The organism is Micromonospora sp. NPDC049257 (assembly GCF_040678915.1).
Lineage (GTDB): Bacteria > Actinomycetota > Actinomycetes > Mycobacteriales > Micromonosporaceae > Micromonospora > Micromonospora antibiotica.
Window position 1 is genome coordinate 1 of sequence record NZ_JBFAQU010000009.1, and the last position, 230,686, is coordinate 230,686.

The window sequence follows — 230,686 nt, forward strand, 5'->3', positions numbered from 1 at the left end:
ACCGGGGTGCGTCGGGTCACCGACCGGGCGGGTGGTCTGGAGGGTGGGATCACCACGGGTGAGCCGGTGCGGGTGCGGGCGGCGATGAAGCCGATTTCGTCGTTGAATCGGGCTCTGTCGACGGTGGATGTGGCGACGGGTGAGCCGGCGACGGCGATCAACCAGCGCAGCGACGTGTGTGCGGTGCCGGCGGCGGCGGTGGTGGCGGAGGCGATGGTGGCGTTGGTCCTCGCTGAGGCTGCCGTGGAGAAGTTCGGTGGTGACTCGGTGGCGGAGATTCGCCGCAACCTGACCGGCTACCTCGACAGCCTGATCATCAGGTGAGCGCCGGCTACCAGGAAGGGCTGACACGGGTGAGCGCGAGGAGTGCAGCGCAGCGGAGCCCCGCAGTCGCGAACGGAAGGTCGGCACAGGTGAGCGCGAGGAGTGCAGCGCAGCGCAGCCCCGCGGTCGCAAACGGAGGGCTCCACCGGTGAACCCGGGCCGGGGCGCTGCGGTGACGTCCGCCGCGTGCCCCGGCATTGCCGCCTCCCGGCGCTACCGGCAAACTCCTCCCTGATCCGACTGAACTTTCGACTTGCTCGGTGCGTTGAGAGGTCGAAGCCACAGCCTGTCGAGGAGCGCACCGGTGCCACTGACCTTCACGCCCCACCGCGAGCGGCTGGAACGATTCGTCGGTGGGGTGCGGCAGCGGTTGTCACCGCTGCCCGACGGCGTACGGCGACGGCTGTCGCGCCTGCCCGGCCCGCCGATCGTCGCGCGGATCATCGCCGGTCTGGTGGCCCTCGCGCTCGCTGTGCTGGCCGGTTTCGCCGCCACCACCGAGTTCGGCACGGCCACCGCCGACACCGTGGAGGGCAAGCCGGTCCCCGCCGACCAGGCGCCGCTGATCGCCCAGGCCGCGCTCTCGTGTCCGACGCTCACCGCGCCCCGCCTGGCCGGGCAGCTCATGGCCGCCTCGGGTTTCGTGGCAGACGCGCGCACCGACAACGGTGGTTCCGGGGTGGCCGGGTTGACCGACGAGCTGTGGCAGCGGTGGCTGCCCTGGCCCGACGCGCCCCGCCTGGACGTCGCGGCGAACATCGTCGCGCTGGCCCACCACATGTGCGACCTCGTCGGGCAGGTCGCCCGGGGCGACGTCGACGGCGACACGTGGGAGCTGGCACTCGCGGCGCACCACTCCGGGATGCCCGCGGTCCAGGCCGACCGGGGTATCCCCGAGGCGGCGGCCGGGTACGTGCGGACCGTCGTCGGCTACGCCGAGTGGTACTCCCGGCAGCCCGACTTCGACCGGGACGCGACGGGCGGGCCACCGACACCTGTCCCACCCGCACCGACCGCCGGCAGCGCACCGCGCCCCATCCCCGACGAGTACCTGTCGGCGGTCCTCGCCGCCGGCCGCGCCTGCCCGGCGGTGACCCCAGCCAAGATCGCCGGACAGCTCATGGCGGCGTCGGGGTTCAACCCGAACCTGCTCGGTGCGAACGGCGCGCAGGGCATCGCCCAGTTCCTCCCCACGGTCTGGAGCCGCTACGCGACGGCGGGTCAGTCGCCGTGGGAAGCCGCCACGGCGATCGCCACGCTCGGCCGGACCATGTGTGCCCTCACCACCGACCTGGGGGGACTGACCGCCGACCCGTACCCGCTCGCGTTGGCCGCCTTCCAGTGGGGTCCGGGGGTGCAGGCCGGTGGCGCCCCGGACCTGAGCATGGTGGACGAGAACGCCAGCCGGGTCCTGGCCTATGCCGCCTTCTACGCCCAGGATCCCCGGCTCGGCGGCCGTCCGTCGACGCGACCCCCACTGCCGGCCGGCACCCGGGGCCCGGTGCTGGCCCTGCCGCCCACGCCCGCCGGTGCGGGCCCCGGTCCCGGCGCAGGCACCGGCACGACCAGGCCCGGTGCCAACCCGACCAAGCCCGCCCCGGCGGCCACCGCCCCGTCCACGCAGGCAGCGGCCCGTCCGACCACCCCGGCGCCAGCGCCGGCGGCGTCCACCGGCTACCGCATCCGCGGGTACGGCAGCACCTGTGTGTACGCCCCCTCCACTGTCGACGGCCAGCAGTTGGTGATCTGGGACTGCAACAGCTCGGCCCGGCAGAAGTGGACCTTCGGCGGTGACGGCACGATCCGGATGGGTTCGCTCTGCATGGATCTGGCGAACGCCTCCAGCGCCGACGGCACCCGCATCCAGTTGGCGACGTGCAACGGCGGCTGGGCCCAGAAGTTCTGGATCAACGGCTCCGGCGACATGGTCAACTCGGCGATCGGCAGGTGCGTCGACGTCCGGGACTGGTCCACCGCCAACGGCACCGGCCTGCAGCTGTGGACGTGCAACGGCGAGGCCAACCAGAAGTGGACGAAGGTGAAGGCCTAGCCGGCGAGGACCGACGGGACGGCCCGACCGACGGGACGGCCGGAAGCACGGGACAGCCGGACCAGTTTGGGGCGGCGGGACGGGGCTGGTCAGCGGGGGCCGGTGGGGCGGCCGATCCGGGCCGACACGACCGCCGTCCCGTCGGCCTGCGCGACCGCGAAGAACGCCAGGGTGTCGACGGCGACCGCGATCTCACCGGTGACCTCCTGCGGCCCGGTCGTCGCCGTCCACTGTGCCACCTGGTAGGTCCGGGTGTCGGCGGCGACCGCGTAGAGCCGGTACTCGACCCCCGCCGTCAGGCCGACCACGGTGGCCCGCACGTCGGCGACCGGCCCGGGTCGGTCGGTACGGGCCGAGACGGTCACGGAGAGCCGTGCCGAGGCACCTACTCCCTCCACCGTCACTCCCGCGTTGACCGGGTTGACGGTGGACCGCCCGGCGACGGGTGCACCGCTCTGCTGCCGCTGCCCGAGCGTCACCCCCAGGGACACCGCCGCGACCATGGCGAGCGTGCCGGCGACGAGCCACCGCCGTCGCCCCCGCCGGACCCGGTCAGGCTCACGGCCGGCCGGACCACGGCCGGCCGCGTCCCGGGTGCGCGGTCGATCGGTCGGGGCCGGCCGCGACGGCGCGGGAGCCGGACGTGACGGCTCGGGCCGGGCGGGCGCGACATCGGCACCGGTGGCCGTGGCCGCGCCGTCCGCCCCGACGGCCACCGGACCGGTGGACACCGTCGCGGGGTCGGAACCGGACCCCCCGCGCGGAGCCGGGGTAGGGGTGGACCCAGGGTGCCCGGTCGGGGGCGGGGCGGGGGCGGAACCGGGCCGCTCGGCCGGGACCGGGGTGGGAGCGGGCGGGCCGCCCGCCGCCAGGGTGGGACCGGACGGGCCGGCCGGCGTCGGGGTGGGAGCAGGCGGGCCGGACGGCGTCGCAGAGGTGTCGGCGGTGAGCAGGCCGGCGACCTCACCGGTGGTCAGCCCGGAGAAGGCACCCACCAGCGGGCCCAGCCGGTCACACTCGTCCAGGCAGATCACGCAGGTGCCGAGGTGGCGTTCGAACTCCCACTCGTCCTGCGGGTCGAGGTCCCCCCACAGGTAGGGAGCGCACTGCTCCAGTGGGGCGTGGGCCACCGGACCGGGGGCGTCGCTGTCGCTTCGGAGGTCGGTCATGGCCTGTCAGCTCTGCTCGGGGAGGCAGCGCCTCGCGGCCCGCCGCAGCAATCGTATGTCATCACGGACGTGGTGGACGTCTCACGCACCGTCAACCTCCCCGATCACGGCGCGTAGCGCGCGCAGGGCGTAGTGTGCCCGGGATTTGACCGTCCCCTCGGCGATGCCGAACGCCGCCGCGATCTCGGCGGTGGACAGTCCCCGGAAATAGACGGCCTCCACCACCCGGCGGTGCTCGGTGCTGATCTTGGGTAGGGCGTCCCGGATGGTCTGCGCGGTCACCACCCGTTCGGCCACGTCGGCGGTCGCCGGCATCCGGTTGAGGTCCAACGTGCCGACCTCGGTCGGGCGGGCCTGCCGGGCCCGCGCCACGTCGATGGCGACCCGGCGGGCCACGGTGAACAGCCACCGCCGTTGGGTCTCCAGGTCGTCGGCGAGACTGTCGATGCTGCGCCAGGCCCGCATCATCGTCTCCTGGAGCAGGTCCTCGGCGAGTTGCCGCTCGCCGACGGCCAGCCTGAGCAGGAACCGGAACAGCGGCTCGGCATGCGCGGCGTGCAGCGCCTGTAGCCGCTCGTCGGGCGTCAGGTCGGTGGCGGGTGGTGGGACCCCGGCTGCGGTCGACGCGTCCGCGTCGGCCGCCACCCCGATGCCGGCCCCGCCCGGCGCGTCCGCGTCCGGCACGCGAGAAAGACCTGCCAACCGGTGCCTCCCCAGCACGCTCACCGTCGGCGTGACCGGCTGCGCAAGCGCTCTCGCACCTCCGGTCCCACGTCGATCCAGGAGAGCATACGGGTCGCCCCCGGGCATGCCGTCGCTGATGTCACCCGGTCTGCGGCGACGCCGCCGGGCCCGACCCGGACGGTCCACCTGCCGGGCGGTCAGCACGCCCACCACCCGGTCCGGCTAGGCATGTGCCACCACCGGCGTGACGTCCTCCGCCAGCAGGGTCCGCAGATCCGCGACGGTCGGCCCGGTCAGGCCGCGCAACCGACCGGCCTGCCGGGTCACCGCCTCGTCGAGGACCTGGCGGGCGTACCGGCCGTTGCCGAGGGCCCGGCCGGGCGGGGCCTGCTCGAAGTGCTGACGCAGGGCGGCCAGCGTCTCCCCCGGACAGTCGTACCCGCCGGAACGGGCCAGCCCCTCGAAGATGGCCACCAGCTCGTCGGCGGTGTACGGGGCGAAGTGGACCCGGCGGGAGAACCGGGAGGCCAGGCCGGCGTTCGCGGCGAGGAACTGCTCGATCTCCGCTTCGTAACCGGCGACGATCACCACCACCTCGTCGCGATGGTCCTCCATCAGCTTGACCAGGGTGTCGATCGCCTCCCGACCGAAGTCGTTACGGGCGTCGGGCGGCGCCAGCGTGTACGCCTCGTCGATGAACAGCACGCCACCGCGGGCCCGTTCGAACGCCTCCCGGGTGCGCTGCGCGGTGTGCCCGACGTACTCACCGACCAGGTCGGCACGGGCCACCTCGACCAGCTGGCCGCCGCGCAGCACCCCCAGCGCGGTCAACAGTTGCCCGTAGAGGCGGGCCACCGTGGTCTTGCCGGTGCCGGGCGGCCCCGAGAAGACTAGGTGCCGGGAGACCGAGGGTGCCGGCAGGCCGGCCCGCACCCGGGTCCGGGCGGCGGCCAGCAGGTCGGTCAGGTCGGCAACCTCCTGTTTCACCGCGTCCAGCCCGATCATGGCGTGCAGCCGGGCCAGCAGCGTGTCCACCGCGCCGGCCGGCGGTTCGTCGTCCGCCGGGCCCGCCGTCTCGTCGAGGTCCTGCGGCAGCAACTGGGCCAGCTCCACTCCCGAGGCGGCACCGCTGTCGGACAGCCGGAACGCCTGCCGGCTGACCATCTCCTCGAAGGTCTGCCGGGCCACCCGGGCGTTGCCGAACGACCCGGTACGCGGCATCGACTCGAACCACGACTCCAGGGCGATCCGGGTGTCGTACTCCAGGGCGTAGTGGTGGCTGCTGCACAGCCGTTCGACGATCTGCACCAGCTCCGGGGAGGTGTAACTCTCGAACTCGACGGTCTTGGAGAACCGGGAGGCCAGCCCCGGATTCGCCGCCAGGAACGTGCGCATCTGCGCCGAGTAACCGGCGACGATCACCACCACCTCGTCACGGTGGTCCTCCATCAGCTTGACCAGGGTGTCGATCGCCTCCCGACCGAAGTCGTGCCCCGATCCGCCACCGTCGACCGGGGCCAGGGTGTACGCCTCGTCGATGAACAGCACACCGCCGATCGCCTCGGTGAACCGTTCGGTGGTCTTCACCGCCGTACCGCCGATGTGTTCGGCGACCAGGTCGGCGCGGGCCACCTCGACCAGTTGCCCGCCGGGCAACACGCCGAGGGCGGCCAGGATGCGGCCGTAGAGCCGGGCCACGGTGGTCTTCCCGGTGCCCGGCGCACCCGCGAAGATCATGTGCCGGGACATGGGTGGGGCGGGCAGCCCGGCGGCGGCCCGCCGCCGGCTGATCCGGTGCAGCCCGACCAGCGTCGCCACCTCCCGCTTCACCCCGGCCAGACCGACCAGCGCGTCCAGTTCGGCCAGCAACGGCGCGGCCGGGTCGTCGGCGGGCGAGCCGGCGGGTGGTGTCGCCGACACCACCGGGGCGGGGTCGGCGACCCGCACCGGGCCGGTCGGGTCGGGGCGTGCCGCGGGTGGCGACGACGGGGACACCGGCGTCGCCCCGGTCCCGTCCGCTGCCGGGCCCGGCGGCGGCTGCCCACCGTCGGTACCGACGAGTTCGACCGCGGCGGCGTCGACCGTGGTACGCAGCCGACCACCCCCGTTGCCCCGTAGCTCGGTCTCGACCAGCCGCACCGGCCGGCGCGTCTGCACCAGCACCCCCGGGCCGGTGTTGCCGAACACCTCGCACCCGGTCACCTCGCCCTGCGACTCCCCGGCCAGCCACACCCCCGGCCCGTCGCTACCCCGCACCCGGCTGCGCCGCAGCTGCACCGTCGCCCCGCGCTGGGCGGTCAGCCCGGCACCCCGGCTGCCGAGCACGTCCACGCCGGTGGCCCGCAGCCGCCCGGCCGACACGACGAGACCGGTGCCGCAGTCGCGCAGGGTCATGCCCTCCACGGTCAGCTCCCCGTCGGTCACCGACACACCGGCCGACCCGGCGTCGGTCACCGCTCCCCCTCGCGCCCGCAGCCGGGCCGACTCGGCGACCCGCAGCCCCTCCTGCGTCGGCGCGGTGACGGTCAGGTCGTCGACCTCGGGCCGGGAGGTGCCCCGGGCCAGCAGCCCGGACCGGGCCCGGACGACCGTCACCTCCCGGGCGCTGCCGGTCGCCGCGTCGGCGAAGAGCAGGCCGACCCCGTCGGTGGCGCTCAGCGTGCCGCCCTCGATCCGGGGCGCCGCCGTACCGCTGACCACCACCGCCGCCCCGGTCTCCACCTCGACCCGTAACCCCAGGTAGCTGCCGGTGGCGGCGGCCTGGACACTCAGCCCGTGCCCGCTGCCGGCCCCGACGACGCAGTCGCGCAACGTCGGGTCGGCCGTCCCGTCGACCAGCACCGCCGGGCCGGTCGCCGTGCGGATCTCGCAGCCGGTCAGCTCGGGGCTGCCCCCGGTCACCAGCACCGGGGTGCCACCGGTGTCCACGATCCGGGTGTCGACCAGCCGGATCGCGCCGTCCTCGACCACCACGCCGGGGCCGTCGACGGCGGAGATCACACACTGCTCCACCAGCCCCCGGCCGCCGCCGGTGCACAACAGCCCGCTGCCGCGTACGTCGGTGATCGTGCAGCCGCGCAGCACCGGGTCGCCGCCGGTGACGGCCACCGCCACGGTGCCGATCCCGGCGACCGTGGTGCGGACGACCTCACCGGTGCCGGCGCGTTCGAACAGCAGGCCCGCCCCGGCGGGGTTGCCCACCCGGCAGTCCCGCATGGTCAGCTCCCCCCGGGGCACGTGCACCGCCACGACACCACCGGCCCGTACGCCACACCGGGTGAGGTCCAACCGACCGCCGCCGACCTGAACGGCCGGCATGTGCCCGCCGCCACCGAGCAGCTCGATCCCGTGCAGCGTCACCTCTCCCGCGCCGACGTGCAGCGCCACCCCGTCGCCCCCGTCGATGGTGACCGTGCCCGGCCCCTCCTCGGCGATCAGCGTGACGTCGCCGCCGAGCTGGAGCTGTTCCCGGTACACCCCCGGCTGCACGACGACGGTGGCGCCGAACGGGGCGACGGCCAACGCGCCGGCGATCGTCGGCGGGCACCCCGGTTCCGTCTGGGAGACCGCCATCACGGTGCTGTTCACCCCTCACCACCCTCTCGTCTGGTTGATCCCCCGCCCACCGCACCCCGCGCGCCGCCGCCCGGCCGACGGTCGGCGGGTTTCGTCGTACCGGCCCGCCCCGCCACCGGCATCACCCCGACGGCGGGACGAACAGCCGCCCCGCCCCGTCGACGCCGACCCCCACCGGCAACGGCGGGGTGCCGCCGCCCGGCACGTCCCCCACCCCGGCGACCGCCCGCAACCGCTGCAGCGTCTGCTCGCCGCCCGGGGTAGGCCGGCCGGCCGGCAACTCCCGCAGGAACACCTGCCGCAGCTCGCGGTCACCCACCGGCTCGTCCGCCAACACCTGGAAACAGGTCCCGGCGGGGAAGACCGCCGTACCGTCGGTCCGGGGTCCGGTGTGGACGCCGGCGGATGTGGTGCGGGCCCCGGTGCCGGCCGTGCCGAGACCACCCAGCCGGCGGGCGCCGACGGACCAGATCACGAACTGCACCCCGGCGTCCGGCACCGGCGCGGGCGTCGGGTCGACGTCGAGGAAGGCCGGCTCCACCAGCAGTGTGCCGGGCGGGTAGCCGCCCGGCGGTGCGACGGCCGCGGCGCGGAAGACCGGACCGAAGACCACCGGCAGGCGACGCAGCCCGTACCCCACCCAGCGGGCCAGCACCGCCGCATCGTCGGCCGGCACGGCATCGCCCCGCAGGACCGCGTTCACCGTCTGCCGTTCCCCGACGCAGTAGGCGCGGACGGCGACCAGGCCCGCCGGCAGGTCCGGCGCGCTCACCGCAGCCACCCGCAGGCCGGGTTCCTCCGCCAGGGTCCGGGTCACCACCTGCGTGTACGAGTCGTAGCGGCCGGCGAGGATCCGCCGCAGCGCCGTCCGGTCCCCGGCGGTGGGCGCACTCCCGTCCAGCCGGAACGTCACCGGGACCCGCGTCGGGCCCTGCGGGGCCGGTCGCGGTCCGGGGACGGCGGCCGGCGGCACGCCGGGGCCGCCGGGTGCCGGTTCCGGTCGGCCGGGCGCCGCGTCGGGGGTCCCGACCGGGGTGTCCGGACGACCGGGGGTCAGGGCCGATCTGTCGTGGGCTGCGGCGGGTGGCACGGTCGGGTCGGGGGGCGGGTCGGGGCGGGGGCCTTCCGGGCCGGGCGGGGGCGGGTCCGTCGGCTCCGGGGCCGGCGGACGACCGTCCCCGGTCACCTCCGGCGACCCGACCCGGATCAGGTCCAGCCGGGGAGCGGCGAGGTGCCGCCACCGGTCCGCACCGTCCGCCGGCACGGCTGCCGGGTCGACGGCCGATGCGGACACGCCGACCAGGAGCACGCCCGGGGTGTCGCGGGCCGTACCGGAACCGTCCGACGGCGCGGCGACCGGCCCGACCGGGCGGGCGGTGGTCACGACGGGCCCGGCACGGGTCATGGCGGGCGCGGTGCCGGTCGTGGCCGGCGCGGCACCGGTCATGGCCTGCGCGTCGTCAGGTGGTTCGGAGGTGGCGGGCGCGACGGGTGGCGTGGGGGACGCGGCGGGCAGGTCCGCCGGGGCGGGGAGCACCGGGCCGAGGTCGGTCACCGTGCGGGCGGTGCCCGCCGCCGGCCGGGGACGCCACCGGCGGAACGTGCCCGTGGTGGTCAGCAGCCCCGTGGCGGTGACCTCGACCCGGGCGTCACCGGCGACGACCGGAGCGCCGAGGGCGTCGGCGAGAGCCCCGAACAGCATCCCGGCCGTGGCTGGGTACGGTGCGTCACCGCAGAGCACCACGGGTCGCCCGGCACTCCGCAGGGCGGCCAGGTGACCGGCGAGCACCCCGGGTGGCACCGGCCGCCCGTCCACCTGGAAGCCGCCCGCGCCGAGCGCCACCTCGACCAGGTAGACGTCGAGCGGCACCGGAGCCTGCCGGCCCGGGCCCGCGACGTCGTCCCGCCCCACCGGCGTGCCGGCGGTCGGCGGGCCGACGGGGTCGGGCAGGAAGGACCAGCCACCGGGGACCGGTCGTCCCGGCGGGCGGCCCCGGTCACCGGCCGGCTGCCCGCCGGGAGCACCCGGACCGCCATCACCCGTCGGTTCCGGCCGTCCCGCGTCCTCAACGGACCGGGCGGGCCCGACGGACCGGGCGGGCAGGGTGGGTTCAGCGGACAGCGCGGGCACGGCAGGCAGGGCGGGTTCGGCGACACCGGGGCGGCGCGGCGCGGCGGGCGGCGGCGGCCAGGCGGCGGGCAGCCACGTGTAGCCGTCCCCGACCGGGGCGACCAGCCAGCCCTCGGGGCCGCCGACCGGCCGGGACGGCCCGGCAGGCGGCGGGCACCAGGCGGCGGGCGGGTGCTCCGGTCGGGCGGTGCCGCCGTCGGCGACGATCCACCGGCGGGCCGCCGGCACCCCCCGGGTGGACACGGCCGGGGCGTCCAGCGGAACCGCCCCGTCGATCCCGAGATCCGTGGCGAGCCCGGCCGCCAGGTCCGGCACCGCCACCGGGTCGGCGTAACCGCCGAGCGGGGCCAGCCGGAACCCGGCGGCCGACCCGCCGAGCTGGCGGGGCAGCAGGTCGGCCAGGAGCCCGAACAGGTCCGGTCGGGCCGACACGGCCGCCGAGCAGAGCACCACGGTACGGTCCGGGTCGGTCGGCAGCCGGGCGGCCACCCCGGCCAGGGCGGCGTACGGCTCCGCGGCGGCGTGGACGAGGAGCACGGCACCGACGACGGCGGCGTGTACGGGTTCGGGCGGGGCGGTCATCGTCGGTCAGCCCGCCGTCCGTCGGACCACGCCGGTGGCCTCGACCAGCGCCGCCCGGGACCGGTGCACCGCCACCGCGTCCACGTCGGGGGGCGCGTAGCCGGCCGCCCGGATCGCCGCCAGCAGGCCCTCGTCCGGGGCGATCCGGTACCGGGTGAGGTAGTGCGCGGTGGCGGCGGACCAGATCCACCGGCCGTCGCCGAGCAGGTCCACCGGCACCGTGCGGCCCGGGGTGACCACGTCGGGCACCCCGGCCGGGCCGGTCAGCAGGGGGAACCCGGCGGCGAGGTAGCCGGCGACCCGGTTCGCCTCCGCGGTCGACAGTCGGGCCCGGTCGGAGCCGAACGTCGGGTTCCCGGTCGCGTCGAGGGTGTCGAAGGTCGCCGCGACGCGTACCCGCTCGGCCGGTCGGGCGGCCCAGAGCAGGACGGCCTCCGCGAGCGCCCGCCGGTGGTACGCCGGCAGCCCGGCGAGGTGCCCGAAGACCTCGACCAGCGGTTCGGTCTCGCCCACCGCCGCCAGGGCGGCCTGGAGCCGCGCGGTGAGCGCGACCGCCCCGGTACGGGCCTGGACCAGATAGACCCGGGTGGCCGACGGGTACGGCGTGGCCGACGCCGGGCGTCGCCAGACCCGCCACAGCCCGGCGGGCTGTGCCGCCCCGCCACCGAGGGCGTCGACGGCGGCCCGGTCGACCTCGTCCACGCCGTCGGACGCGACGTCCCCGACGGGCGGGTGCACAGCGGAGCTGGCCGACCCGGGCGGGCCGGCGGCGGGACCGTTGCCGGGCTGGCCCGGGTCGGCGGGTGGGTCGGGTGTCCAGAGGTAGGGCGGGGTGCGGTCGTCCCCGGCGCGGGGCAGGTCGGCGAGCAGGTCGTCGGGCGCACCGGCGGCGACGAGCACCCCGCTGAGCAGCAGCACGTCGGGGTCGGTCAGCCGGATCTGCCGGGCGACGGCGGCGAAGGCCACCATCCGGGCCACCTCGGTCACCGCACCGTCGGCCAGCCGGGCGCGGGCGGTGCCGAGCAGCGCGGCGGGGGCCTGCCCGGCGATCCGCAGCAGGAGCCGGTGCATCGCCGACGGCACGCTCATGCCTCCACAACGGGGGGCCCGCCGTGATGGTTCACCCCGGTCCGGTCGGGGTCGCACATCGCCGCGAAGAGGTACGACAGCGAACGGTGCACCGCCACCGCGTCGAGGGTCGGGGCGGTGTAGTCGGCGGCCCGGATCGCCGCGAGCAGGTCCGGTTCGGGGGCGAACCCGTACTGGTCGGCGTAGTAGGTGACCGCCTCCGACCACAGCCACCGCCCGTCGCCCCGGACACCCGTGGGCACCGGGTCGACGGCCGACGCCGGATCGAAGCCGTCGGCCGACCGGTGCGGGCTGGTCAGCAGCGGCACCCCCGCGCCGAGGTAGGCGACGACCCGTTCCGCCTCGTCGTCGCTGAGGGTGCCGGGTGGGTCGGCGGGGTCCGGTGGGGTGGCCGTCCGCAGCGGCCCGGCGGGGCGGTCGGCCCAGAGCAGCGCCGAGTAGGCCAACGCCCGCCGCTGGTACTCCGGCAGCTCCACCGGCTCACCGAACGCCTCCACCAGCGGATGCTGTTCCCCGGCGGCCTCCAGGGTGGACCCGATCCGGGCGGCGAGGGCGACCGGTTGCGCGCCCTGCACGAGGTAGAGCCGCTTCGGCACCGGATACGGCGTGTCCACGGCCGGGTACCGCCAGGCCCGCCAGAGCCCCACCGGCCCAGGCGAGGCAGCCACCGTGGCGATGGCGACCCGGTCGAGGTCGTCGGGCCCGCCCGGGCCGTCCCCACCCACGGTCAGGTCCATGCTGTACGGCACCCGCCCACCGACCCCGGCCAGCACCTGCGGGCCCACCGGGGCCATCCCGTACGCCACCGGCGGGGCTTCGCCGGTGGACAACCCGGCGAGCACGTCGCCGTCCGCACCGGCGTCGGCCAGGAGCCCGGCGAGCAGTACGTGCTCGGGCGCGGTGAGCCCGACGCCCCCGGTCAGGCAGGTGAACACCACCGCCTGGGCCACCTCGGCCAGCTGATCCGCCGCGAGCCACTGCCGGGCCGCGCTGACCACCTCGTCCGGGGCCTGCCCGGCGAGGCGCAGCAGCAGCCGGTGCACGGCGGTACGCCGATCGGTGGTCGGCCCGGTCGTCGTGGTCATGCCCCCACAACGGCCCCCGGGGCGTGCCGGTTCACCCCCGATCGGCCGCCGGTCGCGGGGTGCGCCGTCGGCGGCGTGGCGGGCTGCCGGGGCGGTCCGGTACCGGGGCGGGTGTGGTCGACCGCGCGCCGGGCGGGTACACCGGCAGTCCGGGGAGTCCGGTGACCAGGATGTCACCGAGTCCCGGCACGACGACGGTGTCCGGCAGGGCCATCCCCGCCAGGACCATCCCCGCCAGGACCACGCCCGGGGGCACCGTGCCCGGCGGGACCGGACCGGCCGGCACCGTGCCCGGCGGGACGGCGGCAGCCGGACCGGCGTCCCGACGGACGACCGGGGGGACGGCGGTGCCGGCAGGTCGGTCGCCGGTGGCGACCGGGGCCGGGTCCGGGCGCGATCGGTGTCGGGCGTTCGGCTCCCGCGTCGGCAGCATCCGGCTGGCCTCGTCGACGGTGACGACCGGGGTGTCGGCGGGGGCGAGCGCGTCCAGGGCACGGGTGGTGTCGTCGACCGCTTCCGGGTCGGTCGCGTAGCTGTCCAGCGAGCCGGGTTCGGCCCGGCCGGCCAGGGCCGCGAAGTCACGGGCCGGGAAGACGTACACCTGCGCGTCGTCCGGGGCGGTGAACGCGTCGGCGTCGACCACGAACCGGCGTACCACCGGGCCGTCGCCGGAGGGCAGACCCACCTGCGCGAGGTGGTCGGCCATCCCCCGGGCCACCCCGTACGCGGTCTCCGGCCGGGTGAACACGGCGACGGGGGCGTACGGGTCACCGGTCGTGACCTGTACCCGTCCGGTGGCCGGGTCCTGGTACAGGTCGGTCGACACCGGCTCCGTGGACCCGCTCTGCTGCCCCCGGGGCACCTCGACGACCAGATGCAGCAGGACCTGACCGGGGCCCGGCCGCACCGTCCCGGGTCCGGTCACGCCCGTGGCAGACCGGACCGGGGTGGCCGGACGGCGGGCCCCGGCAGCCGGCGCGTCGAGCACCCGGTCCGACACCGCACGCGGGTCGCCACCGGGATCCTCCCGGTTGGCCAGTCGGACGAAGTCGGCCCGACCGGCCGCGATGCCGTCGCGGACCTGTCCGGCGAGGCCGTGCATGGCACGCAGCCGGGGCCGGTCCGGCTCCCCGCCGTTCCAGAGGGCGCTCATCTGTTGCAGGGTGCGCAGCAGCGTCATCCAGTCGGCGAGCGGGCCCGGCGCCCCGGGGATCCCGGCGAGAGCGCCACGGCCGGGGTCGCGGCTGATCCGGAACGTGTCCAGGGCGGCGGTCGCCGCGTCGAGGAGCCCGTCGAGCATCGCCTCCCGGGTGTCCAGGGCGAGCCGGTCGAGCTGCGCGTCGGTGCGCAGACCCACCACCGCCAGCGCGTCGTCGAGCCGGGCGAGCTCCCGGTCCGTCGCCGCCTGGTCGGGGTGGGGACGCAGCCAGCCGGCCAGCACCCCGACGGCCCCGGCGGCCCGGTCGAACGCCGCGAGATCGGCGGTGCCGGCGCCGAGCCCACCGACCACCTCGTGGTACGCGTCGAGCGCCGCAGCGGCAGCCCCGAGGGCGCGTGAATCCGGGACCGGTCCGGGACCCTCGGTCACGCCGAACCACAGCGCCCCGAGTGCCTGGGTCAGCAGTTGCCAGCCGTACACCTGCATGATCGGCCCGTCCAGCGCGATCCCGGTGGCGTCGCGCAGCCGGGCCAGCTCGGCACGGAACCGGGCCAGCGCCGCGACGTGGTCCGCGTCGTCCGCCTGGTGGCCGTCGACCAGCGGTGTCAGGTCGAGGTCGCGATGGGCGGCCGGGGCCAGCTCGATCAGCGGCGTCAGGTCGACGATCGCGTCGAGCGTCCCGGTCGCGCGGGTGACCAGCTCGGCGACCTCGACGTCGCCGGTGCGCCACTGCTGCGCCCACCGGCCCACCAGCCACCGGAAGTCGTCCAGCACGCCGCGCACCCGTACGGCGTGGGCCGCGAAGGGGACGGCCAGGGCCGGCGTGACGAGCACCGGCAGCAGCCGGACCAGGACGCTGCCGAGCTGGTGGACGACGACCGCCGCCGCGGTCTCCGGTTCCCCGGCGGGCAGCCCTTCGAGGGCCTGCCGCGCCTCGGTGACGCGCAGCAGCACGTCGTTGCGGAGGTCCCGACCGTCGTGGACTCCGCCGACCGCGCTGCCGGACGTCGGGTCGTCGGCGTACACCGGGCCGGGGAGCACCCGGCGCAGGGACAACTCGACCTGCATCCGGATCTGGTCGCGGACCCCGTCGACGACCCCGTCGAAGTCGGTGACCTCGACGAGGACCCGTACCGGGAGCATCCCGACGGGGAGCCGGGCGTCGAGCTGGCCCCGGAGGAAGTCGGCAGCGGCGTCGGCGAGGACGCGGGCCACGGCGTTGTCCCGGGAATCGGCAAGCAGCTCCGGGGGCACCCCCAGCACCAGCCCGAACTCCACCGCCGTGCCGGCTGTCGCCGGCTGCGGCAGGCCGGCCAACCAGGAGGTGACCAGCGCGGCCCGCCGGGCGATCGCGTCGCGGGTCGGTCCGGTCAACACCGCCCAGTCGGCTACCGGTTCAGCCGGGGTGAGCCGCTGGTGGTCCCCAGCGGCCGCCGACGGCAGGTTGTCGCCGAGCAGTTCCAGGTCCCACGGCCGGCGGAGCAGCTCCACCCGGTCGAGAACCGCCCGGACGGCGTGGTCCGCGGCGATCCGGACCGGGGCCTCGACGTCGAGGCGCTCGGGCCGGGTGCGCCAGGTGCGTTCCAGCTGGGCCGCCCTGACCGGCGGCACCGTCGGATCGGCTGCCGGAGGCTGCTGCCCCGGCTGGTCCGTCGTGGTCTGCGGTGCGAAGGGCGCGACACCGATCGGTCGGAGCACCGGGTCCACCGCCCGGTACTCCCCATCGGTGTCCGGTTCGCCGACCAGCGCCGCCAGCAGGTGGAGGTGACGCGAGCGCAGCCCGGCCCACCGCATGCCGCGCAGCTGGGCCTTCTCCTCGTCGGACAGCGCCGCCCGTTCCTCGTCGGACAGGGCGTCGGTGGGACGACCCGCGAGGTCGCCGAGCAGGCTGCCCGGCACGTGCGGGCGGTGCGGTGCGGTGTCGTCGCGGTACTCCTCGCGCAGGCCGAGCTGGTGGGCGAACTCGTGTACCAGGTCCTCCTCCAGGGCGTCGCGACGCCAGTGGAACTGGTCGGTCGGCCCCTCGTCGATCACCTGGACCCGCAGGTGGGCGTCGTGCGGGGCGGCGGCCCGCTCCACGGTCACGTGCAGCAGGTCGCCGAACCGGTTGGGCAGCCGGTACGCCGTCGCATCGGCGCTGCTGTTGAACACCCGGTCCACCCCCCGCTTGAGGGCGGCGAACATCGCCCGACCGGTGTCGTCGTCGAGCCACACCCGCACGGTCAGGTCGGTCACCGGCTGGCCGCCGTAGTGGAACCAGCGGGCCTCGAACCGCGACACGACCTCGTAGCGGTCGTCCCGGGCGGGTCCGGGCCGGCTGACCGGGTCGACCCAGTGGTGCTCGCGGACCGCGACCTGTGCCATCGCGCGCCGGATCGTCCACTCCAACGGCTCGTCCTCCCCGCGCGGCACCGTGCGGGGTTCATTGCGGGGCGGGGCCGGCTCCGCCCCGTCGGGCCCCAGCGGGTCCGCGGTGTCCTGCGGCTGTTCCGGTGCCACGGTCGGGGTGGTGATCACCGCGCGCAGGTCGTCGGGGACGGCACTCGTGCGGCCCTTCTGGTCCGGCCGGAACACCCGCCATCCGCCGAGGCCGTCGTCGGTGGACACCATCCGGGCCGCGCCGGCGCGCGTCGTGATGTCGATGTCCGCCCCGTGGGTCAGGACCACCGGTGTGACGAGAAGTCCCGGCTGCTCGGCCACCGCCTGTCCGAGCACGTCGACCAGGGTCTGCGCCGCCGCGTGCGGCAGCGGGTGCCCGACGAGGACGAGACCCTCGACCGGTGTCGACTGGGCGATGACCGTCTCGACGACGGTCGTCGCCCAGCCGGGCAGGTACGTCGGTGCGTCGGGACCGGCGAAGATCAGCTGGCGGCTGTCGGACGCCTGGATCAGTGGCACCAGGTCGAGCACGTCGGGGTCCTCGGTGCCGAAGAGGGGCGGCAGGACGTGCGCCACGTCCGGCGGATACAGGTTCAGGTGGACCGTCGTCGGCTCCAGCAGGTCGACCCGGTCGTCCAGCGGGACGAGCACCCCGTCGGGGTCGACACCCCGCCGGATTCCCCGGTCGCTGTCGGCGTCGTACAACGCCGGCAGGAACTCCAGCCAGGGCCGCGTGCCGTCGGGCCAGTCGACCCGCAGCTCCCCCGCATCCGGATCCCACCTCGGCGTCGCCTCCCCGGCCAACGCGTAGAGGGGCCGGCCGGTGAGGTCCGCGAGGCGTTGCAGGAAGACGTAGTGCTCGGAGAGGCTCACGTGTTGGACGACCCGGATCGCCGTCACGTCGTCGGCAACCGGCAACAGGGGGCGTAGCGACCAGTTCGGCGCGTACAGCGGCAACTCGACGGTGAGCAGGCCGGGCGGGCCGGCGTGCCGCCACATCGGCCGGAGTTCCCGGTCGGGCAGGGCCAGCTGGAGGCCCCCCGGACGCTCCACCGCCACGCCGGTGACCTGCAGCGCCTCGTCGAAGGCCGCCCCGGCCTCCCGGCGCAGGACCGCTGCCTCCACCTGGGCGGTGGCGCCGTCGACGTGCTGCGCGCCGAAGTACCGGACCTCCAGCACCATCAGCGGCAGCGCACCGTTCGACGTGTCGAAACCGTTGATCACGGTCATTCCGCCGTACCCGAGATGCTGCCGCACGTCTCCGCGGAGGTAGTCGATGATCGACTGCTGCTTGTTGTTGTTCTTCTTGTCGACGAAGGCGCCGTTCTGGAAGAAGTCACCGGCCAGCTTGACCCCGGTCCTCAGCTCGAAGCGCTCTTCGAGATCCGGGAACCGGTCCGTGAACATCCCGCGGAACAACTGCGCGATCTCCGTGAAGTTGGCCTGGAAATAGGCCTGTGCCGCCGGTGACAACGCGTCGAGCAGCATCCGCATGTCCTGCCGGGACAACGCCGCGACGTTCTCCTTGACCAGACCCCGGTGGAGCCAGGCTCCGGCGACGCCTGCGGTGTTGGAGTACAGCACGGTGGCGAACCCGCGTAGCTCCGCGACGTCCCGAGGGCTGCCGCCCCCGTCGGCGAAGTGGTCGGCCACGGTGTCGGCGAAGGACAACGCGTCCTCCAGGTGGGGGCGGGCGTAGGAGGGAGACACACTCGTCGGGCTGCGCCAGGTGTGCCGGGCGACGTAGCTCAGGAACGAGTGGGCACCGGCGAGCGGGACCCCGATGCTGTGGTGCACCCGGGCGCCGGGCTCGCTGTCCGACGGGCGCGGGCCGACGTTCGCCTTGCGACCGAGCGGTGTCAGCACCACCTGGGGGAGGTGACCGGCGGCCTGCACCGTGCCCAGGAGCTGGGCGAACGGGACGGGCCCGGTGAGCGCCGACAGGGCCTGACCCAACGCGGTCATCGCCGGGTACAACGACTCGCCGCCGTGGTGGGCGTCCATCTCGGCGTCGGTGTCGGGCACGACGCCGACGATGACCTCCAGGATGGCGACGGCCTCCTTGGTCCGTTTCGGGGCCGGTCGCCGGTAGAGCTGGCCGTCGCCGCTGTCGCGGAAGTAGGTCTTGGTCTCCACCTCGATGACTGTCGTTCCCGCGGGGTCCCTGGCGAGCGCTCTCGTCCGGGCCAGATCGGGCAGCGTCTCGGCGGTGGCTCCCGTGAACATGTCGGCGGCCGCGCTGAGGTCGAGCATCTCGAAGAACTCGAACTCCGTGCCATGGCCCAGGAAGGTCCGGTTCACCGGCGCGTCCACGATCGCCCGCGCCACCGAGGTCGAGGCGACGGGCGCGAACGTCCCGGCGTCGACAAGCGCCGCCGGATCGACAGTGCCCTCGGGATCCACCAGGACCGCACGGGCGGCGACCTCCGGGCCGAGGGCGTTGAGCCGGGGCAGCCGGTTGTCCGCCGCGGCCCGGGGCAGCAGCACCGCGCCCCGGTCGCCGCCGAACTGCACCCACCGCACCGGATCGGTCTCCCGGTCCAACCGGTACCCCGCGAAGGCGTGCCCAGGGGCGCTGCCCGGACGTTCCAGCAGGACGAAGACGGCGGTCCCGGGCACGGCGGCGACGAGTGCCCGCTCGACCTGCGCCCAGGAATCCACCACCGCCCAGTCGGACCGGTCACCGGCGAAGTCGCCGGCCCACCGGGCACCGATCGCAGCGTCGTCCCGGGTCCGACCGACCCGCAGGCCCGGCCGGACGAACCCGTCGATGCCCGGATGCAGGACGACCGCGAACCGACGGGCCAGAGCCAGACACGACAACGGATCCTCGGGCGGGCGCCAATCCGTCACCGAGCCGGCCGGACGGACGGCGGCCTGAACGTCCTGGGTCTCCTGCACGGCCGTCTCCAACCCCGCCAGCGTCAACGGGTGCCGTCCCCGGCCGGTCGACCGGGGCACGCCGGGGTGACCGCCCGGATGGCCGAGGACGGCACCGTCGGACCCGGCACCGCTCTCGGCGTCGCTGTCCGTGTCGCTGAGCAAGGCGTCGCTGAGCACGGCGTCGCTGTCCGCAGCGCCGTACCCGGGATCGCTCCCGGGCGTCGTGGGTCGGCGGGTCGCCGGATCGGTGCTCTCGCGCCAGAGGTCGACCGTCGGGCGGGGCAGTTCGAGCGCCTCCTCCCGGGCCCGGGCCAGATCGAGCACGTCCGGTTCCGGGAGCCACGCCCGGTAGTGGCCGTTCGCCAGGTAGAGCAGCACCGGTCCCTCGCTGATCCGGGCCTCGGCACCGTCGAAGCGCGGGTTGTAGACCGTCCGGATCGACCAGCCTCCGACGTTCGCCTGCGCGTCGTCGGCGGCCTGATCACGGACCGCCGTCGCCGTGTCGCCGGTCGACCGGGAGCCAGCGGCCGGACGGGCCGACGGGACGGGGGTGGCCAGCACCATCGGCCGGCGCAGCGCCGCTCCGACCAACAGGACGAGGTAGTCGCCGGTGTCGGCCGCCCAGTCCGCCTGCCACCTGTTGACCGTCCGCGCGAGTTGGACGCGTACCCGCCGCTGTGCCCTGACGCCCCGGCCCAGCAGTCCGCCGTCGGCGATCACCTGTTCCACCTCGGCGAGCCGGCCGTCGACGAGCAGGGCATGGATCTGGGCGCGCAGGCCGTCGGCGACCCGTAGGACCAGGGGGCGCAGGCGGGAGGGCAGGGTCACGTCGACGGGCCCACGGGTGTCCCGCCAGGCCTGGATCTCGTCGAGCTGCCCGTGGTACCCGTCGGGCAACAGGCCGCGCACCTCGGGCAACGCGCTGACGACCACGGATTCGAGCAGGCAGAGGCCGTTGCGGTTGACGTCGACGACCTCCCCGACGGCGGGGGGAGGAAGTGCGGTGAACTGGTTGTCGGTGACCGCACGGACCATCGACGGTGACGGTGACGGCCCGGCCGGGGCTGCCGCTACGACCGACCCGGCCGGCGCACGGTCGTCGACGACCGGGTCGACGGGGTCAACCGGGTCAACCGGGTCGACGGGGGCAACCGGCTCAACCGGGTCAACCGGGTCAACCGGGTCAACCGGGTCAACCGGGTCGCGCCGCCCGGCCGCTGGCGGGGCGGGTCGCCCACCGGGCGACGTCGGATCGGTGCCGTCGGTCGGGGGAAGCAGCACCGGGTCGGCTGCGGAACCCCGGCCGAGGTGTCCGGCGGCCAACGCCACCAGTCGTTCGACCTCGGCTCGGGCCTCCCACCAGCGGCGACGGGCCGACGCCTCCGCCTCGGCCCGTTCCGCCGCGTTCTCGGCGGCGGCCCTGGCGAGCGTGTCGGCGGTGCTGCCGGCGTCCCCGGGGAACTCGGCGACCAGGGCGATCCGTTCCAGCTCCCGCCAGGACTTCAGCGCCTTCTGCGCCTGCTTCGCGGCGTGGACCGCCTGCTCCAGGAGCGCGGCCACGACCACCCGGTCGACGGGCGCGCTCCCGGGGGCGTCACCGGCCAGCAGGTGGTCCAGGGCCTCGGCCTGATCGACCAGCACCGGCTGCGAGTCGGGCATGGTCACCTGCAGCGCGGTACGGCGGGTGCCGGTGAGGTCGGTGTGCTCGGCGACGACGACCGTCTCGGTGCTCCACCACACCTTCGCCCGCGCGCCCTCGTCGTCCAGTCCCAGCCGCAGCACGTCGGTCCGGTGCGCGGCGGCCTCCTGGTGGCTGGAGTTGCCCGGCACCGAGACGCCGAGCGCCGGCACGACCCCGACCGAGGTGCCGAGGGTGTCCGGCAGGGCGGCGTCGGCGCGGGCCACCAGGCGGGCGTCGCCGTGCCGGCCGGCCCCACCGACACCGGAGTTTCCCTCGGCGGGCACGAGCACGGTGTCCAGCCGTACCGCGGTGACCCGGGTGTGCAGGACGAGCCGGTACCCGTCGGCGAGGGTGATCTCGTAGGGGCCGGCCATCCGGTGTGGGGTGGCGGCCCACAGGTGGGTTCGTCCCAGCAGGGTCATCAGCTGGTAGTTGAGTGTCGTTCCGGGCATCCCGATCGTCGCTGCGGTGCCGACGATCCGCAGCGCCCGCAGCGCGGTGGCCTGGAGGGCGGCGGCGCCGTTGAAGCCGAGCGCCGCATAGCGGTCGGGCACCGGCACGGCGTCGCCCCGCCAGGCCAGCCAGTTGTCGGCCGGGATCGGCACCAGCCGCAGCGGCCCGTCCGTTCCACCCAGGGTCAACGGGGCGTCGGTCACCGCGGCCGGGTCGGGCAGCACGGCGGCCGGGCCGGTCGGCCGGTAGGTGAGGTTGAGGTGTTCGGCGGCGGTCTCGGTGCGCAGCGGCACGGTGATCTCGTGCCGGCCGATCTCCTGCCGGCGACGGTGGGCGGTGAAGACCAGCCGTTGTGGCCCGTAGTCGACCGGCAGCCAGGGGCCGGTGGTCTCGACGGCGCTGACCGCCCGGCCGAGGGTGACGTCGCTGGAGCGGCCGGCGGCGGTACGCCCCAGCGCCCCGAGCGCGTTGAGCGCCGCCCGCTCTCCGACGTGCGCCACCGGGACCACCTCGTCGGTGACGGCCTCGCCCGACTGGCGTCCGCCGCCGACCTCGCTGACGGTACTCAACTCGAGGTTGCTGGTGCCCGCCCGCAGCTCACCCACCTGTGGCGGGTCGGTGGCCGGTACCGCCCGGACGATGATCTGCACCGCCGGACGGCTGAGCAGTCCGGGGTAGCGCAGCACGAAGCTCAGGCCACCGTCGAAGAGGTCGCCCAGGTGCGCGGCCACGGTGACCGGGTCGGTGTGGTGCAGGACGGTGCTGATGTTCATGCCGGTGTTCCGGTCGTGGCCGACCAATTCCATTCCCTCGTCGCCGCCGAGGCGCAGCGCACGCAGCCAGCCCAGCATGGCCTGACCGATGGCCGGGACGTCCACCAGCCGGCTGGTCTGGTGCATCACCTGCGCCGCCGGCGGGGTGACCTCGCGCGGCAGCCGCCAGCCACCGGGGGTCAGGCCGAGGGCCTGCCGGTACTCCTCGGCCGACATCTGACCCAGCAGGGACACGTCACCCACCTGCCGGTAGCGGGTGAAGGACCGGTCGGGCAGCACCCACTTGGGTTCGGTGAGCACCACGGCGAGGTGGACCCGCAGCCGACCGTGCACACCCAGCAGGACGGTCCGGGACTCGGAGTGCTTGACGGTCCGTTCGACCTCGGCGACGGCGAGGACCGTCTCGCCGTTGGTCCACTCGATCTGCCGCCGGCCGAACAGCCGCAGCGCCAGGGTCGCGGGCGGCTGGGTGGGGGTGCGGGCGGCCGGCTGGGTGGGGTTCGGGGCGGGTGCCTGACCGCCGGGCGTTCCCCCACCCGCGTCACCGGGCTGGGCGGGGGCGCTGGGCTCGTCCGCCCGCCACGCCGCGCCGCCCCCGCCGACCTCCAGCCGGAACTGTCCACCCCGGTCCGCGGCCGAGCGGCGGACCGCGTACCCGGCGACCGCGCTCTCGTACCCGTCGCCGGTGACCGCGCCGGTCGGCGTCTGGTCGTGGCCGATCACCTCGGCGAAGACGAAGACCGTGACCGGCACGTCGTCGCCGACGACCACGCTGGGGGCGTGCACCGGCTGGGGTTGCTGGGTCGCCGGTGCCAGCAGCGCCGCCAGGTGGCCCTGGTCGACGAAGGCGTTGAGCCACTGGTGCAGGGGGGTGCCGGGGATGTCGCCGCTGAACGCCGTGCCCCGCCGACGACCGCCGGTGCCGGACGGCAGGTGCCCGGCGTCCATGTAGTCCGCGGTGGCGCCCCGCAACGCGTCCAGCAGTTGCTCGCGCAGCTCGGGCAGGCCGTGGACATGGTGGGCGACGGTGTGCTGGGCCAGTGCCGCGCCGAGGTGGCGTAGCCGTTGCCGCTGCGGGGTCACGGCTGCGGGCAGGAGTTCACCGAGCGCCTCGCGCAGCACGATGCCCGCACTCGGGGCGCCGGCCGGCGTGGGCAGCACGACCGGCTGCGGCTGCCCGACCGCGATGGTCTGGGTGAACGGCACCGAGAAACCGAGTTCGAGGTCGATGGTGGCGTCGCCGGCGAAGCGCAGTGGCTGCGCCTGCACGGGGTGGTCGGCCAGCCACCGCCAGGCGTCGGCGAGGAACCCGCGGTACTCGACGATGACCGACGCCGACAGTTCCAACCGGACGTCGTCGGCGAACACGGCGACCGCGCCGCCGCCGACGCCGACGACGCCCGCCTGGCTGCCCTGGGTCACCTCGATGACGTCCCGCCAGACGCCCTGGAGTCGCAACCCGATGCCGGCGGCACCACCGAGCGCGTCGCTGCCCACCGACGCGCCCGCCTGCACGCCCGACGCGACGCTGCGGACGGCCCGGTTCGTCGCCGCCTGTGCCCGGCCCTGGCTGGTGCGCAGCTTCACCGTCGGCTCGTCGTCCTCCGACTCGCCCGACCCGCTGTCGCTGGGCTCGGGGAGGTCGGCGGTGACCGGGTCCGGGTGGGTGCCCCGCCGGCCGAGGTACCGGGGTGCGGTGTCCGGGTGGCGACGCCGGACCCCGATCCGCACCTCCAGCGTGCGGCCGGAGAAGATGTCCCGCACCCGCAGCTCGATCAGCAGTTCCCCGTCGGCGGTGGCCAACAGGCGTGCCGAGTAGCGGCTCGGGCTGTTCTGCGCCGCGAGGCGTTCCTCGTTGCCGAGCCGGTCCAGGGCCCGCCGGATCCGGTCGGTCTGCACCCGCGGGTTGTCCCAGTCGGGCAGGTACTGCCGGTACACCGCGTTGCGGTCGTCGTCGAGCAGTCGCCGCAGCCGGTCGGCGACCAGGCCGGCGACCAGGTCCCCGCCGTGCAGGAAGCCGCGTCCGATCCGCAGCCGGTCACCCTGCCACAGGTAGTCGGGCAGGGTACGCGGGTCGTCCGGGTCGTCCTCGACGGTGCCGGCGAGCAGGGCCACCAGGTCGCGGTCGGGCCGCGCCGACGGGGTGACCCCGGCGAGCGCCGCCGCGTGCTGTTGCGGCACGACCAGCAGTGTCCGCACCGACACCGGCTGCGACCCGCGCCGCAGCCCCCGGTACGCCAGCGACCGGGTGACCGACCGGTGCATGCTCCACTGCACCGTGCCGGTGTACTCGGCCAGGTAGAGCCCCAGGACGTGGTCGCCCGTCTCCTGCCCGGCGGTGGTCTCGACCTGCGGGGCGAGGGCCTGCGCCCGGCGGTCGACGACCGAGACGGTCGGTCCGGCGGAGAGCCGGAACAGGCCGAACGCCCGACCGATCAGCACCGCGAGGAAGCCACCCCGGTCCGAGGCGGACTGCACCGACTGACCGGTGGTGACCGCGGCCGCCGCGCGTAGCAGCGCCGATTCGGGCAGCTCACCGATCGGGGTCAGCCGGGTGAGCCGCAGGGCGGGCCGGACCCCCTGGGCGTAGGCGGGTCGGCGCAGCCACGACGAGCTGGTCGCGGTCAGGCCGGTCGCCCCGGGCTGCACCGCGTCGAGTGCCCGCTGGCCGCCCCAGAGCCGCCAGACCCGCAGGTTGCTCCCCCGGCGGACCACGTCGGGGATGCCGGACTGCACGGTGGTCGCCAGGGCGCCGTCGTCGACGACCTCCACCGGGTAGCTCGCGTCCCGCAGGAGCGCCGCCCCGGCGCGACTCACCGTCAGCGCGGTGCCGTCGCTGATCGGCCGCATCGTGGCCAACACCTCGGGGGTACGGAACCAGAGGCGGTCGCCGTCGCCGGGCACCCAGGTGGCCGGGACGTCGGCCCAGGCCGGTGGGGCGGGCCGCTCGGTGATCTCGACCTGGACGAACACCGCGCTGCGGGTGAGGAACGAGTCGGGCACCCCGATCACCATGCCGTTGTCACCGGTGGTGAGGGACTGCCCGATCGTGCGGACGGCCCGACTGCTCAGCACGCCACCCAGGACGGTCACCCCGACACCCCCGGCGGGGATCGGCACCACGACCCGGGCGGTGGTGGCCTGTGGCTGCGCCCACGTCGACGCCGACACACCTGCGGTCCGCCGGTCCTCGATACCACCCAGGCCGGGGGCGAGCCGAACCTCGTCGGTGCCGCTCGGCCGGGGTACGAGGCGCACCCAGGCGAACCGCTTGTCCCGGCCCACCCGGACCGGGTGGCCGGCGCCGTGGTGCAGGAACCCGGTGGGGTCGGTGGCCAGCGCGTGCAGCAGGGGCCGGGCGCTGGCCATGGTCACGCCCAGTGTGCCCAGTCGCCGGGTCACCTGGGCGGTGAGCCTGTCGCTCCAGGCCGGGTGGCCGGTGTGCGGCACCCCGATCAGCAGGGGCTGCGCGGTGACCGCGGTTCGTACCGCGGTGACCTGCTCCGCCGTGGGTTCCCGACCGGGCACCTGGCGGGCCTCGCCGGTCGCGTCGAGCAGCAGCACCTGGGCCCGGCCGGTGGACAGCGCCTCGGTGAGGTCGGCGTCACTGAGCCCGACGGCGTCGACCCCGACGACCATGAGCTGGGCCGGCACCGTCGCCAACCCGGGCTCGACGACGAACATGAGCAGATGTCCCGGCTCCTCCGCCCGGGGCAGGTACGCCAGCGCCACCGAGCCTGGTGCGGCGCGCAGCGCGGTGACGGTGGCCTCGACGTCGTGCAGCGGTTCGAACTGCCCACCCAGCGCGGCGGCCAGGGTGCCGGGGATCGTCTCCGGGGTCACCGTGAGTTGCCCGCCGAGCGCGCGCGGGGTCCGTCCGAAGTAGTCGTCGACCAGCCGCACCATGGCCTGGACCAGGTCGGTGGCGTCGGACACGACCAGCGCCGGGTCACCGGTGGCCCGGGTGAGACCGGCCGGCGACGGGGTGAGGAAGTCGGCCAGGTCCATCGCGTCGCCGTGGGCGTCCACCGCCAGCACGGTGGTGCCGGCGCGGGTCAGCGCCGTGGCGGTGACCGGGTCGGCGGCGGCGGACCGGGCGAACGCACCCGGCCGGGCGGGGTCGACCACCCGAGGCACCACGGCACCGTCCCGGTCGTCGGCGACCAGCCAGAACACCCGGCCGGGCGCGTCCGGCGGCTGCTCGTGGACCAGGAGCATCGCCCCCGGCCGGCGGGTCAACGCCTGGATGAGCGAACCGGGACGGCCGACGTCGGTTGCCACCGGCCGCCCGCCCAGTGCCTGGTGGAACCCGGCCAGGCTGAGCGTGGTCACCGCCGTTTCGGTCACCGGGAGGTCGCCGATCCGCCCGTGCAGGACGAGGTGGGCGCTGACCGCCCGGACCCGGGAGCTGTCCTCGGTGGCACCGGCCTCGTCGGTCTGCACCGCGTCGACCCACCCGGCGAGGCGGGGCAGGGACGGTCTGCCCCGGCGGACCTGCCGACCGACCGCGAGGCGGGCCGCCGGCAGCCGGCGCAGCGCCTCCCCGGCGGCGTGCAGCGCCGCCGGGGACGGGCCGGCTGCGGCGGCTGTGGTCCCCTCCGTCGAGCTGGTCGACACCGACGCGGTGTCGACCGGGCCGGGCTCCGTCCCCGCCGCGCCGGTCGACGTGGAATCCGAGTCCCGGTCCGACGAGGCGTCCTGATCCGGCTCCCGGTCCGACGGCGCGTCCTGGTCGGCATCCGACGACGGGTCCTGGTCGGGCTCCGACGACGGGTCCTGGTCAGAATCCGACGACCGGTCCTGATCCCGCTCCCAGTCCGACGACCGGTCCTGGTCGGCGTCCGACGACGGGTCCTGGTCGGGGTCCGAGGGCAGGTCCGGGTCCTGGTCCGCCGGCCGCTCCTGGGCGGGGTACGGGGGCGGGTCGGATACGACCTGGCCGCCGAGCATCCGGTGGCCACTCGCGACGCGCACCGCCACCAGCCGTCCCTGCGCCAGCAGCATCCACGGTGGTTCGGTCAACCCGTCGGGGTCGAGCGCGGTCAGCCGGTCGGCTGGCCCGGCCTGCGGCCGCACCAGCGTCAGCGTGCCGTCGGGGGCACGATGGACGAGGACCACGGCGTCGCCCAGCCAGACCAGGGCGACCGCGTTGGCCGGCAGCAGCCCCAGGGCCGTGACCGGCACCGGGGCGAACTGCAGCGCGTGCAGCCGTCGGGCCAGCAACGCCGGGTGCTGCCCCGCCGCTCCGGGCAGACCGAGGTGGGTGAGCACCCGGCCCACCGACTGTTCGCCGGAGGGGCCGTCGACAGCGGCCCTCAGCCGGTCCATCCCGAACAGGGCCGAGGCGAGCCGGGCGGCCCGGTCCGCCAAGGTGCTGGCGGGCAGCCCGGACAGCCGGCCCCACAGGTTGACGCCGTCGGGCGGGATGGTCCCGCCCCACTCCTGGCCCAGGTCGTTGACCGCGCCCGCCAGCTCGGCCAGCTCGGCGGTGACCGCCGCGACGGCCCGGTTGGCCAGCTGGTACGCCTGGGGTCCCGTCATGACGTCGGGAACGCCGGTGCCCGGCCGGGGATGGTGGGCCTGCCACTGTCCGTCGCCGGTGCGGACCAGCACCACGGCCGACCGCGCGGCGAGCGCCCCGGCGAACTCCTGGGCCGCGGTACCGGTGTCGAGCAGCACGACGACGGGGAGGCCGGCGGCGGTGTCCGGCAGGATCGCCCGGTAGTCGTCGGCGGGCAGCGCGCCGCGCCCGTCGGGACGCCCGGTGGTCACCCCGTCACCGCTCACCACGCCGGGTTCGACGAGGACGCCCCGTTCGCCCAGCAGCGGGCCCAGCCCCCACGCCCAGACCTGGTCGGGCATGACTCCCAGCAGCGGTCCGTCCCGGTAGGGGACCGCCACCAGCTGCGGCGGCGGCACGTCGTCGGACGGTTGCCCGGTGCCGGTGGCGGGGGGTGTCACCTCCCACGCCAGCACCCGCCGGGCGGGGAGCCGGCCGGCGGGGGCCGACGTGATCTCGATGACCGACACGTCCGCGCCGACCCACCAGGCCGGTCCGCCCGGCGGGCCGACCGGCACCGTCCAGTCGGGCACGAAGGTCCGGTCGGCCGGGCGGATCCCATGCTGACGCAGCGGATTCTCGGTGACGGGCTGTCCGACTCCGACGAGACGGGCCAGTTCGAGCATCGCGAGCCGCCGGTCGTAGGACAAGTCGTCGGCGAGTTGGCTCGGCAGGGAGGTAGCCAGCGATCCGTCCTCCTCACCCAGGATGTCGTGCTCGGCCTCGGCCAGGATGTCCCCGTCGATGAACCAGCCGTGCAGGACGTGCTCCCCGTCCGGACCGGGTGCCATCACGCGCATCACCGAACCCTCCGGCAGGGTGTACACGCGGTCGTCGGCGCTGATCTCCTCGACGGCGACGAAGGCGACATCGGTGACGGCGTGCCCGACGGGTGGGTCGGCGTCTCGGGCGGCCACCCGGTCGGCCAGGAACCGCACGGCGGTCTGCGGCAGCGCCAGCATCGTCGGGGCCGGCACGACCTGCTCCCGCAGCGCCGGGTCCGTGGCGGCCACGCCAGCGACGACGTACGACAGGTCCGCGCCGGTCAGCACACCGATCCGTTGTTCGTCTTCGGACCACGCGTACGCCGTCCACGTTCCGGGGTCGCCGACGGTGGAGCGGGTCACCACCGCGAACACCGCGTCGAAGATCTCGGGGATCTCCGCGATCGACTCGACCTCGCCGGGCACCACGATGATCCGGGTCCCCTCGGGTAGCCGCTCCGTCAGGACGGCGACCGCGTCGGACGCCGGGAAACCCGCCCGCACACCGTCGACGATGTCGTCCAGCTCGGACAGTGGCACCACGGCCACCCGGAACGCCGCACGCAGGGAGGCCGGCAGCCCGGAGCGACCGGCCGACCAGAGCACCGCGCCGTTGCCGTACCGGTCGGCGGTGGGCACGGCCGACGCCGGCATGCCCACGGCGAGCAGGGATTCACCCCCGTCGACCGGGAACTCCATGGCGGCCATCTCCGGGCCCAGCCACACCAGGGCATCGTCGTCCGCATCCGGGTCCACCGCCCAGCCCAGGCCGCGCCACGACGGGTTGTCGCGGGTCGTCCGGATCAGGTCGTCGACGTGGCCGGCCGAGATCGGCAGCCCGCCCAGCGTGACGTGGTCCGCATAGGGCTGGCCCACGTCCGCCGCCCGCGCCGCCCGGCCCAGGTCGGGCGTCCAGCGGACGACGGGGCCGGTCGCGATCCGGTCGCGGAGGAAGTCCGTGACGGGGGCGATCGTGGCCGGGTCCACGGTGACCAGGTGAAGCTCCTCGCCGGACCAGCGCTGGAACACCCGGACCTGGTCGACGGGGACCCGCAGGGTCAGGTCGTGCTGGTGCTGGTCGGAGTCGCCGACGAGGAGCAGCCCGTCGTGGCCGGCCTCGGCCGCGAACGCCTCGGCCGAGGCCCACCGGTCCAGGTGCAGGTGCAGGTGACCGTCGACGACCTCCTGCCCGTACGGCCGACCGAGCAGGTCGAAGACCGCGCGGACCAGCGCGGTCTGTGTCGGGGTCCGGCGGTGGGCCTCGGCCGCGCTGAGCACCACCGCGTCGAACTCGTGCCGGAGCTCGCGCAGCAGGTCCGCGCTGTCCGGGCCGGTCAACTCCAGCTGCCAGCCGGGGAGCTGATAGACGGCGGTCCAGCCGGCCAGGTCGGCGTCGGGCGCGAGCACGCCGACGCCCCGCTCCAGCAGCCGCTCGACGAACGGGCTCCCCTCCGGCGGCGACCGGTCGAGCAGGACGACCCGGGGATGCGCCCGCAACGCCTCGCTCCCGATCACCTCGTCGGCGGTCACCTCCCAGCCGTCGCCGGTCAGCCGGTCGCCGTCGAGCTGCCCGGTGGCGACGACCAACCCCCGGCCGCTCAGGTCCTCGCGCTGCGGGATGGTGACCACCGCCCGGGCCTCCGGCGGCTGCGGGACGAAGTAGACCATCGGATGATCGACGATTCTCCGGGCGGCCGCGTCGACCAGCAACAACGTCGGGCTCGACGACTCGGCGGATTCGGTCCAGATCACCCCCTCCCGGTCGGACCGGCCGGCGAACAGTTCCTGCACCTGCGCCAGTGCGGCGGGCGACACCGGGGCGAAGCGGTGACCGGCCCCCGGCCAGGCGCCCGGGGTTTCACCGATGCGCCGCGCAACCTGGTCCCGATGTGCCATGGCCAGCAGGAACTGGTCCCAGGGATAGGTCCGGCCCGGGTCGAGGACGGCCAGCCAGGACTGGATGCGCGACCAGGGCTCGCTTATCACCCGCCACGTGTCGGGATGGTCGGCGGCGTACCTGCCGTCGAAGAGGAACTGCGCCCAGCGTGTCCCACCACGGGTGGTCTGGAAGGACTGCACCAGCTCCGGACGGGGATCGGTGATCTCGATCAGCACGCGGTGCCTCGGTAGCACGGCTGGATCGATCAACAGGACCCCGGCCTCCCGCAACTCCCTTAGGATGCTTGCGGCGTCTCCCCTTTCCGCCCGGGCGAGCAGCAGCCGCACGGGTTCGGTCGGCGTGGCCAGCAGCTCGCTGTCGAAGATCTCGGTGAGCCAGTCGTCGTCCTCGTAGATCCGCAGGGCGGGGTCGGCGAGCAGCGCCTGGGCCAGCTCACGGCCCTCGACCGGGTCCGCGGCGTGCAGGGTGGCCCGGGCGAGCGCTCCGTCGAGTTGGGTGACGAGCTGGCTCACCTCGGCGCCGGTGACGGCACTGGCGCCGAGCACGATCCAGTGCACGTCGGCGGGCAGCAGCGTCGGCAGGACGACGATGGCGGAGGCCCGTACCCCCTGGATGAAGGCGGAATCCACCACGGCGGCGTGGTCGAGGTCCGGGAAGAACAGCACCCGGGTGCCCCCGGTGGTCGGCAGCCGGGCCAGGTAGTCGGCTGCGGTGTAGCGGGTGCCGTCCGGGGTGACCAGCGCGTCGGACGACTCCGCGTCCAGCCGGCCGGGCTGTACGACGATCCGGTGTGCGCCCTGCCAGCCGTACCGGTCCACGTAGGTCACCAGCACCCCGGAGAGCAGCTGCCATGGACGCCGCAGGATCAGCTCGCGGACCGGTTCGTGCTGCCAGTAGTCGGCCAGGGGTGTGTCCTCGGGCATCTCGAGGAACGCGGCCAGCCCGGCGGCGTACGCCGGGGTCTCCCCGAACGTCTCCCAGAAGGTCTCCCGGATCGCGGCGAGGACCCGGGCCTGCAGCATCCGGCGCTCGATCCCGTCGAGCGGGCTGTCGTCGTGCTGGTCGGACCGCTCGGCCAGGATCCCGGCGGTCTCGGTCTGCTCCGTGTCCTCGATCACGTACTGCCAGGCCCGGCGGACCATCTCGGGCGGGTCCGTGATCGGCTGGGCCACCGGGCCGTCGACGAAGTCGTTGCGCCACAGCGGGACCACGGTGATCAGGCGTGGGTCGACGTCGAGCGACGCCCCTGCCGGCGGTTCCACCAGCGCGTCCACCTCCAGCGCCGGCTGGTCCTCGATCGCGGGCAACGACAGCCGGACCAACCGGGTGGTGTCGGCCGGGGCCGCCACGGCCAGCTCCACCGGGGCCGCCCCGGTGGTGTCCGCCACCGTCGACGGCCATCCGCCGCGCAGCAACCAGCCCCGGTGCCCGCCGAGACCGTCGGCCAGACCGGTGTCCGCGACGGTCACCCGCCGCACCGGGCCGGGCGGGGTGGACTCCGCGTGCGGCGGCGTCGCCTGCTGCGCCGCCACCCGCGGCTGCTCCCGCTGGTCCTGCGACAGTCGCTCGTACGCCGGGGCCGGGTCGCCGGCCGTGTAGTCAGGTAGCGCGACGTACGCCTGCCGGACCCGCTCGGGCAGGCCGGCGAGCTGCGCCCGGGACAGCCGCCCGGCGGGGGGTACGGGGAGCCGGAAGCGGAGCCGGGGTATCCGTACCGGCTCGGCAGGCACCTGGGACTCCTGCATGACCACCACGCTCAGGTGGGCCGGTGCCGCCTGGCCCACGTCCAGGCGGCGGCGTAGTTCCCGCTCGACGGAGCGACCGAACGCCACCGCGTTCGCGTCGTCGTCGCTGACCACGGTGAGCACCAGCGGCGCCCGCGGATCGACGTCGATGGTCGGCGCCCACGGCCCGCCGTTGTGCCCGCCGGCGAAGAAGGCGTCCAGCATCGCCTCGGGCAGCACCCGTCCACCGAGCAGCAGTGCACGTTCGGCGTCGGCGAGCAGGACGAGCAGGTGCTGGCCGGGCAGGTCCACCGCGTCGACCTGCCGGATGAGCGTGGTCACCGTCGTGGCCAGTTCCTCGCCGTCCCAGGGCCACAGCACCCCCCGCCGCTTCGGGCTGCTGGCCACCCCTCGCCAGTCGGGCTCCTTGCCGCTGTCGCCGGTGTCGACGGTCCGGCCGCCGTCGTCGTCGGGGACGCCGACCGGGGCGGCCGGGGTGACGAGGGCGTCGGGGACCCAGGCGTCGTAGTGGTCGTGCCCGTTGTAGAGCAACCGCACCGGCGTCCCGTCGCCGTCCGGCCAGAGCACCGTCACCGACGGCGGGTCGAGCCGCCCCTGCCACACCGGCCGGCCCAGCGCCGCACCGATCACCAGGGGCAGCACGTCACCGACCCGGCCGCCGTCGTCCAGATCGTCCTGGCCGGGCAGCAGCCGCTGCCAGTCCCAGGTGTCGACCGCGTCGAGCAGGGTGGTCTGCACGTCGTATCCGACCGGGAACAGCCAGGTCGTGGCCACCTGGTCGAACAGCTCCACCATCGCCGGGGAGGGGTCGGCCACCCGCCGCAGGATCTCCTCCCGCAGCGCCGTGTCGATATCGGTCAGGTCGGTGTCGTGGACGCCCGCGCGGCGTACCCGCAGCAGCCGGTCCACGGCGTCCGCCGGCATGCCGGGGATGTCGGCCATCGCCTCGGGTGCCGCGACGGCGACCGCGCTGAGCAGGCAGAGCCCGTCGCCGATGATGCGGATCCGGTCCCACCCGGTCGGCGGCAGCGGGGCGTTGGTCAGCCGTACGCCGTCCGGGTCGGCGTCACCGGCCCGGCTGGCGTACCCGGCGAACGGCACGGCGAACGGCGCGTCCGACCGGTCGGGGTCGACGATCTCGTCGTTGACCACGTCCCACGCCCCGGTGCCGTCAGGCACGAACAGTGTCCACGGCCGGCCGTCGACCGACACCGGCAGGTGCCCCGTCGTCCCGGCCACCACCAGGTCACCCTCGGGCGCGTACACGTCGGTGTCGCGCAGGTCGGCCAGGCGCTGCACGGACCGCGCGCCGATCCGACCCGCCGCGCAGGACAGCAGCGCCAGTCGCCGGCCGTCCCGCTCGGGCGACTCCAGCATCGTGTGCAGCTCGTCGACGCTCAGCGTCACCTCGCCGGTACGGCCGTCGGTGTGCCGCAGTGGCACCCGGAACCGGTCGCCGGCCCCATGCACCAGCACCGTCACCCCGTCGGTCGCGGCGGGTAGCCGAGGGTCGCGGGCCAGCCGACGCCATTCCCGGTCCGACAGCAGGGCGATACTCCCCGGTCGGCCGGGGAGGTCGTGGGTCACGACCTGGGCGCCTCCGAACCACCAGGTCCCGTCAGGCTCCTTGCGCAGTTGACCCGGAGCGGACCGGTCCACCCGACCGGCCGGGGTGGATCTGCGCAACCGTCGCCCGTCCTGGTCGGTGCGGTCCTGGCCGGCACGGTCGGCCGGTGCGGGCCCCCGGCGACGGATCCGGTTGGCGTAGGCGGGCCCCGGCTCGGTCCAGAGCACCGCCCGGCGGCGTTGCCGGGGTGTCGCCGGGCGCTGCGTGCCGCCGGGTGCCTTCGACCGGCCGGCACCCCGGCTGCTCTGGTCGACCCGCACCATCCGTGGCGGAATCCCCTCGGTCCGCAGTCGCGCCGCCACCATCGTGCCGACCAGCTCCGCCAGCGAGGCCGCCCGCCGCCGTCCGGTGCGGGCGGCCCCCCGCCGCAGCAGCCGGCCGCCGTTGCCGCCGCCCTCGATCCGGACCCGCACCACCCGGGGCCGGTCGGATTCCCACGCCCGGCGGGCCTGGGCGACGACCTGGTCGACGAACAGGTCGAGTTCGGGCCACTGCCCGTCCTCGGCCGCCCGCTGGCCGGGGGCGAAGTCGACGGTGACGGTGGCCACCGGGTCGGCGTCGTCGGGGGTGTGCCGGACCACGGTGACGTCCCGGTCGAGCCGGTCGCCGACCGTCGCCGCGACGGTGCCCAACCAGCCCTGCACCTCGTCGGGGTGCACCGTCGGGCGGGTCGCCCCCATGTACTGGGCCGAACGGTCGTCGACCTGCCAGCGCCGGGCCGACTCGTTCCAGGTCAGTTCGCCACCCACCCGGGCGTGCCGCTCGATGGCCCGGCCCCGCGCGTCGAAGCCGACGGCGAGGCCCGCGTGGCCCTGCCCGCCGAGCTGCTCCCGCAACCGCTCGGCGGTCAACTCCGGATCGTGCTGCCGCATCCCCGCCAGTAGGGCTTGGAAGTCCCGTGGCCGCATCGCCGCGGCGGCGTCGGCCGCACCGAGGTAGATCTCGCCGTCCTCGGCCACCACGTAGCGCCAGGACCGCGCCCGCGCCGGGTCGAGCAGGTGGGCGGGGAAGTCCGCCAGCCGGTACCAGAGCGGATTGAGGCGTACGTCCCCGGCGTCGTCGCGTTCCCCCGGCGTGATGCGGGCCGCCCGTACCGCCGGCCCGTAGGTCTCGTCGAGATCCACGCCGACCGGCGACTCGTCCGGGACGTCGGCGGCGGTCAGTGAGTCGGGAGTGGCGGGGGTCACCGGTCGTGCCGGGGTGCCCGGCACGCCGAAGAGGTCGACCACGACCGGGGCGGCCGGAGCGTCGGCCGTGGCCGAAAGGTCGACGACGACCGGAGCAGCCGGAAGGTCCGCGACGACCCGGGGAGCCGAAGCCTCCGGGGAGACCGGCAGGTCGGCGACGACAGGAGGGGCCGAATCGTCCCGGGCCGCCTGGCGGTGGGGAGTGGCGGTGGCAGGGAGACCGCTGGTGGCGGGGGTGTCCGGCCCGGCGGACGAGGCGTCGAAGTGGTCGCGGTCGTTGTGGTACACCGACACCGCTGCGGCGTCGGCCGGCCCGTAGACCGCGCGGACCCGGCCGTCGGCACGGCTGCGCACGCTCAACGACACGTCGAGCGCGTAGGCCAGCAGGGGCAGCAGGGCCACACCGACCGGTTCCGACCAGGAGCGGGACCAGTCGCGTACGGCGGCCAGGAGCACGTCGAACTCCTGGTCGGTCAATGGCCCGGTATGGAAGCCGTACCAGTCGAGGTAGGTGGTGCGCAGGTCGTCGTCGGTCAACCCGGTCAGGTCGGTGAACCCGTGCCGCTCCAGCACGGCGATCCGGTCGGCGCGGGAGACCAGGTCGGGTTCCACCCGTTCCCGGTCGGCCAGTGCCTGACGGACCTCGGGGATCACCGACGGTAGGGCGTCGCGGTGCATGGTCAGATATCCGGCGACGAGATCGATCATGGCGTCGGCGGTGCGGTCCAGTGGTGCGTCGGCGGGGACGGGCACCGCGCCGATGGAGAGCTGTTCGGCATGCCAACCCACCGCCGCACGCACGTCGTCGGGCTCTGCCAGCCACCCACCCACCTGCGGCGACAGCAGCTCGGCAGCCGCCAACCGATGCGACACCAGCCCCGGCGCGGACGTCAGGACCGCGTAGGGCAGACACCGCCCGTTGGCCGGCACCCGCACCAGGTCCGCCGGCAGCTCCTGGACGGTCCGGGTGGCCGGCTCGACCGTCGGCACGGTCGCCGGCTCGACGGGTTGGCTGGTCGTGGTGGGGTCCGGGGGTGTCGGGTCCGGCCGGGACATGCCGTACCGGCTGGTGCTGGCGGGGTCCACCAGGGCACTCACGGTAGCCGTGCCGCCCGGCGTCACCGGCACCGGAATTCCCTGCCCGTCCCGCACGATGACCCGGGCGCCCACCGGCAGTTCCGGCGGTTCGCCGACCGGCCGGACCCGTCGGCCCTCGGTCGCCTGGGTCTCCACCCAGAACAGCTCGCCACCCTCATTGACCAGGGCGAAGGCGTGCCGTGGGGCGTTCGGTGGCTCCACCAGCACCGCCGCCACCGCGTTCGGGCCGGCGGCACGGACCGGGCCGAGCACCTGCGCCCAGTCGGAGACCGGCTGCCACTCGGTGCCGAGCTGCGCGGCGAGGTCCCGCTCCGGACGCGCGGGGTCGACCGCCGTGTCGTCCCGGGTCACCCGGGGCAGGGCCGAGAATTCACCGACCACCGCCGCCAGCCGGATCACACAGTCCAGCGCCGTACCGTCGTACGGGGGAAGTACCCCGGTCAGCCGCTGCTCCAGGACGGCCCCACGGCCCTGGACCAGCGTCCCGGTGGCGTCGGGCACCGCACCCACCGGCACCGGCTGTGGACCCGCCGCCGGTACGCCCGACGACGCACCGGGCCCGGAGGCGTTCCCCGGCTGCGCCCGGGACCCCGACCCGGCCGCTGGCTGCGCGCCGGGCTGCGATCCGGCCGCTGGCTGCGATCCGGCCCCCGGCTGCCCGCCGGGCTGCGATCCGGCTGCTGGCTGCGTCCCCGACCCGGCCCCGGGCGACGTGCCCGGCGGTTGGGTGGCAGGTCCCGACCCGCCCGGCACCTGTGCGCCGACCGGCTGCGGTGCACCCGCCCAGGAACCGGCCGACGGGGACAGGTCCACCGGCGCGGACGCACCGGGCGCCGCGGACAGGTCCGAGGAGGTGGACGGGCCGGGTGCGCCCGACAGGTCGGGTGCGGTCAACAGGTCCGCCAGGCCGGGGCTGTCACCGGCGGTGAGACCGCCCGGGTCCACCGGCGCGGGCCCGGCCGGCTCTCCCGGCGGTGTCGACACACCGTCGGCCGGCCGGGGCCCGGCCGTGCCGGCGTCGCCAGCGCCACCGCCGGTACCCGGACGGGCCGTCGGCCCGGTCCCGCCAGCCCCGGAGCCCGCGCCCCCCGCCGCACCGCCCCGGCCCGCACCGCCCGGGGTCGCCCCGCCGGGCGTCATCGCGCCGGGGATCGCCCCACCGGGCGTCATCGCGCCGAGGGTCGTGCCGTCGGTGCCGGTGCCGCCGGCACCCGCCTCGGGCACTGCGGCCACCGCCTCGGCGTACGACGGTGGTTCGTCGTACGCCGGCAGGCGGACCGGGTCGTACGCGGGCAACTGCTCGTCCGGCACCGGGTCCGTAGACGCCGACGGGTCCGCCTTACGGTCCCGGTCACCGGCGGTGGCCCTGTTCAGTTGCTGGCCGATGGCGGTGCCGGCGACACCCGCCACCCCGGACAGCGCACCGGCGATGACGGCCGCCCCGTCGGCGTCCCACTCGCCGGTCGTCATGCCGTTGTAGACGAACTCGGTCAGCCACTCGCTGACGCCCTCGTTGGCGATCTCCTGGGCCGCCTCACCCGGCCGGAAGCCGTGCGGTTCGGGGGTGTTCGACGATGCCGTCAGCCCGACCCGCCGGCCGATGTTCGTCGACCGGACCAGCCGCTCCAGCCCCTGCATGAGCCCGCCGAGGCCGAGGCCGACCGCGCCGCCGAGCGAGCCGACCTCGGCGGCGGCACGGGTCAGCTCGTTGTTCCAGCCGTCGCGGGTGTGGTTGCGGATCTGGTAGAGCTGCACCAGCCGGTCCATCACCGTCTGGAGGCCGATCCCGACGGCCTGCGCCATGGCCACCTGGAACAGGACCCGGGTGGTGACGTTCTGGAAGATGACCCGCATGATCACCCGGCCGACCGCCAGTCGGGCCAGCGCGGCGCCCGGGTTGATCCAGGCGATCGCCAGCGCCGTCAGCAGTTCCACCATCAGGGCGAGCAGCGCCGCGATGATCATCAGCTTGGCGTACTGCACCTCGGTGGCGGTGCCCCGGTAGCTGTCCCCCATCCGGTTGGTGTACTTCGACACCAGACCGAGGTAGCCGGGGCTGTGCAGGACGTAGCGCTCCATCGTGTCGACGAAGGAGTCCTCGGCCTGCCCGTTCACCCCGGCCCGGTACGCCCGTACCCCGTCGCCGAACGTCTCGCTCGACGTGGCCACCTGCTCGGCGGCCCGCCGCAGCGCCTCGGCGGTGGCGAAGAGGTTGGTCTCGTCGGCCTTCGGGAACTTCTCGCCGACCAGGAACCGCAGGAAGTTGGCCAGTTCGGCCGAAACCTCGATCGCCACCGGAGACCACCCCTCGTCGTCATGCCGTTGTCAGGTGTTGCGCCAGGGCACTGCCCGGCCACGCGCCGGAGCACTGTCTGCCCGGCTGCCGGAGCACTGAAGGCCCGTGCGCCGGAGCACTGCCCGCCGGGGCGGGCAGTGCTGTCGGCCGTTAGGTGTGCCGCCCGCTGTTGACCCCGCCGGAGATGTCGGCGTTGGTCGCCTCCATGCTCGCCAGGAGTCGGCCCAGTTCCCGCAGGTCCTCCTGGTAGCCCTGGGGCACCGCACCCAGCAGCCGGATGAGGTCCGCGCCGACCGACGCCTTCGGCAGGTTCGCCACGATCTCGTCGATGTCCGCGTACGGTTCCCCGACGAGTCCGGGATGGTCGGTGTCGCTGCGCCGCAGCGCCCGCTGCACCCGGTCCAGTTCCTCGGTGAACGGGTCGAAGTTCGGGTTGGTCAGCCGGCCGGTGTCCGCACCGATCGGCCCCACGGCCGGGGGCATCAGTGGGCTCCGGCCGGGGGCGTCGGCGTCGGGTCGTCGGCCGGCCCGGCCGTCCGGAACATCTCGTTGAGCAGTTGGTCCATCGGCAGCGGGCCGTGTTCCGGGTCGACCCCGCCGGTCAGCAGGTCCATCATGGGCAGGCCGGCGGGGAGCAGCGACTCGAACGCGGCGACGGTACGGGCCATCGCCTCGCCCCGGGCCGCCTCGATCGTGTCGACCAGCAACTCCCCCAACTCCGGACCGGCCATCGTCCGGTACGCCGAGGTCGGAAACTTGATCGCCGTGACCGCTCCCCGACTGTCGACGGTCACCGCCACCGCCCGGTTCTTCGCGGTGACCGTGCTGTAGACGGTGTGCAGGCCACCCTGGATCTCGTCGATCGCGGCCTTCTGCCGTTCGAGTTCGGCGAGCGCCTGCTCGACCTGGTTGGACAACGGACTCGACATCTGTCCTCACCTCCGGTTGTCTCTGCGGTTCGTCTGCTGCGGGGCACCACGACGGTCGACCCGTCGTGCGTGCCGACGGCGGTCAACCCCGGCCGCGCGCCTGTTCCCGGCCGTGCACCACCGGGCCGGTGGCGGGGGTCTGCTCCGCCTGCACCGGCGTCGCCACCGGCTGCCGCCTCGGCGGATCGGTCCGGCCCACCACGGCCGCCGTACACGTCGGGTCGGCTCCCCATGCCTGCTCGTCCTCGGTCAACCGGGTGGTGCGGCGGGCGCCCGCGTCGCTGTCCCGACCACCAGGTGCGCCGATCGACGGCACGACGGGCGGCCCGAACGGCCGGCTGCCGAGCTGTCCTGGTGCCGGGGATCCGCTGCCCGCCGTGCCCGACAACCCCGGGCCACCGGCCGCACCGGACGACCCGGCACCGCCGGGCAGCCCCGTGCCTGCGGGCAACCCGGTGCCCGCAGGCAGCCCCGCGCCGCCGGCACCGCCGAGCGGGCCGGCGAGCAGGGCGGCGAGTTCCCGGCCGACGGCGGAGCCGCCGACGGCCGCCCGCGACGGCGGGGCGACCGGCCCGTCCGCCAGGTCACCGATGTCGACGCCGCCGGCCCAGTCGCCCAGCGCGCCGCCGGAGCGGCGGTCGCCGTCCGGAGCGCCACCGCCGGCCCGTCCGCCGATCACCGGACCGACGCCGCCGGCCAGACCACCAACCCCGGCCAGCGCACCGCCGCCCCAGCCGCCCACGCCGGTACGCCCCAGGGCACCGACCGCGCCGACGCCGTCGCCGGCCACACCGGAGGTGCCGAGGACGCTGAGGTCTGCGGAGCCGCCGGCCAGGCTCGCCGCACCGAGCGCCGACAGACCCGCCCCGCCAAACCCGCCCCCGCCCGACGCGCCGATCGCACCGATGGCTGTCGGGCCGCCGCCCAGAGCGGCGCCCGTCCCGCCGGCTCCCAAGGACGAGAACGAGGACGACAGGTCCGGTACGCCGCCACCGGCCCCGTCGAATCCGGCACCACCGCCGCCGGTCCCGTCGAATCCGGTGCCGCCGAACTGGGTGGTGGAGTGCACCTCGTTGGGAGGTGGACCGCCGGTGGGGCCGTCCGAGGTGCCCGGTGGTGGGGGCGGTTGGTCACCGCCGCCGGGCGGGCCCGCGAACCGGTTGACGATCCCGCTGGTCTCCCGCAACGCGGTGACGAGCTGCGCCAACGCGTCGCGCATCGCCAGGTCGAGCCGGACGAGCTGGCGTAGCCAGGCGGTGCGCAGCAGCACGTCGAGAGCGGTCCAGCCGGCCGCGGTGGTCAGGTCGAAGGTGCCGCTGACCGGCCCGGTGCCGTAGGTGTCCGGGATGGTGACTCCGACCGCGTTCAGGCTGCCCTGGTCGACCTGCGCGAGGATGCTGCGGACCGTGCTGAACAGCGCGGTCGGGTGGTACGTGTTGAACCACTCGTGGGTGTGGTCGCTGAACTCCCGCCAGGCGTCGTTGATCCGCTCGCGGAACATCAGCAGGTCGTTGGACTGCCGGAAGACCCGGTCCGACCAGGCGTTGGCCTCGTTGGTGGCGTTCATGTCCCGGGTGAGCCGGTCGATGTCGGCGTGCAGGGTGTTCAGGGCCGCCACGAAGACCGCCGAGGCCGAGCCCTCGAACCCGGAACCGGCCCCGCTGATCCCGTCGCGCAGCACCCGCAGCTCGGCGGCGGTGGTGAGCAGCGTCTGCTCGACCCGCCACAGCAGGTTGCCGGCGTCGGTGAAGCTGCGTTCGCTGAACCAGCCGTTGGTGCCGGCGTACAACCGGGTGAGGGCGTTGACGCTCGCCCGGTAGAAGCTGTCGAACGCGGTGGCCGGTGGCGGGCCGCCGGTCCCCTCCCAGAAGGTGACGTGGCCCCGCACGATCTCCCAGAGGTCCCGCTGCGGGTCGTCCACCCCGGGTCCGACCCGGCGGTAACCCATCAGCTCCCGGTCGCCCGGGTCGACCGTGGGGCGGGTGCCCCGGTCCAGCTCCTGGGTCCGTCGTTCGACGAACCGGACCCAGGAGACCCCGTGGCCGGCGACCAGGTCGCGGTCGATCAGCGTGCCGCTGCCCTGGTCGGTGCCGTCGCGACCCTCGTTGAGGACGTCCTGGAGCATCCGTTCCCAGGTCCAGCCGGCGTACTGCGGGTTCGGGGCGGTCACCGCGCGACCCGCCCGGGTCGCCGGTCAGCCACGGCGACGTCCCGTCGTACGGGTGGGGCCGGGCGACTGACCGGGTCGGCGCGGCGCAGCCGGCACCGTGACGGTCGGCTCCTCGGACTGTCCGGACCGGCCGATGACGGCCATCCCGCACTCCGGGTCGGTGCCCCAGACGTCCTCTTCCTCTTCCAGCCAGGTCTTGCGCTCACGGTCCTTCTCCCCCTGTTGACCGCCCCCACCCATGCCACCCATGCCGCCCATCGGCGGCATCATCGGCAACCCGCCGGCCGCCGAGCCGGCGGAGTCGACGCCCCGTGCCCCGCTGCCGCCGGGCCCGACGCCGGCCGGTTCGCCGAGCAACGCGGCCAGTTCGCTGCCGAGGGCCACCCCGCTGGTCGAGGACTCGCCCGCCGGTGAGCCGCCGCCCAGGTTGCCGACGTCCACGCCGTCCACGTCGGTCGGGAACTGCGCCGACGGATTGGTGGTGTCGTCGCCGAGGCCACCCGCCCCGCCGCCCCTGACCCCGCCCACGCCACCCGAACCGCCGGAGGAACCCAGGCTGCCCGGCCCACCCAGCACGGGGGGCAGGCCGGGAACGACGACACCGCCGCCCAGGCCGGGGCCGCCGAGCCCACCACCGAGCCCACCACCGCTGCCGCCACCGGCCGAGCCGGAGCCCGTGCCACCGCCGAGCAGGTCGTCCCAGTCGGTGCCGCCGAGCCCGCCGGCCGACCCACCGGCACCGAGGTCGCCGCCACCGAGTCCCAGGCCACCCGTCCCGCTCCCGACGCCCGACCCACCACCCAGGCCCAGATCGCCACCGAGACCGAGGCCGGACCCCCCGCCGAGGTCACCCCCACCGCCCACGCCCAGATCACCACCGCCACCGCCCACGCCCAGGTCACCGCCACCACCCATGCCCAGGTCACCGCCACCGCCCATACCCAGGTCACCGCCACCGCCCAGGTCACCACCACCGCCCATACCCAGGTCACCGCCACCGCCCATACCCAGGTCACCGCCACCGCCCAGGTCACCACCACCGCCCATACCCAGGTCACCGCCACCGCCGATGTCGGGGCCACCACCGCCGTTCAGATCCGGACCGTTGAGGTCGGGGGTGCCGCCCGGCGGCGGGGTGGTGCCGGTGGTGGTCGGTGGGGGCGAGATGACGCTCACCAGGTGGGTGACGGACCGCAGCCGGGTGGTCAACCGCGCCAGCTCGGTACGCATCGTGGCGTCCAGCTCCCGCAACTGGCCGAGCCAGGCACCCTTGATCATGTTGTCGACGCTCTGCCAGCCGGCCTCGGTCATCAGGTTGAAGGTGCCGCTGTTCACCGTGCCGTTGCCGTACGCGTCCGGCAGGGTGACCGTGACCTGGCTGAAGTTGCCCGTCCTGACCTCGGTGACGATCTTCTTCAACGAGTCGATCAGCGTGGTCGGGTTGTAGCCGTTGAACCACTGGAACGTGTGGTCGCTGAATTCCCGGAACGAGCTGGCGATCTTGTTACGGAAGGTCGTCATGTCGTCGACCACGTCGTCGACCTGATCGGACCAGGCCCGGTCGGCGCTGTTCGCATTCATGTCGACGGCGAGCCGGTGGACGTCCCGACGCATGTTCGCCACCGCCCCGATGAACACGCCGGAGGCGTTGCCCTGGAACCCGGAGGCGTCGTCGCCGACCCGGTCCAGGATGGTCTTCAGCTCCCGCTCGGTGCTGATCAGGCTGTTCTCCACGTCGTGCAGCATCTTGGCGGCGTCGGCGAAGCTCTTCCAGCTGAACACGGGGTTGGTGCCGCTGGTCAGCCGCTGCAACGCCCCCTCGCTCGACTTGTAGAAGGTCTCGAAGGCGCCGCGCGGGGAGGGCGCCCCCTCGGTCTGCGAGTCGCTGAAGACGATCTTCACCTGGATGAACTGGGTCCGGGTGGTGTAGTGGGGTTTCCCGTCGCGCACCGAGCCGACCGAGCTGATCCGGTAGAGGAAGAACTCGTTGCCGTCGAGCGAGTCGATCCGGTTGGTCACGTCGCCGTCGCTGGGTGGCTGTGACGACTCGGTCACGTCGTCCAGGTGGTCGACGAGACGCAGCCACCGCACGTCCGGGCCGGCCACCAACCTACGGTCCAGCATGGTGCCACCGGTGCCGTCGGGACCGTCCCGGCCCTCCCCCAACACGTTCTGGAGCATCGATTCCCAGGTCCACTGGGACATGTCCTGGTACGGCGCGGTCACCGGATCACGCCGTCGGGTTCGGGGTGGGGTTGGGCGGGGTGCCGGTGCCGGTGCCGGTGCCGGTGCCGGGCAGGAACTCCAGGAAGCGCTCGGCAGTGATCGAGTTGAGCGACTCGATGTACTCCGAGTTCGCCAGCAGCTCGGTCAGCCCCACGGCGAGGCTGTTCATCGTGGTCCGGTGCGTGGTCATCCGGGCCAGCAGCGTGTCGCCGGTCTTGTTGAGCTGGTCGCGGATGGTCTTGCCCGGCTCGAAGTTGTTCGTGCCGGCCGAGACGACCAGGTCACGAAGCGTCTGTGAGACGTACTGGCCCTGCCCGGAGGTGGCGGTGTCGACCGCGTCCCGCAGGCTGTTCAGCTTCGCGACGAGCTGGGTGATGTAGGGCTCGTCGATGACGATCGGCATCTGGTGCTCCGTTCCGTGAGGTGGGGGGCGGGCGGCCCGGTACCGCCCGCCACACCGAAGGTCAGACGTTGCCCTGGAACAGCGCGGCACCCCGCGCGTCGCCCAGCCGGTAGTTGTCGTGGATCTGGTCCAGCCGGGACGAGGCGTCGGCGAGCGCGCGGCGCATCTCCTCGATCCCGGCGTTCCACTTCGCCTGCGCCGCGGTGAACGCCTCCCGGGTGTCGCCGGAGTTGGCGCTGACGTACGTCTGGACGACGGTGTTGAGTTCGTCGATCGAGTTCTGGATGCTGTTGGTCACGCCCTGCAACTCGGCCGAGCTGTCCAGCAGACCGTTGGGGTTGAGTCCGTACGACGGCATGGGTCGTCCTTTGTGAGGGGTCGGTCGGTGGTCAGGTCCAGCTCGCGGAGAGGGCGTTGTCCTGCTCCACCTGCGCGCTGGTCTGGTAGTGCGAGGTCATCGCGGTGTTCAGGTCGAGCAGCCCCTGCTTGACCTTGCTCAGCCCTTCCAGCCACTGCTGGATGGAGGTGGTGAAGGCGGTCTTGGCCTCCCCACGCCACTGGGTGTCCAGGAAGCTGGACGTGTTGTCGACGGCGCGCTGCGCCGCGTCGCACTGGGCGTCGGTCTGGTTCATCGCCGAGATGGTGCTGCGGATAGTCTGCTCGTCTACCTCATTGCCGAGTGGCATCGGCGCTCCTTCCGGTTGGGGCGGCCGCGGCGGTTCCGCGTCGCCGGTTCCGCTGACCGGCCGGTCTCACCCGACGACCCGGGCGGGGTCGAGGGCGGGTCCGGTCGGCAGCAGATCGATCAGGTCCGGTGACACCACGGTCGCGGTCGCGGGGGCGTAACCCAGCCGCTCCGCCACCGCCGCACCGGCGAGGGGGTACTTCACCCCGGCGTCGGTCACCAGGTGGTAGCCGGTGCCGGGCTGTCCGGCGCGACCGGTGACCACCAGCCCACCCCGTCCCGGCGTGACCGCCACCGCGTCGGCGGTGTGCGCCGTCCGGGTCACCCCGACGCCGCCTCGGACGATGCCGGTCGCCGGCACCGGCCGGGCCGCCACGACCCGGGGGCGACCGTCGGCACCGAACCGCAGGCACCAGGCCAGGCCGGCGGCCCGGGAGGCCGCCGCCGGCGCCACCGCCGGCAGTTCCTCGGCCACGGGTGGTCGGGCCGCGAGGGGCAGCCGGGCCAGTGCCGCCGGACTCAGCACGGTCGGGACCACCGCACGGCCGCCGTACCCGGCGACGGTCGCCGGGTCGGCGGCCAGCAGCGCGTACGCCAGGGGGGTCAGCCGGGCCAGCCCGTCGCGGCGCAGCAGGTAGTGCCGTTCCGCTCCGTCGGCCGGTCGGGCGGTGAACAGCTGACCGATCCGGGTCGGTTGCCCGTCCACCTCCGGCCCGGCCTCCCCGCGCCCCGGCACCGCGACCGGCCCCAGGTCCACCCCGGCGGGAATCAGGTCCAACCAGGCCGCCGGTACGGTGACCGGCGGCCCGTCGTGGCCCAGCACCGCCGGCAGCCACGGCGCGGTGAGCCGGAACCGGTGACCGTTCCAGATCAGATAGCCGGCGGTCGGGTCACCGGCGGGCCGGACCAGCACCGCCCGGTCGGCGGCCAACGGGGTCCCATCGGCCGCCGGGGCGACGGACAGGGTCAACGCCGTCGTCTCGGTGCCGGCCAGATCCGTGGCGCTGGGCGCGCACGCGGTCCACCCGACCCCGGCCAGGCCACCGGCCGGCAGCACGTCGGGAGCGCCGACGATGCCCAGCGGCTGCCCGTGCGCCACCCCGCGCAGCGACTTCGCCGACACGGTGACGACGGCGAGTTCCTCACCGAGCAGCAGCCGGGCCGAGGCGTAGTTGAGCACCGGGCGCAGCCGCCCGCCCAGGTAGAGGTAGCGCGAGCCGGTCTCCTTCTCCACCACCAGCGATCCGGCCTTGCGCCAGGCGGTGGCCCCACCGGGGGAGAAGAAGCCGTACAGGGTGAAGCCGCCCATCACCAGTGCGGCGACCAGGACCCCGGCGAGCAGCCCGACGGTGGTACGCCGGTGCGGCGTCTCCAGGCCGTCCGGTTCGCCGGCCACCAGTGCGGCGGTGAGCCGGCCCAGCAGGTGCGACTGCGCCTGCACCTGGTCACGTCGGGACTGCACGACGTCAGCCCCCGATCGCCCGGAAGTAGTCGTACACGTGCAGGACGGCGAGGCCGATCGGCAGCAGGGCCACCGCCGCCGCGGTCAGGGTCAGGTCCCCGACCCGCCCCCAGTACGGCGTCAGCCGCCGCCCGGTGAGGCTCCGACCGGCCAGCAGCAGCGCCGGTACGGCGACCGGCAGCACCCCGAGCGCCACCACCCGCCCCAGCGGTCCCGCACCGGCCAGGGCCTGCACGGCGACCGCGGTGGGTCCGACCAGCGCGGGCACCGCCTGGGTCAGTCGGTGCCAGGCGCTGGTCATCGGTCGGGCGTTGAGCGACCAGACCAGCGCGACCAGCAGCACCAGGGTCGTCTCCGCCCAGCCCGCCCGGTACGCCACCGACAGCAGCGCCACGGCGGTGGCCGCCGCCAGCCCGGCGTACAGGGCGGTCATCAACCGGTCGACGGCCCGCGCCCGGTCCATCAGAGGGCCGGCCGGTTCCGGGTCGATGTCCTCCTGGAGGTGTTCGGGTCGGGTCGGCAACGGGGCGAGGCGCAGCCCGGCGAGGCGGAACGCGAACAGGGGCACCATCAGCACCAGCGCGGTCGCGGCCACCGCCACCACCGCGCCCGCCTGCGGCCCGGTGCGCCCACCCACCGTGGCGACGGCCCCGCCGAGCACGCCCAGCAGCAGCGCGGTGGACCCGGCGACGAAGACCGGGGTGGCCGCGCCGAGCAGTACGGCGGCGAGCACCGCCACCGCCGCCCCGGTCGCGGTCCCGCCCAGCACCTGCGGCCCGGTCAGCCCCGGCCCGACGGCCGCGCCGTCACCGGGCAGCACCAGCCCGGCCAGACCGGCGTAGCCGGTGGCGGCGACGGCCAGCAACACGCCGAACCCGCGCTCCCCGCCGGCCCGGACCACCGCGGCACCGCCACCCAGCGCCACCGTCGCCACCGCCAGCGCCGCCACCGCCCGCAGCAGCACCGGTCCCGGCATGAGCAGGGCCACCAGGCCGACGCCGAGCAGCAGACCGGCCAGCGCCAGCACCACCGGGCGGATCAGCTCGGGACGCCACCGGCCGGGCCGGTCCCGCACCCCCGTCGCCATCCCGTCGACGAGGTCGTCGAAGTCGACCTCGGGCAACTGGTCGGCGCGCGGACGCAGGTGGACCAGGTCACCGTCGCGCAGGTCGAGCGCGGTGACGGTGCTCTCCTCGTCCAGCGGGGGTGAGCCGGCACGTTGCAGGACCCACCCGCCGTGGCTCAACCCCGTGTCGGCCAACCCGTCGCCGAGGTGGTGCAGCAGCGCCGGCAACAGGTCGGCGACGACCACCCCGACCGGCACGGCCACCTCGATCTGCCGGCTCGGTCCGCGTACGACCAGCCGGCACATCTGCTCGGTCTCGGTGCCCGTCACGGCCCCTTCAACGACAGCCGCCCGGAGATCGTTCAACGGCTCTGCGGAATTTTCTTTTCGCCGTCGCCCCGGGAAACCGGATCGACCCGCAACGGCCCGCGCTCCGTTGTGGAGGGGGGCCGACGGCCCCGGGTGGAGGGAGACGACCATGGGTACGGTGCTGTTCCGGCGGCCGGCGCGACGCAGCGGGCCGGAGATGCCCACCGGCGAGTTGACCCTCCAGGAGCCGCCGGAGCTGAGCGAGCCGCAGCAGAACGGTGCCCGGCAGGCGATGATGGTGCTGCCGATGGCGCTGATGACCGGCGTGATGATGCTGATGTTCATGGGCCCGTCGCGGGGCCCGTTGACCTGGGTGATGGCCGGCATGATGGCGGTGGCCATGGGCGGGGTGATGATCGGCTCGGTCATCGCCAGCAGCGGGGAACGCAAACAACGCCACGGCGGTGACCGCCGCGACTACCTGCGTTACCTCGCCCAGCACCGCCGCCGGGCCCGCCGGTTCGCCCAGGACCAGCGCGACTCCAGCCTGTGGCGGCACCCCGACCCGGCGTCGTTGTGGTCGCTGGCGATGACCACCCGCCGCTGGGAGCGCCGCCCCACCCACCCGGACTTCCTGGAGATCCGGGTCGGCACCGGTGAGCAACGGTTGGCGGTCCGGATCGCGCCGATGCAGACCAAACCGGTGGAGGATCTCGAACCGGTCGCCGCGAAGGCGCTGCGCCGGTTCATCCGGGCCTACAGCACCCTGCCCGACCAGCCGGTGGCGTTGTTCCTGCCGGGCTTCGCCGAGATCCGGGTGACCGGGGACCGGGCGGCGGCGCGGGCGTTGCTGCGGGCCCTGCTCACCCAGCTCGCCGCACTGCACGCGCCCGAGGAGGTGCGGGTGGCGCTCTGCGTCGACCCGGACGGGTCGGCGGCGTGGGAGTGGGTCAAGTGGCTGCCGCACGCCCAGCACCCCGCCGAGCAGGACGCCGCCGGTGGGCTCCGGCTGGCCGCCGACGGCATCGAACGCCTCGAACGGCTGCTCGGCGCCGAGTTCACCGGCCGCCCCCGCTACGAGGCGGGCGCCACCCCCGACCGGGACGAGCCGTACGTGGTGGTGATCCGCGACGGCGGCCGGGTGCCAACCGGTCACCGGCTGACCACCGGCGGCTACCGCAACGCGGTCTTCGTCGACCTCGACGACCCGCCGGTGGCGACCGGGAAGGGCATCATCAACCTGGAGGTCGCCGACGGCACGCTGACCATGCTCGGGCGCGACCGGGTGGGCCAGGAGACCCGGCAGGTGCTCGCCGCCCCCGACCTGCTCGGTCCGGCGTCGGCCCGGTCGGTGGCCCGGCTGCTGTCGCCCTACCGGCTGGCCGTCGCCACCGAGCTGGCCCCCGAGCCGATGAAGGCCGACTTCGACCTCGGCACGTTGCTGCGTATCCCCGACCTGGAACGGTTGGAGCTGGCCGCGCTACGCGAGCGGCGCGGCCCCGACGAGCGGCTGCGGGTGCCGATCGGGGTCGACGCCACCGGCACCCCGGTCGAGCTGGACATCAAGGAGTCCGCCCGGGGTGGCATGGGTCCGCACGGCATGCTGATCGGCGCGACCGGCTCGGGCAAGAGCGAGCTGCTGCGTACGCTGGTGCTGGCGCTGGCCGTGACGCACTCCTCGGAGACGCTCAACCTGGTCCTGGTCGACTTCAAGGGCGGCGCCACCTTCCTCGGCCTGGACCGACTGCCGCACACCTCCGCGGTGATCACCAACCTGGCCGACGAGGCGGCACTGGTCGGGCGGATGCGCGACGCCCTGCACGGCGAGCTGGTACGCCGACAGGAGCTGCTGCGGGCCGCCGGTGGCTTCAGCTCGGTGCTGGACTACGAGAAGGCGCGCGCCGGTGGTGCCCCGCTCGACCCGCTGCCCACCCTCTTCGTGGTCGTCGACGAGTTCTCCGAGCTGCTCGCCGCGCACCGGGACTTCATCGACCTGTTCGTCATGATCGGCCGGCTCGGCCGGTCGCTGGCCGTGCACCTGCTGCTGGCCAGCCAGCGCGTCGACGACGGCCGGATCGGGCAGTTGGAGTCGCACCTGTCGTACCGGATCGGGTTGCGGACCTTCTCCGCGATGGAGTCCCGCTCGGTGATCGGGGTGCCCGACGCCTACGAGTTGCCGGCCGCCCCGGGCAACGGCTACCTGCGGATGGACGTGTCGACCCTGCTCCGGTTCAAGGCCGCGTACGTCTCCGGGGAGTACCGCCCCCGCCGGGCCCGGGTCCGCCAGGACGTGGTCCAGCGGCAGGTGGTGCCCTACCGGCTGGACCTCGTACCGGCGGAGAACCCGACCCCGCCGGCTCCTGCCGATCCGCCGACCGACCCGGACGGGCCGCCCGTGCCCGACGCGCCCGCCGCGCGCAGTGTCTTCGCGATCGTCACCGACCAGCTGGTCGACTCCGGGCCGCCGGCCCACCAGGTCTGGTTGCCGCCGCTGGCCGACTCCCCCACCCTGGACAGTCTGCTGCCGGCCCTGGCCCCCGATCCCGACCTCGGGCTGGTCGCCACGGACTGGCCCGGCAACGGCCGGCTGGTGGTCCCGCTCGGCTTCATCGACAAGCCCTACGAGCAGCTGCGTGACCTGCTCACCGTGGACCTGTCCGGGGTGGGTGGGCACATCGGGGTCGCGGGCGGCACCCGCAGCGGCAAGAGCACCCTGATCCGTACGCTGATCTGCGCGCTGGCGCTCACCCACCGCCCCACCGAGGTGCAGTTCTACTGCCTGGACTTCGGCGGCGGCACGCTGGGCACCGTCGCCGGGCTGCCGCACGTGGGCAGTGTCGCGGGTCGGCTCGACACCGACCGGGTCGGCCGGACCGTCGCCGAGGTCACCGGCCTGATCAACCAGCGGGAGCGGCGCTTCACCGAGCAGGGCATCGACAGCATCCAGACCTACCGGCAGCTGCGGGCCGACGGCCGGGTCGCCGACGACCCGTACGGCGACGTGTTCCTGGTGGTCGACGGCTGGTTCACGTTGCGGCAGGAGTTCGAGGCGTTGGAGGTGGCGCTGCGGCAGATCGCCGCCCGGGGGCTCAACTTCGGCGTCCACCTGATCGTCAGCGCGGCCCGCTGGTCGGAGGTGCACCACAGCATGCGTGACCAGCTCGGCATCAAGCTGGAGCTGCGCCTCGGCGACGCCGTGGACTCCGCCATCGACCTGCGGCTGGCGGCGACCGTGCCGCGTGCACCGGGGCACGGCCTCACCCCGGAGAAGCTGCACTTCCTGGGGGCCCTGCCGCGCATCGACGGCAACCCGGACCCGGACAGCACGGCCGACGGGGCACGGGAACTCGCCGGTACGGTCGCCGAGTTCTGGTCCGGGCCGGTGGCGACGCCGGTGCGGACCCTGCCGGCGGTGCTGCCCGCCGCCGAGCTGCCGCCGGCCGAGGGTGACCTGTGGGTGCCGCTCGGCTTGGACGAGGCCGACCTGAAGCCGTACTGGCACGACTTCTCAGAGCTGCCGCACCTGACCGGGCTCGGTGACAGCCAGAGCGGCAAGACCAACCTGCTGCGGCACCTGGCCCGCCTGATCGTCGGCAGGTTCAGCCCGGCCGAGGCCCGGATCCTGATCGTCGACTACCGGCGGCAACTGTTCGACTCGGTCCCGGCCGAGTACCGCCTCGGCTACTCGGTCTCGACGGACTCCACCCGGGAGACCGTCGCCGACGCGGTGGTGGGGCTCAAGGGCCGGCTGCCGGGTAAGGACGTCAGCCCCGAGCAGCTGCGCCGCCGCGACTGGTGGACCGGGCCCCGGCTGTTCGTCCTGGTCGACGACTTCGAGATGCTCGCCGGGCAGGACAACCCCCTGCAACCACTGATCCCGTACGTCCCGCACGGCGTCGACATCGGGTTGCACGTGGTGGTCGTCCGGGGCACCGCGAACCTGATGCGGATGTCGATGGACCCGTTGCTGCGGCGGCTCCAGGAGGCCAGCAGCCCGGACCTGGCGCTGTCCTGCCCACCCACGGAGGGGCCGCTGCTGGGCGGGGTGAAGGGTCGGCACCTGCCGCCGGGGCGGGCGATGGTGCTCACCCGTCGGGGACACCGCGTGATCCAGACCGCATACGTCGAGCCTGATCCCGGGGTCAGTGGCGGCGGCGCCGACGCAGGCCGACGGTGAGGGTGGCGAGCGTGAGGATCGTTGCCAGCACGGCGATCGCACCGGCAGGGCTCCTGCGTTCCACGGTGGTGGCGGGGCCGGCCAGTGTCGCGTTCACCGCCGCCGCCGGATTGATCATGCCCCAGCCGTACCACGGGTCGGGTCGGCCCGCCGCCGTCGAGGCCCCGTCGGCCGTGGCCCTGACCCGGGCCGCCGCCGCGACGGCATCCAGCCGGGGCTCGCTGGCCCGGACCAGGGCCACCAGACCGGCGACGAAGGCGACGGCGTAGTCCGTACCCGTGCCCTGCACCTCCCCCGAACCGATGCCGAGGCTCACCACGTCCACCCCCGGTGCCACCACGTCGACCTCGCCCGACCGGTAGACCTCGGCCAACCGGTCGTCCGGGCCCACCGCGCCGACCCGCAGCACCCCCTCCGGCAGGGTGGTGCCCGCGGGGGCCGTCGCCGCCCGGGCCGCCACCACCACGGTGGTACCCCGGGCGACCGCCGTGCGCAGCGCCGCCACCACCCGCTTGTCGGTGGTGTCCACCGACGCGCCGATCAGGGCCACCCCCGCACCTGCCGCCGTCGCCACCCGCAGTGCGGTCACCAGGCTGGCCGAGTCGGCCGTCCCGGCGGACCGGCCGATCCGGACCGGCACGATGGTCGCCTCCGGGGCGAGGCCGACGAAGTCGGTGCCCCGCTGCCGGCTGGCGGCGACGATGCCGGCCATCGCGGTGCCGTGGCCCGTGCAGTCCCGGTCTCCCCGGGAACCGTCGGTGGGGTCCACGGTGGCGTCCGCCCCGGGCCGCACCCGGCCGTCGAGGGCCGGCAGGGCACCGTCCACCCCGGAGTCGAGGACGGCGACCGTGACGTTCGCCCCCCGACCCCGGGTCCAGGCCACCTCCGGGGTCAGCCGCAACTGCGCCCAGGGCACCCCGCCGATCCGCCGGCCCGGGGCCACCGTGCAGACCACCTCGCTGGCCGGCGGTACGGTCGGTCGGGGGCGGCGCGACGCCGTCGGGCTGGCCGGGGTGAACACCGGCAACGGACCGTAGCTGACCTCGGCACCGACCGCGTCCCACGGCACCACCAGCAGCCAGCCCCGCCGCAGCACCGCCGGATCGGTGACCGGCACGCCGTCCGGCTGGACGCGCCCCTTGTTCAGCGCGAAGATCTCCAGGTAACGCTCCGCGTCGCCGAGGACCCGCAGCGCGACCTCCCAGAGGTGTTCGACCCTCCCCTGCGCCGCGCCGACCACCACGTACTTCACGAAGCCGTTAGGTGCGACGGCCCCACCGGGCAGGTCCGGCGGGGCGGTGGTGGGTGCGGGCACGGCCGCCGCCGGCACCGCCGGGACCATCGTGGAGGCCAGGAGGCCGAGCCAGCACAGCAGCACTGCGGGCAGTGGGCGGGGCCACCGGACCCGGTGGCGTCCGGTCACCGCAAGCGGGCGGGACAGCGCTACCTCCCAGCGTCGTCGTGGCCCGCCCAGGCTACGGCGTCCTGCTCGCGCCCCCGATGTCCGGTCGATTGCGATTCGACCAACCCCCACGGATGGCGGGAACCCGTGCTGAACAGATCGCCGGTCGCCGCCGTTGTAGGCACCGGCCGGGGAAGGGCTCCCCCGGTGCGGACGGAGGAGGGAACCGTGCACATCCCGACCGCCCCCGGTGGCGGGCGACCACCGGAGCAACAGGCGACCCGGCACGCCACCCACCACGGGTGGCTCGGCACACTCCTGCCGGTGGTGGCGGTCCTGGCCGCCCTCACCCTCACCGCCGGTCCCGCCGCAGCCGGTGCGGCGTCGGCCGGCCCGACGCCGGCCAGCGCGACCCCGAACGGTCCGACGCCCGCCAGCGCGACACCGGCCGGGCGGTACTACGTGGTGGGGCCACCGGTGGCCGGCCAGCGGGAGTACCTCTACCAGATCGCGGCCAACACCCTCGGCGACGGCAACCGGTACCGGGAGATCTTCGAGTTGAACCGGGGCCGCCGGCAGCCCGACGGGGGGCGGCTCACCGACCCGGCCGAGCTGCGCCCCGGCTGGGTGCTGGCGCTGCCGCCCGACGCGCGGGGGACGGGCGTACGCACCGGTCCGCTCCCGCCGACCGGCGGGGCCGCCCCCGCACCACCGGAGACTGCCGACCCCGGGCAGCACGGTCGACTGGTCGGGCTCGCCGGCCTCGCCGCCGTCGCCCTGCTCGTCGCCACCCTGCTGCGCCGGCCGGTCCGGCGGCGTGCCCTGCCCGGACGGCCCCCGCCGCTCGCCCTCGACGCGGGCCGGGTGGCGTCTCCACCACCGGCCGTCGAGGTCGACCCACCCATCGAGGTCGATCCGCCCGCCGAGGTCGATCCGCCCGCCGAGGTCGATCCGCCCGCCGAGGGGGTGCCCACCGTCGTGGTCGTCGCACCTCTGCCGGAGGGTCCGCCGCAACGGGCGGGTCGGCCGGCACCGGCGGATCCGGTGCACCGGCCCGGCCCGGTGCCCGTCGCCGCCGTGATCCCGCAGCCCCCGCCCTGCGTGGCCGACGACCTCGACACCGAGGTGACCTCACCCTCGGGCACCCTCGCGGTCCGGGTGCCCGGGGGCGCACCGGGCGGCCGGCCGCACTACGCCTGGCAGCTCCCGACACAACCCCCGCCGTCGATGCGGCTGCCGGTCCGGCTGGGCCACCGGCGGGGCTGGGCGCTCTGGATCGACCTGGCCGGCACCCCGGACGTGTTCACCGTGACCGGCCCGGGCGGGGCCGCCCGGCAGCGGGCGCGGACGCTCGCCGAGCAGGTGTACGCCGCCGGGCACACGGTCACCGTGGTCGGCGACCTGTTCGGACCGGACCTGCCCGAAGGCTGGGCACACCGGGCGGCTTTCCCCACCGACGAGGCGGATCTGCCGGACGGCCCCGGGGTGTTGTGCATGGCCGCCCTGTCCGGCCCGGAACTGACCTTCGCCCACCGGATCGCCACCCTGACCGGGCACCGGCTGGTGCCGGTCGTCGTCGGCCGGGCGCTGCGGGCCCGCTGGGCGGTGACCGTCCGGCCGACCACCGCCCCCGCTGCTGTCGCCGAGCTCGTCGGTGCCGTCGTCCCGGGCAGCGGAGGTCGCTCGGCCCGCGAGGGCGGTTTTCCCGTCGAGCGTGGTGAACCGTGACCGGTCGCGCACCGTTGTGGGCCCGGGGGGCCGCGTCCACGGCACCTCCGGTCCGGGGCGTCACGCCGACCGCTGCCCACCCACGACGAGGAGACGGTGCATGACCCGGTTGCTGCTTTCCTGGGCCCGTTCGCTGGGTTGCCTCGTGGCGACCGGCGTGCTGGTGATCGCCCCCCTCACCCCGGTCCGGGCGGCCCCACCGCCGCCCCCGACCTATGTGAAGTACTACCCGGTGGGCGCGGGGTCGGAGAGCACGGGGTCGGAGGGCGCGGTGACGAACCTGGCCGGGGTGGCTGCCCGGTTCCTGGCCGACCCCGACCGGGCCGACGAGATCTACCGGCTCAACGAGGGCCGCCGTCAACCCGACGGCGGGCGGCTCACCGCCGTCGGGCAGCAGTTGGTCGCCGGATGGTTGCTGGTGCTGCCCTGGGACGCCTTCGGCGACGAGGTCCGCTACGGTCTGCTGCCGACGGACCCGCCGAAGGCGGCACCGGCCCGGCCTGTTCCCCGGGCGGGCACCCCGACGTGTGCCGCTGCCATCTCCGGCGGCGGCGGGTCGAACTGGGCCGCCACGAAACTCTCCACGGCACGCGCCTGGGAGCACGGCACGGGGGCCGGGGCGCTGGTGGCGGTGGTCGACTCCGGCGTCGACGGCGAGCTTGCGGCCCTGGCCGGGCGGGTGGCGCCCGGGTCGGACGTCATCACCGGCAAGGCCCGCGCCGACACCGACTGCCTGGGTACGGGCACCGCGATGGCGAGCGTGATCGGGGCGGACTCCGGTGCCGGCTCGCCCGCACCGCCGGCGGTCGGCGTGGCCCCGGAGGCGGCCATCCTGCCGGTCCGGATCGTCGCCGACGGCACCGGCGCCGATCCGTCACGAACCGCCCTCGGGATCGAGGTCGCCGTCTCGGCCGGCGCGACAGTGATCGCACTGGGCGGGTACGCCAGACTCACCGACCCGGCCGTGACGGAGGCCGTGCGCTCGGCGGTGGCGCACGACGTGGTGGTGGTCGCCCCGGCCACCACCGACGGCACCGCGGCCGTCGCCCAGGAGGGTCTGCTCCGGGTCGCCGGGGTCGGCCCCGACCTGCGGCCCGTGCTGGCGTACCCGGCTGGTGGGGTCGACGTCACCGCGCCCGGCCTCGACGTGGCGACGCTCGGTGTCGGTGACCCCGCCCCCCGGGCCCGTACCGGCACCGAGTACGCCGTGGCCTATGTCGCCGGGGTGGCCGCGCTGGTCCGCTCGGCGCGGCCCGGGACGAACGCCGTGCAGGTGGCGCGTCGGATCAGCGCCACCGCCGACCCGGGGACCCGGTCGAGTCCGAGCCCGGAGAACGGCTGGGGCCTGATCGATCCGCTGGCGGCGGTCAGCCCCGACCCGGCCCAGGCGGTGTCACCGGCCCGATCCGGTTCCGCTCTCTGGCCGGCGTTGGTGGCCGGCGGGCTCGGGCTCTTCCTGCTGGCGGTGGTGGGGGTGTTCGCCAGACGGGCCCGACGGCTCACCCACCACGGACCGGCCACTGTCGAGGTCGCCGCACCAGTGGTCCTTCCGGTGCCGGCGACGCACCACGAACGGCGGAGCCTGCACGTGCCGGACGTCCGGCACGAACCGGCGGCACCAGTCGCTGCGCAGGTGCCGGCGGCACCGCAGGCACGGATGACACCACAGGAACCGCTGGTGCCGCAGGAACCGCTGGCACCACAGGAACCGGTGGTGCCGCGCGAGCCGGGGGCACTGCGCGAGCCGGGGGCACTGGCGTGACCGGTGCGGGCCGCCGTCGTGGTCGCGCCGTCGTGGCCGGGGCACTCGTCACCGTCGGGGTGCTCGTCGCCCCACCGGTCCCGGCCGCCGGTGCCGGGGAGCCACCGCCGCTACCCACGACGGCGGGCGGCTGTGTCGGGCCGTCCCCGGTGACGGCCCGGGAAACCCCCTGGGCGTTGCGCCTGCTCGCCCCGCAGACCATCTGGCCGTTGACCCGGGGCGCCGGGGTGCTGGTCGCCGTCGTGGACTCCGGCGTCAGCGCCGCCGCACCCGCCCTGGCCGGTGCCGTACGACCGGGTGTCGACGTCACCGGCGGGCGGGCGGACAGCGACTGCGCCGGCCGGGGCACCGCGCTGGCCGGGATCGTCGCGGCCCGGCCGGCCAGTGGCGAAGGCCCCACCGGCCTCGCCCCGGAGGCCGGGATCCTGCCGGTCCGGATCACCGACGCGAACCGCCGGATCAGCCCGGCCCGGCTCGCCACCGGCATCCGGCGGGCCACCACCGCCGGGGCGGACGTGATCCTCGTCGCCACCGGGGTCACCACCGCGACCCCCGACCTGGCCGCTGCCGTGCAGGCCGCGGTGGACCGGGACATCCTGGTGGTCGCCGCCGTCACCGACCGGGGTGGGGACAACGGTGGGGACCCGCCGGTCGGCTATCCCGCCGGGTTCGCAGCGGTGCTGGCGGTGAACGCGGTCGGTGTCGACGGGGGGTCCGGTCCGGTGGCGGCCGGCGCGGGCACCGACCTCGCCGCCCCGGGAGCCGGGCTGGGCGTCGCCCCGCGCGGGTCCGGCCACTACACCGTCGGTGGCGCGGCCGTGGCCGCCGCCTACGTCGCCGGGGTCGCCGCGCTGGTCCGGTCGTACCACCCGGAGCTGTCCCAGGCCGAGGTCCGCGCCCGCCTGGAACGGACCGCGATCCCCCCACCGGGCGGCGGGCCGGACCCGGGCGTCGGCGGTGGGACACTCGACGCGTACGCGGCGGTCGCCGCGCTCGCCCCCCGTCAGGCCGGCCCGCCGGTGCCGGTCCCGGCGGGGCCGGTCGACGTGCCCACCGTCCCCGGGCCGTCCCGCTCGGCACGGGTGGCCGGCCTGACCACCGTCGGCGCCCTCGTGACGACCCTGCTCGTGGCCGCCACCGCCCGCTCCCGCCGGACCCGGCCCGCCGGGAACGGCAACAGGTGAGGGTGGGAACGGCCGGTGTCGCGGGGATCAGTCGGCGGCCTCCGCGCGGTGCCGACCGTGCGCGCCCCACCACCACTGGCAGCCGTACGCCTGGCTGACGGCGGCCGTCTTCGCGCTCCCGCTCGCGGTCGTCGCCCGACGGCCGGCCGGTAGGATCAGCCGGTGGACCTGGACGACACCGCCGCCCGACTCGGGGTGCCCGTCGCGGAGGTCGAGCGGGTGCACCGGCTCGCCGGTGACCGGCCGGCGGCCCCGCTGCCCGCCAAGGCCGACGCGCCCCCGATCCTCGACCGGCTGGCGGTACGACCGGACGACGCAGCCGAGATCATGGCCGGCTGGCCGGACCCCGGCTCTCCGTTGTGGACGCCGGAGCTGCGCTGGCTGCTGGACCGTTCGACCGCCCTGGTCCGCGCCGACCTCGGCGGGCACGAGTGGCTGTCGCCCGGCCCGGAGCTGCCCCGCGACCGGGGGCCCGCCTGGCGGCACCTCTACGTATACGCCTACCTCGCCCTGGTCGACGTGGTCCGCGGGTTCCACCGCGAGCACGGCGTCGCCGGGTCCGTCACCTGGGCGACCCTCGCCGACCTGGGTCGTAACCTGGCGATCGACAGGCGGATGCGCGGCGAGGGCTGGCCGGTCATGCAGAGCTGGCTCACCCTGCACGTCCGGGGCGGCCTCTACGAGCTGGGCCGGCTCCAGCACGAGCGGTCCGGCACGACAATCGGCCTGCACGTCCCCGATGCGGGGCCGATGAGCCCGGAGGCGGTCGACGCGTCGCTCGACGCGGCCCGCGAGTTCTTTCCCCGGCACTTCCCCGACGAGCACCACACCGCGTTCTCCTGCGGCTCCTGGCTGCTCGACCCGCAGTTGCGCGACTACCTGCCCGAGGATTCCAACATCATCCGGTTCCAGCGCCGGTTCGAGTTGCTCCCCTACGTGCCGGCCGACGGGCCGGACGCCGACGTCGAGGTGCGCCGGTTCGCCTTCCGTACGCTCAGCACGCCGCTCGACCAACTGCCCCGGCGCACGGTGCTGCAACGCGCGATCATCGACCACCTGGCCGCCGGCGGCCACTGGCACTGGCGGCACGGGCGCTTCCCGATCTAGCGCAGGCGTCCCGGGACCGTCCTCGTGGTCGGGAGGTGCCCGGTGTGCGGATGCCTCGGACGACGGCGTGCCGCGGACGTTGCGGTGCCGGGTGGCGGTAGCCCGGCCGGATGCTGTCTACTGCACGCCGTGGGTGGGACGGCGTTGAGCGTGCTGAGTCCGTGCACCGCCGGGTGTGTCGAGCCGGTCCTGCTGGAGGAGATGGCGGCCGAGGGCCTCGTCCGGTACGAACCCGACCCCGACTACTGGCTGTCCGCCGGGGGTCTGCCCTACGGATACGACCTTCAGGCACCGGACCGCGAGGTCGACGCCGCCGAGCTCGAGTTGCTTGCGCGGGTGGCCGGTGCCGTCATGCGCTGTGACGTCGTGCTGCACATCCTCGTCAACGATGTCGCCGGGCGGCCCGCCCTGGCCCGCGTCGCCGAGCGGGTGGCACGGCGGACCGACGGCTGGGTGTTCGTGGAGTTCCGCACTCCACCCTCGGCGGAGCTGCTTGCGCACCTTGCCGGCGCGGGCCGCTGCGTCCGCGTCGGCGATGCCGTCTATCTTGACGCGCCGGCGATGACCGCCTGGATCGCCCACCCTGAGTTTCACGTCGTCAAGTGAGCGTGGGCCCGGCACTGCTCCGGACGCGGCGTGGGGTCCACGACGGACGATGCCGACCCGGGCGGGTGGTCATGCCGGGGGGTGTCGAGCGGGCGGTGGTCCGTCGGGGTCGTCGTCGGGCCGGGGCTGCGCCAGTCGACCGGCGATCCGTTCCAGGGCGGCGAAGTCCTGCGGGGTGAGCCGGTCGACGAGGTGCCGCCGTACCGACTCGACGTGGACCGGTGCGGCGTCGCGCAGGGCGGTCATCCCCGGCCCGGTCAGCACGAGCAGGCAACCACGTCCGTCGGCCGGGTCCGGTGCGCGGCGCAGCAGTCCGCGCGCTTCCATCCGGCTGGCGTGCCGGGACAGCCGGCTGCGCGACCAGCCCATCTTGTCGGCCTGCACGCCGAGGGTGCTGGTCTGCGCTGGCTGTTCCGACAGGGTGCTCAGCACCTCGTAGTCGGCCTCGGACAGGCCGATCGCCGCCAGGTCGTGCGCGGTGCCGGCCTGGACGGCGACCATCACGCGTCGCAGGGCCCGCCAGGCGCGTTCCTCGGCGGGCGTCAGCCACCGCACCGACCCCGACTTTGTTGACATGTAATCAATCTAGCATCTAGCCTTCGTTTCCATGTCAACGAAACCGCTCCGTATCCTCGCGCTGACCTGCGCCACCCGTCCCGGCGCACTCGGTCCCGCCGTGAGCCGGTGGCTGCTCGACGCGGTCACCCCCCGGGCTGCGGCACTCGACGTCGAGGTGGTCCCGGTGGCGCTCGGCGAGCTTGACCTGCCGTTCCTCGACGAGGAGGAATCACCGTCGTCGGGCGTCCACCGGCACGACCACACCCGCCGGTGGAGCGCGACAGTCGACGCGGCGGACGGATTCGTCGCCGTCACCCCGGAGTACAACCACGGGATGCCGGCGACGCTGAAGAACGCGCTGGACTACCTCGCCGTCGAGTGGGCGTGGAAGCCGATCGGTTTCGTCAGCTACGGCCACACCTCGGCCGGCACCCGCGCCGTCGAGCACGCCAAGCAGGTGGTGACCGCCCTGCGCATGGTCCCGACGGGCACCACGGTCGCCGTCCGCATCAGCGACGCCGTACGCGACGGCCGGCTGCGGCCCGACGCCGACCGCGATGCGGCCGGTGCCGCCCTGCTGGACGAGGTGGTCCGGCTCGCCCACGCCCTGCGGCCGATGCGCGAACGCGACCGGGCCACCCCCGGCCCGCTACCCGGCTCCTACGCCCGACGGCTGACCGGTGACGACGCGCCCGAGGTCACCGTGCTGCAACGGTGCTGCTGGACGGAGGAGGCACTGGTCAACGACACCCTGGCCATCCCCCCGCTGCACGAGTCGGTGCCGGAGGTGCGGCAGTGGCTGGCGGACTGGCACACGATCGGCCTCTGGCGCGACGGTCGGCTGCTGGGCATGGTGCGGACCCGCACCGACGGCACCGACTGCCACCTCGGGCGGCTCGCCGTCGTACCCGACCTGCGCGGTCGGGGGCTGGGCCGGTGGCTGCTGCGCGCCGCCGAGGCGACCGCCGGGCCGCAGTGCCGCCGCATGCTGCTGTTCACCGGCGTCCGGAGCCGGCGCAACATCGACCTCTACCAGCGGATGGGCTACCGACCGGTGCCGGTGGCCAGCCCGGACGGCACCGTCTGCCTCGCCCGGGACCTGTCCGACGGCTAGCTAACCCAGGGTGGCTGCCAGCGCGGCGGCGTTCTCCCGGGCGGACGCGGTCCGTCGCGCCTCGTCGGCGGTGAGCACCACCCGACCGGCGCGGTCCAACAGCTCGGCCGCGGTCGCCGGGTCGTCCAGGCCCAGCGCCAGTTCCGCACGGTAGACCAGGGCCTCCACGTGGACGACCGGATCGTCAGCCGCGCCGTGGCGGGTCAGGGCGCCGTCGAGGATCCGGACGGCCTGACGCAGGTCACCCCGCGAGTCGGCCTGCACCACGGCGTCGGCCAACGCCCGGGCCAGCCGACCGACGGGCGGCGCCGACGAAGCGCCACCCCGGTGGACGACACGGACCCAGTTGCCGCCCGGGTCGACGATGCTGAACCCCGTCACCCCGTCGGCGTTACGACGCGCCCGGGGCCGGGTCATCCGGGGCCGGCCCGACACCGGCACCCTGCCGTAGGCGGCGCGCAGTCCGGCGGCGAACGCCCGGTGCATGCCCTCGATGTCGGGGGTGACGACCAGGCACGAGCCGTACGACTGCTCCGGGTCGAAGCCGGCGAGCTCGAAGAAGTGCAGGCACAGGTCCTCCCATTGGACGACCACGTACGGGTTGGGTCGGCGTTGCCGGTAGGTGGTGTGGAAACCGAGCGCCTCGTAGAAGGCGAGGGTGTCGTCGATGGAGGCACAGGGCAGCAGCGGAACGGTCACCTCGTCGGCCATGTCTCCGTTCTACGCAGGTGACGCCGCCCGACGCACATGGAATTGGCCTTTCGTCCAGGTCGGACACCCGGACGGTGGAGGTGGGTCGGGGCGGTGCGGGTCAGCGGGAGCCCGCGCCGCCTCCTGTCGTCCCCGCACGGCCCTGCCAGTCCTCGGCTGCGGTGAGCGGCACGGGGTGGGGTCGCCGCACCGTCGTGCCCAGTGCGATCCGCCGGCCCTCGGCCGCCGACCGCAGCAGCCCGGTCATCGTGTCGAGGACGTGCAACGCCAGGTCACCGCCCGCCCGGGGGGCCCGGGTGGCGTCGGCCCGGACCGCGTCGATCAGCCCGAGGCCCCGGGTACCGGCCTGGTAACCCGCCGACGGGGCGAGCACCTGCCAGCCGTCGCCGCCGAGCGGGCACAGCCGGACCTCGCCGTCGAAGTAGTTCGGGTCGGGTACGGCGAGGGTGCCGCTCTCCCCGTGCACCTCGATCGGCGCGGCCGTCGTGGTCACCCCCTCGAAACTGGTGGTGATGGTGGACAGCACCCCGCTGTCGTGTTCGAGCACGCCCGACACGTGGGTGTCCACCAGGACGGGGACGCGCTCGCCGAGGCGCGGGCCGTTGCCGATGACCCGTTCCGGGCGCAGCCGGCTGGCCGCCCCGGTCACCGCGCGCACCGGACCGAGCAGGTGGATCAGCGCCGACAGGTAGTAGGGGCCCATGTCCAGCAACGGGCCGCCACCCGGGGCGTAGTAGAAGTCGGGGTGGGGGTGCCACCGCTCGTGCCCGGGGGTGACCATGACGGCCGAGGCGGCCAGCGGACGCCCGATCAGCCCGCCGTCGATCGCCGCGCGGGCCGTCTGGGTGCCGGTGCCCAGGACGGTGTCGGGCGCGCAGCCGACCCGCACCCCGGCCGAGGCGGCCCGGTCGAGGACCGTGCGGCCCTGCGGTAGCTCCACGGCGAGCGGTTTCTCGACGTACACGTGCCTGCCGGCGTCGATCGCGGCGAGCGAGACCTCCACGTGGGCGGCGGGGATGGTGAGGTTGAGCACCGTCTGCACGTCGGGGTGGTCGAGCAGGCGCGCGACGCTCATCGCCTCGGCGTCGGGGAGGGCCGCGGCGGCCGCGGCCGACCGGTCGGCGTCGAGGTCGGCCACCGCGACGATGCGCAGCTCGGGGTGGTGGGCCAGGGTGTCCAGATAGGCGCGGGAGATGACCCCGAGCCCTACGACGCCGACGCGGTGCGGGTCGCCCACAGCATGCCCCTCTCGATGACGGTCCGCACGGACGGGTGCTCCAGCACGTCGAGGCTGTGCCCGGGGGTCGTCACGACGACCCGGCCGGCGCCCCAGCGCCGGGTCCAGATCGCCGGCGAGGTGACCGGCCGGTGCCAGGGGTGCCAGTCCCGGGTGGGGTGGACGGTGGTGGCGAGGACGTCGACCAGGTCGTCGTGCAGCACCCAGTACTGCTCGGTGACCAGCTCGAAGTCGGCGATCCCGGCGGTGATCGGGTGCTCCCGGCCGAGGTCGGTGACCGTCACCGTGTGCGGCAGGAAGTTGTCCTGTTCCCCGCCCTGCCGCTCGCAGGGCTCCCGCCCGGGGTGGGTCGCGAACTGGCCGCCCACCAGGTGCAGGTAGTCCGACGAGGCGCGGAACGCGTCCACGATGCCGCCGTGCCAGCCGGTCAGGCCCGTCCCGGCGACGACCGCCGCGCGCAGGCCGGCCACCTCGTCGGCGGTGATCTCGGCCATCGTCATGCACTGCACGACGAGGTCGGTGCCGGCCATCGCGTCGGCGTCGGCGTAGACCGCGGTGGACTCCTCGATCCGTACCGTGTAGCCGTTGTCCGCCAGGAACGGCAGGAACAGCTCCGTCGCCCGGACCGGCTGGTGTCCCTCCCAGCCGCCGCGTACCACCAGTGCTCTGCGCTGCGTCACGCTCGCTCCCTCCACGGTCGACCGCCGGTCGGCCGGCGACGTGCCGCCGGCGGGCGTGCCGGCCGGGCACCGGAAACCGTACCCGGATCCGCCGACACGGTCGGCCCCGCGCGGATCACGGCACCGCCGACGGACCGGCCCCGGTGGGTGGGGCGCGGCTCAGGGCCGCGGCGTCCACGGGCGCAGGGCGACCTCGGTGGCCTGCTGGAGGGACGCGCGGATCGCGGCCGGGTCGGCGCGGCGGCGCGGGTCCTCCAGGAGCGTGGTCAGGGCGGCGGTGGCCGCGCCGACGAACGCGCCGACCAGGGCGGCGGCGCTGACCTCGTCGAGGCGGTCGGGATAGGCGGCGGCGAGGTGCCGGGCGATCTCGCGTTGACTCTCCCACTGCAGTTGCAGGGACCGACCCCGGACGGCGGGCACCTCCATGGTCAGCCGGATCCGCAGCGCGGCGAGGGGACCGGTCATGTCCCCGCTCTCGTCGTTCGCCTGCCGCAGCGCGCGCAACAGCACCTCGGCCGGTTCCTCGCCCGGCGACCGGCCGGCGATGGCGTCGACCGCGACGCGCACCCGACGGTCGGCCTCCGGGAAGAGCAGATCCTCCTTGCTCGGGAAGTAACTGAAGAAGGTGCGGGTGCCGATGTCGGCGGCGGCGGCGATCTCGGCGATGGTGGTCGCCTCGTAGCCCTGGCGTCCGAACAGGTCGACGGCGGCGTCGACAAGCGCCTGCCGGGTGCGGGCCCGCTTGCGGTCGCGGAGGGACATCGGCACACCTTAGCGCACCGAACGCAAATCCGCACTCATTGCATTTCTGCACTGAGTGCGGAAAAGTTCGGGTCATGCGTACCGTACTCATCTCCGGGGCCGGCGTGGCCGGCCCGACCCTCGCCTACTGGCTGGCCCGCGCGGGGTGGCGGCCCACGGTGGTCGAGCGCGCCGCCGGGCAGCGCTCCAGCGGCAACCCGGTCGACGTCCGCGGACCGGCCCTGCCGGTGGTCGAACAGATGGGCGTGGTGGATGCCCTGCGGGCGGCGGCCACGCACGCCACCGGGCTGCGGATCGTCGACCCGGCGGGCCGGCCCGGTCGCCGCATCGCGATGCCCGCCACCCGCAGCCCGGCCGGCACGGCGGAGATCGAGGTGCCCCGCGCCGACCTCGCCCGCATCCTGCACGACGCGGCCCGCGACGACGCCGAGTTCCGGTACGACGACACGGTCACCCGACTCGACCAGGACCCCGACGGGGTGGACGTCACCTTCGCCACCGGCCCGCCCCGCCGGTTCGACCTGGTCGTCGGCGCGGACGGACTGCACTCGACGGTCCGCCGGCTCGCCTTCGGGTCGGAGCGCGACGTCGTCCGCCACCTCGGCCTCTACGTGGCCACCACACTGCTCGGCGAGGCACCGCAGCACCCCCACGACGTCCTGCTGCACAACACACCGGGCCGGCTCGTCGCGATCCACCCGGTCCGGGGCGAGGCGGGGGTCGCCTTCATCTTCCGGCACCCCGCCGTCGTCGACTTCGACCACACCGACGCGGCCCGGCACCGGCAGATCCTCACCGACGCGTACGCCCGGGAAGGTGGCTGGCGGATCCCCGAGTTGCTGGCCCGGGCCCGACAGGCAGACGACCTCTACTTCGACGCGGTCACCCGGGTGGTGCTGCCGTGCTGGTCCAGCGGGCGGGTGACGCTGCTCGGCGACGCGGCGGCCTCGGTGTCGTTGTTCGGCGACGGGTCGAGCCTGGCCATCGCCGGGGCCCGTACCCTGGCCGCCGCCCTCGCCGGGAACGAACCCGCCGCCGCCCTGCGCCGCTACGAGGCCGAGCACCGACGCCGCACCGACCGTCGCGGGCGGACCACCGGCCTCGTGGCGTCGGTGCTGGTCCCGAGGAGTCGCCCGGGTGTCGCCGTCCGCAACGCGCTCGCCCGGTTGCTGCCGGCCGGCTGACCCCGGGGAGGGCACCCCGACTACGCTGCCCACCCGCGCCGCCGGGGCACCGGACAGATGCCCGCCGCCCGTACGATTTCCCCGTGCGCGAGCTGCTGCGATCCTGGTGGCGTGAGCCCCGCCCGGCACGCCCTGCGCCGCACGGGTGGCGCGACGGGGCGCTGGTCGCCCTGCTCGCGGCGGCGGCGCTGGTGGAGGGGCTCGCCCGGTGGGGCACCCTGCCGCAGCCGGCGGCCGTGCCGGTCCTGATCGGTGTCGGTCTCGCCCCGGTCCTGCTGTGGCGGCGGAGCCGGCCGCTGCTCGTGACGCTCGTCGCCTTCCCGGTCTGCGCCGTGGGCGAGGTCGTCGTCGGTGGCGACCTCGGCCTGCACACGCTTGCCTACCTGCTGCTGGCGGTGTTCGCGCTGACCCGCTGGGGGTCGGGGCGGGAGGCGGGGTTCGGCGCGACCCTCGTCGCCGCGAAGCTCACCTGGTCGACTGTGGTCGGCCACCTCGGCCCGGACGACGCCCTGGGCGGGGCCGGGGTGGTCGCGGCGGCGCTCGCGGTCGGGGCCGCGCTGCGCTGGCGGGACCGGGCCCGACGGCGGGAGGTCGAGCAGGTGACGCTGCGCGAGCGGGAACGGCTGGCCCGCGACCTGCACGACACCGTCGCCCACCACGTGTCCGCGATAGCCGTCCGGGCCCAGGCCGGACTCGCCCTGCTGGAGACCCGACCCTCGGCCGCCGCCGACGCGCTACGGCTGATCGAGACGGAGGCGAGCCAGGCCCTGACCGAGATGCGCACCCTGGTCCGGGCCCTGCGGCGCGACGAGCCGGCCGACCGGGAGCCGAGCCTCCGCATCGCCGACCTGCGGCAGTTGGCGGACCGGACCGGGGACGGTCCGGCCGTCGAGGTGGACCTGGTCGGCGACCTGGACGGACTGCCGGCCCCGGTGGCGGCCACGATCTGCCGGCTGGCCCGGGAGTCGGTCACCAACGCCCGCCGGCACGCCCGGGACGCGACCCGGATCACCGTCCGGGTGGTGGCCGACGAGGACACGGTGCGGCTGCGGGTCTACGACGACGGTGTCGGCCCGCCGGCACCCGGACGCGACGGCTACGGGCTGGTCGGGATGCGGGAACGGGCCCACCTGCTCGGCGGCTCCCTCGACGCCGGCCCCGACCGGGACCACGGGTGGACGGTCACCGCCGCGCTGCCCCGGGCCGTGGCATGAGCGGCAGGACCCGGGTACGGGTGCTCGTGGCCGACGACCAGGAGATCGTGCGGACCGGGCTGGCGATGATCCTCGCCGCGCAGCCCGACGTCGAGGTCGTCGGCGAGGCGGCCACCGGGCAGCGGGCGGTCGAGCTGGCCCGGCGGCTGCGCCCCGACGTGTGCCTGTTCGACATCCGGATGCCCGGCGTGGACGGGATCGAGGCGACCCGGCTGCTGGCCGGTCCGGGGGTCGCGGACCCGATGGCGGTGGTGGTCATCACGACGTTCGACCTCGACGAGTACGTCTACGCCGCGCTGCGCGCCGGGGCCCGGGGCTTCCTGCTCAAGGACTGCGGCCCGGCCCTGCTCACCCAGGCCGTCCACGCGGCGGCCGCCGGGGACGCGCTGATCGCGCCGCAGGTCACCACCCGGCTGCTGCGGGCGTTCGCCGACGCCGGCCCGGCCACCCCGCCCCGCCAGCCGGTCGACCGGCTCACCGACCGGGAGGAGCAGGTGCTGGGCGCGGTGGCCCGGGGACGCACCAACACCGAGATCTCCGCCGAGCTGCACATCACGCTGAGCACGGTCAAGACGCACGTCGCCAGCCTGATGGCGAAGCTGGGGGCCCGTAACCGGGTCGAGGTCGCGATGTGGGCGTACGAGACCGACCGGCTGCGCGGCGGCTGAGCCGATCTCCAACGGCGGCGTGGCCCCGGCGGGACGGTCGAGGGTGGACGCCGCCGAAAGTACGGCCGACGACCCCGACCATCGGCCGGTCCGACGGCGGCCCGTGGACCGATGAGCCGGCCGGCCCCGGTCGCCATGCTCGGGTCATGACGACGCGACGACGGGACTGGCCCCTCCTCACCGGGCTCATCGTGCTCAGCGCGGCCCCCACCTTCGGCAGCGCGCTGCGGGTGGCATCCCTGTCCGGTGCGGCCGAGGTGACCCCCGCCAACGAACGCTTCTTCGCCGCGCCGGTCCCGGTGCTGCTGCACATCGTCGCCGCCGTCACGTTCAGCCTGCTGGGGGCGTTCCAGTTCGCACCGGGGTTCCGGGACCACCACCGGGCGTGGCACCGCCGGGCGGGCCGGGCGCTGGTCGGCTGTGGACTGGTGGTGGCCGCGTCCGGATGGTGGATGAACGCCACCTATCCGCTGCCGCCGGGCGACGGCCCGCTGCTCATGGTGCTGCGGTACCTGTTCGCCGCCGGCATGTTCGTCGCCGTCGCCGCCGGTTTCGTGGCCGTCCGACGGCGACGGCTGTCCCAGCACCGGGCCTGGATGATGCGGGGTTACGCGATCGCGCAGGGCGCGGGGACCCAGGCGGTGCTGCTGTCGACATGGGCGCTGGCGGTGGGGCCGACCACCGAGCTGTCCCGGGCGCTGCTCATGGGGGCGGCCTGGACGCTCAACCTGCTCGTCGCCGAGTGGCTGATCCGGCGGCGGCGGCCGGGTCCGGTCGCGGCGGCCCGCCCGGCGACGCTCGCCGCCACCGGTTGAGCGCAGGCGGGACGGACCGTCCCCCTCCTCCCGGGGGGTGGACCGGTCGGCGTCAGGCGAACCGGTCGGCGAGCGCGGTCAGCTTGGCGACGTACGCCGGCCACTCCTGGTCGTCGATGACCTGCGGGTTCTCCCGTCGCCAGCCGACCGTCGCGTCGTGCTGCTCGCGCAGGATGTCGGCGTGGCCGGCGTGCCGGGCGAGATCGCAGGTCACGTGGATGATGATCTGGTGCAGGGTCACCTCCTGGTGCCCCGGCCGCCACCACGGCACCCGCCCCGGCGCGTCGAGCGGCAACTCGGCGATCGTCAGGTCGGCGAACTCGGCCACCCGGCGGTACAGGTCGAGCAGTCCGTCCTTCGTCTCGTCCGCCCGCGCGTACCAGTCCGCCTGCGGGTCCTCGTCGTACGCCGCCATGGGGACCAGTTCGCCGGGCGACGGGAACTCCCGGCCGAAGGTGGGGCCGAAGTAGCCGGCCTCCACGTTCAGGCAGTGCTTGAGCAGGCCCAGCAGGTTGTTGCCGGTGGGGGTGCGGGGCAGCCGGGCTTCGCGTTCGTCGAGCCCTTCCAGCTTCCACACCAGGTCGTCGCGGGTGGTCTGGAGGTAGTGCCGCAGTGCCGCCTTCGGATCGTCCCGTTCCGCCATGCCCGCCAGTCTTCCCCACCGGTACGACACCCGTGGGGCAGGCCCGTCGCGGCAAACAGCTTCCTGACAGTCGACGGTGATGCTGGGCCCCGGCGAGATCGCCGCAGAGCTGACCGGAGGCGTGACGATGAGAAAGCAACTGATGGCTGCGTTGTGCGGCGCCGTACTGCTGGTCGGCGGGTGCTCGGCCGCCGACGAGGACCCGCCCGTCGCCGCCGGCAAGACCGGTGGGGCGGAGGTGGCCACCCTCCAGACCAGCACGCCCATCCCCGCCGCGTCGGCGACGACGCCGCAGGACGAGCGGCCACGGGAACGCCTCGACGACACCCCGGAGGACCAGAAGGAACGCCTCAAACCGTATACGAAGTGCCTGACCGAGCACGGCGTCGACATCACCAAGCGGCGCAGCGACGGCACCGGCGCGGACGGGATCAGCGAGGCGGGAAAGGCGTGTGAGCACCTGATGCCGCTGCCGCCGTGGGAGTTCGACCCGGCCAACCCGGAGGCGAAGGACTTCGCCCGGGACGTGGTGAAGTGCCTCAAGGGCAAGGGCGTCCGGTATGTCGAGGTGGGTGCCGACGGCACGGGCTGGGCCTTCGGCGGCAAGAACAACGACTCCGAGTCGATCTCCAAGGGGTTGAAGTACTCCCCGGCGTGTGAGCGTGAGGTCGCCGCGAAGCGGAAGTAGCCGCCCCGGCCGGCGGCGTCGCCCACCCCCGGGCGACGCCGCCGACGGTCGTCCGCCGGCGATGGTGCCACCGGTTTGTCAGGAACCGGTCAAGGCCGGGCATGACCTTTTTCTCACGAACGTCGGATCTCCCCGTCACCCGCCCGACGAACTGCGCACGGACCGAGAGGTGCCCGGTGTCACCGCCTTCCGCTGGATCCGCGTCGCCCCTGACCTGCTCTATATTCCCCAGCATGTGCGCACACGTGATGCTCGCGGAGGACGATCCGCGGCAGGCCGAGGCGTTGCGCCGCTACCTCACCGCGGCGGGTCACCGGGCGACGGTGGTGGCCGACGGTGAGACGGCGCTGCGTCAGGCCCGGGAGCAGGTGTTCGACCTTCTCCTGCTCGACGTGATGCTGCCGAAACTGGACGGCATGCAGGTCTGCCGGATCCTGCGGCAGGAGTCGGACGTGCCGGTGCTGATGCTGACCGCGCGGTCCGCCGAGGACGACCTGCTGCGCGGGCTGGACCTGGGCGCCGACGACTACATGACCAAGCCGTACAGCCCGCGTGAGCTGGTGGCCCGGGTGCGTACCCTGCTGCGGCGGGTGCGCACGACGCCCCAGGAGTCACCGGTGCACCGGCTCGGGCGGCTCACCGTCGACGAGTCCCGACGCCTGGTCACCGCCGGGGACACCACCGTCGACTGCACCGCCGGTGAGTTCGCCATCCTCGCTGCGATGATCCGGCAGCCCGGCCGGGTGTTCAGCCGGGTGCAACTGCTCGAACACACCCGGGGCGTCGACCGGGAGTCGACCGGACGCACCATCGACGTCCACGTGATGAACCTGCGCCGCAAGATCGAGTCGAATCCGCGCCGGCCGCAGCAGCTGCTGACCGTCTACGGCGTCGGCTACAAGCTCAGCGCCGGCACGTCGTGACCAGGCAGCAGCGGGTCCCCCTGCACCGCAGCCTGGTGGTGCGGCTGCTGGCCACCTCGCTGCTGGTCGCGATCTGCGCGATCCTGGCGACGACCTGGCTGGCCGTGCAGTCGACCACGCGGGCGATCCAACAGGAGCAGGGGCGTTCGCTCGCCGACGACAAGAGCATCTACGACACGCTGCTGGACCACGCGGCGACCCACCGGGACTGGACCGGGGTCGACGCGGTCCTCGCCGAGCGGGCCGACCGGCTCGAACGGCGGATCACCCTGATGACCCCGGACCGGCAGGTGATCGCCGACTCCGCCCCGGACGGCCCGTCGTTGCAGACCGCCCGGCCGTCGGCGACCGTCGACCCGCTGCAGGTCGACCTGGGGCTGACCGGCGGGACCGAACGGGTCGATCCGCGCGCGGTCGGGCCGTACCGGCTGACCAAGCGGGAGAGCAACAACATCCGGGAGCTGGCCGAGCGGCAACTGGGCTGCGTGCGCGCCGAGTCCAGGGCCGACGCGCGGGTCGTGGTGGATCCGGCCGGCCGCGCCTCGGTGCAGGTGAGCGACCCGAAGGACCGGGGCATCGTCGGGTTCTGCCTGCCCGACGAGCTGACCCGCCCGATGCCGAGCGAGGCCGCCGGGATCGCCCAGCTGGAGACCCTGACCAAGACCTGCCTCAGGGAGCTGGGGGCACCGACCCGGGTCGACATCCGCGCCGACCGGACCGCGGCACCGAGCCGCGACACCCGCTTCGACCAGCAGGTCGCCGGCTGCCTGCAGCAGGCCCGGACGGCCCAGCTCCGGGCGTACGTGGCGCCACCGGCGTTGCTGTTCGTCACCGACGAGGCGCAGGGCGGCTCCGAGCCGGTGTTCAACCTGTCCCGGGCCAACGTGGTCCGCATCGCCCAGGTGACCGGGGCGGTGCTGGTGGCCACCGTGCTGATCACCGTGCTGGTCGGGCGGCGACTGGTCCGGCCGTTGCGGGCGCTCACCGACGCGACCCGGCAGCCGATGGACGAACCGGCCCGGGTGCCGGTGACCACCCGCGACGAGATCGGCATGCTGGCCACCGCGCTCAACGATCTCGCCGCCCGCCGGGAGCAGACCGAGGCGTTGCGCCGGAGCATGGTCAGCGACGTGGCGCACGAGTTGCGGACGCCGTTGACCAACATGCGCAGCTGGTTGGAGGCCGCGCAGGACGGTCTGGCGCAGCTCGACACGCAGCTGCTCACCCTGCTGCTCGACGAGGCGCTGCTGCTGCAGCACATCATCGACGACCTGCGTGACCTGGCTGCCGCCGACGCCGGTGACCTGCGTATCCACCGCGAGCCGTACTTCGTGGCCGACCTGCTGGAGCAGGTCGTCGAGGCGCACCGGGGCGCGGCCGAGGCCGCCGGGGTCCGGCTGGGCACCTCGGTGGGCACCGACCTGGAGATGGCCGTCGACGGGGCCCGGCTGCGCCAGATCGTCGGCAACATCGTCGCCAACGCGGTACGGCACACCCCGGCGGGCGGGTCGGTCGTCGTACGCCTGGAGGTACGCGACGACCAGCTCGCCATCGCCGTGTCCGACACCGGCACCGGCATCGCCCCCGCCGACCAGGCGAAGATCTTCGACCGGTTCTGGCGGGCCGACGACTCCCGCACCCGCAGCACCGGTGGCAGCGGGCTCGGGCTGTCGATCGCCCGCAAGCTCGCCGAGGCGCACGGCGGCACGATCGGCGTCGAGAGCGTCCCGGGTCAGGGCAGCACCTTCACCGTCCGGCTGCCGATCGTCGTCCCGGCGCTGGGCTGAACGCCGCAGCCGTCAGTCACGCCCACCGGCGGCTGGTTCCGGGTGCGGCCGGATTTTTACATTGCAGTTGCACTGCAACCCGCGTACCTTCTTTGCAATGCAGTCGTATTGCAAACGGGAGGCGCAGGTGTCGGTGATCCCCCTGTCGGAGGCACACGCCGACTTGGTCCCGCTGGTCGGCGGCAAGGCGGCCGGTCTCGGCGAGCTGATCCGCGCTGGCGAGCGGGTACCTGAGGGTTTCTGCGTGACCACCGAGGCGCACCGCGCCGGGGTGGTGCCGCGCGACGAGGTCCGGGCGGCGTACGCGCGGCTGGGCGGCGGGCCGGTGGCGGTGCGGTCGAGCGCGACCGACGAGGACCTGCCGGACGCCAGCTTCGCGGGCCAGCACGACACGGTGCTGGACGTCGAGGGCGAGGCGGACCTGCTGGCGGCGATCGGCACCTGCTGGGAGTCGCTGCACGGCAGCCGGGCGGCGGCCTACCGGGAGGCGCGCGGGACCGACCCCGCCGACGTGCGCATGGCGGTGGTGGTGCAGCGGATGGTCGCCCCGGTCCGGGCCGGCGTGCTCTACACGGCCAACCCGGTCACCGGCAACCGCACCGAGATGCTCGTCGAGGTCGGGCCGGGCACGACGGTCGTCGACGGCCGCACCGACGTGACGCGCGTCGTGCTCGCCGATCCGGCCGGTAGCGACGGGGGGCGGTCGGAGCCCGGGTGGCAGGGCGACCTGTGGGCCGTCGGCCGGCGGGTACAGGCGCACTTCGGCGGGCCACAGGACGTCGAGTGGGCCATCGACCACGACGGGACCCTGTGGTTGCTCCAGTCGCGGCCGGTCAGCACGCTGTTCCCGGCGCCGCCGCAGACCGACGACCTGCGGGTGTACGTCGAGTTCGGCAACGTGCAGGGGATGCTGCGACCGGTCACCCCGATGGGCATGGCCACGCTCCGCGCGATGATCGCCGCCATGGTCGCCTCGCTCGGGATGCGGGTGGAGATCGTCGACATCGGCGGACGGCTCTACGGCGACCTGACCGACCTGGTCCGCCGGCCGGCCAGCCGCCGACGGCTCGTCCGGCTGATGGCCGTCGACTTCGGGCCGCGCGCCCAGGCGGTGATGGAGCACGTCCTGCGGGACCCCCGGTTCGCACCGTCCGGTGACGGCTCCCGCCGCCGCCCGGCGGACGCCTCGTTGGGCACGGCGCTGCGGGCCCTGCGGGGCATCCTGCGGGCGCTGACGCGACCGGACGCGGCACGGCGTCGGCTGGTCGCTGCCGTCGACCGGCTACGGGCCGAGTCGGTGGCACCGGCACACCTGCGGACGGCCCACGAGCGGCTGCGGTTCGTCCGCGAACACGGCGACGGCGGTGCCGCCGACGACATCACCTGGCCGATCGTGGCCGGGATGCTCGCCTCGGCCCTGCCCGCCCACCTGCTCAAGGGCGTCGCCACCGAGGATGACGTCCATGCGGTGCTGCGTGGCGTCCCGCACAACGTGACGATCGAGATGGACCTCGCACTGTGGGCGCTGGCCAGCGCCGCCCGCGAGCACCGCGACCTGCTCCTCGACACGCCACCGGCCGAACTGGCGGCCCGGTACCTGCGGGGCGCGCTCCCCGAGATCGGCCTGTCCGGGTTCCTGTCCCGCTACGGCCACCGGGCGGCGGCCGAAGCCGACGTCGGTGTGCCGCGTTGGGCCGAGGACCCCACCCCGGTCCTTGCCGCCGTCGCCAACTACCTGCGGCTGACCGACCCCGCGCAGGCACCCGACCGCCGGTTCGCCGAGGCCGCCGCAGCAGCCGGGGCCGCGCTCGACGAGTTGGCCGCCCGGGTCCGCCGACGTCGCCCGGTCCGGGGCCGGATCGCGATCTTCCTGCTGCGGCGGGCACGACGGCTGGCGGGACTGCGGGAGGCCGGCAAGTTCGCCGGGCTGTACCGGCTCCGGACCGTACGCGAGCAGTTGCTGCTCATCGGGGCGACGCTGTTCCCGACGGCGGACGACGTCATGTTCCTCACCCTCGACGAGGTCGAGGCGGCCCTGGCCGGTGCCGACCTGACCGGGCTGGTCGCCCGACGCCGGGCGACCCACCGGCGTGAGCTGCGCCGCCGGGTCGTGCCGGTGGCGCTCCTGTCCGACGGGACCGACGTGGAGAGCACCCTGCCGGCCCCCACCGACGGGGCGGGACTGCTGCGGGGCGTGGGGGCGGCGACGGGTAGGGTGACCGGCCCGGCCCGGGTGGTCACCGACCCGGCCACCGCGTACCTCGAACCCGGGGAGATCCTCGTGACCGCCACCACCGACCCGGGCTGGACGCCGCTGTTCCTGACCGCCGGGGCGCTGGTCACCGAGACCGGCGCGATCATGGCGCACGGCCCGACGGTGGCCCGCGAGTACGGCATCCCGGCCGTGATCAGCGTGCCGGGCGCCACCTCGCGGATCGTCACCGGTCAGATGATCACCGTGGACGGCGCGGCCGGCACCGTGACGACGGCGCGGTAGGCCCCGATGCCCAGGAAGGTCGATCCCCGTCAGCGCCGCACGCTGATCGCGGACGCGCTCATGCGGGTCGCCGCCGACCGGGGTCTGGAGGCGGTGAGCCTGCGGCACGTGGCCGCCGAGGCGGGGGTGTCCGCCGGCATGGTGCAGCACTACTTCACCACCAAGGACGAGATGATGGCCTTCGCGCTGTCCGTCGTCCGGGACCGGGGTCGGGCCCGGGTCGAGGCGGCGGTCGCGGCGCTCGGGTCGGACCCGCGGCCCCGGCTGCTGCTGCGCACCCTGCTTGCGGCGTTGCTGCCGTTGGACGAGGCGGCGCGCGAGGACGGACGGGTGGCGTTGGCGTTCCTGTCCTGGACCGCCCTGCACCCGGCGGCGGCCCCCGGCCTGCGGCCGGACACCGCGCAACTGGTGGAGTTCATCGCCGGGCTGCTGCCGCGGTCACCGGCGTCGGACGACGCGGCGGGGCTGCTGGCGCTGGTGGAGGGGCTGGGGGTGTACCTGCTCGGCGGGCAGTACACCCCGGCGCAGGCGACCGCGGTCCTCGACCACCAGTTGGACCTGCTCTTCGCCTGACCGCAGGCGGCGTCCCACGGGTCGGCGGTGCCCCAGCGCGGACCGCTCGCCGTGCGGGCTTGGCCGACCCGTGCAATCCTCTGTGGACAGTGATCGTCACCTATCGACAGGAGACTTCCATGCGATCTCGGCTCCTCTCCATCGCCTCCGCGCTGACCCTCGCCGCGAGCGGCTCGGTGCTGGCCCTGATACCCGCCAGCCCGGCCAGCGCACACTGCGACGGCCACGGGCAGCACCCGGATCTGTACAGCGGCGGCGGGATCTCCTGGGGCGACGGGACCTTCATCCGCGCCTACCCCCACCAGGACTGCCAGCCCAAGGGCCAGGGGTACCCGAGTCAGAACATCGACGTCCACTGCGCCACGCTGACCGGTGACCTGTGGTTCTTCGTCCGCAACACCTCCACCGGGATCAACGGGTGGGCCCGCCGGGACGCGCTGCGCTTCTCGCAGACCGTCACCATCGACGACTGCGCCAACGGGCTCGCCCCGCACCGCGTGGCCTGACCGAGGCTGCCGGCCCGGCACGGCGTGCCCCTCGACGATTCGAGCGGTGCGCAGGTGTGACGGGACCCGGCAGCCCGGGGTGGACGGCAACCGCGTCCACCCCGGGCAGGCCGGACCCGCAGGTCGACCCGACGGCGTCAGGTCAACAGCGCCGGGCGCAGCTCACCACCCACGTTGATCGTGCCGATGACCCGGTCGCCGGTGAGGTCGAAGACGTCGACCGCCCGGTTGGTGCGCATGAGTTCCCGCACCGACGGCGGCAGCGGCGGGGGTTCCTTCATCGCCGCCCGGACGTCCCGGGTGGTGGAGATCAGCCGACCGACCAGCGACGCCCCGTCGTGGTCCACCCGGACCCGGCCGTACTCCCAGCCGCAGGTGGTGAGGTCGAGCACCTCGAACAGGCGGGCGAGCAGCGGATGCGGGTCGGTCGCCCGGACGAACTGCGTCGCCCTCGTCCCGACGACCGTGGCGGCGGCGGCGACGTGCACGTACGGGTGCAGGCCGCCCGGCAGCGCGAACAGCGGCCAGTGCAGCCGGCCACCGGCCGCCCGCCACAGTGGCCGGTAGTTGCGCCGGTCCACCGGGAACCGGTGACCGGTGCGCCGGTACAGCTCCGCCGTCTGGGCCGACAGGTCCGCGTGGGCCGCGTCGGCGAACTCGCCGACGATCCTGGCCGCCACCGCCAGGCCGTCACCGTCGTCGAGCAGGCCGACGATCCCCGCCACCTGGTCGGCCGGCGCGACGGCCACGTGGGTGCCGTACCGCTGCCGCACCTCGGCCGACAGCGCCGCCTGCCGGACCGGATCCTCCTGGACCTGCCGGCCCCCGCCGCCCAGCACCCGCCCGAGCCATCCCATGTCGCCTCGTCTCCGCCACCGTCACCGACCGCAGCCATGCTAGTGCGACCCTGCGTCAGAGATAGCTCACGCCGGTCAGTTCCTCGGCCGCCGTCCACAGCCGCCGGCCGACAGCGGGATCGGTGGCCTCCGGGCTGGCCCGCACCTCGGTGACCGGACCCCAGGTCTGGAAGAGCCGGGCCGGGCCGAAGAACTGGCCGCCCCGGACCGCCGGGTCGGTGGCGGCGCGCAGCTGGGGCAGCGCACCCCACTCCACCGGCTGGGTGGCCAGCAGGCCGAGCCAGGCGACCACCCGGCCACGCCGGCCCCGGTGGGCCATGGCCCGGGGGGTCAGGTTGGTGCGGGTGACACCGGGATGGGCCAGCACGCTGAGCACCGGTGCTCCGGCGGCGCGCAGCCGCCGGTCCAGCTCGACGCCGAAGACGGTGGTGGCGAGCTTGGACCGGCCGTACGCGGCGGCGCCCCGGTAGCCGCGCTCGCCCATCAGGTCGGCGAAGTCCAGGTGTGCGTTGCGGTGGGTGATCGAGCTGAGGTGGACCACCCGGGCCGCCCGCGCGGCGGCCAGGTTGTCCAGCAGCAGACCGGTCAGCGCGAAGTGGCCCAGCAGGTTGGTGGCGAGGTGCAGCTCGTGGCCGTCGACACTGGTGCGGCGCGGGCCGAGCAGCACCGCACCGGCGTTGTTGACCAGCAGGTCGATCCTCGGATGGGCGGCGGCCAGTCCCGCCGCGAACGCCCGGACCGAGGCGAGGGAGGCGAGGTCCAGCTCACGTACCTCGACGTTCCCGCCGATGCGCCTGCCGGCCTGCCGGCCGGCGGCGGTGTCGCGGACGGCGAGCACGACGTGCGCACCACGGTGGGCCAGCGCGGTGGCGGTGACCAGGCCGAGGCCCGAGTTCGCGCCGGTCACCACGGCGGTACGGCCGTGCTGGTCGGGGATGTGGTCGGCGGTCCAGGTCATCTGCTGCTCCTGAGCGGTCGGGGTGGGGACGCCGACGTTAGGGGCCACCCGGCCGGGCTCGGTCGTCCCCGGTCGCCTAGGTCCCGCAGTCCTACCCACCCCGGTCCGGGCCGCGTCACACTGGCCCCATGACCCATCCGTACGCCCGCGAACTCGGTGACTTCCTGCGCGCCCGACGCGGCCGGCTGCACCCCCGCGACGTCGGCCTGGAGCCGGGCGGGCGACGCCGGGTCACCGGGCTGCGCCGCGAGGAGCTGGCGCTGCTGGCCGGGTTGAGCACCGACTACTACCAGCGGATGGAGCAGGGCCGGGAGGTCCGCCCGTCCGACCACGTGCTGGACGCGCTCGCCGCCGCGCTCGCCCTCGACGACGAGGAACGCCGGCACCTGTTCACCCTGGCCCGCGCCGCCCGCCGGCCGGTACCGGCCCGGGTGGACCACGGCCCGGAGCGGGTGCCGGAGAGCACCCGACGGCTGCTGCGGGTGCTGGACACCCCGGCGGTGGTGCTCGGCCGCCACCTGGACCTGCTCGCCTGGAACCGGTGGGCGGTGGCGCTGCTCGGCGATCCGGCGGACCTCCCGCCGGGCCGGCTCAACATGCTGCTGCTGATGTTCGACGAGGCGGCGTCCCCGGTGCGGCGCTGCGCGTCCTGGGAGCAGCAGGCACTGGACTACATCGGCATGATGCGTGCCGCCGTCGCCACCGACCCCACCCATCCCCGGGCCACCGCGATCGTCGGTGAGCTGAGCATCCGCAGCGCCGAGTTCCGGCGGCTGTGGTCGCGGCACGACGTGCGCGGGTCGGTCAGCGGCACCAAGACCTTCCAGGTCCCCGGGGTCGGTGACATCGTCCTGGACTGGGACACCTACCCGCTGCCCGGCAACCCCGGCCCGGTCCTGCTGGTCTTCACCGCCGAGCCCGGCAGCGCCGACGCGGACGCCCTGCGGCTGCTGGCGTCACTGCGGGCCACCGACCGGTCGGAGGAGAGTTATCTGACACGCCGACGCGACATCTAGTGTTGCCTCTCCCCCATCCACGCCATATATGGTGTGCCACGCAGCTGGTTCGACCGGGCCCGGTGGTCCGGTCGAGGCAACAGGGAACCCGGTGGAAATCCGGGACTGCCCCGCAGCGGTAAGTGGGAACGACCGCCGTCATCGAGCACTGGACCGCCAGGTCTGGGAAGCGACGGCCAGTAGGCGACCGGCGACCCCGGTCACGCCCGCGAGTCCGAAGACCTGCCAGTGCGCCGTGCGCTGCTGCGCGCGGCGGTCGGAGGTCGCGCGGGACGACCGACGCCAGCACCCGGGCCGGCCGTCGTGCCGTGCCCGTTGGCGTTCTCCCGCGTCCGATGGCCATCGGTGACAGCGAGGAGAGGTCATGACGAACGTAGCGGAGCGCCCACCGTCCGAGGTCGACGGCGCGGAGTCACGCCGGCCGGCGATGCGGGTACGCAAGCGCGACGGCGACACCGAGCCGGTCGACGTCAACCGGATCGTCACGGCCGTCGCCCGGTGGGCCACCGACCTGGACGAGGTCGATCCGCTGCGGGTGGCCACCAGGACGATCAGCGGCCTCTACGACGGGGCGACCACGGCCGAGCTGGACAAGCTGTCGATCCAGACGGCGGCGGAGCTGATCGGCACGGAGCCGCAGTACTCCCGGCTGGCGGCCCGGCTGCTGGCCGCGTACGTGGACGAGGAGGTCCGCGGGCAGGCGGTGGAGAGCTTCAGCCAGTCCATCCGGTACGCCCACGGCCTCGGCCTGATCGCCGACGACACGGCGGCATTCGTGGCCCGGCACGCCCGGCAGCTCGACGACGCCGTCGACCCGGCCGGTGACCTGCGGTTCGAGTATTTCGGGCTGCGGACGGTGGCCGACCGCTACCTGCTGCGGCACCCACAGTCGCGGCTGGTGGTGGAGACCCCGCAGTTCTGGCTGCTGCGGGTGGCCTGCGGGCTGTCCACCACGCCCGACGAGGCGGTCGGGTTCTACCGGCTGATGTCGTCGCTTGCCTACCTGCCGAGCTCCCCGACGTTGTTCAACTCGGGCACCCGGCACACCCAGATGTCGTCGTGTTTCCTGGTCGACTCGCCGCGCGACGAGCTGGACTCGATCTACGAGCGCTACCACCAGGTGGCGAAGCTGTCGAAGTTCTCCGGCGGCATCGGCATCTCCTTCACGCGGGTGCGGGGCCGGGGCGCGCTGATCCGGGGCACCAACGGCCGGTCCAACGGGATCGTGCCGTTCCTGAAGACCCTCGACGCCGGGGTGGCGGCGGTCAACCAGGGCGGCCGGCGCAAGGGCGCCGCCTGCGTCTACCTGGAACCCTGGCACCCGGACGTCGAGGAGTTCCTGGAGTTGCGGGACAACACCGGTGAGGAGGCCCGGCGTACCCACAATCTCAACCTCGCCAACTGGATCCCCGACGAGTTCATGCGCCGGGTCGAGGCCGACGGCGACTGGTCGCTGATCGACCCGTCGGACGCCCCCGAGCTGCCCGACCTGTACGGCGAGGAGTTCGACGCCGCGTACCGGGTCGCGGAGAAGAAGGCGGTCCGCACGGTGAAGGCCCGGGACCTGTACGGGCGGATGATGCGCACCCTGGCGCAGACCGGCAACGGGTGGATGACGTTCAAGGACCCGTCGAACCGGCTGTCCAACCAGACCGGCGTGCCGGGCAACACGATCCACCTGTCCAACCTGTGCACCGAGATCCTGGAGGTCAACAGCGACACCGAGACGGCGGTGTGCAACCTCGGCTCGGTCAACCTCGGCGCGCACCTCACCGGCGACGGCGTCGACTGGGACAAGCTGCGCGCAACGGTCCGGACGGCGGTGGTGTTCCTGGACCGGGTGATCGACATCAACTACTACCCGGCCGAGCAGGCGGCGGCGTCGAACCCGCGCTGGCGGCCCGTCGGGCTGGGGCTGATGGGTTTGCAGGACGCGTTGTTCGCGCTGCGGCTGCCGTTCGACTCGGCCGGGGCCCGGGAGTTGTCCACCCGGGTCCAGGAGGAGATCTTCCTGACCGCCCTGGAGACCTCGGCCGGCCTGGCCGAACGGTTCGGCGCGCACCCGGCGTACCCGCAGACCAGGGCGGCCCGGGGTGACCTGCACCCGGACCTGTGGGGGGTCGAGCCCACCCAGGCCGCGCGGTGGGCGGCGCTGCGCACCCGGATCGCGGCGCACGGCCTGCGCAACTCGCTGCTCGTGGCGATCGCCCCGACCGCCACGATCGCGTCGATCGCCGGCTGTTACGAGTGCATCGAGCCGCAGGTGTCCAACCTGTTCAAGCGGGAGACCATGTCCGGGGAGTTCCTCCAGATCAACACCTATCTGGTACGCGAGCTGAAGGCGCGCGGCCTGTGGACGTCGGAGATCCGCGACCAGATCAAGCGGGCCGAGGGTTCGGTGCAGGGCATCGTCGACCTGCCCGTCGAGGTGCGGGAGTTGTTCCGGACCGCGTGGGAGCTGCCGCAGCGGGCGCTGATCGACCTGGCCGCCGCGCGGGCGCCGTACATCGACCAGTCGCAGTCGCTGAACCTGTTCCTCAGCGCGCCGACCATCGGCAAGTTGTCCTCGATGTACCTGTACGCCTGGAAGTCCGGGCTGAAGACCACCTACTACCTGCGGTCGCGTCCGGCGACCCGGATCCAGCAGGCCACCGTCACCGTCGCCCCGGTCGTGGCGGCCGACGCCGAGGCGTTGGCCTGTTCCCTGGAGAACCCCGAGAGCTGCGAGGCGTGCCAGTGACCACCGTCGACGAACCCCGCACCGCCGGGCGGCAGCTGCTGCTCGACCCCGGCATGGACCTCACCCTGCGGCCGATGCGCTACCCGCACTTCTTCGACCGGTTCAAAGACGCCATCCGCAACACCTGGACGGTGGAGGAGGTCGACCTGCACTCCGACCTGGCCGACCTGGAGCGGCTGTCCCCGGCCGAGCGGCACCTGGTGTCCCGGTTGGTGGCGTTCTTCGCCACCGGTGACACGATCGTCGCCAACAACCTGGTGCTCAACCTCTACCAGCACGTCAACTCTCCCGAAGGCCGGCTCTACCTGTCCCGGCAGCTGTTCGAGGAAGCCGTGCACGTGCAGTTCTACCTGAACCTGCTCGACACGTACGTCCCCGACGAGCAGGAGCGGTTCGCCGCGTTCGCCGCGATCGAGAACATCCCGTCGATCCGGCGCAAGGCCGAGTTCTGCTTCCGCTGGATCGACTCGGTCTTCGAGCTGCGGGAGCTGCGTACCCGGGCGGACCGGCGGGCGTTCCTGCTCAACCTGATCTGCTTCGCCGCCTGCATCGAGGGGCTGTTCTTCTACGGCGCGTTCGCCTACGTCTACTTCCTGCGGTCCCGGGGTCTGCTCAACGGGTTGGCGTCGGGCACCAACTGGGTGTTCCGCGACGAGTCGATGCACATGGCGTTCGCCTTCGACGTGGTGGAGACCGCCCGGCGGGAGGAGCCGGACCTGTTCGACGCCGACCTGGAACGTCAGGTCACCGAGATGCTCGCCGAGGCCGTCGAGTGTGAGGTGCAGTTCGCCGAGGACCTGCTCGACCAGGGCGTGTCGGGGCTGTCGCTCGCGGACATGCGGGCCTATCTGGAGCATGTCGCCGACCGGCGGCTCACCCAGCTCGGCATCGCGCCGCGCTACGGCGCGCAGAACCCGTTCGCGTTCATGGACCTGCAGGACGTGCAGGAGCTGTCGAACTTCTTCGAGCGGCGGGTGTCGGCGTACCAGGTGGGGGTCAGCGGCAGCGTCACCTTCGACGACGACTTCTGACGCGCCGTACGGTGGCCCGGTCCGGTGGGGTGTCCGACCCCACCGGACCGGGTCGCCGCTCACGGGCCGGCGTTGCCGAACACCTCGATCTCGGCGAGGCCGACGTTGACGGTGCCGCCGCCAACCCCGGTGACGGTGAGCTTGACGCTGGTCACCGTCTTCGCCGCCGGGAGGATGACCTCCGTCGGGCCGCCGCCGTTGTCCAGGGCGCCGACGGCCGTGGAGGTGCCGTCGCTGAACAGCAGGGTGCCGCCGGTGATCTGGTCGTTGGGGTTGGGTCGGTCGTAGAGGACGACCCGGCGGACGGTGCGCGGGCCCGGCCAGCTCAGGGTGAGCTGGGTGCCGACGCCGCCGTAGACGGTCGCCCACTCCCGGGTCTGGTCGTCGGGCCAGCCGGCGATCACCCCGTCGACGGCCTTGGCCGCCGTCTGCCCGCTGCTGGTGTCCTGGCTGGTCGCGGTGACGGTGGCCGTCCGGGCCAGGTTGGGGCCGAGGACCTTGTACTGCCGCTGGAGGAAGGCCGGGTAGTCGTAGCCGGCGCAGGTGGGCAGGCTGGTGCAGGCCCCGTCGTCGTACTGGCCGTAGGCGAAGAAGGCGGCGGACTTGCCGGCGACGTCGGTCGACCCCAGGTTCGCCGGATAGTTCTTGATCTTGTAGTCGTGGTAGCCGGTGAACGTGGGCGAACCGACGTACGCCTGCTCGGCGGCCTGGGCGAAGTAGGCCGCGCCGTGGTGGTCGCTGTGGTCACCGTCGCCGAACCCGCCCGCGTGGTCCTGGGTGTTGACGGCGGTCGGCTGGTAGGCGGTCATCAGCCCGGCCAGGGCGCTGATCAGGCCGGAGCGGGTGTAGCTGGACGCGCCGGCACCCAGCGACGTGATCGTGGAGATGTCGTTGAGCCAGAGCTTCTGCAGGCTCTGCGAGCCGGTGTTCGGATGCCCCGTGCCGCCGGGGTAGCCGTCCGGCAGCCGCAGGAAGGCCAGCGACACGGTGGGCTTGCCGGTGAGCGTGAAGACCGGGATCGGATGCCCGCTGATGCCGGCGTCCGCCTGGGTCCAGGTGTTGGCGACCCCGGTCATCTGGGCGTAGGCCGTCTTGGCCCCGGTCTCCCGGCCGCCCCAGTAGGTGCTGTCCCGGCCGGCGTCGCCCGCCGTGACGAAGACCGTCCGGACACAGCGGTTGGCCTGCACGTCGTGCAGCAGGTCCGGGCTGAGGAAGAGCAGGTCGTCGTCCTGGTGGGCGACCACGTTCATGATCGCTCCCGCCGGACAGCCCGGCCCGGCCTGGGCCGCCGGCGGGCCGGCCAGGGTCGCCGCCACGCAGGCGGCCACCACCGGAACGGCCAACGACCACCGGGCCGGACGACTGCGAACTGTTCGCATGACAAGGTGACGCACGGTTACCTCCCCGTAGCAGTAGCAGTGCGCCCTCTTTTTACCATGGACGAACGTCTATTTTTGCCCTGTCGCGACGGCCCCCCTGCCTCGGGCCTCCGGGCCGGGTCAGCGCGGCGGCCCGGTCTCGGTGAGCCGGCCGTCGGCCAGCCGGAGCCACCGGTCCACGGCGATCCCGGCCAGGAACCGGTCGTCGTGACTGACCACCACGAACGCCCCCCGGTACGCCAGCAGCGCGCTCTCCAACTGCGCCACGCTGACCAGGTCCAGGTTGTTGGTGGGCTCGTCGAGCAGCAGCAGGTGCGGTGCCGGCTCGGCGGACAGCAGGCAGGCCAGGGTGGCGCGGAGCAGCTCACCGCCGGAGAGCACGCCGGCCGGCAGGTGGACACGGGCACCCCGGAACAGGAACCGGGCCAGCAGGTTCATCCGCTCCGCCTCGGTCCTCGACGGCGCGAACCCGGCGAGGTTCTCCGCGACCGTACGGGCCGGGTCGAGCAGGTCGAGGCGCTGCGACAGGTACGCCACCCGCCCCGACGCCCGCGCGACGGTGCCCGCGTCCGGCTCCTGCCGACCACCGACCAGCCGCAGCAGCGTCGACTTGCCCGCACCGTTGGGCCCGGTCAGGGCGATCCGTTCGGGCCCCCGGACAGTCAGGTCGAGCCCGTCACCGGCGAAGACCGGCCGACCCGCGTAGCCGACCCGCATCGCGTGGCCGGCGAAGACCGTGCGCCCGGCGGGCACCGTGGTGTCGGGCAGGTCCAGGACGAGCTGGTCGTCGCGGCGGGCCGCCCCGCCCGCCTGGTCCAGCCGGTTCTGGGCGTCGGCGACCCGGGCGGTGTGCATGTCGTCGGCCCGGCCCGCCGACACCTGGGCGTCGCGCTTGAGGTTGCCGGCGACGATCCGGGGCAGCCCCGCGTCGGACAGGTTCCGGGAGGCGGTCGACGCCCGGCGGGCCGCCCGCTCCCGGGCCTGCTGGAGTTCCCGTTTCTGCCGCTTCACGTCCTGCTCGGCCTGGCGCACCTGCCGCTCGGCGACCTCCCGCTCGGCCCGTACCGTCTGTTCATAGTGGGTGAATTTGCCGCCGTACCAGCGGATGTCGCCGTGGTCGAGGGCGGCGATGCGGTCCATCTCGTCCAGCAGCGCTCGATCGTGGCTGACCACGAGCAGCGCGCCCGGCCAGGACCGCAGCACGGCGAGCAACCGGGCCCGCGCCGGCCGGTCGAGGTTGTTGGTGGGCTCGTCGAGCAGCAGCACGTCGGGGCGTCTGAGCAGCTCGGCGGCGAGGCCGAGGGAGACCACCTGGCCACCGCTGAGGGTGCCGAGCCGGCGGTCCAGCGTCACCCCGGTCAGGCCGAGCCGGTCGAGGGCCACGCGGGTGCGGTCCTCGACGTCCCAGTCGTCGCCGACGGTGGCGAAGTGCTCCTCGGTGGCGTCACCGGCCTCGATGGCGTGCAGCGCGGCGACGACGCGGTCGACCCCGAGCACCTCGGCGACGGTCTGTCGCGTCGCGAAGGGCAGGTGCTGCGGCAGGTGGCCCAGCACCCCCTCGACGGTGACGCTACCCGCGGTGGGACGCAGTTCGCCGGCGATGAGCCGCAGCAGGGTGGACTTGCCTGCGCCGTTCGCCGCGACCAGGCCGGTACGGCCGCCGGGCAGGGAGAACGACAGGTCCTCGACGACCGGGGTGTCGTCCGGCCAGGAGAAGGACAGGTGGGAGCAGACGACGAAACTGTCGGACATGGTGAACCTCGGAGGCAGGTGGTCCGGGCGCGCGGGCGCTGCCCGGGGTGAACAGGGCAGGACGACAGGGGCGACGCGACGGGGCGGTCATCCGCCGTCGGTCACCGCGACCGGGTGTTCACCCGGAGATGTCGTCGTCACCTGCCACGATCTGCTCCCTGTCCTGGTCGACGGGACCAGGATAACCCGGTCGGCCCGGCACCGGTGCACGCCGGACGTGGGTGGCTAGCGCGGCTCGTAGTCGAACCAGTCGAAGGCGACGGTGCCCCGGGCGGCGTACATGCCGATCACCCGCCCGGTGAAGCCGCCGGCGACCTCGGTGGACAGGTACCGGCCGTCGAGTTCGGCCAGCACCTCGAAGGCCCCGTTTGGCTGCTCGACGCCGAGCCGGAGCAGGTCGGGTTCCTTGGCGGGGTGCCAGTCGCCGGGCGACGGGGCGAGCACCTCGATCCGCAGCCGGACCGGGCCGGCCCCGACCGGGCGGGTGGCGAGCGTCGACCGCACCGACCCGATCCGCGCCACGACCCGTACCTCACCGCCGCCCGCCTCGATGTCGTAGTGGTGCCGCTCGTCGAGGCGTACCACCAGACCGCCGTGCCCGTCGGCCGGGTCGAGCAGGGTGCGGACCTGGCACGACGGGTGCTGCTGGCGGCGGCCGACGAACGTGACGTCCGGTGCGTCCGGCGACGCGCCCCGGGCCCGCAGCGTGAGCCAGCCGGGGCGTTCGGTCAACGACCACACGTCGGCCGGCCGGGACCGCACCGAGACCCACCGGGGATGCAGCCGGTCGGCGTCGAAGTCGTCGCGCACCGGTGGCGGCGCGACGGGGTACGCGGCCCACGGCGGCGCGGCCATCTCCGGCGTGACCGCACCGACCACAGGCCAGCCGTCCACCCAGGTCACCGGGGCCAGGAACGTCTCCCGCCCGAGCACGTGCCAGCCGGGGGTGCCGCCGCCGGGGCGGACGCCGAGCAGCACCAGCCACCACGACCCGTCGGGCCCCTCGACCAGGTCGGCGTGGCCGGTGTTCTGGATCGGCCGGTGGGTGCCCCGGTGGGTGAGGATCGGGTTGGCCGGGCCCGGCTCGAACGGGCCGTCGGGCGTGCCCGCGCGGGCGATCGAGACGGCGTGCCCGCGCTCGGTGCCGCCCTCGGCGATCAGCAGGTACCAGTGGTCACCGATCCGGTAGAGATGCGGCGCCTCCGGGGCCTGCGCGCCCGGCGCACCGGACCACAGCCGCCGGGGCGGGCCGACGGTGTGGCCCGTCTCCGGGTCGAGACGCACCTGCGCGATCCCGGCGTAGGTGCACCAGCAGGTGCCGTCGTCGTCCCAGGCCAGGTCGGGGTCGATGCCGTCCACTCCGAGGGCGCGGACCGGGTCCGACCACGGACCGGCCGGGTCGGTGGCGGTGCAGATCAGCGTGCCGCCACCGTCGGCGCAGTTCGTGACGATCAGCCAGAACCGGCCGTCGTGGTGGCGCAGGGTCGGCGCGTACACCCCGGCCGACGACGGCATCGTCACCGGCAGGGTGAGCTGGCCCGGCCGGTCCAGCACGTTGCCGATCTGCTCCCAGTGCACCAGGTCCCGGCTGTGGAACAGCGGCACCCCGGGGAAGTACTCGAAGCTCGAACACGCCAGGTAGTAGTCGTCGCCGACCCGGCAGACGCTCGGATCGGGGTGGAACCCGGCCAGCACCGGATTGGCGAAGGTACCGCCGGCCCAGCCCACCGTCCCCTCGGGCACCGCGTCGGCCCCGACCGGATTCATCCGCCAACCTCCTGGGATCGTGACCGGGATGGATACCCGGCCCACGATCCCATGTGGGCGGCACCGCCTGCTGCCCCACCGGATTCCGCCCGCCGGGCCGGGCCCCGACACTCCGGCCGCCGCCCCACCGGGCCCCGACGTTCCGGCCCCCGCCCCACCGGGCGGCGGGTCAGCGCCGCCGGGCCGGCACCGGCCGGGAGGGGCCAGGCCCCTCCCGGCCGCGCGGTGGCGGGTCAGCCCACCGGCACGGGCCGCCGGGTCGGACCGAAGTGCCGGGCGTACGCGCCGGTGGTGAAGAACGCCGGCAGGTCCTCGCCGAGAGCGGTGTCCTCGACGATCCGGGCGGCCCGTTCGGCGCGGTCCCGGTTGGCGCCCACCCGCCCGTCGACCAGGGCGGCCAGCTCCGCCGCGAGGATCGACCGGACCAGCTCCTCGGTCACGCAGCCGCCGTCGGCCAGCGGGGTGCCGTGGTGCAGCCACTGCCAGACCTGGCAGCGGGCGATCTCGGCGGTGGCCGCGTCCTCCATCAGGTTGCCCAGTGCCACCGCGCCGGTGCCGCCGAGCCACGCGTCGACGTAACGCACGGCGACGGCGATGTTGGCCCGCACCCCGGCGGTGGTGACCTGGCCCGGGGTCTTGTCGACGGCGAGCAGGTCGGCGGGGGTCACGGCCACGTCGTCGCGCAGCCGGTCGAGCTGGTGCGGGCGGTCACCCAGCACCGCGTCGAACTCCCGACGGCAGGTCTCGACCAGGCCCGGGTGGGCCACCCAGGAGCCGTCGAACCCGTCGCCGGCCTCCCGCCGTTTGTCCGCCCGGACCCGGTCGAGGGCCACCTCGTTGACCTGCGGGTCCCGACTCGGAATGAACGCGGCCATCCCGCCGATCGCGTGCGCCCCGCGCCGGTGGCAGGTCGCCACCAGCAGCTCGGTGTACGCGCGCATGAACGGCACCGTCATGGTGACCTCGGACCGGTCCGGCAGGACGAAGTCCGGCCACTGCCCGAAGTTCTTGATCACGCTGAAGATGTAGTCCCACCGGCCGGCGTTCAACCCCGCCGAGTGTTCCCGCAGCTCGTAGAGGATCTCCTCCATCTCGAAGGCGGCGGTGATCGTCTCGATCAGCGTGGTGGCCCGGATGGTGCCCCGGGGCAGGCCGAGGCGCTGCTGGGCGAAGACGAAGACGTCGTTCCACAGCCGCGCCTCCCGGTGACCCTCCAGCTTCGGCAGGTAGAAGTACGGTCCGGCGCCCGCGTCGAGCTGCCGCTGCGCACAGTGGAACAGGTAGAGCCCGAAGTCGACCAGGCTGGCCGAGATGGGCCGGCCGTCCACCACGATGCCCTTCTCCACCAGGTGCCAGCCGCGCGGCCGCACGACGATGGTGGCCAGGTCAGCGCCGAGGGCGTACCGCTTGCCGCGCGGGTCGGTGAAGTCGATGCGCCGGTCCAGGGCGTCGATCAGGTTGAGCTGGCCGGAGATGACGTTGTGCCAGGTCGGGGCGGTGGCGTCCTCGAAGTCGGCGAGCCACACCCGGGCCCCGGAGTTGAGCGCGTTGACTGTCATCTTGCGGTCGGTCGGTCCGGTGATCTCGACCCGCCGGTCGAGCAGGCCGGGTGCGGGCGGGGCCACCCGCCAGTCGGGGTCGGCCCGGATCGCGGCGGTCTCCGGCAGGAAGTCGGGGAACTGGCCGGTGGCGTAGCGGTCGCGGCGGGCCCGGCGGGTGTCCAGCAGGGCCACCCGGCGGGCGGCGAACTCACTGTCCAGCGCCACCAGGAACTCCAGCGCCCCGGGGGTGAGGACCTCGTCGAACCGGTCGGCCAGCCCTCCGATGATCTCGTACCTCATGCGAACTGCTCCTCTTCGGTGGAGCCGCGCAGGGCGGTGGTCTCGGCGGCCGGGTTGAGCACGGTGCTGATCAGGTCGAAGTAGCCGGTGCCGACCTCACGCTGGTGCTTGACGGCGGTGTAGCCGGATGCCTCGGCGGCGAACTCGCGTTCCTGCAACGCCACGTAGGCGGACATGCCGTCGGCGGCGTAGCCCCGGGCCAGGTCGAACATCGAGTAGTTGAGGGCGTGGAAGCCGGCCAGGGTGATGAACTGGAACCGGTAGCCCAGGTGCCCGAGTTCGCGCTGGAACTTCGCGATGGTCGAGTCGTCGAGGTGCTTGCGCCAGTTGAACGACGGCGAGCAGTTGTAGGCGAGGAGCTGGTCCGGGTACTCGGCCTTGACCGCCTCGGCGAAGCGGCGGGCCACCTCCAGGTCGGGGGTGGAGGTCTCCATCCACAACAGGTCGGCGTGCGGGGCGTAGGCCAGCCCCCGGGCGATGCACGGCTCGATGCCGTTGCGCACCCGGTAGAACCCCTCGGCGGTGCGCTCGCCGGTGACGAAGGGCCGGTCCCGCTCGTCGACGTCGGTGGTGAGCAGGGTGGCGGCCTGCGCGTCGGTGCGGGCGATCACCACCGACGGCACCCCGGCCACGTCGGCCGCGAGCCGCGCCGCCTCCAGGGTACGGACGTGCTGGCCGGTCGGGACGAGCACCTTGCCGCCCAGGTGGCCGCACTTCTTCTCGGCGGCGAGCTGGTCCTCCCAGTGCACGCCCGCCGCGCCGGCCCCGATCATGGCGGTCATCAGCTCGTAGGCGTTGAGCGGGCCACCGAAGCCGGCCTCGGCGTCGGCGACGATCGGCGCGAGCCAGTCGACGCCGCCGTCGTCGCCCTCGGCGGTGGTGATCTGGCCGGCGCGCAGCAGCGCGTTGTTGATCCGGCGCACCACGGCGGGCACCGAGTTGGCGGGGTAGAGGCTCTGGTCGGGGTAGGTGTGCCCGGCGAGGTTGGCATCGGCGGCCACCTGCCAGCCGGAGAGGTAGATGGCCTTGAGCCCGGCCCGGACCATCTGCACGGCCTGGTTGCCGGTGAGCGCGCCCAGGGCGTGGATGTAGTCCTCGGTGTGCAGCAGCTCCCACAGCCGCTCCGCCCCGCGTCGGGCCAGGGTGTGCTCCTCCTGGACGGCCCCCCGCAGGCGGACCACGTCCTCGGCGCGGTAGCTGCGGCGCACCCCCTGCCAGCGGGGGTCGGTCTCCCACTCGGTACGCAACCGCTCCACGTCGTTCTGCATGATCTCGTCTCCTCGGATGTCGTGACGCCGGCACCGGCCGTCGTGCCGTCCGGCGGTGCGAACGCGTCGCCCGGCCGGCGTGTCACCCACGGTCACACGGTGTCCGGGACGTGGTCGAGGGACGGAAGAAGCCAAGTTCTGAGAAGTTCACCCCCGGTTCTGCGAAGTTGCGAACAGGTATATTCGCACTCTGCCAAGGGGTGCTGGGCTGCTGAAAGAGCAGCGGGGAGGTGAGCGTGGTGAGCAAGACCTTCGCGGGTGCCCGACTGCGCCGGATGCGCGAGGACCGGGCGTTGAGCCAGTCCCGGCTGGCCCGGCTGCTCAACATCTCCCCCAGTTACCTCAACCAGATCGAGCACGACACCCGGCCGCTGACTGTGCCGGTGCTGATGCGCATCACCGAGGTGTTCGGCGTCGACCCGACCGTGTTCGCGCCCCGGGACACCCCCCGGCTGGTCGCCGGGCTGCGCGAGGCGCTGCCCGGCCGGCCGGGCGTCGCCGACCTCACCGAACTCGCCACCCGGCTGCCCGAGGTCGCCGAGGCCGTCCTCGACCTGCACCGCCGCTACCGGCAGGCCGACGAGCAGCTCGCCGAGCTGCTGGGCGACCGGGAAACGGTCGGGCGCAGCCCGCACGACCGGGTGACCGAGTTCTTCTACCGGCGGCAGAACTACGTGCCGGATCTGGACGAGGCGGCGGAGCGGCTGGCCGCCACCATCGACCTGCGTCGTGGCGAGGTCCGGGCCGGGTTGCAGGACCGGCTCGCCCAACGGCACGGCGTGCAGGTCCGCCACGACGACGCCAGCCTGCTCGGCGACGAGCTGCACCGCTACCGGCCGCAGACCCGCACCCTGCACCTGTCGACGTCGCTGCGCGCCGGGCAGGAGGCGATGCGGATGGCCGCGCAGATCGCCCTGCTGGAGTACGCCGACGTGATCGACGAGATCGTGGAGGAGGAACGGTTCGACGACCCGCAGACCCAGATCCTCACCCGGGTCGGCCTGGCCAACTACTTCGCCGCCGCGCTGATCCTGCCGTACGGGCCGTTCCTGGCGGCGGCCGAACAGCACCGCTACGACATCGAGCTGCTCGCCCAGCACTTCACCATGGGCTGGGAGACCATCTGCCACCGGCTCAGCACCCTGCAACGGCCCCGGGCGCGCGGGGTGCCGTTCTCGTTCGTCCGGGTCGACCGGGCCGGCAACCTGTCCAAACGCCAGTCCGCCACCGGCTTCCCGTTCTCGCTCACCGGCGGCACCTGCCCACTGTGGAACGTCTACGAGGCGTTCGGTGCGCCCGGCCGGGTGGTGGTGCAGGTGGCGGCGATGCCCGACGGGCAGCGCTACCTGTGGATCGCCCGCACCATCACCCGGCACCACGGCGGTTACAACCAGCCCGGCAAGGTCTACGCGATCGGGCTCGGCTGCGAGATCCGGCACGCCGACCGGCTGGTCTACTCCCGGGGCATCGACCTGTACGCGGCCGACGCCGTCACGTCGATCGGCCCGGGGTGCAAGACCTGCGAGCGGATGACCTGCCCGCAGCGGGCCGCCGCGCCGATCAGCGGCCGGCTCGATCTCGACGAGAACCGCAGCACCTTCATCCCGTACCCGTTGAAGGGCTGACGGCGGCGGGCGGGCGTCACTGGGTCGGGCTGGGATAGAAGATCACCTTGGCTTCGGCGAGCTTGCCCAGCTCCACCGGACGCCACTGGCGGAACCCCTGCCGGCCGGTCAGCTCCCCGCTGATCCCCACCGCCGGGCAGTACAACCAGTTGCCGTTGCTCAGGTTGGGGAACTCCGCCCACGCCTGCACGTGCACGTCCCCCTGCGGGAACGACAGCGTCTCCGACAGGTGCACCATCGGCATCCCGTCGGACCCACGGTGCATGACCAGCCGGTACCCGCCGTCGACGGTGCCCACCCGGCCCTCGTCCGGGACCACCAGGTCCGCCTTGTACCACCCGCTCTGTCCGAGCTTCGGGTCCTCGAAGTCGATGTCCGCGCCGAACGAGGTGAGGATCTCGTGGAGGTTGTCGTACATGGTCGCCTCTTTCCGTGGTGGGGGGTCAGGCCTTGCGGAAGACGTCCTTGACCAGGATCTTGCCGTCGCGCAGCGTGAACACGTCCACGCCTCGTTCGAGCACCTCGCCGGTCGCGGACTCGCAGCGGAACTCCAGGAACTCCCGGTCCGCCACGACGACGCGCTCGCCGTACACCATCCGGGCGCCGGCGGCGTCGAGTTCGTCGCGCTTACCGATGATCTCGGCCAGGAACCCGGGTATCTCCTTGCGGTGGTAGGTATGGCCCGGTTCGGGGCCGGCGGCGACGATCCACACCCCGTCGGGGGCGAAGCAGTCGGCGGCGGCGTCCAGGTCGTCGGCGTCACAGGCGGCGAAGAACGCCGCCACCGGGCTGGTGTCGGTCATGGGGTCCCCTCTGCTCGGATGGATGGTGGGGTTCAGTCGAAGCGCACCGGCAGCGACTCGATGGCGCGGAACTGGAGGCTGTGCCGCCAGGCGACCTCGTCGTCGGCGACGGCCAGCCGCCAGTGCGGGTGGCGGGCCAGCAGCCGCTGCAACACCACCCGGCCCTCCAGCCGGGCCAGCGGTGCGCCCAGGCAGTGGTGGATGCCGTGCCCGAACGCCAGATGGCCGTCGCGGTCGAGGCGGACCGCGTCGGGATCGGGGAACCGGTCGGCGTCGCGGTTGGCCGCGCACAGCGAGATGAACACGATCTCCCCGGCCGGGATGACCGTGTCGCCGACGGTCACCTCCTGCTCGGTGAACCGGATCGTGCTCAGGTTCAACGGGCTCTCGTAGCGCAGCACCTCCTCCACGAACGCGGGCACCCGCCCCGGGTCGGCGGCCAGCTCCGCACGCAGCTCCGGCCGCCGGTGCAGCAGCAGCACAGCGCTGCTGAGCATCGCCGCGGTCGTCTCGTAGCCGGCGTTCATCATCAGGAACACGGTGGACAGCAACTCGTCGGTGGCCAGCCGGCCGCCCTCGTCGTCGGCGGCGATGAGCGCGCTGATCAGGTCGTCGGCCGGCGCGGTGCGCTTGACCGCGATCAGGTCCCGCACGTAGCCGTAGGCGTCGGCGATCACCTGCTGCTTGTCGGAAAGCGAGGTGCCGACGCTGCCGAGTTCCGCGCTCCACCGGCGGAAGTCGTCGAACGCCTCCTCGGGGATGCCTAGCAGCGAGCCGATCACCGCCATCGGCACGGGCAGCGCGACGTCGGTCACGAAGTCGACCGTCTCCCCCGCGACGATCCGGTCCAACGCGGCGTCGGTGAACCGTTCGATCACCGGGGTCAGGCTCTGCACCCGCCGGGTGGTGAACGCGCCGCCGACGATCCGGCGCAGCCGGGTGTGGTCGGGCGGATCACTGAACAACATGCTCGGCGGGTTGTCGGTGACGTGCTCGTCCGGGTCGACGGCCTGGGCGCGGATCACCGAGGCGATACGCCCGGCGTCCTTGGACAGCCTCGGGTCGGCCAGCAGCCGGCGCGCGTCGGCGTGCCGGGTGACCAGCCAGGCGTACACGGCGGTGGAGAACGTCTTGAGCCGGAACCGGTCCACCGTGCCGCCGTCACGCAGCCGGGCGAACCCCGGGTACGGGTCCTGCGCGAACTCCTCGGTGAGCATGTCCGCCGGGTGGGGGGTCGAGGTTTCCTGCTGTCCGATGGTCATCGGCTCCGCCCTGTCGGTGAGGGGATCAGTGGGGTGTTCGTCGGTGCCGGCCGCAGGCAGTCGGCCAGCGCGGCGGCCGTGGTCGGGGCGTCGCCGGTGAGGACGCCCAGGTGGTCGCCCGGCACGGTGTGCCACCCGGTGTCGGCCGCCCAGCCCGGTTCCCGCCCGCCGGGCGCCGCCGCGGCCCGCAGGTGGGTGACGGGGACCGCCAGCGGCTGCGGTCGCCAGTCGGCGAACAGCGCCAGGTGCCGTCCCATGGCCAGCAGCTGCCGGTCGGTGACCAGTTCGGTGACGCTCCGGTCGGCGGCCAGCCGGGTGAACAGGGTCGGCATCGTCGCGGCATACCAGGACCCGCCCGGGACGTGCACGTCGACCAGCACCACCCGCTCGGGCGGTGTGCCGAGGTCGTACAGGGCCGCCGCCACGGCGTGCGCCAGCCAGCCGCCGGAGGAGTAGCCGACCAGCACGTACGGCCGGTCGCCGAGGTGCGCCCGCAGCGCCGCGACCTGGGCGTCGACGACCTCGGCGCGGGTGGTCGGCAGCGCCTCCCCCGGCCGGTAGCCGGGCAGCGGCAGCACCACGGCGGGCCGGTCCAGGCAGGCCAGCAGCCGGGCGTACTGGTAGGGGCTGGCCGGGGCGACCATGCTGGGCAGGCAGACCAGCAGCGGGCCGTCGCCCTCGGCGAACACCAGCGGCGGCGCGGGGGCGGCGGTGCCGCCGGCCGACGCCCGGTCCGCGGCGGCGGCGAGCAGGTCCAACCCGGCGGGTACGTCACCACTGGCGCACGCCGCCGCGAACGCCGCCCGCACCGCGCCGTCGCCGGGGTCTTCGTCGGCCCGCCCGGCGAGGGTGCCGGCGAGTTCGTCGGCGGTGACGGCGGTGAGCAGGTCGGCGGTGCCGACGGGCAGCCCGGTGGCCTGGGTCAGCCGGTCGCGCAGTTCCACCGCGCTGAGCGAGGTCAGGCCCAGCTCGGCCAGCGACCGGTGCGGGTCGACGGGGGCCGCGCCGTGGCCGAGCACCGCCGCCACGTGCCGCAGCACCACGTCACGCAGCGCCCCCGGGCCGACCGCCGCAGCCGTCTGCCGGGGTGCCGGCGGCACCGCCGGTGTGCGCCCGGTGGCGGACCCGAAACGGGCGTCGGGCCAGAACCGGGTCCGCTGGAACGGGTAACCGGGCAGCGCCACCGGTGCGGCACGGGTGCCGGCGAACACCGCCGCCCGGTCCAGGTGCCCCCGGACCAGCAACGCGCCCATCGCCACCGGCACCGACACCGGATCGGGCACGTCGGGACGCAACGTCGGGACCGCCACCGCGTCGGTGGGCGTACGCAGGCAGTCCACCACCGTGCCGGTCAGCGCCGGGGCCGGCCCCACCTCCAGGAAGGTGCGTACCCCGCGCCGCTCCAGCACGCGTACGGCGTCGGCGAACCGCACCGGCCGGCGGGCGTGCGCCAGCCAGTGCCCCGGCCCGGCCAGGTCCTCGACGGTCAGCACCGCCCCGGTCAGGGTGGACACCACCGGCAGCCGGGGCGCGGTGAACCGTACCCCCGCCAGTACCTCGGCGAACCCGGCCAGGGCCGGCTCCATCAGCCGGGAGTGGAAGGCGTGGCTGACGTCGAGCCGCCGGCACCGGTGACCACCGGCCCGCAGCAGCCGGGCCGCCCGCTCCACCCCGTCGACCGTGCCGGAGAGCACCACCGCCCGGGGACCGTTGACGGCGGCCAACTCGACGTCGTCGCCGAGCAGCGGGGTCACCTCCGCCTCGTCGGCCCGTACGGCGAGCATCGCCCCGCCCGCCGGCAGCGCGGCCATCAGCCGGCCCCGGGCCGCGACCACGGTGGCCGCGTCGTCCAGCGACAACGCGCCCGCCACGTGCACGGCGGTCAACTCACCGACGGAGTGCCCGGCGACGGCGGCCGGGGCGAGGCCGTACGACGCCAGCAGCCGGTACAGGGCGACCTCCACCGCGAAGATCGCCGGCTGCGCGGTGCCCGTGTCGTCGAGTCCGCCGCCGTCGGCGACGGCGTCGGCCAGCGGCCGGTCCAGCAGCGGATCGAGGTGCCCGCAGACCTCGGCGAACGCCTCCGCGTAGGCGGGGAACCGCTCGGCCAGCGCCAGGCCCATCCCGACCCGCTGCGCGCCCTGCCCGGTGAACAGGACCGCGAGGTCACCACCGCAGGTCGTGCCCGCGCCGACCCCGGCATCGGCCAGCTCGGCGAGACCGGCGAGCAGCCCGGCGCGGTCGGTCGCGGTGACGCACGCCCGGTGTCGCAGGGCCGCCCGCCCGGTGGCCAACGCCAGGCCGAGCCCCGCCGGGGTGAGCGTCGGGTCGGCCCGCACCAGCGTCGCCAACCGGCCGGCCTGCTCCCGCAGGGCCTGCGGGTCGGCGGCGGAGAGCAGGCAGGGCACCGCGGGCAGCGGGGTGACAGCCGGCCCGTCGGCGGCCGGTGCGGGTGGTTCCTCGACGACGACGTGGGCGTTGGTGCCGCTGATCCCGAACGCCGACACCGCCGCCCGGCGCGGGCGCGGCCCACGCGGCCACGGCTGGGCGGCGGTCAGCAGCCGCACCGGGGAGTCGTCCCAGCGCACCGCCGTGGTCGGGGTCGCGGCGTGCAGCGTACGCGGCAACCGCCCGTGCCGCAGCGCCAGCACCAGCTTGACCAGCCCGGCCAGGCCGGCGGCGGCCTGGGTGTGGCCCAGGTTGGACTTCACCGAGCCCAGCCACAGTGGCCGGTCCCGACCCCGGCCGTAGCTGGCCAGCAGCGCCTCGGCCTCGATCGGGTCGCCGAGCCGGGTGCCGGTGCCGTGCGCCTCCACGACGTCGACGTCACCGGGGGTGAGCCCGGCGTCGGCGAGCGCCCGTTCGATCACCCGCCGCTGGGCGGGGCCGTTCGGCGCGGTCAACCCGTTGGACGCCCCGTCGGAGTTGACCGCGCTGCCGCGCAGCACCGCGTGCACGGTACGCCCGTGGGCGAGCGCGTCACCGAGCCGTTCCAGCAGCAGCACCGCCCCACCCTCCCCCCAGCCGACCCCGTCGGCGGCGGCGGAGAACGCCTTGCACCGGCCGTCGGCGGCCAATCCCCGCTGGCGGCTGAACTCGGTGAACCCGACCGGTGTCGACATCACCGTCGCCGCCCCGACCAGGGCCAGGGGCACCTCGCCGCAGCGCAGCGCGCGGACGGCCTGGTGCACGGCCACCAGCGCCGACGAGCAGGCGGTGTCCACGGTCAGCGACGGCCCGGTCAGCCCCAGCACGTACGAGATCCGGCCGGAGGCGACGCTCGCCGCGTTGCCGGTGAGCAGGAAACCCTCGGTGTCACCGGCGGCGTGGGCGAGCAGCAGCGGGTAGTCCTGGCCGTTCGTGCCCACGTACACCCCGGTCTCGGTGGCGCGCAGCCGTTCCGGGTCGATGCGGGCGTCTTCGACCGCCGTCCACGCCAACTCCAGCAGCATCCGCTGCTGCGGGTCCATCGCCGAGGCCTCCCGGGGTGACACCCCGAAGAAGCCGGCGTCGAACCCGGCGACGTCGGGCAGGAACCCGCCGGAGTCGACGTAGCTGCGCCCGGGAGCGGTCGGGTCCGGATCGTGCAGGTCCGACGGCCAGCCCCGGTCGGTGGGGAACGGGACGACCGCGTCGCGGCCCTCGTCGAGCAGTTCCCAGAACCGGTCCGGGGTGTCCGCGCCGCCGGGGAACCGGCAGGACATCCCGACCACGGCGATCGGTTCGGCGGCCGGGGCGGTGGCCCGGTCGAGTTCCCCGCGCAGCCGGTCTACCTCGCGCAGCGCGTTACGCAGGGCCGCCACGTACTGTTCGGTGCCGGCGCTCACTGCTGCCCCACTGTCTGCGCGGCCAGCGCGAGCAGTTCCTCGCCGGAGAGCGCGTCAAGGTCGTCCGGGCTGTCGGTCCGCCCCGCCGGTTCGTCCGGTCGCGGCGGCTCGTCCGGTCGCGGCGGCTCGTCGGCCAGGGCCAACAGCCGGTCCAGCAGGCCGGCGCGGCGCAGCCGGTCCACGGGGAGGGCGCGTAGTGTCGCGCGGATCCGCTCGTCCTCCGGGTCCGTGTCGGTGGCGGCGTCGAGCTGGGTGAGCAGGTACGCGGCGAGTGCCGCCGGGGTGGGATGGTCGAACACCGCACCCACACCGAGCGGCACCCCGGTCGCCGCGCTCAGCCGGTTGCGCAGGTCCACCGACGTCAGCGAGTCGAAGCCGAGGTCGTGGAAGGCGCCCGTCACCGGCAGCAGCGTGCCCGGCTGGTGGCCCAGCACGGTGGCGGCGGTGGCCCGGACCAGGTCGGTGACCGCCTGCCGACGGCCCGACGCGTCCAGGCCGGTCAGGTCCAGCACGGGCGGGGAGGTGGGTTCCCCCGCCGGCAGCAGGGTCCGCAGCAGGGCCGGGGCGGTGGTCGGGTCGAGGGTCGCGGTGCGCAGGGCCGCCGCGACGACCACCGGTTCGGTGCTGGTCAGCGCCGCGTCGAAGAGGGCCAGCCCGGTGGCCACCGGCAGCGGGTCGAGGCCGGCGGCGGCGAGCCGGGCCCGGTCGGCGACGCCCAGGTCCCCGGTCATGCCCGCACCGGACCACGGCCCCCAGGCGATCGAGGTGGCCGGCAGCCCGGCCGCCCGGCGACGCTCGGCGAGGGCGTCCAGCGCGCTGTTCGCGGCGGCGTACGCGGCCTGACCGGCCGCCCCGAACAGGCCGGCGACCGACGAGAACAGCACGAAGAAGGCCAGGTCGGTGTCGCGGGTGAGCCGGTCGACGACCCGCGCGCCGGTCACCTTGGCCCGCCAGGCCAGCTCGAGCTGGTCGGGGGTGAGCCCGGACAGGACCCCGTCGGCGAGCGCGCCCGCCGCGTGCACCACCCCGCGCAGGGTGCGCCCGTGCAGCGCGGCAGCCACCGTGTCCGGGTCGGTGACGTCGCCGCTGACCGAAGTGGCGGTGACGCCGAGCGCGGCCAGTTCGGCGGCCAGGTCCGGTGCCCCACGGCGGCCGAGCAACACCAGGTCGCGGACGCCGTACGCGGTGACCAGGTGGCGGGCGACGGCGCTGCCGAGGGCACCCGCCGCCCCGGTCACCAGGACCGTGCCGTCGACCGGCCGGCGGGGTCCGGTGGCGGCGGCGGTCAACTCCGGGACGCTGGCGACGCCGGCACGCAGCCGGACCTCGTCGTGGCCGGCGGCGGCTGCGGCCGGCAGTGCCGCCAGCGACGCCGGGCTGCCGTCGTGGTCGACGAGGGCCACCCGGCCCGGATGCTCGGTCCGGGCGGCACGTAGCAGACCGGCCACCCCGTCGGCCGCCGGCAGGGTGCCGTCGAAACCGACGACGAGCCGACCACCGGTGGGTTCGGCGAGCCGCCGCTGGAGGACCGCGAGCACCTCGGCGGTGCCGCTGCCGGCGCAGTCGAGCACCGGCGCCTCCCCGGCGGGCAGGTCCGTCGGCGTCCACCGCACCGCGTACAGCGGCGGCGTCGCCGGACCGGCGGCCAGCCAGTACCGCTGGTGTTGGAACGGGTACGTGGGCAGGTCGACGACCTGCCCGCCACCGTAGTACGCCCGCCAGTCCACCTCATGACCCCGCACCCACACCTGCGCCAACCCCGTCACCGCGCTGACCGCCTCGTCGACCCCGGGCCGCAGCATCGGGACACCGTCGGCCAGCAGCGACGACAGACCACCATCCGGGCTCAACTCCCACCACGACCGGGGACCCGCCGCCTGAACCGCGTCGTGAAACCGCACCGGCTCACGCACCTGCCGCACCCAGTAATCCGGCTCCCCCAGACCACCGACCTGACCCGTCACCGTCGACACCACCGGGATCTGTGCAGGGTGGAACGACAGACCCCCCACCACCGCGCGGAACTCATCCAACATCGGCTCCATCAACGGCGAATGGAACGCGTGACTCACCGACAACCGCCGCTGCCGCACACCCAACGCGGTCACCACCGCATCCGCCGCTTCCAAGGTCTGCTGCTCCGGGCCGGCGATCACCACCGCCGACGGACCATTCACCGCCGCCACCACCACACCACCCGACAGGAACGGCTCCACCGCCTCCACCGAGGCACGCAGCGACACCATCGCCCCACCCGCCGGCAGCCCCGCCATCAAACGAGCCCGCGCCGACACCAACGTTGCGGCATCCGCAAGGGACAACACCCCCGACACCTGCGCCGCCGCGATCTCCCCAATCGAATGACCCACCAGAACCGCAGGCCGCACACCCCACGACTCCACCAGCCGGAACAGCGCCACCTCCACCGCGAACAACGCCCGCTGCGCCACACCCGTGTCGTCCAAACCCACCCCGGAGGTCACCGCCTCCCGCACCTCCCCACCCAACAGGTCGCACACCTCGTCGAAAACCGACGCGAACACCGGAAACACCCGGTACAGACCCGCACCCATCCCCACCCGCTGACCACCCTGACCCCCGAACACCACACCCAACCCGACAGGAACACCACCGGACGACACCGCGACTGAAGACGCGGCACCACCTGACGACGCCGCAACCGGGTCCACTGTGGAAGCGGCAACCGCACCGGACACCGACACCCGGAACTCCGGGGTCAGCGACGCCGAATCCGCGACCACCACACCGTCGAGCAGCACCGCACGCTCCGCGAACACCGACCGCGTCGACACCAACGACCACCCCACATCCGCAGCAGACGGCCCCTCCGACCCCGCCGCCAACGACCGCAACCGCCCCACCAACTCCCCCACCCCCGCAACCGACCGCGCCGACACCGGCCACGGCGTCACCACCACCCGCGACCCCACCACCGACACATCCGACCCCGCCGGACCGCCCACCTCCACCGGCGGTGCTTCCTCCACGATCACGTGCGCGTTCGTGCCACTGATCCCGAACGACGACACCCCCGCCCGCCGACGACCCCCCTCAGCCACCGTCCACTCCCGGGGCTCCCGCACCACCTCCACCGAGCCTGACGACCAGTCCACGAACCCCGACGGCTCGGCCACGTGCAACGACCCCGGCACCACCCCCGCCCGCATCGCCGACACCATCTTGATCACCCCGGCGACACCCGCCGCCGCCTGCGCATGACCGATGTTCGACTTCACCGACCCCAACCACAACGGCACCGACCGACCCCGCCCGTACGTCGCCAACAGGGCTTCCGCCTCGATCGGATCACCCAACCGGGTACCCGTCCCATGACCCTCCACCACCTGCACGTCGTTGACCGACAGGCCCGCCACCGCCAACGCCCGACGAATCACCCGCTCCTGCGACGGACCACTCGGCGCCGTCAGGCCGTTCGACGCACCATCCGAATTCACCGCACTGCCCCGCACCACCGCCAACACCCGGTGACCGTGGCGGCGGGCGTCGGAGAGGCGTTCCAGCAGCAGCAGGCCCACGCCCTCACCCCAGCCGACGCCGTCGGCAGTGTCGGCGAACGCCTTGCACCGGCCGTCCGGTGCCAGGCCACGCTGCCGGGCGAACTCCACCAGCAGGTCGGCGGTGGGCATCACCGTCACGCCCCCGGCGAGCGCCAGCGAGCACTCCCCGGCACGCAGCGCCGACGCCGCCAGGTGCAGGGCGACAAGCGACGACGAGCAGGCGGTGTCGAGGGTGACCGCGGGCCCGGTGAAGCCGAACTGGTAGGCGATCCGGCCGGAGACGATACTGCCGGCGCTGCCGCTGATCAGGAGCCCTTCGAGTTCGTCGGGCACGTCCTGACCGCCGAAGGCGTAGTTCTGGTACATGGTGCCGACGAACACGCCGGTGGGGCTGCCGGCGAGCGAACCCGGGTCGATGCGGGCGTGTTCGATCGCCTCCCACGAGGTTTCCAGCAGCAGCCGCTGCTGCGGGTCCATCGCCAACGCCTCCCGGGGGGAGATGCCGAAGAAGTCGGCGTCGAAGCCGGCGACGTCCGCGAGGAAGGCACCACCGGTGGCGTACGTGGTGCCGGGGTGGTCCGGGTCGGGGTGGTAAAGCCCGGCGAGATCCCAGCCCCGGTCGGTCGGGAACCCACCGACCGCGTCGACCCCCTCGGCGACCACCCGCCACAGGTCGTCCGGGCCGCGTACCCCGCCGGGCAGCCGGCAGGCCATTCCGACGATCGCCACCGGCTCGCTGATCCGGCTCTCCAACTGGGCGACGCGGGCCCGTGACCGGCGCAGGTCGGTGGTGGCCTTGCGCAGGTACTCCACGAGCTTGGCGCTGTCCTCGGCCATCACAGCTCCGTTCCCTGGTCGATGATGTCGTAGAGGCGGTCCACCGGGATCGTGTCCAGGTCGTCGGTGTCCGGGTCGCCGTAGTCGGCGGGTGGACGCAGTTCGATCAGGAGGCGTTCCAGCCGGTCGACCACCTCGTCGCCGCCCGCGTCCCCGGTGCGCAGCGCGGCCTCCAGCCGGTCGAGGGCGGCCATCGCCGAACCGTCCTCCCGCTCCTGGTCCGGCCAGCGCAGCCCGCAGACGAAGTCGGTGAGCGCGGCGGGGGTGGGATGGTCGAACACCACCCCGGCCGGCAGCGGCACACCGGCGGCGGTGCTGACCGCGTTGCGGAGCTGGGTGGCGGCCAGCGAGTCCACCCCCAGGTCGGCGAAGCGGCGGCCCGGGTCGACCTCGGTCGGGTCGGCGTGGCCGAGCACCTTCGCCGCCTGGGCGGTGACGAGGTCCAGCACCGCCTGGCGGCGGTCGGCCGGAGCGAGCGCGGCGAGCCGGTCGGCGGCCGGTCGCTGCTCCCCCGGCGTACGACGGGGGGTGCGGACCAGGGCGCGGAGCACGGGCGGCGGCATGTCGATCGCCCGCAGCGCGGCCGGGTCGAGCCGGACCGGCGCCTGCACGGCCCGGTCGTGGGCCAGCGCCAGGTCGAACAGCGCCCTGCCCTCGGCCTCGGTCATCGGCACCACACCGGTCCGGGCGACGCGTTCCCGGTCGTGCGCGTCCAGCGTGCCGATCATGCCGCTGTCCTGCGCCCACAGTCCCCAGGCCAGCGACACGGCGGGCAGGCCGAGGTGGCGGCGCAGCCGGGCCAGCGCGTCCAGCCCGGAGTTGCCCGCCGCGTAGTTGGCCTGGGCGGGCGGGCCGAGCAGCCCGGAGATCGACGAATACAGCACGAACGCGTCGAGGTCGAGATCCCGGGTCAGCTCGTGCAGGTGCCAGGCGGCGTCGACCTTCGGGGCCAGCACCCCGTCCAGCCGTTCCGGGGTCAGCGCGGGCAGCACACCGTCGTCGAGCACCCCGGCGGTGTGGATCACGGCGCGTAGCGGGTGGGCCGGGTCGGTCCCGGCGAGGAGTTCCGCGAGGGCGTCCCGGTCCGTCACGTCGCAGGCGGCCACGGTGACGTCCTGTGCGCCCAGGTCGAGCAGTTCCGCGCGGAGTTCCGCCGCGCCCGGGGCCGCCGGCCCGCGCCGACTGACCAGCAGCAGGCGGCGTACGCCATGGGTGGTGACCAGGTGCCGGGCGGCGAGCGCCCCCAGCCCACCGGTGCCGCCGGTGACGAGCACCGGTCCGGCCCACCGGCGGGACGTCGGGGTGGCACCCCGGCTGCGGACGAGCGTCGGGGTGGTCACCACACCGCCGGTCGCGGTGAGTTCGGTGGTGCCGGCTAGCAGGGCGTCCGGGAACGCCCGCGCCGAGCGGCGGTCCCCGTCGAGGGTGACCAGGCCGAACCGGTCCGGGTACTCGCTGATCGCCGAGCGGACCAGCCCCCAGGCGGTGGCCAGCACGACGTCCCGGTCCACCCCGGAGGCGACGAACACCAGGCGGCACGGGGCGAGTGCCCCGTCGCGGAGCCAGTGCTGGGACAGCTTCAGCACCCGTTGCGCCACCGTGTGCGCGTCCGCCGCCGGGTCCCCGGTGTCCGGGTAGGTCAGCGGGTGGAGCAGCACGTCCGGCCGGCCCCGCGCCGAGCCGAGCAGTTCGGCGAGGGTACGGTGCCGGCGCAGGCCGTCCAGCCCGTCGAGCAGCCCGAGTTCGTCGTCACCGAGCACCGCCCAGTCACCCGGCACACCGCCCGTCTCCCGCGTCGGGACGCGCCGGTCCTCCAGGTGGAACAGGGCGTCGCCGACGGACGGGCCGGCGTCGCCGCCGAGTTCGAGTTCGGCTTCCGTGGTGACGGTGCCGTCGTGGTCGACCAGGGCGATCCGGACGTGTCCGGTGTCGTGGTGCGCGATCTCGACGTCCACGGCAGGGTCGGCCCGGTGCACGGTCAGGTTCGTCCAGCGGACGGGCCGGGCGGGGGCGAGGTCGTCGAGTGCGGAGCGGAGCACGGCGGTGGGCAGTGCGCCGCCGTCGCCGGGTTCGGCGGAGAGCTGCCCGGTCGCGTGTTCGACCCAGGTGCCGTTGGGGCGGGAGGCGATGGTGAAGCCGACGCCGTCCACGGTGACCCGCAGTGGGCCGGGGTGCTCGGGCGGCACCTCGGGGACGAGTTCGGCGACGCCGGTGACGCCCGCGTGACGGGCCGCCGCCAGCGCCGCCTCCGCCAGGACGACGTGCGGCCCGGCCTCGGCCAGCGCCGACGCGGTCAGTACGCCGGCGAGGACGAACGAGTCGTCGGACAGCTCCACGGCCGCGCCCAGCAGCGGGTGTTCCACCGGGTCGAGGCCGACGCCCGCCACGTCCGTACGGGATGCCGGCGTCAGCCAGTACCGCTGCCGTTGGAACGGGTACGTCGGCAGGTCGACGACCTTCCCCCCGCCGTAGTACGCCCGCCAGTCCACGTCGTGGCCGCGTACCCACACCTGCGCCAACCCCGTCACCGCCGACACCGCCTCGTCGGCTCCCGGCCGGAGCATCGGGATACCGTCGGTCAGCAGGGACGACAGGCCACCATCCGGGCTGAGTTCCCACCAAGAGCGGGGACCAGCCGCCTCGATCGCCTCGTGGAACCGCACCGGCTCACGCACCTGCCGCACCCAGTAATCCGGCTCCCCCAGACCCCCGACCTGCCCGGTCACCGTAGACACCACCGGAATCTGTGCCGGCCGGAAGGACAGGCTCTCGACCACCGTGCGGAACTCGTCGAGCATCGGTTCCATCAACGGCGAGTGGAACGCGTGACTCACCGACAACCGCCGCTGCCGCACCCCCAACGCGGTCGCTACCGTCTCCGCCACGTGCAGGGTCTCCCGCTCCGGACCGGCGATCACCACCGCCGACGGACCATTCACCGCCGCAACAACCACGCCACCAGACAGATACGGCTCCACCGCCCCCACCGAGGCCCGCAACGACACCATCGCTCCCCCGGCGGGTAGCGCCGCCATCAGACGAGCCCGCGCCGACACCAACACCACCGCGTCCGACAGGGACAACACCCCCGACACATGCGCGGCGGCGATCTCCCCGATCGAATGACCCACCAGAACCGCAGGGCGTACACCCCACGACTCGACCAGCCGGAACAGCGCCACCTCCACCGCGAACAACGCCCGCTGCGCAACCCCCGTCCCATCCAGACCCACACCAGAGCCGATCGCCTCATGGACATCCGGCCCCAACAGGCCACACACCTCGTCGAACACCGACGCGAACACCGGAAACGCCCGATACAGACCCGAGCCCATCCCCACCCGCTGACCACCCTGACCCCCGAACACCAGACCCAACCCACCCGACGCCAACGCCCGCACCCCAGATGCAAGCGACGCCCCATCCGCGACCACCACACCGTCGAGCAGCACCGCCCGCTCGTCGAATACCGACCGCGTCGACGCCAACGACCACCCCACATCCACCCCCGACACCCCGCCAACGACTGTCGACTCCGGCGGATCACCGTCGACCCCGTCAACGGCGGTCGGCATCGACGGACCGCCGTCCGCCCCCGTCCCGGGTCCCGAACCGACCGTCAACGCGCCGAGCTGCCCGACCAACTCCCGCACCCCGGCGGCGGTCCGCGCCGACACCGGCCACGGCGTCACCCCCACCGGGATCGGTGACCCCGTCACCACCGCGTCCGCCTCCACCGGCGGTGGCTCCTCCACGATCACGTGCGCGTTCGTCCCACTGATTCCGAACGACGACACCCCCGCCCGCCGACGACCACCGTCAGCCACCGTCCACTGCCGGGACTCCCGCAGCACCTCCACCGCACCCGACGACCAGTCCACGAACCCCGACGGCTCGGCCACGTGCAGCGACCCCGGCACCGTCGCGTGCCGCATCGCCAGCACCATCTTGATCACCCCGGCGGCACCCGCCGCGTGCTGCGTGTGGCCGAGGTTCGACTTGACCGACCCCAACCACAACGGCTCCGACCGACCCTGCCCGTACGTCGCCAACAACGCTTCCGCCTCGATCGGGTCACCCAACCGGGTGCCGGTGCCGTGGCCCTCCACCACCTGCACGTCGGACACCGACAGGCCCGCCACCGCCAGCGCCTGGCGGATCACCCGTTCCTGGGACGGGCCACTCGGCGCGGTCAGGCCGTTCGACGCGCCGTCGGAGTTCACCGCGCTGCCCCGCACCACCGCGAGCACGGGGTGGCCGTGGCGGCGGGCGTCGGAGAGGCGTTCCACCAGCAGCATCCCGGCGCCCTCGGCCCATCCCGTGCCGTCCGCGTCGGCCGAGAACGCCTTGCACCGGCCGTCCGGCGACAGCCCGCCCTGCCGGCTGAACTCGACGAACAGGGTCGGGGTGGACATCAGCAGCGCACCACCGGCGAGGGCGAGATCGCACTCCCCGGCGCGCAGGGCGTTCGCCGCCAGGTGCAGGGCCACCAGCGACGACGAGCACGCCGTGTCCAGGGTGAGGACCGGGCCGACCAGGCCGAGGTGGTACGCGAGCCGGCCGGACGCGACGCTGTTGGCGCTGCCGGTGAGCAGTTGCCCCTCGAACTCGGGCACGGTGGCGAGCAGCGAGCCGTGGTCCTGGCTGCTGACCCCGACGAAGACACCGGTCCGCGAGCCCCGGGCGGCGAGCGGGGGAATCCCGGCCCGCTCGAACGCCTCCCACGAGGTTTCCAGCAGCAGCCGCTGCTGCGGGTCCATCGCCAACGCCTCCCGGGGTGAGATGCCGAACAGGGCCGGGTCGAAGTCGGCGATCCCGTCGACGAAGCCACCCTGGGTGGCGTACGTGGTGCCGGGGTGGTCCGGGTCGGGGTGGTAGAGGTGGTCCAGGTCCCAGCCCCGGTCGGTCGGGAAGTCACCGATCGCGTCGGTGCCCTCGGCGACCACCCGCCACAGGTCCTCGGGGCTGCGTACCCCGCCGGGCAGCCGGCAGGCCATCCCGACGATGACGACGGGGTCGTCGTGGGTACGGATCGGGGTGGCGACCGGGGCGGGAGCGGGGGCACCGGCGATCTTCGTGGTCAGCCAGGTGGCGACCGCCGACGGGGTGGGATGGTCGAACACCAACCCGGCGGGCAGGCGCAGCCCGGTCGCCGTCGCCAGCGCGTTGCGCAGTTCCACGGCGGTCAACGAGTCGAAGCCCAGCTCGGTGAAGGGCCGGTCGGCGGGGACCGCGTCGACGCCGGAGTGACCGAGGACGCCCGCGACGCGTTCCCGTACCACCTGGAGCAGGGTGGCGGTGAGTTCCGCGCCGTGCTGCCCGGCGAAGACCGCGGTGGGGTCGGCCGCCGCCACGGCCCGCCGGGCCGGGCGACGGACCAGCCCCCGCAGCACCGCCGGCGGCTCACCGGTGATCCTCGGCAGGTCCATCCGCATCGGTACGAGGTGCGGGTGGCCGGTCGCGGCGGCCAGGTTGACCGCCGTGTCGAACAGGGCCATCCCCTCCGCCCGGTCCAGCGGGGTCATGCCGGCCCGGGTGATCCGGTCCCGGTCGGCGGTGGTGAGGGCGGCGGTGATGCCGCCGTCCTGTTGCCACAGTCCCCAGCCGAGCGACAGCGCGGGCAGCCCCCGGGCCCGGCGGTGGGCGGCGAGCGCGTCGAGGAACGCGTTGGCGGCGGCGTAGTTGGCCTGCCCGGGGCCGCCGAACACGGCGGCCGACGAGGAGTAGAGGACGAACGCGTCCAGGTTCCGGTCCGCGGTCAGCTCGTGCAGGTGGGAGGCGGCGTCCACCTTGGGGCGGAGCACCCGGGCGAGCTGCTCGTCGGTGAGTGCGCCGACGACCGCGTCGTCGAGCACCCCGGCGGTGTGCACCACCGAACGGACGGGATGGCTGTCGAGCAGCCGGGCCAGGTCGTCCCGGTCGGCCACGTCGACGGCGGCGACGCTGACGGTGACACCGAGGCCGGTCAGCTCGGCCACCAGTTCGCCCGTGCCCGGTGCTCCGACGCCCCGGCGGCTGGCCAGCACGAGTTCGCGTACGCCATGGGTGGTCACCAGGTGGCGGGCGACCAGCGCGCCCAGCCCGCCGGTGCCGCCGGTGACCAGCACCGGGCCGGGGAGGCGCACGGGTCCGGCCGTCGGGGTGGCGACCCGGGCCAGCCGGGCGGCGGTCCAGGTGCCGGCCCGGACGCTCACCTCCGGTTCGTCACCGGCGGCGAGCCCGGCCGCGACGGTGGGGACGGTGGCCGGGTCGTCGGTGTCGACCAGGACGAGCCGTCCGGGGTTCTCGGTCTGGGTGCTGCGCAGCAGCCCCCAGGCGGCGGCCAGGGCGGGATCGTCGGCGACGCGTTCACCGGCCACGACCACCCGGGTGTCGGCGTACGCGTCGGTCAGCAGGGTACGGACCAGGGCGAGGGCGGCGGCGACGGCGGCGTGGGTACGGCCGGCGAGGTCGGGGTGGCCGGGGTCGACGGTCAGGTGGTGGCAGGCCACCGGGGCGGGGCCCGCGTCGAAGGCCGGAGCGGGGGCGGCGACGGGCGGGGCCGCCACCGGCACGGCCACCCGCTCGTAGAGGTGTTCCTGGTGGGGCCGCCCGGCGGACCGCAGCGCCTCGGCGGAGACGGGGCGGGACAGCAGCCCTCCGACGGTGACCACCGGCGCACCGGACTCGTCGTAGCCGGTCAGGGTGAGGCTGCCGGTCGACTGTTCCCGCAGCCGTACCCGCAGGGTGGTCGCGCCGCCACGGTGCACCTGCACGTCGCTCCAGGAGAACGGCAGGCCACCGGGGCGGGTGTCGTCGAGTACGCCACGCAGCAGCGGGTGCAGGCAGGCGTCGAGCAGGGCGGGGTGCAGCACGAACGCGTCGGCGTCGGCGTGCCGGTCGGCGGGCAGGCCCACCTCGGCGAGGATCTCGTCGCCGAGGTGCCACAGCCGGCGCAGGCCACGGAACGCCGGGCCGTACCGGTGGCCGTCCTCGGCCAGGCGGGGGTAGGCGTGTGTGACGTCGACCTCGCGGCTGCCGGGTGGCGGCCAGGTCTCCTGCCCGGTGGGGGTGGTGGAGGGCGCGGCGGTCAACAGTCCCTCCGCGTGGGTGGTCCAGGCGGGGTCCTCGCCGCCGGTGGTGTGCGGGCGTGAGTGGACGGTCACCGGTCGTCTGCCGTCGGGGTCGGGCGCGCTGACGGCCACCTGGATCTCCACCGGTTCATCGGTGAGCACCAGCGGCTCGGCGATGGTCAGCTCGTCGACGACGCTGACGCCGAGGTGGTCGCCCGCGCGCAGGACGAGGTCCACGAAGGCCGTCCCGGGCAGGAGCACGGTGTCGAGCAGCGCATGGTCGGCCAACCACGGATGGGTACGCAGGGACACCCGTCCGGTGAGCAGCACGCCGTCACCGGCGGCCAGTTCGACAGTCGCGCCGAGCAGCGGGTGCCCGGCGGAGCGTAGGCCGGCGCTGGTCACGTCGCCCCGCCCGGCCCCGGCGTCGAGCCAGTACCGCTGGTGTTGGAACGGGTACGTCGGCAGGTCGACGACCTTCCCCCCGCCGTAGTACGCCCGCCAGTCCACGTCGTGGCCGCGTACCCACACCTGCGCCAACCCCGTCACCGCGCTGACCGCCTCGTCGGCTCCCGGCCGGAGCATCGGGATACCGTCGGCCAGCAGGGACGACAGACCACCATCCGGGCTGAGTTCCCACCAAGAGCGGGGACCAGCCGCCTCGATCGCCTCGTGGAACCGCACCGGCTCACGCACCTGCCGCACCCAATACCCCGGATCCGCAAGATCCTCGACCGTTCCGGTGACGGTCGACACCACCGGAATCCGCGCCGGCCGGAAGGACAGGCCCTCCACCACCGTGCGGAACTCGTCGAGCATCGGCTCCATCAACGGCGAATGGAACGCATGACTCACCGACAACCGCCGCTGCCGCACACCCAACGCGGTCGCCACCGCATCTGCCGCTCGCAAGGTCTGCTGTTCCGGGCCGGCGATCACCACCGCCGACGGACCATTCACCGCCGCAACAACCACACCACCCGACAGAAACGGTTGCACCGCATCAGCGGAGGCCCGCAGCGACACCATCGCCCCACCCACCGGCAGCCCCGCCATCAAACGGGCCCGCGCCGACACCAACGTTGCGGCATCCGCAAGGGACAACACCCCCGACACCTGCGCCGCCGCGATCTCCCCAATCGAATGACCCACCAAAACCGCAGGCCGCACACCCCACGACTCCACCAGCCGGAACAGCGCCACCTCCACCGCGAACAACGCCCGCTGCGCCACACCCGTGTCGTCCAAACCCACCCCGGAGGTCACCGCCTCCCGCACCTCCCCACCCAACAGCGCGCACACCTCGTCGAACACCGACGCGAACACCGGAAACGCCCCACACAACCCCACACCCATCCCCACCCGCTGACCACCCTGACCCCCGAACACCAGACCCAGGCCGGAGGCCACCACCCGGGAGTCGACGTCCGTCCCGGCCGGGGACGACGGTTCGGCGTCGCCTGCCGGTGGGACCGCCGCCGACCAGCGGAGTTCCGGGGGCACCGAGGCCGAGTCCGCGACGACGTCGCCGTCGAGCAGCACGGCGCGGTCGTCGAACACCGTCCGGGTCGACGCCAGGGACCAACCCACGTCGGCCGCCGGCACCGTCGGGTCGGCGGCGGCGCTCCACGGGCGGAGCCGCTCGACCAGGTCCCGTACCCCGGCGGTCGTCCGCGCCGACACCGGCCACGGCGTCACCGGTACGGCGTCGGACTCGCCTGTGGCCCCGGCCGACGGGCCCGCTTCGGCGGGTGACCCGTCGGGCGACGGGTCCGTCACGGCGGGCGGTTCCTCCAGGATGACGTGCGCGTTGGTGCCACTGATCCCGAACGACGACACCCCCGCCCGCCGCCGGCCCTCCGCCGTCCACGGCCTCGACCCGGTCACCACCTGCACCGCACCCGACGACCAGTCCACGAACCCCGACGGCTCGGCCACGTGCAGCGACCCCGGCACCACCCCCGCCCGCATCGCCGACACCATCTTGATCACCCCGGCGACACCCGCCGCCGCCTGCGCATGACCGATGTTCGACTTCACCGACCCCAACCACAACGGCACCGACCGACCCTGCCCGTACGTCGCCAACAACGCCTGCGCCTCGATCGGGTCACCCAACCGGGTGCCGGTGCCGTGACCCTCCACCACCTGCACGTCCGTCGGGGTCAGGCCGGCGGATTCGAGGGCCTGCCGGATGACGGCGCGTTGGGCGGGGCCGTTGGGTGCGGTGAGCCCGTTCGACGGACCGTCCTGGTTGATCGCGGAACCCCGGACGACGGCGAGCACCGGGTGGCCGTGACGGCGGGCGTCGGAGAGCTTCTCCAACAGCAGCATGCCGGCGCCCTCGGCCCAGCCGACCCCGTCGGCGGCGGCCGAGTACGACTTGGCCCGGCCGTCCGGGGCCAGCCCCCGCTGCCGGCTGAACTCGACGAACGTGCCGGGGCTCGCCATCACGGTGACGCCACCGGCGAGGGCCAGCGTGCACTCCCCGGCGCGCAGCGACCGGGCGGCGAGGTGCAGGGCGACCAGGGACGACGAGCAGGCGGTGTCGACGGTGACGGCGGGACCGGTCAGGCCGAAGGTGTAGGCGATCCGGCCGGAGGCGACACTGCCGGCGCTGCCGGTCAGCAGGTAGCCCTCGAACTCCTCGGGGACGTCGCGGACCCGCAGGCCGTAGTCGCCGTACATGATGCCGGTGAACACCCCGACCGGGGTACGCCGCACCGAGGCGGGGAGGATGCCGGCCCGTTCGAACGCCTCCCAGGTGATCTCCAGCAGGAGCCGCTGCTGCGGGTCGACGCCGAGCGCCTCCCGGGGGCTCATCCCGAAGAAGGCGGGGTCGAAGTCGGCGGCGTCGTGCAGGAAGCCACCCTCGTGGGCGTAGCTGTGGCCGGCCCGTTCCGGGTCGGGATCGTAGAGGTCCGCCGGCCAGCCCCGGTCGGTGGGGAAGTCGGAGATGGCGTCCCGGCCCTCGGCGACCAGGTCCCACAGGTCCTCCGGGGAGCCGACCCCACCCGGGTAGCGGCAGGCCATCCCGACGATGGCGATGGGTTCCCGGTCCCGTTCGGTCAGCTCGGTCAGCCGCTGCCGGGCCTTGTACAGGTCGGCGCTGACCTTCTTGAAGTATCCGAGCAGCTTCTCGTCGGCCATGTCGGTCTCTTCCGCCCTTGGTCGTCAGATGGGGTCGGTCGGTGTGCCCGTCGGGTCATTCCAGGGAGATGCCGAGTTCGCGGTCGACGAAGGCGTAGACCTCCTCCGCCGAGGCGTCGGCGAGTTCCGCGTCGACGTTCTCCCCCGCTGCGGCGGGCTCGTCGAGCAGGGCGAGGATGTCCTTGAGCCGGGCCCGCGCCGCCGCCCGTGCCGTCGCGGCGAGATCCGCGGCGAGCACCTCGGCGTGCAACCGGTCCAGCCCGCCGAGCACCGCCGGGCCGGTGTCCCCGGCCCCGTCGGCGAACCGTTCCGCCAGGTAGGCGGCCAGTTCGGCCGGGGTGGGGTGGTCGAAGACGAGGGTGGCGGGCAGCCGCAGCCCGGTCGCCGTGCCGAGCCGGTTGCGCAGGTCCACGGCGGTCAGCGAGTCGTAGCCGAGGTCCCGGAACTGCCGGCCCGGGTCGACGTCACCGGCGGTGAGCCCGACGACGGCCGCCACCTGGCCGCGTACCAGGTCCAGCAGGACGGGGTCCCGGTCCTGCGGCGGGAGGGCGGCGAGGTCGACGGTCGGGGTGACGGGCACGCCGGTGGACCGGGCGGCGGGGACGAGGCCGCGCAGCACGGCGGGCAGCGCGTCGCCCTGCCCCCGCAACGCCGCCGGGTCGAGGCGCAGCGGAAACACCCAGGCCCGGGGCTGGGCCAAGGCGACGTCCAGCAGGTCGAGGCCGTCGGTGACGGGGATGGCGGCCACACCGGAGCGGGCCATCCGGCGGAAGTCGGCCTCGGTGAGGTGCCCGGTGATGCCGCCGACGCCCTCCCACAGCCCCCAGGACAGGGTGGTCGCGGTCAGCCCCCGGGCGCGACGGTGGTGGACCATCGCGTCGAGGAACGCGTTCGCGGCGGCGTAGTTGCCCTGCCCGGGCGCGCCGAAGACCGACGCGGCGGAGGAGAACAGCACGAACGCCGACAGGTTCCGCCCGGCGGTCAGCTCGTGCAGGTGCCACGCCGCGTCGACCTTGGGCCGTAGCACGGCGTCGACCCGGTCCGGGGTGAGCGAGCCGAGCACGCCGTCGTCGGAGACTCCGGCCAGGTGCACCACGGCGGTCAGCGGGTGCTCGTCGGGGATGCCGGCGAGCAGCGCGGCGACGGCGTCCCGGTCGGCGGTGTCGCAGCCGACGACGGTGGCCTCCGCGCCGAGTTCGGCCAGTTCGGCGACGAGTTTCCCGACGCCGTCGGTGTCGGGTCCCCGGCGGCTGGTCAGCAGCAGCCGGGTCACGCCGTACCGGCGGACCAGGTGCCGGGCCAGGGCCGCGCCGATGCCGCCGGTACCGCCGGTGAGCAGCACGGTGCCGGACGGGTCGAGTGTGGTGCCCGGCCCGTCGACGGTCTCCAACCGGACCAGGCGGGGCACCAGCACCCGCTCGCCGCGTACCACGGCCTGGGGTTCGGCGGCGGCGACCACGGCGGGCAGCAACCGGCGGGCGGCGGCGGACCCGTCGAGGTCGACCAGCACGACCCGGCCCGGGTTCTCGGTGGCGGCGGTACGCAGCAGGCCGAGCGCCGCGGCCAGCGGCAGGTCGTGGGGTTCACCGCCGGCGGTCGGCACGGCGTTCGTGGTCAGCACGACGAGGGTACGGTCGTCGTCGGCGGCCAGCCATTCCTGGACCAGACGCAGTGCCCCGGTGGTGGCCGCGTGCGTGCGGGCGACGGTGTCGGTGCCGTCCGGGCCGGTCAGGGTCACCAGCCGGACCGGGCCGTCGGGGCGCTGCCAGGACGGCGGGTCGTCCCCGGCCACGCCGACGGCGACCTCGGTCCAGTCGAGCCGGTACAGCGACTCGTGGTGGGTGGGACGCAGCGCTCCGGCGGACACCGGCCGCCAGTCCAACCGTTCGGCGACGGCCACCGGTTCGCCCGTACCGTCGGCGAGGGTCACCGCCACCGCGGACTCGCCGACCGGGACGAACCGGGCGCGCAGCGCGGTGCCGCCGGGACGGACCACCCGCACCCCGCTCCACGCGAACGGCAGGCTCGGTTCGGCGGCGGTGAGGGAGTCGAGCATGACCGCGTGCAGGGTCGCGTCCAGCAGGGCGGGGTGCAGGGCGTACCCGGCGGCGTCGGGGCGGGCCGGTTCGGGGAGGGCGATCTCGGCGTACACCTCGGTGCCCCGTCGCCAGGCCCGGCGCAGCCCTTGGAAGGTGGGGCCGTACCGGTAGCCGGCGGCGGCGAGCGCCGGGTACGCGGCCGACACGTCGATCTCGGTGGCGTCGCGCGGCGGCCACTGGCGCAGCGCCTCCACCGGGCCGCCGTCGGGGGTGAGCGTGCCGGTGGCGTGGGTGGTCCACCCGGTGCCGCCGGCCGGCCGGGACCGGACGGTGACCGCCCGGCGGCCGTCGTCGGTGGGTGGGGCGACGGTGACCCGCAGGTCGACGGCCCTGCCCGCCGGCAGCACCAGCGGCGCGGCCAGGGTGACGTCGTCGACGCCGGCGCAGTCGACGCGACGGGCGGCGGTGACCGCCAGATCGACGAACGCCGTGCCGGGCAGCAGCACCGTGTCGAGCACGGCGTGGTCGGCGAGCCACGGGTGGGTGGTGGTGGAGATCCGGCCGGCGAGGGTCAGCCCGTCGTCGTCGACGTGTTCGACGAGCGCGCCGACCAGGCCGTGGTCGGTGCCGGTGAGGCCGGCGGCGTCGACGCCGCCGGTGGGGCGGGCGGTGAGCCAGTACCGTTCCCGGGCGAACGGGTAGGTGGGCAGGTCGACCACGCGGGCACCGCTGCCCCGGTAGCAGGCCGCCCAGTCCACCCGGTGCCCCCGGGCGAACACCTCGCCGACGGCGGCGACCAGGGTGGCCGCCTCGTCCCGGTCCCGGCGCATCGTCGCGGTGACCGTGGCGTCCCCGGTCAGCAGGTCGACGGTCAGCGGGGTGAGGGCGGCGTCCGGGCCGACCTCCAGCAGGGTGTCGACGCCGGTGTCGCGCAGCGCGGCGAGCGCGTCGGCGAACCGCACCGGTCGGGACACGTGGGCCACCCAGTGGTCGGGGTCGGTCAGGTCGGCGGGTCGCCCGGTCACCGTGGACACCACCGGAATCCGGGGCGGGTGGAAGGCGAGCCCGCCCACCACGGCGCGGAAGTCGTCGAGCATCGGCGCCATCAGCGGCGAGTGGAACGCGTGGCTGACCGTCAGCCGCCGGCCCGGCACACCGAGGGCGTCGGTCACCGCGGCCACGCCGGACGCGGTGCCGGAGAGCACCAGGGAACGGGGGCCGTTGACGGCGGCGATGCCCACCTCGGCGGTGAGCAGCGGCACCACGTCGGCCTCGGCGGCCCGGACGGCGGCCATCACACCGCCGGACGGCAGCGCGCCCATCAGCCGGCCCCGCGCGGTGACCAGGGTGGCCGCGTCGGCCAGCGACAGCACGCCCGCGACGTGCGCGGCGGCGATCTCCCCGATGGAGTGCCCGGCCAGCACGTCCGGTCGCAGCGACCAGGATTCCAGCAGCCGGAACAGGGCGACCTCGACGGCGAAGATCGCGGGTTGGGTGACGGTGGTGTCGTCGAGGCCGTCGCCGGTGTCGACGAGGTCGACCAACGAGCGGTCCAGGTGCCCGTCGCAGGCGGCGCAGACCTCGGCGAACGCGGCGGCGAAGACGGGGAAGGCGGCCCGTAGTCCCCGGCCCATGCCGACCCGCTGCGCGCCCTGCCCGGTGAACAGGAACCCCAGGTCGCCGGGGCCGGGCGTGACCAGCGGAAGGTCCCCGTCGGCCAGCGCCCGCAGGCCGACGGTGTCGGTGACCACCGCCCGCCGGTGCAGCGGCTGGCGGGTGGCTGCCAGGGAGAACCCAAGGTCGGCCGGGTCGACCCGGTCGGCGACGGTGAGCAGGTCGGCGGCGACGGCGCGCAGGCCGCGTTCGTCCCGCCCGGTCACCACCCACGGGGTGACCGGCGGCGGGGTCGGGGGTGCCGGGTCGACGGTCGGCGGGGCGGCCTCGACGATCACGTGGGCGTTGGTGCCGCTGGCCCCGAAGGAGGAGATCGCCGCCCGGCGCGGCTCCGGACCGGCCGGCCAGGGGCGCTGCTCGCGGAGCAGCTCCACCGCGCCGCGCCGCCAGTCGACGAACGGGGTGGGTTCGTCGGCGTGCAGCGTGCGGGGCAGTACGCCGTCACGCAGGGCGTGGACGAGTTTGATGATCCCGGCCACCCCGGCGGCGGCCTGGGTGTGGCCGATGTTCGACTTCAGCGAACCCAGCCACAGGGGCCGGTCGGCCGGTCGCCCCTGACCGTAGGTGGCCAGCAGCGCTTCGGCCTCGATCGGGTCGCCGAGCCGGGTGCCGGTGCCGTGCGCCTCCACCAGGTCGACGTCGGTGGCGGCGACACCGGCCGTCCGCAGCGCCTCGGAGATCACGGCCTGCTGGGAGCGGCCGTTCGGCGCGGTGAGGCCGTTCGACGCCCCGTCCTGGTTGACCGCGGACCCCCGGACCACGGCGAGGATCCGGTGGCCGTGGCGGTGCGCGTCGGAGAGTCGCTCGACGAGCAGCATGCCCGCGCCCTCCGCCCAGCCGGTGCCGTCGGCGTCCGCGCCGAACGCCTTGCACCGCCCGTCCGGGGCCAGGCCCCGCTGCCTGCTGAACTCGACGAACGTGCCCGGGGTCGACATCACGGTGACCCCGCCGACCAGCGCCATCGTGCACTCCCCGGCGCGCAGCGCGTGCCCGGCCAGGTGCAGCGCCACCAGCGACGACGAGCAGGCGGTGTCGACGGTCAGCGCCGGGCCGACCAGCCCGAACAGGTAGGCGATCCGGCCGGCGACGACACTCGCCGCGTTGCCTGTCATCAGGTAGCCGTCGACGCCCTCCGGGACGCGGGTCATCGTGGTGGCGTAGTCGTTGCCGTTGCCCCCGGCGAACACCCCGACCCTGGTCCCGCGCAGCGACTCCGGGGTGATCCGGGCGTGTTCGACGGCCTCCCACGCCGTCTCCAGCAGCAGCCGCTGCTGCGGGTCCATGCCCAGCGCCTCCCGGCGGGAGATGCCGAAGAACCCCGGGTCGAACTCGGCCACCCCGGTCAGGAACCCGCCCTGGTCGGTGTAGCTGGTGCCGGGATGGTCAGGGTCCGGGTGGACCAGGTTGGCGAGGTCCCAGCCCCGGTCGGTGGGGAACGACGAGATGGCGTCGACACCGTCGAGCACGAGCCGCCAGAGCTGTTCGGGGGTGCGCACCCCGCCGGGCATCCGGCAGGCCATCCCGATGATCGCCAACGGCTCGTCGGGGGCTGCGACGGTGGTGGGGGCGTCGGCGGGGCGGGTTCCGGCGGCGGCGAGGTGCCCGGCCAGGGAACGGGCGGTGGGGTGGTCGAACACGACGGTGGTGTGCAGGTCCGTCCCGGTGACGGCGGCGAGGCGGTTGCGGATGGTGACCGCCGTCATCGAGTCGATGCCCAGCTCCCCCAGCGGCCGGTCGGCGGTGACCCGGTCGGTGTCCGGGTGCCCCAGGGCGACGGCGATCTCCCGGCGTACCAGGGGCAGCAGGTCGGCCGGGTCGACCTGCCCGGCGGTGGGCTCGGGCGGCGGGCCGACGTACCCGCCGAGCACGCCGCGTACGCCCGGGGGGAGGTCGGCGACGGCGAGGGTGGCCGGGGTGAGGGCGGCGACCACCACGGCGGGTAGCCGACCGCCGACCGCGCGCCGCAGCGCGGCGACGGCGGCGTCGGCCGGTGCGGCGTCCACCCCCGTCACCGGACGGTCGGCCGGGTCGGCCCAGGCCACGACGCTCGCGGTACGGCCCTGCGCGGCCAGCTTACGGGCGGTGTGGACGGCGACCGCGTGCCGCTGTCCCGCCGCCGGCAGGTCGGGCGCGCCGAGGACGCCCGCGAGCGGGGTGAGCAGCACGACGGTGTCCGGCCCGCCGGTGAGGTCGAGGGCGTCGGCGTCGATGCCCGGGTCGGCGTGCACCAGGGCGGTCACCTCCGGTCCGGCCAGTGCGGCGGGCAGGTCGTCCGGGTGCACCCGGCGGACCGTCGCCCGCTCGGCGGTGAGCAGGTCGGTGAGCAGGTCGACACCGGGGCCGTCGCCGGTGACCAGCACCGTGCCGTGTGGCGTCCACTCGGGCCCGCTGACGGGCACCGGGGTGAGTCGACGGGCGCGGGCCCCGCCGGGACGCAGTTCGAGGTGTTCGGTGACCGGGCCGGTGGCGGCGAGGGCGGCCACCAGCAGGGCACCGGTGCGCGGGTCCGGGCCGGCGGGCAGGTCGAGGGTGCCCCGCCAGGTGTCCGGCCACGCCCAGCCCAGGGCCCGGCCCCGGCCGATGGTCGCGGCGTCCCCGGTGATCTGCCACACCGGGCCGGTGCCGGCGGCGAGCACCGGGACCGGGTCGGCGGTGAGGGCGAGGATGCCGGTGACCGGGGTGCTGCCAGGGCCGTCGGCGACCTCGACCCGGGCACCGTGCCCGGTGAGCAGCTCGGCGAACGGACGCGCGTCGATAGTGCCGTCGGTGACGATGCGCCAGTCGCCGTCGAGGGTCGGGGCCGCCGGCAGGTCGATGCTGTGCCAGGTTTCCTGGATCAGGTACGGCTCGTCGCCGCGGCGTACGGCGTCGAGCCAGTACCGCTGGCGTTGGAACGGGTACGTCGGCAGGTCGACGACCCTCCCGCCGCCGTAGTACGCCCGCCAGTCGACCTCGTGCCCCCGCACCCACACCTGCGCCAACCCGGTCACCGCCGACGTCGCCTCGTCGAGGGTCGGGCGGAGCATCGGGATGCCGTCGGCCAGCAGGGACGACAAACCACCGTCCGCGCTCAACTCCCACCACGACCGGGGACCGGCAGCCTCGATCGCGTCGTGGAACCGCACCGGCTCACGCACCTGCCGCACCCAGTAATCCGGGTCCGCCAGATCCCCGACCTGCCCGGTCACCGTAGACACCACCGGAATCTGTGCCGGATGGAACGACAACCCCTCCACCACCGTGCGGAACTCGTCGAGCATCGGCTCCATCAACGGCGAATGAAACGCATGACTCACCGACAACCGCCGCTGTCGCACCCCCAACGCGGTCGCCACCGCCTCCGCCGCTCGCAGCGTCTCCCGCTCCGGACCGGCGATCACCACCGCCGACCGCCCATTCACCGCCGCGATGACCACATCACCCGACAGGAACGGCTCCACCGCCTCCACCGAAGCCCGCAGCGACACCATCGCTCCCCCGGCGGGTAGCGCGGCCATCAGACGGGCCCGCGCCGACACCAACGTCACCGCATCCTCAAGGGACAGCACCCCCGAGACGTGTGCGGCGGCGATCTCCCCGATCGAGTGGCCGACCAGGACCGCCGGGCGGACACCCCACGACTCGACCAGCCGGAACAACGCCACCTCCACCGCAAACAGCGCCCGCTGCGCAACACCCGTCCCCTCCAGACCAACCCCGGACGAGATCGCCTCCCGCACATCCGCACCCAACAGGTCACACACCTCGTCGAACACCGACGCGAACACCGGGAACGCCCGGTACAGACCCGAACCCATCCCCACCCGCTGACCACCCTGCCCCCCGAACACCAGGCCCAGACCGGCGGCTGGGACCGTCACCGGACCATCGCCTGCGGCCAGTTCCCGGATCTCCGGGATCAGCGACGCCGAATCCGCGACAGTCTCACCGTCGAGCAGCACCGCCCGCTCGGCGAACACCGACCGCGTCGACGCCAACGACCACCCCACATCCACCCCCGACACCCCAGCCACCGCCGACGGCAACCGCTCGACCAACTCCCGCACTCCGGCAACCGACCGCGCCGACACCGGCCACGGCGTCACCCCCACCGGCACCGACGAACCCGGCACCACCGCGTCCGGCTCCGGATCGTCCGGCTCCACCGGCGGCGGCTCCTCCACGATCACGTGCGCGTTGGTCCCACTGATCCCGAACGACGACACCCCCGCCCGCCGACGACCCCCCTCAGCCACCACCCACTCCCGCGACCCCCGCAGCACCTCCACCGCACCCGACGACCAGTCCACCAACCCCGACGGCTCACCCACGTGCAACGACCCCGGCATCACCCCGTGCCGCATCGCCAACACCATCTTGATCACCCCGGCGACACCCGCCGCGTGCTGCGTGTGGCCGATGTTCGACTTCACCGACCCCAACCACAACGGCTCCGACCGACCCTGCCCGTACGTCGCCAACAGGGCTTCCGCCTCGATCGGATCACCCAACCGGGTACCGGTGCCGTGACCCTCCACCACCTGCACGTCGGACACCGACACACCCGCCACCGCCAACGCCCGACGAATCACCCGCTCCTGCGACGGACCACTCGGCGCCGTCAAACCATTCGACGCACCATCCGAATTCACCGCACTACCCCGCACCACCGCCAACACCCGGTGACCCTGCCGACGCGCATCCGACAGGCGCTCGACCAGGAGCATGCCGGCGCCCTCGCCCCAGCCGACACCGTCGGCGTCGGCCGAGAACGCCTTGCACCGGCCGTCCGGGGCGATCCCCCGCTGCCGGCTGAACTCGACGAACGTGCCCGGGGTGGACATGACCATCACCCCACCGGCGAGGGCGAGGTCGCTCTCCCCGGTGAGCAGCGAGCGGACCGCCAGATGCAGGGCGACCAGCGACGACGAGCAGGCGGTGTCGATGGTGACCGCCGGGCCGGTGAGCCCGAGCTGGTAGGCGACGCGTCCGGAGGCGACGCTCGCGGTGTTACCGGTGAGCAGGTGACCCTGCACCTCGGGCGGGGCCTCGTGCAGGCGGGGGCCGTAGTCCTGGTCGGTGGCCCCGACGAACACGCCGGTCGGGGTGCCACGCAGCGTCGACGGGTCGATGCCGGCCCGTTCCACCGCCTCCCAGGACAGTTCGAGCAGCAGCCGCTGCTGCGGGTCCATGCCGAGCGCCTCACGGGGTGAGATGCCGAAGAACTCGGCGTCGAAGTCCCCCGCGTCGTGCAGGAAACCACCGGTGCGGGTGTACGTGGTGCCGGGGTGGTCCGGGTCGGGGTGGTAGAGCCGGTCGACGTCCCAGCCCCGGTCGGTGGGCAGCGGGGACGTCACGTCCACCCCGTCGGCGACCACCCGCCACAGGTCCTCCGGGCTGCGTACGCCGCCGGGGAACCGGCAGGCCATGCCCACGATGGCGATCGGCTCGGTGGCGCGTTCCTCCCATTCGCGCAGCCGGCCGCGCGCCTCGCGGGCGTCGGCGATGGCCCGTCGGAGGTACTCGCGCAGTTTGTCCTCGTCCGCCACGTCAGTCCACTCCCAGTCAGGCAGGGTCGGGTGTCAGTTCTGTTCGTCGACGAGCGCGAACAGTTCGTCGTCGGTCGCGGTGTCCAGATCCACGTCGGGAACGGCCGCCGGGGTCGGACCACACATCGCCAGCAGGTCCCGCAGCCGGTCGGCGACGGCACCGGTGGGTCGGTCGGTGAGTTGACGCATCGCCTGTTCCAGCCGGTCCAGTTCGGCCAGGACGCCGGTGGGACTGCCGTCCGGTCGGGGCGGGGCGTCCAGGGTCAACTGGCCGCGCAGGTGGGTGACCAGTTCGGTCAGGGTGGGATGGTCGAAGACCACCCCGGCGGCCAGGCGCAGCCCGGTGGCGGTGCCGAGCCGGTTGCGCAGTTCGAGGGCGGTGAGCGAGTCGAAGCCGAGGTCGCGGAAGGCCCGGTCGGGGTCGACGACGCCGTCGCCGCCGTGGCCGAGCACCGCGGTCACCTGGGCGCGGACCAGGTCGGTCAGGGCGGTCGTCCGGTCCGCCTCGGTGAGCGGGGCGAGCCGGTCGGCGAGGGTGCCGGCCGTCGCCTGGCCGGTGGCGGTCTGCCGGCGGGAGGTCCGGGTGACCAGGCCGCGGAGCAGGGCGGGCAGCGCGTCACCCTGGGCGCGCAGCGCGGGCAGGCCGAGTTTGGTAGGCGCGACCACGGGCAGGCCGGCGGCCAGACTGTCGTCGAGCAGGCTCATCCCCTCCCCTGCCTCCAGGGGGCGCAGCCCTTCGCGGGCCATCCGGGCCAGGTCCGTCTCCGACAGGTGCCCGGTCATGCCGCTGGCCTGCGCCCACAGTCCCCAGGCCAGGGAGACGGCGGGCAGCCCGGCGGCGCGGCGCAGCGCGGCGAGGCCGTCGAGGAAACCGTTGGCGGCGGCGTAGTTGGCTTGTCCCGGGGTGCCCAGCAGCCCGGCGAACGAGGAGAACAGCACGAACGCGGACAGGTCCCGGTGTGCGGTCAGCTCGTGCAGGTGCCAGGCGGCGTCCACCTTGGCCGCCAGGACGGTGTCGAACTGGGCGGTGGTCAGGGCGGTGAACAGCCCGTCGTCGAGGACCCCGGCGGTGTGGAACACGGCGGTCAGCGGGTGCGCGGCGGGGATGTCGGCGAGCAGCGCGGCGAGGGCGTCGCGGTCGGCGACGTCGCAGGCGACCACCCGGGCCCGCGCGCCGAGGTCGGCCAGGTCGGCGACCAGGTCGGCCGCGCCGGGGGCGTCCGGTCCGCGCCGGCTGACCAGCAGCAGTTCGCGTACGCCGTGGGTGGCGGCCAGGTGCCGGGCGGTGAGCCCGCCGAGGGTGCCGGTGGCCCCGGTCACCAGGACGGTGCCCGCCGGGTCCAGCGGCCTCGGCACGGTGAGTACGACCTTGCCGATGGTGCGGGCCTGTTGCAGGGCCCGGAACGCCTCCCGGGCGCGGCGCACGTCCCAGGTGGTGACGGGCAGTGGGGCGAGCACCCCGGCGGCGAAGAGGTCCAGCACCTCGGCGAGGATCGTCCGCAGCCGCTCCGGTTCGGCCCCTTCGGCGTCGGGTGCGGTGACCGCCAGGGCCGTGAGGTCGTACGGCCGGTAGTCGACGGTGGGGTACGCGGCGTGCACCTCGGCGCGGTCCCGGATGTCGGTCTTGCCCATCTCCAGGAAGCGTCCCCCGTCGGCGAGCAGGCCGAGTGAGGCGTCGACGAAGTCGTCGGCAAGCGAGTTGAGCACCACGTCCATCCCTCGTCCGCCGGTGGTGGCGCGGAACGCCGTCGCGAAGTCGAGGGTGCGCGAGTTGGCGATGTGGTCGTCGTCGAGGCCGAGCGCGCGCAGCGTGTCCCACTTGCCGGGGCTGGCGGTGCCGAACACCTCGGCCCCGAGGTGGCGGGCGAGCTGCACGGCGGCGATGCCGACCCCACCGGCGGCGGCGTGGACGAGCACCCGGTCACCGGGGCGGACGCGGCCGAGGTCCACCAGGCCGTAGTAGGCGGTCAGGAACACCACCGGCACGGTGGCCGCGCGGGCGTACGGCCAGTCGTCGGGCATCCGGGCCAGCAGCCGCCGGTCGGCGACGGCGACCGGGGCGAACGCGCCGTCGAAGTAGCCGAACACGCGGTCGCCGGGGGTGAGGTCGGTGACGGCGGACCCGACGGCGAGGACCTCGCCCGCGCCCTCGGCGCCCATCAGCGCGTGCTGCTGCGGGACCAGCCCGAGGGCGATGAGCACGTCGCGGAAGTTCAGGCCACCGGCCCGCACGGCGAGCCGGACCTCGGTGGGGCCGAGTGGCTGCCACACCTGCGGGCAGGGTTCGAAGGCCAGGCTGTCCAGGGTGCCGGGGCGGGTGACGACCATCCGGTGCGCCTCGTCGGTGGGCAGTGGCACCAGGTCGGGCCAGGCGGCGGCGAGCCGGGGCACGGACGCCGTCGCGGCCCGGACCGCCACCTGCGGTTCCCCGCTGGCCAGTACCGGGCCGAGCAGGTCGTCGAGCACCGCGGTGGCGTCGACGTCGAGCAGGACGACCTGGTCGGGGTTCTCGGTCTGGGCGGTGCGCAGCAGACCCCAGACGGCGGCGGCCGGCAGGTCGGTGCCGGTGGGGCCGGCGCCGGTGGTGACCACGACCAGGCGCGCGTCGTCCGGGTGGTCGGCGGCGAGCCAGGTCCGGACGTCGTCGCGGACCCGGCTCAGGGTGGCCCGGATGTCGGCGGGGACGTCCCCGGTGGTGGCCGGGCGGACCACGAGCACCTCGGTGCCGGCCGGGACGGGTGCGGCGGCGGGCAGGTCGAGGGGTGTCCACTCCACCCGGTACAGGGGGTCGCGGGACGGTGCGGGGGCGGCGGCCGGCCGCAGCACGACCGTGTCGAGGACGGCGACGACGGTGCCGCCGGGGTCGGCGGCGACGACCCGCGCGGTGCCGTCCGCCGGGTTGCCCGTCGACAGGTGTACGCGCAGCGCGGTCGCCCCGGTGGCGGTCACCCGCACGCCCGACAGGCTGAACGGCAGACCCGCCGGCCGGTCGCCGACCACCCCCGGCAGCATCGGGTGCAGCGCCGCGTCGAGCAGTGCCGGGTGGACGAGGAACCGGTCGTCGTCGGCGGTGGGGAGCGCCACCTCGGCGTAGACGTCACCGTCGGGTCCGGTCCACGCGGCGCGCAGGCCACGGAACGACGGCCCGTAGTCGTAGCCGTGCGCGGCGAGCCGGTCGTACACGCCGTCCAGGTCGACCGGTTGCGTGCCGGCCGGCGGCCACACCAGCGGGAACGGTGGGGTGTCCGGGGTGGCGGGCGCGACGCTGCCGGTGGCGTGCAGGGTCCACGGGTCGTCCTCGGCGGCCCGGCCGTGCACGGTGACCTGCCGGACGCCGTCGGCCTCCGGCGTGCCGACCCGGACCTGCACCCGCACCGGCGTCCGGTCGGGCACCGCGAGCGGGGCCACCAGGGTCAGTTCGCGCACCTCACCGCAGCCGACCTCGTCACCGGCGCGTAGCGCCAGCTCCACCAGGGCGGTGCCGGGCACCAGGACCGTGCCGGAGAAGACGTGGTCGGCCAGCCAGGGCTGGGTGCGGTGGGACACGCTGCCGGTGAGCAGGACCGTGCCGTCGGGCAGGGCGGTCACCGCGCCGAGCAGCGGGTGCGCGGCCGGGTCGAGGCCGGCTCCGGAGACCTCGCCGCGGGGTTGCCGGGTCAGCCAGTACCTGTCGCGTTGGAACGGGTAGGTGGGCAGGTCCACGCTCCGGGCCCCGGGGAACAGCGCGGTGAGGTCCACCGGCACCCCCCAGGTGTAGGCGGTCGCGGCGGCGGTGAGGAACTGGTCGAGGCCGCCCCGGTCGCGGCGCAGCGAGCCGGCGACGCGGGCGTCCGGTGCCGTCTCGGTGAGCCCGACGGCGAGCACGGGGTGCGGGCTGATCTCGACGAAGACGCCGTGCCCGTGGCCGGTCAGTTCGGTGACGGCGTCGTGGAACAGCACGGTGTGCCGCAGGTTGCGGTACCAGTAGTCGGCGTCCATCGGTTCGGTCAGCGGACGGCCGGTGACGGTGGAGTACAGCGGCACCCGGGGCGGCTGCGGTGTCACGTCGGCGAGGAGCGCGGTGAGCGACCCGGCGAGGGGTTCGATGTGCGCGGAGTGGGAGGCGTAGTCCACGTTGACCATGCGGGAGCGGACGTCCTCGGCGGCGAAGCGGGCGTGCAGGTCGGCGAGCGCGTCGGCGTCGCCGGAGACCACGGTGGAGCGTGGCCCGTTGAGCGCGGCGATGGACAGCCGTCCACCATGGCCGGCGAGCCGGTCGGCGACGTCCTCGGCCGGCAGGGCGACGGAGAGCATCCCCCCGCCGCCGGCGATGTCGCGCAGGGCCCGGCTGCGCAGCGCCACCACCCTTGCCCCGTCGTCGAGGGTGAGCGCCCCGGCGACGACGGCGGCGGCGATCTCGCCCTGCGAGTGTCCGACGACGGCGTCGGGTTCCACCCCCAGCGAGCGCCACAGCGCGGCCAACGACACCATCACCGCCCACAGCGCGGGCTGCACCACGTCGACCCGGTCGAGGGCCAGGTCCGGGTCGGTGACGTCGACGTCGAGGTACGGGGCCAGGGCGGTGGCGCAGGCCCGCATCGACGCGGCGAAGACCGGTGACTGTGCCATCAGCGGCGCGGCCATCCCCGTCCACTGGCCGCCCTGGCCGGGGAAGACGAACACGACGCCACCGTGGTCGCCGGCGGTGCCGACCACCAGGGCGGATTCGGCGTCACCGCCCGGTCCGGGCTGCGGGTCGTGGCCGGCGAGGGCGCGCAGGGCGATGGCGTGGTCGGCCAGCACGACCGCACGTTCGGGCAGGTCGGCGCGGGTGGCCGCGAGTGACCAGCCCAGGTCGGCGCTCGGGGCGTTGCCGTCGAGGAGGTCGGCGAGCTGGTCGGCGCGGGCCCGCAGCCCGGCGGCGGTGACGGCGGAGAGCACCAGCGGCACGATGGCCGGTGCGGTGCCGGGGTCGGGCGCGGTGGGCGTCGGCTCCGGTGGGGCGGCCTCGATGACGACGTGCGCGTTGGTGCCGCTGATCCCGAACGAGGAGACGGCGGCGCGGCGTACCCGGCCGGTGTCGGGCCAGTCCCGGGGTTCGGTGAGCAGCCGCACCGCGCCCGCGGACCAGTCCACGAACGGCGACGGCGCGCAGACGTGCAGGGTCGCCGGCAGTGTGCCGTGACGCATCGCCTCGATCATCTTGATGATGCCGCCGACGCCGGCGGCGGCCTGGGTGTGCCCGACGTTGGATTTCAGGGACCCGAGGTAGAGCGGTTCGACCCGGTCGTGGCCGTAGGTGGCCAGGACGGCCTCCGCCTCGATCGGATCGCCGAGGCGGGTGCCGGTGCCGTGCGCCTCCACCGCGTCGACGTCGCCGGGGGTCAGTCCGGCGTCGGCGAGCGCCGCTCGGATCACCGCCCGCTGGGAGCCGCCGTTGGGGGCGGTCAGCCCGTTGGACGCGCCGTCGGAGTTGACGGCGGTCCCGCGCAGCACGGCCAGCACCGGGTGCCCGTACCGGCGGGCGTCGGAGAGCCGTTCCAGCAGCAGCACGCCCACGCCCTCGCCCCAGCCGGTGCCGTCGGCGTCCGCCGAGAAGGACTTGCACCGCCCGTCCGGCGACAGGCCCCGCTGCCTGCTGAACTCGACGAACGTGCCGGGCGTCGACATGACGGTGACCCCACCGGCGAGGGCCAGCGAGCACTCACCGGCGCGCAGCGCCCGGACGGCCAGGTGGGTGGCGACCAGCGACGACGAGCACGCCGTGTCGACGGTGACGGCGGGACCGGTGAGCCCGAGCACGTACGCCAGCCGGCCGCTGAGCACGCTGCCGGTGTTGCCGGTGAGCAGGATGCCCTCCAGATCGCCGGGCATCGCGTCGACCGGCGGCGCGTAGTCGTGGTACATCTGCCCGGCGAACACACCGGTGGTGCTGCCGCGCAGCGAGTACGGGTCGATGCGGGCGCGTTCCACCGCCTCCCACGCCGTCTCCAGCAGCAGCCGCTGCTGGGGGTCCATCGCCAGCGCCTCGCGGGGCGAGATGCCGAAGAACGCCGGGTCGAACTCGTCCGCCCGGTGCAGGAAGCCACCCTCCCGGACGTAGCTGTGCCCGGGGCGGCCCGGGTCGGGGTCGTAGAGGTCCTCCGGCCAGTCACGGTTGACCGGGAACTCGGAGATCGCGTCCCGCCCCTCGGCCACCAGCCGCCACAGGTCCTGCGGGGAGTCGACCCCGCCGGGGTAGCGGCAGGCCATGCCGATGACGGCGATCGGGTCGTGGGCGTCGGTGACGGTGCCGGTCGCCGGGCCGTCCGGGTCGGTCTCGCCGGTCAGCTCCCGCAGATGGTCGGCGAGCGCCGTGACCGTGGGATGGTCGAACACCACCGTCGCCGACAACGCCAGCCCGGTGACCGAGACGAGCCGGTTGCGCAGCTCGACGGAGGTGAGCGAGTCGACACCGAGGTCGGTGAGCGCGGCCCGCGCCCCGACCTTCGTCCGGTCGGTGTGACCGAGGACGGCCGCCACCTCGGCACGGACCACCTCCACCAGGTCCCGGTGCGACGGGCCGTCGGTGACCGGCCGGGGGTGGGCGGCCCGGGGGCGGACCAGGCCGCGCCACACGGCGGGCAGGGTGGCCGGGTCGTTCGTCGTGGCCAGCGCGGCGGTGTCCAGCAGCATCGGGACCAGTAGCGGGCCGGGCAACCCGAGGGCCCGGTCGAACAGGGCCAGGCCGTCGTCGTGCCGCAGCGGGGCCACCCCGTTACGGGCCATCCGGGCCAGGTCGGCCGTGCCGAGCGTTTCGGCCATGCCACCCTCGGCGGCCCACAGCCCCCAGGCCAGCGAGGTGGCGGGCAGGCCGGCGGCGTGCCGGTGGGCGGCGAGCGCGTCGAGGAAGGCGTTGCCGGCGGCGTAACTGGCCTGGCCGGCCGCGCCGATCTGCTGGGAGATCGACGAGTACAGCACGAACGCGACCAGGTCGAGGTCGGCGGTGAGCCGGTGCAGGTGCCACGCCGCGTCCACCTTGGGCCGCAGCACGGCGTGCAACGCCTGCGGGGTGAGGGTGGCGACGAGACCGTCGTCGAGCACACCGGCCGCGTGCACCACGGCGGTGAGCGGCAGGTCGGCGGGAATCAGGGAGAACGCGGCGGCCAACTGCTCCGGGTCGGCCGCGTCGCCGGCGGCCACGGTCACCACCGCGCCGTACGCCCGCAGTTCGTCGGCGAGTTCGTCGGCGCCGGGGGCGTCCGCACCCCGGCGGCTGAGCAGCAGCAGCCCCCGTACGCCCAGGTCGCGTACCAGGTGGCGGGCGAGTCCGGTGCCGAGCGCGCCACTGGCGCCGGTGATCAGGACGGTGCCGTCGCCGAGGTCGACCGGGGCGCTCGGGGTGTGGTCATCGCGGCGCAGCCGGGGGACGGTCAGCGCGCCACCGGCGAGGCGTACCTCCGGTTCGTCGAGGGCGGCCACCCGCGCCAGGTCCGCCGCGTCGACCTCGGTGTCGTGGTGCAGGAGGACGAACCGGCCCGGGTGTTCGGTGCGGGCGCAGCGGACGAGCCCGGCGGCGACGGCCAGGGCCGGTGCGTCGTCGGCGACGGTGAAGACCACGGTGGGTCCGTCGTCGGTGGCGAGCGCGGCGTGGATCTCGTCGAGGACGTCCTCGGCGACGGCGTGTGCGGCGGCGGCCTGGTCCGTGCCCCGGGCGGCCAGCGCCACGGCGGTGACCGGGCGGGACGTGCCGGTGGGGGCGGCTGCCGGCACCCAGCCCCGGGTCAGCACCTCACCGCGCCGTACCGCGCCCACCGGCCGCCAGACCAGGGAGGCGACCTCGGCGACCAGCGTGCCGTCGTCGGCCACGGCCGTCATCGACAGCGTCTGCGGCCCCGTCCAGGTGTACGCCACCCGGAGCCGGCGGACGCCGGTGGCGTGCACCTGGACACCGGACCAGGCGAACGGCAACGCGGCCGGGCGGGCGTCGTCGGCCACGCCGGGCAGCGCCGGGTGCAGCGCGCCGTCGAGCAGGGCGGGATGCAGCAGGTACGGCTCCACCGGCTCGCCCGCGTCGAGGGCCACCTCGGCGAACAGAGCGTCGGGGGTGCGCCATAGGCGGCGGAGTCCCTGGAACGCCGGGCCGTAGTGGTAGCCGTGTGCGGCGACGGACTCGTAGACCCCGGTCAGGTCCAGTTCCTGCGTGTCGGCCGGCAGCCGGGGGACGGCCGACGCCGGCCGGTCGGGTGTCAGGGTGCCGACGGCGTGCCGGGTCCAGTCGGTCGAGTCGGCCGCGCGGGCGTACACGGTGACGGTGCGGTGGCCGTCGTCCGTCGGCGGCCCGACGGTCACCTGGAGGGTGACGGCGGTGGGGCCGACCGGGAGGGGGGTGAGCAGCGTGAGGTCCTGGACGCGGGGGCAGCCGCATTCGACGCCGGCACGCAGCGCGGCCTCGAGGAACGCGGTGCCCGGCAGCAGCGTCCGCCCGTCGACGACGTGGTCGGCGAGCCAGCGGTGGCTGCGGGTGGAGACGCGGCCGGTCAGCAGCACTCCCGCGTCGTCGGCGAGGTCGACCGAGGTGGACAGCAGACCGTGCCGGGTGCCGGTGGTCCCGACCGCCGGCTGGTTGTCGAGCCAGTACCGCTGCCGTTGGAACGGGTACGTCGGCAGGTCGACGGTCTTGCCGCCGCCGTAGTACCCCCGCCAGTCGACCTCGTGCCCCCGCACCCACACCTGCGCCAACCCGCTCACCGCCGACCTGGCCTCGTCCACGCCCGGCCGCAGCATCGGGACACCGTCGGCCAACAGAGACGACAAACCACCATCCGCGCTCAACTCCCACCACGAGCGAGGACCAGCCGCCTCGATCGCGTCATGAAACCGCACCGGCTCACGCACCTGCCGCACCCAGTAGTCCGGCTCCCCCAGACCACCGACCTGACCCGTCACCGTCGACACCACCGGGATCTGTGCAGGGTGGAACGACAGACCCTCGACCACCGTGCGGAACTCGTCGAGCATCGGCTCCATCAACGGCGAATGGAACGCGTGGCTGACTGACAGCCGCCGCTGCCGCACACCCAACACAGCCGCCACCGCATCCGCCGCTCGCAACGTCTGCTGCTCCGGGCCGGCGATCACCACCGCCGACGGACCATTCACCGCCGCGATGACCACGTCGTCGGACAGAAACGGTTGCACCGCATCAGCGGAGGCCCGCAAGGACACCATCACCCCACCCGCCGGCAACGCCGCCATCAAACGAGCCCGCGCCGACACCAACGTCACCGCATCCGGCAACGACAACACCCCCGACACATGCGCCGCCGCGATCTCCCCGATCGAATGACCCACCAGAACCGCCGGACGCACACCCCACGACTCGACCAGCCGGAACAGCGCCACCTCCACCGCGAACAACGCCCGCTGCGCCACACCCGTGTCGTCCAAACCCACCCCGGAGGTCACCGCCTCCCGCACCTCCCCACCCAACAGGTCGCACACCTCATCGAAAACCGACGCGAACACCGGAAACGCCCGATACAGACCCGAGCCCATCCCCACCCGCTGACCACCCTGACCCCCGAACACCACACCCAACCCACCCGACGCCAACGCCCGGACCCCCGGAGCCAGCGACGCCCCGTCCGCGATCACCACACCGTCGAGCAGCACCGCCCGCTCGTCGAACACCGACCGCGTCGACGCCAACGACCACCCCACATCCACCGCCGACGAACCACCGACCACCCCCGCCCCGTCACCCGAACCCACAGCCAACCCGCCGAGCCGCCCGACCAACTCCCACACCCCGGCGACCGACCGCGCCGACACCGGCCACGGCGTCACCCTCGACGGCGCGGCCACCACCTCGGCGGACGACCCCACGCCGCCGACCGGCGTACCCACCCCCGGGGTGTGTCCCGACGACACGGGCGAACCGCCGCCGGCCGGCATCTCCGGCTCGTCCGGCGCTTCCTCCACGATCACGTGTGCGTTCGTGCCACTGATCCCGAACGACGACACCCCCGCCCGCCGACGACCCCCCTCAGCCACCACCCACTCCCGCGACCCCCGCACCACCTCCACCGCACCCGACGACCAATCCACCAACCCCGACGGCTCACCCACATGCAACGACCCCGGCACCATCGCGTGCCGCATCGCCAACACCACCTTCATCACCCCAGCAACACCCGCCGCATGCTGCGTATGACCAAGGTTCGACTTCACCGACCCCAACCACAACGGCACCGACCGACCCCGCCCATACGTCGCCAACAACGCCTCCGCCTCGATCGGATCACCCAACCGCGTACCCGTCCCATGACCCTCCACCACCTGCACGTCAGACACCGACACACCCGCCACCGCCAACGCCCGACGAATCACCCGCTCCTGCGACGGACCACTCGGCGCCGTCAGGCCGTTCGACGCACCATCCGAATTCACCGCACTACCCCGCACCACCGCCAACACCCGGTGACCCTGCCGACGGGCGTCCGACAGGCGCTCCAGCACCAGCATCCCGGCGCCCTCGGCCCATCCCGTGCCGTCCGCGTCGGCCGAGAACGCCTTGCACCGGCCGTCCGGCGACAGCCCGCCCTGCCGGCTGAACTCGACGAACATGCCCGGCGTGGACATCACGGTGACGCCCCCGGCCAACGCCAGCGAACACTCGCCGTTGCGCAGCGCCGATGCCGCCAGGTCTACGGCGACCAGCGACGACGAGCAGGCCGTGTCGACCGTCAGTGCCGGCCCGGTGAGCCCGAGGGTGTACGCGATGCGGCCGGAGGCGACGCTGGGGCTGATGCCGGTGAGCAGGTAGCCCTCGGCGTCGGGGTGGGCCTCGTGCATCCGGGGGCCGTAGTCGCCCCCGGTCGCGCCGGCGAAGACGCCGACCCGGCTGTTCCGCAGGGAGGTGGGGGCGATTCCCGCGCGTTCCAGCGCCTCCCAGGAGACCTCCAGCAGCAGCCGTTGCTGTGGATCCATGCCCAGCGCCTCACGGGGTGAGATGCCGAAGAACGCGGCGTCGAAGCCGGCGGCGTCGGCGAGGAACCCGCCCGAGCCGGTGCCGAGCCGGCCGGAGTCGCGCAGCGCCGTCAGGTCCCAACCCCGGTCGTCGGGGAACTCTCCAATGACGTCGGTGCCGCCGACGAGCAGTGTCCACAGGTCTTCCGGTGACGCCACCCCGCCCGGGAAGCGGCAGGCCATCCCGACGATGGCGACGGGTTCGTCCACGACGGTCGCGGTGTCGTCGTCGGCTTCGTCGTCGGGGGCCGGGTCGCTGTCGGCCAGCAGCACGGTGAGCCGTTCGGCGAGCGCGGCGGGGGTGGGATGGTCGAACAGCAGCCCGCTGGGGAGGACCAGACCGGTGGCGGCGGCGAGTTCGTCGCGTAGCTCGACCGCCAGCAGCGAGGTGAAGCCCAGGTCGTGGAACGTGGTGGTGGGCGCGATGACGGCGGGCGCGCGTCCGCCGAGCACCCGGCGGACGAGGACGTCGATCTCGGCGGTGAGGTCGCGGTCGGCGGCCGGCCGGTCGGTCCGGATGGGTTCCGGCCGGGCACCGACCCAGTGCCGGGTGCGTTGGAACGGGTAGGTGGGCAGGTCGACGACGCGGCCCGCCCCGCCGAGCAGGCTGCGCCAGTCCACCCGGTGACCACGGGTCCACACCGTCGCGGCGGCGGTGACGATGCTGGTGGCCTCGTCGTGGTCGACGCGCGAAGTGGGGACGCCGCCGTCGATCAGGGTGGACAGTGAGCCGTCCGGTCCGAGTTCCAGCCAGGTGCCGACGTGGTACGCGGTGCCGGCCCCGGTGACGGCGGCGTGGAAGAGCACCGGTTCGCGTACCTGGCGTACCCAGTGTTCGGGGTCGGTCAGGTCGGCGGGCGCACCGGTCACGGTGGAGACGACGGGCAGGGTGGCCGGCCGGAACGTCACCGTCGACAGGACCCGGCGGAACCGGTCGCGCATCGGGTCCATCAGGGGGGAGTGGAAGGCGTGGCTGACCCGCAGGTGCCGTACCCGGGCCCGGGTCGCCGCCGCGATCTCCCCGGTGACCGCGCGCAGCGGCCCGGCGGGTCCGGCGAGCACCGTCGCGTCGGGGCCGTTGACGGCCGCGACGACCACGCCGTCGCGCAGGAACGGGCGTACGACGGAGTCGGCGGCGCGGACGTTCGCCATGGCCCCACCGGCGGGCAGCGCCTGCATCAGTTCACCGCGTGCGGACACCAGGCGCACCGCGTCCGGCAGGTCGAGCACGCCGGCGACGTGCGCGGCGGCGATCTCGCCGATCGAATGGCCGACGAGCACATCGGGGTGGACGCCCCACGACTCCAGCAGCCGGAACAACGCCACCTCGACGGCGAACAGGGCGGGTTGGGTGGTGCCGGTGGCGTCGAGCCCGTCGCCGGTGCTGATCGCCGTGCGTAGGTCCACCCGGGCCAGCGCGCACACCTCGTCGAAGGCGGCGGCGAAGACCGGGTGGGCCGCGTGCAGGCGCAGTCCCATGCCGACCCGTTGGGCACCCTGACCGGCGAACACGAATCCCAGGGCGGTGTCGCCCGCCTGGCCGGTGAGCACCCGGTCGCCGACCACGACGGCCCGGTGGGTCAGCTCGGCCCGGGTGGTGGCCAGGGACCAGGCCACCGCCGCCGGGTCGGCGTCGCCCTCCCGCAGGCGCCTCACGGCGGCGTCCCGGGCCTGGTCGGACTTCGCGGACACCGGCCAGGCAACGACCGGCACGTCCGGCGTCACCGGGGCGGCCGGCGGCGCGTCGGTGGGGGCCTCGCCGAGGACCACGTGGCAGTTCGTCCCGCCCATGCCGAACGAGCTGACCCCCGCCACCAGGGGCCGGTCCGGGCGCGGCCAGGGCGTCGGGTCGGTGACCACCGTCAGGCCGAGCCGGGGCAGGTCGATGTCGGGGTTCGGGGTGGCGAAGTGCAGGCTCGGGGGGAGTTGGCGGTGCCGTACGGCCAGCGCGGTCTTGATCAGTCCGGCGATGCCGGCGGCACCCTCCAGGTGGCCGATGTTGGTCTTTACCGAGCCGACCGCCAGCGGCGCGGCCGGGTCGCCGAGCGCCCGGCCCAGCGCGGCGGCTTCGATCGGGTCGCCGACCCGGGTGCCCGTGCCGTGCAGTTCGACGTACTGGACGTCGGCGGCGGTGGTGCCCGCGCGGCGGTGGGCGGCCCGCAGCGTCGCCTCCTGGGCGGCCGGGTCGGGGGTGGTGGGGGTGCTGCCCGCACCGGCGGAGACCGCGCTGCCCCGGATCACGCAGTAGATCCGGTCGCCATCGGCGAGCGCCCGGTCGAGCGGTTTGAGCAGGACCGCTCCCCCGCCCTCGCCCCGGACGTAGCCGTTGGCGCGGGCGTCGAAGGTGTGGCAGCGACCGTCGGGTGACAACCCGCCCCAGTCGTCGGAGATGTGGCTGCTCTCCAGCAGCAGGGCCAGGCTCACCCCGGCGGCGAGCGCGGTCGTCGACTCGCCGCTGCGCAGGCTGGCGCAGGCCAGGTGGACGGCCACCAGCGAGGACGACTGGCCGGTGTCGACGGTGACGCTCGGCCCGTTGGCGCGCAGGAAGTACGACAGCCGGTTGGCGATCATGCTGCGGTGCAGGCCGGTCATCGCGTGGCCGGAGCGCAGCGCGGTGCGGTGGCGGTGTGCCACCTGGGCGTAGTCGTCCCAGGTGGTGCCGACGAACACGCCCAACGGGGTGCCGGCCACGGTGTCGGCGGGCACCCGGCCGTCTTCCAGTGCCTCCCAGCCGAGTTCGAGCAGGAGACGTTGCCTCGGGTCGAGCAGTGCGGCCTCGCGGGCGCCGATGTCGAAGAAGGGCGCGTCGAAGGTGTCGACCTCGGTCAGGAAGGCACCCCAGCGGGCGGCCCCGGTGGCGGCGGGCCAGCGGTCCCGGACGTCCCGCACGGTGCTGCGGCCCGCCACGAGCAATTCCCAGAATCGGGCAGGGTCCGGTGCTTCGGGAAAACGGCACGCGATGCCGGTGATCGCGATGTCCGCCGTGGAATCAGTCGACTCGTATCCGTGCAGGACAGCCACGTATTTCCCCCGGGTTCGACGCGGTGGGCCCAGTGACGCGAAGCGCGTGGGAATTGCAGGTGATCGAGAGAGGTGCTTCGATCCGCTCCGCCAACGACCCGTCCAGAGTCGATCAGTGATCGATTGCCTTCAACCCCTAGATTTCCCCTAGAATCGTCAACTCTCCGTTTAATCGATGTTTATCGGCAACGCATTCTGCTCCCTTTTCGGTCACCTCCCCGCGCTGGACCCGGCCGACCCAGCGCCGCCACCGCAGCGTGCGACGACGGGCGGCAACTGACCGGTCGCCACCTGACGAACCCGGCCGCGCCGGGCGGCGATGCCGATCCAAAAGGGCCGCCGTAGTGCACTTTCCGGCCGGCGCGACTCTGGGCGGCGGTGGGGCCGGCACCCGCCCGGCCACACCGGCGGGGCGGCCGCCGCCACATCGACCACGGGCACCGGAGCACCGATACGCATGCTGATCAGAACCGGACTCGTATTGTTTCGTCATCGGCTGGCCAGTGGCGTACGACACCACGACCCTGCGGCGCGCAATTACCACGCTGGGAAAATGCTCGAAAGTGGATCAGCGGCCACCGACAATGGGGGCGGCGGCGGAAACAAGACCGTTCCCCGGCGGAAACAATTCACCGCGCCGGCGTCGACGCTCCGGGAGAACGCGAACAATCAGAGAGGGAAAGCACGCCACCGGTCGTGGACGCAGCGGACGACCGGCGCGGAAACAGGGCACGCGACCGGCACGACGATCCGACGCGCGCCCGGCCCTCCGCGCAGCAGGACGGGGGCTGCCCCGCGCGGGGCCACGCCCCGGCGAGCAGAACGGGCCAACTCCGGGCGACGAGCGACCGGGTCCGGGGCACGGCGGACGGTCGATCCGAGGAGACCCGGGGTCACGTACCCCACGCGCGGGATACCTCCGGCGGGCCAGCGGCCAGCGGCCAGCGGCCAGCGGCCAGCGGCCAGCGGCCAGCGGCCAGCGAATCTACCCTCCAGCCATGGGCGGACCGCTGTGCCGTGCCGAATGCCAGAGCCGGGACCAGGAACCAGGCGCGGCGGCGGCCGAGGCGGTGGATGTCGGCGGTGCCGTTGGCCGCGGCCGGCGGTTTCCCAGCCGCAGGCCCGGTAGCCGGGCACTCCGGTCGACCCGCCGCCCTGTCATGCTGCGGCCGCCGCCACCGGCTACCCCTCGCACCGGGGGCCGGTGGCGGAGGCCGCAGCCGGCCCGGGCTTCAGTCCTGTGCCGGCACAGGGGTGGGTCCGTCGTGGACGGTCGACCCCGGTCACGGGACCCCCGGGCCACCCGCCCGGTCGGCTGCCGCGCCCATTGCGGGCAGCCGACCGGGCGGGTTCCGGCCCGCGTCCAGGCGGCCGGGCGGGCGACGCCCCGCGCCGGCTACCACTCGTGCCGGCCCGGACGCGGCGTTCCGGGCCGACGGTCAGGACGCGGTGTGCTCCGCGCCGGAGCTCAGTAGGCGACGGCGAAGTGCGTGCGCGGGTGTGCGCCCTGCTCGGCCTCGTCGAGGACGGCGATGGCGAAGTCGCGGTAGGAGATGCGGCTGGCACCGTCGGCGTCGGCAAGCATGCCGGTGTCGCCCGCGCGGTACGCCCCGGTCCGCTCGCCCTCCGGGTCGAACTCCATCGCCGGCACCACCACCGACCACTCGACCGTCGCCGGCGCCTCCCGCAGCACGTCGAGCGCCGCCGCGTGGGCCTTGGCGAAGTCCTGGAACTGCGCCGGGAAGCCGGGGGTGTCCATGACCCGGACGCCGGGCGCGGCGTCGAGGTAGGCCGACAGGCCGATGGCGACCAGGCGGCCCCCGCCGGTCTCGGCGACGGCGTTGACGAGCGCGCCGGCGGCGGCGGTGAAGAACGTCGCCATGTTGTCCCCGGCACCGGGGGCGACCGCGTTCACCACCGCGCCCGCGCCCTTGACCAGGGCGGCGACCTGCGACTGGTCGGTGACGTCGCCGGCGACCACCTCGACGCCGGAGCCGGAGAGGTCGGCGTACCGGGTGGTGTCCCGGACGACCGCGACGACCTCGTGCCCACGGCTGGCGGCCTCGGCCACGATCGCCCTGCCCGCCTTGCCGCCTGCGCCGAACACTACGATCTTGGTCACTGGTCGTCCCTCTCTCGCGATGCCGATGTTCCGGTTTGCCGCCCACGCGTACGGGCTGTACGGCTGCGAACGGCGCCGGCGTGCCACGGTAACGAGCACCGAGGTTTCTTCCGGGAAACCTCGTTAGGCTGGATCGGTGACGGACTCCACCTCGCGCTTCGATCCGGTCTGCCCGTCCGGCATCGCGCCGATCCACATCGGCGACAAGTGGACGGCGATGGTGATCTCCCTGTTGGCCGAGGGACCGATGCGGTACTCCGACATCCGGGCGCAGATCGGCCCGGTCACGGCGAAGGTGCTGACGGCGGCGCTCCGCGGCCTGGAACGGGACGGCTTCGTCGCCCGGATGGAGCAGCCCGGCCCGCCGCGCAGCGTCCACTATGGCCTGACCGAGCTGGGTCGGACCCTGCTGCCCGCCATCGAGCTGGCCGTCCAGTGGGCGCACGACCACCTCGGCGCGATGCTCGACGCGCAGGAGGCATACGACCGCGAACATGCCCGACAGGGCCGGGTGGAACTGCGCTGATCAGGCATTTCTGCATTGATTCGGGGTGCCGGCCGGATAGCTCAGCGCATCCATTACCGTCGACTCAGGTGATCCAGGACACAATTTCCCTAGGGGAGATCTAGGGGTTCTGGCGAGCGCTTCGACCGTTGGCTGCGGCGAAATTCCCATAGTAAGGTTACGGTCCGTTCGACAGGTGGCGAGCGCATCGCCGCGCGCCCCCATTGACGTTTCTTCGCCGGGCCTCGACGCATCGGGCGCGGTGTCCACCCCACATTCACTCAATTCCAGGGGGAAGCTTGTCCCGGTTGAGCCGTAGGCGGTTGATGTCCGGTGTCGGCACCGTCATCGCCGGCGCAGGTGCGAGCACGCTGATCGGCGACCACGTGGTCGCCGCGCCCGCCCAGGTCGACAGCCTGGCCGGTGGGCAGAAGACTCCCGGGCCGGTGACGATCGGCCCCACCGACCGCCGTTACGCCGACGCCCTCCAGCGCGGGTTCAACCGCCGCTTCGTGGGCAGCCCGGAGGCGGTGCGGATCGTCAGTACCACCAAGCAGGTCGTCGCCGCGGTGCAGGCGGCCGTGACGGCCGGCAAGAAGGTCGTGGTCCGCAGCGGCGGGCACTGCCTGGAGAACTTCGTCGACGACCCGGCGGCGAAGGTCGTCATCGACCTGGTCGAGATGCGCTCGGTCACCTTCGACACCACCCGTAACGCCTTCTGCGTGCAGGGCGGGGTCACCCTCGGCGACCTGTACCGGCGGCTGGACTGGGGGTGGGGCGTCACCGTCCCCGGTGGCTCCTGCCAGAGCGTCGGCATCGGCGGGCACGCCACCGGCGGCGGGTTCGGCATGCTGTCCCGGCAGCACGGCATCGTCGCCGACTACATCGACGCGGTCGAGGTCGTCATCGTCGACGCGACCGGCACGGCGAAGTCCGTCGTGGCAACCCGGGCCACCGGGGACCCGAACCGCGAGCTGTGGTGGGCACACACCGGCGGCGGGGGCGGCAACTTCGGCATCGTCACCCGGTTCTGGCTGCGCAGCGCCACGGCCACCGGCACCAACCCGAGCACGCTGCTGCCGACGCCGCCCGGTGCGGTCGCCAACACCATCCTCACCTGGAACTGGGCCGACGTGTCCCGGGCGGACTTCGTCCGGATCATGGCCAACTACGGCACCTGGCACGAGCTGAACAGCGCCCCCGGGGCCACCGGCACCAAGCTGTTCTCCGCGCTGACCGCCAACCGCAGCGAGTACGGCCGGCTGTCGGTCGTCGCCCAGGTCGACCCTACGGTCAGCGGCAACAACACGCTGCGCAGCTCCTACGTCAGCGCGATCACCGCGGGCGTCACCGCGACGCCGACGATCCTCGACACCGGCACCCGGCCGTGGCTGACCACCACGCTGAACCTGCCGACCACGGCCGCCGCGTTCGGCATCACCGGCCCACTGCGCTCCAAGAGCAAGGGTGGCCTGCTCAAGCAGCGCTACACCGACGCCCAGGCGGGGCGGGTGTTCGACCGGCTCACGGCGAGCGGCTACACCAACCCGGCGTCCGGCCTGACGCTGCTGTCGTACGGCGGGGCGATCAACGCCACCGCTCCCACCGCAACGGCGACGGCGCACCGCTCGTCGGTGATGGCCGCGTCGTTCACCAGCTACTGGGACGACCCGAGCGCCGACGCGACGAACATCGACTGGCTGCGCGGGCTCTACCGGGACGTGTACGCCGAGACCGGTGGGGTGCCGGCGCCGGACGCCCGCAACGAGGGGTCCTACATCAACTGGCCCGACATCGACTTCCTCGACAGCACCCAGAACACCTCCGGCGTGTCGTGGTCGACGCTGTTCTACGGCGACAACTACCCGCGCCTGCAACTGGCCAAGGCGGCCTACGACCCGCTCAACGTGTTCAGCCACGTCCTGGGCGTGGCGGCTCCGTGACCGGACAGGTCCTGGTGGTCACTGCGGGTGCCGGTGGGATCGGCTCCGCAGTGGCCCACCGCTTCCGGTCCCGGGGTTGGCAAGTGGTGATCGTGGACCGTGACGCCGGGCGGGGGCGCGCGGTGGCCGGCGGGTGCGACGGGCTGTTCGTGCACACCGACGCGACCACCATGGCCGGCTGCCAGGAGTACGTCGAGGCGACCCTGACCCGGCACGGGACACTGGACCTGCTGCACCTCAACGTGGGCGTGCTCGCCGGCACGGCGGTCGGCGACGGGTTCGACCCGCAGGCGTACCAGTCGATGATGCGGACCAACGTCGACTCCGTCGTGTTCGGCGTGCAGGCCGCGTACGCGCCGATGCGGGCGCACGGCGGTGGCGCGGTGCTGGTCACGGCCAGCACCACCGGGGTGCGTCCGTCGCCGGACGCCCTGTACTCGGCGAGCAAGCACGCGGTGGTCGGGCTGGCCCGGTCCCTCGCGGGCCCGCTCGGGCAGGTGAACATCCGGATCAACGCGCTCTGCCCGGGCGCGGTGGACACCCCGATGCTCGCCGACCGGCGCGACGCGCTGGTGCGTGCGGGTGTCGGGTTGGTGACACCGGAGGAGGTGGCCGCCGCCGCCGAGCAGGCGCACGCGACGGGACGTACCGGCGAGGCGTGGATCGTCAACGCCGGGCACCCGGTCGCCCCGCATCCGTTCACGGAGGTCGTCATCGCGGGAGAGGAACGGATCTCCCGCTGACGGCCGTACCGCCGGCACGTCCCGGTAAAGATCAGTGCCGGTAAAGATCAGCGGTCGAACAGACAGGAGTGCTTTCATAGGGGCCGGTCACGCAATTCGGAACGACTTGCACGGCAGGGGGACCAATGATAACCGAACCCTTATTCGGCGATTACCCGGAAGAGTTCCCGGGGACGTGGTTGCGGCCCGATGTCGATTCCGCGCGACGGCCGATCAGGCAGGTCGTTGGTTACGACCGGGTGTTCCGGAGAATCGAGGCGAGCCTCGAACCGCTCGCCGGCCACCCCGAGGCACGTGAATCCGACCGGTGGAAGTCGCTGGTGCTGGCCTCCTGCGATTTCCCCGGCGCCCTCGACCGGCTCACCGACCTCTATCCCTGCGGTGAGGCCCGGCACGGCACGTCCCTTGAGGACATGAGCCGCGAGCAGTTGATGACCCTCGGGTTGGTCAACGCGATGACCGCCACCTGGCCCGGCCTGGACCACGTCACCATGGCCCGTGACTACCTGGAGAACCAGGAAGCCCAGATCCCCACCGGCGTCGAGTGGCTGGTGAGTTGCGCGATCCGCATCCTGCTGCTGTCCGGGGATCCGAACGCCGCCGCCTGCGCGGCGGCGGCCCGGCAGCGTCTCGGCGGGCAGAACCCGATCGGTTGGCGGGCCCGGCTCACCAGCCTGCACGCCGTCTGCGCGCTGCTCGACGGCGACGTGCAGGGCGGCGTCGAGTGGGGTGAGCAGGCGCTGCGGATGATGCAGCCGAGGCGTTGGGCGCACCGGATCGGTGAGCCGCTGGCCACCGTGGTCCTGGGCAACCTGGCCCTGGGCCGGATCGGCGCGGCGGTGCACCACCTGCGTACCACCCCGTCGGCGTTGATGGACGAGTCCAGCTACAGCCTCTGGTACCGGCACGGCTTCGGGCACTTCTGTCTGGGCACCGGTGACCCACGCGGCGCGGTGACCCGGTTCATGAGCTGCGGGCGGAGCATGGCCGAGTGGGGCATGGCGCTGGAGCACCTCTTCCCGTGGCGGCTGGCGGCGGCGGCCGGCTACCAGATGCTCGGCGAGCAGGACGTCGCCGTACACCTGGTGGATGCGGCGTTGCAGGCCCGCGGCGACGAGATACGGGCCCGGGCCATGCAGACCACGGACAGCGTCGGGGTGGTCTTCGGCGGTGCCCGCGAGGCGATCCTCACGACGCTGGAGCGGTTCTCGTCGAGCCCCGACTTCTTCCTGATCCTGCGCCGGTTGCAGACCGAACCGCTCGACTTCGGACGCGGGGACTACGCTACCGTCACGGTGCTGGAGCGGCGTCCGCCGGCGTTCCTGTCGACGCTCACCGACAGCGAGTTGAAGGTCGCCACACTGGCCGGCCGGGGCAAGCAGAACAAGATGATCGCCCGGGATCTCAGCATCACGATCAGCACGGTGGAGCAGCACCTGACCCATGTGTACAAGAAGCTCGGCATCGGCAACCGCAAGGAACTCCGCCTGATCATGGGCTGACCCACCGCGTCGCCGGGGCGACGCCCTCCCGACCTGATCGCCCTCACCACGGACCCCGGACGCCGGGGCCCACACCTCTAACGGAACCTCATGTCTAGTCACCTCTCCGCACCGGATTCCGCCGGGGCGCAGGAGCACCGGGACCGGCCGACCCGCCGGGCACAGGTCCACGCGGTGGCCGTGCTGCTGGCCACCACGGTCCTCCCGCTGACCATCACCGGGGCGTCGGTCGCGTTGCCCGGCATCCAACACGACCTCCAGACCAGCACCGTCGCCGCGCAGTGGGTGGTCAACGCCTACAACGCGACGTTCGCCGCGTTCCTCGTGCTGGGCGGCGCGGTCACCGACCGGTGGAGCCCCTACCGGGTGTTCCTGTCGGGGGTGGCGGTCTTCGCGGTCGCCTCCGCCGCTTCGGCGTTCGCACCGACGGTGCTGGTGCTGAACCTGACCCGCGCCGTCACGGGCGTCGGCGCGGCGGCCACCGTGACCGGCGGGGTGGCGCTGCTGTCGGTCGTGTTGACCGGCCGGGCGCAGGCCCGCGCCTTCGGCCTGCTGGGCACCCTGCTCGGCGTGGGGTTGGCGTTCGGACCGCAGCTCAGCGGCGTGGCGTTGGAGACGCTGGGGTGGCAGGCCGTGTTCGGGGTACCCGCCGCGGTGGGCGTGCTGGTGATCGGTCTCGCCCTGGCCGCCCGCCCGCCCGCCGCCGCACGCCGGACGTCGGCCCACCCGCCGTTCGACTGGGCCGGGGCGCTGCTGTTCACCGGGGCCTCGCTGATCGGCATCGCGACCCTGGTGGAGGCGCCCCGGCTCGGGGCGACGCATCCGCTGCTGTGGGGCGGGGCGGCCCTGTCCGCCGTGCTGCTGCTGTCGTTCGTCGGTGTGGAGCGTCGGGTGGCGCACCCGGTGACCGACCTGACGCTGCTGCGCAATCCCCGGTACACGGCGATCGCGATCACCGCGGGCACCCTGATGGTGGTGCTGGTGCCGATCCTGGTCTACCTGCCGTCGTACCTGATCAACGTGGTGGGCCTGTCCCCCACCGAGGCGGGCGCCTGGATGCTGGTGCTCACCGCCCCGACGATCGCGTTGCCGCCGGTGGGCGGCATCCTGATCAGGAGCGTCGGGATGACCCCGGTCCTGGTCACGTCGGTGGTGCTCTGCGGGCTCGGCGCGCTAGGGCTGGTGACCCTGTCGCCGGGCAGCACGTTGCCCACCATGGCGCTGCCCCTGCTCGCCATCGGGGCGGGGGCCGGACTGCCCTCCGGTCACATCGACCGGCTCGCCGTCTCCGAGGCGGACGAGAGCCGACGGGGGGCGGCGGCCGGGCTGTTCAACACCATCCGACTCTCCACCGAGAACGTGAGCATCGCGGCGGCCGGGGCGTTCATCGCCGCCGCGAGCCCCGTCGGCCTGCGCGGACGGCACTTCACCGACGCGCTGCACACGGTGGCGCTGGTGCTGGCGGCGGTAGCGATCGCCGTCGCGATGCTGCTCGTGGTCGTCGACCGTCGGGCCCGGGGCGCGGCCCGGGTGGAACACGCCCCGGGCCCAATACGGTCGGCAGTGAACGAGTAGCCCGGGCGGCGGCCGGTGGGCCGTCGCTCAGCCCAGGCTGATCACCGGTCGGGTCAGGGTCTCGTCGGCGTACCCGTCGTCGGAGGCGAGCCACCGGCCGAAGTCCCCGTCCCGGTAGGCCGTCGCGAGGGTCAGCCAGCCCAGGAAGAAGCCGCTACCGCCGCAGGTGACGACACCGCCGTCACCGCCGCACACCACCGTCGGTTCGGTCGTCACCTCGTACCGGTAGGAGTCCTGACCGATCGCCAACCCCCACAGGTTCGGCGTGCGGTGCACCCCGGTCACCTGCTCGACCGGGTAGCCGTCGTCGGGGGTGTCGTCGCCCCAGCGGAACAGGGTGGTCGCGCCCGCGCCGCAGGCCCACTCCCACTCGTCCGGGCTGGTGGTCCGCAGGCCGAGGTCGGTGAGGGCGGCCATCGCCTCGTCGTGGTCGAACTCCTCGACCAGCACCGCGCGGGTCACCCGGCCGGTCGAGTCCAGCTCGACGGTCAGCCCGTCGGCGGAGCTCACCGTGCCCGCCCCGTCGCTCCGGCGGCCGAGGGACGCGACGAGTTCACCGACCCGGGGGTCGTCCGGCGGCACCGGCATCTCGCCGGGTTCGAACGCCTCCACCGCGACCAGCATCGCCGGCAGGTCGACGTCGCGCACGGGCGAGGTCATCGCGTCGAGGTGCTCGGTCAGCGGCGGCAGGCCGTACTCCTCGGCGCTGTCGGCGTAGCTGGCCGCCTGGGCCGCGCCGGGGTGGAACCGGGCCGCGTCGTAGCCGAGCGTCGGCCGACCGCCGGGTACCAGCGCGAACCGCAGCCCGCCCCGGTCGAACACCGCCGTGCGGTGCCGGCGTCCCGCGTAGGTGGTGTCCCGCAGGCCCACCACGGTCAGGTCGTGCCGTGCCGCGATCTCCCGGGCCAGTCGGCCGGCGGCCTCCTCGGACCGGTCGTTCCACTGGTCGACACGGAGTTCGGCGTACGACATCGGGCCAGGATAGGGCCGGGCGCGCCGGCACCGACGGGCGGGTTCGGCGTCCGCCGGTGTGCCGGGTGTGGTCAGTAGCCGATCCGGAAGGTGGCGTCCTGCCGGTCGGTGGCCGGTGAGCTGCTGGTGAGCGGGTCGATGCGCAGCAGGTAGTCGTAGTGGCGCAGGTAACGGTCGGGGAAGTTGTACGACCGGAACGACGTCCACGACGAGTCGGCGAGGCCGGCCGTGCGGTAGAACGTGGCGTCGCCCCGGAACGCGCTGGTGCCGTCGTTGGCCGCCAACCGGATCGTGTAGTCGTAGTGGCGCAGGTACCGGTCGGGGTAGTTCACCGAGCGGAACGACACCCCGGCCGGGTCGGCCAGGCCGGGCACCAGGGTCCACAGCTGGTCCTGGTACGGCTCGAACGGGTACGGGTCGATGCGCGCGACATTGTTGCCGTGCCGCAGGTAGCGGTCGGGGAAGTTGTACGACTTGATCCGGTTCCAGGTGGGCAGCCCCCAGGCGGCGGTGAGCGCGGTCAGCTCGGCCGAGGTCACCGGGGCGATCCCGGGGTGCTTGGAGTTCAGCGGCTGGGTGTACGCCCGGTCGTTGAGCAGGCTCCACGTGCCGCCTGCCACGTTGCTGGTCTGCCAGCAGAAGAACCGGCCGTTGGGGCTCCACGTGTCGCCCCACAGGTACCAGGTGTTCGCGGTGTGGGACTTGACGATCTGCGGGGCCTCGACGCCCCGACCGGGGCTGACGGCGGCGGTGTGGATGCTGAAGCTGCCCGGGTTGAGGGTGGTGGAGCGGGTGCCGAGCAGGGTGCTGTTGGTGTTGTTCTTGAAGTACATGTAGTTGACCCCGTTGACGGTGACGAAGCTGCCGTCGATGGCGTCGTAGCCGGGGTCGAAGAACGTCTGCGGGGCGGAGGCGGTCACGAAGTCGCTGGTGTAGTTCACCATCAGCACGTTGCGGCCGCCGGTGACGGCGGAGTAGACCACGGCGTACTGCCCGCGCCCGGCGTCCCAGTACGCCTCGGGCGCCCAGGCGTGGGTGGCCAGCGAGTGCACCTTGAGCAGCCGGTAGCCGGTGAAGGTACGCAGGTCGGCCGAGTCCCAGACGTGCAGGTACTGGCTCTGGTAGTTCCAGTCGGTGCCGTTGAGGTCGGTGGCGAGCACCACGAAGCCGCCGTTCTGCTTGCGCAGGACGAACGGGTCGCGCAGGCCACGGCTGCCCAGCGTCGGGGTGGCGACGGGGCGGTTCTGGTTGAGCGGGGTCCAGTTCAGGCCGTCGCTGCTGACGGCGAGGTGCAGCCCGTAGTTGGCGGCGGTCATGCTCGGCGACTCGGTGAAGTACGCCATGACGTAACCGTCCCCGGGGGCGGCGGACGCGGTCGCGGGGCGCAGCAGGGTCGCCCCGGCCAGGGCGGCACCGGTGGCGGACAGCAGGGTGCGACGCTTCAACTGATCACCTCGGGTGGCGGGCGGCAGGGCGGCACTGACCCTCGTACGTTATCGCTAACATCGATGACGTCAAGTGTTAACACGAGCCGGACCAGCCTGCGCAGGTTGCCGCCCACCGGACCCACGGGGGCAGGTTGCCGTCGGAGACACCGGCAGCCTCGACGGCGGAGAGCCCGTCGAGGCGGCACGGGTGCAGAGTCCGTGCGATCGATCCGTGGTCGAGGCTGCGGCGGGGCCCGGCCCTCGCCGCAGCCGTGGCGACGACGGGCCGGCCGCCGGCGGAGTCAGTCCTCCAGCCACCCGTGCGAGCGGGCGAACTGGGTGAGGTGCTGCCGGATCTGGCTGATCTGGCCACCGGTGAGCGTCGGGACCTGCTCCACCAGGAGATCGGTGATGTCGGCGCGGAAGGCGGCGGCGGTCAGCACGTCGCACTCGTCGTCGTCGGCGCGGTCGGCCGGCACGCCCGTCGCGGCCGGCACGCTGCGCGCGACGGTCGCGCGCGGTGTCACCGGGCCCGGGTTGAGCAGCCGCGCGTAGAGCGCCTTGACCCCCCGGTTCCCCTCCACCGACTCGAACTCCACCCGCATGCCCGGGGCCACGTTCGGCCGCTGATCGCCGAAGTCGTTCGCGTGGACGAAGACATCCTCGCCACCGCCCTCCGGGCTGATGAAGCCGTACCCCTTCACGTCGTCGAAGCTGAGAATCGTTCCGACCGCCACCGCGACCACCACCCCAATAACAGGAACCACCAGAACAGGAAAAAACCACCGCATCGGATGCCACCGCAAGGGTACCGCCCCCGAAGCGACACCCATGGTAAGCGACGGATGCCCGATCCGGGGGGCACCGAGCCGCCGGGACGCGGCCCGCACCGAGTTACCGCGTGCGGCCCGCACCGAGTTACCGCGTGCGGTCCGCACCGAGCCGCCGCGTGCGGCCCGCCTGCCGCCGCGCGGGCGGCGACGGGACGCGGTCACCCGGGACGACGGTGGGCGGTGGCGGCGGGCGGAGCCGCCCGACGCATTCCCCGCCCGGAGTCAATTGTCGCCGGGCACGGGCACGGCCCGCTCCGGCAGATGTTCCCGGCCCCATGCCCCTAGGGGCTTGAGCGCCTGATTCAGCGCCTGACCGCGATCGGTGAGTGAGTATTGCACCCGCAGCGGCAGGCCCGGGGAGGTCTCCCGGTGGACGATGCCGTCGGCTTCCAACTCGCGCAGATGCTGGAACAACACCTTTTCGCTCACTCCGATGAGCCTTCTCAGCTCACCGAACCGTCGGTGCCGGTCGCTGAGGGCCCACAGGATCACGACCTTCCACTTGCCACTGATCACCTCGATCGCGGCGTCGAGTCCGCAATGCGTCGGCCGCACCCTGACACTCAATTCGCCCACTCCCCGAACGGCCGGGACGCCTTCCCCACGCGCTCCGGTGTGCCGCAGAGTCTAGCGCGCGAGGTCGCCCGGTCCCCCGTTTCGTGGGACGCCCGCCACAGGTGATCCCGGCTGCGGCGGGGGCACCCGTCATGGCCGGGGCCAGGTGCACCCGGGCCCACGGCACCGACCGTCGGGCCGACGCACGGCACGGGTCCACCCCAGTTCCGGTCGCCGTCGGAATTGACTCCTGATGATCTCGAAAGTTCGCACGACGGGGGCACGGTGTGCGTCTGCTCCGGTGTCCCGAAATGCGGGCCGATTCCAGCCCCGCGCCTGGCGGCTACACCTGGTCGGCTGCCCTTTTCCGCGATCACGGAAAGGCCGGCACCACCCGACGGGCCCGGCGTCCGGAAGCCCCATTCCAGCCACCCCGGGCTGGGGGAACGGCCATCGTCCGCGGCCGGCTCCGCCGGGTGGGGTGATCGGCGACCGCTCACATACCTTGCAGTAAGTGGTTGAGGGCTCATCTGCCCGCGTCTAGGCTCACCACTGTCGAATCGGCGGCGGCACCTGCTTTCTGTGTGCCGGCACCTAATCCCTTTCCCGCCTTTTCAGGAACACAGAGGAGCGTGACACCGGTGTCCGGTGACAATGGCGTACGCGTGTCGGTCGTCGGCCTCGGAATGATGGGTTCGGCCCTGGCGGGCGCATATCTCAGGGCCGGCCACCCCACGACGGTGTGGAACCGCTCCGCCAGCAGGGCGGACCCGCTTGTCGAGCAGGGCGCGCGCCGCGCGGACACGATCGCCGACGCGGTCGCCGCGAGCGACCTCCTGGTGGTCTGCGTGGTCGACTACCGGGCCCTGTACGAGATCTTCGAACCGGTGCGGGAGGCACTCGACGGCAAGACCATCGTCAACCTCACCTCCGGGGTGCCGCAGGACGCCCGGGGGGCCGCGCGGTGGGCGCAGTCCCTGGGGGCGAGCTATCTCGACGGTTGCCTCCTGACGGTGCCGCCGGCCGTCGGGCTCCCCCAGACCCTGCTGTTCTACGGCGGCCCGGCGGAGGTCTTCGACACGTACGAGTCGACCCTGAAGGTCCTCGGCGGCAACAGCGTCCTCCTGGGTGCGGACCCGGGGGTCGCCAGTCTCTACGACCTGTCGCTGCTGGGCATCCTCTGGTCGTCGCTCGCCGGCGCGCTGCACGGCTTCGCGATGCTCACCGCCGAGGGCGTCCCCGCGGCGGCGCTGACGCCGTTCGTCGGGTCCTGGATCACCCACGTGGTGCTGCCCAGCATCACGGGTGCCGCCCGGCAGGTCGACGCGGGCCGGTACGCCACCGACATCTCCACGGTGGGCCTGAACGCGGCCGGTCTGGCCAAGCTGGTGGAGGCCAGCAGGGGCCAGGGAATCCGGCCGGACGTGATGGTCCCGATCCGGGACATGCTCCGGGAGCGGGCCGGCAGCGGGCACGGCGACGAGGCGCTGGCCAGCATGATCGAGGTCATCAGGAGGCCCCGGGCCACCGCGTCGTGATCCGCCCACCCGGCCTGCACCCGCCCGACCTCCGGTCCGTCGTACGCCCACCGTGGCAGGGGTACGACGGACCGGAGGTGACGGGCTAGCGGATGGTGAAGGTCAGCGGGTTCGAGATGCCGACACCGCCGTGGGAGTCGTGGACCCGCACGGTGAAGGTCGACGACGTGCCGGCGGACAGGGGCACCTGGAACTGGTAGCGCTGCCCGCTGTTGGTGGGCGTCACGGCCAGCTTGGTCGTGCCGAGATACAACTCCACCCGACTGACGGGGTCCCCGGCGTCGGCGTCGGTGGCGTCGGCGACCAGGGTGACCGTCGTGGGTTCGAGGAAGTACGTCTGCCCACCGGGGGTGCTCAGCGCCACCGCCGGCGGGTGGTTGGTGCCGGAGGACGGGGGCGTGACCACCGTGACCAGCAGCGGCGGCGCACCACCGGACAGCGACTGGTCGGTGCCGGCCGAGACATTGAGCACGTAGGTCGTGCTGGTCCCGGGGGCGCCGGTCGGGGGTGTCCACTGTGCGTCGAACCGGTCGCCGGTCGTCCGCACACCCTGGGCCACCGTGACGCCGTTGACCCGGAACGACACCCCGGTGATGTAGTGGCCGCCGCCCACGGTCGCGGTCGCGGCCAGCGGGACGGGGCCCGGTGCGGTGTAGACCGCGCCGACGGTCGGACTGACCCAGTTGACGTACGCCGGGTAGTCAGCGACCGGCGGCGAGGTGGTCGGCCCGGCCGTCGTCCTGCTGGGCAGGACCCCGCCGGTGCAGGCGACGCCGTTGAGCGTGAACGCCGCCGGCACGGGGTTGCTACCGAACCAGGCACCGACGAAACCGATGTTCGCGGCGCCGTTGGTGCCCAGGGTCGCGTTCCAGTTGAGGTTGGTCGCGCTGACCTGCTGGCCGGACTGGGCCCAGGTGGCGCTCCAGCCCTGGGCGAACTGCTGGTCGACAGCGGGGAACGCGAACCGCAGCGTCCAGCCGTTGACCGGCTCGCCCAGGTTGGTGACCGCGACGTCGGCGTGGAAGCCGCCGGTCCACTGGCTGGTGACGACGTAGTCCACCCGGCAACCGGCAGCCGCGTTCGCCGCACTGGCGTGCGAGACCGCGGCCATCATCGCGACGATGGCAACAACGACGGCGGCCACAGCCGTCAGCGACTTACGCATGGCACCCCTCGCCCATAGATCGTTAATCATCGATAAGTACGACGACTGTCCTGCCGTTCGGTCCTGCTGTCAAGGCACTCCGGCAGTCCTGCCGCCGGCAGGACATCAGCGCATTCACCGCATCAGCCCGCAGCGACGCGAGGGCCGGCGACGACCCCCCGTAGGTAGCGCAGACCGTCCGTGGCGAGCCGGTCCTGCGACGGGGCCAACGGACGCCAGATCGCCGCGGCGGTGGCGATGGTCTCGTTCTCCGCCGTGAACGACTCGATGCAGACCGCACCCCGGTAACCGGTCTGCCCCAGCACCGCGAAGAAGCGCGGCCAGTCGAAGTGGTCCGCCCCGGGTGAGCCCCGGTGGGTGCCGCTGACCTGGACGTGCTTGATGTACGGGCCGGCAGCGGCGAGGGCCGCGTACGGATCGGACTCCTCGATGTTCATGTGATAGGTGTCGATCATGATGCCGACGCTCGACGGCAGTCCATCGATCAGCTCGACCGTCTGCGCCACGGTGTTGACCACGCTGGTCTCGTAGCGGTTCAACGCCTCCACCCCGATGCTCACGCCACATTCACCGGCCTGCTCGGCCACCGGCGACAGGGCCCGCCGGAACTCCGCATAGCAGTCCGCCCGGGCCGCCGGTGACATCCGCCAGGTGCGCCCGACCGAGGCGTACACCGGACCACCGACGCAGGGGGCGCCGACGGCCGCCGCAGCCGCCACGCACCCCCGCAGGTACGCGACGGTCGACGCCACGACCGCCGGGGACGCGTTCACCAGGTCCCGCCCCGGCGGGGTGACCGCACAGACGCCGGCCGCGACGAGGCCGTGCGCGGCCAGCAGGTCCCGGGTCCGCACCGGGTCCCAGTCGCCGGGCTGCTCGATCGGCAACTCGACCGCGTCGAAGCCGAACGCGGCGATCCGGGGGATCAGCTCGGCGAGGGCGTCGTCGTCGACGGGCGACGCCCACACCCAGGGGTTGACGCCGACGGCGTACACCGGGCCTACTTCCAGCGCTGCGGGTAACCGGGCAGGTCGGTGCAGCCGCACATCGCGTAGTGCAGCGGCGGCATGTCCGCGTCGAGGTACCGGTCCAGGTTGTCCTGGGTGATGGTCGGCTGGGGCAGCTTCCACGGGCTGGGCACCTGCTGGCCGTCGAGGATCCGCAACGCCGCGATGATCGGGGTACGCCACTGGTAGGTCGGGTAGGTCGGCGCGATCGCGGTGAGGTTCTTGTCCTTCCACACCTTCAGGAAGTCGAGCTGGTCCTCGCCGTTGATCGGCGGCACCGGCTTGCCCGCGTCCTGGAACGCCTCGACCGCGGCGACGGCGACCGCACCCGCGTCCATCCAGACACCGTCGATGGTGCCGTACCGCTGGAGGTAGTCGTCGACGATCTTCTTGGTCTTGGCCGGGTCACCGTCGGTGAACTCCACCCCCACCACGTCGACCTTCGCCTTGTCGAACGCCACCTTCGCGGCCGACCAGCGGGTCTCTAGGACGTCGACCCCGGGCAGGATGCGCAGGGCGAGGACCTTGCCGCCGGGCTTCATCTTCTGGCTGACGAACTCGGCGCCGGCGTGACCGAAGCCGTACCCACCGATGGGGTTGATGAACGTCACCGGGCACTTCGTGTTGACCCCACGGTCGAAGACGATCACCGGCAGGCCGGCCTTGCAGGCCGCCTCGACCGCCGGGGTGAGCGTGGCGGTGGTGTTCGGCGAGACGATCAGCGCGTCACAGCCCTTGCCGAGCAGATCGTTGATGTCGGCGATCTGCTTCTGGTCCTTGCCCTCGGCGTCGACGTGCACGAACTCCTTGATGCGGCTCTTCTGTGCCTCCACCTCGGCCTGCATCGTCTTGAACCCGACCTGCCGCCACGGGTTGTTCAGCGCGGCGTTCGAGAAGCAGATCTTGTGCGGACCAGCCTTCTTGAACGTCGCCGTGTCCACCATGGTCGGGTTGAGCATCTGCTCCCACGGCTTGTCCGCCGGCCCGGTCGGGGTCGCACCGAGCAACGCCAACTCGGCGTCGTAGTCGGCCTGGACGAAGAACTTCGACTGTTCCCCGGTCCCCGACCCGGCGGCCGAGGAGGAGGAACCGCCCGACGGGCCCGCGCCCGGTTCGTCGGTGGCGCAGGCGGTGAGGGACAGCAGGGTGACGGCGGCCAGCGCCGCCATGCAACGTCGCACTATGGATTCCCCTTATCGTGACGAAGAACGGGTTGCCGAAACCGCCACGGCGAGCAGGATGATCGCGCCCTGGACGGTGGACCGGAGGGCGCCGGAGACGCCGTAGAAGTTCATCAGGGCGAACAGCAGTTCGAGGGTCAGCGCGCCGAGCATCGCGCCGACGACCGAGCCGCGGCCCCCGCCCAGCGCGACGCCGCCGAGGACGACCGCGGTGATCGCCCCGAACTCCAGGCCCGCGCCGGCCTGGAACGACACCCCGCTGTAGCCACCCAGCAGGATCGCCGCCACGGCCGCCGCCAGCCCGCTGAGGATGAAGGCGACGGTCCGGGTACGCCAGACCCGTACCCCGCTCAGCTGCGCGGTGCGCGGATTGTCCCCGACGGCGACCAGGGTCCGACCGAAGTCCGACCGCATCAACGCCACCGCGAGCACCGCGACGACCACCAGGACCAGCAGCGCATACGGCACCCGACCGAGCAGCGGCACGTCCTCGATCGCCCGCCGGCCGAACCGCCGGAACTCCTCGGAGAGGCCACCCTTCGGTGCGCCGTCGGACCACAGGTAGACCGCGCCGACCAGGATCAGGAACATGCCCAGGGTGGTGATGAACGACGGCACCCGCAGGCGGGTCGTGATCAGGCCGTTGACCAGCCCGACCAGCGCGCCGAAGGCGAGCAGGAGCAGCACCACCGGCCAGGTCCGGGCCGGGTCGCTGTCGATCAGCCGGGCTGCGACCACCACCTGCGCGGTGACCAACGAGCCGACGGACAGGTCGAACTCGCCGGAGACGATCACGAAGTACTGCCCGGCGGCGAGCAGGATGACCGGCGCCGAACGGCCGAGGAAGGACATCAACGACGGCGGGTCGAGGAAACTGGGCTGCCGGATGCCGACGAGCACCAGCAGCACCGCGAGGATCGCCAGGATCGGCAGCACCCCGCCGGGGCGGAGCCGGACGCGGCGCAGGGACAGCGGACGACGCTGGACGATCTGCATGGTCAGGACGCCGCCTTTCGCAGGGCCCGACGGGCGTAGACGGCGACCGCGGCGATGATGATGACGCCCCTGATCACCTGCTTGAAGAAGGCGTCCACCTCGAGCTGGTTGAAGATCGCATCGATGCTGGCCAGCAGCAGCACTCCCCCGACCGTGCCGACCACACCGCCGCGTCCACCGGCCAGCGCGGTCCCGCCGATCACCACCGCGGCGATCGACTCCAGGTCGTAGAGGCCCTCGGTGCCCACCCGGGGTGCGCCCGAGCCGAGCCGACTGGCCAGGTAGACCCCGGCGAGCCCGGCACACAACGAGCACAGCACGTGGGCGGCGACCAGGACCCGGTCGTTGCGGACGCCGGAGAGCCGGGCGACCTCCGGATCGCCGCCGACGGCGACCAGATGGTGACCGAACCGGGTCCGGGACAGCACGAACCAGGCGGCCCCGGTCACGGCGAGCAACAACAGGAACGACAGCGGCACCGGGCCGACCCGCTGATAGCCGAGGGACTGCACGAGGCCGGGCGAGGTGGCGCCGGCCGGACCGTCATAGTTGCTGTCGAGATACCCCTTGAGCAGCAACCCGACGCCGAGCGTGGCGATGAACGCGTTGATCCGCAGCCTGGTCACCAGCAGCCCGTTGAACAACCCGACACCAGCGCTGACCGCGAGCGCCAAGCCGACCGCCGGCAGCAGCGCCCCGTCGCTGCCGTTCATCGTCTCGGCCGCGACGAGGGTGCTCAGACTGATCACGTACGCCACGGAGAGGTCGAGCGACCCACCGAGAATGACAAGCGTCTGACCGACGGCGACGAACCCGAGACCGGCGGCCACGTGCAGCAGGCTGACCGTCGTGGACTGGTTGAACAGCTGACCGCCGTCGACCAGGACGACCAGCCAACCGATCGCGAGGGTGAGGGTCAGGGCCACGAACACGCCCGGCACCCGACGCCGCACCGGCAACAGCGACAGGACGCTCACTGATCGGTCTCCGTTCGCGACTGCGGGGCGTGGCCGACGGCAAGGGCCACGACGTCCTCCTCGGTGGCGGCGGCGGGCAGTTCGCCGGCGATCCGGCCGTCGCGCATGACGACGATCCGGTCGCTCATCCCCAGCAACTCGGGCAGGTCCGAGGAGATCATCAGGACGGCCGCGCCGTCGCGGGCGAGGCGGCGGACGAGGTCGTGGATGGCCGACTTGGCACCCACGTCGATGCCCCGGGTCGGCTCGTCGAAGAGCAGGACCTGCGGGTCGAGCGCGAGCCAGCGGGCCAGCACGACCTTCTGCTGGTTGCCCCCCGACAGGAAGCGGATCTCCTGGTCGTCACCGGCGGCACGGACCTCGACGGTGGCGAGCAGTTCCCGCACGCGTCGGGTGCGGGCGGCACGACCGGAACGGGCCGCGCCGACGGCCCGGGTGGCGAGCAGCGCGTTGTCGAGCACCGACTGCCGGGGCACGATCCCCTCGCCCTTGCGGTCCTCGGTGACGTAGACGATGCCGGCCCGCATCGCGCTACGGGGTGAGCGCAGCCGGACCGGCCGGCCGTCCAGGGTCACCTCGCCGGTGGTGAACGGGGTGACGCCGAAGAGCGCCCGGGCCAGCGCGGACCGTCCGGAGCCCTGTAGGCCGCCGACGCCGAGCACCTCGCCGGCCCGCAGCTGAAGGTCGACGGCGTGCAGTTTCCGGTTGCCCGCGTCGCGGACGGCCAGCCGTACCGGCCCGAGGTCGTCGGAGGTGGCCCGGTCGGGGTAGTAGCTGGACAGCTCCCGGCCGACCATGTGTCGGACCAGGTCGTCGGTGTTGGTGTCGGCGGTGTTCACGGTGGTGACCCGGCGGCCGTCCTTGAGCACGGTGATCCGCCCGGACAGGTCGAAGACCTCGGTGAGCCGGTGCGAGACGTAGAGCAGGCCGATGCCCCGCTGCTGGAGTCGGCGCACCAACCCGTAGAGCAGTTCCACCTCGTGGTCAGCCAGCGCCGCGGTGGGCTCGTCCATGATGAGCACCCGGGCGTCCAGGGCGAGCGCCTTGGCGATCTCGACGACCTGCTGCTGGGCGACGCCGAGCCCGCCGACCATGGCGTCGGGCGCGAGGGTGGTCTCGCCGATCGAGGCGAGCAGCTGGCCGGTGCGCTCGCGCATCGCCCGACGGTCCACCAGTCCCCGGCGTACCGGCTCGTGTCCCAGGTGGACGTTCTCCGCGACGGTACGGTCCGGGAGCAGGTTGAACTCCTGGTGGATGATGCCGATCCCGGCCCGCTGGGCATCGCGCGGGCCACGGAAGACCTGCGGTGCGCCGTCCACCTCGACGGTGCCCCCGTCGGGGGCGTACCCGCCCGAGACGATCTTCATAAGGGTGGACTTCCCGGCGCCGTTCTCGCCGACGACGGCGTGCACCTCACCGGGCGCGACGTCGAGGTCGACGCCGTCGAGGACGCGTACCCCGAGGAAGGACTTCCTGATGCCCCGCAGGGTGAGCAGCGACGCCGGTGGCGGATCTGGCATTCCGGGAACCCTCACAGAAAGTAGTCATCGACGTGGTCCGCGCCGCGCCGCCGAATCGTGCGGAGGGCTGGTTGGGCCGGCTTTTGCCTGCTGCCGCAGGTGCTTACGTCTCGACGACGCAAACTTTCCTTGACATCGACGAAACATCACACGTATGAAGATAGATGTTTCGATGCGTGTCCACAATCCTCCTCCCGACGCAATTCCCAGGCCGACCCCTTCCACTCGGCACCGAAGCCGGGTCGCAGCACCCCCGGGCGACCACCGTCAACCCGTCGAAACATCGAACCTCTTCGAAGCCATTGACACGTATCGATGACTGAACCATCCTGACGTCGCGGCCCACGGGACGAGAACACGAGCCATGTCACTTTCTGTGACCTCTGCGGGGCGGACGGCCGTTACGGCGGACGGCACGACGACCCGAGCAGCACACCCGTGCCCTCGTGCGCCCAGCTGACACCTGGGTGCCGACGGACCACGGCCACCACCGGAGTTGCCCGCCGAAAACTAGGAGACGGCATGCGTCGTACCACACTGCTCATCGCCATGATCGCCGGCCTGTTACTCTCGCTCGGCCTCGCCCCACCCGCGTCGGCGGCCCCGGCCTTCCGCGCCCTGTTGTTCACCAAGACGGTGGGCTACCGGCACGACTCGATCCCCGCCGGGATCAGCATGTTCCAGCAGCAGGCGGCGGCCAACAACTTCGAGCTGGTGCAGACCGAGGACTCCAGCGTCTTCACCGCGGCCAACCTCGCGACCTTCGACGTCATCATCATGTTCCAGACCTCCGGCATGGTCTGGACCTCGGCCGCCCAACGGCAGGCCGTGGAGGGCTACCTCGCCAGCGGCAAGGGCATCGTCGGCATCCACAACGCCCTGGACATGGGCATCGAGGGCGAGTACCCCTGGTGGGACCAGACCCTCAACGGCGGCGCCCACATGCCCGAGCACTCCCCCGGCGTGCTGCCCGGCACCGCCATCGTCGCCGACAAGCAGCACCCGTCGACGACCAGCCTGCCGGACCGCTGGAACCGCAGCGAGGAGTGGTACAACTTCGACGCCAACCCGCGCGGCAACGTGCACGTGCTGGTGACCGCCGACGAGCGCACCTACAACCCGGGGTCCCGGGCAATGGGCCCGGACCACCCGATCTCCTGGTGCCGCAACGCCGCCGGCGGACGGGTGTGGGCCACCGCGATGGGCCACGCGATCGCCTCCTACAGCGAGACGAACTTCCGCGACCACGTCCTCGGCGGCGTGAAGTGGGCCGCCGGCAACCAGCCCGGCGACTGCGGCGGCACCGTCTGGAGCAACTTCGAGAAGCGCACCCTGGACGACAACACGGTCGACCCGATGGCGCTGAACGTGCTGCCCGACGGCCGGGTGATGTACGTCCAGCGCGGCGGCCAGGTCAAGATCTTCAAGCCGACCACCAACAGCACCGTGACCGCCGCCACGCTGAGCGTCTACACCGGCGGCGAGGACGGTCTCACCGGCATGGCGATCGACCCGAACTTCGCCACCAACGGCTACGTGTACCTGTACCACTCACCGGCGAGCAGCAGCACCGACGTCAACCGCGTCTCCCGCTACACGCTGTCCGGTGACACCCTCAACCTGTCCACCGAGGCGCGGATCATCGACATCCCGGCGTACCGGGACCGCACCTTCCCCGAGCCCGGCCACACCGGCGGTTACATCGACTTCGGCCCGGACGGCAACCTCTACATCGGCACCGGTGACGACACCCCGCCGAACCTCGACCCCAACTGGCAGGGCTACGCGCCGCTGGACTGGCGCTCCGGCAAGTCCAACCTCGACGCCGCCCGCAGCGCCGGCAACACCAACGACCTGCGAGGCAAGCTGCTGCGCATCCGTCCCTCGGACAGCGGCGGCTACACCGTCCCGACCGGCAACCTCTACCCCCAGGGCACGGCGCAGACCCGGCCGGAGATCTACGCGATGGGTTTCCGCAACCCGTTCCGCTTCTCGATCGACCCGGCCAACGGCTGGGTCTACCTGGCCGACTACGGGCCGGACCGTAACCCGCCCACCACCAACCGCGGCCCCGAGGGCCTGGTCGAACTCAACGTGATCAAGCAACCCGGCAACTACGGGTGGCCGTTCTGCCACGGCGACAACCAGCCCTACGCGCCGTTCAACCCGGACACCGGCGTGGTCGGTGCCAAGTTCAACTGCAACGCCCCGGTCAACAACTCACCCAACAACACCGGCCTGACCAGCCTGAAGCCGATCGTCGCCCCCAACATGTGGTACGGCTACGGCACCTCGTCGAACTTCCCGGAGCTGGGTTCCGGCGGCTCCGGCCCGATGGGCGGGCCGGTCTACCGGTACGACCCGGCGAACCCGTCGGCCACCAAGTTCCCGCCCTACTACGACGGCGTGCACTTCTTCTACGAGTGGTCCCGCAGCTACATCAAGGAGGTGCACTTCGACTCCGCGACGGCGGTGACCCGCACCAACACGTTCCTGCCCGGCGGGCGGTTCAACAAGCCGATGGACCTGGAGTTCGGCAAGGACGGCTCGCTCTACGTGCTGGAGTGGGGCACCAACTTCGGTGGCGGCAACAGCGACTCCGGGCTCTACCGGATCGACTACATCCAGGGCGGCCGGTCCCCGATCGCCAAGGCCGTCGGGACGCCCACCAGCGGCCTCGCCCCGCTGAACGTCCAGTTCAGCAGCGCCGGCACAGCCGACCCGGACCCGGGCAACACGCTCAGCTACCAGTGGACGTTCGGCGACGGCACCACCTCGACGGCGGCCAACCCGTCGCACGTCTACACCACCAACGGCAACTACACGGCGCAGTTGAAGGTCACCGACAACACCGGAAAGACGGGCTTCGCCAACGTCCAGATCACCGTCGGCAACTCCGCGCCGGTGGTCACCATCACCACACCGGCCAGCGGCGGCATGCTCACCTTCGGTGACAAGGTGTCGTACCAGATCAGCGTCACCGACCCGGACGGCGGCACGGTCGACTGCACCAAGGTGCTCCTGAACCCGGCGTTGGGTCACGACGACCACGCGCACGAGACCACCGAGTACCCGGGTTGCTCGGGCACCATCTCCACCGACCTGCTCGGTGGGCACCCGGACGGCGCCAACCTGTTCTACGTGCTCAACGCGCGCTACACCGACAGCGGTGGCCCGGGCGGCTCGTCCCCGCTCACCGGCACCGCGCAGGCGATCCTCCAGCCGAAGCACAAGCAGGCCGAGTACTTCAGCAGCCAGTCCGGCATCCGGGTCGTCGACGAGGCCAGTGCGGAGAGCACCAAGCGGGTCGGGGACATCTCCAACAACGACTGGATCGCGTTCACCCCGATGAGCCTGGCGGGTATCTCGACGGTCAGCTACCGGCTGTCGTCGCCCTCCGGTGGCGGCACCATCGAGTTGCGGGCCGGCTCGCCGACCGGCACCCTGCTGGCCACCACCCCGGTGCCCAGCACCGGCGGCTGGAACAACTACCAGTCAACCGCACCGGTGAGTGTGTCCGCGCTGTCCGGTACGCAGACGCTCTACATGGTGTTCAAGGGCAGCACCAACAACTGGTTCGACCTCGACTCGCACACCTTCGGCGGGGCGGGGGTCGGCGTTCCCGGCACCGGCACCGGCACCGGCGTGGCGGGGAAGACGTGGACGCTCACCGCCCTGCACAGTGGGAAGCTGATGGACGTCAGTGGCGTCTCCACCGCCGACGGCGCCCAGCTCACCCAGTGGGCGGCCACCGGTGGCAACAACCAGAAGTGGCAGGCCGTGGACGCCGGTAGCGGCGCGGTCTACCTGAAGGCGGTGCACAGCAACAAGTGCGCCGAGGTGATCGGCGGCTCCACCACCGCGGGTGCGTTCCTCCAGCAGGCCACCTGCAACAACAGTGACCGGCAGAAGTTCACCGCGACGGCGACCACGACCGCCGGGGTCTACACGGTGCGCAACGTGCAGAGCGGGCTCTGCATGGACGTCAACGGTGCTTCCACCGCCGACGGCGCCCGCCTGTTGCAGTGGACCTGCCACAGCGCCAGCAACCAGCAGTGGCGGTTCACCCAGGTGTGACGCACCACCCGCCGCCGTTACTGCGGCGGTGGGCTGAGGGGGCCGGCTCCGGATACTAGGAGCCGGCCCTCGCTGGCTGTGCTGACGGCCCCGGCCGGGGCGGCGGGTGGCGGACGCCACCGGGTGGCTCCACCTGCTGGTCGACCCCGCGGCGCCCGGATCTGGCCGATGTGCGGGCGTCGAGCTGAAGTGATCGACGTAGCGATGCGCGACCCCCGCCGTTCGTCTCGGGTGCCCGACCCAACTGTGCGGTTAGGCGTATACGCCTATAGACTGTTCGGGTGCCTTCGAACGCGACGCAGAACAGCCTGGTGTTGCCGATGCTCGGGCTCCTCGTCGAGGAGCCGGCGCATGGTTACGACATCACGACACGCCTACGCCAGCGGTACGGGCACCTCTCGGTCACCCGCAGCACGGTCACGTCCCTGCTGAAGACGCTCGAGAAGGCAGGCCTGATCTCCTCCCGGCTCCCCGAACGAGTGGGCAACCGGCCACCGCGTACGGCCTACGAGTTGACCTCTGCGGGCCTCGCCGACTTCCGCCACAGGGTCGAGGCCGGGGTGCGCGACACGGTAGCCGCGTCCGTGGACTTCGTCATGGCGGTCGCCTACGTCGGAGTTCTCCCGATCGACCAGGCGGCGTCCATCCTGGATGGTCGCGCCGACCGGCTCGACCTGGAACTGGCTGCCCTTTCGGGGCTGCCCGACGGTGACGTACTCGAAGTGCACATGCTCGAAGTCGCCTACTGGCGCACCATCGTCGCTGCCGAGGCCGCCTGGATCAGGAGCCTGGTACGGCGGATCCGGTCACACGAGATCAGCTGGCCAGCCCAGCAAACCGACCAACATCGGAGTGCGGAAGCGTGAAGTTCGGTATCTATCCGGGCGGGCGGGCCGGCACGGTCTGCTCCCACCCACCCGATGTCGCCGCGATCCGCCACCTCGTCGACGACATCGCGGGCGGCCGTCCCTTCGTCGTCCGCGAGTACGTGCACTTCTTCGGCGACGCGACACCGCCGGACGTGGTCACCTCACTCGGAGCCGAACACGAACTTGCACACCTCACGATGCCCGACGGATGGTACGTCGAGGGAAACCGCGAACTGGACCTCGTGCTCAGCTACCTCCCCCGGGCCGCCGACCTCTCCGGATGGCTGGCCTTCCTCGACACTGTCATCGACCGCTACGGTCACCTGACGCGGTACCTCCAGGTGACGCTTGAGCCTAACTTCCCCATCCCACTCATCGACGGAAGCGCACCCGGCGTGCTCGAAGCCCTGACCCTCGGCGTCCCGCACGCCCGCACCGCACTGGACCGGCGGGGTCTCCAGCACGTGCGGATCGGCTTCTCCGTCGCCGAACCACCGGAATGGTTGGGCGGCGACGACCAGTTCTGGTCATCTCTGTCCTCGGTGCCATACCAGGACTTCGCGGCCCACGTCGACTACGTCGGCCTGGGCCTGTACCCCGACGCCTTCTCGCCCGTCGCGCCGCGGGGCAACCCGGGAGACACCGCATCCCTCACCACCCACGCCCTGCACCACTTGCGGGGCAGGTCGCTGCCCCGCGCGCACATCCCGCCCACCACTCCCCTCCACATCGTCGAGAACGGCACCCCGAGCGGGTCACCCCGCACCGAGCAGGCACAGCGCGACTCACTGTCGGACATGCTCGGCGTCATCCTCACCGAACAGGAGTCTCTGAACATCACCCACTACGAACTGTTCAGCCTCAGGGACGCCGACAGCAGTTCCACGGAACCCATCGGGACACTGGGCATCGTCACCGACACCTACCGGCCCAAGCCCGCTCTCGCCGTCTACCGCGACATCGTCCGCAGCACCGGCCAGCCGCCTGCTACCCAACACCCCTGAGCGGCGGACCGAGACGCAGCGAGCATTCGCCCGCGCCAGACCCGAGCGAGCATGCAGCCCTGCCAGAATGTCCACGCCGCCGTGCCGAGAACGGAAGGTCGAACAGTCGCTCAGATGCAACTGGGCCTGATTGGCACAGGGACCGGCAGGGCCCGCACAGCGGGCCCTGCCGACCGGTGGTGCAGGTGCTGTTCAGTTGATCGCTCTGGGCGACCTACGTCGGGCCACCCCGGAGGTCGGGAACCTCCGTGGCCCGCCGGCGGGCCGTCAGCGCTGCCGCGTCAACAGCCCCGGCCGGTACGGCAGCAGGCCGTAGTCGACGCCGCTGGAGCTGGGGGAACGGCCCTGGTAGAGCAGTTGCAGGTTGCACGGGTCGATGGTCATGGTCTGGTCGGCGCTGGTCCGCAGCAGCTCACCGTGGCTGATGTCGTTGGTCCAGGTCGCGCCGCTGTTGGCCTTGCCCGCGAACGGGTTGTTGTAGGTCGTCGCGTTCGGCGTCCAAGTGCCGCTCAGGCTGGTCGCCGTGAACGAGCGGAAGTAGCGCTCCCAGGAACTGGTCCTGGCCTCGACGATCATCAGGTACTGGTTCTGGCCCTGCACCTTGTAGACCTGCGGCGCCTCGAACAGGTTTTCCGAGGTGTCGCTCATGATGGTCGTGTAGCTGGAGCCGAAGTTGCCGGGGAAGTTCCCGATCGGCATGCTGGCCCGGTAGATCTTGCCGTTGTCGCCGGCGAAGAACAGGTACATGTTCTGGCCGTCACCGATCACCGTCTGGTCGATCGGGCCGGTGCCCGAGCCGGTGATGCTCCCGGTGAACATGGCCTGCGCCGCCGACCACCCGTTGGGGTTCGTCGGGTCGTTCGACGTCCGGTAGAAGAAGGCGGCGCCCGCACCCCACTGGTACGTCAACACCCAGATGTTCTTCGGCGCGAAGTAGAACAACGACGGCGCGACAGTGCCGGAGTTCATCCCGTTCTGCGACGCCGACGCCATCTCCGACCAGTTCGTGAAGAGGCCGAAGTTCATCGAGCCCCAGGTGTTGCCGAAGTCGTGCGTGGTGGCGTAGACGAGCTGCTTGCCGTTGTACGGCGCGACGGTGAAGTCCTTCAGCGACACCCAGCCCGACTTCGGGGTGGCCAGCGGACCCGTCGACGACCACCGGTACGTCGACGGCAGCGTGCAGTTGCCGCCCGGCGGCGGGGTCGTGGGCGGCGGGGTGGTCGGGGTGGTGCCGCCGAGCTTGACGAGCTGCCACTGCTGGTTGGTGCCGTTCCAGTCGGCGTACTGGACGATGTTGGCCCCGTCGGTGGTGGCCGCGCCCTGCACCTCGATGGCCTTGCCGCTGTTGCGGTTGATCAGCTGAATGTAGCCGTCGATGTCCTGGATGCTGAACTGCTGGTTGGTGCCGTTGTTGTCAGTCCACTGCACGATCGCCCCGCCGTCGGCGGTCGACTTGCCGGAGACGTCGAGCACCTTGCCGGACAGCTTCGACTTCAGCCGGTAGTAGCCGCCGCCGGAGTCGACGAACTGCCACTGCTGCTGGCTGCCGTCGTTGCGGGTCCACTGGGTGATCCGGGCCCCGTCGGTGGTGGCCAGGTTGTACACGTCGAGGGCCTTGCCGCTGTTGCGGTTGACCAGCACGTACGAGGCGCCGGTGTCGATCGTTGCGGCAGCGGCCTCGGTCGCGCTGGCGGCGACGAGGACACCGCCGCTGAGGGCGGTCAGGATCGCCGTGGCCGTCGGCAGCAGCCATCGCCGCCGCCGGGGGCCGGGCCGGCGGGGAGCCGGGCCGGGTCGGTCAGCCTGGAGATGCATGGGGGTGCTCCTTCATGGGGGACGGGTGGTGCCTTTCCGGGGATCCCGGTGCGGTGGCCTGCGGTGACGGGGTCACCGAGACCGGGTGGTGTGGTCGGCCCGTGCGCGCCCGGTGTTCCTTGGTCGGGGCCGGAACCGGCCAGGCAATGTGAACGCTCACATTGGCGGACGACCGGCGAACACTGTGTGGACGGACAGGAAGGGGCGAACGGGCCGGCCGGGGTCCCATTCAGATCCGGCGATGTTACCAGAGCGTTTCGGGCGGCTCAAGAGCTGCTCACAGTAGGTGACCACACCGCCGCCACCGCAGCCAACCGGTGCAGCGGCGATCACCACGGAATTGGATGTTAACGCTAACGAGAGTGCCGGCCGTCAATGACGACCCCCGTCCGTTCGGGCGGGTCCACCACCCTGGAGGAGATCCGGATCCCTTCCGCTCCGGTGGGCGATGTGTCATCTTCGATGGATGGGGGTCGGTGGCCGCGCGGGCGGACGAGGGCGCGTCCGGGCACGCGGGCACGGGGCGGAAGCACGGTGCCGTTGAGCGGCGGGGTGCGGTCGGCCCCCCGGACCCGCCCTCGCACCGGGCTCGCCGTCGGCCTGCTGGTCGTCGCCCTGCTGGCACTGGTCGGGGGTCTGGCGTACGCCGCCCTGCTGCACGTCCAGGGCGCGAAGATCCGCCACGAGCTGGACTGGGCGATGGTGCACGGCCGCCCGGCCGACCCGTCCGGCTGCACCTGGATCTTCGGCGGCGCGAGCGACACCGGGCACGCGGGTGCGCCGCCGGCCGGTTTCCCACAGCACGCGGCCATCCATGCCGTGGCCCGCACCGGCCGGCCGCAGGTCGACCAGGTGGCCCGCAACGGCACCGTCTACCACGTCCGCACGCAACTGCGCGGCGACGAGGTCGTCCAGGTGGTCTTCGACGCCCGTTTCCAGCTCGCCGAGCGGCGACACCTGCTCTGGGGGGTGTCGGCCGCCGCGGTGGCGGTCCTGGCCGCGGCGACCGCGACCGACCTGCGGCTGCGCCGCCGGTCGGTGCGGCCGCTGACCGAAGCGCTCGACCGGCAACGCCGCTTCGTCGCCGACGCCAGCCACGAGCTGCGGGCCCCGATCACCCGGGTGCACACCGCCGCCCAGTTGCTGGCGCAGCGGTCGACCTGCGCCGACAGCGGAGCCGACCGGCAGGACCTGGACCGGCTACTGCGCACCACCCGACTGCTCGGGGAGATCGTCGACGAGCTGCTCCTGTCGGCCCGGCTGGCCGACCCGTCGGCGGTGACCCGGCCGCTGACCCCGGTCGACCTGGCGGCACTGGTCGCCGAGGCGGTCGAGGCCGACGCGCCACGCGCCGCCACGGACGGGGTGACGTTCACCGTGGCCGGCGCGGACGCTCCGGTCCTGGTCTGCGGCGTCGGGTCGGCGCTGCGCCGGGTGGTGACGGAGCTGCTGACGAACGCCCTGCACCACACCCCGCCCGGCGGCCGCGTCGAGGTGCGGTTGCGACCGGCGTCCGCAGACCACGTCGAGCTGGTGGTCAGCGACTCCGGTCAGGGCCTCGACCCCCGACACACCGACCGGATCTTCGACCGGTTCCACCGTGGCCCCGGGGCCGGGGACCGCCGGGTCGGGCTCGGTCTGGCCCTGATCCGCGAGGTGGTCACCGCGCACGGCGGCACGATCAGCGCGGCCGGCCGACCGGGGACGGGAGCGACCTTCACCGTACGGCTGCCGACGGGTGGTGGGCAGCAGGACGGTCCGCCGCCGGGTGTCGATCCCACCGGGACCCGGTGGCCGTTCTGCTGGTGGGGGGCGTACCGCGAGCGGTCGGGTCAGCGCGACGAGCTGAGCAGATTCTGATCGGCGAGATATTCCGCCGGTCAACCTTCTCCCGTTTCGGTGCGACCATGAACGGATGACCGACCCGTCACCCCCGGCGCACGGCCCGTTGCTCCTCGTCGAGGACGACGTGGAACTCGCCGACATGCTCGTCGAGCTGTTCCGTCGGGCGGGCTACCGGATCGATCTGGCCCGCGACGGCCAGCGGGGTCTGCACCTGGCGCTACGTGGCCCGTACCAGGTGATCATGTTGGACCGGCGGCTGCCGGCCATCGACGGGGTCGACCTGCTCATCCGGCTGCGGCGACGCTCCGTCGCCGCCCGGGTGCTGATGCTCAGCGCGCTCGGCGACCTCGACGAACGCATCCGGGGCCTCGACGCGGGCGCCGACGACTACCTACCGAAACCGTTCGAGGTGCCGGAGCTGATGGCCCGGGTACGGGCGTTGACCCGCCGCCGCTTCGACGGGGCCGAGCTGATCCCGATCGGGGCCGGGCAGCTCGACCTGGCCCAGCGCGGGGTGCGGCTGCCCGACGGTCGGGAGGTGACGCTCAGCGGGCGGGAGTTCGAACTGATCCGGCTGCTCGCCAGCCAACCCCGGATGGTGCACAGCCGCAGCCAGCTGCGCGGGCGGGTGTTCGGCGCGGACCGGACCGAGGCGGTGGTCGACACGTACGTGCACTACCTGCGGCGCAAGCTCGGCGACCGGGTGGTCCGCACGGTGCACGGGCTCGGTTACCAGATCGGCGCGCTGTGAGCCGGCCGTCCGGGACCCGTCTGGTCCCGGACGGCCGGAGGGCTCAGCGACCCGCGAACCGGGCCGGGCGCTTCTCCAGGAAGGCGGCCATGCCCTCCCGCTGGTCCTCGGTGGCGAACAGGGCGTGGAAGGCCCGCCGTTCGAACAGCACCCCGGCCTGCACGCCGACCTCCTCGGCCTGCCGTACCGCCTCCCGGGCCAGCATCGTCGCCAGCTTGGGGTGCCCGGCGACCACCGCCGCCGCGGCCTTCGCCTCGGCCAACAGCCGGTCCGTCGGCACCACCCGGGACACCAGACCCCACCGGTACGCCTGCTCCGCGTCGAGCTGCCGCCCGGTGAGGACCAGGTCCATCGCCCGCGCCGGACCGATCAGCCGGGTCAGCCGCTGAGTGCCGCCGATGCCGGGCATCACCCCCAGCCGCAGCTCCGGCTGGCCGAACCGGGCGTTGTCCGCCGCGAAGATCAGGTCGCACATCATCGCCAGCTCGCAACCGCCGCCGAGGGCGTAGCCGGCCACGGCGGCGATCTTCGGGGTACGCAACGCGGCGAACGCGTCCCACCCGGCGAAGTGGTCCTCCAACGCCACGTCCAGGAAGGACTTGCCGGCCATCTCCCGGATGTCCGCCCCGGCCGCGAAGACCTCGTCGGAGCCGGTGAGCACGAAGCAGCCCACCCCCGGATCGCGGTCCAGCGGTCGCAACGTCTCGACCAGTTCCGTCAGCAGCGCCGTGTCCAGCGCGTTGCGCACCTCGGGCCGGCACAGCCGCACCGTGACCACCCGGTCGTCCTTCTCCACGGTGATCCTCATCGTCGCCTCCATGTCGTCAGGAATCCCAGATGGCGCCGTACGCGGGCACCCCGCGTTCCTCCATGCCCCGCACCACCTGCCAGGTCAGCGGGCGGTTCGAGATGCAGATGACCGCCTCCGCGTCGAATGCGCGGTACGCCTGCCAGGCCAGCCGCAGCATGTCGGGCTTGCCGTCGCGGGCGGTGTCCCACAGCAGCGCGTCGGGCTGGTGGGCGAGGATCTCGTCGACCAGCCCGTCGCCGAAGGTCTCCCGGTGCCGGCGGGCCACCCAGACCAGGCGGGCCGGCACCTGCCCGGCCAGCAGGTGCGGCAGCACCGGGCCGATCCCGCTGCCGGTCGCCACGTACACCACCCGCCGGAACAGGGTCTCGATGTTCGCCACCCCGGCGGTGCTGATCCCCTTCACCCAGACCCGCTGCGGCGCGTCGTCGATGAACCGCCCGGTCCAGTCGCCGGCCCGGGAGACGGTCAGCCGGAACCCGCTGCGGCCCGGCGCCGGCACGTTGGCGAAGGAGTGCCACTCCCACAGCGGGCTGCGGCTGACCGCGGTCGACGAGCCGGGGAACGGGGTCACCCCGTGGTCGAAGTGGACCAGCGCCACGTGCGACGAGGGGCGTTCGACCACGACCGGCACCCGGCGCAGCCGCAGCCAGGGCAGGGCGATGCTGGCGGTCAGCACCGCGAGCACCCCGCCCTGCGGGGAGGTGGCCAGCGCGGCCGGCCCGCCGGCCAGGAAACCGGCCTGCGCCCAGAGCAGCAGCAGGACCGCCCAGCCGCCGAGCCGGTGGGTGCGTTCGAACAGGTCGTGTCGGCGCGACCGCACCGGCGGCAGCGCGGTACCGACGACCGCCAGCAGCCCGACGGCGGCGGCGTACCCGGTGACCAGTGCCCCGGCCGGCGCGTCGCCGACGGTCAGCGCGCCGAGTTGCGCCAGGTACCAGGTGGTCCCGGCCAGTGCCGCGCCGACGTGCAACCCGCCGAAGTGGTAGACCTTGCCCAACGTCGCGCGGATCCGCAGCGGCCAGTGGGTGGGCGCCCGGGTGGCCAGCCAGAAGAGCAGGTTGACCACGTACTGCTGACGCACCAGCACCGCCAGTGCCACGTTGGCCAGTGCGGCGGCACCCAGCGCGCCGGGCGTGGCGGGGCCACGCCACCAGCCGGCGGTCAGCCCGTACCCCAGCAGGGCGAGATTGGTCGCGACGACCGCCGCGACCAGGCGGTGGTGGTGCATGAACCGGGGATGGGCCAGCAGCCGGCGCAGCGTCGAGCCCGGCGGTGGCGGCGCGTCGCCGGTCGTGGCCGCCGCCGCGGTACGCGGACGCGCCGCAGGAACCGGCGGGGGTCGCAGTCCGGTGGTGCTCACGCCGCCGCCTCCTCGATGTGCGCCCACTGCCACCGCAGGTCGAGGGCGATCCGGCGTAACGCGTCCCGGTCGACCTTGCCCCGCCCGGTCATCGGCAGTTCCGGCAGCGGGTGCACGGCCGCCGGCACGCAGTAGTAGGGCAGCGCGGCGGCCACCGTGTCCCGGCACCGCTGCGGATCCAACTCCGCCGGAGCGACGAAGGAGACCAGGTCCCGGTCGGTCAGCCGGAGCGTGACCGCCAACCGGCAGCCGGGCACCGTCTCCAGCACGGTGGAGACCGCGTCCAGTTCGACCCGGAACCCCCGGACCTTGACCTGGTCGTCGGTGCGGCCCAGGTGCTCCAGTTCCCCGTCGGCACGCCAGCGCCCCCGGTCCCGGGTGCGGAACATCCGCCGGCCACCGCCCAGGAACGGGTCGGGGGCGTACCGCTCGGCGTTGAGCGCGTCGTTGTCCAGGTAACCGGCGGAGACGCAGTCACCGCCGGCCCACATCTCCCCGGTCTCGCCGATGCGGCAGGGCCGGCCGTCGGCGTCGAGGACGTAGACGGTGTTGTTCGGGGTCGGCCGGCCGATGGTGAGCGCCCCGCCGGGCCGGTGGCGGTGCATGGTGTTGACGATGGTGGTCTCGGTCGGCCCACAGCAGTTGTAGAAGACCCGGCCGACCGCCCACCGGTCCGCCAGCGGACGCGGACAGGGCTCCCCCGCCACGGCGACCACCCGCACCCCGTCGCACCGGTCCAGGTCGATGCGGCCGAGCACCGACGGGGTGGCGATCACCACGTCGGCGCGCGCGGCGGTGGCGGTGAGGTCCCGGTCGCGTACGAGCAGGGTGCCGCCGTTGGCGAGGCAGCCGAGGATCTCCCAGGCCGCCATGTCGAAGGCGACGTTGAGCAGTTGGGCGACCGTCCGTCCGGGCCGGATCCCCAGGTCGCCGGGGGCGGTGAGCAGGATGTTGGCCACGTTGCCGTGGGTGACGGTGACCCCGTTGGGGGTGCCCGTGGTGCCGGAGGTGAACAGCACGTAGCAGCCGTCGTCGGCGCGGACCGGCCGGTCCGGGACGGGGGCGGTCAGGTGCTGCCCCGGGGGCAGTGGTTCGGCCATCAGCTCGTCGACCGCGAGCCGGGCCACCCCGGGCAGTTGCGGCACCGCATCCAGGGTGGCCGCGGTGGTCAGCACCACCCGGCACCGGGCCGCCGAGGTGACCTGCCGCAGCTGCGCGGTGGGCGCGACCCGGACGTCCTGTGGGACGTAGGCCGCCCCCGCCTTCAGCGTCGCCAGGATCCCCACCAGCATCGGCAGGGACCGGCTGGCGAAGACGCCCACGGTGTCCCCGGTCCGTACGCCGAGGGCGGTGAGCCGGGCGGCCAGCCGGTTGGCCTGGCGGTCCAGTTCGCGGTAGCCGATCCGTACCCCGAGGTGCTCGGCGGCGACGGCGTCCGGGACGGCGGCGGCCCAACGGGCGAACGCCTGGTGGACGCGCAGTTCGGGGGCGGGCACCCGGGGGCCCTGACCGAACCGGTGGAAGAGCCGACGTTCGCGGGGTGGCAGGTGGTCCAGCAGGGGGCCCCGCCACCCGTCCGGTGCGGTGGGCAGGGTGCCGACCGGGCGCGTGGCCGGGTCGTCGAGCGTGCGGGACTGTCGTACGGACATGGCTGCTCCTGTTCTGACCAGCCGCCCTGCGCGGCGATCGAGATCGATGCTCGCCACTGCAAATGGGAAATCTCTTAGATCCGGCGCGCGACAGCCGGCCCGGGACGGCACACATGCTGGACGTCCACCGGCGACCCGGAACCGGGCAGACCGGGGAGCCGTGCGGGGAGGCGGGGCCGGAGCGGCCAACTCACCTCGACAGGAGCACGAAAAAGAGAGCCTTCGATGTTAGCGTTCGTTTCTGCACCGGGACGGGAGCGTCCCCGCCTCGCCACCGAGGCTCACCAGCCGGGGCGGCCGCTCGGCCCGACCGCTCAGCCCGGCCACGGGCGCGGCGACGCGATTGGTATGACGCCTGCCCGCCGCACCTCGCCGAGGACGCCCGGATTGCTGGCATATTCAGCGCCGTTCTCGACAGCCGAGGCATTGACGTTACACACTGGAAACTCTAACGTCTGATGTCTCGGTCGAGCGTGCAGGTAATCACCCCGCACCCCACCCGCCGTCAGGAGGGATCTCCGTGTCCCGTCCCGCGTCCGTCGCCATCCCCGGCCCCGGCAGCCGCACCGAGAGCCGGGCGTCGGTCGGCCGACGCCCAGCGGCCGCCGCCCCGGCGTACCTGCTGGAGCTGACCTCCGGCGGCGACTGCGCCGCCGCCGGCTCGCCGCTGAGGCAGTGGCGCTTCGACCGCAGCACCAACCTGCCGTGGACCGTCGCTCCCGGCTGATCCGCGCGGCGCACCAGCCGGCGCGGGTGTCGCCGCGATCCCCCAGGTCGCGGCGACACCCGCGCCGGACCACTCCCCCGAGGAACGGAGCGAACACGATGAACCACCGACATCTGGTGAGCGCTGGACTGACCGTGCTGCTCGGGGTGACGGCCACCCTCGCCGCCGGCTGCGGTGACCGGTCGGGCGGCGGGACCGGAACGGGCAGCGGCAAGCCGCTGATCGGGGTCGACTATCCCCGCTCGGACACCGACTTCTGGAACTCCTACATCAGGTACGTGCCGCAGTCCGCCGACGGGTTGGGGATCGAACTCAAGACCACCAACTCGCAGAACGACATCGCGAACCTCATCTCCAACGCCCAGACCTTCATGAGCCAGGGCGTCAAGGCGGTGGTGATGGCCCCGCAGGACACCGCCGCCATCGCGCCCACCCTGACCCAGCTGGAAGGTCGCAAGATCCCGGTGGTCACCATCGACACCCGACCCGACAGCGGCAAGGTGTTCATGGTGGTCCGCGCCGACAACCGCGCGTACGGCACCAAGGCGTGCCAGTTCCTGGGCGCCAAGCTGGGCGGCAAGGGCAAGGTGGTCATGCTCCAGGGCGGCCTGGACTCGATCAACGGGCGGGACCGCACCGAGGCGTTCAACGAGTGCATGGGCCGGGACTTCCCCGGCATCAAGGTGTTCGGCGAGGCGACCGACTGGAAGGCCGACGTGGCAGCGTCGAAGTTGCAGACCCGCTTCGCGTCCGACCCGGACATCAAGGGCGTCTACATGCAGTCCTCGTTCGCGCTGTCGGGCACCCTGCAGATCCTCAAGCAGCGGGGCCTCCAGGTGCCGCCGACCGACCCGAAGCACGTCTTCGTCGTGTCCAACGACGGCATCCCCGAGGAGCTGAAGGACATCGGCGAGGGGTTGATCGATGCCACCGTCAGCCAACCCGCCGACCTCTACGCCCGCTACGGGCTGGAGTACGCCAAGGCGGCGATCGAGGGCAAGACGTTCCAGCCCGGCCCCACCGACCACGGCAGCACCATCATCCAGGTACGCGACGGCCTGCTGGAGGACCAACTGCCCGCGCCCCTGGTGACCCTGGACGGCGCACCGATCGGGGGGCAGCCGACCGTGAAGTTCGACGACGCCTCGCTGTGGGGCCGCAACGCATGAGTGCCACCCCGCACCGCCCCGGCGGCGGGCCGGTCGGCCAGGACCGACCCGTCGTCGAGGCGGTCGACGTCACCAAACGGTTCGGTTCCACGGTCGCCCTGTCCGGGGCTGGGATCATGGTCCGGCCCGGTGAGACCCACGCCCTGGTGGGCCGCAACGGCGCCGGCAAGTCGACGCTTGTCGGCATCCTGACCGGGTTGCTGGCCGCCGACGGCGGGGCGGTCGCCTTCGACGGGCGTCCCGCCCCACCACTGGCCGACCGGGACGCCTGGCGGCAACGGGTGGCGTGCGTCTACCAGAAGTCGACGATCATCCCGACCCTCACCGTGGCGGAGAACCTGTTCCTCAACCGGCACGCGCGCTCCCGCAGCGGACTGATCCGCTGGTCGACCCTGCGACGGGAGGCCGAACAGCTGCTGGCGGCCTGGTCGGTCGAGGTCGACGTACGCCAGCCGGCCGCGACGCTCTCGGTCGAGCAGCGGCAGTTCGTGGAGATCGCCCGCGCGTTGTCCTTCGGTGCCCGGTTCATCATCCTCGACGAACCGACCGCCCAGCTCGACGCCGCCGGCATCAGCCGCCTGTTCACCCGGATCAGGGACCTGCGGGCGCACGGCGTGACGTTCCTGTTCATCAGCCACCACCTCCAGGAGATCTACGAGTTGTGCGACCGGGTCACGGTCTTCCGCGACGCCCGGCACGTCGTCACCGCCCCGGTCGCCGAGTTGAGCCGGCAGGCGCTGGTCGCCGCGATGACCGGGGAGGACGTGACGATGCCGGAGGCCGGCCGTCGGCCCCTGACGTCCGACGCGCCGGTGCTGCTGTCGGTACGGGACCTGGTCACCTCGTCCGGCGCCGAGATGTCGATGCAGGCCCGGGCGGGCGAGGTCGTCGGCCTCGCCGGGGGCGGCGGCAGCGGCAAGGTCGAGGTCGCCGAGGCGATGGTCGGCCTCGCCCGCCCGGTGGGCGGGACGGTCAGCCTGGCCGGCCGGGTGTTACGACCGGGCAGTGTGCCCGACGCCCTCGCCGCCGGGGTGGGGCTGGTGCCGCAGGACCGGCACCGGGAGGGTCTGGTGCCGTCGCTGTCGATCGCGGAGAACGTCACGATGACCGTGCCGGACCGGATCGGACGGTACGGCCTCATCTCGCCGGCCCGTCGCGACGCCCTGGCCCGGGACACGATCGCCGACTTGACGATCAAGGCGGCCGGGCCGCAGGTGCCGGTCGCCGAGTTGTCCGGCGGCAACCAGCAGAAGGTCGTCATGGGCCGGGCGCTGGCCAACGACCCGCGGCTGCTGGTGCTGATCACACCCACCGCCGGGGTCGACGTGCGGTCCAAGCAGACCCTCCTCGGGGTCGTCGAGGACGTACGGCGGCGCGGCGCTGCGGTGCTGGTGGTCTCCGACGAACTCGACGACCTGCGCATCTGCGACCGGGTGCTGGTGATGTTCCAGGGGCGGGTCGTCGGCGAGATGGCCCACGGCTGGAGTGACAACGATCTGGTAGCCGCCATGGAAGGGGTGGACATCCACCATGTCTGAGACGCTGTCCACCGGCAAGGCGTCGCCTCCGGCGCCGCCACCGAGCCGACCGCCGTCGCGGCACCTGACTCTCGCCCGGTTGCGGGACCTGGCGCTGGTGCCGGCGATCGTCGCGGTGGCGATCGTCGGGTGGATCATCAGCCCGGTCTTCCTGAGTTCCGACAACGTCATCAACGTGCTGCAGAGCATGTCGGAGATCGCCATCCTGGTGCTGGCCCAGACGATCGTGCTGATCACCGGCAAGATGGACCTGTCGCTGGAGAGCACCTTCGGGCTCGCCCCGGGCATCGCCGCCTGGCTGGTCGTCGATCCGGCCCTCACCCGGGGGCTGGGGCTCGGCCTGCTGCCGGACGCCTGGGCGGTGCCGGTGGTGCTGCTGGTCGGGGCGCTGGTCGGGGCGTTCAACGGGCTGCTCATCGTCCGGTTCGGGCTCAACGGCTTCATCGTGACGCTGGGCATGCTCATCATCCTGCGGGGACTGCTCACCGGCATCTCCGGCGGCCAGACCTTCTTCGCGCTGCCCGGGTCGATGACTTACCTCGGTTCGACGAGCTGGTTGGGGGTGCCGGCCTCGATCTGGGTGTCGCTGCTGCTGTTCGCCGTGGGGATCGTGGTGCTCGGTCACACCCGTGCCGGGCGGGCCTTGTACGCCATCGGCGGCAACGCCGACGCGGCCCGGGCCGCGGGCATCCGCACCGACCGGGTGCTGTGGATCGCGCTCATCGTGGCCAGCGTGCTCGCCGCCCTCGCCGGGCTGCTGATCAGCGGTCGGCTGGCGGCGGTGCCGGCGGCCCAGGGTGACGGCGCGATCTTCCAGGTCTTCGCGGCGGCGGTGATCGGCGGGGTCAGCCTCAACGGCGGCAAGGGCAGCGTCTTCGGCGCGTTCACCGGTGTCCTGCTGCTCTTCATGATCATTAATGTGCTGACCCTGGCCGGGGTACCGGCACAGTGGACGAACTTCCTCAACGGCGCGGTCATCCTGGTCGCCCTGGTGGTCTCCCGCATCACCGGCGGCAAGGCACAGACCTGACCCACCCCGATCCCGCGCGCCACGCCCACGAAGCGGGCCGCAGACCCAGCACCGTTCCCCCCTCCAGGAGTTCCGTTGACTGAACGCATCACCTCGGTGGACACGATCGACGTCCGCTTCCCCACCTCCGTGCACCGCGACGGGTCGGACGCGATGAACCCGTTCCCCGACTACTCCGCCGCCTACGTCGTCCTGCGGACCTCGGCGGACGCCGAGGGGCACGGGCTGGTCTTCACGGTGGGACGCGGCACCGAGATCCAGGTCGCCGCCGTCCGGTCGCTGGCCGCGATGGTGATCGGCCAGCCGGTCGACGAGCTGGTCGCCGACCCGGGGGCCCTCGCCCGCCGGCTCGTCGGCGACAGTCAGATCCGTTGGCTCGGCCCGGCCAAGGGGGTCGTGCACATGGCCGCCGGTGGCCTGGTCAACGCGGTCTGGGACCTCGCCGCCCGGCGGGCGGGCAAGCCACTGTGGAAGCTGCTGGCCGACCTCACCCCCGAACAGCTCGTCGCCCAGGTCGACTTCCGTTACCTGCGCGACGCCCTCACCGAGGACGAGGCGCTCGCGTTGCTGCGGCGGGCGGGCGACGGTCGGGTCGAGCGGGAACAGCGGCTACTGGCCGAGGGGTATCCGGCGTACACCACCACCCCGGGGTGGTTGGGCTACGACGACGAGAAACTGGCCCGGCTCTGCGCGGAGGCGGTCCGCGACGGCTACCAGCTGATCAAGCTCAAGGTCGGCGGGGACCTGACCGACGACGTACGCCGGATGGGCATCGCCCGGCAGGCCGTCGGGCCGCAGATCCGCCTCGCCGTCGACGCCAACCAGATCTGGGGGGTGCCCGAGGCGATCGGGTGGATGCGGCAGTTGGCCGCGTACGACCCGTACTGGATCGAGGAGCCGACGTCGCCGGACGACATCCTCGGGCACGCCGCCGTACGCAAGGCGCTCAGCCCGGTCCGGGTGGCCACCGGTGAGCACGTGCACAACGCGGTGATGTTCAAGCAGCTGCTCCAGGCCGACGCCGTCGACGTGGTGCAGATCGACGCCTGCCGGGTCGCCGGGGTCAACGAGAACCTGGCGGTCCTGCTGCTCGCCGCGCACTTCGGGGTGCCGGTCTGCCCGCACGCCGGTGGGGTCGGGCTGTGTGAGCTGGTGCAGCACCTGGCGATGTTCGACTTCGTGGCGGTCAGTGGCAGCACCGACGACCGGGCCATCGAGTACGTCGACCACCTGCACGAACACTTCGTCGACCCGGTCCGGGTCACCGGCGGGCGGTACCTGGCACCCACCACCCCGGGGATGAGTGCGGAGATCCTGCCGGCCTCGCTGGCCGCGTTCCGGTTCCCGGACGGCCCGCAGTGGGTCGACGCGTCGGTGCCGGCGGAAGCGCCCATCCCATGATCATCGACGCGCACCACCACCTGTGGCGACCGGAACGCGGGTACACCTGGCTCGACGCGCCGGAACTCGCCACCATCCGGCGGCCGTTCACCCCGGCGGACCTGACCACCGAGCTGGCCGCCGCCGGGGTGGCCGGCACCGTGCTGGTCGAGGGCGGTCGCTGCCATTCCGACGAGGCGGCCGAGTTCCTCGGCTACGCCGCCGACACCGCACCGATCCTGGCGGTGGTGGCCTGGTTGGACGTCGCCGACGACGACGTGCCCGCCACCGTCGGGCGGTACCGCCGGCTGCGCGGCGGCGAATACCTGGCCGGGGTGCGTTCACAGGTGCAGGGCGAGGCGGACCCGGACTACCTCGACCGGCCCGACGTGCGTCGCGGGCTCGCCGCGCTCGCCGCCGCCGGGCTGGCGTTCGACCTGGTGATCCGCGCCGACCAGCTCCCGGCGGCGGCACGGGCGGCCCGGGCGGTGCCGCAGCTCCGGTTCGTCCTGGACCACCTCGGCAAACCCCGGATCGACGAGGGTACGGCCGGGCTGCGGCGCTGGCGCGGCCCGCTGGCCGCGTTGGCCGCCCAACCCAACGTCACCGCCAAGCTGTCCGGCCTGGTCACCGAGGCCGGCCCGGACTGGTCACCGGACGAACTGCGCCCCTTCGTCGAGGTGGCGGTCGCCGAGTTCGGTGCCGAGCGTCTGATGTTCGGGTCGGACTGGCCGGTATGCCTACTCAGGTCGGACTACGCCGGGGTGGGGCGGGCGTTGACCGCGGCGCTGCCCCCGCTGTCGGACCGGGAACGGCACGAGATCCTCGCCGGCACCGCCGTACGCACCTACCGGTTGGCCGACCGGGTCGCGGCGCTGCTCCCGGCGCGGCCCGCATGATCCCGGCCGGTGGGCTCACCCGTTCGCCACCTTGGCGGCCAGCACCGTCCGCAGCCATGCCTCGGAGGTGTTGACGTGCAGCAACGCACTAGCCTGCGCGAGCAGTTGGTCGCGCGAGCGCAGCGCGAGGTAGATCGCGTGGTGCTCGTCGATCGTCGTGTGCGCGGAGTTGCTCTCGATCAGCCCCCGCCACACCCGGGCCCGCAGCGTACGGCTGGACAACCCGTCCAGCAGCGAGGTGAGGGTCTCGTTGCCGGTGGTCGCGACGACGGTGTGGTGGAAGGCCGTGTCGAAGCGGATCAGCTGCTCCGCGTCGTCGGCCGCCGCCCGCATCTGCTCCAGGATGGCGCTGAGGTCGTCGAGTTGGGCGTCGGTCATCCGCAGCGCCGCCAGGCCGGTCGCCATCGGTTCCAGCAGCCGCCGCACCTCCATGACCTCCAACAGGGTGTCGTCGCGCAGCAACTCCACCGCAACCCCCAGCCCCTCCAGCAACAGCCGGGGGGCGAGGCTGGTGACGTACGTCCCGTCGCCGCGTCGTACGTCGAGCACCCGGGCCGATTCGAGGACCTTGACCGCCTCCCGGACCCCGCTGCGCGACAGGCCCATCTGTTCGGCCAGCTGCGGCTCGGGGGGCAGCCGGGCCCCCGGCGGCAGCTCACCACTCTGGACCATGCTCCGGATCTTCGCGATCGCGTCGTCGGTCAGTGCCATCCGCGTCCCCTTCTGGCCGGTCCGTCGGGCGTCGTCACGACGGTCCGTGCGCGGCAGGCGACGACAACCCACCCCAATATAGAGACATCGGATGTTTTCCCCGGCTCCGGTCACCCCCGGGTGCCGCACACCCGGCCGGCCGGAGAACGCCACCGCAACCGGAAGGGTACGACGTGCAACGCTACGGCTGGCTGATCCGGCTCCGACCGGAGCAACGCGAGACCTACCTTCGGCTGCACGCCGCCGTGTGGCCCGACGTCGAGCAGACGCTCCGCGCGGCGAACATCCGCAACTACAGCATCTTCCTGCACCACGACCTGCTGTTCGGCTACTACGAGTACGTCGGTGCCGACCACGACGCCGACCAGCGCCGCATCGCCGACGACCCCCGTACCCGGCAGTGGTGGACGTTGACCGATCCATGCCAGGAATCGCTCGCCGAACCCGGCTCGGGGCACTGGTGGGCCCCGATGCGCGAGGTCTGGCACCTGACCGAGGAGGCGTCATGAACCACAGCGCACACTACGTCGGCGACAACACCTTCGTCGTCGAGCCGACCGCGGTCGTGCCGCCCGGCCCCGGCCAGGTACGCATCGACGTCGCGTACACCGGGATCTGCGGCACCGACCTGCACATCGCGCACGGTGCGATGGACCAGCGGGTGCGGGTGCCGGCGGTGATCGGCCACGAGATGTCCGGTCGGATCGCCGAGACCGGCCCGGGGGTCGAGGGCCACCGGGTGGGCGATCCGGTGACCGTGATGCCGCTGGACTGGTGCGGCGAGTGCGCCGCCTGCCGGGCCGGCCACACCCACATCTGTCACCGGCTCACCTTCGTCGGCATCGACTCCCCCGGCTCGATGCAACGGTCCTGGACGGTGCCCGCGCGGATTCTCGTGCCACTGCCCGGGGACCTGCCGCTGACCCACGCCGCCCTGATCGAGCCGACCGCGGTGGCCGTGCACGACGTACGACGCTCCCGGCTCACCGCCGGTGAACACGCGGTGGTCATCGGGGCCGGCCCGGTCGGCCTGCTCATCGGCACGGTCGCCCGGGCCACCGGTGCCGAGGTGACCGTGCTCGAACTCGACCCGCGTCGCCGCGCGCTCGCCACCGAACTCGGGCTGCGCACCGTCGACCCGGCGACGGTCGACGTCGCCCGGCACGTCCACGAGACGACCGGTGGTGCCGGGGCCGCCGTGGTCTTCGAGGTGTCGGGGTCGGCCGCCGGGGTCCGCACCGCGACCGACCTGCTCGCCGCGCGCGGTCGGCTGGTGATCGTGGCGATCCATCCCACCCCCCGGGAGGTGGACCTGCACCGGGTCTTCTGGCGTGAACTGGAGATGATCGGCGTCCGGGTCTACGAACGCGGGGACTACACCGAGGCCGTCCGGTTGGTGCACACCGGACAGGTGCCGGCCGCCCGGCTGATCACCCGGATCGTGCCGTTGGCCGAGGTGGCCGAGGCATTCGGGGCCCTGGCCACCGGCGGCGAGGTGAAGATACTGGTGGACTGCGGGGGCGTGGGCTGAACACGCACGTCGGGTAGCTGCCGTACCCGGGGTCCGGGGTACGGCGAGTTTGACCGGGCCGGGAGCCGCCGCCCGGTTCGGCGTTGCTACAGGTACCTTGTTGTGACAAGGTAGCCGCATGCATGCCGACCCCAAGCTCGTCGCGCTGCGACGCGGCCTGCTCGAACCCCTCGTCCTGGCCACCGTCGAGTCCCGGCAGCGGTACGCGGCGGAGATCCTCTCCGCACTCCAGGAAGCCCACTTCCCCACCCAGGAGGGCACGCTGTATCCGCTGCTGAGCAAGCTGCGCCGCGACGGGCTCGTGCAACACGAGTGGCGTGAGTCGCCGTCCGGCCCGCCCCGGAAGTACTTCTCCCTCACCGGGGCCGGCACGGCTCAGCTCGCCGCGTTCCGCGAGCACTGGAACGAACTCACCCACATGATCAACACGATCGGACGATGATTCCGTGGACAACCCGCCCACCATCCGGCTCACCGGCCACACCACGGCCTTTCCCGCCACCGGCGACGCCCGGGCCGCCCTGCGGCGGTACCTCGACGAGGCGCACCGCGCGCTGCGCGGCGACCAGGACACCGACGAGGACGCCGACGACGTCGTCCGAGACCTCGAAGCCGCGATCGGCGATCGCCTGGGCGCCCTCACCGGGCCGGGCCGCGCCCCGGTGACCGGTGCGCAGATGGCAGCGATCCTGGACGGGTTCGGCCCGGTCCGCCCGGCAGGTCCCCCACCACCCGCCGCCGGACAGCGCCCGCGGGGCCGGTTCTGGTGCCGGATCGACGAGGGGAAGTGGTTCGGCGGCGTCTGCCTCGGCATCGCGGCGTACGGCGACTTCCGCGTCGACTGGGTCCGCACCGTCGTGCTGCTGCTCACCCTGGTCACCGGTGGACTACTCGGCATCCCGTACCTGGTCCTGCTGCTCGTACTCCCCGCCGTCCCGACGGTCGCCGACTACCGACGCCGACGGGACGCGCCGCGCCCCGCGTGAGCCGGCGGTCCCGGCGGACGTGGCACGGCCGCCGCCGGTCGGGGCCGCGCCCGCCGGGGCGACCGTGTGATGATCGGGGGGTGCGGGTGGTGCTGGCGACCGACGCGGGACATCCCGGTCGCACCAACGAGGACTTCGCCGGTGCGGTGCCGGCCGGGCTGGTGCTGGTCGACGGCGCGGGTGGCGTTCCCGGTGCCGACAAGGTCTGCCGCCACGGCGTGGCCTGGTACGCCAACCGGCTCGGTGCCGCCCTGCTGGGTGGGTTGTCCGCGCAGCGGAGCCTGCGGGAGGTCCTGGCCGAAGGGATCGTCCAGGTCACCGACGTCCACCGGGACACCTGCGACGTCACCCACCCGAGCAGCCCGCACGCCGCCGTGGCGATGCTCCGGTTCTCCGACGACCTGGTCGAGCACCTGGTCCTCGGGGACGCGGTGGCGGTCGTCGGGCGGGCGTCCGGTGCGCCGGTCGTCGCCCATGACCCCCGCGAGGTGGTGATCGCCCGGTCCTTCGAGCGCCAGCTGGTGGGCGTCGCCGTCGGCAGCGAGGAGTACCGGCGGCTGCTCCGCGAACTGCGGGGGCACCGCAACAACCCGGGCGGTTTCTGGGTGGCCAAGGACGACCCGCAGGTGGTGGCCGAGGCGGTCACCGGCAACCACCCGGCGGGCGAGGTGACGCTGGCGGCGCTGCTGAGCAACGGTGCGAGCCGACTCGTGGACACCTTCGGGCTCACCGACTGGGCGGGACTGCTGCGCCTGCTGGACCACGGTCCGGCCGAGGTCATCCGACAGGTCCGGCAGGCCGAGGACCGGCACGGCGTCGCGACCGACGACGCGACGGTCATCTGCCGCAGCCGAGCCCCGTGACATCGGGATCCTTGTATACTCGGCTCGGCCGACCTAACAGCCCCTGGCAGAGAAGCAGTGAGCGGACCAGCAGCGAGCAAACCCCAGGCGAGCAGCAAGTCGGTTGTTCTCGACGCGATCCGGGCGGCCGGCACGATCAGCCGGGTCGGCCTGATCCGGGCCACCGGCTTCACCGCCCCGACCATCTCCACCCTGGTCCGCAAGCTGATCAACGAGGATCTGGTCGTCGAGACCGGGCACGCGAAGTCGACCGGGGGCAAGCGGCGGGTGCTGCTCCAGCTCAACCACGCCTCCCGCTACGCCGTCGGCGTACACCTGGACCACGGTGTCATCACGTACGCCCTGACCAACCTGGGCGGGACGGTGGTGGCCCGGATCTCCCGACCGGGTGCCGGCGCCGAAGAGCCGCAGGTGGTGGTCGCCCGGATCGCCACCGAGATCGCCGCGTTGATCGACGGGGTGGGGGTGGAACGCCTGCGGATCCTCGGCGTCGGCGTGGTGTTCCCCGGCCCGGTCGACGCCCCACGGGGCATCGGTGGCCCGCCGGACGTGGGGCTCGCCCCCGCCATGCGGCAGTGGAACGGGTTCCCGCTGGGCCGGGCGTTGGAACAGGTGGCGGGCCTGCCGGTGGTGTTGGACAACGACTCGACCGCGGCGGCGCTGGGCGAGCACTGGACGGGCGGTTTCGGCACCGCGACCTCGGCCGCCGCCCTCTACATGGGCACCGGCATCGGTGCCGGCCTGGTCATCAACGGCGTCACCTACCGGGGGCCGAGCGGCAACGTCGGTGAACTGGGCCATGTCAGTGTGTCGGCCGACGGCCCCCGGTGCTGGTGCGGCGCCCGGGGGTGCGTGGAGGCGTTGGCCGGGCCGGCGGCGGTGGTCGCCGCCGTCCGGTCGGATCCGGCGGCGACCCGGGCGGCGGGGTTGGCGGCCGGTGGCCGGCGCTCCTCGGTGGTCGCCGACTTCGCCGCGATCAGCCGCGCCGCCCGGCGGGGCGAGCCGCGCGCGCTGGCCCTGCTGGAGCGGTCGGCCCGGTACGTCGGGACGGCCGCCCGGACCCTGGCGAACCTCATGGACCTCGAGGTGCTCGTGCTGACCGGTCCCAGCCTGGCCGCCGCCGGGTCGGTGTACCTGCCCATCGTCCGGCACGAACTGCGTACCGCCTTCTCCCGGGGCACACACACCGTCGACGTGCGGCTCTCCCGGTCCGCCGCCACGGCCTCGGCCATCGGCGCCGCCGCACTGATCCTCGAATCCGAGCTCGTGCCCCTGAGCCACGGGCCGCGCCCGGCGGAACACCTGGCCGAGGAGCGGACCAGGCTCACCGAATCGGCAAGCTGACTGACCGGGGGTACGCAGTGGACGACGCGTGGCGGACGAGCGCGGTGGGCCTGGTGCTCGCCCGCCCGCCCCGGCTGCTCGGCACCGAACCGTTCTTCATGGAGTTCATCGCGGGTATCGAGGAGCGGCTCGCCGGACACGGTCGGTCGGTGCTGCTGCACGTGGTCGCCCATCACGCCGCCGAGATCGCCGCGTACCGCAGGTGGGCGCAGCAGCGGCTGGTCGACGCGATCGTGCTGGTGAACCCGTCGGTGGACGACCCCCGACCGGCAGTGCTGCGGGAGTTGCGGCTGCCCGTCGTGGTAGCGGGGGAGCCGAGCCACGACACCCCGGCGGTACGGCGCGACGACGTCGGTTCGATGCGGGCGGCCCTGGCGCACCTGGTCGGGCTCGGGCATCAGCGGATAGCCCGGATCACCGGCCCCGGGACCCTGCTGCACACCCGGACCCGCACCACCGCCATGTTGGCCGCCGACGTCGACGCCGTCGTCGTGGAGGGCGACTACTCGGCGGAGTCCGGGGCCCGGTTGACCGCCCGGTTGATGACCGGGCCCGAGCCACCCACGGCGATCATCTACGACAACGACCTGATGGCGGTGGCGGGCCTGCACGCGGCCAAGGAGCTGGGCCACCGGGTCCCCCGTGACGTCAGCCTGATCGCCTGGGACGACTCCAGCCTGTGCCGGCTGGCCTCGCCGGCCCTGACCACGATGAGCCTCGACGTGCACTCGTTCGGGGAGTCGGTGGGCGAGTCGGTGCTGCGGCTGATCGACGGGGGGACGGTGCCGGAACGGTGGTGTGCGACCGAAACCGTGGTGGCCCGGGAGACGACCAGCACGCCCCGATAGGTCAGTGGTGTGGTTCACCTGGCAGTCCGTCGAAACGGCATCGATACGCTTGACTTAATGAGGCGCATAAAGAAAGCTCGCAGACGCGCTCCCATCGACGCTCCCCGCTATATCTAGGAGAGCTTCATGACACGTCGACATGCCCTGCTGGCATCGGCAGCCGCCGGCACCCTGGTGGCGGCCAGCCTGACCGCGGCCACCCTGCCCGCCTCGGCCGCAGCCTCGGGCTGCGCGGTCACCTACACCGTGCAGAGCCAGTGGAACGGCGGGTTCAGCGGCAACATCGCCATCACCAACCTCGGCTCGGCCGTGGCCGGCTGGACGCTGACGTTCGACTTCCCGGACACCGACCAGCGGGTCACCCAGGGCTGGAGCGCCACCTGGTCGCAATCCGGCGCCCGGGTGTCGGCGGCCAGCCTGAGCTGGAACGGCGCGCTGAACACCGGCGCGTCCACCACGATCGGCTTCAACGGCGCGTGGAGCGGGACCAACCCCGTACCCAAGTCGTTCGCGCTCAACGGGACGGCCTGCACCGGCGTGGTCGACCCCACGACGCCCACCCCACCACCCACGACCACCCCACCGCCGCCCACCACCCCACCGCCGCCCACCACCACGCCGCCACCCACCACTCCCCCGCCGACCACCCCGCCGCCGACGACCACCCCGCCGCCCGGCGGTGCCGCGCCGAGCCTGCGGGTCTCCGGCAACCGGCTGGTGACGGCGGCCGGCGCGACCTACCGCCTGCTCGGCGTCAACCGGGCCAGCGGCGAGTTCGCCTGCGTCCAGGGCAAGGGCATGTGGGACAGCGGCCCGGTCGACCAGGCCTCCGTCGACGCGATGAAGGCCTGGAACATCCGCGCCGTCCGGATCCCGCTCAACGAGGACTGCTGGCTGGGCCTGTCCGGCTCGCCCAGCGGGACCGCCTACCAGCAGGCGGTCAAGGCGTACGCGAACCTGCTCGTCGCCAACGGCATCAACCCGATCCTCGACCTGCACTGGACCCACGGCCAGTACACCGGCAACATCTCGGCCTGCCCCGACGTGAACGCCACCTGCCAGAAGCCGATGCCGAGCCGGCAGTACACACCCCAGTTCTGGACCGGGGTCGCCAACGCGTTCAAGGGCAACGACGCGGTGCTGTTCGACCTGTTCAACGAGCCGTACCCGGACGCCGCCAACAACTGGTCGGACATGACGGCCGCGTGGCGCTGCCTGCGTGACGGTGGCACCTGCACCGGCATCGAGTACCCGGTGGCCGGCATGCAGAGCCTGGTCGACGCGGTACGCGCCACCGGCGCCACCAACGTCCTGCTGGTCCCCGGCCTGACCTGGACCAACGACCTGACCCAGTGGCTGGCCTACAAGCCGACCGACCCGCGCAACAACATCGTGGCCTCCTGGCACTCGTACAACTTCAACGCCTGCGTCACCGAGACCTGCTGGGACACCCAGATCGCGCCGGTGGCCGCGCAGGTGCCGGTGCACGCCGGGGAGATCGGCCAGGACACCTGCGCCCACGACTACATCGACCGGTTGATGACCTGGCTGGACCGCAACCGGCTCGGCTACACCGCGTGGACCTGGAACCCGTGGGGTTGCAGCGGTGGCAACGTGCTCATCGAGGACTACAGCGGCACCCCGACCAAGAGCTACGGCGAGGGCTACCGCGCGCATCTGCTCTCCGTCACGCCGTAACCGACCCCGGCCTCCCCCGCCGGCAGCAACCCGGCGTCGGTGGTCGGTGACGTGACCGACGGAGTAACGGTGGGGGTGGGTACGGCGACCGTTCGCCGCACCCACCCCCGTCCGCACTGCAACCCCGGATGGAAGCCTCGTGTGCAGGCTCCCACCCCGGCACGTCAGGAGCAGTTCTTGCCCTTGTTGATGCAGGTCGCGATGCGCTGCATGGTCTGCGCGGAGTTGACGTTGACGAAGTCGTTGTGGTCGGAGAACGGGTTGTGGTTCTCCTCGGGGAAGGAGTCGAGCGCGTACTGCCCCTTGACCTGCACGTCGCGGGGGATGTCGTAGCCGACGGTGATCCGCAGCTGCGGGATCGCCTGGAAGCCCTGCGGGCAGGCACCGGTGGCCTTGTCGGCGAACGCGACGTGGTTGCGGTGGTTGTCGCTGTCGATGTTCCGGCCGTCCCAGCAGCCGGGGAAGTCGTGCACCCGCTGGACCTGGCTGCCGGCGGGGCAGATCGGGTACTTGTCGGAGAGCCGGTCGGCGAAGCCCGAGCAGCTCCAGGTGGCGCGGGCGTTGGCCGGGCCACGGCTGGTGGGCTTGGCGTCGCCGGTGAGGGCCCGGAGGAACTTCGGCATCGGCACCACCTTGCTGACGGGGTTGCCCCGGTACTCGATCAGCACCTGCGCCGGGCGGACGATGCCACCGGTGTTGCCGGGCAGCTCGAAGTCGGGCCCCTGCGGGTCGGGCAGCGCGGTGGGTGCGGTGGGTGCGGCGGTGGTGGGTGCGGTGCCCGGTGCCGAGGGTGCCCCGGGGGCCTGGTCCAGGGTGCAGGTGGCGAACGCGTCGAGACCCTGCGGACGGGCGGCCTGCCGGCCGATCGCGATGGCGATCCGGTCGAGCACGGCGATCCGCTTGGCCCGCAGCGGCCCGAGGATGGCGTTGTCGACGAAGGCCGGCCCACCCTGGCCCCGGGTGGTGACCAGGCGTTCGTTGGCCTCGGAGAGCTGCCGGTCGAGTTCGTCGAGGTTGCGGTTCACCTCGGCGAGCGCCCCGGCGGGCACGCCGGGCAGCTTGTCGCGGACCGTGGGGCACTGGATGCGCGGGTTCGCGGCCTGGGCCGCCTTGACGCTGGCGCGGTGGGCGCTGCCGGGCATCCGGGCGTGCATGTCGTCGTAGCTGATGTCGCACTCGACCAGCGAGACCAGGCCGGGCTGGTTGCCGCCGGCGGCGGTGACCGTGGTGCTGATCTGCTTGATCATCGCGGCGCGGCGTTCCCGCAACGAGTCGATGACCTCCCGGTTGAACGCGGCGTCGATGCGGCCCCGGCTGGCCGTCATCCGCTGGTTCGCGGCGGCCTGCTGGCGGTCCAGCTCGGCGAGCAGCCGGTCCACGGTGCCGCGGGCCCCGGTGGGGACGGCACGCAGCCGCTTGCCGACCGAGGGGCAGACGACCACCGGCTGGGTCTGGGCGAGGGCCTGCTGGACCTGGTTGTCGCTGCGCACGCTCTTGTCGATGCGCACCACCGGCCAGAAGTAGGACGACTTGTCACCGTTGCGGCAGGTGGTGCCGGAGGCGTCCAGGTCGGCGTTGGAGGAGTTCGCGGTGATGGCCAGGTTGCCGACGAAGTCGTGGACGTGTTCGGCGCCGTTGCGGATGCCGGGCTGGGCCACCGGGTTGTCCGGGCTGAACTTGCCGTTGCCGTTCGTGCCGCAGTCCACGGTGAACCGGCCGGTCGACCCGCCGGCAGCCGGCTGTGGATTCCGCACGTTCGGCGACACGTTCTCGATCTGCACGAACTGGTCGAGGCTGGTGGCGGCGTCGGCGGTGCCCTTGCCGCCGCTGGAGACGAAGGTGACGGTGAGCGCACCGGTGGCCGCCAGCACGACCGCGGCCAGGGCGATCCTGACCGGCCGGGTCTGGACCAGCGCGGTCCCGTTCTTTCTGCGGTTCATCGGAATCTCCTCAAAGCCGCGAACGGCTCCGGTGATGTTGCTGTCTCCACTCGGTACGGGCCGGCACCCGGTCGACGGTCAACGGTTGCCGGCCCCGTCATGGTTCGGTAAGAAGTCCCCCCGGCTCCCTCGGTGACGGCGGTGACCGGCACGCCGCTGAGCCGTTGCGCCCTCGGGCAGCCGGCAACAGCGGCCGACGACACGGTCGTCGGCCGCTGCGTCAGCGGTGTGGGGGTGGTCGCCGCCGGGTGGTCTACCAGACCGTCAGCAGCAGGTGGTTGATCGTGAGCGCCACCGCCGCCTGCGCGGCCAACCAGCCACGGCGGTCGGCGGGCGGGATCAGGGCCGCCCCCGCCATCAGCCAGACCATGAAGGGCAGCCAGATGCGTTCGACCTCGGCCTTGCTGTAGCCGGACAGGTCGGCGGCGAGGATCACCGCCGTGGCGGCCAGTGGCAGCAGCCAGCTGGCGTGCACCACCCCCGGCCGCCGGTCGGCAGTCCGCACGCCGTTCCGGTACCGCCGAGAAACGGCCCGCCACCCGGCCGGCACCGCGCGCCGTAGGATCACGGCCACCACGGGACCGGCGGCCACGACGACCACCGCGAGGTCGGCCCAGACCCAGTAGGCGTACGCCCGGTCGGAGGCGAGACCCTGGTAGTAGCGCTCGATGACGAGGTCGTAGCCGGTGGGCCACCAGAAGCCGGCGACGGTGAACGCGGCGGCGACCGGCACCGCCCCGACGAACGCCCAGCCCACGGTGCGCCAGCGTCGGCCGGCCAGCACGACGACGGCCAACGCGACCGGCGCCATCAGGACCAACCCGTAGGAGAGGTAGCAGCCGAACGCCAACAGGGCGCCACCGCCGACCGCGCCCAGCGCACGCCCCCGGATGACGCCGTACGCCAGCAGGGCCACCCCGGTGGCGGTCACCCCGGCGAACAACCCGTCGGCGGACACCCCGGACCAGACCGCCCCGGGGAACAGCACCACGAACGGCACCACCGCACGGGCCGCCTCGTCGGTACCGAGCAGCCGTACGGTGTGCGGCACGGCGACGGCGACGAGGGCCGCCACCAGGATGCACAGCACCCCGGCCCAGCCGCCGCCGGACAACCCGATCCGGTCGAGGACGACGAAGACGAGCAGGGCCCCCGGTGGGTGACCGGACACGTGGGTGGTCCAGGAGTCCGGTTGGAGGCCGAGGATCCGACCGCTGAATCCGGCCAGCATGGCGGGGATGTCGGTGACGCCCGGGACCTCGTGCAGGTACTCGTAGGTGGTGGTCAGCCGACCGGCGACGCCGCGCTGCCAGCCGTCGACCAGGGCCAGCGACAGCGTCCAGGCCACGGCGGTGGCGTAGGAGACCGCGAGCAGCCCTCGCCAGGCCAGCCGGGCGGCCAGGGCGGGCCCGCGCCACCAGACCAGCGCGGCCACCAGCAGAGCCAGCGGGGTGCCGGGGCCGACGTGCGGCAGCCACTGCGCGAACAGCGGCGCCGAGGTGGCATGCACCGGGCGTCCCCACAGGTAGAGCAGGCCGCCGGTGACGGAGGCCACCGCGAACAGGCCGAACGCGGCAGCGACGGCGATCAGGTCGGCGCGCGGCGGCCGGTGGCGCGGGGTGTCGTTCACCCGCGCAGCGGCGCGTGGGCGAACTCCGCGATCCCGTCGGCGAGTCCCACCACGGCCCGGAAGCCGAGTTCGGTCTCGGCCCGGGTGGGCGAGGCGACCACGTGCCGCACGTCGGCCAGCCGGAACTCGCCGGTGACCACCGGCGACGGCCCGCCGGCAGCTCGGGCCAGCTCCGTGGCCAACTGGCCGATGGTGGCCGGCCGGCCGGAGGCCACGTTGTACGCCCGCCAACCGGTGCCCGTACCGGTCGCGTCCAGGGCGGCGAGGTTGGCCGCCGCCACGTCACGGACGTGCACGAAGTCGCGGCGCTGGCCGCCGTCCTCGAACACCCGCGGTGCCTGCCCCGCCTCCAGCGCCGAACGGAACATCGCCGCGACCCCGCTGTACGGGGTGTCCCGGGGCATCCCCGGTCCGTAGACGTTGTGGTAGCGCAATGCCACCACGGCGCCGCCGGTCTGCCGGGCCCACGCGGCGGTGAGGTGCTCCTGGGCGACCTTGGTGGCGGCGTACCCGCTGCGGGGGTCCAGCGGGGCGTCCTCGTCGACCAGGCCCGGCGTGACGGCGACGCCGCAGCTCGGACAGGTCGCCTCGAAGCGGCCGGCGGCCAGGTCGGCGACGGTACGCGGCCCGGGGCGCACCGGGCCGTGTCCGGCGCAGGCGTAGGCGCCCTCGCCGTAGACCACCATGGAGCTGGCGAGCACCAACCGGTGCACGCCCGCCCGGGCCATCGCGGCGAGCAGGACGGCGGTGCCGAGGTCGTTGCAGCCGACGTACTCGGGCAGGTCGTCCAGGTCGACGCCGAGTCCCACCATGGCCGCCTGGTGCACCACCGCGTCGACACCGGCCAGGACCCCGGCGACGCCCGGCCCGTCGCGCACGTCGAGCCGGACGACCGGGGCGCCCGCCACCGTGTCCGGCAACGGTCGGCGGTGCGCACCGGGATGACCGCAGTCCACGATCGTCACCCGGTGGCCGGCATCGTGCAGGGCGGTCACCACGTGGGTGCCGATGAAACCGGCGCCGCCGGTCACGAGTACGTGAGTCACCCGCCGACGGTAGGGCCGGGACGCGTCGCCGTGCCCCGACCGCGACCGCCCGTCAGCGGTTCGTAAGAACTCCGTGCGCGGGTCGCGGGTGCCCCGGATTCCGTCATCAGCAGGTAAGAACTTCCGGCCGGATCGTGTCCTAGCGTCCGCAGCATGACCGACGTGGTTCTTCCCTGCCGCAACGAGGCCCCGGCCCTGCCCGACCTGCTGGCCCGGATGCCGGCCGGCTACCGGCCGATCGTGGTGGACAACGGCTCGACCGACGGCTCGGCGGCGGTGGCCCGCGCCTGCGGCGTCGAGGTGATCAGCGTGACCGAACCCGGGTACGGTGCCGCCGTGCACGCCGGGGTCCTGGCGGCCGACCCGGTCGACGGGGTGGTGTGTGTGCTGGACGCCGACGGGTCGTTCGATCCGGCGCAGCTGCCCCGGCTGGCCGATCCCGTCCGGGCCGGCGAGGCGGAGTTGGGCACCGGCCGGCGACGCCCCACCGCGCGCGGGGTGTGGCCCCTGCACGCCCGGGTCGCCAACGCCCTGCTGGCCCACCGGCTGCGCCGGACCACCGGCCTCGACGTCCACGACATCGGGCCGATCCGGGCCGTCCGCCGGGCCGACCTGCTGGCGTTGGGGCTGCGTGACCGCCGTTTCGGTTACCCGTTGGAGCTGCTGATCTCGGCCGGTCGGGCCGGCTGGCGGGTGGTCGAGGTCGACGTCGACTACCACCCGAGGGCGGCTGGTACCCGGTCGAAGGTGACCGGCACGGTGCTCGGCACCGCCCGCGCCGTCCGCGACATGAGCGCGGTGCTGGCCCGGTGAACGTCCCCCGACAGCCGCACGTTCCCGGGTCCCGCGCACCGCAGGTGCTGGTGCTGGCCAAGACCCCGGAGCCCGGCCGGGTCAAGACCCGGCTCTGCCCGCCCTGCACTCCGGTCCAGGCCGCCCGGGTCGCCGCGGCGGCGTTGGCCGACACCCTCGACACCGTCGCCACGGCCACGGCCGGCACCCGGGTCCTGGTCGTCGACGGCGACCATCCGGCCCCCGAGGGCTGGAGGAGACTCGCCCAACGGGGCGGCCCGCTCGGCGACCGCCTCGCCCACGCGTTCGCCGACACCCGCACGGCAGGCACGGCCACCCTGCTGATCGGCATGGACACCCCGCAGCTCACCGCCGCCCACCTCGACGACGCACTGGACCTGCTGCGCCGGCCGGACGGGCCGGACGCGGTGCTCGGTCCGGCCGACGACGGCGGCTGGTGGACGCTGGGACTACGCGAGCCCGGCCACGCCTCGGTCCTGCGTGCGGTGCCCACCTCCGAGGCGGACACCGGACAGCTCACCCTGGCCGCGTTGCGCCGCCTCGGTCTGCGGGTCCATCTGCTGCCCCGGCTGCGGGACGTGGACACCGCCGCCGACGCCCACGCGGTGGCCGCGGTGTGCCCGCCGGGCAGCCGGTTCACCGTGGCCGTCGCCCGCGACGTGCCGTCCCCCACGGCGGTCGCCCGGTGAACGCGGTGGCTCTCTTCGACGCCGTGTTCGACCGGGCCGCGTCGGGTGTCCCCGCCGCGTTCACCGCCCGGCACCCGAGCGGTGGCGTGCACCGGTTCGACCCGGCCGGCTGGTGCCGGGACGCCATCGCCGGGGACGCGACCCTGCTGCGGCGCTGCACCGGACCCACCCTCGACGTCGGTTGCGGCCCCGGGCGGCTCACCGGCGCGCTGATCGACGCCGGGCAGCCGGCGCTCGGCATCGACGTCAGCGCCACCGCCGTCCGGCTGGCCCGGGAACGCGGTGCCGTCGCGCTGCAACGCGACGTCTTCGGCCCGGTGCCGGGTGCCGGGCGTTGGCCGCACCTGCTGCTGGCCGACGGCAACGTCGGCATCGGCGGTGACCCATACCGGCTGCTGCGGCGGTGTCGTCGGCTGCTGGCGGCCGACGGCCACCTGCACGCCGAGTTCGCGCCGCCCGGCACACCGGCCTGGTCCGGCACCGCCATGGTGCAGACCCCGGGTGGTGTCGGCAGCCCGCTACCGTGGGCCTGCGTACCCCTCGACGACCTTTCCGTACTGGCCGGGGGCACCGCGCTGCGGGTGCACGACACCTGGACGGAGGCGGGCCGGTGGTTCGCCACCCTCACCCCCCGGTGACCGGCCGGCCGACCGCGCTGCGGCGGCTCGCCCGACGGTGGTCGGCACCCCTGCCGGCCCCGCCCGGGGCGCTGCGGCGCGGGCCGCTGCGGCCTGACGGTTTCCCGTCCCCGTTACGGTCGACCCGGTTGACCAGCCAGCTCGGCGTCGCGCTCGGGGTGGCGTTCGCCGTCTGCTTCCTCACCGGGCTGCTCAGTCACCTGATCCAGCACCCGCCCGGCTGGTTGCGGTGGCCGTCCCGCCCGGTGGGCCTCTACCGGTTCACCCAGGGCCTGCACGTGGCGACCGGTCTGGCCACGGTGCCGCTGCTCGGGGCCAAGCTGTGGTCGGTCTACCACCACCTGTTCCGCTGGCCGCCGGTCCGGTCGCTCGCCCACGCGCTCGAACGCGCCAGCATCGCCGTGCTGGTCGCGGCGGCGCTGTTCCAGGTGATCGGCGGCGTCCTCAACGTCGCCCGCTGGTACGCGCCGATGCCGTTCTTCTTCACCGCCGGGCACTACCGGGTGGCGTGGTTGTCGGTCGGTGCGCTGCTGGTGCACGTCGGCGTGCAGTTGCCTGCGGTACGCGCTGCGCTCGGCCCGACCACCGCCGAGTCTGCGCGGGAGCGGCTCAGCCGACGCGGGCTGCTCGGTGGGGTCGCCGCCGCGGCCGGGCTGGTCACCCTGACCACGGTCGGGCAGACCGTCCGGCCGCTGTCCGCCCTGGCGGTGCTCGCTCCCCGTCGACCGGACGTCGGGCCGCAGGGGCTGCCGGTCAACCGGACCGCCGACCGTGCCGGGGTACGCGCCCAGGCGCTCGACCCGGCGTACCGGCTGGTGGTCGAGGGTCCCCTCCGGCGCACCGAACTGGACCTCGCCGCGCTGCGCGCCCTGCCGCAGCACACCGCCGAGCTGCCGATCGCCTGTGTGGAGGGGTGGAGCGCCACCGGGCGGTGGACCGGCGTACGACTGCGGGACCTGGTCGCGTTGGTGGGCGTCGACCCGGACCGGGCGACGGTGCTCGTCGAGTCGTTGGAGACGGCCGGCCGCTACCGCACATCGACCGTCGGGGCGGCGCACGTGCGTGACCCGTTGACGCTGATCGCGCTGCGGTTGGGTGGGGCACCCCTGCACCCCGACCACGGCTACCCGGCCCGGTTGATCGCCCCGAACCGGCCCGGTGTGTTGCAGACCAAGTGGGTCGGTCGGCTCACCGTCCGGGAGGCGTCGTGAGGACCCGGGTGGCGCTCGTCGCGGTCGGCACCCTGCTGATCGGGTACGCCGTGGTGGGCGCGCTCGCCGACCCCGACCTGCGGCCGGCCGGGGTGCTGCTCTTCCTGGCCGGGGTGTTGGCCGGGCACGACCTCGTCTGGATGGCCGGGCTGCTGGGCGTCGGCGCGCTGCTCGCCCGGTGGGTCCCGGAACGTCACCGGCCGGTGGTGCGGGCCGGCGTGATCAGCGCCGCCACGGTCACCGTCGTGGCGTTTCCGCTCGTCCTCGGTGTCGGCCGGCCGCCGGACGACCCGTCGGTGCTGCCGCTGCCCTACGGCCGTAACCTCGCGGTCGTCCTGCTGCTGATCGCCGTCGCGACACTGCTGACCTGCTGGGCGGCCGACCGGCGGCGCTCCCGGCGACCGGCCCCGGACGGGCCGGCCGCGCCGGACGGGCCGGTCAGCCCTTCACCGCCCCGGCGGTGAGCCCCTCGGTCAGGAAGCGCTGCCCGAAGGCGTACATGATCACCACGGGGATGCTGACCAGCAGCGACGCGGCGGCGAGCTGCCCCTGCGGCACGACGTCCCCGGTGATCATCGACTGCATCCCCACCGGGAGGGTCTTGTACTCGTCCTTGGTGATGAACACGAAGGCGAAGAGGAACTCGTTCCAGGCGTTGGTCAGGGTGAACAACGCGACCGCCAGCAGTCCCGGCTTGGCCAGGGGCAGCATCACCCGCAGGAACGCCTGGAACCGGGTGCAGCCGTCGACCAGCGCGGCCTCCTCCAACTCGACGGGGATCGACGCGAAGTATCCGGCCAGCAGCCAGGTGGCGAACGGCAGGGTGAAGGTCGGGTAGGTCACGACCAGCGACCACAGCGAGTCGGTGAGCCGCACCCCGATGAGCAGTTGGTAGAGCGGGATGAACAGCAGCGCGCCCGGCATCACGTAGGTCACCAGCACCGTGACGGTGAAGCCCTGCGCCCCCCGGAACCGCAGCCGGGCCAGGGCGTAGCCGGCGAGGGCGGCGCAGACCAGCGCGACCACGGTGGACGCCACGGACACCAGCACCGTGTTGAGGTACCAGCGGCCGAACGGCTTGGTGGCGAAGAGGTCGGTGAACTGTTGCAGGCTCCACGGCGTCGGCCACAGGTCGCGGTCGTGCATGACGATCTGGCCGTCGGACTTGAAGGCCGTGACGACGATCCAGTAGAGCGGGGCCAGGACGAACAGGAGCAGCCCGGCCAGGGCGACCCAGGACGCCAGCCCCGACACCAGCGACGACGCCCGGCGACGCCCCCGGGCCCCGAGGGCCGAGACCACCCGGCCGACCACCGCCGCGACCAGCAGGAAGACCCCGAGGACGACGGCCGCCTTCCAGAAGATGTGCGGTGACGCCCAGGCCAGCAGGGCGGCGGTGACCACCGCGACGACCCACGGCAGTGCGGTGCGGACCGTACGGGTGGCGCGGGCCGAGCGGTCCGGCCGGGGCTTGCGGGCACGTCGGGGCGGCGCCACGCCCGAGTCCCGGCGTAACAGCCGGACCAGCACGAACACCAGCGAGCCGATGACCGGCAGCATGACGAGGGTGACCGCCGCTCCCGCGCCGTACTGCAGTTGCAGGATCGCCTTCGAGTACGCGACCAGCACGTACGGTGCCGTCGCGTCGCCCGGGCCGCCCTGGGTCAGCAGCCAGATGAGGTCGAAGTTGTTGAACGTCCAGATCGACGACAGGGTGACCGTCACGGTGATCACGTGGCGCAGTCCGGGCAGCGTCACGTGGACGAACCGCCGCCACGGCGAGGCGCCGTCGACGGTCGCCGCCTCGTACAGGTCGGTGGGGATGGCCTTCAATCCGGCGAGGAAGGCGACGGTGAAGAACGGCACCCCCTTCCACACGTTGACTCCGATCACCGACGGCATGGCCAGGGACGGCTCGGACAGCCAGCCCGCCGGCCAACTGTCGACCAGGTACGCGCTGACCAGCAGCGGCCCGATCCCCGACTCGGTGAGCAGCAGGTTGACGCTGCCGAAGATCGGGTCGAGCAGCGAGCGCCAACTGAACGCGGTGACCACCGTCGGCACCACCCACGGCAGCAGGAGCAGCCCGGCCAGCACGGCCCGTCCCCGCCGTCGGTGGTGCAGCAGCAGGGCCGCGGCCAGCCCCAGCACCGCCTTGAACACCTCGGCGTACGCGGTGAAGACGAACGAGTTCACCACGCCCGTGTGGAACTGCTCGTCGTCGGCCAGGGCGAGGTAGTTGGCCAGACCGACGAACACGCTCTGCTGCCCGTGCCGTTCCGTCGTGCTGGTCACGACCGACCAGGCGATCGGCACGAGCACGAGGCCGCCGACCAGCACGGCGGTGGGTGCCAGGAACAGCACCGCCAGTCGCCAGTCGCGGCCCAGCCGGCGTCGGGTCGCGATGCGGAATCGGGATTCCGGCGGCGAGGATCCCCGAGACGCCGGGGCGGACGCCGGGCGGACCGACGTCACTGCGGCAGCCCCTGCTGGGTGAAGATCTGCACCATCTTGGTGTGCGCGGCCTGCACGGCCTGCGCGGGCGGCGTGCCCTGGATGACCTGCTGCATCATGTCGGTGAGGACGTAGGCGCCGACGGCGGCCTGCTGCCCCGCGCTGGCCTTCTGCGGGAAGTTGAGGCCGTTCTTGGTCGACAGCGGCAGCTGCTGTTGGGTGATCTTGCGCATGATGGGGAAGGCCGGGTCGCCGCTGGTGAAGAACGGGTCGGCGTCCCAGACCTTCTCCCATGCCGGCAACGCCAGACCGGGCGCTTCCTTCGCCACCCCCACGAGGGCGGGCGCGGTGACCAGGTACTGCGTCAGGAGCTTGGCCAGGGCGGCGTTCTTGGCGCCCTTGAAGATGACGAAGCCCTGGGACTGGCCGAGCAGCAGGGACTTGTCGGTGGCCGGCCCGGTGCAGTCGGCGAAGACGTGGGTGTTGTCGTAGACGGGGTTCTTCTTGGTCTTGGAGTCCGCGTAGACGCTGAACTGGTTGCGGGTGTAGCCGAGGATGCCGGCGAGCCAGTTCTCGTTGTTGCTGGAGTCGGTCCAGGCGGCCACTCCCGGCGGCAGCATCGGCTTGTAGCGGGGGTTGGTGTAGATGTCGGCGAAGAAGGTCACCGCCTGCACCGTCTCGGGAGAGTCGAAGGTGACCTTCCGGCCGTCGTTGGAGGCGATCGCCCCGCCGTAGGAGTTGATCAGCGCCTCGATCATGCCGTTGGCGTCACCGGAGCGGTTCACGGTCATGCCCCAGCCGAACCGCCGCTTGCCGGGGTCGGAGATCGCCAGGCACAGGTCCCGCAGCTCCTCCCAGGTGTAGACGTCCCTGGGGGTGATGCCCTCGTCGCGCATCCAGTCCTTGCGCAGGAACGACCCGATCCCGATGAAGTGGTAGGGGATGGCGAACCACCTGCCGTCGAAGACGCAGAAGTTCTTGGATTCGGCGGTGGGTTCGCCGTACGTCGCCGTCAGCGCCTGGACGACGTCCGTCACGTCCTCCAGGTCGCCGAGCGCCTGGAACTGGGCGACGAACCGCGAGTCGGTCATGAACGCGAGGTCGCGCGCCACACCACCCTGGACCTCAGCGTGGATCTTGGCAACCACGTCGCCCGCGTCCGCCTGGACCAGGCTGTTGCCGATCTTGGTGCCGGTGGTGTCGGCGAACTTCCTGATCGAGGCGTCGAGTGCCGCGTTCGCCGCCTCCGAGTACAGCTTCTGCGACAGCATCCCCAGCGAGGAGCCCTTCAGCGCCACCGCGGCGTCGACGAGTTCCTTCGGGACCTCGGCCTGCGCCCTGGGCGTCGACGGTGCGGTGCCTCCGCAGGCGGCCAGGCCGGCCGCACCGAGCAGCCCCACCCCCATTCCCAGAAAGCCGCGCCGGGACCGTAACGCACTGTCCTCGATGGACATCCGTCTCCTCCGTCTCGCCTCACCGGGACCCACCGGGAGAGGCCAGGGGCAAAACTGTCCTGTGTGGACGCCCGCACAGCACGCACCCGAGGACGGTTGCCTGATCGGATGGCCTCAGCCCGCTCCTGCCCGCACAGTCATCGGGAAAGTCGCCCCGCCACCGGCGGGCCCTCCCCGGCCTGCCCCGAGCTGTTCGTGCCCCGGGCGGCGGAACGGCGACCGGGGCGGCGCTGCGCTCACTCTACACATTTCGGAAAGTCGCGCCTAGGCTTGAACGCAATTCGGGAGACCGTCCACGCAATTCATCTTCACCAATATTGCTAACCGAGAACACACTCCGGGGCTCAGGCCCGAGCCATTGACGCTGGTGAGCCGCACGATGGTCGGCCGGTGACGTCGGAACGTCAGGCGGGAAGGCGGCGGGCCAGTTCGCGCCGCAGCTGGTCACGGCCGGGGCTCAGGTAGACCAGCGGGAGCCGGATCTCGTACGGCCGGCTCTGCCCGTACGTCGCCCACTCCCACCGGGCGAGCGGGGGGCGGGTCCGGTCCGGGTCGGCCGGCTCGATCACCAGGACCGGGTACCACCGTCCGCTGATCTCGGCACGCGCGACGTTCGACCACTCGATGGCCAGGGTGCGCTCACCCGGACCCGCCACCTGGAGGTGGTCCGCGGTGAGCCGCAGGGGCAGCCGCGGCTGGTGACCGGCAGACGGCGGACGGACCACCCCCCGGGAGAACCCGAGGAGCAGAAACCACGTCAGCGGCAGCCACAGCCCGTCCCACCACGGGTCGCCGGAGGCCAGGTTGACGACCGCCTGCACCACCGCCAGCGCAGGGAGCGCGGTGGCCAGGAAACCGACCTCACGACCCCGGGAACGGCGGAACTCGGTGACAGCAGGCTCATCGGCGGTGGCCATTGCGGTGTGCTGCCCGGCGGGCCGGAGCGCCAAACCCGCCGACCCCGGCATGCGCACAGTCAGTGCAGCCGGCGCTTCCAGTCCTCCGGCACCCGACCCTCGGGGCCGGGGGCGGGCTGGTCGAGCGGGCGCGATTGCGGCCCGGCCAGCTCCGGACCCGCGGCATAGAACTGATCGTCGGAGTAGTCCCAGAACCACGACTCGCCGGGTTCGAAACTGCGTACCACCGGATGCCCCGTCGCGGCCGCGTGCGCCGTCGCATGCTGGCCCGGCGAGGAGTCGCAGCAGCCGACCTGGCCGCAGGACGCGCAGCGGCGCAGGTGGAACCACCACCCACCGGAGGACTCACACTCGACGCAACCCGGGCCGCTCGGCGGCACCGTCGTAGTGACACCCACCGCGGTCGCGGCGAGGAGCTTGGGCTGATCGGCCACGGCGTGTTCCTCTCGACTCGCCGCTACGGTACCCGGACTCATCCGTCGGCGCCTCACCCCGGTTACCCGGCCGGGTGAGCCGGTCGCTCGACGCACGCCGGGGTACGCCCGTGGTCCGAGAATGAAGCCGGCACCCGGCCCACTATCCGGAGGAACCCGACGATGCCCCTCACCACCGCACAGCCCGGCCGGCCGACGGTCGTCCTCGTCCACGGCGCCTTCGCCGAATCGGCGAGTTGGGCCGGGGTGATCACCGCACTGCGCGACGACGGCTACCCCGCGGTGGCCGTGGCCAACCCGCTGCGCGGCGTCCGGCACGACGCCGACCACCTACGCGCGGTGCTCACCGGGATCGACGGGCCGGTCGTCCTCGTCGGCCACTCGTACGGCGGAATGGTGATCTCGAACGTGCCGGCGGCGGGTGCCGGCGTGACCGCGCTGGTCTACGTCGGGGCCTTCGCCCCCCTCGCCGGCGAGAGCGCCGCCGACCTGGCCGGTCGGTTCCCCGGCAGCTCCCTGGGTGAGACGCTGGCCCCCGTCACGCTCCCGGGCGGGGCGACCGACCTCTACATCCGGCAGGACCGCTACCACCAGCAGTTCGCCGCCGACTCGACGACGGCGCAGGCCGCCGTGATGGCGGTGACCCAGCGGCCGATCACCGAGGCGGCCCTGGGTGAGCCCTCCGGCGAGCCCGCCTGGCAGTCGCTGCCGTCCTGGTTCCTCTTCGGCAGCGAGGATCTCAACATCCCGGTCGCGGCCCACCGGTTCATGGCCGAACGGGCGGGCTCCCGGCGGACGGTGGAGATTCCCGGAGGTTCGCACACGGTGGCCATCCCGGAGGCCGCCATGCTGGCCGATCTCATCCGGGAGGCCGCCGACGCGACCCGCTAGCCGGGCCCGGCCGGAAAACCGTGATCCGCCCCCGGCCACCGCACTCCGCCCGGTCACGCCCGGCCCGGGAGGCACGGCACGGCTACCTCACCCACCACGGGCGAGGTAGCCGCCGCTGCCCCGAGGCACGTCCCCGACCGTGCCGGTGCGCCCCCGTTCACCGTCGCCCGGTACCGCCGTGTCGTCGTCGCCGAGATCGGAGTCGTCGACCTGTTGCCGGGTCCGTCAGAGGTCGGCCAGGATGCGGGCCAACTCGACCGGCCTGCTCAGCATCGGCCAGTGCCCGGAGTCGATGTCGACCAGGTCGACCTTCCGGGCCTTGGCGAGTTCGGGCAGGTCACCCCCGTCGAGCATCGCCTGGGCCTGCTCCGGGGTGAACTCGGGGCACACCAGGACGACAGGCACGTCGAAGCGCCGCGCATCGGTCAGCCGGACTGTCCCCCGGGCGACGCCCTCGGGCACCGGGATGGCGGTGGCCAGGAATTCCGCCCGCGCCCGTTCGTCGAGGTCGGCCGCGTCCGCGCCCTCGAAGGGCGCCCAGCCGGGGAACGGCATCGCCCCGTCCTCGATCGGGAAGAAGTCGGCGTACAGGTCCCCGTCGGCCTGCGGGAAACCGCCGATCAGCACGACCCGGGCGACCGTCGAGGGCCGCGCGTCGGCGATCAACCAGGCCAGGGCGCAGGAGGCCGAGTGCCCCACCACCACCGACCCGGCCGGTGCCGCGTCCACGACGGCCAGGACCGCGGCAACCTGGTCGTCGAGCGTCGCCGCCGTGTTCCCGTCGCCCTGGCCCGGCAGGTCCACCGCCACCGCGTGTCGCCCCACCCGGGTCAACTCGGCGACGACGCCGTCCCACGCCGAGGCGTCGAGCCACAGGCCGCCGACGAGCACGATCTGTTCATCAGTCATGACGACAACGTAGCGTCGATTCCGGACGTTCCACTTCCGGTACCGTCCGGTGGGTGGAGAATGCCGTCAGCCCCACCGCCCGTGCCCTGCGGACGCTCGACATCCTGCGGGACCGCCCGGGCACGACCGCCGAGGAACTGGCCGCCGGTCTCGGCGTGACCGAACGCGCCGCGCGCCGCTATGTCGGGATCCTCCGCGAGGCGGGCATCCCGGTCGAGTCCGTCCGGGGGCCCTACGGCGGCTACCGCCTCGGCCGGGGCGCCCGGCTGCCGGCCGTCGTCTTCACCCAGGAGCAGGTCATCGGCCTGGTCATGGCCGTTCTCGACGGGCAACCTGCCGCGATCGACGCTGACGGCCTGGTCGGGTCCGCGCTCAGCAAACTCATCCGGGCGCTGCCCGACAGCGTCGGACGGCAGGCGGCGGCACTGCGGGCGTACGCGGCAGCCGCCTCCGACCGACGGTCGGCGCACGCCGATCCCACCACGACGAGCACGCTGGTGGCGGCCGTGGCCGACCACCACCAGGTGGCCTTCACCTACACGACCGAAGGCGGCGAGTCCTGGGAGGCCGTGGTCGACCCGTGGGCGGTGGTGGTGCGCTTCGGCCGCTGGTACCTGCTGTGCCACTCGCACCGGGCGGGCGCGATCCGTACGTACCGCATCGACCGGATCCGGGCCGTGCGGCACCTGCCGCAACGGTTCACCCCGCCCGACGACCTCGACCCCGTGGCCACCCTGGAGGCGCACCTGGGTTCCGGGTGGAAGTACCCGACCCGGGTGGTGTTCCACGAGCCCTACGAGCGGGTGGCACCGTGGGTCCGGCCGACGATGGGCCGCCTGGAGCCTGCCGGCGACCGGTGCGTCCTGACCGGCAGCACGACCAACACCCGGATGTACGCCCAGGAGTGGCTGGCCGCCGTCCCGTTCGGCTTCACCGTCGAGGAGGGTCCCGAACTGCGGGCCGCCGTGGCCGCGGTCGCCGCCCGCCTCACCGCCGCGCTGGACGACGGCCCCCGACCGTCGCCATCCTGACCGGGGGTCGCACCGTCGGATCGCGGTCGCCGTCAGTAGACGAACGGCCAGCCGGTGTTGTCGTAGCCGAGCAGGTTGACGCCGAGCAGTGCGGTGCCGTTGTCGGCGTAGTAGTGGTAGACGAGGACTTCGGCGTCGGTGTCGGTGAACACCGCCTGGTGGCCGGGCCCGTGGATGCTGCCGTGCCCGGCGAGGACCTGGGTGCCGCCACCGGCGGTCATCGCCACCCCGTTCCGGTCGACGTACGGGCCGGTGACCGAGGTCGACCTGCCCACCATGACCCGGTAGGTGCTCGCCGCCCCCTGACAGCACCTGTCGAACGACACCCACAGGTAGTAGTAGGCGCCGTGCCGCACGATCACCGGCGCCTCGATGGCACCCCCGTTACGGCCCGCGATGCTCCGCACGGTCGTGTCGGCGCGTTTCCCGGTCACCGGATTCAACGACACCATCTTGATACCGGACCAGAACGACCCGAAGCTCAACCACCACCTGCCGGAAGCGTCGACCACCAGATTGGGATCGATGGCGTTGAAGTCGTCCGACGTCCGGGACTCGATCACCAGACCCTGGTTGGTCCAACTGCCCGACGCCCCGGTGGTGCTCGTGGCAAGGAAGATCCCCGACCGGTTCGACCCGAACGTCGAGGCCGAGTAGTACAACCAGTACCGACCGTCACGGTAGGACAGATCCGGCGCCCACAGATTGCGACTGCCCCCGGTGTACGTCGTCGTCCACGGCGCACCGCCGGGGAACACCACACCCGCGTTACGGAACGCGACCCGATCACCGGAGGTCTTCAGCGCGATGTTGTCACCGGTGTGCGCCAGCAGGTAACCACCACCGGGGCGGATCACGACCGTCGGGTCGTGCACCCCGACGTCCCCGGTCACCCGACCCGGGCCAGGGTAGGACCCGGGCGGCGTGGTGGGCGTCGCCGCGACCCTCGGTGCGGCCGTCGACGCCGACGGCGATCCCTGAACGATGCCGGCGACCACCAGCACGACCGACAGGGAGATCAACGCCAGTCGGCGGAGGGTGGACGGATTCTGTACGGAGGCGAGCGAAGTGGTCACGACAGTTCCCTGGGTCGGGCGTCGGGCAGCGTGATGCCGACGCGGCGGGACGTCGACAAAAATGTCGAGATCATTGCATTCGTGTTTTCCCAGAAGTTAACGCAGGCATCGAAGCATGTCAACGCCTGTGGCCGCCGGCCCCCGTCGGTCGCCCCTCCTCGACAGCCGACGCCGAGGGGGTCGCGCCGGGCCGGCCCGGCGGGCCCGCACCACGTCGTCGACGACCACCCACGCAGGGATCCCGCCACCGGCACCCGCCCGCGAAAGGGGCGGCACGACCCGTCCAGATGGGATGAGGCCACAATCGGCAAGAAACTGTGAGGTATTGAGACGCTTGTCTCCGCCGCCGATTTCACGGCACGCCGACGAGACCGCGACCCTATGCTTGTCGCCGAAATACCTGCGGCCGGTCGGGTGGCAGGAGAAGAACCAGTCCGAGGATCTGCGAATGCGTCGGAAATCTGCTCTGGGCAATGGCATCGCTGACGTCACCACGGCAATTACCCGCAGTGGAGCACCAACCTCCCCCGCAGCGGAGGCCGCGCGCCGAGCCGCAGTCGCCGAGGAGCAGGAGTTCCTCGACTCGGCCGTGGCGCGGCGCGACGGTCTTGTCGACCACCTACAGGCCGAGCTTTCCTCAGCTGCCCTGGACGTGTTGGAACGGGCGCGGCTGCGCATGCTCCGCCAGCAGTACGAGCAGTTGCGGCGAGCGCAGGAACGGTTGGTCTTCGGCCGCCTCGACGGTCTTGACGGCACCGTGCGGCACGTCGGCCGGGTCGGCCTGCGCAACGACGACGAGGACGGTGAGCCGCTGCTGCTGGACTGGCGCGCTCCCGCGGCCCGGCCGTTCTACACCGCGACCGCTGTCGACCCGCAGGGGCAGGCACGACGGCGGCACATCCGCACGACGGGACCGGTGGTCGTCGGGGTGGACGACGAGCCGCTGGACGGGACCATGACAGCGGAACTCGTCGGTGAGGGGGCGCTGCTGGCCGCCCTGGACCAGCGGCGCACCGGTCACATGTCGGCGGCGATCTCCACGCTGCAACGCGAACAGGACGACATCATCCGGGCGGAGGCGACCGGCCCGCTGATCGTGCAGGGCGGTCCCGGCACCGGCAAGACCGTGGTGGCCCTGCACCGCGTCGCCTACCTGCTGTTCGCCCACTCGGCAATGGCCGACCAGGCGGTCCTGGTCCTCGGTCCCTCGCCGCGGTTCCTCCAGTACATCGCCCAGGTGCTGCCCGCCCTCGGTGAGACCGCCGTCGTCTCGGCGACCTGCGACACCCTGCTGCCCGACATCCGCGTGGGCCGCGACGAGAGCCGGACCCTCGCCGAGATCAAGGGCCGTGCCCTCTGGCAGGCCGCGCTCGAGAACTACGTCGGCTCGCTGTTCCCGCGCCCCCGCGAGTTGACGCTGCGCTGGGAGGGCGAGTTCTACGCCATCCCCGCCGGGACGGTCGCCCAGATGCTCGCCTCGGTGCGGGGACGCCCCTATCACCGGGCCCGCGAGGCGTGCGCCGAGCAGCTGCACCACCTCCTGACCGAAGCCGTCGTCGATCAACGCGAGGCGCTGGTGAACGCGATGGACGAGGGCTTCGAGGACATCCTCGCCCGCGTCGACCGGAGCATGCAGCACGACCACCGGTCCGCCGGTGGGCCCACCGGCAGTGACGTCGACGGGCTGCTCTCCGAGGAAGAGATCGACGCCCTCCGTGGTCGTATCGCGGAGAACGCGAGCATCGCCCGGTTCGTCGAGGCATGGTGGCCCACCCTCGACACCGAAGACCTGTTGAGGGGTCTGGTGACCGACCGCGCCCTGCTCGCCCGCTTCGCCCCCCAGTTGTCCGCGGCGGAGATCACCGCCGTCGCGACGGAGCCCGCGCCGTGGGCTTCGAGCGACATCCCCCTGCTCGACGCGGTCGCCGACCTGCTGGGCGAGATCGAAGCCCCGCCGCCGCAGGGCGAGTTCGTCGCCGACCACGCTCGCCGGCAGCGCGGCTGGGTGTACGGCCACGTCGTCATCGACGAGGCGCAGGAGCTGTCCGAGATGCAGTGGCAGATGGTGCTGCGGCGTTGTCCCAGCCGTTCCGTCACGGCGGTCGGCGACATCGATCAGACGGAGGCGGCGCACCGGCACACCACCTGGGCACAGGCGGTGCAGGCGGCTTTCGGACAGCGGTGGACCGCTGCGGAGCTGACCATCTGTTACCGCACCCCGCGCGAGGTCATGGACCTCACCGGGCCCGTCCTGAGGCGGGCCGGTAGCCACAACTCCCCGCCCCGGGCGGTGCGTTCCTGCGGCATCGACCCCTGGGTCCGCACGGTCGCCCCTGCGGAGCTTGCCGACACCGCCGCCCGGGCGGTGCGACAGTTGCAGCAGCGGTGGCACGGCGGCACGGTGGGCGTCATCGCCCCCGCCGACCGCATCGCCGAACTCCACGCCGTACTGGCTGACGTCCCGGTGCTCACCGCGGTGCAGTCCAAGGGTCTGGAATGGGATGCGGCGCTCCTCGTCGATCCCCAGGGCATCGCCGCCGGGCCGCGCGGCTGGAACGCCCTCTACGTCGCGCTCACCCGATGCACCCAGGAACTGGGGCAGCTGGTTCTCGGGTAGCGGAACTCCGCGGGTGTGCCGCCGCTGCGCCGGCGTCCGGTCACCGCCGGCGCCGGGTGGCCAGGGCGCCGTCCCAGGCCACCCGGCGTCGACGCGGGAGGACGCGGTCGACCACCGGGCGGGCGACACAGGCGGGAAGTGCCGAGCTGACCGCTTCCGACATCGGCTATTGACGTCGCCGTAACACCGGGTCTAGCGTCTGTCGAACCGCTTCGTCGAACCGCTTCGACGAGCCGGCGAACACGGTTCCCTGCCTGCCCGGAGGAGGTGCGCGGTGGCCACCATGCAGGACGTCGCCCGCCTGGCGCAGGTCTCGGTCAGCACCGTCTCCTACGTGCTCACCGGAGCCCGGCCGATCTCCCAGGGCACCCGGGCCAAGGTGCTCGCCGCCATGGCCCAGCTCGACTACCAGCCCAACGCCATGGCCCGGGGGCTGGCCAGTCGCCGCAGCCGGATCCTGGGCCTGCTGCTGCCGATGGACGAGCGCGGCCTCGGGGCGACCGAGACGGCGTTCGTCACCGGGGCCGCCGCGGCGGCCAGCGCCGTCGGCTACCACCTGGTGCTGTCACCCGTCGGCGGGGGCGGCGACCTCGACGGGCTGCGTCGGCTGGCCAGCCAGCGGATGTTCGACGGCGTCGTGCTGATGGAGGTGCAGCTCGCCGACGAGCGGGTCGGCGCGCTCCAGCAGGCCGGGGTGCCGCTGGTGCTGATCGGGCGCACCGGGGACACCGCCGGGCTCTCCTACGTCGACATCGACTTCGAGCAGACCGTACGGGAGGCGGTGGCGTACCTGGTCGGGCTGGGGCACCGGCAGATCGTCTACGTCAACCACTCGGCCGAGACCCTGGCCAGCGGTTACGGGCCGGCGCTGCGGACCCGGGACGCCTTCGTCACGGCGATGACCGGCCACGGCCTGGAACCGGTCATGATCCCGGCGCAGGACAGCGCCGCCGGCGGCCGGGCCGCGTTGGCCGCCGCCATCACACGGACGCCGGGCCTGACGGCCGTGCTGGCGATGAACGAGACGGCGGTCTTCGGCATCCTCGGCGAGCTGACCGGGCGGGGGCTGGCCGTGCCCGACGACGTGTCGGTCGTCTCGATGGTCACCTCGCCGCAGGTCGCCGAGCTGGCCACCCCGGCGCTGACCGCGATGACGTCACCCGGCTCGGCGCTGGGCCGGATCGCGGTCGAGGCCCTGGTGCGCCACCTGGACGGGGCCGGTGACGAGCGCCACCAGCAGTTGCTGCCGTGCGCGCTGGAGATCCGGGGATCGACCGCAGCACCACGAAGCCGTCACCCCGATGGGGGTTGACCAGGTAAAACGGCCCGTCGCCGCGCGGCAACGCGACGACGGACCCAGTGAAGTACCGGGCTCGATACTCAACGAGGAGGATAGCAATGCAGCGATTCCGCCGGATCGTCGCCGCGATCGCCCTGGCGGCGACCGCGACGACCACCGTGGCCGCCTGCGGGGGCGACGACAGCGGGGCCAAGACCCTCAAGCTCTGGCACTACGAGGGCGAGAACAGCGCGATGGGGGTCGGCTGGGACAAGGCCATCGAGATCTTCAAGACCGAACACCCGGGCGTCGAGGTGCGCTTCGAGCGCAAGGCGTTCGAGCAGATCCAGCAGAACGCCGGCATGATCATCAACTCGTCCGAGGGTCCGGACATCATGGAGTACAACAAGGGCAACGCGACGGCCGGCCTGCTGTCGTCGCAGGGACTGCTCACCGACCTCAGCGGCGAGGCCGAGAAGCGCGGTTGGGCCGGCAAGCTCAGCCCCAGCCTCCAGACCACCGCGCGGTACAGCGACAAGGGCGTGATGGGCTCGGGCAACTGGTTCGGCGTGCCGAACTACGGCGAGTACGTCACGGTCTACTACAACAAGGACCTGTTCGACCGTAACGGCGTCACGGTGCCCACCACCATGGCGGAGCTGACCGCCGCGATGGACACCTTCGTCGGTAAGGGCATCACCCCGCTGGGCATGGCCGGCGCGGAATACCCGGCCGGGCAGCTGTTCTACCAGTTGGCCCTGGCAAAGGCCGACCGGCAGTTCGTCGACAACTACCAGCTCTACAAGAACCCGGTCGACTTCCGCGCCGACCCGCTGAAGTACGGTGCGGACACCTTCGCCGACTGGGTGCGCAAGGGCTACGTCGCCAAGGACTCGTCGAGCCTCAAGGCCGAGGACATGGGCACCGCCTTCATCGCGGGCAAGACCCCGATGATCGTCTCGGGCAGCTGGTGGTACGGCCGGTTCAAGGCCGAGATGAAGGCCAACTGGGACACCTTCCTGTTCCCGGGCAACACCCTCAACGCCGGCTCGTCCGGCAACATCTGGGTCGTCCCGACCAACAGCAAGGCCAAGAGCCTGGCGTACGACTTCATCGACATCACCCTGCGCCCTGAGGTACAGGACCTGATCGGCAACAACGGCGGCATCCCGGTGGCCGGTGACCCCGCGAAGATCACCGACCCGAAGGACCGCAAGCTGATCGAGGACTTCAACACGGTCAGCAAGCAGGACGGCCTGGCCTTCTACCCGGACTGGCCGGTGCCCGGCTACTACGACGTGCTGGTCGGCGGGTTCCAGGCGCTGATCAACGGATCCAAGTCCCCCGACCAGGTGCTCGACACGATCGCCAAGCCGTACGCCGACGGCGTCAAGGAGATCACCGGCAAGTGACACGGCGAGCGGCGGGCGTGCCCGGTACGACCGGCACGCCCGCCCGCCCCGCCGGGAAGGATCCTGCATGGCAGTCCCCGACACCGTCGCCGGCACACCACCGGCGGCGACCCCCACCCCCACCCCCACGCCTGCGTCCCGCCGTCGACCGCGTGGCCGAGACGCGGCGTACTGGCTCTACCTGCTCCCCGGAGCGGTGCTGTTCATCCTGGTCATCGGCGTGCCACTGGTCGGTACCGGCTACCTGTCGCTGACCCGGTGGTCAGGCGTCGGCGACCCCACCTTCGTCGGGCTGGACAACTACCAGCGGTTGCTGCACGACGAGGTGTTCTGGGCGTCGTTCCGCAACACCGTGGCGATGATCGTCGCGATGGTGGTGGTGCCGACCCTGGTCGGGCTGCTGCTCGCCTCGGTGCTCTTCGACGTCGTCGGGCGGCGGTTCCGGCCCCGGACGGCGGCGGCGTTGCGGGCCGCGTTCTATCTGCCGCAGGTGCTGCCCGTGGTGGTCGCCGGCATCGTCTGGGGCTGGATCCTGCGCCCCGACGGCGCGTTCAACAGCACGCTCGACGCGATCGGTCTCGGGGCGCTGCGCCACGACTGGTTGGGCGACCCGGACACCGCGCTGCCGGCGGTGATGGCGGTGATGATCTGGGTGCAGATCGGCTACCCGGTGGTCGTGTTCATGGCGGCGTTGCAGCGGGTCGACCCGGAGCTGTACGAGGCGGCCGAGGTCGACGGGGCGAACTGGCTGCACCGGTTCCGGGCGATCACCCTGGCGCAGATCCGGCCGGAGACCTTCGTGGTCGCCCTGACCTGCACCATCGCCGCTCTGAAGGTGTTCGGGCCGATCTACGCGCTGACCCGGGGCGGCCCGGAGAACGCCACCAACGTGCCGTCGTACTTCGCCTACTACACGTTCTTCAAGAAGCTCCAGGTCGGATACGGCTCGGCGATCTCCACCGTGCTCACCGTGATAATCGTGGTGGTGGCCGTGGTCTTCATCGGGGTGCAGGCCCGCAGCGAACGCCGGGACCGGGGGATCTGAGATGACCGTGACGATCACCAAGGTCCCCCTCCGCCCGAAGGTGCGCGACCGGCACCACCGGGGCCTCAGCCGCTGGGTGGTGCTCGCCGGCGTCACCGTCGGCGCGCTGGTCATGCTGGTGCCGTTCGCGTTCATGCTGCTCAACGCGTTCAAGTCGCCCGGCGACTACTCGTCGGGCGGCCCGTTGAGCTGGCCGACGGAGTTCTACACCCAGGGCCTGCGGACGTACTGGTCCGCGGTGAACTTCCCGCTCAAGCTGTGGAACTCGACGCTCATCGCCGGTTCGGTGGCGGTGTTCGGCGTCGTCGTGTCGCTGCTCAACGCGTACGCCCTGGGCATCGGCCGGGTCCGCGGCCGGCTGTGGATCGTCGGGCTGTTCCTGCTGGCCAACATGCTGCCGCAGGAGGCGTTGATCTATCCGCTGTACTACGTCGCCAAGGAGATCGGCCTCTACAACACCCGACTGTCGGTGATCATCATCTTCACCGTCATCCAGAGCGCGTTCGGCACGTACCTGCTCGCCTCGGTGCTGGGCACGTTCCCCCGGGCGCTGCTGGAGGCCGCGGCGCTCGACGGCGCCGGGAAGTGGACGGTGCTGTGGCGGGTGGTCTTTCCCAACCTGCGGCCCACCCTCGCCGTCCTGCTCATCTTCTTCTTCATCTGGACCTGGAACGAGTTCCTCATCCCGCTGGTCATGTTGATCGACAACCAGACCCAGACCATCCCGGTCGCCCTCGCATCGTTGCAGGGCGACCGGCTGATGGACGCCCCGACGACCAACGCCGGTGCGCTGATCAGCCTGGTGCCGGCCATCCTGTTCTTCCTCATCTTCCAGCGCACCCTCGCGCGCGGCATCACGGCAGGAGCCGAGAAGTGAAGTTCACCGACGGGTACTGGCAACTGCGTCCGGGGGTCAGCGTGCTGCGCCCCGGCACGGTCGAATCGGTCGAGCCGGACGAGCGCGGCTTCACCGTCTTCGCCCCGTCCGGGCAGATCAACGGCCGGGGCGACACACTGAACCGGCCCGTCGTCACCGTCCGCTTCTTCTCCCCCGCGCCCGGCGTCGTCGGGGTCACCATCGGCCACCACAGCGGCGGGCTGCCCCGCGAACCCCACTTCGGGGTCAGCACCGACCACACCCACCCGGTCACCGTCGACATCACCGGACTCAGCGCGTCGCTGACCACCGGAGAGCTGACCGTCCGGGTCGCGCTGGTCGACGGCTGGCGGGTCGAGTTCCGGCACGGCGACCGGCTGGTCACCGCGTCCACCGCACGCAGCGTCGGCATCGCCACCGACAGCGAGGGCCGCCGGTACGTGCACGAACGCCTCGCGCTCGGCGTCGGCGAGACGGTGTACGGGTTGGGCGAACGGTTCGGCCCGTTCGTGAAGAACGGTCAGACGGTCGACATCTGGAACGCCGACGGCGGCACCGCCAGCGAGCAGGCGTACAAGAACGTGCCGTTCTATCTCAGCAGCGCCGGCTACGGGGTGTTCGTGGACCACCCGGAGCACGTGTCGTTCGAGGTCGGTTCGGAAGTCGTCGCGCAGACCCAGTTCAGCGTCGAAGGCCAGTCGCTCACCTACCACGTCATCGACGGGCCCACCCCGAAGGACGTGCTGCGCCGCTACACGGCGCTGACCGGCCGACCCGCCCGGGTGCCCGCCTGGTCGTACGGGCTGTGGCTGTCCACCTCGTTCACCACGTCGTACGACGAGAAGACGGTGACCGAGTTCGTCGACGGGATGGCCGAACGGGACCTGCCGCTGTCGGTGTTCCATTTCGACTGCTTCTGGATGCGCCAGTTCCACTGGGTCGACTTCGTGTGGGACCCGGCGACCTTCCCCGACCCGGAGGGGATGCTGCGCCGGCTGCACGAGCGGGGCCTGAAGGTCTGTGTGTGGATCAACCCGTACATCGCGCAGCGGTCGTACCTGTTCGAGGAGGGCCGCGAGGCCGGTTACCTGGTACGCAACCCGGACGGGTCGGTGTGGCAGTGGGACAAGTGGCAGGCCGGCATGGCGCTCGTCGACTTCACCAACCCCGACGCGGTGGCCTGGTTCACCGGCAAGCTCAAGTCGCTGCTGGACATGGGCGTCGACTGCTTCAAGACCGACTTCGGCGAGCGCATCCCGACCGACGTGGTGTGGCACGACGGGTCGGACCCGCAGCGCATGCACAACTACTACTCCTACCTCTACAACCGGGCGGTCTTCGAGCTGCTGGAGACCGAACGCGGCGAGGGTGAGGCGGTGGTGTTCGCCCGCTCCGCCACCACCGGCGGCCAGCAGTTCCCGGTGCACTGGGGCGGCGACTGCGAGTCGACGTTCGTCGCGATGGCCGAGTCGCTGCGCGGCGGGCTGTCCCTGGCGTCGTCCGGCTTCGGCTACTGGAGTCACGACATCGGCGGCTTCGAGGGCACCCCCGACCCGGCGGTGTTCAAGCGGTGGATCGCGTTCGGCCTGCTGTCGTCGCACTCGCGGTTGCACGGCTCCGGCTCGTACCGGGTGCCGTGGGCGTACGACGAGGAGGCCGTGGAGGTGCTGCGCCACTTCACGCGGCTCAAGCTCGGCCTCATGCCGTACCTGGCGGCGACGGCCGAGGAGGCGCACCGCGACGGCATCCCGATGATGCGCCCGATGATCGTGGAGTTCCCGGACGATCCGGCCGTGGCGCACCTCGACCGGCAGTACATGCTCGGCCCGGACGTGCTGGTCGCACCGGTGCTCAGCGCCGACGGGCAGGTCACCTTCTACGTACCCGCCGGCACCTGGACCCACCTGGTCACCGGCGCGCAGCTCACCGGCCCGGCGTGGGTGACCGAGAAACACGAGTACGACAGTCTGCCGGTGCTCGCCCGCCCCGGCGCGGTCATCGGGTTCGGGGCGCGCTGCGACCGGCCCGACTACGACTGGGCCGACGGGGTGCAGCTGCGGCTCTACGCGCCGGCCGAGGGGCAGCGGCACCGGGTGCGCATCCCGTCGCCCGACGGGGGCCCGGGTGCGCAGTTCGAGGTGGGTTTCCGTGACGGGGTGGCCACCGCCGAGCTGGTGGCGGGCGAATCGTCGGCCTACCACTGCGTGGTGGTCGGCGCGGAGAGGGCGGGACGATGACGGCACGCAACTTCCCGGAGAGCTTCGTCTGGGGGTCGGCCACGGCGGCGTACCAGATCGAGGGCGCGGCCACCGAGGACGGCCGGGGGCGGTCCATCTGGGACACCTACAGCCACACCCCCGGGCGTACGTTGAACGGCGACACCGGCGACGTGGCCGCCGACCACTACCACCGGTGGCCGCAGGACCTCGACCACATCGCCGGGCTGGGGTTGTCCGCGTACCGTTTCTCGATCTCCTGGCCCCGGGTGCAGCCGGGCGGTTCCGGCCGGTTCAACCCCGCCGGCCTGGACTTCTACGCGCGGCTGGTTGACGGCCTGTTGGAGCGCGGCATCCGGCCGGTCGCCACCATGTACCACTGGGACCTGCCGCAGGAGCTGGAGGACGCCGGCGGGTGGCCGGCGCGGGACACGGCGCTGCGCTTCGAGGAGTACGCCTCGGCGATCGTCGGCGCGCTCGGCGACCGGGTGCACACCTGGACCACGCTCAACGAACCGTGGTGCTCGGCCTACCTGGGGTACGGCTCCGGCGTGCACGCGCCCGGTCGCACCGAACCGGCGGCGGCGCTGGCGGCGGTGCACCACCTCAACCTCGCGCACGGCCTGGCCGGGCGGGTGGTGCGGGAGCTGGTGCCGAGCGCCGAGCTGTCGGTGACGCTCAACCTGCACGTCGTGCGGGGCGCGTCCGGGTCGGATGCCGACCGCGACGCGGTCCGGCGGATCGACGCGTTGGCGAACCGGGCGTTCCTCGGCCCGATGCTGGACGGGGCGTACCCGGCCGACCTGCTGGCCGACACCGCCGCCGTCACCGACTGGTCGTTCGTGCGCTCCGGTGACGAGAAGCTGATCGCGGTGCCGTTGGACGTGCTCGGGGTCAACTACTACTCCAGCACCCTGGTGCGCGCCTGGGACGGACACTCGGCCCGCTCCGATGCCGACGGGCACGGCGCGTCGACCCACTCGCCGTGGGTGGGTGCCGAGGACGTCGACTTCCTGCCGCAGCCCGGCCCGTACACGGCGATGGGGTGGAACATCGACCCGCCGGCCTTCACCGAGCTGCTGCTGCGGCTGCGGCACGACTACCCGGGTCAACCGTTGATGATCACCGAGAACGGCGCGGCGTTCGACGACGTGGTCGCGGCGGACGGGCGGGTCCACGACGACCGGCGCATCGACTACCTGCGCCGGCACATCGGCGCGGTGGCCGACGCCCGCGCGCAGGGCGTGGACGTGCGGGGTTACTTCGTCTGGTCGCTGCTGGACAACTTCGAGTGGGGCTACGGCTACGACCGCCGCTTCGGCATCATCCGCGTCGACTACGACACCCAGGAACGCCTCTGGAAGGACAGCGCCCACTGGTACCACCGGCTGGCCACCACCGGACACCTGGACGGGTAGGTCGCGGGCGGGCCGACCAACGGTCGGTCGGGCACCGTCGGGCCCGCACCCGGCCGGCGCGGCGTCAGGGGGTCGCCGCGCCGGCCGTTCACCGTGCGACGGTGCCGAGGTCACGGTGACCACGAACCCTGTGTGATGCATCTCTCACCACTGGTGACCACCGCTGGTCACCAGGGGTGAGCGCCAGGGTCGGCCGAACACGGGCCCATCCGGCGTCCCGCGCGGTCGAATACGACTAAGACATTGATGGCGATCAAGCTGACCCGTGCGGCAGAATTCGGACCACGCGAACACGCTCCGACGTTATCGCCCATCGCGACCATGCTCGACCGATCAGCGCGCGACAGCTGCGTGCCGGCTCCGGCAGGGGCCACCGCCACCTGGATGCGCGCACTCCCGACGTGCCGGACGCCTGCTCCCGACGTCACGAACCGCCCCATCAGGCAGACGGCCCCCGACAATCGGAGACCTGGATGCCTGCCGCCCCTGTTCGCCCTGCCGTCGACAAAGCCTTCCCCTATCTCATCGGCTGCTTCTTCTTTTCGCTGGGCGCGTACTTCTTCATCGTCTCGCACCTCGGCACGGATCCGCTCGACACGTTCGCGCTCGGCCTGCTGCGCCACGTCCCCGGGACGATCGGTATCGCCCAGGCCGCCGTCGCGGTCACCTGCGTGTCCATCGTCGCCGTGTGGACCCGTCGCCGACCGGTGCTCTCCCCCATGCTGACGTTCTTCCTCTGCGGCAGCGCCATCGACGGGCTACTGATCCTCGACCCGGTTCGCCTCGCCCCGGCACCCGCGGCGACGTTGCTCGCCGCCGGCACCGCATCCTGTGCGTACGGTTCGGCGCTGATCATCATGAGCGGGTTCGGCATCCGGGCGATGGACCTTCTCGCGATCGCCATGGTGCAGCGCTGGCGGTGGCCGTTCTGGCTGGCCAAGGGCGCGCTCGAACTGACCCTGCTCGCAACCGGGTGGCTGATGGGCGGACCGGCCGGGGTGGGGACGCTCTGCTTTCTGATCGGCGTCGACCTGCTGATCCAGCCGCTGATGTGGCTCAATGCCACAGTCTTCCGGGTGCGGAACCTGGGCCTGCCACCGCACCCGGCGCCGGCCGGCAGCGGCCCCACGTGACGGGCGGGGTGGCGACACCCTGAGCGCAGCGAGGCTCGCCACCCCGCGTTAAGCATCCTAGGACATCGCCGGCCCGCGCCGCGAGCTGGAACGTCGACCGTCCCGCTGCTCAGTCGTCTGCCAGGTATCCGGTGCTCGGGTCGACGGTGTCCAGGAAGTCACGGATGTTCTTGGTGTGCTCGTCAGCCGACAGGTCCGCCGTCGGGCCCACACCGAAGCCGTAGCCAGGGTTCGGCCCGCTGAGCCAGGCGTAGTCGGTGCCGCCGAGCCCGTTCGAGCGGAGAACGAAGGTCTCCCCGTCGACCTCGAGCGTGCGGGACGTGGCGTCGGTCGCCCCGTCGGTCACGGGGCGCAGACCGGGCACGGCCCCGGGGTCCGCCGCCGGATCGCCGTCGTCGGAGTAGATCTCCTTCACGCAACCATCATCGTGGGTCGACCGGCCCGGCGCGCGCATCCGGCGCGAACCGGACGGCACGTCGGAGGTGGATCAGATCGACCGGCCCATCCGACAGCCTTCGACCCGGCGTGCCACCCGCATGCGCAGTGACGGACGCCGGGTCGAAGGCTCACGACGTCAGACGCACAAGCGCGCACCGTTGGTGTGGTAATTGAGCGTGCCGAAGTCCGATGACAGCCACGCCTGCACGCACGCCGTGCTCTGCGAGTTCGCCAGCCGAATATAAGGTGACCAAGCACTTGTTCCACCGGCGCCCGTCAGCAGATTAGGGTCGTACGCGCTCGCCCTGCGGCCCTCCGATTCGACGACCTGTTCCACGGTCACCGGGTTCGAGTACATTCCGCCGTACAGGACGACCCGCGACCAGTTTCCGTGGCAGGACCACGACCAACGCAGCTGAAGTTCCCCGATCGCCTTGCCCGCGAGGGCGCCCCGCGAACCGTGGATGGGCACGGTGGCGACAGTGCTGGTCTGCGAGCAACCGGTGGGGCTGCCGTCACCACCGGAGTCCGTCGCCTGCGCCGCAGCCGCGCCCGTGAGAATGATCGTGCCGGCGGCCAGGATCGCGGTGACAGCCGCAAGCAGGGCTCTGCCGAATCGACGGGGTCGTTGCACCGTGGACGTTGTACTCATCGGGCTTCTCCTCACCGAATATGATCCGCGCCGCAGCGGCGGATCGTGGGATGTCCGAGGCGACGCCACCATGCGAGCGAACTGCCGCCGGCGGTACGTCCCGGACACCCCGAACTGCACCCGTTCAGTCGTCCATCCACCAGGGAGATGGAGGAATGGATCGCGATTACGCCACACTGGTCAGGCGGTGGCGAATCCGTCGCGGGCGGGGGTGTGGTGAAGCAGGAGTCGGATCGGCAGGACCGGGGCGACTCGGTTGACCGTTTCGTGGGTGACCTACGCAGGCTGCGCGACGACCGTGAGGTGCCGCCGACATGGGACGCGATGGTCCACCGCGCCAGAATGAACGGTGTACGGGTCAGTAAGAGCACCCTGCACAAGGTCGCGAAACTCGAAGCGCTGCCCTCCGAGTTGGCGGTACGCGGCTACCTGACCGCCCTCGGCGTCGACCACGCGGAAATCGAACGGTGGGTGGCTCGTCGTACGGCGCTGGTCACGCCACCCGGCGAGCAGAACGCTGCGGAGTTCACCAGTCGACCACCTGGACAACCTCGATGGCGATGGTGGGCAGCGGTCGCGGTCACACTGCTGATCACCAATGTCGTGACCGGGTTCGTCGTACACCGTGTCTCGACGCCTGAGCCGGTCACCGCACCGACAACGAAGCCGACCCCCGCATCGGCAGCGACCGGTGACAACCCGCTGGACACGCCGTGCCTGGACGACGCGAAGGTCGCGACGAGCACGAACAAGAACCCGGAGTTCCTGCTGGAGATCGTGTTCTCGGTCAGGTGTCGGGCCGCGTGGGCCCGAATCACCCGAGCAGACGACAGCCCGCTGGGCAACCACGTCGAGGTCGCCATCTACCGCAGGTCCGACCCGCACGGGGATACCCGCCAGGAAGCCGTGGAACCCGATGTGAAGTCGGCCTTCACCACCCTGATCGTCCGCGCCGACCCCACCGACCGGCTCTGCGCGATCGGAGCCGTCGTCACTCGTGACGACCGCTCCGCCGCCGCAGAACCGATCTGTGTCTGACGTCGACGGCCGCCGAACCGCCGCTCGTCCACCCGGTGATGATCTGATGTCCGGGTCCCGGCCAGGGGTGGCGGCGAGAAGGGCGCGGCCACCGCGCGACAACGGTGGTTGTCGCGCGGTGACCGCGGGGACGGGTGCGGAATCAGGCAGCGATGGTCTGCAGGTAGGCGGTCCCTCCGCAGGACAGTGTGCTGAGGTTCTTGAACCACATCGCGAGCTGACGCTGAGAGGATCCGTCACTGTTGATGCGCTGGATGTAGACCAGGCGCGTGACCTCGAACTGGCAGTAGGTGGGGAAGCTGCCCTGGGGCGACGGACCGACCACGTAGGCCGAGGTGACGGGATTGGCGTTGTTCCACGTCGTGGACCAGGTGCTGCCGGGGCCCACGGTCGCCATGGAGAACTGCGAGCCGATGGTCGTGGAGCCGAGCCGGATGTCGGCCTGGCAGGTGATGCTCCCTACGTTCTTGGCCTCCACCCAGATCTGCCGCAGCGAGCTGCCCGGCTGCACGGTCCAGATGCGCGACACCTGGAACTGACAGGCCGCCGAACCCGTGGCGCCGCTCGGGTTCAGAGCGGGCACCCAGATGGTGTTCCAGGGGACGTTCCACAGGCTCGTCTGGGTGCCACCCGGGCTGACGCCGCCGGTCGAGCCGAGGAACGTACTGGTCACCGCCGTGAGTTGCACCGTCGCACCACAGGCGATCGAGCCGACGTTCTTGAGGGTGAACTGGTACTGCCGCTCCCCACTGGGCAGTTGGACGTACCGGCTGTTGATCGTCTCGAACTGGCACGTGGCCGAGGTGGTCGCGCCGACCGGGTTGTAGCCGACCACGTAGGCGGCGTCGGCCGGGGCGTTGGTCCAGGTCCAGCCCTGTGTGCCGCCGGCGGCGAGGGTGCCGGTGAACCACGTCGCGGCGATGCCGATCCCGCCCTTCGCGGCGTGGCTCAGCCCGCCCGACGCGGCTGCGGCGGCCCGTGCGTCGCGCAGTGACGGCTGCGCTGGCTGCGACGACTGCGACGACTGCGACGAATCGTCGGCCTGCGCGACCCCGACCGACGCGACGACCATGCTGAGTGTCGTCACCGCGAGGAGAGCCGCGCGGATTCTTCGTCTCATTGAAGCTCCTTTACCCCATGTTCCGGACCGTCCGCCCGGCTCCATCAGGCTGCGCGGCCCGGCTTGCCATCGGCTAGCCATCCGATAGCCGCCCTGAAGGCGACACATAGAATCAAGTTCGATACATCAATGTGGGGGCTGGATGACATGGCGCTTGCTCGGCCCGGTCGAGGCCGTGGTGCGGGGCGGGCGAGTGCCGCTGGGACGCCCCCAACAACGCGCTGTGCTGGCGTTTCTGTTGCTCAATGCCAACCTGGTGGTGTCGGCGGAGCAGCTGACCGAGGCGCTGTGGGGAGGAGCTCTCCCCACCCGCGCACGAGCACAGGTCCAGGTCTGTGTCTCCCGGTTGCGACAACTGACCCGTGCGGCCGGGATACCCGAGACGATATATTCCGATTCTGGCGGATACCGCCTTGAGTTGGCCGGCGATGACCTGGACGTGGTGGTCTTCTCCGGGCTGACCGAAGCTGCCCGTCGGTATGCCGACTCCGGCGAGCACGAGCGGGCCACCATCCTGTTGCGGCAGGCGTTGGCGCTGTGGCGTGGCCCGGCACTCGCCGGTGCGTCCGGCGCTTTCGTGCCGGCCGCCGCCGCCGCCCTGCACGACAAGCGGCTTGCCGCGTCCGAGGACCTGTTCGACGCCGAGTTCGCACTCGGTCGACACGCCGCCGTGGTGGCGCCGTTGCGCGAGCTGGTCACCGGGAACCCGTGGCACGAGGGCCTCGCCGTGCGGCTGATGACGGCACTGGCCGGATCGGGACACCGGGCCGAGGCGCTGCGGGTGTTCGAGCGGATCCGCCGCCTCCTCGCCGACGAGCTGGGCATCGAGCCGGGAGCGCTGCTCGCGGAGGCCCACGTACGGGTGCTGCGGCAACAGTTTCCGCCGAACAGACCCGCACCACCGGTCCGGGAACCCGGATCCGCTCCGCGTCCCGCCCAACTGCCCGCCGGCCTGTCCACCTTCACCGGTCGCGGCGACGCCCTCGCCGCGATGGACACGATGCTGGACCAGGCCCGGGAAAGCGGCGCCCTGGCGGTCGTCGCGATCATCGGGACGGCCGGGGTGGGCAAGACGGCGCTGGCGGTCCGGTGGGCGCACCAGGTACGGCCACTCTTCGGCGACGGGCAGCTCTTCCTGGACCTGCGCGGTTACTCGCCCGGCGCGGCGACAGCACCGCTGGACGCGGTGTCGCGCTGCCTTCGCGCGCTCGGCGTGCCGCCCGCCCGGGTGCCGGACGACGTCGACGAGGCGACGGATCTCTACCGCAGCGTGCTCGCCGACCGGCGGATGCTGATCCTGCTGGACAACGCCCGCGACACCGCGCACGTACGGCCGCTGTTGCCCGGCGGCGCCGGCTGCCTGGTGATCGTGACCAGCCGTGATCGCCTCGGTGGGCTGGCCGCCCGGCACGACGCGCAGCGGCTGTCGTTGGACGTGCTCGCGCCGCAGGAGGCCACCGAACTGTTGACCCGCGTCATCGGCGCGGAACGGGTCGTCGAGCAGCGGGACGCTCTCGCGGAACTGGCCCGTGACTGCGCACACCTGCCGCTGGCCCTGCGCATCGCCGCAGCAGACCTGCACGCCCGCCCGCACGAGATGGTCAGCGGGTACCTGGCGCGGCTTCGCGCGGGCGATCCGCTGACCGTGCTGACCGTCCGTGACGACGAGCAGGTCGCGGTGCGTTCGGCGTTCGCCGTTTCCTACCGGACTCTGCCACCGCGACTCCAGCGGCTCTTCCGGCTGTTCGGCCTGGTGCCCGGCTGCGACGTGACAGCGGAGTCGGCCGCCGCGATGCTGCGGTGCGAAACCGGCGAGGCGGCGGACATGCTCGCCCGGATCGCCGACGCGCACTTGGCGCAGGAGCGCACGCCGGGCCACTTCGGCACCCACGACCTGCTCGGCCGGTACGTGACCGAGCTGGCGGCGGTCGAGGACAACCGGGACAGACTCGTCGACCTGCTGTCCTGGTACCTCTTCAGCGTGTACGCCGCAGCCGACCGGCTGTATCCACAGGTGTTGCGCGTACCCACGCAGCTACCCGCGCCCGCCGGTCCACCGATGCGATTCGCCGCCCATGTCGACGCTCTCGCCTGGCTCGACGCGCACCGGCACAACCTCGTCGCCGTGACACGCCATGCCGCGCACCAGGAACTGCACACCTTCGCCTGGTCGCTGGCGGACGCGCTACGCGGCTACCTGTGGCTGGGGATGCACACCACGCAATGGTCCGAGGTCGCGAGGATCGGTCTTTCCGCGGCCCGGGCCGACCGGCACGAGCAGGCCGAGGCGGCGGCCCGGCTGAGTCTCGCCGCCCTGCACTGGCGGCTGGAACGGTTCCCCGAGGCCATCGACGACTACCAGCTGGCGCTGCTCGCCGCGAACCGTTCAGGGTGGCGCGACGGCGAGGCGGCCGCGCTGGGCAACCTGGGCCCGGTCTTCCGGATGACCGGCCAGCCGGGTGAAGCCCTACGGGTCATGGAGCGGGCGCTGGAGTTCAACCGGCGCAACGGCCGGACCGCAGGCGTCGCCGTCAACCACAACAACCTCGGACTGGTCTGCGCCGACCTCGGACGGCTCCGCGAGGCCGCAGACCATCACCACGCGGCGCTCACCCTGGCACACCAGGGTGGGGCGACCTCCAGCCGGGCCCTCATCCTGAGCAACCTGGGCGTCGTCTACCACCTTCTCGGCCGGTCCGACGATGCACTACGGACACTGACCGAGGCGCTGGAACTCCATGAGCAGACGGGCAGCCGGGGCCGTGCCACCACCCTGTGTGCGCTGGCTCGGGTCCACTGCGACCGTGGCGACCATCCGCACGCGGCCAGCCTCGCCCGGCAGGCACTCGACATGGCGCGCGCACCGGTCGAGCCCCGGGTCGAAGCGCTCGCTCTCCACATCCTGGGCGTCGTCGAGCGGAAACCCGGCACCCTGTTGGATGCCCTGCGAACTGCGCGCACCACCGCGGATCGGTACATCGAGGCCGACATCACCGTCAGCCTCGCCGAAATCGACGAGCCTGCGGCACCCTCCTGGTGCCATGCGGCGCTGTCCATCACGCGGCAGTGCGGCTATCTGCTGCTCGAAGGCCGGGCGCTCGCCGCCCGCGCCGCAGCCGAGTACTCGGCCGGTGACGTGGTCGCCGCCCGGCGCAGCGCCGGGCTGGCGGCCCAGTCGCACACCCTGACCGGCCACCAGCCGGGCACCGAACGAATCGAGAAGCTACTCGCCCTTCTCGCGTCGGAGTCCCTGCCCGGGCACCGCACGCAGGCCACCCGTCAAGCGCCAGCGACCCCACCACGAGGAAGCAGGCCGGCACCAGTGCACAACAAGCATGACTATGACTACGACAAGTGACGGCACCACGAGCGGAGCGGTCCCGGCATGCGCGGTGTCGCCACCGGCGTGGTCGGCGGTGCCGCGCTCAGTCCCCGCCAGTGGCTGCGGGGGCGGGGACCGTGCTCCGGTACGCCATGGCCAGCCGAACGAAGCCTTCCTCAAGCGTCACCTGCGGTGACCAGCCCAGTGCCTCTCGGGTTCGGCGTTGGTCGAACCAGTGGGCGGTGGACAACTGCTCGGCCAGGAACCGGGTCATGGGCGGTTCCTCGGTGCGCCGAAGCGCCGACCACAGCCGCTCCACCACGGCGCCGCCGGCCTTTGCCACGGCCACCGGCACCCGAAGCCTCGGTGACGCCGTACCGGCGGCGACGCAGATCCGGTCGACGAGCTCGTGCACCGTCCGCGGCTCACCGTTCGTCACGACAAAGGCCTGTCCGTGTACGCCGACCTCGGGGGCCCGGTCGATCGCGGCGACGAGGGCGTCGGCGGCGTTACTGACGTACGTCGTGTCGATCAGGGCGGTTCCCCGGCCGACCAGTGCCAGCCGGTTGCCCCGGGCCCGCTCGACGATCCGACCCACCAACTGGGTGTCGCCCGGCCCCCAGACCAGGTGGGGGCGGATCGCCACCACGGCGAAGTCGGGCGAGTCGGCGGCCAGCGCGAGCAACTCCGCCGAAGCCTTGCTCCGGGCGTAGTGGCCCCGGGCACGGTCCGGGTCGGCGGCACCGGCGCCGACGCCGGCCAGGCCGGTGCCGTGGTGGGCCACCGACGGCGAGGACACGTGCACGAATCGCGTCACGCCGGCTGCCCGGGCGGCGGCGAGCAGGGTGGCCGTACCACCGATGTTGGTGTGCGCGAAGTGTTGCCACGGCCCGGTCATCGACACCTTCGCGGCCAGATGGACCACGGCGTCGACTCCTTCGGTGGCCGCGCGTACCGCTTCCGGATCGGTGATGTCGCCGCGGTGCTCGTCGACCCCGACCAGGCCGGTGGGCCGACGCTGCAGGACGCGGACGTGGTCGCCGCGCATCCGCGCAGCCGCGGCGGTGGCGCCGCCGAGCATGCCGCTGGCACCGGTGACGAGGATCTTCACGGGCGGCGCAACCCCCCGCCGGCGAGCACTCGTTCCGCCCAGTGCCGCAGCCGGGTACGGTCGATCTTCGAGTTGTGGCGGATGTCCGTGGGCAGGGCCGGGACCACCAACACGGCCGCGACCGGTGTCGCGGCTGCGGCGCGTACCGCGGCGGCCAGGTCACGGCTGGCCATTCGGGCACGGCGGCTCCCGGGCAGGGTTTCCGCGATGACCACGACCTTTGCCACCCCGGGCGGTCCCACACCGACCACTGCGGCCCGCGCGATCTGCGGCAACGACTCGATTCGCTGTTCGGTCCCGACCGGAGTGAGCACGCCGTCGGACGTGACCAGGACGTGGGCAAGCCGACCCTGCACCCACAGTCGGCCGTCGGAATCCAGGTAGCCTACGTCGCCCGTGCGGTGCCATCCGGGATTGCGGGAGCTGTCCCGCTCGGTCAGCCAGAGCCCGTCGTATCGGTCCTTGACATGCGCGGCCCTGACCAGGATCTCGCCGGTGCGCCCAGGGGCGCAACCGGGTTGCTCGGCAGGCGTGCCGGTCGTGTCCAGGGCCGCGATCGCCACCTGGACACCGGGCAACGGCCGGCCGACGCAGACACCGTCGCCCGGCCCGGCGTCGACGATCTCGTCGAGGGTGACGTCGGTGACCGGGAGAACCTCGGTCATTCCGTAGGGGGTGTGCGGCTGCGCCTTGGGCATCAGCACCCGCGTCTGGGTGAGCAGTGCGGCGGGCACCGGCGCGCCCGCGCTGAGCAGCAATGTCACCCCCTGCAACGCGGCGCGGTGACGATCGTCCAACACGTCGCCGGTGTCGACCACGTTGCGTAGCGCGGCCGGTGACGCGAACACCGCCGAGCCGTCGACCGCGGCTGTCGCCTCGGCGAGAGCGGTGGCGGTCAACGTCCCTGGTGCGGTGACCCTCATGTCCGGGATCGCCGAAGGGGCACCGAGAGCCGGCCCGAACAGTGCGAACGGCGCGAAAGCCGCCACGATCCCGGCGTCGGTGTTCACCCCGAGATCGAACAGCGCGTCACGCATCGCGGCGAGTTGGCGATGGGTGTAGACCACACCCTTCGCCGGCCCGGTGGAACCGGAGGTGAACAGCACGGCCGCGTCGTCGTCCGGTTGTGGGGGGGCCGGAAGTTCCCGGACGTCGGCGCCGAGGCGGGCAAGCCCACCCAGGGTCAACGCCCCCAACGCGGCGGCGCCCGGCCCGGCTCCGATACGCCGTCCGGGCCAGCCCATGGCCCGCGCGACGGCGAGGCCCCGGCCGACGGCGACCAGGTGCGCGGGGTCCGCGCTGCGCAGGGCCCGACTCATGCCGGCCAGTCCCAGACCCGGATCGACCACCACGATCACCGCACCGATGCGAAGACACGCGTAGACGGCGGCGGTCAGGTCGGCGCCGGGCGGTACGAGTAGTGCCACCCGATCACCGCGGCGCACTCCGGAGGCCGACAACCCGGCCCCGATCTCCCGGATCCGCTGCCACAACAGGGACCAGCTGACCTGCCGGCCGTTGTTCGCCAGCTCCACCAGGGCGACCGACCGGTCCTCGGCGCGCTCTGCCAACGCCGCCCACAGCGGACGCCATGGCACCGCCGGTGCCGGTGCAGATGCCGGAGTCGGGTCGGCGGGCCGGCGGTCCAGTTCAACCAGCCACCGAGCCACCGCACCGGCGACATCAGCATCCTCGGGGAGCAGGTGACCGGCGCCTTCGAACCGGTGCAACCGCGCATGCGGCAGCCGGTTCCGCAGGTCCCGGAGATGCACGTCGCCGAAGACCGGGTCACGCGGCCCCCACAACAGCAGTGTCGGGATCTCCGCCAGCGTGTGCAGACCCTGTGCGACGTCTTGCAGCGCCTGCCAGCTCGAATGGTCTGATCCGAGCGGGATGTCCGCGACGAAGCCGCCGATCGCCGCCCGCCGGTCCGCCCCACGGTACGGAGCGAGGTAGCCCTCTCGCACCGGCTCCGGCAGCCACGGGTTCGCCAGGGCGAGGGTGGCCTGCAGGAACGTCGGGGTCCGCACGGTCACCGCCGGCAACACGCCGGGCAGCCGGGCCAGGCGGATCAGCGTGGGCGCCGGCGACCCACTCGGCTGGTGCACCGCGGTGTTGGTCAACACGACACCACGTAGCTGATCACGGTGCCGCAGTGCCCAACCCAACGAGATGGACCCGCCCCAGTCGTGCCCGACCGTGACCACCGGCCCGGTCAGTCCCAGCGCGTCGGTGACCGTGGTGAGGTCGTCGATCCGCTGCGCCAGCCCACGTACGGTGCCGGTGCGCTCGGAGAACCCCATGTCCAGGTGGTCCACGGCGACCACCCGCCACGGCGGTGCGTCAACCCGCCCGAACCGGGCCAACAGGTGTCGCCACAGGTACGACCAGGTCGGATTGCCGTGCACGCACAGGATGGTCCCCACGGGTCGGACCGGACCGGCCGCGTCCTCGGCAGCGGTGTCCAGCACATGCCAGGTGCGCTGCACGCCCTGACTGTCTGCCGCGGTGACCCACCGGGACCAGGCACTATCCAGTCCCGACAGCCCGAGCGGCGACACGGTGTCTCGATTGCTCACCACACGATCTCCAGGGCACACGTGTTCAGGCCGGAGCCGACCCCCATACACAGCACCCGGTCACCTGAGTTGAGCGATCCGGCGTGGTGAGCCAGGGTCAGCGGCAGCGACGCCGGGCCGACGTTTCCCCACAACGGGAACGTCTCGGGAACCTTCCGAGGGTCGAGGCCGAGCCGGCTGACGACGCCGTGCGTGTGCGCCGCCGAGACCTGGTGCATGACGTAGAGGTCCATGTTCTGCCAGTCCCACGCCCCGGCGCGCGCCCAGGCCGCCGCCGCGAGGTCCACCCCCGCGTCGAGCAGACCCTTCGCGTCGGTACGCATCCGCGTGCTGTCCCCGACACACAGCGTGTGGTGTTGCGTGGCCGCCCGACTCACCCCGCCGACCAGGCGGTGCCCCTCCTGGTGGGCGTCGGCGGCGGCCAGCACCATCGCGGCGGCGCCTGACCCGAGGGTCAACGTGGCGAACTGCTCCCGGACGTCGTCGCGGGTGGAGTCGGACCGGCGTAACCGCTCGATCGTCGCCTGTTGCGCCTCGCGGGCACTCTCGCCCGCCACGATCAGCGCGTACCGGATCTGTCCGGCGTCGATCATGTTGGCAGCGACCTGGATCCCGTTGACGAACCCGAGGCAGGCATTGGCGATGTCGAAGTTCAAGGCCGACGGCGGCAGGTCCAGGGCGTGGTGGATCGCCACCGCCGTCGATGGCTCCAGATGCGCTCGAGACACGGACGTGTTGATCAACAGGCCGACGTCATGCGCGTCGACACCCGCCTCCGACAGCGCCTTCGCCCCGGCAGTCGCCGCCGCGTCGGCAAACCCGAAACCCTCCGACCACCAGCGCCGCTCCTGGACGCCGGCGATCCGCTGAAGCATCCGTGGGCGCAGCCTCAGCCGCCGGAAGGTCTCGCTCAGCTGCTCGTCGAACTGATCAGAGGTGACGACGACCGGAGCTTCCACAGCCGCCACCGACATTATCGCCGTGTTCGTGTAGCGATACTCAGCGTTGCCCCGCGTCATCCATCCTCCGCCCGTCGCCCACCTTGAGAGCTCGAAGCTATCCGCCCGGTTCCACCAATCACCAACGGCCGATCGGTATCGCGGTGAACGTCACCCACCGGACCACACGCATCCAGGACACCGGTTCGGTCTGCCGGCGGAGCAGGTGATTCCACGGCTGCTGCGCTACGTCGCCGTGCGGACCGTCCGACCAATCGCGAAGTCGACTCTGGACGGCGTCTCCGTCGTCAGCGAGACCCCGGACACAGCGCGGATCCATGCCCTCACGTCACAGCCTGCCGAGACAATTTAGCGACACCCTGTCGCAATCCTGACGACAGGGTATCGCATAAGGGATATTTTGGGCATCAGCAGCTGATCGCCGATTACACCGGTATGGGTGCCGCAACCGCCCGCGAACTTGCCCGGCGGGGCCGTCACCCAGGCGCTCCCGCCCGCGCTCCTGCACGGCGGAGGTCGCGTGATCACCATCAGCTCGATCGGCGGCAATGCCCACCTACGGGGCGTACGCCGGTGCGGCAGCCCGCTGGTCCAGCCACGCCAGGATCGTCCCGGTCGTCTCCTGCGGTTTCTCCTGTTGGATCCAGTGACCGCAGTCCAGACCGACCACGTCCACGTTCGGCACGAATGCCGTCAACCTCTCCGCCCTGGCGACCGGGTCACGGTCGCCGTAGATCATGAGGGTGGGCTGTCGGATGATCGGGTCCGCAGCTGCCAGCAGCCGCCAGTTGCGGTCCAGGTTCCGGTACCAGTTGATTCCGCCCGTGAACCCTGCCGACTCGAAGGCGGAGACGAAGACGGCCAGCTCGTCGTCGCTCATGACGGGCTCACCGGGCGGGGTTTCCGCCCTGGCGAGGTTGATCAGGGCGTTGCCCGGCTGGGGCTCTGCGGGGGGCACGTTCTTCCGGTACAGGTTCCGCAGGAACCGGAACGGGTTCTCCTCGAACACGGCGTCCGCGACGCCCGGCTGCCGGTTGAAGTGCACGAAGTAGAAGTCGGGGCCGAGCACGGCCTCCATAGCCTCGATCCACGGCACCTCTCCGCGCTCCTGGTAGGGCACGCTCAGCGCCACCACGCCGTTGACCCGGTGCGGGTGCAGCAGGGTCAGGCCCCAGACGACGAATGCGCCCCAGTCGTGGCCGACGAAGGTGGCGTCGGCGTAGCCGTAGTGATCGAGGAGGGCGACGAGGTCACCGGACAGCTGGGCGATGTCGTAGTCCGTCACGTCGGCGGGACGGGACGAGTTGCCGTAGCCCCGTTGGTTGGGGACGATCACGTGGTAGCCCGCCGCTGCCAGGGCCGGCACCTGATGACGCCAGGAGAAGGCGTGCTCCGGCCAGCCGTGACAGAGCACGATGGGACTACCTGCGTTGTGCCGGCCGGCTTCGAAGACTTCGAGTTCCACACCGTTGACCGCGATGCGGGTGGGCTCGGGAAAATCGGTTGTCATGCCGGCATCATGCCGACCGAAACCGGTCACCTCCTGACCGGTTTCCGTGGCAGTGTCGTCCGGGTGCGAGCCGACCGATTGGTGGCCATCCTCCTCCTGCTGCAACAGCGCGAACAGGTGACCGCGGCGGAGGTCGCCCGGGAGCTGGAGATCTCCGAGCGCACCGCCCGCCGCGACCTCGACGCCCTGGGCATGGCCGGCGTACCGGTGTATTCCGTGCAGGGCCGGGGCGGCGGCTGGCGCCTGGTGGGCGGCGCCCGCACCGACCTGTCCGGGTTGACCGCGGGTGAGGCCCGCGCCCTGTTCCTGGTCGCCGGCCCGGCCTCGGCGGTCACGCCGACGGTGAAGGCGGCGCTGCGCAAACTCGCCCACGCCCTGCCGGAGCCGTTCCGGGCGCAGGCCGAAGCGGCGTCGTCGTCACTCGTCATGGACCCGCAACGGTGGGGGTCGAGCCCGGTCGAGGCCCGACCGCCGCGTTTCCTCGGCGAACTCCAGGACGCGGTGATCCGCGGCGTCCAGGTCCGGCTCGGCTACGTCGACCGGGAACGCACCGGCACCGAGCGGACCGTCCACCCGCTGGGCATCGTCGCCAAGGGTCCGTCGTGGTACCTCGTCGCCACCACCGGGGCCGGCCGGCGGACCTTCCGGATCGACCGCGTGTCCTCCGTCGCCCCGACCACCGATCCCGTGCACCGACCCGAGGACTTCGACCTCGCCGAGAGCTGGCGCGAGATCGCCGACGAGGTCGAGCGCCGGCGGACACCGGTCGAGGCCCACGCGATGTGCACGCCCCACGCGGTAGGCGTGCTCCGGATGGGGTTCGGCGCTCGACTCGACGTGGGAGGTTCCACCACCGACGGCCGGATCGAGGTCGTGATCCGCGGCAACGACGAGAGGATCCTCGCCGGCGAGCTTGCCGGGCTGGTCGACTACCTCGAGGTGACCGGCCCGCCGGGGGTGCGGGACCAGCTGGCCGCGATCGGCACCGTGCTCGTCGAGCGGTACGGCTCGCAGCGGCACGCGCCTCGGACGCCACGGCAATGATCAACGTGGTCGACGGTGCTCCACGGTCAAGGCGACGCCGAATTTTGCATAGCCATTGAACTAATCCGGGTGCTGGACGTAGGGTCGGGTCCCGAGCTACGGAGGCACCGCCATGGGTGACGCGAGGACCCTCGTCGCCGGGGTCGATTCGTCGACCCAGTCGACCAAGGTCGTGGTCTGCGACGCCGGGACCGGCGAGGTGCTCCGCGCGGGCCGCGCCCCACACCCCGACGGCACCGAGATCGACCCACGGTCGTGGTGGGCCGCGTACGAGCAGGCCAGCGCCGGCCTGCTGGACGGAGTCGCCGCGATCGGCGTCGCCGGACAACAGCAGGGCATGGTCTGCCTCGACGACGCGGGCGAGGTGCTGCGCCCCGCCATCCTGTGGAACGACACCCGCTCGGCGCGTGCCGCCGTCGACCTGACCACCGAGTTCGGCGGCCCGAAGGCATGGGCCGACGCCGTCGGGCTGGTGCCGGTGGCCAGCTTCACGGTCACCAAGCTGCGCTGGTTCTCCCGCGCCGAGCCCGAGCTGGCGGACCGCACCAGCATGGTGCTGCTACCCCACGACTGGCTCACCCACCGGCTGCGCGCCGACGGCGGGGAGCCGACGACCGACCGGGGTGAGGCGTCCGGCACCGGCTACTGGTCACCGGCCGTCGGCGCGTACCGGCAGGACCTGGTGCGGCTCGCGTTCGGTCGGGACGTGGCACTCCCCCGGGTGGCCGGGCCGGCCGAGGTGGTCGGGGAGACCGCCTCCGGGGCGCTGCTCTCGGCCGGCACCGGCGACACCATGGGCGGGGCGCTCGGCGTCGACCTGCGGCCGGGTGACGTGGTGGTCTCGCTGGGCACCTCGGGGTGCGTGTACGGGCGCAGCGACGTACCGACCGCCGACGCCAGCGGGCTGGTGGCCGGGTACGCCGACGCGACCGGCCGGTTCCTGCCGCTGGTCTGCACGCTCAACGCGGCCCGGGTGCTGGTCACGGTCGCCGACCTGCTGGGCCGGTCACTGGCGGAGTTGGACGACCTGGCGCTCGCGGCGCAACCCGGCGCGGGCGGGTTGACCCTGCTGCCGTACCTGGACGGGGAACGCACCCCCGATCTGCCCGACGCGCGCGGCCTGCTCGCCGGCCTGACCCGGGCGAACGCGTCGGCGGCGAACCTGGCGCGGGCCGCGGTGGAGGGCATGCTCGGCGGCATCGCCGACGCCCTCCACGCGCTGCGCGCCCAGGACGTCCCGGTCGACCGGGTGTTGCTGATCGGCGGTGCGGCGCGGTCCCGCGCGGTGCGGGCGGTCGCACCGGCGTTGTTCGGTGCGCCGGTGAGCGTGCCGCGCCCCGCCGAGTACGTGGCGCTCGGCGCGGCGCGGCAGGCCGCCTGGGCGCTGTCCGGCGACGTCGAGCCGCCGCCGTGGCCGGTGGAGGCCGAGGAGGCCACCGCCGACGGCACCCCCGGGGTCTACGAGCGCTACGTCGACGTCCGCCAACGGGCGCTACCGCTGCTGACGTGACCCCGGCGGCGCGGAGCGGGTCGGGCGCTGACGGCGATGCGCCCGGGTCCGTTCCGGGCGGTCACCGCCGACGACCGTCGCGGTGGCGTATGCGTTCTCCGGTACGCCCCCGATGCGGGCGACGCGCCAGCCGGACCCGGTGTCCAACATTCGTCCGCCCGTCCGCCCGCCCGCCCGTCCGGCCGGCCGGCCGCAGCGCAGCGGAGCACCCGTCTGGCGCGGATGCCCCGCTGCGCACGACCTCGTCCGGGGTGACTACCGGAAGGTGACGTCACTCCTGTTGACCTTGCAGTTGGCGTCGTTCCAGCCCTCACCGAGGTAGCTGGGTTCGCTGCCCTTGGGCACACCCTTGTACTTGCCGCAGATGGTGGCCGAGCCGATCACGACCACGCGGGTGATCGTGGCGGTGTCGTTCCAGTTGCTGTTGATGCCGGCGAGCATGTCGATGTCGTCGACCAGGACGTTGTCGATACGCACGTGGCGGGTGTACGAGGTGGTGCAGTTGCCGCAGCCGCGGTACAGCTTGCCGGACCCCTTCAGGTAGAAGCCGGAGATGTTGACCGTGCCGTTGCCGTTGTGCTGGAAGGTCTTGTCGCTGCCGCTGCGCGCACCGCCACCGATGATGTACGAGGTGCCGCCGTTGGTCTGCTTGAAGGTGGCGGCGTCCTCACCGATGTCGTTCCACCACACGTTGCGCAGGGTGCAGGTGCCTTCGCAGTGCACGCCGTCGCCGGCCGGCGAACCGAGGATGACGTTCTGCAGCGTGCCACCGTTGGCGATCTTGAACATCGGGTCCTGCGACTCGCCCTGCCCACCGTCACCGATGCAGCAGTAGGTCTTCATCCCGCCGTCGAAGGTGCCGGAGACGTTGACCGTGCCGG

Annotated in this window: 138 protein-coding genes and 1 riboswitch (1 of these 139 cut by a window edge); of the genes, 67 read left to right on the top strand and 71 right to left on the bottom strand. The window is 73.2% G+C overall.

Going from position 1 to position 230,686, the window contains the following annotated elements; translation table 11 throughout:
• Both AB0K25_RS15900 and AB0K25_RS15905 read left to right on the top strand, forming a co-directional pair.
• On the top strand, positions 1 to 324 hold a 324-nt coding region (locus AB0K25_RS15900), incomplete at its 5' end, for a chorismate synthase (protein WP_363820747.1).
• Positions 325 to 628: 304 nt separating this feature from the next.
• A complete protein-coding gene (locus AB0K25_RS15905) occupies positions 629 to 2,374 on the top strand; it encodes a ricin-type beta-trefoil lectin domain protein (protein ID WP_363820749.1) in 1,746 nt (581 codons plus the stop codon).
• An 89-nt stretch (positions 2,375 to 2,463) separates the two neighbouring features.
• Here the strand turns inward: AB0K25_RS15905 and AB0K25_RS15910 are convergent, their stop codons facing one another.
• The 16 genes from AB0K25_RS15910 to eccD form a co-directional block, all read right to left on the bottom strand.
• Positions 2,464 to 3,543, bottom strand: coding sequence for a hypothetical protein (locus AB0K25_RS15910; RefSeq protein WP_363820751.1), 1,080 nt, complete (start codon positions 3,541 to 3,543; stop codon positions 2,464 to 2,466).
• Positions 3,544 to 3,624: 81 nt separating this feature from the next.
• Complete coding sequence (locus AB0K25_RS15915) at positions 3,625 to 4,227, bottom strand: sigma-70 family RNA polymerase sigma factor (protein WP_363820753.1); 603 nt, start codon at positions 4,225 to 4,227, stop codon at positions 3,625 to 3,627.
• A gap of 222 nt (positions 4,228 to 4,449) precedes the next feature.
• Positions 4,450 to 7,815, bottom strand: coding sequence for an AAA family ATPase (locus tag AB0K25_RS15920; RefSeq protein ID WP_363820756.1), 3,366 nt, complete (start codon positions 7,813 to 7,815; stop codon positions 4,450 to 4,452).
• A 109-nt stretch (positions 7,816 to 7,924) separates the two neighbouring features.
• The gene (locus tag AB0K25_RS15925) at positions 7,925 to 10,516 is read right to left on the bottom strand and encodes a hypothetical protein (protein ID WP_363820759.1); all 2,592 of its coding nucleotides are present in this window, start codon (positions 10,514 to 10,516) and stop codon (positions 7,925 to 7,927) included.
• A 6-nt stretch (positions 10,517 to 10,522) separates the two neighbouring features.
• Positions 10,523 to 11,605 carry a hypothetical protein gene (locus AB0K25_RS15930; protein WP_219463166.1) on the bottom strand — a complete coding sequence of 361 codons (1,083 nt, stop codon included), beginning with the start codon at positions 11,603 to 11,605 and terminating at the stop codon, positions 10,523 to 10,525.
• The gene (locus AB0K25_RS15935; RefSeq protein WP_357534118.1) at positions 11,602 to 12,690 is read right to left on the bottom strand and encodes a hypothetical protein; all 1,089 of its coding nucleotides are present in this window, start codon (positions 12,688 to 12,690) and stop codon (positions 11,602 to 11,604) included. Before AB0K25_RS15935 ends, AB0K25_RS15930 begins: the two co-directional genes overlap by 4 nt.
• A 31-nt stretch (positions 12,691 to 12,721) precedes the next feature.
• The gene (locus AB0K25_RS15940) at positions 12,722 to 38,194 is read right to left on the bottom strand and encodes a toxin glutamine deamidase domain-containing protein (protein WP_363820764.1); all 25,473 of its coding nucleotides are present in this window, start codon (positions 38,192 to 38,194) and stop codon (positions 12,722 to 12,724) included.
• A 151-nt stretch (positions 38,195 to 38,345) separates the two neighbouring features.
• A complete protein-coding gene (locus AB0K25_RS15945; protein ID WP_357534114.1) occupies positions 38,346 to 38,678 on the bottom strand; it encodes a hypothetical protein in 333 nt (110 codons plus the stop codon).
• Complete coding sequence (locus AB0K25_RS15950) at positions 38,678 to 39,124, bottom strand: YbaB/EbfC family nucleoid-associated protein (RefSeq protein WP_219463178.1); 447 nt, start codon at positions 39,122 to 39,124, stop codon at positions 38,678 to 38,680. The genes AB0K25_RS15945 and AB0K25_RS15950 overlap by 1 nt, the downstream gene beginning before the upstream one ends.
• Before the next feature lie 82 nt (positions 39,125 to 39,206).
• Positions 39,207 to 41,294 (bottom strand): hypothetical protein, encoded by a 2,088-nt coding sequence (locus AB0K25_RS15955; protein WP_363820768.1) that lies wholly within the window; start codon positions 41,292 to 41,294, stop codon positions 39,207 to 39,209.
• A gap of 24 nt (positions 41,295 to 41,318) precedes the next feature.
• The gene (locus AB0K25_RS15960) at positions 41,319 to 43,520 is read right to left on the bottom strand and encodes a hypothetical protein (protein ID WP_363820771.1); all 2,202 of its coding nucleotides are present in this window, start codon (positions 43,518 to 43,520) and stop codon (positions 41,319 to 41,321) included.
• Positions 43,521 to 43,524: 4 nt separating this feature from the next.
• Positions 43,525 to 43,923: a hypothetical protein gene (locus tag AB0K25_RS15965; protein ID WP_357534106.1), complete on the bottom strand. Its 399-nt coding sequence runs from the start codon at positions 43,921 to 43,923 to the stop codon at positions 43,525 to 43,527.
• 61 nt (positions 43,924 to 43,984) lie between these two features.
• Positions 43,985 to 44,281 (bottom strand): WXG100 family type VII secretion target, encoded by a 297-nt coding sequence (locus tag AB0K25_RS15970; protein ID WP_208567484.1) that lies wholly within the window; start codon positions 44,279 to 44,281, stop codon positions 43,985 to 43,987.
• Positions 44,282 to 44,312: 31 nt separating this feature from the next.
• Positions 44,313 to 44,609 carry a WXG100 family type VII secretion target gene (locus AB0K25_RS15975; protein WP_204923310.1) on the bottom strand — a complete coding sequence of 99 codons (297 nt, stop codon included), beginning with the start codon at positions 44,607 to 44,609 and terminating at the stop codon, positions 44,313 to 44,315.
• A gap of 66 nt (positions 44,610 to 44,675) precedes the next feature.
• The gene (gene eccB / locus AB0K25_RS15980) at positions 44,676 to 46,070 is read right to left on the bottom strand and encodes a type VII secretion protein EccB (RefSeq protein WP_219463187.1); all 1,395 of its coding nucleotides are present in this window, start codon (positions 46,068 to 46,070) and stop codon (positions 44,676 to 44,678) included.
• A gap of 4 nt (positions 46,071 to 46,074) precedes the next feature.
• Positions 46,075 to 47,466 carry a type VII secretion integral membrane protein EccD gene (gene eccD, locus AB0K25_RS15985; RefSeq protein WP_357534104.1) on the bottom strand — a complete coding sequence of 464 codons (1,392 nt, stop codon included), beginning with the start codon at positions 47,464 to 47,466 and terminating at the stop codon, positions 46,075 to 46,077.
• Positions 47,467 to 47,614: 148 nt separating this feature from the next.
• On the opposite strand from eccD, the gene eccCa reads away from it, so the two are divergent.
• Positions 47,615 to 51,622, top strand: coding sequence for a type VII secretion protein EccCa (gene eccCa, locus AB0K25_RS15990; RefSeq protein WP_219463192.1), 4,008 nt, complete (start codon positions 47,615 to 47,617; stop codon positions 51,620 to 51,622).
• Here eccCa and AB0K25_RS15995 read toward each other — a convergent pair.
• On the bottom strand, positions 51,588 to 53,000 hold the full coding sequence (locus tag AB0K25_RS15995; RefSeq protein WP_363820776.1) for a S8 family serine peptidase: 1,413 nt from the start codon (positions 52,998 to 53,000) through the stop codon (positions 51,588 to 51,590). The two genes, eccCa and AB0K25_RS15995, sit on opposite strands and share 35 nt — an antisense overlap.
• A gap of 252 nt (positions 53,001 to 53,252) precedes the next feature.
• Between AB0K25_RS15995 and AB0K25_RS16000 the strand changes: the two genes are divergently transcribed.
• The 5 genes from AB0K25_RS16000 to AB0K25_RS16020 all read left to right on the top strand — a co-directional run bounded on the left by AB0K25_RS16000 (position 53,253) and on the right by AB0K25_RS16020 (position 59,411).
• Positions 53,253 to 54,752, top strand: coding sequence for a hypothetical protein (locus AB0K25_RS16000; protein WP_363820779.1), 1,500 nt, complete (start codon positions 53,253 to 53,255; stop codon positions 54,750 to 54,752).
• 100 nt (positions 54,753 to 54,852) lie between these two features.
• Positions 54,853 to 56,514 (top strand): S8 family serine peptidase, encoded by a 1,662-nt coding sequence (locus AB0K25_RS16005; protein ID WP_363820782.1) that lies wholly within the window; start codon positions 54,853 to 54,855, stop codon positions 56,512 to 56,514.
• Positions 56,515 to 56,546: 32 nt separating this feature from the next.
• A complete protein-coding gene (locus AB0K25_RS16010) occupies positions 56,547 to 57,698 on the top strand; it encodes a S8 family serine peptidase (RefSeq protein ID WP_363820785.1) in 1,152 nt (383 codons plus the stop codon).
• Between the two features lie 162 nt (positions 57,699 to 57,860).
• A complete protein-coding gene (locus AB0K25_RS16015; RefSeq protein WP_363820788.1) occupies positions 57,861 to 58,805 on the top strand; it encodes an acyltransferase domain-containing protein in 945 nt (314 codons plus the stop codon).
• 144 nt (positions 58,806 to 58,949) lie between these two features.
• Positions 58,950 to 59,411: a hypothetical protein gene (locus AB0K25_RS16020; protein WP_363820791.1), complete on the top strand. Its 462-nt coding sequence runs from the start codon at positions 58,950 to 58,952 to the stop codon at positions 59,409 to 59,411.
• Between the two features lie 69 nt (positions 59,412 to 59,480).
• Here the strand turns inward: AB0K25_RS16020 and AB0K25_RS16025 are convergent, their stop codons facing one another.
• The gene (locus AB0K25_RS16025) at positions 59,481 to 59,987 is read right to left on the bottom strand and encodes a MarR family transcriptional regulator (protein ID WP_363820794.1); all 507 of its coding nucleotides are present in this window, start codon (positions 59,985 to 59,987) and stop codon (positions 59,481 to 59,483) included.
• A gap of 31 nt (positions 59,988 to 60,018) precedes the next feature.
• On the opposite strand from AB0K25_RS16025, the gene AB0K25_RS16030 reads away from it, so the two are divergent.
• On the top strand, positions 60,019 to 61,083 hold the full coding sequence (locus AB0K25_RS16030) for a bifunctional NAD(P)H-dependent oxidoreductase/GNAT family N-acetyltransferase (protein ID WP_363820797.1): 1,065 nt from the start codon (positions 60,019 to 60,021) through the stop codon (positions 61,081 to 61,083).
• On the opposite strand, the gene AB0K25_RS16035 is transcribed toward AB0K25_RS16030, so the two are convergent.
• The 4 genes from AB0K25_RS16035 to AB0K25_RS16050 all read right to left on the bottom strand — a co-directional run bounded on the left by AB0K25_RS16035 (position 61,084) and on the right by AB0K25_RS16050 (position 64,473).
• Entirely contained in the window at positions 61,084 to 61,794 is a 711-nt protein-coding gene (locus AB0K25_RS16035; RefSeq protein WP_363820800.1) for a VOC family protein, read from the bottom strand.
• Positions 61,795 to 61,894: 100 nt separating this feature from the next.
• Positions 61,895 to 63,031 (bottom strand): Gfo/Idh/MocA family oxidoreductase, encoded by a 1,137-nt coding sequence (locus AB0K25_RS16040; RefSeq protein ID WP_363820803.1) that lies wholly within the window; start codon positions 63,029 to 63,031, stop codon positions 61,895 to 61,897.
• Positions 63,001 to 63,711, bottom strand: a complete 711-nt coding sequence (locus tag AB0K25_RS16045) for a ThuA domain-containing protein (protein ID WP_219463212.1) — start codon at positions 63,709 to 63,711, stop codon at positions 63,001 to 63,003. The genes AB0K25_RS16040 and AB0K25_RS16045 overlap by 31 nt, the downstream gene beginning before the upstream one ends.
• A 159-nt stretch (positions 63,712 to 63,870) precedes the next feature.
• Positions 63,871 to 64,473 carry a TetR family transcriptional regulator gene (locus AB0K25_RS16050; protein ID WP_208567502.1) on the bottom strand — a complete coding sequence of 201 codons (603 nt, stop codon included), beginning with the start codon at positions 64,471 to 64,473 and terminating at the stop codon, positions 63,871 to 63,873.
• A 74-nt stretch (positions 64,474 to 64,547) separates the two neighbouring features.
• Between AB0K25_RS16050 and AB0K25_RS16055 the strand changes: the two genes are divergently transcribed.
• The 4 genes from AB0K25_RS16055 to AB0K25_RS16070 all read left to right on the top strand — a co-directional run bounded on the left by AB0K25_RS16055 (position 64,548) and on the right by AB0K25_RS16070 (position 68,354).
• Positions 64,548 to 65,657 carry an FAD-dependent monooxygenase gene (locus tag AB0K25_RS16055; protein WP_363820808.1) on the top strand — a complete coding sequence of 370 codons (1,110 nt, stop codon included), beginning with the start codon at positions 64,548 to 64,550 and terminating at the stop codon, positions 65,655 to 65,657.
• Positions 65,658 to 65,740: 83 nt separating this feature from the next.
• Entirely contained in the window at positions 65,741 to 66,871 is a 1,131-nt protein-coding gene (locus AB0K25_RS16060; RefSeq protein ID WP_219463216.1) for a sensor histidine kinase, read from the top strand.
• Positions 66,868 to 67,539: a response regulator transcription factor gene (locus AB0K25_RS16065; RefSeq protein ID WP_208567505.1), complete on the top strand. Its 672-nt coding sequence runs from the start codon at positions 66,868 to 66,870 to the stop codon at positions 67,537 to 67,539. Before AB0K25_RS16060 ends, AB0K25_RS16065 begins: the two co-directional genes overlap by 4 nt.
• A 146-nt stretch (positions 67,540 to 67,685) precedes the next feature.
• A complete protein-coding gene (locus tag AB0K25_RS16070) occupies positions 67,686 to 68,354 on the top strand; it encodes a DUF2306 domain-containing protein (protein WP_219463217.1) in 669 nt (222 codons plus the stop codon).
• Between the two features lie 52 nt (positions 68,355 to 68,406).
• On the opposite strand, the gene AB0K25_RS16075 is transcribed toward AB0K25_RS16070, so the two are convergent.
• Positions 68,407 to 68,997 carry a DinB family protein gene (locus AB0K25_RS16075; protein ID WP_219463218.1) on the bottom strand — a complete coding sequence of 197 codons (591 nt, stop codon included), beginning with the start codon at positions 68,995 to 68,997 and terminating at the stop codon, positions 68,407 to 68,409.
• 127 nt (positions 68,998 to 69,124) lie between these two features.
• Between AB0K25_RS16075 and AB0K25_RS16080 the strand changes: the two genes are divergently transcribed.
• The 6 genes from AB0K25_RS16080 to AB0K25_RS16105 all read left to right on the top strand — a co-directional run bounded on the left by AB0K25_RS16080 (position 69,125) and on the right by AB0K25_RS16105 (position 75,971).
• Positions 69,125 to 69,685 (top strand): hypothetical protein, encoded by a 561-nt coding sequence (locus tag AB0K25_RS16080; protein ID WP_357534085.1) that lies wholly within the window; start codon positions 69,125 to 69,127, stop codon positions 69,683 to 69,685.
• A 233-nt stretch (positions 69,686 to 69,918) separates the two neighbouring features.
• Positions 69,919 to 70,608: a response regulator transcription factor gene (locus AB0K25_RS16085; RefSeq protein ID WP_357534083.1), complete on the top strand. Its 690-nt coding sequence runs from the start codon at positions 69,919 to 69,921 to the stop codon at positions 70,606 to 70,608.
• The gene (locus AB0K25_RS16090; protein ID WP_219463221.1) at positions 70,605 to 72,395 is read left to right on the top strand and encodes a HAMP domain-containing sensor histidine kinase; all 1,791 of its coding nucleotides are present in this window, start codon (positions 70,605 to 70,607) and stop codon (positions 72,393 to 72,395) included. The genes AB0K25_RS16085 and AB0K25_RS16090 overlap by 4 nt, the downstream gene beginning before the upstream one ends.
• Positions 72,396 to 72,492: 97 nt before the next feature.
• The gene (locus AB0K25_RS16095; protein WP_363820813.1) at positions 72,493 to 74,892 is read left to right on the top strand and encodes a PEP/pyruvate-binding domain-containing protein; all 2,400 of its coding nucleotides are present in this window, start codon (positions 72,493 to 72,495) and stop codon (positions 74,890 to 74,892) included.
• A 6-nt stretch (positions 74,893 to 74,898) separates the two neighbouring features.
• A complete protein-coding gene (locus AB0K25_RS16100; protein ID WP_219463223.1) occupies positions 74,899 to 75,465 on the top strand; it encodes a TetR/AcrR family transcriptional regulator in 567 nt (188 codons plus the stop codon).
• 119 nt (positions 75,466 to 75,584) lie between these two features.
• Complete coding sequence (locus tag AB0K25_RS16105) at positions 75,585 to 75,971, top strand: hypothetical protein (RefSeq protein WP_208567516.1); 387 nt, start codon at positions 75,585 to 75,587, stop codon at positions 75,969 to 75,971.
• Between the two features lie 137 nt (positions 75,972 to 76,108).
• Here the strand turns inward: AB0K25_RS16105 and AB0K25_RS16110 are convergent, their stop codons facing one another.
• Positions 76,109 to 76,828, bottom strand: coding sequence for a hypothetical protein (locus AB0K25_RS16110; protein ID WP_357534076.1), 720 nt, complete (start codon positions 76,826 to 76,828; stop codon positions 76,109 to 76,111).
• Positions 76,829 to 76,883: 55 nt separating this feature from the next.
• A complete protein-coding gene (locus tag AB0K25_RS16115) occupies positions 76,884 to 77,786 on the bottom strand; it encodes an oxidoreductase (protein WP_219463227.1) in 903 nt (300 codons plus the stop codon).
• Between the two features lie 128 nt (positions 77,787 to 77,914).
• Between AB0K25_RS16115 and AB0K25_RS16120 the strand changes: the two genes are divergently transcribed.
• From AB0K25_RS16120 to AB0K25_RS16130, 3 genes are all read left to right on the top strand, one after another.
• On the top strand, positions 77,915 to 78,802 hold the full coding sequence (locus AB0K25_RS16120) for a helix-turn-helix transcriptional regulator (RefSeq protein ID WP_219463229.1): 888 nt from the start codon (positions 77,915 to 77,917) through the stop codon (positions 78,800 to 78,802).
• Between the two features lie 28 nt (positions 78,803 to 78,830).
• Positions 78,831 to 79,047: riboswitch (cobalamin riboswitch) on the top strand.
• 119 nt (positions 79,048 to 79,166) lie between these two features.
• Positions 79,167 to 81,542 carry a ribonucleoside-diphosphate reductase subunit alpha gene (locus AB0K25_RS16125; protein ID WP_363820819.1) on the top strand — a complete coding sequence of 792 codons (2,376 nt, stop codon included), beginning with the start codon at positions 79,167 to 79,169 and terminating at the stop codon, positions 81,540 to 81,542.
• 53 nt (positions 81,543 to 81,595) lie between these two features.
• The gene (locus AB0K25_RS16130) at positions 81,596 to 82,573 is read left to right on the top strand and encodes a ribonucleotide-diphosphate reductase subunit beta (RefSeq protein ID WP_357534462.1); all 978 of its coding nucleotides are present in this window, start codon (positions 81,596 to 81,598) and stop codon (positions 82,571 to 82,573) included.
• 59 nt (positions 82,574 to 82,632) lie between these two features.
• On the opposite strand, the gene AB0K25_RS16135 is transcribed toward AB0K25_RS16130, so the two are convergent.
• From AB0K25_RS16135 to aceA, 5 genes are all read right to left on the bottom strand, one after another.
• Entirely contained in the window at positions 82,633 to 83,952 is a 1,320-nt protein-coding gene (locus tag AB0K25_RS16135) for a PIG-L family deacetylase (RefSeq protein ID WP_363820822.1), read from the bottom strand.
• A gap of 120 nt (positions 83,953 to 84,072) precedes the next feature.
• Entirely contained in the window at positions 84,073 to 85,704 is a 1,632-nt protein-coding gene (locus AB0K25_RS16140) for an ABC-F family ATP-binding cassette domain-containing protein (RefSeq protein WP_363820825.1), read from the bottom strand.
• Between the two features lie 225 nt (positions 85,705 to 85,929).
• Complete coding sequence (locus AB0K25_RS16145) at positions 85,930 to 87,471, bottom strand: glycoside hydrolase family 43 protein (protein WP_357534066.1); 1,542 nt, start codon at positions 87,469 to 87,471, stop codon at positions 85,930 to 85,932.
• A 233-nt stretch (positions 87,472 to 87,704) separates the two neighbouring features.
• Entirely contained in the window at positions 87,705 to 89,312 is a 1,608-nt protein-coding gene (aceB, locus tag AB0K25_RS16150; RefSeq protein ID WP_357534064.1) for a malate synthase A, read from the bottom strand.
• The gene (aceA, locus tag AB0K25_RS16155; protein WP_363820828.1) at positions 89,309 to 90,580 is read right to left on the bottom strand and encodes an isocitrate lyase; all 1,272 of its coding nucleotides are present in this window, start codon (positions 90,578 to 90,580) and stop codon (positions 89,309 to 89,311) included. Before aceA ends, aceB begins: the two co-directional genes overlap by 4 nt.
• A 239-nt stretch (positions 90,581 to 90,819) precedes the next feature.
• Here aceA and AB0K25_RS16160 point away from each other — a divergent pair, with 239 nt between their 5' ends.
• Positions 90,820 to 92,205, top strand: coding sequence for a short-chain fatty acyl-CoA regulator family protein (locus AB0K25_RS16160; protein ID WP_308290816.1), 1,386 nt, complete (start codon positions 90,820 to 90,822; stop codon positions 92,203 to 92,205).
• Positions 92,206 to 92,221: 16 nt separating this feature from the next.
• On the opposite strand, the gene AB0K25_RS16165 is transcribed toward AB0K25_RS16160, so the two are convergent.
• The 9 genes from AB0K25_RS16165 to AB0K25_RS16205 all read right to left on the bottom strand — a co-directional run bounded on the left by AB0K25_RS16165 (position 92,222) and on the right by AB0K25_RS16205 (position 138,048).
• The gene (locus AB0K25_RS16165; RefSeq protein WP_219463245.1) at positions 92,222 to 92,623 is read right to left on the bottom strand and encodes a hypothetical protein; all 402 of its coding nucleotides are present in this window, start codon (positions 92,621 to 92,623) and stop codon (positions 92,222 to 92,224) included.
• A 25-nt stretch (positions 92,624 to 92,648) separates the two neighbouring features.
• A complete protein-coding gene (locus AB0K25_RS16170; RefSeq protein ID WP_219463246.1) occupies positions 92,649 to 93,008 on the bottom strand; it encodes a nuclear transport factor 2 family protein in 360 nt (119 codons plus the stop codon).
• Between the two features lie 32 nt (positions 93,009 to 93,040).
• Positions 93,041 to 94,270, bottom strand: coding sequence for a cytochrome P450 (locus AB0K25_RS16175; protein ID WP_219463249.1), 1,230 nt, complete (start codon positions 94,268 to 94,270; stop codon positions 93,041 to 93,043).
• Positions 94,267 to 98,097 (bottom strand): beta-ketoacyl synthase N-terminal-like domain-containing protein, encoded by a 3,831-nt coding sequence (locus AB0K25_RS16180; protein ID WP_363820831.1) that lies wholly within the window; start codon positions 98,095 to 98,097, stop codon positions 94,267 to 94,269. Before AB0K25_RS16180 ends, AB0K25_RS16175 begins: the two co-directional genes overlap by 4 nt.
• Positions 98,094 to 102,473 (bottom strand): type I polyketide synthase, encoded by a 4,380-nt coding sequence (locus tag AB0K25_RS16185; protein ID WP_363820834.1) that lies wholly within the window; start codon positions 102,471 to 102,473, stop codon positions 98,094 to 98,096. The genes AB0K25_RS16180 and AB0K25_RS16185 overlap by 4 nt, the downstream gene beginning before the upstream one ends.
• Positions 102,473 to 112,675 (bottom strand): type I polyketide synthase, encoded by a 10,203-nt coding sequence (locus AB0K25_RS16190; RefSeq protein WP_363820837.1) that lies wholly within the window; start codon positions 112,673 to 112,675, stop codon positions 102,473 to 102,475. The genes AB0K25_RS16185 and AB0K25_RS16190 overlap by 1 nt, the downstream gene beginning before the upstream one ends.
• Before the next feature lie 55 nt (positions 112,676 to 112,730).
• On the bottom strand, positions 112,731 to 121,916 hold the full coding sequence (locus AB0K25_RS16195; RefSeq protein ID WP_363820840.1) for an SDR family NAD(P)-dependent oxidoreductase: 9,186 nt from the start codon (positions 121,914 to 121,916) through the stop codon (positions 112,731 to 112,733).
• Positions 121,917 to 121,949: 33 nt separating this feature from the next.
• The gene (locus AB0K25_RS16200; RefSeq protein ID WP_363820843.1) at positions 121,950 to 135,926 is read right to left on the bottom strand and encodes an SDR family NAD(P)-dependent oxidoreductase; all 13,977 of its coding nucleotides are present in this window, start codon (positions 135,924 to 135,926) and stop codon (positions 121,950 to 121,952) included.
• A 1,468-nt stretch (positions 135,927 to 137,394) separates the two neighbouring features.
• A complete protein-coding gene (locus AB0K25_RS16205; RefSeq protein ID WP_219463261.1) occupies positions 137,395 to 138,048 on the bottom strand; it encodes an NAD(P)H-binding protein in 654 nt (217 codons plus the stop codon).
• Positions 138,049 to 138,184: 136 nt separating this feature from the next.
• Between AB0K25_RS16205 and AB0K25_RS16210 the strand changes: the two genes are divergently transcribed.
• The 5 genes from AB0K25_RS16210 to AB0K25_RS16230 all read left to right on the top strand — a co-directional run bounded on the left by AB0K25_RS16210 (position 138,185) and on the right by AB0K25_RS16230 (position 144,316).
• A complete protein-coding gene (locus AB0K25_RS16210) occupies positions 138,185 to 138,574 on the top strand; it encodes a helix-turn-helix domain-containing protein (RefSeq protein WP_307799254.1) in 390 nt (129 codons plus the stop codon).
• Positions 138,575 to 138,861: 287 nt separating this feature from the next.
• Positions 138,862 to 140,496 carry an FAD-binding protein gene (locus AB0K25_RS16215; protein WP_208567535.1) on the top strand — a complete coding sequence of 545 codons (1,635 nt, stop codon included), beginning with the start codon at positions 138,862 to 138,864 and terminating at the stop codon, positions 140,494 to 140,496.
• Positions 140,493 to 141,239 (top strand): SDR family oxidoreductase, encoded by a 747-nt coding sequence (locus AB0K25_RS16220; RefSeq protein ID WP_363820848.1) that lies wholly within the window; start codon positions 140,493 to 140,495, stop codon positions 141,237 to 141,239. The genes AB0K25_RS16215 and AB0K25_RS16220 overlap by 4 nt, the downstream gene beginning before the upstream one ends.
• 239 nt (positions 141,240 to 141,478) lie before the next feature.
• On the top strand, positions 141,479 to 142,741 hold the full coding sequence (locus AB0K25_RS16225; RefSeq protein ID WP_363820851.1) for a LuxR C-terminal-related transcriptional regulator: 1,263 nt from the start codon (positions 141,479 to 141,481) through the stop codon (positions 142,739 to 142,741).
• A 90-nt stretch (positions 142,742 to 142,831) separates the two neighbouring features.
• The gene (locus tag AB0K25_RS16230) at positions 142,832 to 144,316 is read left to right on the top strand and encodes an MFS transporter (protein ID WP_363820854.1); all 1,485 of its coding nucleotides are present in this window, start codon (positions 142,832 to 142,834) and stop codon (positions 144,314 to 144,316) included.
• 27 nt (positions 144,317 to 144,343) lie between these two features.
• Here AB0K25_RS16230 and AB0K25_RS16235 read toward each other — a convergent pair whose 3' ends face one another.
• The 4 genes from AB0K25_RS16235 to AB0K25_RS16250 form a co-directional block, all read right to left on the bottom strand.
• Positions 144,344 to 145,288 carry a hypothetical protein gene (locus AB0K25_RS16235; protein ID WP_219463267.1) on the bottom strand — a complete coding sequence of 315 codons (945 nt, stop codon included), beginning with the start codon at positions 145,286 to 145,288 and terminating at the stop codon, positions 144,344 to 144,346.
• Positions 145,289 to 145,359: 71 nt separating this feature from the next.
• Complete coding sequence (locus AB0K25_RS16240; RefSeq protein ID WP_219463269.1) at positions 145,360 to 146,733, bottom strand: glycoside hydrolase family 43 protein; 1,374 nt, start codon at positions 146,731 to 146,733, stop codon at positions 145,360 to 145,362.
• A gap of 284 nt (positions 146,734 to 147,017) precedes the next feature.
• The gene (locus AB0K25_RS16245) at positions 147,018 to 147,452 is read right to left on the bottom strand and encodes a cold shock domain-containing protein (protein ID WP_308291102.1); all 435 of its coding nucleotides are present in this window, start codon (positions 147,450 to 147,452) and stop codon (positions 147,018 to 147,020) included.
• A 318-nt stretch (positions 147,453 to 147,770) separates the two neighbouring features.
• Positions 147,771 to 148,115: a helix-turn-helix domain-containing protein gene (locus AB0K25_RS16250; protein WP_208567666.1), complete on the bottom strand. Its 345-nt coding sequence runs from the start codon at positions 148,113 to 148,115 to the stop codon at positions 147,771 to 147,773.
• 629 nt (positions 148,116 to 148,744) lie between these two features.
• Here AB0K25_RS16250 and AB0K25_RS16255 point away from each other — a divergent pair.
• A complete protein-coding gene (locus AB0K25_RS16255; RefSeq protein ID WP_219463273.1) occupies positions 148,745 to 149,641 on the top strand; it encodes an NAD(P)-binding domain-containing protein in 897 nt (298 codons plus the stop codon).
• A gap of 85 nt (positions 149,642 to 149,726) precedes the next feature.
• Here the strand turns inward: AB0K25_RS16255 and AB0K25_RS16260 are convergent, their stop codons facing one another.
• The 6 genes from AB0K25_RS16260 to AB0K25_RS16285 all read right to left on the bottom strand — a co-directional run bounded on the left by AB0K25_RS16260 (position 149,727) and on the right by AB0K25_RS16285 (position 156,487).
• Complete coding sequence (locus tag AB0K25_RS16260) at positions 149,727 to 150,806, bottom strand: cellulose binding domain-containing protein (protein ID WP_357537382.1); 1,080 nt, start codon at positions 150,804 to 150,806, stop codon at positions 149,727 to 149,729.
• Positions 150,807 to 150,928: 122 nt separating this feature from the next.
• Entirely contained in the window at positions 150,929 to 151,801 is an 873-nt protein-coding gene (locus tag AB0K25_RS16265; protein ID WP_219463277.1) for a sugar phosphate isomerase/epimerase family protein, read from the bottom strand.
• Between the two features lie 5 nt (positions 151,802 to 151,806).
• Complete coding sequence (locus AB0K25_RS16270; protein ID WP_308290820.1) at positions 151,807 to 152,994, bottom strand: ABC transporter substrate-binding protein; 1,188 nt, start codon at positions 152,992 to 152,994, stop codon at positions 151,807 to 151,809.
• Between the two features lie 12 nt (positions 152,995 to 153,006).
• Complete coding sequence (locus AB0K25_RS16275; RefSeq protein ID WP_219463278.1) at positions 153,007 to 153,990, bottom strand: ABC transporter permease; 984 nt, start codon at positions 153,988 to 153,990, stop codon at positions 153,007 to 153,009.
• Positions 153,991 to 153,992: 2 nt separating this feature from the next.
• Positions 153,993 to 154,967 (bottom strand): ABC transporter permease, encoded by a 975-nt coding sequence (locus AB0K25_RS16280; protein ID WP_219463281.1) that lies wholly within the window; start codon positions 154,965 to 154,967, stop codon positions 153,993 to 153,995.
• Positions 154,964 to 156,487: a sugar ABC transporter ATP-binding protein gene (locus AB0K25_RS16285; protein ID WP_219463283.1), complete on the bottom strand. Its 1,524-nt coding sequence runs from the start codon at positions 156,485 to 156,487 to the stop codon at positions 154,964 to 154,966. The genes AB0K25_RS16280 and AB0K25_RS16285 overlap by 4 nt, the downstream gene beginning before the upstream one ends.
• 522 nt (positions 156,488 to 157,009) lie before the next feature.
• Here AB0K25_RS16285 and AB0K25_RS16290 point away from each other — a divergent pair.
• From AB0K25_RS16290 to AB0K25_RS16300, 3 genes are all read left to right on the top strand, one after another.
• Positions 157,010 to 160,564, top strand: coding sequence for a ThuA domain-containing protein (locus AB0K25_RS16290; protein ID WP_363820862.1), 3,555 nt, complete (start codon positions 157,010 to 157,012; stop codon positions 160,562 to 160,564).
• A gap of 281 nt (positions 160,565 to 160,845) precedes the next feature.
• Positions 160,846 to 161,430, top strand: coding sequence for a PadR family transcriptional regulator (locus AB0K25_RS16295; protein ID WP_363820865.1), 585 nt, complete (start codon positions 160,846 to 160,848; stop codon positions 161,428 to 161,430).
• A complete protein-coding gene (locus AB0K25_RS16300; RefSeq protein ID WP_219463288.1) occupies positions 161,427 to 162,437 on the top strand; it encodes a hypothetical protein in 1,011 nt (336 codons plus the stop codon). Before AB0K25_RS16295 ends, AB0K25_RS16300 begins: the two co-directional genes overlap by 4 nt.
• A 267-nt stretch (positions 162,438 to 162,704) precedes the next feature.
• On the opposite strand, the gene AB0K25_RS16305 is transcribed toward AB0K25_RS16300, so the two are convergent.
• Positions 162,705 to 164,252 carry a non-reducing end alpha-L-arabinofuranosidase family hydrolase gene (locus AB0K25_RS16305; protein WP_363820868.1) on the bottom strand — a complete coding sequence of 516 codons (1,548 nt, stop codon included), beginning with the start codon at positions 164,250 to 164,252 and terminating at the stop codon, positions 162,705 to 162,707.
• 534 nt (positions 164,253 to 164,786) lie between these two features.
• Between AB0K25_RS16305 and AB0K25_RS16310 the strand changes: the two genes are divergently transcribed.
• The gene (locus tag AB0K25_RS16310; RefSeq protein WP_363820871.1) at positions 164,787 to 166,112 is read left to right on the top strand and encodes a HAMP domain-containing sensor histidine kinase; all 1,326 of its coding nucleotides are present in this window, start codon (positions 164,787 to 164,789) and stop codon (positions 166,110 to 166,112) included.
• A 55-nt stretch (positions 166,113 to 166,167) separates the two neighbouring features.
• Complete coding sequence (locus AB0K25_RS16315; RefSeq protein WP_208567550.1) at positions 166,168 to 166,848, top strand: response regulator transcription factor; 681 nt, start codon at positions 166,168 to 166,170, stop codon at positions 166,846 to 166,848.
• 43 nt (positions 166,849 to 166,891) lie between these two features.
• On the opposite strand, the gene AB0K25_RS16320 is transcribed toward AB0K25_RS16315, so the two are convergent.
• The 3 genes from AB0K25_RS16320 to AB0K25_RS16330 are packed head-to-tail and all read right to left on the bottom strand — an operon-like array spanning position 166,892 to position 170,668.
• Positions 166,892 to 167,656 carry an enoyl-CoA hydratase-related protein gene (locus AB0K25_RS16320; protein ID WP_219463294.1) on the bottom strand — a complete coding sequence of 255 codons (765 nt, stop codon included), beginning with the start codon at positions 167,654 to 167,656 and terminating at the stop codon, positions 166,892 to 166,894.
• A 16-nt stretch (positions 167,657 to 167,672) separates the two neighbouring features.
• On the bottom strand, positions 167,673 to 169,019 hold the full coding sequence (locus AB0K25_RS16325; protein WP_363820875.1) for a hypothetical protein: 1,347 nt from the start codon (positions 169,017 to 169,019) through the stop codon (positions 167,673 to 167,675).
• Positions 169,016 to 170,668, bottom strand: a complete 1,653-nt coding sequence (locus AB0K25_RS16330; protein ID WP_255597639.1) for an amino acid adenylation domain-containing protein — start codon at positions 170,666 to 170,668, stop codon at positions 169,016 to 169,018. The genes AB0K25_RS16325 and AB0K25_RS16330 overlap by 4 nt, the downstream gene beginning before the upstream one ends.
• Before the next feature lie 520 nt (positions 170,669 to 171,188).
• Between AB0K25_RS16330 and AB0K25_RS16335 the strand changes: the two genes are divergently transcribed.
• The 6 genes from AB0K25_RS16335 to AB0K25_RS16360 all read left to right on the top strand — a co-directional run bounded on the left by AB0K25_RS16335 (position 171,189) and on the right by AB0K25_RS16360 (position 177,411).
• Complete coding sequence (locus tag AB0K25_RS16335) at positions 171,189 to 171,395, top strand: hypothetical protein (RefSeq protein ID WP_219463298.1); 207 nt, start codon at positions 171,189 to 171,191, stop codon at positions 171,393 to 171,395.
• A 116-nt stretch (positions 171,396 to 171,511) separates the two neighbouring features.
• Complete coding sequence (locus tag AB0K25_RS16340; protein ID WP_308290821.1) at positions 171,512 to 172,564, top strand: sugar ABC transporter substrate-binding protein; 1,053 nt, start codon at positions 171,512 to 171,514, stop codon at positions 172,562 to 172,564.
• A complete protein-coding gene (locus tag AB0K25_RS16345; RefSeq protein ID WP_219463302.1) occupies positions 172,561 to 174,102 on the top strand; it encodes a sugar ABC transporter ATP-binding protein in 1,542 nt (513 codons plus the stop codon). The genes AB0K25_RS16340 and AB0K25_RS16345 overlap by 4 nt, the downstream gene beginning before the upstream one ends.
• Positions 174,095 to 175,132 carry an ABC transporter permease gene (locus tag AB0K25_RS16350; RefSeq protein ID WP_219463304.1) on the top strand — a complete coding sequence of 346 codons (1,038 nt, stop codon included), beginning with the start codon at positions 174,095 to 174,097 and terminating at the stop codon, positions 175,130 to 175,132. Before AB0K25_RS16345 ends, AB0K25_RS16350 begins: the two co-directional genes overlap by 8 nt.
• Positions 175,133 to 175,207: 75 nt before the next feature.
• Positions 175,208 to 176,533 carry an enolase C-terminal domain-like protein gene (locus AB0K25_RS16355; protein ID WP_219463306.1) on the top strand — a complete coding sequence of 442 codons (1,326 nt, stop codon included), beginning with the start codon at positions 175,208 to 175,210 and terminating at the stop codon, positions 176,531 to 176,533.
• Entirely contained in the window at positions 176,530 to 177,411 is an 882-nt protein-coding gene (locus AB0K25_RS16360; protein WP_357537397.1) for an amidohydrolase family protein, read from the top strand. The genes AB0K25_RS16355 and AB0K25_RS16360 overlap by 4 nt, the downstream gene beginning before the upstream one ends.
• Positions 177,412 to 177,426: 15 nt before the next feature.
• Here the strand turns inward: AB0K25_RS16360 and AB0K25_RS16365 are convergent, their stop codons facing one another.
• A complete protein-coding gene (locus AB0K25_RS16365; protein WP_219463310.1) occupies positions 177,427 to 178,122 on the bottom strand; it encodes a FadR/GntR family transcriptional regulator in 696 nt (231 codons plus the stop codon).
• A 173-nt stretch (positions 178,123 to 178,295) separates the two neighbouring features.
• Here AB0K25_RS16365 and AB0K25_RS16370 point away from each other — a divergent pair, with 173 nt between their 5' ends.
• From AB0K25_RS16370 to AB0K25_RS16405, 8 genes are all read left to right on the top strand, one after another.
• The gene (locus tag AB0K25_RS16370) at positions 178,296 to 178,631 is read left to right on the top strand and encodes an L-rhamnose mutarotase (RefSeq protein ID WP_208567559.1); all 336 of its coding nucleotides are present in this window, start codon (positions 178,296 to 178,298) and stop codon (positions 178,629 to 178,631) included.
• Positions 178,628 to 179,653 carry an alcohol dehydrogenase catalytic domain-containing protein gene (locus tag AB0K25_RS16375; RefSeq protein WP_363820882.1) on the top strand — a complete coding sequence of 342 codons (1,026 nt, stop codon included), beginning with the start codon at positions 178,628 to 178,630 and terminating at the stop codon, positions 179,651 to 179,653. The genes AB0K25_RS16370 and AB0K25_RS16375 overlap by 4 nt, the downstream gene beginning before the upstream one ends.
• Positions 179,654 to 179,771: 118 nt before the next feature.
• Positions 179,772 to 180,095 carry a PadR family transcriptional regulator gene (locus AB0K25_RS16380; RefSeq protein ID WP_357537401.1) on the top strand — a complete coding sequence of 108 codons (324 nt, stop codon included), beginning with the start codon at positions 179,772 to 179,774 and terminating at the stop codon, positions 180,093 to 180,095.
• A 4-nt stretch (positions 180,096 to 180,099) separates the two neighbouring features.
• Positions 180,100 to 180,639: a PspC domain-containing protein gene (locus AB0K25_RS16385; RefSeq protein WP_357537403.1), complete on the top strand. Its 540-nt coding sequence runs from the start codon at positions 180,100 to 180,102 to the stop codon at positions 180,637 to 180,639.
• A gap of 80 nt (positions 180,640 to 180,719) precedes the next feature.
• Positions 180,720 to 181,502, top strand: coding sequence for a hypothetical protein (locus AB0K25_RS16390; RefSeq protein ID WP_363820886.1), 783 nt, complete (start codon positions 180,720 to 180,722; stop codon positions 181,500 to 181,502).
• A 57-nt stretch (positions 181,503 to 181,559) separates the two neighbouring features.
• Positions 181,560 to 182,846: an ROK family protein gene (locus AB0K25_RS16395; protein WP_357537407.1), complete on the top strand. Its 1,287-nt coding sequence runs from the start codon at positions 181,560 to 181,562 to the stop codon at positions 182,844 to 182,846.
• Between the two features lie 17 nt (positions 182,847 to 182,863).
• Complete coding sequence (locus tag AB0K25_RS16400) at positions 182,864 to 183,694, top strand: substrate-binding domain-containing protein (RefSeq protein ID WP_219463316.1); 831 nt, start codon at positions 182,864 to 182,866, stop codon at positions 183,692 to 183,694.
• A gap of 126 nt (positions 183,695 to 183,820) precedes the next feature.
• Positions 183,821 to 185,392, top strand: coding sequence for a cellulase family glycosylhydrolase (locus AB0K25_RS16405; protein WP_357537409.1), 1,572 nt, complete (start codon positions 183,821 to 183,823; stop codon positions 185,390 to 185,392).
• 164 nt (positions 185,393 to 185,556) lie between these two features.
• Here the strand turns inward: AB0K25_RS16405 and AB0K25_RS16410 are convergent, their stop codons facing one another.
• The 3 genes from AB0K25_RS16410 to AB0K25_RS16420 all read right to left on the bottom strand — a co-directional run bounded on the left by AB0K25_RS16410 (position 185,557) and on the right by AB0K25_RS16420 (position 190,008).
• On the bottom strand, positions 185,557 to 187,332 hold the full coding sequence (locus AB0K25_RS16410; protein ID WP_219463319.1) for a DUF1996 domain-containing protein: 1,776 nt from the start codon (positions 187,330 to 187,332) through the stop codon (positions 185,557 to 185,559).
• A 253-nt stretch (positions 187,333 to 187,585) separates the two neighbouring features.
• Positions 187,586 to 188,962 (bottom strand): hypothetical protein, encoded by a 1,377-nt coding sequence (locus AB0K25_RS16415; RefSeq protein WP_363820890.1) that lies wholly within the window; start codon positions 188,960 to 188,962, stop codon positions 187,586 to 187,588.
• Complete coding sequence (locus tag AB0K25_RS16420) at positions 188,959 to 190,008, bottom strand: NAD-dependent epimerase/dehydratase family protein (protein WP_363820893.1); 1,050 nt, start codon at positions 190,006 to 190,008, stop codon at positions 188,959 to 188,961. The genes AB0K25_RS16415 and AB0K25_RS16420 overlap by 4 nt, the downstream gene beginning before the upstream one ends.
• A 153-nt stretch (positions 190,009 to 190,161) precedes the next feature.
• Between AB0K25_RS16420 and AB0K25_RS16425 the strand changes: the two genes are divergently transcribed.
• The 5 genes from AB0K25_RS16425 to AB0K25_RS16445 are packed head-to-tail and all read left to right on the top strand — an operon-like array spanning position 190,162 to position 193,823.
• On the top strand, positions 190,162 to 190,821 hold the full coding sequence (locus tag AB0K25_RS16425; RefSeq protein ID WP_219463321.1) for a glycosyltransferase family 2 protein: 660 nt from the start codon (positions 190,162 to 190,164) through the stop codon (positions 190,819 to 190,821).
• Complete coding sequence (locus AB0K25_RS16430; protein WP_363820896.1) at positions 190,818 to 191,510, top strand: TIGR04282 family arsenosugar biosynthesis glycosyltransferase; 693 nt, start codon at positions 190,818 to 190,820, stop codon at positions 191,508 to 191,510. The genes AB0K25_RS16425 and AB0K25_RS16430 overlap by 4 nt, the downstream gene beginning before the upstream one ends.
• A complete protein-coding gene (locus tag AB0K25_RS16435; protein WP_208567568.1) occupies positions 191,507 to 192,148 on the top strand; it encodes a class I SAM-dependent methyltransferase in 642 nt (213 codons plus the stop codon). Before AB0K25_RS16430 ends, AB0K25_RS16435 begins: the two co-directional genes overlap by 4 nt.
• Positions 192,145 to 193,359, top strand: a complete 1,215-nt coding sequence (locus AB0K25_RS16440) for a molybdopterin-dependent oxidoreductase (protein WP_363820899.1) — start codon at positions 192,145 to 192,147, stop codon at positions 193,357 to 193,359. The genes AB0K25_RS16435 and AB0K25_RS16440 overlap by 4 nt, the downstream gene beginning before the upstream one ends.
• The gene (locus tag AB0K25_RS16445) at positions 193,356 to 193,823 is read left to right on the top strand and encodes a hypothetical protein (RefSeq protein WP_357537419.1); all 468 of its coding nucleotides are present in this window, start codon (positions 193,356 to 193,358) and stop codon (positions 193,821 to 193,823) included. The genes AB0K25_RS16440 and AB0K25_RS16445 overlap by 4 nt, the downstream gene beginning before the upstream one ends.
• Here the strand turns inward: AB0K25_RS16445 and AB0K25_RS16450 are convergent.
• The 4 genes from AB0K25_RS16450 to AB0K25_RS16465 form a co-directional block, all read right to left on the bottom strand.
• The gene (locus AB0K25_RS16450; RefSeq protein ID WP_357537421.1) at positions 193,798 to 195,723 is read right to left on the bottom strand and encodes an ABC transporter permease subunit; all 1,926 of its coding nucleotides are present in this window, start codon (positions 195,721 to 195,723) and stop codon (positions 193,798 to 193,800) included. The two genes, AB0K25_RS16445 and AB0K25_RS16450, sit on opposite strands and share 26 nt — an antisense overlap.
• A gap of 107 nt (positions 195,724 to 195,830) precedes the next feature.
• Positions 195,831 to 197,267, bottom strand: coding sequence for an extracellular solute-binding protein (locus AB0K25_RS16455; protein WP_363820903.1), 1,437 nt, complete (start codon positions 197,265 to 197,267; stop codon positions 195,831 to 195,833).
• 404 nt (positions 197,268 to 197,671) lie between these two features.
• The gene (locus AB0K25_RS16460) at positions 197,672 to 198,184 is read right to left on the bottom strand and encodes a hypothetical protein (protein WP_219463329.1); all 513 of its coding nucleotides are present in this window, start codon (positions 198,182 to 198,184) and stop codon (positions 197,672 to 197,674) included.
• A 59-nt stretch (positions 198,185 to 198,243) separates the two neighbouring features.
• Positions 198,244 to 198,618, bottom strand: a complete 375-nt coding sequence (locus AB0K25_RS16465; RefSeq protein WP_308290829.1) for a UBP-type zinc finger domain-containing protein — start codon at positions 198,616 to 198,618, stop codon at positions 198,244 to 198,246.
• Positions 198,619 to 198,780: 162 nt separating this feature from the next.
• On the opposite strand from AB0K25_RS16465, the gene AB0K25_RS16470 reads away from it, so the two are divergent.
• Positions 198,781 to 199,509 carry an alpha/beta hydrolase gene (locus tag AB0K25_RS16470; RefSeq protein WP_363820907.1) on the top strand — a complete coding sequence of 243 codons (729 nt, stop codon included), beginning with the start codon at positions 198,781 to 198,783 and terminating at the stop codon, positions 199,507 to 199,509.
• Between the two features lie 225 nt (positions 199,510 to 199,734).
• Here the strand turns inward: AB0K25_RS16470 and AB0K25_RS16475 are convergent, their stop codons facing one another.
• A complete protein-coding gene (locus tag AB0K25_RS16475; protein ID WP_208567574.1) occupies positions 199,735 to 200,418 on the bottom strand; it encodes an alpha/beta hydrolase in 684 nt (227 codons plus the stop codon).
• Between the two features lie 53 nt (positions 200,419 to 200,471).
• On the opposite strand from AB0K25_RS16475, the gene AB0K25_RS16480 reads away from it, so the two are divergent.
• Complete coding sequence (locus tag AB0K25_RS16480; RefSeq protein ID WP_363820910.1) at positions 200,472 to 201,449, top strand: WYL domain-containing protein; 978 nt, start codon at positions 200,472 to 200,474, stop codon at positions 201,447 to 201,449.
• A 32-nt stretch (positions 201,450 to 201,481) separates the two neighbouring features.
• On the opposite strand, the gene AB0K25_RS16485 is transcribed toward AB0K25_RS16480, so the two are convergent.
• Positions 201,482 to 202,525, bottom strand: coding sequence for an arabinan endo-1,5-alpha-L-arabinosidase (locus AB0K25_RS16485; RefSeq protein ID WP_363820913.1), 1,044 nt, complete (start codon positions 202,523 to 202,525; stop codon positions 201,482 to 201,484).
• 448 nt (positions 202,526 to 202,973) lie between these two features.
• On the opposite strand from AB0K25_RS16485, the gene AB0K25_RS16490 reads away from it, so the two are divergent.
• From AB0K25_RS16490 to AB0K25_RS16525, 8 genes are all read left to right on the top strand, one after another.
• Positions 202,974 to 205,142 carry a UvrD-helicase domain-containing protein gene (locus tag AB0K25_RS16490; RefSeq protein WP_363820916.1) on the top strand — a complete coding sequence of 723 codons (2,169 nt, stop codon included), beginning with the start codon at positions 202,974 to 202,976 and terminating at the stop codon, positions 205,140 to 205,142.
• A gap of 283 nt (positions 205,143 to 205,425) precedes the next feature.
• On the top strand, positions 205,426 to 206,454 hold the full coding sequence (locus AB0K25_RS16495; protein WP_244252456.1) for a LacI family DNA-binding transcriptional regulator: 1,029 nt from the start codon (positions 205,426 to 205,428) through the stop codon (positions 206,452 to 206,454).
• Between the two features lie 86 nt (positions 206,455 to 206,540).
• Complete coding sequence (locus AB0K25_RS16500; protein ID WP_363820923.1) at positions 206,541 to 207,833, top strand: extracellular solute-binding protein; 1,293 nt, start codon at positions 206,541 to 206,543, stop codon at positions 207,831 to 207,833.
• Between the two features lie 67 nt (positions 207,834 to 207,900).
• Complete coding sequence (locus tag AB0K25_RS16505; RefSeq protein ID WP_357537436.1) at positions 207,901 to 208,878, top strand: sugar ABC transporter permease; 978 nt, start codon at positions 207,901 to 207,903, stop codon at positions 208,876 to 208,878.
• 1 nt (position 208,879) lies between these two features.
• Positions 208,880 to 209,755 carry a carbohydrate ABC transporter permease gene (locus AB0K25_RS16510; protein WP_219463345.1) on the top strand — a complete coding sequence of 292 codons (876 nt, stop codon included), beginning with the start codon at positions 208,880 to 208,882 and terminating at the stop codon, positions 209,753 to 209,755.
• The gene (gene yicI / locus AB0K25_RS16515) at positions 209,752 to 211,992 is read left to right on the top strand and encodes an alpha-xylosidase (RefSeq protein WP_357537438.1); all 2,241 of its coding nucleotides are present in this window, start codon (positions 209,752 to 209,754) and stop codon (positions 211,990 to 211,992) included. The genes AB0K25_RS16510 and yicI overlap by 4 nt, the downstream gene beginning before the upstream one ends.
• A complete protein-coding gene (locus AB0K25_RS16520; RefSeq protein ID WP_363820928.1) occupies positions 211,989 to 213,389 on the top strand; it encodes a GH1 family beta-glucosidase in 1,401 nt (466 codons plus the stop codon). Before yicI ends, AB0K25_RS16520 begins: the two co-directional genes overlap by 4 nt.
• A gap of 401 nt (positions 213,390 to 213,790) precedes the next feature.
• Positions 213,791 to 214,522 (top strand): hypothetical protein, encoded by a 732-nt coding sequence (locus AB0K25_RS16525; RefSeq protein ID WP_363820931.1) that lies wholly within the window; start codon positions 213,791 to 213,793, stop codon positions 214,520 to 214,522.
• A gap of 109 nt (positions 214,523 to 214,631) precedes the next feature.
• Here the strand turns inward: AB0K25_RS16525 and AB0K25_RS16530 are convergent, their stop codons facing one another.
• Together AB0K25_RS16530 and AB0K25_RS16535 are read right to left on the bottom strand one after the other, a co-directional pair.
• Positions 214,632 to 214,937 (bottom strand): hypothetical protein, encoded by a 306-nt coding sequence (locus AB0K25_RS16530; RefSeq protein ID WP_219463353.1) that lies wholly within the window; start codon positions 214,935 to 214,937, stop codon positions 214,632 to 214,634.
• Positions 214,938 to 215,096: 159 nt separating this feature from the next.
• A complete protein-coding gene (locus AB0K25_RS16535) occupies positions 215,097 to 215,612 on the bottom strand; it encodes a hypothetical protein (protein WP_363820934.1) in 516 nt (171 codons plus the stop codon).
• A 342-nt stretch (positions 215,613 to 215,954) separates the two neighbouring features.
• Between AB0K25_RS16535 and AB0K25_RS16540 the strand changes: the two genes are divergently transcribed.
• The gene (locus tag AB0K25_RS16540; protein ID WP_363820937.1) at positions 215,955 to 216,650 is read left to right on the top strand and encodes a DUF2690 domain-containing protein; all 696 of its coding nucleotides are present in this window, start codon (positions 215,955 to 215,957) and stop codon (positions 216,648 to 216,650) included.
• A 142-nt stretch (positions 216,651 to 216,792) separates the two neighbouring features.
• Here the strand turns inward: AB0K25_RS16540 and AB0K25_RS16545 are convergent, their stop codons facing one another.
• On the bottom strand, positions 216,793 to 217,722 hold the full coding sequence (locus AB0K25_RS16545; RefSeq protein WP_363820940.1) for a hypothetical protein: 930 nt from the start codon (positions 217,720 to 217,722) through the stop codon (positions 216,793 to 216,795).
• 190 nt (positions 217,723 to 217,912) lie between these two features.
• On the opposite strand from AB0K25_RS16545, the gene AB0K25_RS16550 reads away from it, so the two are divergent.
• On the top strand, positions 217,913 to 221,128 hold the full coding sequence (locus tag AB0K25_RS16550) for a BTAD domain-containing putative transcriptional regulator (RefSeq protein ID WP_363820943.1): 3,216 nt from the start codon (positions 217,913 to 217,915) through the stop codon (positions 221,126 to 221,128).
• Positions 221,129 to 221,195: 67 nt separating this feature from the next.
• On the opposite strand, the gene AB0K25_RS16555 is transcribed toward AB0K25_RS16550, so the two are convergent.
• From AB0K25_RS16555 to AB0K25_RS16570, 4 genes are all read right to left on the bottom strand, one after another.
• Positions 221,196 to 222,203: an NAD-dependent epimerase/dehydratase family protein gene (locus AB0K25_RS16555; protein WP_357537453.1), complete on the bottom strand. Its 1,008-nt coding sequence runs from the start codon at positions 222,201 to 222,203 to the stop codon at positions 221,196 to 221,198.
• Positions 222,200 to 224,782, bottom strand: a complete 2,583-nt coding sequence (locus tag AB0K25_RS16560) for an alpha/beta fold hydrolase (RefSeq protein WP_363820946.1) — start codon at positions 224,780 to 224,782, stop codon at positions 222,200 to 222,202. The genes AB0K25_RS16555 and AB0K25_RS16560 overlap by 4 nt, the downstream gene beginning before the upstream one ends.
• Positions 224,779 to 225,801: a 3-oxoacyl-ACP synthase III gene (locus AB0K25_RS16565; protein ID WP_363820949.1), complete on the bottom strand. Its 1,023-nt coding sequence runs from the start codon at positions 225,799 to 225,801 to the stop codon at positions 224,779 to 224,781. The genes AB0K25_RS16560 and AB0K25_RS16565 overlap by 4 nt, the downstream gene beginning before the upstream one ends.
• 496 nt (positions 225,802 to 226,297) lie before the next feature.
• Positions 226,298 to 227,251: an alpha/beta hydrolase gene (locus AB0K25_RS16570; protein ID WP_255597643.1), complete on the bottom strand. Its 954-nt coding sequence runs from the start codon at positions 227,249 to 227,251 to the stop codon at positions 226,298 to 226,300.
• Between the two features lie 63 nt (positions 227,252 to 227,314).
• On the opposite strand from AB0K25_RS16570, the gene AB0K25_RS16575 reads away from it, so the two are divergent.
• A complete protein-coding gene (locus AB0K25_RS16575; RefSeq protein WP_363820952.1) occupies positions 227,315 to 228,295 on the top strand; it encodes a WYL domain-containing protein in 981 nt (326 codons plus the stop codon).
• Positions 228,296 to 228,407: 112 nt separating this feature from the next.
• Positions 228,408 to 229,805, top strand: a complete 1,398-nt coding sequence (gene xylB, locus AB0K25_RS16580; RefSeq protein WP_363820955.1) for a xylulokinase — start codon at positions 228,408 to 228,410, stop codon at positions 229,803 to 229,805.
• Positions 229,806 to 230,060: 255 nt separating this feature from the next.
• Here xylB and AB0K25_RS16585 read toward each other — a convergent pair whose 3' ends face one another.
• Positions 230,061 to 230,686 carry the 3' portion of a pectate lyase gene (locus tag AB0K25_RS16585; protein WP_363820957.1) on the bottom strand. It continues 574 nt past the right edge of the window, so the window shows 626 of its 1,200 coding nt (coding positions 575-1,200); the start codon falls outside the window, past its right edge — the gene reads right to left on this strand; it ends in the stop codon at positions 230,061 to 230,063.

Coding starts and splice junctions, on each gene's coding strand:
- AB0K25_RS15910 (WP_363820751.1), bottom strand. CDS start 3,543: ATGACCGACCTCCGAAGCGACAGCGACGCCCCCGGTCCGGTGGCCCAC.
- AB0K25_RS15925 (WP_363820759.1), bottom strand. CDS start 10,516: ATGACCGCCCCGCCCGAACCCGTACACGCCGCCGTCGTCGGTGCCGTG.
- AB0K25_RS15930 (WP_219463166.1), bottom strand. CDS start 11,605: ATGAGCGTGCCGTCGGCGATGCACCGGCTCCTGCTGCGGATCGCCGGG.
- AB0K25_RS15935 (WP_357534118.1), bottom strand. CDS start 12,690: ATGACCACGACGACCGGGCCGACCACCGATCGGCGTACCGCCGTGCAC.
- AB0K25_RS15945 (WP_357534114.1), bottom strand. CDS start 38,678: ATGCCCCCGGCCGTGGGGCCGATCGGTGCGGACACCGGCCGGCTGACC.
- AB0K25_RS15950 (WP_219463178.1), bottom strand. CDS start 39,124: ATGTCGAGTCCGTTGTCCAACCAGGTCGAGCAGGCGCTCGCCGAACTC.
- AB0K25_RS15965 (WP_357534106.1), bottom strand. CDS start 43,923: ATGCCGATCGTCATCGACGAGCCCTACATCACCCAGCTCGTCGCGAAG.
- AB0K25_RS15970 (WP_208567484.1), bottom strand. CDS start 44,281: ATGCCGTCGTACGGACTCAACCCCAACGGTCTGCTGGACAGCTCGGCC.
- AB0K25_RS15975 (WP_204923310.1), bottom strand. CDS start 44,609: ATGCCACTCGGCAATGAGGTAGACGAGCAGACTATCCGCAGCACCATC.
- eccCa (WP_219463192.1), top strand. CDS start 47,615: ATGGGTACGGTGCTGTTCCGGCGGCCGGCGCGACGCAGCGGGCCGGAG.
- AB0K25_RS16005 (WP_363820782.1), top strand. CDS start 54,853: ATGACCCGGTTGCTGCTTTCCTGGGCCCGTTCGCTGGGTTGCCTCGTG.
- AB0K25_RS16025 (WP_363820794.1), bottom strand. CDS start 59,987: ATGTCAACAAAGTCGGGGTCGGTGCGGTGGCTGACGCCCGCCGAGGAA.
- AB0K25_RS16030 (WP_363820797.1), top strand. CDS start 60,019: ATGTCAACGAAACCGCTCCGTATCCTCGCGCTGACCTGCGCCACCCGT.
- AB0K25_RS16035 (WP_363820800.1), bottom strand. CDS start 61,794: ATGGCCGACGAGGTGACCGTTCCGCTGCTGCCCTGTGCCTCCATCGAC.
- AB0K25_RS16050 (WP_208567502.1), bottom strand. CDS start 64,473: ATGTCCCTCCGCGACCGCAAGCGGGCCCGCACCCGGCAGGCGCTTGTC.
- AB0K25_RS16055 (WP_363820808.1), top strand. CDS start 64,548: ATGCGTACCGTACTCATCTCCGGGGCCGGCGTGGCCGGCCCGACCCTC.
- AB0K25_RS16065 (WP_208567505.1), top strand. CDS start 66,868: ATGAGCGGCAGGACCCGGGTACGGGTGCTCGTGGCCGACGACCAGGAG.
- AB0K25_RS16070 (WP_219463217.1), top strand. CDS start 67,686: ATGACGACGCGACGACGGGACTGGCCCCTCCTCACCGGGCTCATCGTG.
- AB0K25_RS16075 (WP_219463218.1), bottom strand. CDS start 68,997: ATGGCGGAACGGGACGATCCGAAGGCGGCACTGCGGCACTACCTCCAG.
- AB0K25_RS16080 (WP_357534085.1), top strand. CDS start 69,125: ATGAGAAAGCAACTGATGGCTGCGTTGTGCGGCGCCGTACTGCTGGTC.
- AB0K25_RS16085 (WP_357534083.1), top strand. CDS start 69,919: ATGTGCGCACACGTGATGCTCGCGGAGGACGATCCGCGGCAGGCCGAG.
- AB0K25_RS16095 (WP_363820813.1), top strand. CDS start 72,493: ATGCAGTCGTATTGCAAACGGGAGGCGCAGGTGTCGGTGATCCCCCTG.
- AB0K25_RS16100 (WP_219463223.1), top strand. CDS start 74,899: ATGCCCAGGAAGGTCGATCCCCGTCAGCGCCGCACGCTGATCGCGGAC.
- AB0K25_RS16105 (WP_208567516.1), top strand. CDS start 75,585: ATGCGATCTCGGCTCCTCTCCATCGCCTCCGCGCTGACCCTCGCCGCG.
- AB0K25_RS16110 (WP_357534076.1), bottom strand. CDS start 76,828: ATGGGATGGCTCGGGCGGGTGCTGGGCGGCGGGGGCCGGCAGGTCCAG.
- AB0K25_RS16115 (WP_219463227.1), bottom strand. CDS start 77,786: ATGACCTGGACCGCCGACCACATCCCCGACCAGCACGGCCGTACCGCC.
- AB0K25_RS16120 (WP_219463229.1), top strand. CDS start 77,915: ATGACCCATCCGTACGCCCGCGAACTCGGTGACTTCCTGCGCGCCCGA.
- AB0K25_RS16125 (WP_363820819.1), top strand. CDS start 79,167: ATGACGAACGTAGCGGAGCGCCCACCGTCCGAGGTCGACGGCGCGGAG.
- AB0K25_RS16130 (WP_357534462.1), top strand. CDS start 81,596: ATGGACCTCACCCTGCGGCCGATGCGCTACCCGCACTTCTTCGACCGG.
- AB0K25_RS16135 (WP_363820822.1), bottom strand. CDS start 83,952: ATGCGAACAGTTCGCAGTCGTCCGGCCCGGTGGTCGTTGGCCGTTCCG.
- AB0K25_RS16140 (WP_363820825.1), bottom strand. CDS start 85,704: ATGTCCGACAGTTTCGTCGTCTGCTCCCACCTGTCCTTCTCCTGGCCG.
- AB0K25_RS16145 (WP_357534066.1), bottom strand. CDS start 87,471: ATGAATCCGGTCGGGGCCGACGCGGTGCCCGAGGGGACGGTGGGCTGG.
- aceB (WP_357534064.1), bottom strand. CDS start 89,312: ATGAGGTACGAGATCATCGGAGGGCTGGCCGACCGGTTCGACGAGGTC.
- aceA (WP_363820828.1), bottom strand. CDS start 90,580: ATGCAGAACGACGTGGAGCGGTTGCGTACCGAGTGGGAGACCGACCCC.
- AB0K25_RS16165 (WP_219463245.1), bottom strand. CDS start 92,623: ATGTACGACAACCTCCACGAGATCCTCACCTCGTTCGGCGCGGACATC.
- AB0K25_RS16170 (WP_219463246.1), bottom strand. CDS start 93,008: ATGACCGACACCAGCCCGGTGGCGGCGTTCTTCGCCGCCTGTGACGCC.
- AB0K25_RS16175 (WP_219463249.1), bottom strand. CDS start 94,270: ATGACCATCGGACAGCAGGAAACCTCGACCCCCCACCCGGCGGACATG.
- AB0K25_RS16185 (WP_363820834.1), bottom strand. CDS start 102,473: ATGGCCGAGGACAGCGCCAAGCTCGTGGAGTACCTGCGCAAGGCCACC.
- AB0K25_RS16190 (WP_363820837.1), bottom strand. CDS start 112,675: ATGGCCGACGAGAAGCTGCTCGGATACTTCAAGAAGGTCAGCGCCGAC.
- AB0K25_RS16230 (WP_363820854.1), top strand. CDS start 142,832: ATGTCTAGTCACCTCTCCGCACCGGATTCCGCCGGGGCGCAGGAGCAC.
- AB0K25_RS16235 (WP_219463267.1), bottom strand. CDS start 145,288: ATGTCGTACGCCGAACTCCGTGTCGACCAGTGGAACGACCGGTCCGAG.
- AB0K25_RS16260 (WP_357537382.1), bottom strand. CDS start 150,806: ATGCGTAAGTCGCTGACGGCTGTGGCCGCCGTCGTTGTTGCCATCGTC.
- AB0K25_RS16275 (WP_219463278.1), bottom strand. CDS start 153,990: ATGCAGATCGTCCAGCGTCGTCCGCTGTCCCTGCGCCGCGTCCGGCTC.
- AB0K25_RS16285 (WP_219463283.1), bottom strand. CDS start 156,487: ATGCCAGATCCGCCACCGGCGTCGCTGCTCACCCTGCGGGGCATCAGG.
- AB0K25_RS16290 (WP_363820862.1), top strand. CDS start 157,010: ATGCGTCGTACCACACTGCTCATCGCCATGATCGCCGGCCTGTTACTC.
- AB0K25_RS16305 (WP_363820868.1), bottom strand. CDS start 164,252: ATGCATCTCCAGGCTGACCGACCCGGCCCGGCTCCCCGCCGGCCCGGC.
- AB0K25_RS16315 (WP_208567550.1), top strand. CDS start 166,168: ATGACCGACCCGTCACCCCCGGCGCACGGCCCGTTGCTCCTCGTCGAG.
- AB0K25_RS16320 (WP_219463294.1), bottom strand. CDS start 167,656: ATGAGGATCACCGTGGAGAAGGACGACCGGGTGGTCACGGTGCGGCTG.
- AB0K25_RS16330 (WP_255597639.1), bottom strand. CDS start 170,668: ATGTCCGTACGACAGTCCCGCACGCTCGACGACCCGGCCACGCGCCCG.
- AB0K25_RS16345 (WP_219463302.1), top strand. CDS start 172,561: ATGAGTGCCACCCCGCACCGCCCCGGCGGCGGGCCGGTCGGCCAGGAC.
- AB0K25_RS16350 (WP_219463304.1), top strand. CDS start 174,095: ATGTCTGAGACGCTGTCCACCGGCAAGGCGTCGCCTCCGGCGCCGCCA.
- AB0K25_RS16360 (WP_357537397.1), top strand. CDS start 176,530: ATGATCATCGACGCGCACCACCACCTGTGGCGACCGGAACGCGGGTAC.
- AB0K25_RS16365 (WP_219463310.1), bottom strand. CDS start 178,122: ATGGCACTGACCGACGACGCGATCGCGAAGATCCGGAGCATGGTCCAG.
- AB0K25_RS16375 (WP_363820882.1), top strand. CDS start 178,628: ATGAACCACAGCGCACACTACGTCGGCGACAACACCTTCGTCGTCGAG.
- AB0K25_RS16380 (WP_357537401.1), top strand. CDS start 179,772: ATGCATGCCGACCCCAAGCTCGTCGCGCTGCGACGCGGCCTGCTCGAA.
- AB0K25_RS16405 (WP_357537409.1), top strand. CDS start 183,821: ATGACACGTCGACATGCCCTGCTGGCATCGGCAGCCGCCGGCACCCTG.
- AB0K25_RS16410 (WP_219463319.1), bottom strand. CDS start 187,332: ATGAACCGCAGAAAGAACGGGACCGCGCTGGTCCAGACCCGGCCGGTC.
- AB0K25_RS16425 (WP_219463321.1), top strand. CDS start 190,162: ATGACCGACGTGGTTCTTCCCTGCCGCAACGAGGCCCCGGCCCTGCCC.
- AB0K25_RS16455 (WP_363820903.1), bottom strand. CDS start 197,267: ATGTCCATCGAGGACAGTGCGTTACGGTCCCGGCGCGGCTTTCTGGGA.
- AB0K25_RS16460 (WP_219463329.1), bottom strand. CDS start 198,184: ATGGCCACCGCCGATGAGCCTGCTGTCACCGAGTTCCGCCGTTCCCGG.
- AB0K25_RS16470 (WP_363820907.1), top strand. CDS start 198,781: ATGCCCCTCACCACCGCACAGCCCGGCCGGCCGACGGTCGTCCTCGTC.
- AB0K25_RS16475 (WP_208567574.1), bottom strand. CDS start 200,418: ATGACTGATGAACAGATCGTGCTCGTCGGCGGCCTGTGGCTCGACGCC.
- AB0K25_RS16490 (WP_363820916.1), top strand. CDS start 202,974: ATGCGTCGGAAATCTGCTCTGGGCAATGGCATCGCTGACGTCACCACG.
- AB0K25_RS16495 (WP_244252456.1), top strand. CDS start 205,426: ATGCAGGACGTCGCCCGCCTGGCGCAGGTCTCGGTCAGCACCGTCTCC.
- AB0K25_RS16500 (WP_363820923.1), top strand. CDS start 206,541: ATGCAGCGATTCCGCCGGATCGTCGCCGCGATCGCCCTGGCGGCGACC.
- AB0K25_RS16505 (WP_357537436.1), top strand. CDS start 207,901: ATGGCAGTCCCCGACACCGTCGCCGGCACACCACCGGCGGCGACCCCC.
- AB0K25_RS16510 (WP_219463345.1), top strand. CDS start 208,880: ATGACCGTGACGATCACCAAGGTCCCCCTCCGCCCGAAGGTGCGCGAC.
- AB0K25_RS16520 (WP_363820928.1), top strand. CDS start 211,989: ATGACGGCACGCAACTTCCCGGAGAGCTTCGTCTGGGGGTCGGCCACG.
- AB0K25_RS16535 (WP_363820934.1), bottom strand. CDS start 215,612: ATGAGTACAACGTCCACGGTGCAACGACCCCGTCGATTCGGCAGAGCC.
- AB0K25_RS16540 (WP_363820937.1), top strand. CDS start 215,955: ATGAACGGTGTACGGGTCAGTAAGAGCACCCTGCACAAGGTCGCGAAA.
- AB0K25_RS16545 (WP_363820940.1), bottom strand. CDS start 217,722: ATGGTCGTCGCGTCGGTCGGGGTCGCGCAGGCCGACGATTCGTCGCAG.
- AB0K25_RS16550 (WP_363820943.1), top strand. CDS start 217,913: ATGACATGGCGCTTGCTCGGCCCGGTCGAGGCCGTGGTGCGGGGCGGG.
- AB0K25_RS16565 (WP_363820949.1), bottom strand. CDS start 225,801: ATGACGCGGGGCAACGCTGAGTATCGCTACACGAACACGGCGATAATG.
- AB0K25_RS16570 (WP_255597643.1), bottom strand. CDS start 227,251: ATGACAACCGATTTTCCCGAGCCCACCCGCATCGCGGTCAACGGTGTG.
- xylB (WP_363820955.1), top strand. CDS start 228,408: ATGGGTGACGCGAGGACCCTCGTCGCCGGGGTCGATTCGTCGACCCAG.